Source organism: Deltaproteobacteria bacterium, assembly GCA_016709225.1.
GTDB classification, from domain to species: Bacteria; Myxococcota_A; Polyangia; order Nannocystales; family Nannocystaceae; genus Xiheibacterium; species Xiheibacterium phototrophicum.
Genome location: JADJEE010000002.1, coordinates 1900437 through 2131122, shown reverse-complemented (window position 1 = coordinate 2131122; position 230686 = coordinate 1900437). Strand labels below are relative to the sequence as shown.

Sequence of the window (230686 nt, the reverse complement as noted above, 5' to 3'; positions counted from 1 at the left end):
GAGGCCAACGCCGCCGCGCTCGGGGCCTTCGACGCCGGTGCGAGCGCTGTGCTCGTCAACGACAGCCACGGCGACATGCGAAACCTGGTGTTCGATCTGCTCGATCCGCGCGTCGAGCTGCTCACGGGCTCGCTCAAGCCCTACAGCATGGCCCAGGGCCTCCACGACGAGCGCTTCGATCTCGCGATGTTCGTCGGCTACCACGGCGGCGCCGGTACGCAGGACGCGATCCTCGATCACACCTACCGCGGCAACGTCGTGCACGGCATCCGCGTGGGCGGGCGCGTGCTCAACGAGGCCGGGCTCAACGCGCTGGTGGCCGGCGAGCGCGGCACGCCGGTCGGCCTGGTCACCGGTGACGCCAGCACCTGCGCGCAGTGTCGCGAGCTGCTCGGCGACATCGTCACCGTCGAGGTGAAGCGCGCGGTCGGCCGAGCAAGCGCTCGCTCGCTGCATCCGGTGCGGGCCCGCGAGCTCATCCGCGCGGGCGCGCGCCAGGCGGTCGACGAACGCGCGCGCATGCAGCCATTCGTGCTCGACTCGCGAGCGCTCGAGGTCGACGTGCTCACCACCGCGATCGCCGACGCCGTCGCGATCGTACCCGGGGTCGTGCGCACCGGCCCACGCACGGTCGCCTATGCGGCCCGCGATCTCGACGACCTCTTCCGCGCGTTGATGACGATCGTCCGCCTCGGCGGCACCGTGATCTGAGCTTCAGGCCGTCGCGCTGGCGCCCGGCTTGGCCCGCTCACTCTTGGCGGCCTCGTACGCGGCGTCGATCTGCTTGACGAAGTGCTTCTCGATCACGCCGCGGCGCAGCTTCTGGTTGGCCGTGAGCAGGCCGTTCTCGATGCTGAAGGCCTCGTCGACGAAGATCGCCCGGCGGATGCGGCGGTAGGCCGGCAGATCCGCGTTGATCTGTTCGATCGCCCGCTCGACCGCCGCGGCGTCGGGCTTGCCCGGCAGCAAGATCGCCACGAACGGCCGTGCGTGACCCACCACCATGCACTGCGTCACGGCAGGGCACGCGGCCATGAACTTCTCCTCGAGTGGCTCGGGTGCAATGTTGTGGCCCGACTCCGGCACGATGAGGTTCTTGATGCGGCCGATGATCCGCAGGTTCTCGCGCTCGACGTCGACCTGGTCGCCGGTGTGGAACCACCCGTCGCGGATGGCCTGCGCGGTCTCCTCGGGCAGCTCCCAGTAGCCCTGGAAGATGTTGGGCCCGCGCACGATGAGCTCACCCTCGTCGGTGATCTTGGTCTCGACGCCCGGCAGCGGGATGCCCACGCGACCCGCGACCACGCGATCGGGCTCGTCGAGCGAGACGATGCCGGTGGTCTCGGTGAGGCCGTACGCCTGGTACACGGGGATGCCGAGCATCTGGAACCACCGCTGGGTCTCGACGGCGAGCGGCGCCGAGCCGCAGATCAGGAAGTCGAGGTTGGGGCCGATCTTCTGCTTCACGGTGCGCAGCACCAGGCGCTCCGCGAGGCCGAACGCGGCGCGGTCGAAGAATCCCGCGCGCCCCGCGAGGATCGCGTCGTAGGCCGCGAGCCCGCGCTCGTAGAGCGAGGTGGCGATGCCGCCCTTCTCGCGGATCTGTGCGCCCACGCCGTTGCGCACCCGCTCGAGCACCGCGGGCACGTTGAGATAGTAGTTCGGCTTTGCGGTCGCCATCTCCTGCACGAGGTTGGCGAGATCGGTGGACAGCATCACGGGGTTGGGCCGCGACAGCTGCGTCCACAGCATCATGCGCGAGGCCGCGAAGCAAAGCGGCAGGAAGTGGAACACGCGATCGGCCTGCTCGCGCTTGATCGCGACCTTGGCCAGGCGCTCCATCGTGCGCGGGATCATGAAGTCGACGTTGGCGCGTGAGAGCATCACGCCCTTGGCGACGCCGCTGGTGCCCGAGGTGTAGATGAGCGCGACGGTGTCGTCGGGGCCGATGGGGTGCAGGCCCGCGTTGCCCGGCGTGGTCTCGAAGACGTCGTCGAACAACCCGATGGGGCAGTGCTCGGTCCACGCAGCGCGCAGGTTCGCTGCGAGTGTTTCGCTGCCGGCCAGGAGCAGCGACGGCTTGGCGCTGCGGAGCATCGCAGCCAGCTCCTTGGGCTCCTGCTTGTCGTAGAGCGGCACGACGATCGCGCCGCACGCGAGCGCGGCCAGGTCGGCGCAGACCCAGCGCGCGGAGTTGGGCGCCAGGATGGCGACGCGATCCCCCGGCTTCACGCCGCGCTTCGCGATGAAGGCCCGTGCGCGCGCGATCAGGTCGAGCAGCGCGCTGCCGTCGTGGCGACGCAGCTCGCTGCCGTGCACCTCGTCGATGGCGGTGCGTTCGGGCTGTTGTTCGAGGTTCTCGAAGATGCGCGCGAGGAAGTGCATGACGACGATGGGCGAGGGCGAGGGCCGAAGCGGCAGGAGCGTAACCCCAGGCCGGCCGCGCCGGCCACCCGGCCGTCGTGCCGGGACCCCGGAGGGTCCCCGAGCACCCCTCTCGATCGCGGCGCTAGACGGCAGTGCGACCGCAATTTCGACGATGTTGCGAGGACGTGCAAAGCCCTCGGGCCGCGGTCCGACAAGGTCTGTGCTCGGCCCCGACAGCTCGCTCGCCAGCCGCCCAACACCTGGGCGGCGCGATGCGACCGGGGCCCGGGCCTGGAGTTGAAAGACCATGTTGGCTCGCACCCTCGTCCTCGCTGCGCTCTCGCTCTCGACCGTCACCCTCGCCGTCGCCTGCGACGTCACCGATCGCGATCACGATGTCACCGATCGCAACGGATCCGCCGACGTCGAGCTGACCCCCTGTGGCAACGGCATCGTCGAAGAGGGTGAGCTCTGCGACGACGGCGTGCTCAACGGCCCCCATCGCGAGTGCACGCAGTACTGCACCTTCAACGACTGCAACCTCGACTACTACGGCAACTGCGAGGCGCCGCATCCGGGCGTCGCCGATGTGCCGTACCACCCGTGCGGCAACGGTGTCCTCGACGAGGGTGAAGCCTGTGACGATGGTCTGCTCAACGGTGCGTCGCGCCGCTGCACGACGGCGTGCGAGTTCAACGACTGCGAGGTCGCCGACGACGGCTGGTGCGAGTCGCCGATCGGCCCCAACGATCTCTCCGCCGAAATCGAGGGCGGCGGAGAGTAAACCCGAGGAAGTAGCCCGGCGGGATGTCGGGTGAAGGCAAGCGCGAAGGCGCCCTGGGGGGAGTGACCCGGGGCGCCTTCATTTTTTCTGGCTCGTTGGCAGCCCGCCATCGCGCCGCGGTGACACGTGGGTGGCGTCAGCGACGACGGCGGCGCAGGCCAACGAGCGCGAGCAGGGCGAGCCCCGCCGCGGCCGGTGAGTGGTCGTCGGTCGCGTTGCAGGCACAGCCTGCGGTCTCGCCGGTCTCGCCCGCGGTGTCGCCGGTGCTGCTTTCGTCGTTGCCGGCCGTCGCGGACGCAGAGGCCGATGCACTGTCACTGTCGCTGTCGGTGGCCGACGCCGTCGCCGAGGCGGTCGCGCTCGCATCGCCGCCCTCCGAGCCACCGGTGCTGCCGCCCTCGGAGCCGCCCTCGGAGCCGCCCTCCGAGCCCGACGCGGTGTCGCCCGTGGAGCCCTCGCCGCCGGTCGGATCGGTCGTACTGCCGTCGGACGAGCTCGACTCGCTCGACACCGTGGTCGACACGCCGCCGCACTCGACCTCGATCTGATCGAGGCACGCGTTGTAGAAGCCGCGATCGTCGAGGTCGTTCCAGCTGGCTTCGCCAGAGCCACCACCGCTGACGCCGTCGGCACACTCACAAAAGTAGACGGGGTTGTCGCCCGCTTCGAGATCGCAGGCCCCGGCGTCGGTCTCGCAATCCCACAGCGGCGGCACGGGTGGACCGCAGACGACGTCGACGTTGGCCTCGCACTCGCTCAGCAGCTCGTCGTCGCTCAGGCCCGCCCACTCGTTGCCGCCGCCGAGCGCACCACCCGAGCCATCGTTGCACTCGCAGATCAGCGAGTCGCTGGGCTCGTTGTCGATCCAACAGGTGCCGTTCATGCCGTCGCACTGGATCCCCGTGGGCGGCATCGGCGGGCCGCAGAACGACGCCAGCTCCTCGAGACACACCGCTTGCAGCTCGTCCTCGGTCAGTCCGGCCCACGCATTTCCGCCAACGCCGCCGCCGCCCGACCCGTCGCTGCACTCGCAGCTGATGCTGTCGGAGCCGTCGTTCGAGACGTCGCACGCACCGTCCACGGTCATGCAGCTGGCGGAGGCCGCCTCCGCCACGCGCGGGACGACCGCGATCCCCAACACCGACGCCATACCCATGCCCAACGCAATCCAATGCTTCAAGACCTGCATCATCATCCTCCGGGCGGTTCGGTCCGCCCACACGCTATGTGTCGTCAATGGCCGGCCACGATCATCCTTCGTGGTTGATCGCGAAAAAAAAATCGCCCCTACCCCGGCGTGGGGTCGCCGCGCAAGACCTGGAAATCGAAGCGGAGTTCGTGGATGGGGGTGGCCTGGGGGCTCGCGACCCGCGCGCAACCCGGACTGGAGCCGCCCCGTCGTCTCCCGGCATGCGCACCCTGTTCCCGTCGTTCGCGCCCTTGCTGGTCAGCGGCTGCTTCCTCTTCAACGGCACGCCATCCACCACGGCCCCCACCGCGGCCGAGACCGGCAACGGCACCGAGCCGACCACGTCGGCGGCCGGCGAGCCGGCGGTCGCGGCTGGGTCTCCCTCGGCCGCGGAGCCGGTCGCCGCCGCACCCCAGGGCCCCGTCAGCGTCACGCTGCGCAACAGCTGCAAGCAGACCGTGAAGGTGTTCTTTGGTGACAAGCCCAAGTTCGGCAGCGGCACGTACTCGTCGCTGTCGTCCAACTCTGTCACGAGCCACACCTTCGCAGTGGGCGACATGATGTGGATCGTCGACGACGCGGAGAACGGACTGTCGAGCACGTCGGTGTCCGCCAACACCCGCGAGATCGAGGTGCTCGACGGTTGCTCCGGTCTGCGCGTACGCTAGGTCTCCTCGAGCGGGAGCACCTTTGATGGACGACACGCCGGACGCCGCGAACCCGTCGAAGCCGAGCTACGAAGTCTTCAGCTCACCGAGCGGATACCCGATCAAGTCGTGGACCGTCGGTGTCGAGTTCGAGGAGGGCGCGAAGGCGCAGCTGCGGCGCATGGCTGCGTTGCCGTTCATCCACAAGTGGCTCGCGGTCATGCCCGATGTCCACGGTGGCGCGGGCGCGACCGTGGGGAGCGTGATCCCGACACGCGGCGCGGTGATCCCGGCCGCGGTCGGCGTCGACATCGGATGCGGCATGATGGCGGTGCGCACCGACCTGCCGTCGCACCGATTGCCCGACGATCTCCGCGCGCTCCGAGCGGCGATCGAGGCGGCGGTCCCCCATGGCCGCACGCACGACGGCCGCGCGGGTGATCGCGGCGCCTGGGGCACGCCGCCACCGGGCCACGTGCGGGCGTGGACCAGCCTGGCCGCCGGCTACGACGCGATCGTCGCCAAGCATCCGAAGATCGGCCGTGGTCCGCGCGCCGAACACCTCGGCACGCTGGGGAGCGGCAACCACTTCATCGAGATCTGCATCGACGAGGCCGAGCAGGTGTGGTTCATGCTGCACAGCGGCTCGCGCGGCGTGGGCAACCGCATCGGTCGATACTTCATCGAGGGGGCGAAGGAGGCGATGCGGCAGTGGTTCATCGAGCTGCCCGACGCCGACCTCGCCTACTTCCCGGAGGGTACCCAGGGCTTCGACGACTACGTCGAGGCGGTGTCGTGGGCGCAGGAGTTCGCGCGGATGAACCGCGAGGTGATGATGCGCGCGGTGATCGACGCGGTCGCGGCGACCGCGTTGGTGCCTGCGTTCGACGCGACGCTGGCGGTCATCAACTGCCACCACAACTACGTCGCGCGCGAGCATCACTTCGGCAAGGACGTGTTCGTCACGCGCAAGGGGGCCGTGCGCGCGCGCGAGGGCGATCTCGGCATCATCCCTGGCAGCATGGGGGCGCGCTCGTTCATCGTGCGGGGGCGAGGGCAGCCCGACAGCTTCTGCAGCTGCAGCCACGGCGCTGGGCGCCGGATGTCGCGTACCGAGGCCAAGCGTCGCTTCACGCTCGACGATCACGTCGAGGCCACCCGGGGGGTGGAGTGCCGCAAGGACATCGACGTGATCGACGAGACCCCCGCGGCCTACAAGTCGATCGACGAGGTCATGCACGCGCAGCGCGACCTCGTCGAGGTCTTGCACACGTTGCGGCAGGTGGTGTGCGTCAAGGGCTGACGCAGGTGGCCGTGTGGCCGCGGCGGCCGCGGTGACGCCACGCGTCGTGCGCGATTCGACGACGAAGGGCGGTTCTGCCTGATCGCGGCGCGGGCTCACCCGCGGAGGTCGATGTCGCACCGTGCTGCTGCGCCCGTGGGGTTTGTGGGTTCGCCGGGGTCAACGCTCTCGAAGGTGCGCTCGGCCACCAAGATTCCAGTGCGTGGACGTGGATCCCGATCGCGTGCCCGCGGACAATCGTCGTCCGGGGGCATGGGGACATGCGTGTACATGGGATTGGTTTTCGCGCAGGGCTATGGGTCGTATCGACGGGCGCATGCGCGGCGCCGTGTGTCGACGACGGCGTGAACCAGAAGTTCTGTCCGTCGCAGGACACCGACACCGCCACCGACAGCGCGAGCGGCAGCGGCAGCGCCACGGCGGTCTCGGCCTCGGCCGATGCGACGGCGACCGAGCCGACGGCCGGTAGCGCGTCGATGACGGCCAGCGCGACCGCGGCGAGCGCGTCGATGACGGCAGCCGACAGTGGCGACGCATCGGCCAGTGCGACCACGACGGTCGGTGACGAGTGCCCGCTGCTCGACGACGCGTGGCAGTCGGAGCCGCCGACTTTCCTGCTGCTCATCGATCAGTCGGGCAGCATGGACCAGCCGTTCGACACCAGCACGCGCTGGCAGGTGCTCGGCGAGACGCTGTTCGATCCGACCGTGGGAGCGATCGCGCAGTTCGAGGATCAGATTCGCTTCGGCATGTCGCTGTACACCAACACCGACGCCGACCCCGGCTGTCCCGAGCTGACCGAGACCGCGCCGATGCTCGGAGCCTTCGACGCGATCTCGATGGCGTACGAGGATGCGATGCCGCAGCAGGACACGCCGACCGGCGATGCGATCACGGCCGTGACCGCCGAGTTGGTGGACGATCCCGCGCCGGGCGAGCGCGTGATCGTGCTGGTGACCGATGGCGAGCCCGACACATGCGTGATGCCGAATCCCCAGATGGGGCAGGCCGAGGCGGTCGCAGCCGCGACCGCGGCCCACGACGCCGGTATCCGCACGGTGGTGGTGAGCGTCGGAAGCGATGTCAGTGCGGATCATCTGCAGGACATGGCCAACGCCGGCGCCGGCGTGAGCCCTGGTGATCCCGACGAGCCGTACTACGTCGCGACCAATCAGGCCGAGCTCTCGGCGGCATTCGAGGCGATCATCTTTGCGACGCGGCCGTGCAGCTTCACGCTGCAGCAGCCGCTGATCGAGAACCAGGCCGGGAACTGCGTGGTGCAGGTGAACGGCACGGCGGTCGATCTCGACGACCCCGATGGCTGGCACACCGACGGTGCCACCAAGATCGAGCTGGTGGGCGGCGCCTGCGAGGCGATCCAGACCGGCGCGGGCATGGTCGAGATGACTTGCGACTGCAGCGCGGTGGAGGGCGCGTAGGATTCCATGACTGCACTCTCTTACATCTTCACGTGTCTCCTCGTCGCGGCGCCCGAGGCCGGTGCCGACCTGTCCGTGGACGCCACCGCGCAGGGCGAGGGCGCCGACGCGAGCGCCGGTGGCAAGGGCAAGCGCGAGCGCGGCGAGAGCCGGCGCAGCGACGGCGATCGCAAGCAGAAGTGGATCCACCGCCATCCGCCCACGCGGATGATGGGTGAAGTGGGTGTCTTCGGCGGCATCATGCTGCCCACGCCGCGACTCGAGCTGTTCGAGTTCGACAACGCGCTGCCCGACAACGGCTTCCGGCGCGTGCGCGGCGTCGCGCCGGAGATCGGCGTGCGCGGTGGCTTCTATCCGCTGAGGTTCTTCGGGCTCGAGCTCGAGGGCGCGGTGATGCCCGCGAAGCTCCGCGATGTCGATGCCCGCGCCAATCTGTGGGCGTTTCGCGGGCATGTCGTCGGGCAGCTGGGGCTGTGGAGTGTCACGCCCTTCATCCTGTTGGGCACCGGCGCGTTCGGGGTCGCGAGCTCGCGTGCGGCGCTCGGCAACGACGTCGACATCTCGATCCACTTCGGCGGCGGTATCAAGATCTTCGCGACCGACTCGATCATGGTCCGGCTCGACCTGCGCGACACCGTGAGCGCGCGTCGTGGCGTCGACAACGGCCTCGGCCACAGCGGCGAGCTGCTGCTGGGCCTGTCGTGGACGCCCCGCGGCCGCAAGAAGCCCACGCCGGAGAGCGGCCCGCGCGACCGCGACGGCGATGGCTTCCTCGACGACGAGGACAAGTGCATCGACGAGCCCGGCATCGCGCCCGACGGCTGCCCACGCACCGATCGCGACGGCGACGGGTTCTACGACGACGAGGACAAGTGCATCGACGAGCCCGGCGTCGAGCCGGATGGCTGCCCGCGGCCCGATCGCGACGGCGACAAGATCGCCGATGTCGACGATTCCTGCATCGACGAGCCGGAGACCAAGAACGGCTATGAGGACACCGACGGCTGCCCCGACGAGCTGCCCAAGGACGTCGCCGAGTTCAACGGGGTGTTCCCCGGCATCGAGTTCGACACCGACAAGGACACCATCAAGCCGGCGTCGAAGAAGATCCTCGAGCGGGCGATCAAGGTCCTGACGGACTACCCCAAGCTGAAGGTCGAGATCGGCGGCCACACCGATTCGACCGGCTCGCGCGAGCACAACCTCGATCTGTCGCGGCGTCGAGCGGCGTCGGTGAAGCGCTACCTCGTGGAACACGGGATCGCGGAGGACCGCATGAGCACGCGCGGCTACGGCCCCGACAAGCCCATCGCGGAGAACGAGACCAAGGACGGGCGCCAGCGCAACCGTCGCATCGAGTTCACCGTGCTCGACTGAACTCGGATGGCAGCGGCGCGGAGCCCCGGCTCACGCGCCGCTGCTGCCTCCGGTCCCACTCGAGGAGGTCGAGGAGGTCGAGGAGGAGGACGTGTCGGTCACGTCCGTGGTTCCGCCGTCGCTCGCCGACCCGGTCGTGGTCGTCGACGTGCCGAGCGTGGCGCCGCAGCCGGCGCTCGTGCAGATGCAGTCGCACGCCGCGAGCATCGCCTCGCCGCTCGAGGCGGTGATGCCGGTGCGGGTGACGTCGCAGAACTCGCAGACGCAGGCGTACGGCGTCTCGTCCGCTGACGGCTCGAGCGTGACGCCGCATGCCGCGACGGGATCGCCGACGCCGGTGTCGACGTCAGCTTCCGTGGTGTCCGGCGAGGTCGTGGCCGTGGCCGCGACGCTGGTCGCCCCCTCGGTGTCGGCCCCGGTGGCGGTCGCACCGTCGCCCTCCGACGCGAGGTGGCCGACCTCGCGGGCATCGGAGCACCCGGTCAGCAGCGCGAACACCAGCGCGTGACACTGCGTCGGCGGCCGCGGAGGTGGGCGGTCGAGCATCGCCGCGACCCTCGCTGGCCAAGGCGGGTGCGAGTCCGGGTCCGACGGGTGTTGGCTGCGCTGGCGCACGGCTTGCGTCACGGTTTGCGTGCGGCCGCGCTGCACACGTCGCGCACCGCTGCGGCGGTGGGGGAGGCGGGATGCTCGGCCACGAGGCGCTTCGCCAGCGCGCGGGCGTCGTCGATTGCGCCCGACGCACACAGCATGCGAGCCCACGCCGCTCGTCGATCGATCGCGAGGGCGCCTTCGGGATACTCGTGGGCGTGCGCCTCGAGCAGACGACGCGCGAGCGCGGGATCGTGATCGCGCAACGCCACACTCGCGCCGCGCAACAGCTTGGCCTCGGCCGCGAGCGTGCTGGTGGTGGTCGTGGCCGCAGAGGGTGGGCCGCCGTCGTCGCGCTCGATGTTCGGCGCCGCGGCGCGCGGGGGTCCGCCGCGGCGCAGGCGTGGCGCGCCGGCGGGCACGCGTCGGCGAGGCTCGTCCGGGGCGAGGCGCGGCGTGTCGAAGGTGTCGGCGCGCGTGGCTGCGACCAGGCGCGGAGCTGCATCGACGACGGTCGGAGGTTCGGCGGAGCGCGGGGCCGGTGCCGGCGCGCCCGCGGGGTCGACGACCGCAGCGACGTGGATCGGCTGGGCGCCGTCCTCGTGTGCACGGTAGCGTGCATGCGCCGCGGCGTCGCCCCGTCCCGCGAGCGCGGCGGTGCCGACGACGGTCGCGAGCGCGGCGGTGGCTGCGACCGCCAGCTTGCCGGTCCATGTGCTCGCGATCGTCGTGGCCGTGCCGTGGCGGTCGAACAGATCGAGCCCGAGCGCGAGCCACAATCGTTGCGTGGCTGCGCGCGGCGGTGGTGCGCAGCGCATCGTCGCGGCCGCCGCGTCGAGGTCGAGCTCACCAATGGCCTCGGTGAGTCGCGCACGCGCGAGTCGCAGACGCGAGTAGACGGTGTTGAGCGGCAGGCCCAGCGCCTCGCTGCACTCGGGGCCGCTCAGCTCCTCGACCTGCATGAGCAGGAAGACCTCGCGCTGCCCGGCGTCCATCCGTGCGAGTGCTGCGTCGACGGTGGCGAACGCGTCGGGCTCGCTCGGTCGCGTCGCGATCGACTCGAGGTGCACCGAAAGCGCGGCGCGCCGGCGGGCGTGGCGGGTCTGCGAGCGATGGTGACGCGAGGCGACGTGCCGCGCGATCGCGGCCAGCCACGCCCGCGAGGACGCGTCGGGTCGAAGCGCATCGATGCGTCGATGCACCGTCAGCCAAACCTCCTGCGCGACGTCTTCGCGCGCCGCCGCGGGCACGCCGAAGTGGGCGGTCAGCGACCACACCAGGCCGAAGTGGCCCTGGTAGAGGGCACGAAACCGTGGGTCGGCGCGGCGGGGGAGGGCGGGCTCGTGACGGACCTGTGCCATCGTCGTTGGGCCTTCATCCCCGGCTCGGGCTGCTTCCGTCATCCTCGGGGCCGGAACGTGGCGGTTGCCGCAGGCTTTCAGCGCGAGCCGCCGCCATTTGGGCCTGGCGTGCGGAATTGCAGCCCCACGAGGACGCGGGCCGACGCCGCGGGCGTCGACCACAGCGGTGAGTCGGCACCGCCGACCGTGATGACCGGCCGTCGGATCGGGATCGCCGCTTCGATCGCGGCGAGGAAGCCGACCCCCGCGGCGATGCGAACGCGCAATCCGACGCGCACGAATGGCGCTGCCCACGGGTAGAACTCGGTCGAGATGCCCAGCAGGTCACGGCCCTTCGCCCGTGCCGCACCGCCCTCGAGCCCGAGGCACAGCGGCACCTCGACCCTGCGCGTCGGCGGTCGCAGGCAACCCGCGAGCCCGACCGTGCCGAGTAGCATGCTCGCACCGAAGTTGCGGTCGACCGAGGGGATGTCGCGCGGCGTCCACAGCCGGCCATCGAGCTCGGCGATCCACAGCCGTCGACCGAGCGACAGTGCGACCGACACCACGCCGCCGCCGACAGGGGCCAGGCCCGAGCCGAAGCCGCCCATGAAGCGCAGGCCGAGCTCGAAGTGCTGACCCAGGCGCGCGCGTGAGGTCGGCGGGGGCGATGGCACTGCGCGGGTGGTGCCGGGTGACGAGGTCTCGACCGCGGGGGGCGGCATCTCGTCGACGGGCGCTGCGACGTCGCGCTGCGTGGCGACCTCCGGCGTTGCAGCCGTCGCCGGATCGAGCGTGAGTGCCACGACCACGGCCACCGCGTCGGCGAGGTCGTCGCAATCGGCGGCCTCGAGGTGCTTGAGCTGCGCGGCACCATCGATCGCAGTGACGAGATCGACGGTGTAGTGATCACCTGCGCGCTGCACGGTCGCGGTCGCGATCGAACCTGCATCGGCATGATCCACGGCGTCGGCGACCCGTCGTTCCAGCTCGGCGTCGTCGGGGCACTCCGGTGGGGCCGACCACGCGATGCGATCGGCCGGGGGTTGCGCGGGCGGATCGGCGTCTGCGACGGGTTCCACGCGCCCGCTCGCGGCCACCAACAACGACCACAGCCACACGCCCGAAGTGTGGCGGATCCCCGTGGCGCTCGCCAAGCGCAAGGTGGCCTTGCGTGCGTCGCTGGACGCCCGCCACCGACGACAGCTGGTACCCTTCGGCCCGAGCACCCTTGGGTTCCGACGCGCCGACCACCACCCCCACCGGGGCCGCGATCTCGCTGTCGCGCTGGGCCGGGCGGCACGCGACATGGGTGTTGCTGGCGTGGTTGGTGGCGCTCGCAGTCGCGGGCTGGTCGCTCGCCCATCGAGCGACGATCGACGGCGGCGCGCTGTCGTTGCTGCCCGAGGCCGAGCGCCCGCTCGCCGACGAGCGCCTGCTGATGCTGACCCTCCGCGAGGGTGGCAACACGGAGGTCGAGCCCGTGCTCGACGACGACGACGACGACGCGTTGGTCGCCGCGGCCGCCGCGGTCGCCGATCGCATGGTCGACGAGCGCGTGCCGTTGGTGCCGCCGGCCGGGGAGGCGGCGGCATGGTTCGATGCCCACGCGATGTGGCTGGTCAGCGACGCCGCGCTGGTCACCATCGGGGCGCGTCTCAGCGATGCCGCGATGTCCGACGCGATCGAGGGCCTGCGCGCGCGCATGTCGTCGCCACTGTTCGGCGTCGCGGGTGACGAGCCTCGGCGCGATCCCCTGGGCCTGTTCGCCCTGCTCGGCGCCGAGGGGGCCGCGTTCGCCAGCCACGAGGGCACCGGGCGGGCGAGCCCGACCGCCAGCGGCGATCTGCTCGCGGCCGACGGTGGTGCGTTGCTGCTGCTGCTGCGCTCGTCGCGGGCGCCCGCGGCGTTGATCGCCGACGTGCGCGCGGCGTTGGGTGATGCGCCGGTCGACGCGACGTGGGTCGGTCCGACCCACGTGGAGGAGGCGGCCGCGGACCTCACCGAGCGACACCGCGTGCGGATGCTGGCCCTCGCATTGGCCGGCATCGCCGCGGTGCTGGCCGGCATCCTGCGGCGCATCCGTGCCACGCTCGCGATCCTCGCGTGCCTGGCCGCGCTCGCGGCCGGTGCGTTGGCGTGGCTGCCGACGGCGGACCTGTGGTCGGCCGCGATGGTCGTGCTGCTGCTGGGGTTCGTGTGCGAGGGCGCGTTGCATCTGCAACGCATCAGCGCGCGCGGCTGGCCGGCGGCGGTGGTGCTCGCGGGTGCACTGTTGCCGCTGTTGCTGTCGCCCTACCCGGCGTGGCGCGCGTGGGCGTGGTACTGGGCGATCGCCGTCGCGATCGCGATGGTGCTGCTGCGCGTGGTGCTGCCCGCGATCCACGAACGTGTCGGCGGTGCGGTGTCGTGGGCCACCCGCGGGTTCCAGTGGCGCGCGATGCCGGCGCTGGCGCTCACGCTCGCGCTGGCCGCGTTGGCCGCGGGCGCGTGGTCGGTGTCGTCGCTGCGCTACCGCGGCGCCGATCGGCTCGCGCTCGGCGAGGCCGCCACCTCGGTCGCGCAGCGTCGACTGCTCGACGAGTTCTTCGATCCGGCGACGTTGGTGATGGTGCAGAGCGAGGGCGCCAGCCTCGACGAGGCGCTCGAGCGCGCCGCCAGCGACGAGCGTGCGCTCGCCGAGCGCGTGCCCACCGAGGTGATTCGGGTCGACGGCCCCGGCGCCTGGATCGCACGCACCCCCGATCTCGATCGGCGGCGCACGGCACTCGCCGAGCTGAAGCTGCCGCTGCGCCTCGATCGTCTGCGCGCGACCCTCGAGGCCCAAGGCTTCCGGCCCGACGCGTTCGGTGAGTTCCTCCGCAGCGCGGCGGGCGACGGCGGCCTGCCCACCGCGGCCGCGATGCTGCAATCGGCCCTGGGTCCGTGGCTGCGACGCTACGCGAGCGAGCGCGATGGTCGCTGGCGCGTGCGCACGTTCGTGCAGCTGGGGCCCGACGCCGACGCCCCGCTGCCGCGGGTGCGGGGCGCCGATGAGGTTCCGCTGGTGCTGCAGGGACCCGCGGTCGCGGCCCGCCGCGATCGCGAGGGCTTCGCGGATTGGCTCGGTATCTGGGTGCTGTGTCAGCTGTGGTTCGGCGCGCTGACGGTGTGGCTCGGCACGCGCAGCCTCGCGACCGCGATGGCGGCCGCGGTCGCGACCCTGGCCACGCAGTGCGCGGTGCTGTGGGCGCTGGCGGTGCTGCACGTCCCGGTCGGGCCTGCGATGGTGCCGGCGCTGCTGCTGGTCGGCGCGGCCGCGACCATCTCGTCGGGGCGAGCGTGCCGTGCGATCGATCTGCAGCGCCCGTTGTTCGCGACCGGCGTGGTCGTGACCAGCCTGTGCCAGATCGCCTCGGGCGCCGCGCTGGTCGCCAGTGGCGTCCCGGTGTGGCAGGGCCTCGGCATCGTGGTGGTGCTCGGCGCAGCGACGGCCTCGGGGTTCGGGCTGTTCCTCGCGCCCGGCGTCGTGCGACTGCTGCGGGGCGCGTTCGGGCGCGACCGCCACCGCGACGAGCCACCCTCGGAGGAATCGCCGCCATGATCACCTCGCGTCGCTCGCTCCTGGTCGGCTTGGGTGCCGCGCTGTGTGCCCGCTCGGCGCACGCCGACGAGCTCACCGACAAGCGCCTGCAGAACCGCCTCGAGCTGTGGGCCAACTACGCCAAGCGCACCCGGAATCTCATCGCGCGCGTCACCACGACCCGCGAGACCTCGCTGCTTCGCGAGCCACTCGTCGTGACGGGGCAGATCATCTTCCGCGCGCCGTCGACCTTCGTCGTGCGCGACGACGGCCTCGCCGGTTCGACCACCATCGTCGACGGCGACGAGCTCTCGATCGTGCCCAACCAGCGCGTCGAAGGCACGCCGCTACGGCCGCCGATCGCCCGCAGCGAGAACCTCGCGGCGGCGTGGCTGGCCGACCGCCTGCGCGCCGCGTTCGCGCCGGGTGACGGCGCCGAGCTGATCGCGGACGCGCGCACCGACGTGCCCAAGCGGGGCTACCGGCTCGACATCCTGCCGCCGCGCGGCTCGGTCATCCGTCGCGCGATCCGTAGCGTGACGCTGCACCTCGATCCGGTCGCGGGCGCCGTCACGCAGATCCTCATCGCCGAGGCCCAAGGCGATCGCGTGCACATGCAGATCGCCGATCATCGGCAGAACCTGCCCGACGAGGATCTCGACGCGCTCATGGCCGAGATCGCCAAGCTGCGTGCCTAGAGCACCGTGCTGGCCGCACGCAGCTAGTACCTCGACACAGGGATAGTGATCGATTGAGGCGCGGTTAACGCAGCTCTGGGAGCTGCGCAGGCGGCACGAGGATCTCGATGGTTCGAGCGCGGCCGGGTTCACGTCGAATCAGGCCGCGCTTCTCGAGGGTGACGACCATCGAGTGCACGACCGGGGCGTGACCTCGAAGTACTCCTGCATGTCGGCCTCTGCGGGGGGCCGGCGATGGAGCTTGGTGTAGAGGTAGATGAAGGCGAGGTACTGGCCTTGCTTGTCGGTGAATGCGGCGTCGGCGGGGATCGACATGGGATCTCGGATGTGATCTGAGACGTGTGGCTCCGCGGAGCCGGAGGTCCGATGAACGTCCGCTACATCGTAGAGCTGACCGAAGACGAGCGCGAAGGTCTTCGAGAACGGCTCGGTCGAGGCACTGAGCGAACGCGCAAGCACGCGTGCGCAGATCCTGCTCGCGTGTGATCGAGGTCTCTCGGATGAGGAGACCGCGCAAGTGCTCGGTTGCGGCACGGCGACGATCTACCGAGTGAAGAAGCGGTTCGTCGAGGAAGGACTCGATGCAGCGCTCAGCGATCGTGCTCGGCCCAGGCCGGAGCGGAAACTCTCAGGACGCGAGGAAGCCGTCCTCATCGCGCTGGCATGCTCGAAGCCGCCAACCGGTCGCAAGTGCTGGACCCTCGAGCTTCTCGCGGGCGAGGTCGTGCAACTCGTCGACCACGACAGCATCTCTCGCGAAACTGTCCGGCGGAGGCTCTCCGAGAACGATCTCAAGCCCTGGCAGAAGAAGATGTGGTGCATCCCGTGTGTCGATGCCGAGTTCGTCGAGCGTATGGAGGACGTGCTCGACCTCTACGCTGAGACGCCCGATCCGGAAGCGGCCGGTCGTCTCCTTCGACGAGAAGCCGTACCAGTTGATTGGCGAGACACGTGCGTCCGTCCGAGCGAAGCCGGGCCAACCCGCGCGCATCGACTACGAGTACACACGCAACGGAACCGTCAACATCTTCGTCATGGTCGACGCGCATCGACCATGGCGACACGCCAAGGTTACCGACCAGCGCACGAGCATCGACTTCGCCGAGTGCATGCGCGACCTCGTTGACGTTCACTACCCGAACGCCGACGTCATCCGCGTCGTACTCGACAATCTGAGCACGCACCGCGCGAAGAACCTGTACGACGCCTTCCCCGCCCCGGAAGCCCGCCGCATCCTTCGACGGCTCGAGTTCCATCACACACCCAAGCATGCGAGCTGGCTCAACATGGTCGAGATCGAGATCGGCGTGCTCAGCGGGCAGTGCCTCGACCGGCGCATTCCCGACCGCGCGATGCTCGAAGTCCACGTCGACGCGTGGTCCGCCGCACGCAACCGCGACGGCCATCGCATCAACTGGATGTTCCGAGTCGACGACGCACGGCGGAAGCTTGGCCACGCCTACCCGAAGCCGCTCTTCGACACGCCGTTGCCGGCCGCCGCGTGAACCCATCACTATCGCTGTGTCGAGGTACTAGTATCGAGGTACTAGCCGCGCCAACCCAGCGGCGCCAGCCACCACGCCAGCACGACGCCGGTGATCAACGCCGCGAGCGTTCGCGGTGGCCACGGTACCGGGTCGTGGGTCGCCGGCACGCGGGCGCGCCGCAGCAGCCGCGGCCACGGCAACGCCAGCAGGCCCAGCAGCAACATCGGCTCGAGGTACGGCATCGTGCACAACGCCAGGATCGCGGTGTGGAGCCCGATGATTGCGAGCGCCCATGCGGTGCGAAGGCGGGGGCCGAGCAGCAGCAGCACGCCGCCGCCCTCGATCACCAGCGTGGTGATCGCGGCTGCGCTGCCGAGCGCGGGTGACTCCACCACCGCGGCGCGCAGCTGCAGCAGCCAGCCCCAGTCGGCCACCGCCTGCTGCCGCACCACCAACGCGCGCACCTGCGTGCCGCTCGCCCAGCCGCCCGCGGTGGCGATGAGCTTGCTCGCGCATGATCCCACGTACGCAGCGGCGAGGCACGCCAGCGCGCCCCACTCGGCGAAGCGCTCTCGTACCGCGCGGGGCTGCGTGCCGCGCTCGCCGGCCCAGGCCTGGCCGAGCGTCCAGCCCAGGAGCACCGCGCCGGGGAAGAACGCATTGCGCGAGGGCGAGCCGAACACCTGCGTCTGCCAGGCGCTGGCGAGCGCGAGCACGGCCAGGGTCGACGCGCCCCACTGCACCGGCCGACGGTCGCGGGCGATCGCCACGAGTCCCACGCACGCCAGCGCCAGCAGCAGCCAGGCCGCGCCGGGAATCCGCACCATCGTCTGCGCCAGCATGCCGCCGCTGCGGTAGTGGGCGAGGTCGCGCGACTGTGCGGCCAGCTGGGTGGTCTCGAGCAACCACTGGAGCGCGACGATGACGCAGATGCCGATCCGCAGCGGCGTGCGGTCGTAGCCGTCCCACCACGAGCTCGCGCCGTTCATGGCGGGCTCCGCCTTTTCGCGGTGCAGCGCGCGATCACGCAGTCCTGCGTGACCAACGGCTGCTCGGCGAGAAAGAACGCCCGCGACACGATGGCGACCTCTTCGCCGTCCGCGTGCGGCGTCGCCGTGATGCGCCGCTCGAGCAGCTGTTGCTGATCGCGCGTGACGTAGTCGAGCGGCTGATGTGCCGCCGGGCAGTAGCGCTTGACCTCGGTGATCATCGGCAGGCGCGGGAAGCAGCTGTAGTCCTCGAACTCCTCGAGCTCGAGCACCGCGCCACCGACGTCGCGCACCATCACGCGTGCGGCGGTCTCGTCCCCGCGGCCCTGGTACATGTCGAACACCGAGACCGGGTAGCAGTTGCCGATGCCGCGGGCGGCCAGCAGGTAGGCCGCGAACACGAGGCCCGCGGCGAACCGTGGCGTCGTGCCGCGGGGTGGTTTCGCTGGCGTACGCAAGGGGGAGCGCGGGGCGTCGTCGAGTGTATCAGGGCCGTTGCTGCGCTCGGCCGCGCTGCGCCAGGCTGGCCGCCGCATTGACGACGACCGCGAGCACGATCGCGGCCACCACCACCGCGGCGAGCGTGATCGAGTCGGCCACACCCGAGTCCGGTCCGCGTGGACCCTGCGTGGTCACGACCCGCGCCGCCGCGCCGATGCCGAGCGCGGCCGGTAGCCACGCGCCGACCGTCGCTCGCGCGGCGCCGCGGCGGATCGACATCACCTCGAGCGCGGCGGCGACCACTGTGATGCTGGCGAGCGCGAGCAGTGGCAGCCACATGCGACCTTCGGCCGCGCGCATCGAGGCCGCAGTGACCACCGCCGCACCGAAGAACACCAGGGCCATCGTGATCGCACGGCCACGGTCGCGGTAGGACATCGGCATGCGACCACGGTAGCAGAATCCGGCTGGCGTCAGCTCGGCGCCGCCGTGGTGGTAGACCTCGGAGCATGCGTCGGTCGAGGATCGTCCTGGTCGCTCTCGCGTGCGCGCTGCTCGGTGCGGCGTCGTTCGTGATCCTCGATCGCGATCCGTTGCCGACCACGCCGCTGGGGGTTGCGCGTTCCCAGGTCGACGCGAACGAGTCGCTGCCACCTGTGGTGGTCCCGCCGCTGCCGACTCCGCTGCCGTCCGGGGCGGACGCCGTATCGGCACTGCGACCCGGGTCCGAGCCCGAGCTCCGCCGCGCTCGCGATCGTGCCCGCCGCGACGAGCTGCGCCGTCGCATCGTCGAGCGTCAGGCGGCGCGCGCCGGCGGCGAAGCCCGGGGGCACACGCGGGCGGACGACGACGACGACGGGCCGCCGCTCGCCGATCGCATCGGTGGTCGCGATGACCTCGCGCGTCTGCTGCACGAGGACTTCATCCCGCTGGCCGACGAGTGCTTCGCCACGGCGCAGGAGCGGCAACCGGGCCTCGCCGGCATGTTCGAGATCGAGTTCGACGTGCTCGCCGACCCCGACCTCGGCGCTGTGGTCGACACCATCGAGGTGCCACCGACATCGACCCAGCCCGGCGGCCAGCCGTGGGATCCGGAGCTGGTCGAGTGCATGCGCGAGAGCGCCTACTCGCTGAGCTTCCCGCCGCCGCCAGAGGGCGGCCGCGACCAGTTCATGGTCTCGCTGCGCCTGGGCGAGGAGGCGGATGCGCCTTCGGGCTCCCGGCCCGACGCGCCGAAGTGACCGGGCACGCGGCTCGCGACGCCGAGCAACGGCGGCGAGCCGCACGCGCGACGGGTCACTTGCCGAGCGAACGCGAGTACTTCGAGACCGCAGCGATCTCGTCCGCGCTCAGCTTGTCCTTGAACGGCTTCATCTTCGTGCCCGACTTCCCGTTGGTCACGATGTCGATCACCTTGGCCTCGGTCCACTTGGCCTTCCAGCCCGCCGCGGTCCAATCCTCGATGTCGTTCTCCTCGCCGATCTTCGTCTTGCCGTCGCCGGTGACGCCGTGGCAGTTCTTGCACTTCGTGCCGTAGAGCGCCTTGCCGTCGACGCCCGGACCGGGGTCGGCCTTGGCGTCATCGGGCTTGGGCGGATCCTTCGGGGGCGTCTTCTTGTCGTCGGTCTTCTTGGGGTCGGCCTTCTTCTCGTCGACCTTCGGGTCCTCGGCCTTCTTCTCGTCGACCTTTGCGTCGTCGACCTTTGCGTCGTCGGCCTTTGCGTCGTCGGCCTTTGCGTCGTCGGCCTTTGCGTCGTCGACCTTGGCATCGTCGACCTTTGCGTCGTCGGCCTTCTTCTCGTCGACCTTTGCGTCCTCGACCTTTGCGTCGGTCTTCTTGTCGTCGGTCTTCTTGTCGTCGGTCTTCTTGTCGTCGGCCTTGGCCTTGGCGTCCGTCTTGGTGTCGTCACAGGCCGGCGCAACGACGCCGAGGCACAGCAGCAAGCAAGCGGTCGAGAACGTTCGCAGATGCACGGTCGCGATCTCCTTCGAAGGGGTGCGGGACGCTACCTTAATCTGAGAACGCGGCAAGCGCCGGACGGTTCTTCCGCGCGGCCGTGCTCGACGGAGCCGCAAACTCCGCGGCGCAAGGGCGGCGCGGTCGCACTGGTCAGGTCGTCAGGGGTTTGCCACCATGCGCCGAGGAAGCCATGACGGATCGCGTTCGACCGCCCGCATCGAGTCTGCCGGCCCTGGCGACGGTGGCCCCGACCACGGCGCTCGCGACCGTGCCCGAAGAGCTGGAGCTGCGACCGGTCGAGGGCATGGCGCGGTGGTTGGGGCGCCTGCTGCAGCCGTTCGCGTTCCGCATGATCAGCATGATCGAACAGCGGACCCAGACCATGTCGGGGCCGCTGACGCCGGTCGAGGGCTACTTTCGCAGGGACCGGCACCGCCATCCGCGAGTCGACGCGCAGAGCTGGCGCCTGCGGGTGACCGGGGTCGCGCGTCCCCGCGAGTTCACGCTCGACGAGGTGCGCGCGTTGCCCTTCGAGGAGCGGCTGTGCGTGATGGAGTGCGCCGGCAACGGCAACCACGTCATGGGCTCGGCGGGGCTGCTCGGGCAGGCGCGTTGGGCGGGACCTTCGTTGCGCACGCTGCTCGACGCGTGCGGCGGCGTGGGTGAATCGACCCACTTCGCGTTCCACGGCCTCGACCCGATTCCGCTGGTGCGCAAGGGCTATCACTACGGCCTGTCGGTCGACGAGCTGCGCACGGCGGATGCGTTGCTCGCGGTGACGATGAACGGCGAGCCGCTGCCGCGGCCGCGTGGCTTCCCGCTGCGGCTGGTGGTGCCCGGCATCTACTCGATGTCGCACGTGAAGTGGCTAGGGCACATCGAGGGCAAGACCGCGCCGCACATGGGCATCCACAACCGCTGGGTGTTCACCAACCATGAGCTGCGCGATGGTCGGTGGGTCCGCGTGCAGGCGCGTTGGATCGGTCTCAAGTCGATGGTCACCCGCTGCCAGCGTGACGGCGACGGCTGGCGCCTGACCGGCTGGGCGTGGGGCGGCGGGCGTCCGATCGAGCACGTGGACGTCAGCGTCGACGGTGGCAAGAGCTGGCACCGCGCGCAGATCGAGTCGCCCGAGGGCTACTTCCCCGACGCGCCGCTGCCGGCGGATGCCCGCACGCACGCGTGGACGGTGTGGTCGTGGCGCTGGGCCGCGCCGGCCAGCGGTGAGTACCTGGTGGCCTCGCGCGCGCGGGATGTCGACGGCCGCGAGCAGGATCTCGAGCACGATCCCAACGTGCGCGGTCACTTCAACCAGACCCGCGTGAAGTGGCGCCGCGTCGCGGTGCCGTGACCCGCGGATGCGCGAAGACCGAGGCGCCTCCGGCCGGCGACGCCTCGATCCCGCGCGTATCAAGCCACCAGGTCGAAGTGCGAGCTCGTGCTCGCCGGCGGGTGGTAGGCCTGCTCGAGCTCGTGCCGACGAACGTCGGCGTCTCGATCCCCGGCGGTGTCGGCCGAGGTGGCGTCGCGCGTCGGCGGTGATGCGGCCCGGGCCTCCGGCTTGCTCGCGTCACCGCGATCGAGCGGCGTCGAGGTGGACGCTCGCGCGGCGGTCGGTGACGCATCGTCGGTGCGGCGCGTCGTCGTCGTCGGCGCGTCGTCCTCGCGCTCGGTGTCGTCCTGCTGCGGTTCGCGGGCGGTCTGCGGCACCTCGGCCGCATAGGGCCGACCGTCGGGGCCGAGATCGTAGATGTACGCCGGGATCTCCGGCATCGAGCCGTCGGGTTCATCCCGTGCCGACTCGGCCCGCACCGCCATGTCGCGGCGCCAGAGCTCGCGCAGGCGCGCCGTGTCGTCGTCGCGGGAACTCGCGCGCGCACCACCGCCATGTCCGTGGCGGGACTCCCCTTCGCGCGGGTCGGGCTGCGACGACGAAGGCGCCGGCGCGACCGCGGACGGACCCGCCCGCGCCGGGTGTCCCGCAACCGACGTGATCTCGGGGGGCCTGCGGTCGGCGGTGTCGCGCGCGGCGGCCTCCAGCTCGGTTGCCGTGGGTCGTGCCTGCGCGTGCAGGATTCTCATCGATGCTCGGATGGCGTCCACCAGGTACGACATCGATCCGACAACGAGCCACCTTGAGGGCAATCGAGATCGCGATGGGCCGCTGCGGCCGCAGCCCGGCCCTTCGAGGTGCTGTGCTGGCCGGGCTGGTGAGGACGTGGACGACGAGCTACGCCGGTGTCGCGACCAGTGCGGCGAGGCGCGTCTCGAAGGTCGCCTGGTCGATCTCACCGACCGAGAGCTGGTGCTCGAGCGCCGCGATCTCGTCCTTGTGCGTGGTCTCGGCGCGCGCGATGGCGTCCTTGTCGGAGGCGTAGGCCTGCTTGGCGTCCTGCTTGGCGGCCTTGTAGCGCGCGGCGAGCTCGCGCGCGTCGAGGCCACGGCCCTCCTCGAAGTAGGTGTTCATCACGCGGCCGACGGCGTACGAGGACGCGTAGGCCGATGCGGCGCCGAAGGCCGAGCCCCAGCCGGGAAACACCTTGAGCAGGTTCGACAGCGCGATGCGAGCGCCCGTGCCCACACCGAAGCCCGCGAGCACGCCCTTGGCCTGCGCGGTGTCCATGGCCTGGCCCCACAGCGCGCCGATGTCCCGCGCGAGCGCGACCTGCAGCGCGGCGATCATCAGGTCGGTCGCGATCGAAACGCCCGGTAGCGGGAAAGCCCCGAGGAGCGCCGACACGATCGCGCACTTGCGGGTCGCGGCCTCGACCTCGTCCTTGCGCGCCATCCCGTCGAGCATCGGCGTCGTCGACGGGCCCGGCTGCTGATGCGAGGGCAAGAACAGCCGCGACAGGTGAGCGTCCTGGGTCGCGTCGATCTCCAGCGTGTCGCGGACGTGCATCAGCAGCTCGCGCTCGGTCGCCGCGCAGTCGCCGTCGCTGCACGCGAGCGCGTACACGGCCGCGTAGGCGTGCTCACGGGCCTCGTAGGAGTCGATCTGTGCCAGCACGGTGTCGAGATCGACGGGCTCGTCGAGCAGCCACTCGAGGGTGACGCCGGTGGGCAGGGCTGCGTCCTCGAACGCGTCGGCCAGCAACGCGCGCTCGCGATCGTGGAGCACGCCGTCGGCCTTCGCCATGCACACCAGGAGTCGCAGTGATGCGATGGATTCTTCGCGCGAGATGCCCATGCGCAGCGAGGATATCAAGCGCGTGCGGTGGGAACACTCATGGATGATGCAAACGAGCGAACGCAAGCGAGCGAACCCAAGCGAGCGAAACACAAACGAGCGAACGTCGGCGCGCGCGGGCGGGGCTCGCCCGCCCGCGAGCGTGCCCTCGCCGTTGGACGCGGCCGCGATCCGTTGACAAGGCTGGCGCCGGCGTCTAGCGTCGGCTACCACGGGTACGGACGCTCGCGGAGCGCCGTGTTCGAACGGAGCAGGACATCGTGAACTTCGACTTCGAGCTCGATCTCGTCATCACCCTCGCCGCGGTGTTCGTGGCCGGTCTCGCCGCCGTGCTCGGCATCTGGATGGAGCGAGATCGTCGCAAGCCACCGCGCTACGCGTGGGCCCTGTCGGCGCTGATCGTGCTCGCGACGCTGGTGAGCCTGGCGCAGTCGTACCTCGATCAGCGCGAGCAGGATCAGCTGCGCGACGACATGGCGCGCCTGCTCACGACCATGGACCGCATCGCGAGCGAGTCCGACAACCCCGCACTGCAGGAGTTGGTGACCAGCGAGCTCAACGCCCAGAGCCGTTCCGATCCGTCGGTGGTCGAGAAGGTCGCGCAGCGCGTCAGCGACGAAGGTCGTGATCCCGGTGAGGTGCTCGGCAAGCATCTCGACGCCGCCGAGCTCGAGAAGGTGTCGCGCAAGTCGTCGTCCATCAAGCCCAAGCAGACCGAGCACGTCGCCAGCGCCGATGCGCCCGCGCGTCCGCGCCCGCAGCCGATCACGCCCGAGGGCGCGGAGGCGCCGAAGAAGGAGGCCGTTGCGGCGCCGCTGCCCAAGGAGGCGCAGGCCGCCGCGGCGCAGGCCGCCGCTGCACAGGCCGCTGCCGCCGCTGCAGCACGGGCCGCCGGCCGTCCGGTGCAGCCGGGTGCGGTGCCGCCGGGTGCGGTGCCGCCCGGCACGACCCCGACCGCCGTGGTGCCTGCGCCGACACCGACGCCCGGCACCGAGGCGGTCGCGGCTCCGAAGCCGCCGACCGCAGCGGTGCGTCGGGCTCCGATCGCGCCCAAGGGTCGCAAGCCCGGTGCGCGCAAGCCGGCACCGAAGAAGTAATCAGACCGCGTAGAGCAGGTTCTTGGTGCCCGCGACGGTGCACACCGCTTCGACCAGCGGTCGTGCGCCGGCGGTCACGACGAACTTGCGGTCTTTGTAGACCTTGAAGGCGTGGCGGTCGCGCAGCACGCGATAGCGGGCCTTCTCCTGTTCGGCGAGCGAGTTCGCGAGCAGGGGCGACAGCGGATCGTTCGACAGCTCCTCGCGCACGTCGTTGGCCGCAGTGTCACTCGCGAACGACATCACCAGCTGCGGCGGCAGTGTGGCGGCCTCGGGCAGCCACTGCGACCACGTGCGCGCCAGGGCGTCATCGCCGGGCTCGGCGCTGCGATGCAGCATCGTCGCGTCGGGGATGGTCCACAGCGCCGGGCCGATGATGCCCCGCTGCACGCGCTCGACCGACACCCCCTCGAGTTCGTGCAGCCGCACGAACAGGGTCTCGGCGTCGAACGCCGCGAAGCGATAGACCATGCCGCGCAGCGCCTCGGTGCCCTCGGCCACCTCGCCGCTGTCGTCGAGCTGGACCAGCTTGTGCGACCACAGGCTGGCGCGCTGCCACAGCTCGATCACGACGCGCGCGTAGCAGCCGTCGGCGAGCAGCTTGGTCAGCTCGACGCGGAAGCTCGCCCGCGACTGCTCGGGCTCGTGGCGCCGCAGCAGCACGCGGTGGAGATCGACCGGGGCGAGCTCCAACGCGCGCAGTCGCTCGAAGTAGCGGCGCTTGCGGCCCATGCGGTCGAACACCTCGGCCTCGTCACGGCGGGCCGCGAGTGTCTCCGCGCTGTCCATCTTTCCGACCGCGTCGAGCCCGACCATGCGGTCGGACAACACGCGCGTGAAGCTGGCGAGGTTGGGGAGGCCCGATCGCGCGTCGACGAAGACGCTGTCGTAGAGCCCTTCGTGGGCGGCGCCCCGCAGCGCCTGCAGGGTCGCCTCGAGCGGTCGACGCTCGGGGAACGAGCGGTTGATCCGCGAGGCCGCCAGCGCGGCCGCCAGCAGGTCGAGGTAGCTCGACGCGGTCGGCTCGCCCAGGGCCTGGGTGTGCAGCGCGACCAGCTCGCTCATGGGTGGACTCCCGCGATCGGCGGCCCGACCGTCAGGTCGGACCCGGCGTGCCAGCGTCGGCCTGGGCGCGCTTGTGGGCCTGGGCCTTGGCGATCGCGGCGGCGATGCGCTCGTCTTCGATCTTGCGGCTCTCTTCGATGTTCTTGTCGAGCAGCTTGGTGGTGGTCTCGTCGAAGGTCTCGAGCTCCTTGACCAACGAGTCGAGGTTGCGCCGGAAGAACACCTGGGTGTCGCTGACGAACTGCGTGGTCGCGTTCATCGACTCGGTCATCACGTCGAGGCTCTTCTTGAGCTCGAGCATCACGACCGAGGCGTCGGCGGCGGTGCCGATGGCCTGGATCTGCGCGGACGCCATGTCGAGCTTGATCGAGGCCGCCGTGGTGTACTGCGAGATGTCCTGCCCGAGGTTGAGGATGGTCTCGACCAGCTTGCGGGTGTTGACCTTGAGGCTCGCGTAGCGATCCTCGGCGGCGCTGTAGAGCTGCAGGTTGGCCGAGTGCTGCGCCAGCAGCGTGTGGGCCTTGTCCTGCTTGGCCTCGATGTCGCGGAAGGCGACGCTGCCGGCCTCGCACGCGGCCTTCTCGGCCTCGAGCGCGTCGACCAGCTGCTTGAGCTCGAGCACGTAGTCCACCGCGACGGCCTCGTTCTTGGCCATCTCGATGATCTTGCCGTTGATGCGCTCGATCTCCTTGTAGAGATCCTGCTCGCTCTTCTTGAGCGTATCGACGTACTCGGCGGCCTCCTTCACGCGGCGCGAGCTGATCTGGTACTGCTGCTTGAGCAGCTCCTCGATCGATCGCTTGCTGATCGCGATGTTGCGGAAGCCGGGGATGTGGCTGATGACTTCCTTGAAGCCGGCCCAGAACCCGCCGGTGGTGGCGGTGCCGTCGATGTAGTCGCTGAACTTGCGCAGCTTGCCGACCTCGTCGGCGAGCGCCTTCTGGATCTCGACGTTGCGCTCGCGCAGGACCTTGAGCTCTTCGACCTTGCCGTTCTGGGTGTCGCGCTCGGTGGCGATGCTGTCTTCGAGCGAGCGAACCGAGATGCCCTCGCCCGAGTAGCTGACCTGCCGCTCGAGCGCGCCGAGATTGACTTTGCTGCCGTCGGTCATGCGGGCCGCGAGCGTGCCACGGAAGCCCCATGGGCGGGCAGGGGCGGGCCGGCGTCCGCGAGATCGGCGGCTAGCCGGGGCCTAGCGCCGGAATCACGGTGCGATCACCAGCTCGCGCCGGCGCGGGCCCGCTCCGGCACCGCCCACACCACCGTGGCGGCGTCGTCGAAGCTCGGCGCATGGCCGGGTCGGCGGCGCGGCTGGGGCAGGCGCGCCGAGATCGCGCGCCGTGCCCCGGCTCGGGCGGGCTCTTCGAGCAGGATGACGTCGTCGTCGTCCAGCGCGATCTCGTCGTTGTGCACGAACTCGATGTCGGCCAGGTCGAGTCGGATGTGCCCCATGAAAGGGAGGTTGCCGGGCGGCCAGCCGAGGTTCCGGATCTGCATCCGGCGGCCCCAGGCGGGCGAGATCAGCGGGAGAACGGTCGCGCGTGCAGCCACTTGGACTGCTCGAACCACAGCTCGACGGTGTGCCGCTTGCCGCGGGCGTCGGTGCGGTCCTCGAAACGCAGCTGCGCCGGGGCCCACACGTAGCCGCAGTCGAGGCTGTAGTTGCTGCACGTGAGGGTCCCGCCCTCGGGCGCGACCAAGGTCCGGCCCGCGAGGGTGCCGTCGAGCTGCACGGTGCCCTCGAACCACACCGCGCTGGCCTCGCCCTGGGCGAAGGTCGCGATGACCTTGGTGGGCGAGATGTCGATCATCAGGCGCGCTGCACCGGGGCCCGAGACCGCGTCGTCATCGTAGGTGCCGGCGTGGGCCTTGGCCGCCGCCTTCGCCACCACGGCGACGAGTGCCGCGGCAGCGCGATCGAGCGCCGTGCGGCGGGCCTCGATGGCCTTGCGAGCGCGCTCGACGTCGGCCTTGGCGCGAAACACCACCGCGTTGTCGAGCTCGAGCGCGAGGTGGACGACGTCGACGATCGCGAGCTCGAGCGCCTTCGCGTAGGCCTTGCCGAGCCGGGCGGTGGCTGGGTCGTGCGCGAGCCTGGCGATCTCGCGCAGCCGCGGGGCGTGGAGGTCGAGCACCTCCTGCTCGAAGGCGACCAGGCGCGCGCGGGTCTCGATCAACGCGGCGGTGACGGCATCGGGTGGCGGCGTGCCGGCGACGGCGGTGGGCGCACTCTGCTCGCAGGTGTCGCAGATCGGCACCGTCGGATCGCTCCACCGGTCGTCGAAGGCGAGCTCGAACAATCGTGCGTACTGCCGCGCGTGGCCGAGCAATCGCTCCCGCTTGGTGACCAACGCCTCGCGGCTGTCGGCCGTGGTCACGCCCCAGACCTTGCCGTCCTTACTCCACTCGATCTTCCACCGCGTGCACGTGGCCTCCGCGAGCGGTCGCGAGCGGGTGCCGTCGCAGCGCTCGCTCAAGGTCTCGGGCGCGGTCGACCCACCGCCGCGGGCGGTGGGATCGGGCCACGTGATCTCTCGGGGCTCCGGGGCCGCGCTGCCGAGCGCCAAGGTCAAGAACAGGATCGACACGATGCAACCATGGTGGGGAGATCCTGGGCATGCGTGCAAGGCAACGGATCACACAGCCGCTCCCAGGGGGTGCCACGGGCCCCTAGCGCGTCGGTTTCTTGGTGGCGCGTGGCGCCCGTGCGAGCGTGCTCGCGACATGCTCACCGCGCCGTCCGCCCCCCTCGTGTCGCAGCTGGAGCAGCTCGTACTGAGCCTCGGCGGGTTCGCCGGCCCGCGCACGCTGTGGCGCGATCCCTACGGCCGATTGTGGCACACCGCGCCCGGCGAGGCGCCCGCGCACGCGAGCTGGCGCGCGCTCGGTAGCTTCGTGCAGCCGACGCTGTCCCACTTGCTCACGGTGCTCGCGGAGCCCGCGGCCGAGCCCGCCCGTCGCGCGGCATGAGAGCTTCGAACACGCGGCGCGATCGTTGACGCCCCCCTCGTCCCCGGTGCGTCCCTGTGACGTGCCACCCGGGGACACGCGGCAGACGATCGAAGCCCGCGCGCGAGATCCGGTGGATTTGGTTGGTTCGCCGGTTGCAGTCCGCCGGCGCCGGAGCGAGTGGCTCCGAAGGGATGAACGGACGATGCAGGTGATGGCGTTGATGGTGGTGGTTCAGGCCGGGCTGCCGACGGTGGACGTGGCGGATGCAGGTGCGCAGCTGGTGGGGCAGGGCGGCGATCGCTTTGGATACCAGAGCGCGAGCGGCGATCTCGATGGCGATGGTGATCTCGACCTGGTCGTGACGGCGCCGCATCCGGATGCGAACGGCAACGCGGTGTACGTCTTCTTCGGCGGCGTTGCCCTCGACGGCAACACCACGCTCGACGTCACGATGGCCGACGTCGCGATCGTCGGTGATCCCGGCGACGAGACCGGGTGGTCGGTGACGGTGGGCGACGTGATCGGCGACGCGTCGCTCGATCTCGTCATCGGCTCGCCCAGCGCGAACAGTGGCAAGGGTTCGGTGGGCGTGTTCGAGGGCCCGCTGACGAGCGGTAGCTACGCGACGGGCGACGCGAGCACGGCGGTGACCGGCGATGTCGCGGGGGCCTACGCAGGCTGGTCGGTTGCGACCGGCGACTTCGACGGTGACGGACAGGGCGAGCTCGTGATTGGTGCGTGCGGGGTGGACTCGAGTGCGGGTGCGGCCTATCTGCTCGACCTCGACCAAGCGCCGAGCTCGACCACGGATGCGAGCGCAGTGTTCCAGGGGATCGGCCTCACCGGCTGCTCGATGGCCAACGTCGGCGACTTCAACGACGACGGCTACGAGGACCTCGCGCTCGGTTCCTACGGCACCGCGCAGGTGCTGCCGCGATCGTACGCAGGCGCGGTCACGCTGATCTACGGACGCGCGAGCTTCGACCCGATCTACGACCTCCTGAACGGCGACCCCGCCACGATGGACATCGCGTACCTCCACGGCGCGTCGACCGGTGAGAACTTCGGCTTCGATCTCGCGCCGGCCGGCGACGTGAACCTCGACGGCTTCGACGACTTCCTGATCGGCGCACCCGCACGCGATTGCGACGCGCAGCCGTCGTGCGCGACCCGTGTCCGTCGCGGCCGCGTGTACCTGGTGCTCGGCACGCCCGACACGGCGCCGGGTGGTGGCACGGGCCGCGGACTCCACGGCACCAGCCCGGGCGAGGACATCGCGGACATGACCTGGGTCGGCGCCGCCGACGATGACCTCACCGGCATCTCGGTCGCGGGTGCAGGCTGGAGCGGCAAGCTCTACGGGCGCACGACCTCGCCGCTGGTGATCCCGAACTCGCTGCACTACGGCAAGGTCATGCTGCTCGGCACCGGGGCCGATCTCGCCTATGCGATGCCGTACGACGTGCGTCCGCGTCTGAAGGCGTTCCCGAAGTACATCTGCGAGATCGATCCCGAGACTGGGCTGCACTGCTGGCTGGCCGGCGTGCCCGACCCCGATGCACCGACGCCGCGGAAGATCGTGCGCGAACTCGACAAGATGAACTTCGGTGGCCACGTGTTCGTGGGCGCGCCGGGCTCGGCGTTCGGCCTCGAGGTGCTGGGCACCGGCGACGTCGACGGCGACGGCGACGGCGACTTCTTCTTCGGTGCACCCAACCAGGTCATCTTCGAAGATCCGGCGGGCGACGGCGAGGGGTTCGTCTTCCCCGGCCGGTGAGGCCGGTGTGCGCGTGCGACCGCGTCGCGGTCGCGCGCGCGGTCAGCCGTCGGCCGGGGGGTCGTCGTCGGGCTCGGAGAAATCGATGCGGTCGAACAGCGCATGCAGCTTTGCGGCGCGTGCGGGGCTGTGTGCGAACCACTCGATGCGGCCGCGCAGGTGCGCGCGAAAGGCCGCCAGGTCGCGATCGGCCTGGCTGCGCGCGCCGTGGCGGACGCAGTTGAAGAGGATCGCGCGGAGTCGATCGTACGCGCTGCGGCGCGCGGCAGGGTGCTCGTTCACGACGACGCCCGTCACGAGCTGGCGCTGCGAGCGATGGTGGAATCGGGTCTTGCGCGCGTGGACCTCGAAGCCCTCCTCGACGACGATGCGGCACACACTCGAGAAGAACGCGAGAGTGCCGCGCCGGAGCGCATCGCCGGAGAACGTGAGATCGTCGGCGTAGCGGGTGTACGAGCCGTCGACCGCGTGCGCGAGGCCGGCGAGGCGGCGATCGAGACGATGGGCGGCGAGGTTCGCCAGTGCGGGCGAGCTCGGGGCGCCGGCCGGCAGGTGCGGTGCCGCGTAGCGCTGGATGCGGTGCCATCGCTCGCGCAGCGCCGCGGTCGAGATCGCGTGCGACGGGGTGCCCCACACCGTCGCTGGCGTGGCGTTGGTGCACAGGCCGGTGAGCAAGCTGCAGACCGATCGCGGATAGCCGATCGTCTCGAACAGCGCGAACACTCGCGCGCCGCGGACCGACGCGAAGAAGTCGCGCAGATCGACGCGAATCACCATCTCGCGACCGGTGTGCCGGCCCGCGCCCGTCCACACCGAGCGGCCGGGCACGAAGCCGTGCGCGGCGTCGTGGGGCGGGACGCGATCGAGGATGCCATGCAGGATGTGACGTTGGACCGCCTTCAGCCGGGGCTTGGGCGCTTCGATCAGTCGCTCGCCACCGCCCGGCTTCGCGACGCGGCGGTAGTGGTAGTGCTGCGCTCGCGCGGCCCGTCGACGCTCGCGCCCCTCGCAGTCCGCGAGCACGACGAGCTCGTCGGCGTCGATCCCGAGCCACGACGCCAGCGCTTCGGCGTGGGGCAGCGGCGGCAGATCGAGCGCGTCGAGCATTCGAGAAGGTGGACATCGCCCGACGAATCTCCGTGCTGGGAGACGTGAAGCGCCGACAGGCGCGCGCCGGGAGCGATCCCGGCGGTCCGTCTCCCCCCGAGTGACGAGGCAAGTACGATGCCGTGGGGTTGCCCCACGGAGGTCGCGTGGACCAGCTCGGGCGATGTCCGGTCCGAATGGTAGCAGCAAGCGTGTCGCTCGGCGTGAGCGTGATAGCGCTGACGCGAGCGGCAGCGATCGACGGTCGCGTCGTGCAAGACGCTGCACAATCGCGGCGGGTTCGGGGGCTGGCGCCACCACGACCGCGGGGACGCGACTCGCTACGCTCGCGATCGCGATGATGCGCATGGCCTCCCCCATGGTGGTGCTCTCGACCCTCGCGTTCGCCTCGATCGCCCACGCCGCCGAAGGCGAGCTGGTGGCGCGGCCGACCGGTTCGACCGCTGCGAACTACGGCCACCTCGAGTACGTGCCGCCGGGCTACGCGGCCGACGGCGCCAAGCACCCGGTGCTGGTGTTCCTGCACGGCTCGGGCGAGAGCGGTGACGGCATCACCGACCTCGAGGCGAAGATGAAGGCCCACGGCCCCGCGAAGCTCATCGCGCAGGGCAGCACCTACTTTGCCGACGCGGGCATGTTGGTGTTCGTGCCGCAGTCCCCCGAGTGGTGGAACGCCGACGGCATCCACGCGTTCCTCGACTACCTCGCGACGAACTTCCGCATCGATCCGCGGCGCGTGTATCTCACGGGCTTGAGCATGGGTGGTGGCGGGACGTGGTCGTACGCGAGCTCGCATCCCCATCGCGCGACCGCGATCCTGCCGATCTGCGGCGCAGCCGGGCCCGGCGACGGCATGCCGCTGGTCGACGTGCCGACCTGGGCCTTCCACGCCTGGGGCGATGGCACCGTGCCGAGCTCGAACTCGATCGGCTGGGCCGATCACATCGCCGACGCGACCGCGGGCGTCGACGTGCCGCCGGTGCTCACCGACTACCCGCACGTCGGTGGCGACGTGAACCAGGCCGCCGCCGGCGACATGACGGCGACCTTCGACGGCACCGCGTTCGCCTGGGCCGAGGGCACCGCCGCGGTCGGCGAGTCGAACCTGCGGCTCACGCTCTATCCCGACGGCTCGCACGACTCGTGGACGCGCACCTACGATCAGCCGGCGATCTGGGATTGGTTCATCGCGCAGCGCAAGCCCGCCGCGCTCGACGACGAACGCTACATCGTCGACAACCTCGACGCCGGCGCGAGCTTCACCGGCGAGTGGGCGCGCTCGCAGGCCGGCGACGGCTACTACTGGTGGGACGAGCACGAGATCGCCGCGGGCCCCGACATCAGCGCCAGCTTCACCGCCGCGTTGCCGCCGGCGCGCTACGAGGTCTACGTCAGCTGGGCCGCGGGTCCCGATCGCGGCAGCGTCGATGCGAGCATCGATGGCGCGACGACGCCCGTCGACGTGGTCACCCTCGATCAGACCCAGGGCGGCGGCTTCACCTCGATCGGCAGCTTCGACTTCGCCGATGGCACCGCCACCGTCACGCTGCGGCCCACGGATGGCACCGCCGGCGTGGTGGTCGCGGATGCGGTCGGCTTCGTGTACCGCGACGAGCTGCCCGCCGAAGGCACCTCGAGCGGCGGTGCAGCCGACGACAGCGGTGGTGGTGACGGCGGCGGCGAGGTCGGTGGCGATCCGCAGGGCACGGAAGGCGGCGGCACCACGGCGGCCGGCGGCAGCGACTCGAGCGGCAGCGCGGGGGCGAGCGAAGGCGAGGGCGGCTGCGCGTGTGGGGTGCAGGGCCGCGATCGCGGCGGCCTCGCGGCGTGGCTGATGGTCGCGATCGCGGGGCTGCGTCGCCGACGGTGATCGCCAACGAGGGTGGGGTCGGAAGACCGCGCTCGCACGGCACGACCGATGCGCGCAGCGTGACGTCTGCTACCAACTCTCCTTTCGCGTGCGAGACCCCGCCTCCGCTACGCTGGTCGCCATGAAGCTTCGCACCGCGCTCGTGTCGGCCTCGCTCTTCCTGCCTTCGATCGCGTCGGCCCACGTGGCGATGACCGACCCCGTGCCGCGCAGCGGCGACAACGGGCTGACCATGGGCCCGTGCGGTGGCATCCCTGCGGGCACGCCGACGCCGTTCAACGCTGGCGAGACCATCACGGTGTCGTGGGCGGTCGGGCAGCCGCACGGCGGCTCGCTCACAATCGATTTCGCGGCAGCCGACGACACGGGCTTTCGTCAGTACGTCCTCGCCAGCGACGTCTCTGACGCCGAGGGCATGCCGACGTCGATCGACGTGCAGCTGCCCGACATCGACTGCGAGGCCTGCACGCTGCGGCTCACGCAGATCAATCCCAACGACGACGAGTACTACTCCTGTGCCGACATCGCGCTCTCGGGTGCGAGCGCCGGTTCGACCAGCGGTGGCGGTGCCACCACCGGTGCCGACGACTCGACCGGAGGTGGGGGCGACAGCACGGGCGGCGCGAGCACCGGTGATCCGAACCCCGGCAGCAGCTCCGATGACTCGGCCTCGGCGAGCGCGAGCGCCTCGGCCACTGGCGCCAGCGCGACCGTTGGCGGCGGCTCGGCCGGAAGCACCGGCGACGGCGACTCGAGCAGCGGTGCCGCCACCGACGACGACGGCGGCGGCTGCAGCTGCACCAGCGATCGCGACGCGAATGGCGTCGGAGCGCTCGCGGTGGTCGTGCTCGGCCTACTCGCGCGCCGTCGCCGACGCAGCGGTCACTCGACCCGGTGAACCACCAGCTCGGCCTCGAACGGCACGAGCACGGGCGCCTGGATCGCGACCCGATACACGCCTGCGGTCAGCTTGAGCACGTGCACGCCTTCGTGGGGAAACTCGGTGCCGAAGCCCTGATCGGCCTCGTTGAAAAGGTCACCGTTCGACGGCAGCGTCGTCGGAGCGTCGAGCGGGTCGGTGTGGCAGCCGACCAGGAAGAAGCTTCCCGCCGGTGAAAGCTCGAAAGCGTAGGTGCCGGCGCTGAGATCGATGCGTCGGAAGGTCGCCGGCAGGGGACTCGAGGAGCCCTCGACCCACTCCATCTGCGTTGTATCGGGCGCCGTGCAATCGACCGTCACCTGGGCTTGCCAGGTGGCGTCGTCGATCTCTGGGATCTCGGGATAGGGGCATGGATCGAGCGGCGGATAGGCATACGGCGCGTCGTCTTCGTACGCGGTGAGAACGGTCTGCGCCGAGCCACCGAGCGCGTCTTCGAACGTGTCTCCGCGCACGATTCGGCCGTACGCGTTCCACCCGTGCCGCTCGACGAGATAGCGCGAGAAATGGGACGCGCTCAGGTAGGTGTCGAGGTGGTTGGCGACGAGGTCGTCGGGCGTCAGCACGCGGCCCATCTCGCGTCGTGTCGAGCGGCCGGACAGCACCTCTGCGGCACCCTCGCTCCAGAACAGCGACGCAAACTGCAGCTCGCGTGCGGCGGCGTGCACGACCTCGTGGTGGACGGCGGACCACGTCGTGAAGATCTCATCGCGGTCGCGCTCGCGGCGATAGCAGCCGAGCAGATCGCCGCTGCAAGGGATCTCGTCGAACTCCATGAGATAGATGTCGATCGGCGGCCCGCGCCGGACCGCCAGTCGCTCCTCGACCAAGGCGACCCGTCGATCGAGTGCGTCGAGATCGCCGCGACACAGCGGCGTGTAGTCGCTCAGCTCGGTGCCGACACGGACTCGCTCGCCCTCGTAGTCGAGGGCGGGACGATCGGCCTGCTCGGCGTTGCACGCGGCGACAACGGTGGCGGCCATCACTCGTCGACCCACGAGTGCCAGGGGTCTGGATCGAACGGTCAGCGCCGCGATCACACCTCGAGCTCGGCCAGCGGTGCGTTGGTGTAGCCCGCTTCGTAGCCGAACTCCGCCAGCGGCAGGCCGGCGCCTCGCAGGGCGGTGAGCAGCGCGCGGGTGGTGTTGTCGCCGGCGCCGCGGAAGTGGACGTTGCCGCGCAGGCGACCGCCACCCTTGCCGCAGATGAGCATGGGCATGTCGTCCTGCGAGTGGGTCCAGCCCTCGGCGTGCTCGGTGCAGACGAGGATCGAGCTGTGCTCGAGCAGGTTGCCGGCGCCCTCCTCGGTGTCGCGCAGGCGCTGCAGGAAGTAGGCGAGCTGCTCGAGGTTGAACTTCGCCACCGCGGCGCCGGTGGTGTAGGGCGAGGGCTCGGTGTGGTTGAGGTAGTGGTGGCCATCGGTCGCGCCGACCATCCAGAACACGGCGCCCGAGCCACAGGTCGAGTACTGCACCGAGAACGCCCGCGTCAGGCCGCACGCGAGCGCGAGCGCCATCAGGTCGCTCATCACCTGGTTCTTCTCGACGATGGCCTCGTTGGAGTCGACGTCGGGGAACTCGCCGGGATCGGCGGGCTGCTGGCAATCGGCGAGCGGCGCCGACAGCCGCGTCTCGAGCTCGCTGATGCTGGTCAGGTGCTGATCGAGGCGCTGCTTGTCCTTGGCGCCGAGCTTGCCCTCGAGGGTGTGGATCTGCTCGCCCACGGCATCGAGCACGCTCGCCCGGGCCTTGCGCACCAGCGGCTCCGCGGTGCCTTGATTGAACAGGCGATCCCAGAACGCGTGCGGGCTCTCCTCCGAGGGGTTCACGTTGGTCTCGCCGGCGACGCTGCCGTTGTGCGAGAGGTACTGGAACGAGGTGCCCTCGTCGGTGCCGCGAAAACGCGTGACCGCGATCTCGAGCGAGCGGTACGGCGACGGCGTGCCATCGCCCATGAAGTAATTCGCAGCGATCTGATCGACCGACGGGTACTTCATGGTCGACACGATGGTGTCGCGGACGTCGGCGACCTTGAGGTGCGGCCCGCCCGAGCACACCGCCGACATGCCCGAGTGATGGGGATGGCGCGGCGTGAGCACCGACATGCCCGTCACCACGCTCACGTACTCCTTGAGCGGCACCAGCGAGGTCAACGAGCCGTCGACCGGCGGCTGCCAGTCGGGCCCGACCGAGGGCGTGAACTGGCCCATGTGCATGCCGTTGCCGGTGAACCACAGCCCGAAGCGGGTCGGGATCGACTCGCCGGCCGCGAACGCGTCACCGTGGTCGTTGAGCATGATGCCGAGGATCGGCAGGCCGACCACGGCACCACCGACGCCGCGCAGGAACATGCGCCGCGGCATCGGCCCTGCGCTCGCGAGTCGACCACGCAGGTCGAGGTAGGTGCTGCGATCGCCCTGCTCGGCGCGACGGCTGCGTTCGCGTCGGTCGTCGTTGCGGCTCATGTGCCCTCCTCCACGCTCGCATAGCGGAAGCCGTCGTTGGTCACGAGCGCGACCACCAGCGCCTTGAAGTCGTACTCGCTGGTCACGAAGGCCTCGATCACCGCCTGCACGGCGTCTTCTTCGTCGTCGCCGGCCAGGTGCGCGCCGCCGTGCTCGTAGAAGCGCCTGGCGATGCAGGCGCCCGCCGCCGGCAGCTCGGCGACGAACGCTGCCATCTCGAGCGGGCCATCGACCGGCGTGCCGTCGACTTCGGTGGCCGCGTCGATCGGCAGGTTCAGCTCGTCGGTCACGCGGTGGGCTCCGATGGCGTCGTAGTTCTCGAGTGCGAACCCGATCGGATCCATCAGCTCGTGACAACCCTTGCATGCGGCCTGGGTGCGATGGACCTCGAGCCGCTGTCGCAGGGTCTGCGGTGGTTGGGTGGGGTCGGGCTCGGGCAGCGTGGTGTCGACGCCCGCCGGTGGTGGCGGCACGTCCTGGCACAGCAGCTGGATCCGCACGAAGCGGCCGCGGTGGGTCGGCGAGGTCTGGGTCTTGTTGGCGTTGACGGCGAGGAAGCCGGCGGTGGTCAGGATGCCCGCGCGCGGCGTGCCCTCGGGGTGCGAGTACGCCTGCAGCTCGGGCCCGACGATGCCCTCGATGCCGTAGACCTTCGCGAGGTCCTCGTTGACGAAGGTCGATGGCGTGGTGAACAGCTCGCGGAAGTCGCCCGAGCCGTCGAACACCGTGGTCTCGAACATGCGCTCGAGCTCGACCCGCATCGACGGACCCATGGTCGCGCTCATCTGCGGGAACAGCTCGACGCTGCGGTCGAGCTGGTCGAGCTTGCGGATGTTCATGAAGTCGCGGAAGAACCCGACCAGGGCCGGTCGCGCGCGATCGTCCTCGAGCAGGCGCATCGCTTGCTGCTCGACGGTGTCGAGGTCGAGCAGCGCTCCGGATGCGGCCAGCTCGAGCAGCTCGTCGTCGGGCGGGCCCTCGTGCAGCAGGTACGACAGCCGACTGGCCATCTCCCAGCTGGTGTAGCGCAGCAGCTCGGGGCGACCCGGCACGGGCTCGCCGATCTCGATGCGGAACAGGAAGTGGGGCGATTGCAGCACCGCCGCGGCGGCGAACTCGATGCCGGCGGCGACGTCGGCGAGGTCGGCCGCGATCGAGGCGGCCAGGCCCGCCAGCGCGTCGCGCTCGGCCGTGGTCACCGGTCGCCGCCAGGCCCGAGTTGCGAAGGTCTCGAGGAAGCTCGCGATGCACGGGTCGTCGGCGCTCGTGGGCTCGCAGCCGATCAGCGCGGCGCGTCGCACGGGATCGGCCCACACCTGATCGAGCACCGCATACGCAGCGGCTTCGTACTTCTCGGCGTCGAGCGACGAGATGGTCGCGCCGGCGGCGGAGATCGACGTGAAGCCGTAGAGCAGATCGTCGGTCGGCAGCTCGGCGGGCAGCGCGAGCGGCTCGCCGAGCAGCGCGAGGTAGCTGTTGTGGAGCTGGGGCTGGGTGAGGCGATGGATCGTCGGCGGAGCCGGCAGCACCGCGCCGGTCGGCGGCTCGTCGCCGCCGGTGCTACCGCCCTCACCCCCGGCGGTCACGCCGGAGGTATCCGATGCGAGCCCGTCGTTGGCCCCGCGGTCGCCGTCGATGCCGCGGTAGCACGCCGCGGAGGTCGAAGCGACCCACGCGGCCGCGATCACGAGCTCGCGTCGCAGGATCGAACCACGGAAGATCGTCGCCACGCCCACGATTCCACGGTACCCGAGTCGGCGAGCCGCGCCAAACCCCTCGTGCGCCCCGGTACGCAAACCGCGAGGGCCCTCGGACGGCACGCGTTGCTCCCCGACGCATCCCGAGATCGTCGCCGCCGATGCCGGCCGTTCGCGACGCGATCACGTGTTCTGCATGTGTTGCAGCATGCAAACCCGCCGCGTGCAGGCCTCCACGCGACGACGAAATGCGATCGCGACGTACGATTGCGACCGTGCGCAGCGGCTTGCGCGGGTATCATGATTCATGGCGAAGGCAAGACGATCGGTTGCGAAGAGTGAGTTCGTGGAGAAGCACCTCGCGACGGCACTGGAGCGGCTGGAGCTGGCGGCAGCCGCCGGACAGAAGGCGGTCGCGGTGCGCCTGCGTGACGGCAAGAAGCTCGCGGTGGCCGTGAAGCGCCTGGCCAAGCGCAAGGGCGCGCTGGTGAAGCGCAAGAAGGTGGCCTCGCGGCGCGCCCGGAAGTCGCCCAGCGGGGAGACCCGTCGCGCGCTCAAGTCGGCGATCCGCGAGCTGACGACGACGACCGCGGCGCTCGCCAAGGCCAAGGCCGCCAAGGCATCGCACGCGACCGAGTACGCGGCGCTGCGCACGGCCCACCGCCGCGCGGCCGGGTATGCGCGGGCGATCGCCCAGGTCGATCGCGCGCTGCGACGCAAGTAGTCGCGAGCCCCGACGAACTCGCGCCAGCGCAGTCACGGCGGGCGCGGGGACTTCAGGCCCGAGTGCTGCGCAGGGCCTCGTCGCGCGCGGCGTCGAGCCGCTCGCGATCGTGGGCGGCCGGCACCGTGCGGGTCGAGCACTCGGCCACGCGGTGCACCTGCAGCGTGAGCGCGTCGCGGCGCTCCGGTTCGCGCGTGCGCCCCAGCAGCAGCGTGAGCACCTCGAGTTGCCGGCGCAGCACGGCCACGTTGCCGCCGGCACTCTGGCGGATCTGATCGAACGCCTCGGCCACCCACAACTCGAAGGTCGCGCCGCGCGGCAGCAGCCGCAGCTCGCCACCGTGCCACCGCGCCGGCTCGGCGATGCGGCGATCGATCGCGTGGGCGAGGATGGCCCCGAGGAAGTCGACGCACGAGACGGCGGTGGTGGTGTCGTTGACGCCGGGGGACAACGCCTTCAACGCGACGTCGACCAGCTGGCGGATGCCGAAGCCGGGGTCCTGCGAGAGCGTACGGCGCTTGGCGATCGCAAAGGCGTCGCATACCCCGTCGCGCAGCGCGTCGTCGGGGGCGACCGGGCCCAGCTCGACCAGCGGCTCACCGCGCGTCGCGAACTCGCCGACCCCGCGCAGCATCCGGATGACCCGGCCGTGTCGGCGCGCCAGCTCGAGCAGCGCGTCGAGGTCCACGCGCTGCACGTAGCCGTCGGCGGTGGCGGCCACGGGGTGCCACGCCGTCACGTCGGGCGCAACCGGCTGCGAACGGTCGCTGGGGTCGCCCAGGCGCACCGTGAAGCTCTCGTCGATCACCGTGATGGTGTCGCGGGCCGTGGCGGCGATGATGCTCGCAGCCTGGATCGAGTCGGCGATGTGGTGGATGAAGAAGATGAGGAACCCGATCGCCACGAACGCGAGCGCCAAGCCCACGAACACTGCGAGCGCGGGCACGAAGCTGCCCTCGTCGCCGCTGCGGATCGATCGCAGCACCACCAGGCAATAGCCGAACACGCCCACGAACACGCCGAGCACCCACTGGTTGGGCCGGTCGCGCATGAAGTTGCCGAGCACGCGCGAGGTGTACTGGCTCGAGGCCAGGGTCAGCGCGACGACCGTGATCGAGAAGCTGACGCCGGCGACGGTGATCATCGAGCCGGCGATGGTCGACAGCAGCGCGCGGGCGCCCTCGGCCCCGGCACCGAACAGTCGCGGCCAGCCGTCCGCCAGGGCGTGACGGCCGTCCTCGAGCTCGATCATGCCGGCCGCAAGCCCCACGCACGCGATCACCACCAGTGCCGGGATGAACCACAGGCTCGAGCGCAGATCGTCGAAGCGGTCGCGGAGCTGCCGGAACACCGCGGCGACTCTACGGCACCAGCGCCCCGCTGCAAGCCGCGTTCGTCAGCGGCTCGCACGCGAGCGCGAGCGCACGGTCGTCAGTTGAACGAGAACGTCTCCCAAGCCAGCTTCTCCGACAGTGTCTCGTTGCCCATGAGGGCGCGACGTGGCGCGAAGATGGCACCGACCGGCCGATCGAGGCCCAGCTTGCTCAGCTCGCGGTACAGCGAGGTGACCAGGCCGCGGTTGAGGCCCGACTCGCACGCGACCAGCACCACGTCGCCGCCGCGATAGCCGGCGCGCCACATGGCGATCGCGACCGCGCGGATCTCGAGTACCCGCGACATGTTCGCGGTGGCCCAGAAGACTCGCGAACTCTCGGTGGCGTGGGCGGCCACGAAGAACGCGTCGTCCCAGTTGTTCGCGATGACGAAGGCGTTGTCCTCGGTGAGGTTGAGCGCCCGACCGGGCATGTTCGCGACCGGTCCGATGAAGATGTTGTCGCCCATCGGGCCCACCACACCGCGGGCGCGGGCCGCGACCGAGGCCGCGTCGCCGCCCGCGGGTGCCAAGCGACGGCTGATCATCGCCTCCATCTCGGCGCGGCTGCTCTGCGTGAGCGGGCGTCGCATCAGGATCGCCGCGGTCGCGCTGACCCCCAGCGTCAGCACCACCTCGGCGAACATGCGCGCGGCCTGCTCCCGCTGCGCCTCGGTGTTGGCGACCTTCGCGAGGTTGTAGAACTCGATCAGCTGCAGAAATGCCGTGACGGCCGCGGTGCCGATCGCCGCCACCGCGATGCCAGCGAGCACGAGGTCGACGATGAAGCCGACCCCGAAGAAGTGAGCGGCCGCGTAGATCGCAAGCGTCGCGCAGAACAACCCGATCGCGGTCGGCGTGATGAGCTCGCGCAGGCGATCGGCGATCGCCGCCGGCATGTACTTGTACGAGCGCTGGATCGCGTCGAAGACCTTGCCCTCGATGTCGTCACGCGGCGTGGTCATCTCGGCCACGCGCACCTGCTCGGTGTAGATGAGGTGGGCGAACTGCCCGCGCACGTACGCGTCGCTGGTGAGCTCGGGCGAGTTGTTGCCGTGGGCCCGCAGCACCCGGCGCATCGCCTCGGTGTTGGCCGGGTCCTGGCTGAAGCCGGTCATGAAGATCTGATAGTTCGTGCCGGGGCCGGGCGACGACTGTGATGGCACCGCCGATCCGAAGCCCATCACCGGCACGCCGATGCGGCGACCCAGCTCGTCGCGGACGCCGGGGCGCTCGAGCGAGAAGAGGTCGTCCGCGATCACCCACTTGGAGCCGTTGCGATGGGTCAGGATCTCGGGTTGCGTCACGGTCGCGGCTGCCTCTCGCCTCGTGGGGGGCAGCTGCGTCTACGTCCGCGCGGCGCTCGAAAATCAACCGAAGTTGCCCGCGGCCGCCTGCGGTTGCTGGGGAAAATCGCCGGACTGCTACCCGCATGCGCGGGCGAAGGCTGCGATCGCGCCGTCGACGGTCGGGTCGTCGACCGCCATCGACAGCCGCAGGTAGCCGGGCGTGCCGAAGGCGGTGCCCGGGACCACCAGCGTGCGCTCGGCGACCAGACGCTCGGTCAATGCGATGTCACCGCCGTGGGCGTCGCGCAGGCGCTCGGGCAGGCGCGGGAACAGGAAGAAGCCCGCCCGGGGCTCGGGCAACGTGAAGCCGATCTCCACGAGCGCGCTGGCCATGCGCCGAGCGTTGCGCGCGTAGATCGAGACATCGACGCGTCCGGCCGGATGCGACAGCACCCGCGGCAGCGTGCGCTGCATGAGCGCCGGCGCGTTGACGAAGCCGAGGATGCGCGTGCAGTAGGCCGCGGCGCGTTGCAGCGATGCGCGACCGAACATGTGCGGCGAGATGAGCAGGTAGCCGATGCGCTCGCCGGCCAAGCCGAGGTCCTTCGAGTGGCTGGTGGCGAACACCACGTGGGGGTAGCGCGTGAGCATCGACGGCACCGCACCACCGTCGTACACGAGATCGCGATAGGGCGCGTCCTCGACCACGACGATGGGGCGGGTCCGATCGCGGTTGGCCCGGTTCAGTACCGCCGCGAGCGCGTCGAGCTCGTCGTCGCCGTAGATCGCCCCGGTGGGGTTGTTGGGTGAGTCGAGCAGCACCCACCGCGTGCGCGGGCCGATGGCGTTGGCGATGGCGCCCGCGTCGAGCGAGAAGTCGCGCCCGGTGGCGGCCGGCACCAGCCGTGCGCCGACGGTGGCGCAGTACTGCTCGTACTCCGAGAAGTACGGCGCCGGCGCCACGACCTCGTCGCCGGGATCGAGCATCGCCTGCGCGAGCACGTTGAGCGCCCCCGCGGCACCGACGGTCATCGTGACGTGCTCGACGGTGAACTCGAGCCCGTAGCGCGCGCCCTCGCGGGCCGCCACGAACGCGCGCACCTCGGGGAACCCCGCGTTGGTCATGTAGCGGTGGCGCCCCTCCGGCTCGTTCTCCAGCTCCGCGAGCACCGCCTCGCGCCAGACCTTCGGCGGCTCGAGGCTCGGGTTGCCGAGCGAGAGGTCGAACACCGGCAGCGGCTGCGACGCGCGCAGCTGCGTGCCCAGCTCGAACATGCGGCGGGTCCAGGACTCGCGCGACGCCAGCACCGTGGCGGCAACCCGCGCCGAGAGCTGTCCGCGCCGCTCGGCGTCGTCGGCTGCAAGCGGCGGCGTCGCGTTGCCGGAGTCTGCAGCGCTCACGATCGGACCCTACCAGGCGAAGGATGGCCCACCAACCGCTACGTGCGTGCGTGGGCGTGCGCATGCGCTCGTGGTCGGCGACCCCGTGCTGCTTTGGGACGCGCGGGTGGGCTATCCTTGGCGCCCGCGCGAGCGACGAACCGCGAACGCCGCGCATCGCCGCCATTCCGAAGGCGAGCTCGCGCGGCCCGAGCAAGACGATGGACATCGAGCGTTCCCTGTCGAGCCACAACCTTCCGTTCCTCGAGTCGCTGTACGAGGACTTCGAGCGCGATCCTGCGTCGGTCGATCCGGAGTGGCGAGCACTCATCGAACGCGTGGGCCGCGAGCGCAGCAACGGGCATGCGCGCGCGACCTCGCACATCGGCAGCGGGAGCGAAGCCGACCGCGCCGAGCAGATCGCCGTGCAGTCCGCCGTCGACCGACTCATCGAGCACTACCGCTTGATCGGGCACATGCGCGCGCAGATCGATCCGCTGGGTCGCCCGCGCCGCGAGATCACCGACGCGCTCGACCTGGCGTACTTCGGGCTCGGTCCGCAGCACCTGCAGCGCAAGCTCGATCCCGGCACGCTGTTCCCCGGGCGTCACCAGGCCACGCTCGCCGAGATCCTCGCGCGTCTGCAGAACACGTACACCCGCGGGATCGGGGTCGAGTACTGGCAGATCAACGACATCGAGCAGCGCAACTGGCTGTGCGATCGCATGGAGGTCTGCGAGAACCAGGTCATCCCGTCGCAGAAGGATCAGCTGCACCTGCTGCGCGCGCTGACCCGGGCCGACGCCGCCGATCGCTTCCTGCACACCAAGTTCATCGGCGCCAAGCGCTTCTCGATCGATGGCGCCGAGAGTGTCATCTCGCTGCTCGACACGCTGGTCGAGGACGCCGGCCTGCTCGGCGTGGAGGAGGTCATCTTCGGCATGGCCCACCGCGGCCGCCTGTCGGTGTTGATGACCCTGCTCGGGGCCTCACCGGCGCAGGTGTTCTCGCGCTTCGCCGGCGGCGAGGACCCGCTCGAGACGCTCGGCTCGGGCGACGTGAAGTACCACCTGGGTTCGTGGCGCGACTACATCACCCGCGCCGGCAAGGCGATGTACCTGGCGTTGGCGTTCAACCCCAGCCACCTCGAGGCCATCACACCGGTCATCGCGGGTCGTGTGCGCGCCAGCCAGGACCGCCGCACCCCTGATCGGAAGAACGCGGTGCTCGGCGTGACGCTGCACGGCGACGCCGCGTTCATGGGCCAGGGCGTGGTCGGCGAGACGCTCAACCTCGGGCGCCTGCCGGGCTACGGCAACGCCGGCACCATCCGCATCGTCATCAACAACCAGATCGGCTTCACGACCAACCCCGAAGAGGGGCGCTCGACGATGTATCCGACCGCGGTCGCCGACATGCTCAACGTGCCGGTGTTCCACGTCAACGGCGACGACCCCGAGGCCGCCGCCTACGTCGCCAAGCTCGCGATCGAGTTCCGTCAGCGGTTTGCCCGCGACGTCATCATCAACCTTGTGTGCTACCGCCGCTATGGCCACAACGAGGGTGACGAGCCCACGTTCACGCAGCCGCGCATGTACGACCTCATCTCGCAGCGCAAGCCGGTGCTCGAGCTGTACCAGCAGCGCCTCATCGATCGCGGCACCGTCACCAAGCGCGACTGCGACGAGCTCGCCGACGGCTTCCGCGAGGAGTTCGAGCACGCGTTGGCCGAGATCAAGCGCGTGGGGCCGCAGCCGCTGCGCTCGCCCATGCACGGCGTGTGGCAGAACTACGCCGGCGGCCCGGAGTCGCCCACGCACGAGGTGCCGACCGCGATCGATCGCGAGACCATCGAGCGCATCGGCCACGCGATCACGACCGTGCCCCGCGACTTCACCTTGCATCCCAAGCTGACCCGCTTCGTCGCCGAGCTCGGCGAGATGGCCAAGGGTGAGGCGCCGATCAGCTGGGCGATGGCCGAGCACCTCGCCTACGGCGGCCTGCTGATGCAGGGCTACCACGTGCGGCTGTCGGGCCAGGACTGCATGCGCGGCACCTTCACGCATCGCCACATCGGCTACGTCGACAACGAGACCGAGGAGCGCTACTTCCCGCTGCGCCACATCTCGCCGTACCAGGGCCGACTCGAGGTGTGCAACTCGCCGCTGTCGGAGTTCGCGGTGATGGGCTTCGAGTTCGGCTACAGCCTCGCGGCACCCGACACGCTGGTGATCTGGGAGGCGCAGTTCGGCGACTTCTGCAACGGTGCGCAGGTCATCATCGATCAGTTCCTGTCGAGCTCGGAGGACAAGTGGAACCGGCTCTCGGGCCTGGTGCTGCTGCTGCCGCACGGCTTCGAAGGGCAGGGGCCCGAGCACTCGAGCGCACGGCTCGAGCGCTTCCTGCAGCTGGCCGCCGAGGACAACATGCAGGTCTGCAACCTCACCACGCCGGCGCAGATGTTCCACGTGCTGCGACGGCAGACGCTCCGACGTTGGCGCAAGCCGCTGGTCATCATGTCGCCCAAGAGTCTGCTGCGCACGCGGCAGTCGTTCTCGCCGCTGGCGGACATCGAGCGCGGCGAGTTCCAGCGCGTGATCGACGACACCTCTGCCGATCCGGCCAAGGTGCGGCGCGTGATCTTCTGCAGCGGCAAGGTCTACTACGACCTCGTGGCCGCTCGCGCAGAGCGCGGCCGTGACGACGTCGCGATCGTGCGCATCGAGCAGCTGTACCCGTTCCCGGCCGCCGCCGCGACGGCGGTGCTCGAGCGCCATCACGCCGCCCGCGACTTCGTGTGGGCGCAAGAAGAGCCGCACAACATGGGCGCGTGGCCGTTCATGCGCAACTGGCTCGGCCATCTCGTGGGGGCGCGCCATCCCGGCGTGACGCTCCACTACGCCGGACGTGCCGAGAGCGCCAGCCCGGCGACCGGCTCGCTCGAGAGCCACGAGCTCGAGATCAAGATGTTCCTCGACGAGGCCTACGCCTCCCCCGCTCCAGGACGTTCGAACGATGACGATTGAGATCCGTATCCCCCAGATGGGCGAGTCGGTCACCGAAGGTGTGATCGCGCGTTGGCTGAAGACCGAGGGCGAGTTCGTGCGCGCCGACGAGCCGGTGGTCGAGGTCGAGACCGACAAGATCACGGTGGAGGTGCCAGCGCCCAGCGCGGGCGTGCTCTCGCGGCAGAACGTCGCCGTCGGTGCCACCGTCGGCGTGGGTCAGACCGTCGGCGAGATCGACGACGCGGCCAAGCCCAGCGCCGGCAGCAATGGCAGCAGCAAGCCGACTTCCGCCGCCGCGGCGCCGCCAGCCCCCGCGACGGCCCCGGCGGTCCCAGCAGCACGCGCCTCGAGCGACACGCCGGCCGGTCCGTCGGCGCGGCTCGAGGCCGCCGATCGCGGCATCGACCTGAGCGCGGTGCCTGGCACCGGACGCGGCGGTCGTATCACCAAGGACGATGTCGTGCGCGCCGGCGCGGCCCCGGCCCCAGCGGCCGCCCCCGCGCCTGCGCCCGCCGCCGCCAAGTCGACACCGATGCCGACCCCGCCGCGCGCGCGCGCGCAGGGCGAACGCGAGGAACGCAAGCCGATGTCACCGCTGCGGCGGCGCGTCGCCGAGCGCCTGGTCGAGTCGCAGAACAACTACGCGATCCTGACGACCTTCAACGAGGTCGACATGTCCGCGGTGATGGAGCTGCGCGCGCGGTACAAGGAGTCGTTCGAGAAGAAGCACGGCGTGCGGCTCGGCTTCATGTCGTTCTTCGTCAAGGCCGCGATCGAGGCGCTGCGCGAGTTCCCCATGGTGAACTCCGAGATCGACGGCGACGACGTGGTCTACAAGTACTACTACGACATCGGCGTCGCCGTCGGTGGCGGCAAGGGGCTGGTGGTGCCGGTCATCCGCGAGGCCGACAAGCTCAGCTTCGCGGCGGTCGAGCAGACCATCACCGCCTACGGTGAGCGCGCGCGGGCCAACAAGCTCACGCTCGACGAGCTCACCGGGGGAACTTTCACCATCAGCAACGGCGGGGTCTACGGCTCGATGCTGTCGACGCCGATCCTCAATCCGCCGCAGACCGGCATCCTCGGCCTGCACAACATCGTCGAGCGCCCGGTCGCGATCGACGGCAAGGTCGAGATCCGGCCCATCATGTACCTCGCGCTCAGCTACGATCATCGCCTGCTCGATGGTCGCGAAGCGGTGCAGTTCCTGGTGCGGATCAAGCAGTGCATCGAGCGGCCCGAGCGCTTGCTGCTCGAGGTCTGACACGATGGCCGTCGCGCCGGCCGTTCGTGTCGGGGCCGGCGATCTCCGCGTCACTCACCTTCGACGATGCGTGCGCGGGCGGTCTCGAGGATTGCCCGCGCGAGCACGGCCGGACGTATCGGCTTCGCCACGTGTCGCGCGAAGCCAGCGGCCAGCGAGCGGGCCTCGTCCTCGCGGCCTCCGTGGGCCGAGAATGCGATCACGGGCGTCGAGGCCCGGCGTGGATCGGGCAGCGCCCGAATCGCGACTAGGCTGTGTCCGGTTTCCCATCAAGCCCCGAAGATGCGTAGATAGCGGTGGATGAAGGCAAGCCGGACCATCCCGCCGAAGTTGATGGCGGTCTTCTCGAAGCGGGTCACCACGCGTCGCGACTCCTTGAGCCAGCCGATGAGGCACTCGACGATGCTGCGGCGCCTGTAGAGGCGCTTGTTGAAGGCGACCGGGCGCAGCGCTCGAGTCTCGTTGTGCTTCGTGGGGATCACCGGTGTGATCCCCAGGGCGAGGAGATACCTATCGATCCACTCCGCGCGGTAGCCCTTGTCGCCTGCGAGTGCCAACGGCCACTCCATGACGACACCTCGATCATCATGCAGTGCTTCGTCAGCACCTTGAAGGACCGGCGCGAGCATCGGTCCGTCGTGGGCTTGTCCGGCGCTGAGCTCGAAGTGGAGTGGGTGGCCCTCAACGTCACACAGGATGTGGATCTTCGTGCCCCAGCCCCGCGGAGCGCCCCCAGAGCGTGATCCGCTGGCTCCTGCGGATCGGATCTTTTTCCCCCCGCCGCTGCTGCAGCGCGCAGCTCGAATCGATGTCCCGTCGATGCACCACAACTCGGAGGGGTCCGCGTCGTGCGGGACGGCGATGCTCCGCAATCGCCGAAGTACGCGGTCGAACGTCTCGTCCTTCGTCCACTTGTCGAAGAAGTCCCAGGCGGTCGACCATGGGCCGAAGCACTCCGGTAGGTCTCGCCACGGAGCCCCAGTTCGCAACACCCAGAAGATCGCGTCGAGCATGAGACGACGATCCCGCGGCCGCCGACCGGTCTTGAAGTTGTTCGTCGGGAACAGGTCCCCGATCAGCTCCCACTGCGCGTCGGTAAGGCGGTGGCGAGGCATGCCCGTCGTGGTCATGCCCCCTTGGATCACGGATCCCCGATCCGCCCAAGAATTTGACGGTTTCGGGGAAACCGGACACAGCCTAGTAGCGCGAAGCCATCGATCTCCGGCATCGCGAGATCAGACACGATGACGTCGGGGCTCTCGCGTTGGAGTGCGCGCAGGGCCTCCGCGGCCGATGCAGCGACCGTCACGGTGGCGCCGCAGCTGAGCAGCACCGCCGCGATGACCTCGCGTGCGCTGCCCTCGTCGTCCACGGCGAGCACGCGCAGGCCCGCGAGCGATGGCGCCGCCGCCGGCGGCTCCGACACGCTCGGCTGCACCACCGGCTCGGGCGACAGCGGCAGCGTGACGGCGAAGCGAGCACCGGTGCCGGGCCCGTCGCTGTGTGCGGTGATCGTGCCGCCGTGCAGCTGCACGAGGTGATGCGCGATCGCGAGCCCCAGGCCGAGCCCGCCGCGCTTGCGGGTGTTGCTGCGATCGGCCTGCCAGAAGCGCTCGAACAGGTGCTCGGCCAGCTCGGGCGTGAGCCCGACGCCGTGGTCGCGGATCTCCAGCGCCACCTGCTCGCCGTCGCAGCCGAGCGTGACCTCGATGGTGCCGTTGTCGTGGCTGAACTTGATGGCGTTGCCGAGCAGGTTGCCGACGATCTGCTGCAGGCGCGAAGCGTCGCCGGCGACCGGTGGCACCTGCGTGAGCCCGAGGAGCTGTAGGGTGAGGCCGCGGCGCTCGGCCTCGAGGCGATGGTCACCCAGCGCCGCGCGGACCGCCGCTGCGAAGTCGACTGGTACCCGCTCGATCGAGAGCTTGCCGGCGATGATGCGTGAGACCTCGAGCAGGTCCTCGATGAGCCGCGCCTGCTGCAGCGCGTTGCGCTCGATGCGGGCGATGGCGTCGCGCCATCGTGGCACGTCGGCGGTGGGGTCGCTGCTCATCAGCTGCGCCCAGCCGAGGATCGCGTTCAGCGGCGTGCGCAGCTCGTGCGACACCACCGCGAGGAACTCGTCCTTGGCGCGGTTGCTGGCCTCTGCGACCTGGCGCGCGCGGTGCTCCGCCGCCAGCAGGCGGGTGTGCTCCGCGAGCGCGAGCTTCTGGTCGTGCACGTCGGTGTTGGTGCCGAACCACCGCACGAGCCGGCCCTGCTCGTCGCGAACCGGCATCATCCGCGAGAGGTGCCAGCGCAGCGCACCGTCGGAGGCGCGTCGCAGCTGGACCTCGTCCTCCCACGGCTGGCCCGTGGTCAGGGACTCGCGGAACAGTCGCAGCACGCGCGGCAGATCGTCGGGATCGTGCACGACCACCCAGCCCCAGCCCTGCTGCGACTCGAAGGTGGTGCCGGTGTAGTCGAACCAACGCCGGTTGTAGAAGTCGATCCAGCCGTCGGGCCGCGCCGTCCATGCGAGCGCGGGGATCGAGTCGACGAAGGTGCGGAACTCGCCCTCGCTGAGCTGTCGCTGCGGCTGCTGGCTGCGGTGCTCCAACGCGTGCGCGCTGACGCTGCCGAACACCTGGCGCGGGCCGTGGTCGTCGCGCAGCAGCAGCGCGAAGTCGTGCAAGGCCACCACCCTGCCGTCGTGTCCACACATGCGGTAGTGGCCTGCCCACTGCGCGAGCGAGCCGTCGGCCAGCTTGGCCCAGGCCTGTTCGACCGCGCTGCGATCCTCGGGGTGGATCCGCGCCAGGTACTCGGCGCGCTCCCACGCGCTGGAGGTGGGATCGCCGAGCAGCTCGACGATCGCCGGTGAGTTGTGCCACTGGTCGCTGCGAAGGTCCCAGTGCCACCAGGCCGGTCCGCGTTCCGGCGTCATCGAGGTCGGGGTCCGCCCACGTCGGCGTCGACGGTAACCGACGGGCGGCCGTGCTGCCAGGGCGCACCGCGTGGCCGTGCGATTCGCTACGATGTCGGGATGGACGGCACGATGATGGGGTTGCCGCTGACGCTCGATCAGCTCGTCGAGCGCGCGGCCGAGCAGTATGCAGCGATCGAGGTGGTGTCGCGCCGCCCGGATCGCAGTGTGTCGCGAACGACCTACCGGGCGGTGGTGGACCGTGCGCGTCGGCTCGCTGCGGCGCTCGTCGCCGCGGGCGTGCGCAAGGGCGAGTGCGTCGCGACGCTCATGTGGAACCACGCCGAGCACCTCGAGGCCTACCTCGGCATCCCGCTGGCGGGCGCGGTGGTGCACACGCTCAACCTCCGGCTGCATCCCGACGAGATCGCCTTCATCGCCGCCGACGGCGGCGCGCGCACGCTGATCGTCGATGCCGTGCTGTTGCCGCTGTTCGCGAAGTTCGCCGACAAGGTCGCGTTCGAGCGCGTGATCGTCGTGGGTGAGGGCGAGCTGCCACCGGGCGCGGTCGCCTACGAGGCGTGGCTGGCGGCTGCCGATCCGTCGTGCAAGCTGCCGCAGCTGGCCGAGCACGACGCCAGCGGCTGCTGCTACACCAGCGGCACCACCGGCAAGCCCAAGGGCGTGGTCTACACCCACCGCTCGACGATGCTGCACTCGCTGGTCAGCGCGCTGCCGGATTGCTTCGGGCTCTCGCGGGCCGACGTGCTGCTGCCGGTGGTGCCGATGTTCCACGTCAACGCGTGGGGCCTGCCGTACACCGCGACCATGGTGGGCGCCAAGCTGGTGTTCCCGGGACCGCACCTCGACGCCGCCAGCGTGCTCGACCTGATGCGCGACGAGGGCGTGACGATCGCAGCGGGTGTGCCGACGATCTGGCTCGGCATCCGCGACGCGCTCGAGGCCGAGCCCGGGCGCTGGCCGTTGCGCGAGGGCGTGCGCATGGTCGTCGGCGGCTCGGCGGCGCCGCAGCAGCTCATCCGCGACTTCGATCGCCATGGCCTGCGACTCATCCACGCCTGGGGCATGACCGAGACCTCACCGCTGGGGCTGGTCTCGCGCGTGCCGCCACACCTCGCCGATGCCCCCGAGGCGCTGCAGCTGGAGCTGCGCGCCAAGCAGGGCACGCCGCCGCCGCTCGTGCGCGTGCGGGTGTGCAACGACGCGGGCGTCGTGCCGCAGGACGGTCGCACCAGCGGCGAGGTGCAGGTGCGCGGGCCGTGGGTCACCGCGCGCTACGCCGGCATCGACGTGCCCGATCGCTGGACCGCCGACGGCTGGTTTCGCACCGGCGATGTCGCACACGTCGACGCGCACGGCTTCGTCCAGCTCACCGATCGCATGGCCGATCTCATCAAGTCCGGTGGCGAGTGGATCGCATCGGCCGAGCTCGAGAACGCGTTGATGTGCCACCCGGAGATCCGCGAAGCCGCGGTGGTCGGCGTGCCCCACCCGCGGTGGAGCGAGCGCCCGGTCGCAGTGATCGTGCCGCGGGCCGGCAAGTCCCCCACCGACGACGCGCTGCGCGAGTTCCTCGCACCGCGGTTCCCCAAGTACTGGCTGCCCGATGCGTTCGTCGTGGTCGAGGAGATCCCTCGTACGTCGGCGGGCAAGTTCAAGAAGACCGAGCTGCGCGAGCGTCTGCGCAACTTCGAGTGGCCGTAGGCGGCGGCATCGATCGCGAGCGCGTCCGGCGAGCGAGGCCTCCGAAGAACCGCTCGACGAGCGGCAGCCAAGGCGACCGCCGGAGGTCACTGCATCGGATCCACCGAAGCCCCTGAGGGCGTGGCCGTCGCGCTCGCGGTGCCGGAGAAGCCGGCCCGCAGTGCGGCCGCGGGCATGCCCGACGATCGCATCGTGGCGCGCCTGGGATTCCTCGCGCTCGCGCGTCGCGGCTTGCTGGCCTCTCGCAGAACTGGTCGTGCGTCGATGCCGGCGATGACGCCACCGCGAACACCGACTACGGCGCCGACGGTCTCTCGCGTTCGTGGCGAAGCGCTGCGATCGCTGATCAGACGTCTTCTTCGGCGCCTGCGAACGTCGGCGGCGGGAACCGAGCGAACCGCCGCCGGCACCGTTGCCCGTGCGGTCGTCGACAGCGCGTAATCGTCGCTCGCGAGCACGATTGTTAGGTCGTCCTCATCACGCGCCCGACGCTCCGCTTCCTGCTTCGAAGCCCTCGAGCGCGCGCGCTTCAGGCGAGGCTCGCTCGGGCGTACTCGTCGAGGACCTCGATCATGGCGTCGATCTGCAGCTTCACGGCGGGATCCTGTACGAAGGGCTCCACGCGTCGCAGAGCATCGTGCCAGCCGCCGATCTGCATGCCGAGGGTCCAGGGGTGGCCCGGGAGCGTGGCCCAGGGTCCGCGTGGACACGGGCGACCGACACCGGTGACCCGCTCTACCCGGTCACTGTGGTGGTTGATGAGCTCCATCGAGGGCTCATCGACCTGGGCGGCCAGCACTGGGAGCTCATGGATCAGCGCAGCCGTCACGCCGACCGGGTCATCCGTGGCCAGCAGGATGTCGCGGCTCACCATCAGCCCCTGCGCTCGGCCGTGGAGCTGGTCCCCGAGGGCGGGCTCCGGCAGATCGACGCCCAGGACTTCGAGCACCGCCACATGAGCAGCGAGCCCTTGCTGAAGGTAGCGCCAGTCGCTCTGGACGAGCGGGTCGAGGCGCTCGGGGGCAATGCCCGTCACCACCGAGTGTAGGGCGAAGGGGAGCTGCATCGCGCTGCGGGTGTAGGGATCGTTCACCGACAGGATGCGCAGCGACTCGGCGGCCTGCATCTGCTCCTCCGGGCTCAGCTTCTGCACGTCCGCCGAGATCATCGCGATGGACGAGGCCGTCCCGCGGACGTCCATGCGGCTGAGCTCGTCGGCGGTGAGGCCGTCGGGCGTCGGACTCGGCAGCGAGGCGATGGACGCGGCGGGGGCTCCATCGACGGGTTCATCGAGGCTGCATCCGGTGAGGAGCACGAGGGCTGCGATCGATCGAGTCATGACGGAGATCCTGGCGGAGCGTCGGGTCGCGCTTCCGCCGGGGGATATGTCTCGTCGCGTGCTCGTGATTGCACGAGCGTACGAGCGGGCCGAACCAGGCCTAGCACGCCGAGCTACAAGATGGGTTCGAGATGAAGCCGCTCCGCTGCGGCGCGCGCGCCATGCACGACCAGCGCGCCGCTCGTGCTGTTCGGCTGCACCCCGGCGCTCAAGGGGTTCGAAGCGGGAAGCGGAGCGTGGGGAACGACCGGGTCGGGGCGGTTGGGGGCCGGTCGTGCGAGGCGATGTGGCGCGACCTGCGGCTTCACGTGGCAGGGCGCGCCGGACGACGGTGCCGCGCTTGCCCCCGGCACCTACGCGTTCGAGCGGCCGCGGCGGCCCGAGGCCAACGTGGCGCGGCGTCCCGTCGTCGCCGATGACGGCCCATGGTGTTTTCGACTCGATGAAGATGTGATCGCCGACGCGCAGGCCAGGATCGTCGTCGAGGATCCCGACGGGGATGTTGTAGACGGTCCCGTCGCAGCCGAGGTCCGGAGCTGGACCACCGCACACGCGGCAGAACGCGTTGCCGTCGAGCCGGCGCGTCGAACCGCAAAGCGGCGCTGGCTCCCGCGCGATCGCAGCGCGCAGCGGCGGGCCGTGCCGCTGCGTGGCACAGTCGCCACGTCATGCCGTCGTCCTCGGTCCCCCCGTCCCTCGACGTCGCCGCGAGACCCGGGCTCTCGGTACTCGTCGTCGACGACGAGAAGAACATTCGCGCGACGCTGGCACTGTGCCTCGAGCAGGCCGGCGGTCGCGTCACCGCGGTGGGCACCGGTGCGGCCGCCCTCGCTGCGCTCGAGCGGGACCACTACGACGCAGCGTTCCTCGACCTCCGCCTGGGCGACGAGAACGGCCTCGACGTGCTCCCGACGCTGCTCGCCGCGCAGGCGAGCCTGAGGGTGGTGGTCATCACCGCGTACGCGACCTTCGACACCGCGGTCGAGGCGATCAAGCGCGGCGCGGTCGACTACCTGCCCAAGCCGTTCACGCCGGCGCAGATCCGTCATGTCGTCGAGCAGATTGCGGCGCGACGCGCAGTCGATCGCAAGCTTGCCGACCTCGAGCGGGTGATCGCCGCGGAGGTGCCCGAGGCCGACCTCGACACCGACGCGCCGGCCATGCGCGCGGTGCTCGACACCGTGCGCCGGGCGGCGGCCTCGGACGCGACCATCCTGCTGCGCGGCGAGAGCGGCACCGGCAAGGGTGTGCTGGCGCGGGCGGTCCACGCCCAGAGCTTGCGGCAGGCCCAGCCGTTCGTGACCGTGAACTGCCCGACGCTGTCGGACGACCTGCTCGCCAGCGAGCTGTTCGGCCATGCCCGCGGCGCGTTCACCGGTGCGGTGCGTGATCAGGCTGGCCGCGTCGAGTCGGCGGAGGGCGGCACGATCTTCCTCGACGAGATCGGCGAGATCTCGATCGGCCTGCAGGCCAAGCTGCTGCGGTTCCTGCAGGACAAGCAGTTCGAGCGCGTCGGCGAGAATCGTACCCGTCGCGCCGACGTCCGCGTGCTCGCGGCGACCAACCGCGATCTCGCCAAAGATGTGGCCGAGGGCCGCTTCCGCGAGGACCTGCTGTTCCGCCTCAACGTGATCGAGGTGGTGGTCCCGCCGCTGCGCGAGCGCCCCGAGGACATCGCCCGGCTCGCGCGTCGGTTCCTGGCGTTCTTCGCCCGCGCGGCAGGCCGCCCCGCGCCCGAGCTGTCGGAGGCGGCGCTCGCCGCCGTGCTCGGCCACCGCTGGCCGGGCAACCTCCGCGAGCTCCGCAACGCGATGGAGCGCGCGGTGATCCTGTGGCCCAATCCGCGGCTCGGCATCGAGGCGCTGCCGGATGCGATCGCGGCCCACGTCACACACGCGGTGCGGCTGGGGGGCGATCACACCCTCGATGTGATCGAGCGCGAGCACATCGAGCGCGTGCTGGCCCGGGTCGCGACGCAGGACGAGGCGGCGCGGATCCTGGGCATCGACGCGTCGACGCTGTGGCGGAAGAAGAAGCGCTACGAGGGCGGGTGACCGGCACGGCCGTGACCCGGCGAGGCGCGGGCGCTCGTCAGGCGCCGCCCGGCCCCTCGCGCCGCAGGATCGCGTGGATGTCCGCCGCATCCTTCGCACCCATCAAGGCCTCGCGGGTCGGTGCGTGGGCGAGCATCCCGCTGACCCGGGCGAGCGCCTTCAGGTGGGCATGGCTCCAATCGGGCGGGCGGATCAGCGCGACGAACAGGTGCACGCGCGCGCCGTCGGGCGCACCCATCGACACCCCGGCCCGCGAACGGCCGAGTGCTCCGACGATTCGCGCCAGCTGCGGGTGCACGCCGTGGGGGATCGCGAGGCCGTGCCCGATCGCCGTCGACGCCAGCGCCTCGCGCTCGCGCAGCGCGGCGACCAGCTCGTGCGCAGCGATGCCGGTGGTCCGAGCCATCGGCGCGCAGAGCTCGGCGAACACCGTGGGGATGTCGTCGCCCACGAGCTCGACGATGGCCGCATCTTGCGGGAGCAGTTCGACCAGGTTCATGTCGCGCGGGTGTCGGGCACGAGGTGCCCGATGGTGAAACAGAAGCTCGCACCGCGTCCAGGCGGGTCGGCCACGACCGCGATGCGTCCGCCGTGGGCCTCGACGACCTCGCGGGCGATCGACAGGCCCAAGCCCGCGCCGGACGCGGTGTCGCCGGGCACGCGAAAGAAGCGATCGAACACGCGCGACGCGTAGGCCGCTGGCACGCCGGGTCCCTCGTCGGTCACCGAGAAGCGGACCGCCTCACCCTCCGGCTCCGCAGCGATGGTGATCGCGCTGCCCGCGGGCGCGTAGCGCAACGCGTTGCCGACCAAGTTGTCGAGCACGAGCCCGATGCGCGTGCGATCGACGGCGACCGGCTCGAGTGACGGGGTGATGCGGGCCTCGAGCCGCACCCCGCGACGCTCGGCATCGACGCGATGCGACTCGATGGCCTGCTCGACGAGCGCAGCGGGTGCCAGCGGCTCGCGCTCGAGCTCGACCTTGCCGGCCTGCAGTCGCGTGAGGTCGAGCAGATCGTCGACGATGCCCTGGAGCCGCTCGCAGTCGTCGCGGGCCGCACCGAGCAGATCGAGCTGCTTCTCGCCGAGCTCACCGGCCGCCCCCTCGACGCACAGATGGATCGCCATCCGCAGCGAGGTCAGCGGCGTGCGCAGCTCGTGGGCGACCGTGGCCATGAGGTCGTTGCGCAGCTCGTCGAAGCGACGCAGCCGCGTGACGTCCTGCACGATGACCGTGGCACCGGTGACGCCGGCATCGGTTCCGTACAGCGGCGACGCCCGGGGCAGGAACCATCGCTCGCCCTCGGACGAGCTGACCGCGACCGCGTCCTCGAATCCCTGCGGGAGGTAGGGCCCCTTGCCCGCGAGCACGTGATCGCGGGCGGCCTGCAGGCGTGCACGCAGGCCCGGCTCGGCCAACCCGAGGGCGTCGCCCAGCGACACCGCGGCGTCGAGCTCGAGCAGGCTGTCGGCGCCGGCGTTCGAGGCGAGCACGCGACCCTCGGTGCCGAACACGACGACCGGATCGGGGAGGCTGTCGATCGCGGCTTGGGCGGAGAGTTGAGCCTGCAGGAGCTCGCCCAGCGAACTCTTGCGGAACGCCTCGAGCCGCGTCGCCATCTGGTTGAACTCGGCGGCGACGGCCGCGATCTCGTCGCGCCCCATGAGGTTCGCGCGCACCGACAGATCGCCCTCGCCGAGCCGACGGGCCACCAGGCTGAGGTTGTCGAGCGGCCGCAGCAGTCGCGTGGTGATCGTGCTCGACGCGAGCAGTCCCAGCACCAACGCGCCGATCGACGACCACGCGACCACTGCCTCGGACTCGTCGGCCGTCTCTCGGGCCGCCTCGCTCTTGCGGACCATCGCGTCCTGGTTGAGGGCGAGGATCTCGTCCGCAGCGTCCTTGAGCACCGCGAAGCGGGGCTCGAGCGCCTCGAAGTAGATCTCGGCGCGCGGCTGCGCCCCGAACGCATCGTAGGCGGCCTGATAGTCGACCCACGCGCGTCGCAGGCGCGCGGTCGCCCCGTCCTCGCCCGGCTCGGTCACGTTCTGCTCCTGCGCCACGAGCTCGGCCTCGAGCGTCGGACGATGGGTCGCGATCAGGGCATCCGCGCGTTCGGGCGAGCCCGAGACCCGGAACAGCGCCGCGCTATCCATGCGCTCGGCGGACTCCTTCATGCGCTGCGCCGCCAACACGCTGCGGTAGTTGTCGCGGAGGATCCGCGCAGAGGTCTCGGCCAGTGCGTCCACGCTCGAGGCCGAGATCAACCCGACCACCACCAGCGCGAGCGCCAGCGGGAGCTGGGCCAGCAAGAGCTTGATGCGCAGCGTCATCGGGTCTCGCGCTCCTGCAGGGGAACCAGGTGCAGATCGATGTCGACGGTGGCCTCGATCAAGCGATGGGCGGTGTCGAGGCCGAGCCAGCGTCGCCACGGCGACTGTCGCGATCGACCGACGACGAGGTGGCCGACCCCGTGCGATCGCGCGAAGTCGAGGAGGCTGGTCACGGGATCGCGGCCCTTGAGGCGTACGACCTCGGCCCCGAGCTCGCGCGCGAGCTCGATGTTCTGGTGTAGATGACGCTGGCGTGTGGCGTCGATCCGCGCGGGGGCCTCGTCCGGGGTCTCGACGTAGACGACGTACCAGTCGCTCGACAGTCGACCCGCCATCCGCGAGCCGCGGCGCAGCAGCGCCGGGGCGGCGCGCGAGTAGGACGACATGCAGACCATGACCTTGCCGGCGCTCGGCCGGGTTGCACCGACGCCGGTGCGCTGCCCGGGCGCCGCGGTGCGCTCGACGCTCTCGGCGACCTCGCGCAGCACCAGCTCGCGCAGCGTCGTCAGGTTCTCCTCGCGGAAGAAGTGCTGCCGCGCCCACTCGACGCGGTCGGGGCCGTAGATCTTGCCCAGGCTCAGCCGCTCGAGCAGGTCCTCGACCGCCAGATCGAGCGTCACCACCTGGTCGGCCTCACGCACGAACGTGTCGGGCACGGTCTCGCGGATGATCACGCCGGTCGTGCGTTCGACCATGTCCTTGAGCGACTCGAGGTGCTGGACGTTGAACGCACAGATGACGTTGATCCCGGCGTCGCACAGCTCGAGCACGTCCTGATAACGCTTGCGGTGGCGACTGCCGGGCACGTTGCTGTGCGCGACCTCGTCGACGACGGCCACGTGCGGGCGTCGGGCCACGACTGCGTCGAGGTCCATCTCTTCGATCGCGACACCGCGGTACTCGACCCGCCGCCGCGGCACCGCCTCGAGCCCCTGGGCCAGCGCCGCCGTCTCGGCGCGACCGTGGGTCTCGATGTAGCCGAGCACGACGTCCACCCCGCGTGCCGCGAGGGTGTGGGCCTCCTCGAGCATGCGGTAGGTCTTGCCCACGCCCGCCGCGAAGCCCAGGTAGAGCTTGAGTCGCCCGCGCTTGGCTCGCTCGACCAGCTCGAGGAAATCCTCGGGGCGCTTGCGATCGACGGCCATCGGATCCCGCGCGGGCGGGCGCAGCGTAGCACGGCCGACGTGCTCGCCCTGGGTTCGGTCGGTCACCGTGGTTCCGCGGCGGGGCGACTGGGGGCAAGGCGACTGGGACGAGCGGGGGCGCCGAACTGGCGATCGAGCGCGAGGTTGATCGACAGCACGTTGACCCTCGGCTCACCGAGCACACCGAGCACGCGGCCCTCGATGCCGGCCTCGACGATCGCGCGCACGCGTGCGACGTCGATCCCGCGCGCTGTGGCGATCCTCGGTGCCTGCCACAGCGCGGCGTCGGGCGAGAGGTGGGGATCGAGACCGCTCGCCGACGCGAGCACCAGCTCGGCGGGCACCGGACCTGGCGCGTCGGGATTCGCGGCGACGAGCTGCGCGGCGGTCTCGGCGACCCGCTCGCGCAGCGCCTGCGACGTCGGCCCCAGGTTCGAGCCGCCCGACGCGGTCGCGTCGTAGCCGGCGCCCGCGGCCGATGGTCGTCCGTGCAGATAGCCGGGATGGGTGAACGTCTGGCCGATGAGCGTCGAGCCGACCACCGCGGCGCGCTCGTCGACGACGAAGCTGCCCACGGCAGCGTCGTGGAACGCCGTCTGGGCGATGGCCGTCACGCCGAGGGGATAGACGAGTCCGGTGAGCACCGCGGTCACCAGCCCCATGCGCAGCGCGATGATGACTTCACTCGACATGATCGGGTTCCTCTCTCGGGTTCCTCGCGGGATCACGCGAAGCCCAGGGTGGCGAGGGCTTCGTCGATGATCTTGATGCCGACGAACGGGACCACGACGCCGCCGACGCCGTAGATCAGCAGCGCGCGCCGCAGCAACGCGGCGGCTCCCATGGGGCGATAGCGGACCCCACGCAGGGCCAGCGGGATCAGGCCGATGATCACCAGCGCGTTGAAGATCACCGCGGCGAGGATCGCAGTGTAGGTCGAGTGCAGGTCCATCACGTCGAGCGGCTCGATCTCGAGGTAGGCGGTGGCGAAGATCGCCGGCAGGATCGCGAAGTACTTGGCGACGTCGTTGGCGATCGAGAACGTCGTGAGCGAGCCCCGCGTCATCAGCAGCTGCTTGCCGACCTCGACCACCTCGAGCAGCTTGGTCGGGTTGGAGTCGAGGTCGACCATGTTGCCGGCCTCCTTCGCCGCCTGGGTGCCCGTGTTCATGGCCACGCCGACGTCGGCCTGCGCGAGCGCGGGGGCGTCGTTGGTGCCGTCGCCCGTCATCGCGACCAGCTTGCCGCCGGCCTGCTCGCGGCGGATGAAGTCGAGCTTCTTCTCGGGCGTGGCCTCTGCGACGAAGTCGTCGACGCCGGCCTGCTCGGCGATCGCGGCCGCGGTGCGCGGGTTGTCGCCGGTGATCATCACGGTGCGGATGCCCATCGCGCGGAAGCGGGCGAAGCGCTCGGCGATCCCCTCCTTGACCATGTCCTCGAGGTGGACCAGCCCGAGCAGGCGCGCGCCGTCGCTGACGGCCAGCGGCGTGCCACCACCGTCGCCGATCCTCCCCGCCGCGGCGAGCAGCTCGGTCGGCACGGCGCCGCCGCGATCGCGGACGTGGGCGACCACCGCGTCCACGGCCCCTTTGCGGACCAGCCGCGGTCCGAGATCCACGCCGCTCATGCGGGTCTCGGCGGAGAAGGGCACGAACACCGCGTCGGGATCGGGCTCGCCACCGCGCGAGCCGACGCCGTCGCGCACGAACGCGACGATCGAGCGGCCCTCGGGGGTCTCGTCGGCGAGGCTCGCCAGGTGCGCGGCCTCGGCGAGCTCGCTGGTCGCGACGCCGGGCGCCGGCAGCAGCGCGGTGGCCATCCGATTGCCCAGGGTGATCGTGCCGGTCTTGTCGAGCAGCAGCGTGTCGACGTCGCCCGCCGCCTCGACGGCGCGACCGCTCATGGCCAGGACGTTCTTCTGCAGCAGGCGGTCCATGCCCGCGATGCCGATCGCCGACAGCAGCCCGCCGATGGTCGTGGGGATGAGGCAGACCAGCAGGGCGATCACCACCGTGATCGACAGCTGCATGCCCGAGTAGAGCGCGAACGGGACCAGCGTGACGCAGGCGATGAGGAACACCAGGGTCAGGCCGACCAGGAGGATGTGCAACGCCAGCTCGTTGGGCGTCTTGCTGCGGGCGGCGCCCTCGACCAGGGCGATCATGCGATCGAGGAAGCTCGCGCCGGGCTCGGCGGTGATGCGCACGATGATGCGGTCCGAGAGCACGGTGGTCCCGCCGGTGACCGCCGAGCGGTCGCCGCCGCGCTCGCGGATCACCGGCGCCGACTCGCCGGTGATCGCCGACTCGTCGACCGAGGCGATGCCCTCGACGATCTCGCCGTCGCCGGGGATGACACCGCCGGCCTCGACGATCACGTGGTCGCCCTTGCGCAGCGAAGCGGCCGGCACCGAGGTCTCGACGCCGTCCGCCCACCGCCGCGCGGTGGTGTCCTGTCGCACGCGCCGCAGTGCCGCGGCCTGGGCTTTGCCGCGGCCCTCGGCGACGGCCTCGGCGAAGTTGGCGAAGAGCACGGTGAACCACAGCCACAGCGTCACGCCGCCGGTGAACCAAAGCGGCGCCATCGCGGCCGGACGCAGCAGTGCGTCGCGGACCAGCACCAGCGTCGTCACGACTGAGCCGACCTCGACCACGAACATCACCGGGTTGCGGGCGAGGTACACCGGCGACAGCTTGCGCAGGCTGTCGAGCAGCGCCGCGCGGATGATCGGCCCGTCGAAGAGGGAGCGCTCCTCGGTGCGTGGATGGGCCATGCTCAGAACCCCCGCCCGCTCGCCGCGAGGAAGTGCTCGACCACCGGGCCCAGACACAGCGCCGGGAAGAACGTCAGCGCTCCGATCACGAGCACGATCGACACCAACAGGCCGACGAACAGCGCGCCGTGGGTCGGGAACGTGCCGGGGCCAGGCGGCAGCGTGCTCTTGCCACGCATGCTCCCGGCGATCGCGAGCACCGGGATCATCATCCAGAAGCGGCCGATCAGCATCGCGAGCGCGAGCGTGCAGTTGTAGAACCGCGTGTTGGCGGAGAGCCCCGCGAACGCCGAGCCGTTGTTCCCGCTCGCGCTCGAGTACGCATAGAGGATCTCGGAGAGGCCGTGGGGACCCGCGTTCGCGAGCCCGGCGGTGCCGGCGTCGCTGACGGCGGCCCACGCCGCCAGCCCGAGTAGCGCCAGCGGGAACACCAGCACGTAGAGCATCGCGAGCTTCATCTCGCGCGGCTCGATCTTCTTGCCCAGGTACTCGGGGGTGCGCCCGACCATCAGCCCGGCGATGAACACCGAGAGGATCGCGAACACGATCATGCCCGCGAGCCCGACGCCGATGCCACCGAACACCACCTCGCCGAGCTGGATGTTCACCATCGGCACCAGGCCGCCCACCGGCGTGAAGCTGTCGTGCATCGCGTTGACGGCACCGCACGAGGCGTCGGTGGTGATCGTCGCGAACAGGCTCGAGCCTGCGATGCCGAAGCGCACCTCCTTGCCCTCCATGTTGCCGGCCGCCGCGACCAGCGGCTCGGCGAGCGCCTGGGGGTTGCCGGCGGCCTCGGCCGGGTAGACCACCGCGACGCCAGCGACGAACAGCACCGACATCGCAGCGAACAGCGCCCAGCCCTGGCGGGTGTCGCCGGCCATGCGCCCGTACGTGTACGTGAGCCCCGCCGGGATCAGGAACACCACGAACATCTCGACGAAGTTGCTGAGCGGCGTGGGGTTCTCGAACGGGTGGCTGCTGTTGGCGTTGAAGAAGCCGCCGCCGTTGATGCCCAGCATCTTGATCGCCTCCTGTGAGGCGACCGGACCCAGCGCGATCGACTGCGTGCCCCCGTCGAGCGTGGCGATCGTGGCGTTGGGCGCGAAGTTCTGGATCACGCCCTGGGAGACGAGCACCACCGCGACGACGACGGACAGCGGCAGCAGGATGTAGACCAGCGATCGCACGAGGTCGACCCAGAAGTTGCCGAGCGTCCGCCGCGGATCGGGCCCGCCCTTGCGCGTGAGGCCGCGGGCGAGCGCGAGCAGCAGGCCGAATCCCGCGGCCGCGGACACGAAGTTGTGCCAGCCCAGCGCGAGCATCTGCGTCAGATGGCTCATCGTCGACTCGCCGGAGTAGGCCTGCCAGTTGGTGTTCGTCGTGAAGCTGACGGCCGTGTTGAACGCGAGGTCGGGCGCGACGGCCGGTAGCGCCTCGGGGTCGAGGGGCAGGAGATGCTGCGTGCGCATCACCGCGTAGGCGCCGAGCAGGCCGACCGCGCTGAACAGCAGCAGCGCGAGGCCGTACTCGACGGCGGTGTGTTCGCGCCGTGGATCGACGCCCGCGATCCGGTACAGCAGCCGCTCGAGTCGGCCGAGGATCCGCGGCAGCGGCTGCGCGTTGCCCTCGAACACCCGGGCCATGTACGCGCCCATCGGCCGCGTCGCCGCGAGGATCGCGAGGTAGAAGAGCGCGATCTGAAGCCATCCGTGGGTGGTCACGTCCGCGTCTCTCCTTCAGTACTTCTCCGCGCGTACCAGCGCGTGCACGAGGTAGATGCAGAGCAGGGCGGCGAGGATGGCGGCCATCGGATAGTCGAACGTCATGATGCTCCGTCGGTGGCTCACAGCCGGGTGCACGCGCGCAGGTACATGGCCGAGGCGGCGAAGAACGCGAAGGTCGCGAGGACGAGGACGAGGTCGGTCATGGCGCGTGCTCGGGTGCCGCCACGAAGCACGAGCCGTGCCGAGCCCCGGCCGCCACGAGGGCCGGCGCATGTCGTGCGGCGACGACGGGTTGCCGGCACCGGCCGTCTTGCACGATGCAACCCCACGGCGGGCGAGGCCTGCGGACTGCACGATCCGGCGACGCTCATCCGGTACGCAACGCGCGTCCCGTCGCAGGTACGCCCGCTGCAATCGCCGTGGTCGTGTCTCCGTACCGCCGACCCGCAAGCATGCCGATGCCCGCAGCCGAGCCCGCGACGCGCGGCCTGTGGCCGCTGTTCCTCGCCACCGCGGTCGGCTCGGTCGCGTTCACCATCTGCACCGCCCACGTCGAGCGCAGCGAACTCGAGGCCCTGTCGCCGGCGGACCGCGCCCGCGTGCTCGAGCAGACCCGTCACAACCTCGAGATCTGCGCGCACGGCCACGCCAGCGAGCTGCACGAGTTCTGTGCGGCCGAGACCGCCCGCGCGAGGCGAGCCGGGCTGCCGGTCGATCACGGGCGCGCCACCGTCTGGCGCTCGGCGAGCCGCTGACGCGACGGCTCGGTCGTCGTCAGTTGTCGCCGCGGCGCCGGCGGGCGAACTCAGCGTGCTCGTGAGCCGCGCGAGCACGATGGCCGCACGCTCGCGGATGTCGGCCGGCCGCTCATCGTCCCCGCCGCGCGCGATGCGGCCTCGCGCCGCGGCGACGCTGCATCGACTCGGCGAGCAGGAATGCACCTGTCGTCGCGACGAAGATCGCCGCGCCGACGAGCAGCACGCCGGCCGGTCGGAAGCTGCGAAGGTCGCCGCTTCGCCCCTCGATCCTGCGGTCGGGGAGCGCCGCCATGCCGATCCCGCTCCCGAGCCCCACGATGCCGAGGCCGAGCAGCACCGCGCCGCCGATCGTCATCGGGCGACAGACGTCGCGCCCGTGCGGCCGACATCGATCGGGCGCCGGATCACTCGGCAACCGCGGGGCCGGCGGGCTCGTCAGGCGCGGCGGTGGTGGATCCGCGGCCGCTTCCACCGATGAGTCGCGCTCCGGCGTCTCGGTTGGCGTCTCGATTGGCGTCTCGATTGGCGCCTCGGTCGTCGTTGCGGTCGTCGGGGACGCGTTCGGGCTCGCGGCCGGCGGCGCGCCGTCCGGTGGCGCTGTCGAGATCGGCGGCGCGAGGATCAGGCTGCACGACAGCGTCCGACTCATCACGGTTCGCGAGGGTGTCGAGGTCATGGGACGATCTCTAGTAGCGAAGCAGCATCGCCAGCGTGAAGCGGTTCTCGGTCTTGGTGAGATCGGGCTGCCACCCCGGCACCACGGAACCCGGGGCTCCGGTGTTGCCGCCCGGCGGCGTCACACCGCCGCGTCCGCTGAAGTAGGGCACGGACGCGTCGCGGTGGTTGAACTCGGCCCGGAACGTGACGAAGCGATTCGGCATGTAGTCGAGCGTCGTCTGGGTGTCCCACGCCCAGAACTTGTCGCCGGGCGCCGCCGTGAAGTACGGCGTGCCGGAGAACGCGGTGGTGCCGTTGATCGGCGGCAGCAGCACGAGATAGCGCCCGGGGTTGGTGATCGCGCCGCCGCCGAACGTGAAGCCGATCTTGTCCTTCCAGAACCACAGCCGGTTGTAGGCCATGAAGCCGAGGAAGAACTGATCGCGACACGTCACGCCGCCGCCGAACTCGCAGCCCGCGTCGACCGTCAGCGAGAACGCGCCCTTGCTGACGGCGCCGTCCTTGCGATCGAGGTAGCGGACCATGATGCTGTCGTCGGTGTGCACGCGCCTGCGATCGCGCATGCCCACCGTGTCGGTGCCGTAGTACTGGTTGCCGAGCACCGAGAGTCGATCGCTGGGGCGCCACAGCAGCTGCAGCCCGAGTCCCGGCCCGTCGTTGAACTTCGAGTAGGCCTGCCATCCATTGACCACCCACGGCTCGATCTTGAGCGTCTTGGTGGGGAAGAACTGCACCCGCACGCCGTTGAAGAACCATGGCGTGTTGGACGACACATACGACGGCTGGTAGGTCCAGTTGTCGAAGTTGTAGTAGCTCCAAAGGCCGACGTACGACATGAAGATGCCGGCCTGGATGTTGATGCCGTGCAGCACCGGGATGTGGTAGCCGGCGTAGGCCTCCGAGATGTACCGGTACGCGTTGTCCATCCGCCAGTTGCCGCGCTCGTAGCTGGCGTCGTTGCGCGGCGTGGTCTGCGAGTACATGCCGAACTGCGTCATCAGCCGGGCGTGCACGTTCTTGTAGAAGAAGTTGCCGCCGAAGCCGATCTGCGTGACCTGCAGCTCGTTGTGGCGGAAGACCTCGCTCGACCCGGAGATCGTGTTGTCCTTGGGGTTGTTCAGCGAGTAGTGGTACGCGGCATCGATGCGGAACTCGCCCGTGAACGGGCCCCACTTCAGCGGGGCCTCGTCGGGGCTGTAGTTGCCGGGGATCCAGGCGAAGTCGCCGGTGCTGAAGGCCTGCTTGGGCGGCTCGAAGCGGAGGTCGGGACCGGGAGGCTCCACCGCGGGTGCGGGCGTTGCGGTGCCGCGACCGATGAGCCCGCGCTCGCGGAGCCGCGCGTCGATCAGGCGATCGAGCTCGTCGGCGTCGATGGTGATCGCACCGCGGTCATCGGGCGCGGCCGCAGATGTCTCCGCGTTCGCCGCGGTCGGGCCTTCATACGAGCGCGGGCCCTGCATGCAGAGCACGGCGAGGAGCAGATTCACGGCATCACTCTCTTCCTGCGTCTTGGCGGCGCGACGCAGAGCAGCGATCGTGCCAACCCGGCAGCACCCGCCGACGGGCACGTCGGCAGCGACGGCAGCGGGTCCCCTTGCAGTCCGCAAGACCGGCCGACCGCCGAGGTTGCACCTCGCAGTGGGCCGAGGCGCGCATGCCCACGGCCGCCCGAGCTCAGCCGGCGCGGGCCTGGGAGATGCGTCGCACCAGCGCCGGGTCGCCCTCGGTGGTCGCGGTGATCGCCGCGGCGCGATCCAAACGGGCGCTCGCGGCCGCGGCATCGCCCTGCTTTCGCAACCACAGCGCGTGCGAGAGCAGGGCGTCGGCGACCCGCCGGCTACCGGTGCCGTAGAGCTCCTCGAGCAGCGTGACGGCCTGTTCGAACATCGGCCCGGCCTCGAAGTCGCGGCCGAGCGCCGCGAGGCACCGTGCGCGCTCGAGGTCGAGGTCGGCGGCGGTCGTGCGATCGCGGCCGCTGCCGAGCTGCTGCCAGATCGACTCGACCCGTTCGATCGCCGCGAGAGCCTCGTCGCAGCGATCGGTCGCGCGCAGCGACCACACCAGTGGCACCACTTGCGTCACGATCTCGCTCGCGTCTTCGTCGTGGATTTCTTCGGCGAGGGCGAGGTCGCCCTGCGCCATCGCCAGCGCCTCCTCGCCGCGACCCAGCGCGACCAGGGCCTGCACCTGTTGGTACGCGGTGGTGAGCTGCCACGCGGTGCGCGGGCCCTCGAGCGCGAGCTTGCTCGCGCGGACCTCGGCCAACCGCTGCAACGCATCGTCGTGGCGGCCCAGCGAGATCTCGAGGCCGGCGAGGTTGTTCTCGAGGCTGACGACGTCGGGGTGGGCGCGACCGCGCGCGGCCACCAGCAGCGCGACCGCGCGCTCGAAGTACTGCCGTGCATGGTCGAGCTCGCCGAGCTCCTCGGAGCTGAGCGCCATCTCGTTGAGCGCCGCGATCGCGTTGGGATCGTCGGCCGACATGTGCTGCACCGCGAGGTCGTGAGCACGCTGCGCTTGCACGCGGGCTTGCTCCCAGTGCCCGGCCTGTCGCAGGCGCTGCGACAGTACCAGCGCGAGGTCGGCCTCGAGCGCGAGGTCGCGGCGGTCCTCGGGCATCGCGTCGAGCCGCGCACGGATCAGCCGCTCGAGCAGCTCGGCCTCGCGCTCCTGCTCCAAGCGGGCGCGACCGAGCAGCTGCAGCATCGCCGAGATCGACACGGTCTCGGCGCCCGCGCGCTCGCCTGCGACCCACGCGTCGGTGCAGACCGATTGCGTGCCGCGGGCCTTGTCGCTGCGAGACTCCGACCGGCAGGCCACCATCAGCGCCCGCGCCCGACGGACCAGGTCGCCGGCACGCTCGGCGTCGGCGGCAACGGACTGCGCGGCCGTGAACGCCGCCTCGCCGTGGCCGAGATCGGCCTGCAGCCGCGCGCGCATCAGCGCGGCCTCGAGCTCTCCGCCGAGGCCCTCAGGCGCCTCGGCAATGGTGGTCGCATCGAGGCAGCGCTCGGGCTTCGCGGCGCGCTCGACCATGCGAGCGGCCTGTCGCAGCGCGTCGCGATCGGCGAGCGCCAACAGCTCGACGCGCGCGCCGAGGTCCTCGACCTGGCGATCGAGGCACCCAAGCGCGCTGGCGGCCAGCTCGACCCCGGCCGCACCATCGACCAGCGCCGCCTCGCAGGCCTGCACACGGGTCGTACGCCAGGCCTGGCTGCGGGCGTCGAGCTGCTCGACCACGCGGGCCAGCGCATCGCCGGCGTAGGGCAGCGCGAGCGAGTCGAAGCGCACGCGCAGGCGCTCGCGAGCATCGTCGTTCCACACCCGCGCGAGTGCCTGCTCGCCGCTGTCGATGCACGGCCCCGCGTCCGCGGTGTTGCGGGCGCCCCACGCCAGCGTCGCGGCCAACGTGGCCGTGGCGCCCGCACCGATGAGGAGGTTGCGCCGACGGTGGCGACGGCGCTCGATGCCGTCGAGCAGCGTGGTCATGGTCGCGGGGCGTCGCGCGGGGTCGGCCGCCAGCCCGCTCGCGATCGCATCGTGCAACCATCGCGGCAGACGGCGCGTGGGCGCGGGGCCGTGGCCGGCGAGCTTGGCCCGCTGGAGTGCGGCGAGCGTGTCGCCGCGGAACGGCTGCACGCCGTGCAGCGCCTCCCAGCAGGTCACGCAGTAGGCGAACAGGTCGGTGCGCACGTCGGTGCTCTCGCCGGCGTGCTGCTCGGGGGCCATGTACGCCGGCGTGCCGGCGATCTCGACCGCGGTGTCGCTGCTGGGCGACGCAGGGCCACCGCTCGAGATCGGTCCGTCGGCGAGCGCAAGGCCGAAGTCGACCACGTAGACCCGTCGGGCCACGTCGTCCCCGTGATCGGCGATGAGGACGTTGTCGGGCTTGATGTCGCGATGCACGAGACCCGCGCGGTGCGCGGCCTCGAGCCCGCGTCCCGCGGCCAGCAACACGTCGAGGATCTGCGTGGTCGTGCGGCTGCTCGCGCTCAGCCAACGGCGCATCGTGACGCCCTCGACCAGCTCCATCACCATGTACACGCCGCGGGGCCTGCCGTCGGCGCCGGCGGGTAGCTCGCCGACGTCGTACATCGTGACCACGTTGGGATGGGAGAGCCGCGCCAGGGCCTGCGCCTCGCCGAGCAGGTGCTCGCGCGCACGGGCGCTGCGACTGCGCGGGAGCACGACCTTGATCGCGACGTCGCGTGCGAGCTCCGGGTCGTGCGCGCGGAAGACCTCGCCGGCCGAGCCGCGACCGAGGCGCGACGTCACCAGGTAGCGGCCGAGGGCGAACGGCGGCTCGAGCCACGGCGGCGCCGCGTGGCCGTGGGACAGCATCGTGTCCTGCGACGAGAACGCGTCCTCGACGGGGACCCCGTCGCTTGGCTCGTCATCGCGAGGTGCGGCCATCGCATGGCCATTGTACGCCGCGTTCCCCGGGGACTAGCATGCGCAAGGATGTTGCGAAGATGGTTCGCGCTGGTGCTCGCGTGTTGCGGCGGGTGTAACGACAGCGGGCGCGCGACCGCGCCCACCGCTGCGACCGCGCCCCGCGTGGCCGAGGCGACCGAGCCCGTCGCCGCCGCAGGTGCGACGTCGCCGAGCGTCGAGAGCATTCGCGCGGACACGCGCGAGCTCGCCAGCGATGCCATGGACGGTCGTCGTCCCGGGACCGCAGGGGGCGCACGCGCGGTGGCGTACATCATCGAGCGCATGACCGCGCTCGGACTCGCACCAGGGGCCGGCGACGGTGGCTGGACGCAGCGCGTGCCGATGCGGGTGGTGTCGGTCGACGCGAGCCGCAGTCGGCTCGGGTTCGGGCACGGCGACGACGTCCGCCCGCTCGTCTTCGGCGACGATGTCGTCGGCACCAGCCTGCGCCCGGCCGGCACGCTGCGCTTCGACGCGCCGCTGGTGTTCGTCGGCCATGGCATCACCGCGCCCGAGTACGACTGGGACGACTACGCCGGTGTCGAGGTCGACGGCGCCGTGGTGGTGGTGCTGGTCGGTGATCCGCCGCTCGCCGACGGTCGCTTCGCCGGCGACGCGCTGACCTACTACGGGCGCTGGTCCTACAAGTTCGAGCGTGCCCTCGCCGCTGGGGCGCGCGGCGTGCTGATCGTGCACGACGCCGAGGCGGCGTCCTACGGCTGGAGTGTCGTCCGCAACAGCTGGTCGCGGGAGCGCTTCGCGGTCCACGACGACACCCGCGATCGACCGCCCGCGCTGGCGTTCGAGGGTTGGATCACGCACGAGACCGCCGATGGCCTCGCGACCCGCGACGGCAGCTCGCTGGCGGCGTGGAAGGCCGAGGCGAGGGGGCCCGGGTTCCGCGGCCATCGATTGCGCGACGCGTTCGTCGGCGAGATCGTCACCAGCGATCGCACGCTCGCCGACGTGAATGTCGTCGGCGCGCTGCCGGGGACGCGCGCCGACGAGGCCGTGGTGATCACCGCGCACTGGGATCACCTCGGCCACGACGCCACCGCGGCCGCCGACGCCGACGCGATCTTCAACGGCGCGATCGACAACGCCAGCGGCGTCGCCGGCATGCTCGCGGTCGCCGGCACGCTGCGGGCTCGCGTCGTGTCCGGACGGCCGCTGGGCCGCACGGTGCTGTTCGTGGCGACCACCGGTGAAGAGGAGGGCCTGCTCGGCAGCACCTACTTCGCGGCCCACCCCCCGGTGCCGCCGACCAGCCTGGTCGCTGCGGTCAACCTCGACAGCATGAACGTCGATGGCCGTACCCGTAGCGTGCAGGTCATCGGCCCCGGACAGTCGACCCTCGAGGATCTCTTGGCCGAGGTCACCGCCGCCGAGGGCCGTACGGTCGTGCCCGACGAGCACCCCGAGAGCGGCGGCTACTTCCGCTCGGATCACTTCGCGCTCGCCCGCGTGGGTGTGCCTGCGATTTACCTGCGCGGCGGCAGTGACATGGAGGCCGGCGGTCGTGCGCAGGGCCAGGCGCTCGGCGAGGTGCGAGCGCAGCACTACCACTCGGTCGACGACGAGTTCGACCCCGCGTGGAGCTTCGCGGGCACGCTGCAGGACGCACTCACGGTCGCGTCGCTGGTCGCACGGGTGGCCGACGACGCCGCGCGGCCGCAGTGGAAGCCGGGTGCGAGCGTGCCCGGTGTGATCGCGCCGCGTTGAAGTCGGTGGTTGCTGCGCGCGAAAGTGCGTTATCGTGGGCACGGCCATGGCTAGGCGTGCGGTCATCAGCTCGGGGCGGCGAACGGTGGCGGCGGGGGCCGGCGATGGCGTCGTGGCGCTCGACGATCGACCGCTGTCGCTGCTCGGCTCGGCCGACGGCAAGCGGGTGATCGTCGCGCTGCCCTACGAGGTCGTGGTCGTCCATGCCGAGACGCTCGAGCTGGAGAAGTCGATCGAGCTGCCGCTGGCGGAGCCCTCGGTGGCCCTCGCCGACGACGAGGGTGGGCTGTGGTTCGGGGGTCAGCACCTCTATCGCGGCAGCGTGTGGTCGACCAAGGCCGAGAAGTTCGGCTCGAAGCTCGGCGGCTTCGTCGATCGCGTGGTGTTGGTCGGGCCACGCACGCTGTGCGGTGTCGGCACGCAGGGCGAGATCCTCGTCGACGTCGAGAAGGAGACGGTGCTCCACCGGCGCAAGGTCGCCGAGCGCGACGTGCTCGGGTTGATGGCGTCGGTCGATGGTCGCGCGGTCTCACTGTGGCTCGAGCCCGACCCCCACGGGCACGGCGCCGGTCCCTCGAACTTCGCGTGGGTCATCGATCCCGAGCACCTCTCGGGCTACATGCGGCTGAAGCTGCGCAACACCAGCGCGCTCGCGGTGCCATCCGAGGCGGTGGTCGCGATCGGCCGCGCACCGGGTGGGCACTGCGTGCTGGCGGCCCGCGATGGCGCGGTCGGTTGGACCAACCGCGCGCTGCGGCCGATGCTCGAGCGCGTGCCGGACGTCGAGCTGCGCGGCTCGACGCCGCTGGCGATCGCGGCCGATGAGCGCTGGATCTACGTGTTGCGACCGGGGGCGACGCTGCACCGCTTCTCGATCGAGCCGCCGCCGCCGGAGTCCAAGGACGGCGCGAAGGACAAGGACAAGGACAAGGAAGAACCGCTGCCCGCGGCGCAGACCTGCAAGCTTCCGCGCCACGCGACCTGCATCGTGACGGTGCCGGGTGGTGGGCTCGTGCTCGCTGGCCCGCACTCCGACGATCAGCTGGGGCGACTGTGGCGGTGCGCGGCCGAGGAGCTGCCGTGGACGCCGCTTCGTCTGCGTCAGCGCGCGCTCGTCGAGGCGCCGGCCGCCGAAGCATCGGGCGAGGGCGGCAGCGGGGGCGAGGTCTCGCCTGCGAACAAGGTGCCGAATTTCGTGCCGACCCGCAGCAAGCTCGCCGGTGCGCCGCTATCGGCGCTGCGCGTCGACGACGTCATCGGTGGCGCACATCCGTTCTGGATCACGCGCGCGGTGGGTTCGCTCGGCGAGCGTCCGGTCGAGCCGCGCGCGGCCGCCGAGGTCATGGCCGCCGACGCCGCGCTGTTGCCGGCGATGATCCGCCTGCGCGACGGCACCGCACGCCCGGCCCTGCTGCTGTGGCCCGGCGTCGCCGACGAGCTGCGCGAGCCTGCACCCTTCGAGTGGATCACGTGGGGCGACCGGCCGCGGGAGTGGATCCCGCTGCGCACGCTGGAGATCCGCGCGCAGGGCTGGACCCGTCGCGAGGTTTTCCCGCTGCAGGTAGCGTTGCCGGCCCCACCACCGCAAATCGCGGGCCGTCGCGTGCCGATCCCCCCGCGCTGGGTGGATCCCGAGTCGTTTGCGGCACTCGTGAAGGAATGCAAGCACCTGCTCAAGGTGCTCTGGTAGCGCGATCGTCCGGCCACGCGAGGTCGCGGCGAACCGCAGTGCCCCTTGGGGCACTACATCGAGGTGGGGCACGTGAAGTCGGGCGCGCGATCGTCGGTGGCATCCGACGACACGTGGCCGTGGGCCGGTCCGACGAACGTCGGCGCCGGCACGCGCGAGCTGGCCGGCGCGGTGCACCGTGCGGTTGCGATGGGTCGCTTCCGTCCGGTCCGCCGGGTCCGCAGCTGTGCGCTGTCGGAGGTCTTCATCGCGCTGTTCGATCGCGACGACGACGGCGTGGCCGAGGTCGCGATGGTCAAGCGCATCCGCCCCGAGCTGCACCACGTGCCCGAGGCGCGGCGGTTGTTCGCCCACGAGGCGATGCTGCTGGGCGCGTTCGATCACCGCGGCATCGTGCGGGCACTCGACAGCGGGCACGCCTCCACCCATGGCTACTTCGCGACCGAGATGCTGCACGGTCGCTCGCTGCCGGAGCTCGTGCGCCGCGCCGAGGAGTACGGCCTGCGCATGCCGCTGCGGCACGCGATCTCACTGGTGGCCTCGATGGCGGAGGCGCTCGACCACGCCCACGGCCGCATCACCGCCGATCGAACGCCGCTGCAGGTCGTGCACGCCGACGTCGCGCCCGGCAACGTCACCGTGACCTACGATGGCAGCGTGAAGCTGGTCGACTTCGGCTGCGCGCAGAGCCGGCTGTGTCCGGTCGAGCGCCGCGGCATGCCGCGGGCCGGCGCGCTCGCGTACATGTCACCCGAGCAGTGTCGCGGCGAGGGCCTCGATCGCCGCAGCGATGTGTATGCGCTCGGCGTGGTGCTGTGGGAGCTCGCCACCTGGTCGCGGCTCTACCGGCGACTGGCGCCCGAGCAGGTCATCGCGCGCATCGCCATCGGTGCGGTGCCGCTGCCGTCGCAGGTCCGCGCCGACATCCCCTCGGAGCTCGAGGACGTGCTGATGGTCGCGTTGCAGCCGGCGCCGCAGCGGCGCTTCAGCAGCGCGGGGGAGTTCGCGGCGGCGCTGCGTCGCCTCGGCGGCGCTGAGGATCCGCGGGGCCTGGATAGCTGGGTGCGGCGGGTCTTCCACTGACCAGCGGATGCTATCGGCACACCGCGCCCGGACCGTCCGCGATGGTCGTGCACTTGGTGCCGCTCGGGCACGCCTGCTTGCGATCGCAGCGCCACTCGCAGCTCTCGAACTTCGGGCCGCGCGGGCCAGCGATGCCGTAGTAGCCGACGCACTCCTGGCCGGGCTTGCATTGCTTGTCGCCGCACGTCAGCAGCTGCTCCTTGGGGCCCTGGCCGGAGTTGGGCTGCGGCACGTCGTGGCCGCCGGGTAGCGGCAGGGTCTGACCGGTCGGGCTCCACCACGCACAGTCGCCCTCGATGCAGCCGCACGCGGCGTCACGCGGCAGCTGCACCTCGAGCACCTCGCAGGTGGTCGCGGCGCCTCGCTCGGCGCTGCATAGCTCGCCGCCGCAGCCGGCGGCGAAGCACTCCCCGTCGGCCTTGCACGCATTGGGAAGGCCCGCGCCCTCGAAGCGACCGAACAACGGATGATCGCCCGGCACCGCCCGCGCCCGCGCGCCGCCGGCCGGCGTCGGGGTCTCACCTCCGCCGTCGTCGACGGGGGTGCCGTCGGCGCCCGAGGCCGCAGTCGGATCGCCACCACCACCACCACCACCACCAGTCGGATCGGGCAACGGCTGTGGCTGCGGCTTGTCGCAGGCGAAGGGGAGTGCGAGCGCGACGAGGGCGAGGACACGCAGGTGCATGACGGCCGCAAGCGTAGCAGTCCGTGCGCGGGTCGGCCCGCGCGCAGGCGCCTCACTCGTCCATGAGCGCGGGCGTGTCGAGGCCGAGCCCCGACATGCCGCCATCACGAACCATGCGCCGCAGATCGACCTGCACGATCGCGCCACGGCGTGCGAGTGCGTCACGGTCGAGCCGGGCGAGGTCGCCCGCCACGAGCACGATCGGCACCGTGGTGTCGAGCCGCGCATAGTAGGCCTGCACGTCGTCCCACGACAGGCTCGGCAGCGCGAGCCACTGCTCGACCCGCGGATCGGTGCCGCCGGCTGGCCACGGATACACCAATCCGGGCACCTTCGCCGGCGCGGTGCGATGGGCCCGGAACGCGACCTCGAGCCGACGCCGTGCGGCCTCGAAACCGCCGGCGTTCGGGCGCGCGCGCAGGACCTCGAGGGCGCGGTCGACGGTCGACGCCACCGCGTCGGCGTCGGACTCGAAGCCGACGCCGATCGCCAGTGGGGGTCCGGGTGCGTACTGCGTGTTGTAGCCCGAGTGCATCGCGGCGATCGGCAGCGCAGCCTCGAACGAGGCCTCGTGGACGGCGTCGCGGTGGAGCATCGCGGCGAGGTGCTCGCGCGGTGCGTCGGCGAACCACGGCACCGCGACGCGCACGGTGAAGCGATCGGCATCGGGCAGATCGACCAGCAGGATCTCCTGGCGCTCGGGCGAGCGGTACGCCCGCACGAACGGCGCGCCCGAGGTGCGTCCGCGCGGCGCAGGCAGCAGCGCCAGCAGTCGTTCGGGCGCGGGGCCCACGTACAGCACGTCGGGGTCGTAGGTGACGATCTCGGCCTCGGCCGATCGCAGCGCGGTGCCGCCGTGTCGCCGCATGTCCTCGTCGCTGGGCATGCTCGGATCGAGGGCGTGCTCCCCCAAGAGCGCCCACATCTCGGTGGCGCCGATGGCCAGGTCCGGGATCGCCCGGTCCTCGGCCCGCATGCGCACGGTGTGGTCGGCGAACTCGCGGGCGTCGTCCGCGTCGAGCTGCGGTCGGGTCAGCCACGTCACCAACGGCGGCATGATTTCGTCGAACCGCGCCGCTTCGCCGATGATCTCGTAGCGCGTGTCGGTGGTGGAGCAGAACACCATCAGCTCGACGCCCGCGATCGGCACCTCGCGGAGTCGCGGACGCAGGGCGTCACACGCCCACGGGTTCTCGGCGGTGCCGACCGGGTAGATCCAGCTCATGCGGAACAGCGGGCCCGGTGCGGTGGTGGTGATCACCCGACCGGCCCCGTGCGCGTGCACGTGGTAGTGGCTGCCTTCGACGATGAAGCGCGGCTCCATCGGGGTCGAGGGCGCGTCGAGGATCGCGTGCACCCATGCGCTGCGCCGCCCCGGGCTGAGCTCGGGTCGTGCACTCGGCAGCGAGGGCACCTGGGGATGGGCGGGCCTGCCGAGCTCGCTGTAGGTCACGACCGGCGTGCGCGTGAGCAGCTCCTTGGCGGTGGCGATCGCCTCGGCGCGCGTCGGCGGCGGGCGCAGCACTGCAGCAGGGCCGTGCGTCCACGGTCGGAAGGTCGCGAACGACTCGACGATCGCCAGCGCCAACGAGCCCGGGCCGCGTGCCCACGACAGGCGCTCGAACGCGGCCTCGGTGAGCGCGGTGCTCCACGTGGCGTCGTCGACCTGGTCGTCGGCGATGCGCCGCAGCGCTGCGAGGCCGATCCCCTCGAGCTCGGCGTTGGCCTGGCCGGGGTTGGGCATGAGGAACACGCTGAAGTCGCGGTGGTGCCCGGTGTACGCGCCCCAGCCGGCCGCCTTGCCCTTCAGCTGCGCGCCGAGCAAGCCGCTGCGACCCGACAACACCTTGGGCAGGGTGTCGAAGCGCGCGAACGCCTCGCTGCCGACCGGTGGCATCGGCCACGTCACCTCGACGCCGCGCGAGATGTCCGGCGCATCGAGCTGCACGCGCTCGGGCAGCGGCTCGTCGATCGCCTCGATCGCGGGGATCGCCGCGGGCTCCCAGTCGCCGAACACGTGCTCGGCCATCGCGTCGGCCTCGTCGGCGGTGATGTCGCCGACCAACACGAGCGCCGTGTTGTTGGGGCGGTAGTAGCGATCGTGGAACTCCCGCGCGTCGGCCAGCGGCACCGTGGTCAGCGTCGCGATCTGCGTGTCGATGCTGTCGAGGGTACCGGTCGCCTTCGCGAGCTCGCGTCGCAGCGCGTCGTCGGAGCGGGCCGGGAACCATCCCAGCAGCTGCAGGCGCTCGACGGTCGCGCTGAGGAACTGACGGAACACGGGGCGGCGCACGCTCTCGGCGGTGATCTGCATCCACGCCTCGAGCCGATGTCGCGGCACCTCGGTCGCGAAGGTGGTGCCGAAGCCGCCCATGCTCAGGGGGTCGCGCGCGCCGAGGGCGAGTACCGCGGCGTAGACCTCCTCTTGCAGCTGCAGCGGCGCCGTGGCTTGCTCGGCGGCTGCGATGTGCTGCAGCAGCACCCCGCGGGCAGCGTCGTCGTCGATGCGCGGCAGCGCCTCGATCATGCGGTGCTGGAAGACCAGCAGCGGGGTCTCGGCGGCGTGGTCGAGCACGCCGATCCGCGCGGTGCCGCGTCGGATCGCGGTCGCGACCAGGCCCGAGATGCCGGAGCGCGACTCCTGCATCGGGCCCGCGCGCACGACCAGCGCGGCGGCGACCGCCGGCTCCTGGGGTCGATGCGCGACGTAGATCGTCAGGCCGTTGCGCAGGCGGTGCACGCTGACGCCCGAGGGATCATCGTCATCGGGCTCGCCCACGACGGCCGGCAGCGGCGTCGCGGCGACGATCTCGGCCCACGCGTCGGACGGCGCGTCGGCGCGCGGAGCCGCGGCGGTGGGCTCGCGACTCGCGGCCGCGACCGCGTCGCCGTCGGTGCGGCCGAGCCACCATGCGCCGCCGCCCAGGCCGAGCGCGCATGCGGCCACGAGCGCGGCCCATGTGCGGGTGCGCGGACGCTGGGCCTCGTGCAACGCGTCGATGAGCGCGCGCATGCTCGCGTGCCGGTCGACGGGCTCGCGCGCGAGCCCCCGCATGACGGCGGCATGGATGGCGCGCGGCACCGAGGACCGATCGTCGACCTGCACCGGTCGACCGTCGGTCAGGCTCTGCTCGAGCTCGCTGTAGGTCGAGCCGCCGAACGGGCGCTTGCCGTACAGCGCCTCGAACAGCGAGGCGCAGAACGAGAACTGATCGCTCTTCGCACTCGGCTCGGCGCGCGCGAGCTGCTCGGGAGCCATGTACGCCGGCGTGCCGATGACGGTGCCGGTCCGGGTGATGTCGAAGTCGCGCAGTCGCGAGCCCGAGGCCGACACCGCCGGGTGTTCGGCGGTCACGGTGATCGCGTCCGAGGCGGCGCGCGCGAGACCGAAGTCGACGATCTGCGGGCGACCGTCACGGCTGACGAGCACGTTGTCGGGCTTGAAGTCGCGGTGCACGATGCCCTGCTCGTGGGCCGCGATGAGGCCCTCGGCAGCGCGCATGTACATCTGCACGATCTCGCGCCAGCCGAGCGCGCCCTGCTTGCGCCACTGCCGGAGCGTGACGCCGCGGACCAGCTCCATCGCCATGAAGACCTGCTCGCCCGATTGCCCGACCTCGTAGACGTGCACGACGTTGGGATGCGAGAGCTTGGCCGTGGCCTGGGCCTCGCGCAGCAATCGCTGGCGACCCGACGAGCCCGGTGCGAGCTCGCGGCGGAGGATCTTGATCGCCACCGGCCGATCGAGCTCGTCGTCGTGGGCCTCGTAGACCATGCCCATGCCACCGGCCCCCAGCGGCGCCAGGATGCGGTAGCGACCGATCTGCACCGGCGTGCGATCCCAGCCGAGCAGGCGGTTCTGCGCCCGCGCCAACAACACCCGCGACTCGATGCCGTCGCCGGCGAGCGTCTCGACGGCGGGGTCGTCGTCGCCGTCGCCCTCGGCCGCGAGCTCGTCGCCGTCGCCGTCGTCGTCGTCGCCGGGATCCACCAGGCCTTCGAGCCAGCTCGCGGGCGGTTCATCGGCGCCCTCGGGCGGCAGCGAGTCGACCAACGCGGACAGCCGACGCTCGGGCGCCGTCGGAACCTCGTTGGGATCGTCGCTGTTCATGGCGTCTGCTCGACCATGGTGACCCCACCATGGTGCCCTGGTCCGCACGGCCCCGGCCAGCCCGCGAGGACTCCGGCGCGGGTGCTGCAAAGGTGGGGTTTCGCCGGCCCGAGGTTCCGGGAGCGTCCCGGGGGCCGACGCGCGTGTTCAGAGCGGCTCGCAGAACCGCGCCAAGATCGTCTTCATGCCGATGCGGGCGAACCGCAGGTTGAACTTCATGTTCGTACCCACACCGCTCCAGCCGACCAGCTCGCCGACCCCGAAGTCCTTGTGTCGGACGTGCATGCCGACCCACAGCGCGACACCCTCGCCGACCTCGCCGGTGAGCTCTTCGGTCTCGAGGGTCGGCTCGCCGTCGTAGACGACGTCGTCGTTCCACGACGGCTGCGGGGCCGGGCGCGGCGCGAGCTCGGGACGCGCCCGGCCGCGCTTGCTCGCGGTCGCGAGCGCCTCGCGGGGCAGCTCCAGCACGAAGCGTGACGGTGAGCCCTGCTGCAGCTGGCCGTAGAGTCGGCGCTGCGACACCGTGGTGAGCGTGAGCCGCTTGCGCGCGCGGGTGATCGCGACGTACGCGAGCCGGCGCTCCTCCTCCATCGCGACCGGGTCGTCGATCACGCGGGCGTGGGGGAACACGCGCTCTTCCATGCCGGTGAGGTAGACGCTGTCGAATTCGAGGCCCTTGGCCGAGTGGACGGTCATCAGCGTGACCGATCGCCCGCGATCGCCCTCGCCACGCTCGCCGCCGACCAAGCTGGTCTGCTCGAGGTAGTCCGAGAGCGTTGCGCCGTCGTGCTCGGCCATGAACTCGGCGACGTTGCCGAGCAACTCCTGGAGGTTCTCGAGCCGCGCGAGCGCCTCTTCGTCGCCATCGAGCACCAGCGATTCGCGGTAGCCGGTGCGCTCGACGACCTCGGCGACCAGCTCGTCGAGCGGCCGCTCGTCGACCAGCGCGCGCAGCCCCGTGATGAGCTCGACGAAGACCTGCAGCTTCTTGGCCGCGCCCGCCGAGACCCCGGCCTCGCGTGCGTGGGGCAGCGCCTGCCACAGCGAGCAGCCCCGCGTGATCGCGAGGTTCTGCAGCTTGTCGATGGTGGTGTGGCCGATGCCGCGCGCGGGCCGGTTCACGATGCGGCCGAGGTGCGCGTCGGAGTCGGGGTTCTGCAGCGCGACCAGGTAGGCCAGGATGTCCTTGACCTCGGCGCGCTCGTAGAACGCGAGCCCACCGACGATGCGGCAGCCGATGCCCGCGGTACGCAGCGCGTCCTCGATGGCCCGCGACTGCGCGTGGGTGCGATAGAAGATCGCGAACTCCTCGGGCGATGCGCCGTCGTCGATGGCCGCGCGGATCTCGTGCGCGACCAGCCGTGCCTCTTCGCGTTCGCCCGGCAGCTCGAGCACCCGCACCGGCTCGCCGTCGCCCGCGTCGGTCCACAGGGTCTTGCCGAGGCGACCGGCGTTGCGGCGGATCACCGCGTCGGCGCAGCGCAGGATGAAGCCGGTGCTGCGGTAGTTGTGCTCGAGCCGCACCACCTCGCAGTCGCGGTGGCGCGCGTCGAAGCGCAGGATCTGTTCGACATCGGCGCCGCGCCAGCCATAGATGGCCTGGTCGTCGTCACCGACCACGCACAGCTCGGCATGGCCCGACAGTCGATCGACCAGCTCGGCCTGCACCGGGTTGGTGTCCTGGAACTCGTCGACCACCACGTGCGCGAAGCGGTGCAGCAGCGCGCGCACCGGATCGGTGTCGCCGAGCTGGCCCTGGGCGGGCTTCTCCGCGCCGCGCAGCAGCGTGACGGTGTGCACGATGAGATCGCCGAAGTCGACGCCGTTCTGGGCGAGCAGCCGCTGCTGGTACAGCTTGAAGGCCCTGGCGACCACGCTGCGCACCGGCTCGAGGCAGCCGATGCGATCGAGCTCGTCGGGGCCGACGCCGCGGTTCTTCGCGCGATCGATCCAGCCCAGCACGCCGCGGGGCGTGAACAGCTTGTCGGAGACGTCGAGCTGCTCGAGCACCCGCGTCATCACCTGCACACCGTCGGCGGTGTCGAAGATCGTGAAGTGGGGCGACAGCCCGAGCGGCTGCCCGAAGCGCCGCAGGATGCGGGCGCAGATGCTGTGGAAGGTGCCGACCCAGATCTCGCGGGTTTGGTGGCGACCCTCGCACAGCCGGTCGATGCGCTCGCGCATCTCGGCCGCGGCCTTGTTGGTGAAGGTCACGGCGAGGATCCGCCACGGCGGCACGCCCTCGTCGAGCAGCGCGGCGACGCGGTGCGTGATGACGCGGGTCTTGCCCGTGCCGGCGCCGGCGAGCACCAACAGCGGCGAGCCGCGATGCACGACGGCGCTGGCCTGCTCGCGGTTGAGCCCGTGGGTGGGCGACGGGAGATCTCCGGCGTCGGCGCTCACGTGTGCGGAGGGTAAGCCAAGGGTGGGGCGGTTGTCGTGCGCGGTGATCGGCGAAACCGCCGCGCGAGCTCCGTGCTGGCGCGCGTGGCGATGACGCGCCACAATCGGACGTCGGTCGTCGTTCGTGGGTGTGAAGTTCGCGTGCGCATCGCTCGGGTTGGCCGCGGCCGTTGGTCGCGGCGAGCCGGTCGTGCACACGGTGCCGGTCGCGCTCGAGTGGGACGCCGACGGGGTCTGCGACGTGCGGGTGCAGCATGGGCGCCGCGGCGACCTGGGTCTGGTCGACGATCCCAGCGGCACGCGTCGGGCCACGATCACGATGACGCGTGCGGGACTCGAGGCGGTGCACGTCCACATCGAGCTCGCGGTGGAGGAGCTGGTGATCGAGCGCGACCTCGATGCCGCGGACTGCACGCTCGCCGCCGATGCGGCGATGCTGGTGGTCGGTGCGCAGCTGCGAGGACTCGCGGGCCCCGACGCCGTCGATCCACCGCAGGTGACGAGCGCGCCCGAGCCGGTCGCACCGCCGCCCGCGATCGATGTGCCCGCGGACGAGCCCGAGGCTGCGCGACCAGCTGCGGTCGCCGCACTGCCGCCGCGCGGTCCGGTCGCCGCACCGACGGTTCGCTCGCGATCGCGGCCGCGGCTGCGTGGCCTTGGATGGCTGGGTGCGATCGGCGGCGCCGCCTTCGGTCCGGTGCCCAAGCCGAGCGGCGCGCTCGGGCTGGTGTTCGCGTGGCAGTGGACGCTCGCGCGATTGCAGCTCGACGCGACGCACGTGTTCAGGCGCACCGTCACGGCCGCGCCGGATGTCGACGCGCGGCTGTCGGCGTGGTCGTTCGCGGTGCGGGCAGGGGTCGCGCCGCGATGGCGCACGCTACGGGTGCCGGTGCTGCTCGGCCTCGAGCTCATCGACGTGGTCGGCTCGCCACGGGGCGACCTGCTCGCGCCGCGGGTCGGCCAGCGGGCCGCGATCCAGCTCGCGCTCGATGCGGGGTTGTGGTGGTCGCCGTGGCCTCGCCTGGCGCTCGGCGTGCACGGGGCCGTCAGCGTCGCGTTGCTCCGCGCCGGCTTCGAGTTCGGCCGCAGCGACGGCGGTGCGATCGCGGTGCCGCCGGGCGGGCGCGTGGGCGGGCGCGTGGGCGCCTCGCTGGCGGTGCGGCTGCGCTGAGCCACATCTCGCCGCGATCGATGCAGTCCGCTCGAGCGCGCCGAGCTACGTGCTCGCGCTCGAAGCCTCGATCCGTCACTTCGCCAGCCAGTCGGACATCGGCCGCAGCTCGATGCCCTCCTGCTTCACCAGCGCCATGCGCCCGGCGTCGTGCTCGAAGGCGACGAGCCCGAGCTCGGGGAACCACCCGCGATCGCCGGCGCGGCGATCACCCCCCTGCAGATACACGAGGTCGGCCTCCGACGTGTTGCGCACCAGGTGCGCCGGGCCGCCCGGCGGGAAGCCGACGAAATCGCCGGGTCCGATCGCGAGCTCGGCATCGTCGATGCGCACGTGGCCAGTGCCCGACACCACGTAGATCCATTCCTCTTGGATGCTGTGCACGTGCAGCGCGAAGCTCTCCTTGCCCGGCGGCAGCCGTGCAAGCGAGACGCCCAGGTGCACGAGGCCCGTGCGATCCCCAAGACGCGCCATGAACAGCTCCGAGCGCGGGTTCAGCGGGTGACGCACGTGCATGGCAGCGTTGGCGTCGAGCTCGGAGGTGCGGACGAGGTGGTCGGTGGGCGCGCGCTCGGTCATCGCGGCGAGTATCGCCCAGCGCCGCCCGGCGTCGCGTCAGCTTGCACCCTCCCACGACGCGAAGCTCGAGCGGTGATTCGCTGGCTTGGCGAGCCGGCCGGCCTCGCGAGCAGCTTGCTCATCCGAAGCGCGAGGGATCGATGGGGCGGCCCTCGGCATCGCCGTGCTCCGCACCGGGACGCGTCGCAAACCACTCGGTGAGCAGCGCCTCGAGTGCGACCGGGCTGGCGCCCGGATGCTGCCGACGGAGATTCTCGCGCATGACCGCCTCTGCCAACGCGGAGAGCTCCAGCGCCACGCGCATGCGTTCCGCCGCCGTCGACACCCGAGCAACCTACCGCGGGCGTGCTGCCGCTGCGGTGCGCCGCCGCGGGCACCGGCGAGATGCGGCCAGACCCTGGCGCTCGCGCGCTACCGCACCGCGGCCCCCTGGGCCGGCCCGCACGGGCGCGGGCGCGCAGAAAAACCATCGGCCGTGATGGATCGGCGCTGCCCGTGGCATACGGGCAAGGGGAGCGGCAGTCGCATCAGTTGGACCCCGCGTCGTTCGAGCACATCTACCGCGAGCACCACCCGTCCGTGTGGCGGCTGCTGCGTTGTCTGGGCGTGCCGGCCGGCATGGTCGACGACGCGGCCCAGGAGTGCTTCTTGGTGGTCCATCGACGCCTCGTGGAGGTCGACACCAGCCGCAGTCTGCGGCCGTGGGTGTTCGCGATCGCCCGCCGCATCGCGTGGCGGGTCGCTCGCACCAACCAGTACCGCGCCCGGCTGCAGCAGGAGATCCTCGTGGACGAGCACCGCGTCATCCCGCCCGACGAGACCGCCGAACACCGCGAGCTGCTCGAGCGGGTCGGCAAGCTGCTGGACGAGATGCCGCTCGAGCAGCGCGAGGTCTTCGTGCTCACCGAGTTCGAAGACATGACGGCGCCGCAGATCGCGGCGCTCGTGGAGGTGCCGCTGGCGACGGTCTACTCGCGGCTGCGACTGGCGCGGGCCCGCTTCCAACGGCTCGAGCTGCACACTCGGGAGGCGAGCTGATGTCGCGCGAAGGTCTCGATCCGTGGGCGCGCTTCGCCGACGCCATGACGCCGCGTCCTTCGATCACCGACGACGGTTGGCGTCGGCTGCAGGCGCAGCTGCAGGCACCGACCACGGCAGCGATCCCGCTGCTTGCACGCCCGCGTCGGGGGCCATGGGTGGTGGCGGTGGCGCTGGCGGCCGCGACGATCGCCGCGCTGTCGCTGTCGTCGCTGGACGACGCGTCGCAGCTGGCCGTGCGCGAGACCGCCGAGCAGGCCGTCGATGATCGCGTGGTGGTGCCGCCGGGGGGCGATGCCGTCGCGCGCGTGGCCGGTGCCCCCGCCGAGCTCCCGGTGCAGGTGTCCGGCGCGCAGCCGGCTGCACCCGCGCCGGTGGTGCCCGCGGCGCGCCCGGGTCCGCGCGCGGGTGCGTCGGTCGCTGCGATGCGCACTGCGAGCGACCCGCTCGCCGCCGAGGTCGCGTTGATCGATCGCATCGAGCGCGCGCTCGCGGCGAGGCGGGTCGACGCAGCGCGTGGGCTGCTGGCGCAGTATCACCGCGAGATCCCCAACGGCACGATGGCGCGCGAGGCCGCGATGCTGGCGATCGCGATCGCTTGTCAGGACGGCTCGGCTGCCGGCATCGACGCTGCGGTCGATGACTACGCGGCGTCATTCCCCGACGACGCGGCGGTCACCCGACTGCGCACGCAGCCATGTGCGAGCGCATCGCGATCGCAGTGATGAAATGACAGCTTCCGCGGCAGTAGCTCGTGAGGACATGATGCACGCACGCCACGACATCCTACGTACCATCGCCATCGGCACCACGCTGCTCACCGCCTGCGATCCTGCGCGCCTCGGCACGCTGCCTTCGGAGCAGGAGTCCGGTGAGAGCGGTTCGGGTACCGACGCGAGCGCCGGCGATGCCGGTGGCTCGGGCTCCACGGCGGCGGACGACGCCGGCGGCGGCGAGGCCGAGGCCACCACCGCGGCAGATCCGAGCGCCGGCGGCGAGGCCGAGGCCACCACCGCGGCAGATCCGAGCGCAGGCGGCAGCACGGGTGACGGGCCGCAGTGCGACGAGGGCTCGATCTGCGATCCGCAGCCGGACTACTTCTCGCAGGCACGCGTCACGGTCGACGACGCGGTGCTGTTCGGTCTCGATGCCACCAGCTACACACGGCTCGACACCCCGTGCACGGTCGACGCCGCGGACGTGGACGGAACCGAGAACGCGACCGTCACGCTGCTCTGCGAAGGCCTCGGCGACACCACGGCGCTGCGGCTGGATGGGGTGCCGGCGGAGGTGTTCGCGGCGTTCACGATCGGCCGCGAGCTGCTGCTCGACATCGCGTTCGAGCAGACCGATCAGTTCGACGATCAGTCCCGCTTCGTGCGCGTGCGCGACTTCGTCGACGGGACCATCGTGCTCGCCTACGGTTTGGGGCAACGCCAGGCGCTCGAGCTGCGCCTGTTCCCGATGATCGGCGACGCGCGCGACGAGGGTTGGTACGGCCTCGCGGCGACCGAGGACGACAGCGTGTGCGCGCCCGAGCCGCTCGAGTGCGAGAACATCACGCTCGACACCTGCGCCGACCCGGCGTCGGTGCAGCGACTCGGCGTGCGCTTCGACGATGCGGTGACCGTGGTCGACGCCGGCGAGACGCAGTACGGTGACCTGCAGCTCGAGGTCGCGAGCGCGCTGCGGACCACGACCTCGCCGGAGTGCCCGCGCTCGGTGGTCGAACTGTTGGTCGCGCAGCGTTAGTGCGAGGCTCGGGTGGGCGGCGGTCGGCGCGGCGATGATGCCGAACGCCGGCCGCGGACGCCTGTGGGTGGTGGCAGGACGGAGGTCGACGATGGTGGATGGGAACGCGCGCGCGCACCGGAGGTGCCGCTGGTCGTGGACATGCATGGCGACGGCGCTCATCGCCGCGATCGCTGCGTGCGATCCGGAGGGGGTCGTCGACGAGGCCGAACGCGTGCGACGGCAGCCACCGCCCGCCGACGATCGAAGCCGCGACGACGGGCCCTGCGAGGGCGATCGCGCGGAGTACTACGGCTGCCCCGGCATGCCATGCGCCCACGGCTGGTGCGCCGTGGGGGCCTGCGTGGGTGAGCTGCACGGGCGCGATGGCACGATCGTCGATCCCGGCGTGTGCTGTGTGGACCACGACTGCCTCGCGGGCGGCGGCGGCGACGGGCGCTGACGGGTCATCGCCACAGGAGTGGAAAGCTGGCGAGGATGCTGCACGCGTTCGGCGGTTCGCAGCGGCCCGTGGTGTAGCTGCACTGGAGCTCGTAGCCGCAGGCCAAGTAGTCGTAGGCGTCGCAGGGATCACCCTCGGCGAGCTGCGGCGCGCAGAGTCCCTCGCCCGTGCTGTGGGCACCCGCGCAGTAGAGGCCTGGCTTGCAGCCGAAGTCCGAACATGGCTCGCCCTCGGGCTGCTCGGGTCGACAGACGCCGTCGAGGGTGCAGTAGTCCTCCAGGTTGCACGCCCAGTCGAGCGTGGGATCGCAGCTGTCCTCGGTCTGCTTGCCGAGCAAGGGCGTCGTCAAACTCGCGCAGACGTGGCCGACGTTGGTGCAGTGCAAGCCCTCGGCGCAGGGTGGATACGGCAGCCCCGGCACTGCAGCTTCTGCACACGGCTCGCCGAGTTCGCGATCGCTGACGATTGGGAGGCATATCGGCGGCGGTGGCTCGCCCGTCTGCAACGGAGCGAGCGCACAGGGATGATCGGCGATGGCCTCGAGCGCGCGGTCGAAGCACTCGCGATCGACGGCGACGCCGTCCTGATCGAGCACCGCCTCCATGCGCGTGAGCACGTCGTGCTCGCACGCAGCGGCGTCGTCCCACCGCGGCGCGCAGTCGCATTGCAGGATCGCGGCGCAGTACGACTCCGCGTAGCGCTGCGCATCACGGCGAGGTGCCTCGGGGCCGCAGGCACTCACTGCGCCGAGCAGCACGCCGAGCAGCACGCCGAGCCCGAGGGCCGCGCACGACGGTCGCGCGGGTGAGGGGATGCGCGAAGCAGCGCATGGTTCTCCGATGACGCGAGCGATCATCCTTCACGGCCTCCTGCCGAGCCCGACCTAGGCGACGACCTGCGAATCGTAGCGCATCAACGACGAGCGGAGGCAGCGCGAAGTTTCGAACGAAGCGCTCGATGGGCTCGAGCACGACGACCTCGCGACCGCCGCCGGCGGCGGCGGCGACCACGGGCGCTGACGGGTCACCGCCACAGGAGTGGCGACTCGAGGGTGCTGCACGCGTTCCGCGGTTCGCAGCGGCCAGTGGTGTAGCTGCACTGCAACTCGTAGCCGCAGGCCAAGTAGTCGTAGGCGTCGCAGGGATCACCCTCGGCGAGCTGCGGCACGCAGAGTCCCTCGCCTGTGCTGTGGGCGCCCGCGCAGTACAGGCCTGGCTTGCAGCCGAAGTCCGAGCACGGCTCGCCGTCGGGCTGCTTGGGGCGACAGACGCCGTCGAGGGGGCAGAACTCCTGCAGGTTGCACGCTTCGTCGAGTGTGGGATCGCAGCTGTCGCCGGCGGGCTTGCCGATCCCCGGCGTCGTCGGACCCACGCAGACGTGGCCGACGTTGGTGCACTGCAAGCCCGCGGCGCAGGGTGGATACGGCAGCCCCGGCACTGCAGCTTCTGCACACGGCTCGCCGAGTTCGCGATCGCTGACGATCGAGAGGCAGAACGGCATGGGGGGCTGGTCTGGAAACCACGCAGAGCACGGATCGTCGGCCACGCGCTCGAGCAATCGATCGAAGCACTCGCGATCGAGCTTCACGTCGCTCTGATCGAGCACCGCCTCCATGCGCGCGAGCACATCGTGCTCGCACGCAGCGGCGTCGTCCCACCGCGGCGCGCAGTCGCATTGCAGAATCGCGGCGCAGTACGACTCCGCGTAGCGCTGCGCATCACGGCGAGGCGCCTCGGGGCCGCAGGCACTCACTACGCCGAGCAGCACGCCGAGCCCGAGGGCCGCGCACGACGGTCGCGCGGGTGAGGGGATGCGCGAAGCAGCGCATGGTTCTCCGATGACGCGAGCGATCATCCTTCACGGCCTCCTGCCGAGCCCGACCTGGGCGACGACGGCCTCGACCGTACCGCACGCGATCCGCATTCGCGACCGGTCCTCGAGGACGCGAGGCCCGCGGGTGCGAGCGATCGTGCACGCCTCGCGCATCTGCGAAGCCGCATGCGTCCGCTCGAACATCACGAAGCTACCGCCCCTCGAGGAGGACCCGCAGAGGATTGCCTCCTCGGTCACAGGGGAAACGCTCGGGCGAGACCCCATCGCTGGCTGACAGCGGCCGCCGGCTCACGCGCTCGTGCGATCGCCTGGGGCCTGTGACGACCAGCTCACATCCGCGAGTGCGTGCGCGCCCGCGGCTGCAAAGGACTCACGGTCGCGCGGCGTTGCTGCTACCGTGGACGCTTCGCTGTGAAGGGTTGGGCATGACGATGAACACACATACGAAGACGAGTCGAAGGTGGACAGCGGCCGTGGCGATCGCCACGACGGCGTCGGTGCTGGCGTGTGGCGTCGATCCCGAGCCCAGCGCATCTGGTTCGCTGTCGGACTCGGCCGACGGCACCCTGTCGGCGACGCTGACCGCCGGTGATGGTAGCGGTGACAGCGGTGGCACCGGCAACACCTCGATGAGCTCCGCGAGCGCCGAGACCACGACCAACGCGAGCAGCGCGACGGGACCCTTGTTCGACGTCGGTCAGGGCGAGGACGACTCGGGCAGCGGCACCACGGGCCCCACCGGACCCGGCTCGTGCCGGCTTTCGGAGATCTACGGCGCGGCCGGTGGCTACCCCGCGTACAGCGATCCCGCCTACGACGACTTCGACTCGTCGGTGCTGATCATGACCAGCCACAACCGGCTCGGTCCCAACGATCCGGTGCTGCGCGTGATCGACATCTCCGGTCCGCCGCCGCCGCCCAACCTCAACTACGCGGCGCCGATGTACATCCACCCGACCTGGCTCGCGGCAAACTTCGGCGGAGGCATCTTCGGCCTCACGCTGGACTCGTACGGCAACATCTACATCTCTGCGTCGTCGCTCTGGCAGGGTTCGACGACCCCGGGCACGATCTACAAGATCGACAAGGACACGGCTGCGATCTCGGTGTTCGCCACGATCCCCAACAACGGGCCCGCGTTCGGCAACATCAACTACGACTGCGTCAGCCAGACCATCCGCGTGGTCAGCCACGAGGATTGCCGCATCTGGCAGCTCGACATGAACGGCGACGTCGTGAGCACGTATCATCACGGCACCGGTGACGTTTCCATCGGCGCGCCGAACGATGCCGGCGAACCGAATGGCCAGTTCTGTCCGCTCGGCGAGCGCATGTGGGCGGTGCAGTCGCACTACGGTCGCGTCTACTACAGCGTGTGGTGGGAGGACGGCGGCCGCCCCAACGGCGCCCAGCAGAACGAGATCTGGTCGGTGGCCTACGTCGACGAGGGCGGCGTACCCGACCCCGACACCAAGCAGCTCGAGGCGACGATCCCGGGCTTGAACGGCGCCAACTACTCGAACCCCGTCTCCGATCTCAGCTTCGCGGCCACGGGTTGGATGCTCGCCGCCGAGCGCACGATGTACTCGGACACGGGCACCAGCGCGCACCAATCGACCACCTACGAGCTGCAGCAGATGATGGGCACCTGGCAGGTCGTCGGCACCACCTACGTGGTCGGCGAGCTGCCCAACAGCAGTGCCGGCGGCGTCGATCACGACTTCGCCGATGGCGGGTACGTGTGGATGACGGGCGATGCGCTCGACTTCGGCACGCCCAACGTCGTCTACGGCGTGCAGGGCACGCCCTACGGCGGCGGCGACATCACCAACAGCACGCTCATCGACCACGATGGCGACATCAACCAGCAGTACAAGACCGACCTCGGCGATCTCGAGATCCCGATCCCCGGCGACGCGACCCCGCCACCTCCGCCGCCCGAGGGCTGAGGCGGGCACGCGACCGCGATGAACCCAGCAGGGGCGGGACCGCAACGGCCCGCCCCTTCTAGCGTCGCGGCGGACGGGCGCACTGCAACGTGCGCCGCGACGCGGCCGATGTCCCGCCCGCCCCGGACGTTCCAGCTCGCGACACCGCCAACTCCGGCGGGGCGTAGCGATCGTTCGCCGGGCGGAGGCATCGATGAAGACGATCGCAGTGGGTATGAGCCTGGTGGGTCTATTGGCCTCGGCGTGCGCGGTGCCGCAGGAGCTTCCGCCGGGGGACGGCTCGGGGAGTACGGCGGCCGACGATGGCTCGGGTGGGTCGGACGGCAGTACCAGCGACGGTGGCGGTGTCACGATGACGACGACCAGCGCCGGCGCGAGCACGTCGAGCGCGAGCGGGATGCCCGGCACGGACGAATCCGGCGATCCCGAGGTGCCCTGTGAGGGGACGTGCACGTCGTCCGACTTTGCCGGCTGGGAGGGTCCGGTGATCGTCCGATACCCCGGCGCCGACCAGACCCTGCCCGCCTGCGAGGGTGACTTCGGCACCGTCACACGCGATGGCTTCACCTCGGTCGCTGCGATGCCCGCGACCTGTGCGTGCAGCTGCGGTGACGCTGCCGGCTCGAGCTGTGGCGATGGCGTCACCGTCGGACGCTACACCGCGAACTGTGCCGCATCGCAGGGCTCGTACGTCGTCGGCGACACCTGCACGAACATCCCCGACACGTTCTCCAACCAGTACTGGCGCATCGAGACGCCCGCGCCGGCCGGCGGTGCGTGTCCGCCATCGCTCGAGATGGACCGCGAGGAGCCTGTGTTCGGCGACGCAATCCGTCTGTGCCAGCCCAGCGTGCCGACCGAGGGCAGCTGCGCCGACGGCCTTTGCGTGCCACAACCGAGCGCCGCCGACGGCCCGATGTGCTTCTGGCGCGAGGGCGACGAGGCGTGCCCGGCCGGCGAGCGCACGCTGATCTACGACGGCAGCTACGAGGATCAGCGCGAGTGCAGCGCGTGCGAGTGCAGTACGCCTTCGGGGGCGTGCGTCTACGATGCACCGCTCGGCGCCACCTACACCACGAACTCGTGCGATCAGGTCGATACGCTGCTGCAGCCCGATGTCTGCACGCTGGTGCCCGATGCCGTGTCGGCGCTCATCGTCTCGGGCACTCACCCCGAGGTGACCTGCTCGCCGAGCGGTGGTGCGCCGGTCGGTGAGGTGGTGCCGACCCACGTCGTCACGATGTGCTGCGTCGAGTGACCACCGCTGCGCACGCCCGCATGCGTGCGCCCGGCAGCGCCGTGCACCGGCGTCGGTTGCCAGCGGCGCGATGCGGCCCTATGTTGCCGGCCATGCCCATCGACGTCGGTGATGCTGGATTCGAGACCGAGGTCATCGCGCGCTCGCACGAGGTGCCGGTGCTGGTCGATTTCTGGGCGCCGTGGTGTGGCCCCTGTCGCGCGCTCGGGCCGGTGCTCGAGCAGGCCGAGGCCGAGGGCGCGGGTCGCTTCGTGCTGGTGAAGGTCAACAGCGACGAGGCCCAGGCCACCGCCGCGCGCTACGCCATCCGCAGCATCCCGGCGGTCAAGCTGTTCGTCGCCGGGCAGCCGGTCGCGGAGTTCGTCGGCGCGCAGCCGCTCGGCATGGTGCGGCGCTTCCTCGATCAGCACATCCCGTCGCCCGCCGACGAGCACGCAGCGCTCGGCCGCCGCGCGCTCGAGGCCGGCGACCTCGAGGCCGCCCACGCCGCGTTCGAGGCCGCGCTGGTGCTCGCGCCGCAGCATCCGCGAGCGCACCTCGGGCTCGCCCGCGTCGCGCTCGCGCAGGGCGACGCCGACGCGGTCGGGCGACACGTCGACGCCATCGATCCCCGCAGCGACGAGTCCGAGCAGGGCGAGAAGCTGCGCCGCGCGCTGGTGTTCGCCCAGGGCTGTGCCGAGGGCGGGGGCCAGGCCGCCGCACAGGCCCGCGTCGACGCCGACCCGAAGGACGTCGACGCCTGGTACACGCTCGGCTGCTGCCACGCTGCCGCCGGGCGCTGGGAGCCCGCGATGCAGGCCCTGCTCGAGAGCATCATGCGCAAGCCCAAGCATCGCGATGCCGCGGCGCACAAGGCCATGATCGTCGCGTTCGGCGTGCTCGGGCACGACGATCCGCTGACCGACACCTATCAGCGGCAGCTGCAGATCTATACCTGAGCGACGCGGCTGCGGTCGCGGTCGTTTGATACCATCGCGCTCGTCCGTGCGCCGGAGCTTCGCGATCGCCAGTGCCTGCGCGGTGGGCTTCGTGCTCGCCCACCCACCGATGTGGTGGGCCGATGCCGAGGGCGTGCGTCGCTACCCCAGCTGGGATCTGATGCGCGTGTTCTGGGGCGACCTCGTGCACATGCGCCGCGCACTGGCCGAGGGCAGCCTGCCGTGGTGGTGCGCGTGGGATCGCGTGGGCTACCCGTTCGTGGCCGAACCGCAGACCGGCATGTTCGACGTCACGACCTGGTGCGTGGTCGCGGTGGGACTGCTGCTCGGCGCGATGCCGGCGTGGCTGGCCGTGCTCAAGGTCGTGCTGCACTACGCGATCGCGGGCTCGGGCATGGCCGCGTTGCTGCGCGAGCGCAGGCTACCTGGCTGGGCAATCGCGTTCGGCACCACCGCGTTCGTGCTCGCACCGCGGCTCGACAAGCTCAAGGACCAATCTGCGCTGTGGCCGACCGCATGGGCGGGGTGGTTGCTGCTCGCGATCGATCGGGTGGTCGCGGCGCCGTCGCGTCGCGGCGGCCTGTGGTTGGGCGCCGCGGGGGCCGTGGTCATCTGCGCTGGCTATCCCCCGGCGGTGTTCCGGCTGGTGCTGGTGGCGGTACCGTGGCTGGTGGTCGGCGTGGTCACGCGGCTGCGGGATCCGACCATCGATCGGCGCGCGTACCTGCGGGGGCTCGGGCTGGCGCTCGCAATCGCTGCGGCGGTGACGATGGTGCTCTCGGCGGGCCAGATCGCCGCCACGCTCTCGGTGCTGCCCGACACCACGCGCGCCGGTCTCGGTGCGGAGGACGTGGTCGCATCGCGGACGATCCCCGCGCATGCCTGGGGTCTGTTCGCGCCGCTCGACTCGGCGACTGCACTGCTGACCTACGCGGGTGTCGCGACCGCGGCCGGGGTGGTCACCGCGGTGGTGCTGATCCGCGACGCGCAGGCGCTCGTGCTGGCCGCGGTGGGCGCGCTGGGGTTCGTGCTCGCGTGCGGTGAGCACCTGCCGCTGCTACCCGCGCTCGCGCAGGTGCCGGGCTTCGCGTCGTTTCGCATCGCGGGCCACTATCTGTTGCTGCCCAGCCTCGCGGTGAGCGTGCTGGCGCCGCGTGGACTGGCCGCGCTGACGACGGGCGGACGTCGCGGTGCGGTGGCGGGCGTGGTGGTCGCGGTGGTCGGTGCGGCGGTGTTCCTGTGGCGGGCTTCGTCGCCCTCGATCGCCATGGTGCTGCTCGCGATGCTGTCGCTCGCGGCGGTCGCTGCACTCGGCTTGGTACCGCCGCGGCTGCGATCGCCCCTCGGGTGGCTCGTCGCCATGTCGCTGGCGCTCGATCTCTTCGTGGCCGGCCGACCGGTCGCCGACATCCTCGCGCCGATGCCCGATCCCGAGCGCCCGGCACCGATGCTCGCGGCGCTCGACGAGCGCGGCGGCACCGCGATCTATCGCTTCGCTGACTTCGGCTTCGGTCGCAACCGCGTGGGCCCGCGCTTCGCCGCGCGCGACCTCGTGGGCCATCGACCTGCGCTCACCGATCCACGCTACCTGCTGGTGTATCGCGCAGCGCTCGACGCCAATCAGCTGCTGGCGCCGTTCAACGTCGCAGTGGTCGGCCGTGAGACCCAGCCCACGCGCAACGATGCCCTGCGTCGTGACCTGCGACCGACGGGCGGGGTACCGCTGCTCTACGAGGTGCGCGAGCCGTGGCCGCGGGCGTTCCTCACCACCGAGCTGCACACCGCCGCGGGCGTCCGCGAGGCGCTGACGTGGCTGCGCGCGCGAGCATCACCGGCGGCGGTGATCGAAGACGACGATGCGCCCGAGCTGGCGCTGCCGGCGAGCTCCGCGGCGCCGCTGGTCGCCCACGTCCGCTTGGAGCACGAGCGCACCAACGCGCTGCGCTTCGTGGTCGAGACCGAGCGCGAGGCGGTGATGGTGATCGCCGAGGCGTGGGCGCCCCACTGGCGCGCGAGCATCGACGGCGTGCCGACGCCGGTGTTCCGCGCCAACTTGCTGCAGCGGGCGTTGGTCGTGCCCGCGGGCGAGCACGTCGTCGAGCTGACCTATGCGCCCCACGCCATCATCGCGCTGTGGTGGCTGTGGGCACTCGGGATGTGCGGCCTCACGGCCCTGGCGATCTCGTCGCGGCGGCGCCGAAGGCCCGCCGCCGCCGGAATCGCCGCGCGCCGGTGAACCAACCGCGGCCGTGGGCATCCAAGGCCTGGAGCCGCCGCCGATGCCCGACCTCGCCAAGATCCTCACCACCGCCGTCGAGCTGGCGGCGAAAGCCTGGACCGCGAACGCGGAGCTGCGATGGCTCTACGGCCGACCGGCCAGCGGTGCTGTGCCGCTCATCGGCAACGGTGACGTCGCGACGCTGCTGCGGACCATGAACCGCCGCAAGCAGATCCTGTGCTTCACGCCGCCGCCCGGGGACCGCATGCTCGCCCACGCGGTGCTGTCGTCGCCGGACTACTACGACACGCCGGGTCGCACCTTCGCGCCGCGCGAGACCGTGCTGGTGTCACCGCTCTTCTTCAGCGAGCGCATCAAGGGCGCGGCGTGCTTCTCGCAGGCGAGCGCGGCGGAGATCGGGCGCGTCGACGCCGATCAGATGCGCGCGCTGATCCTGCTCCACGAGGCGCGGCACCTCTACTCGCTGCACGGGCATGGCGCCGATCCAGCCACCCACGATCCGACCTGGAACGACTACATCCTCTGGACCGGATTCCTCGGCTACAAGGTGCGACGCCAGGTGGGCTGATCCGAGCGTGGTCGGGGCGCGGGCGTCCATGCGCCGCACCGTGGTATCCTCGCTCGCGCCGCGGTCGCCAACTTGCTCGATCGCGGCGGGGCTTACCATGCACTTCGCCGTCTCCGTTTCGTCCGTCTCGTTGGTTGCACTCGCGCTCGGGGGTTGCTTCGATCCCGAGCAGTCCGCCGGCGAGACCGGTGGCGCCGACTCGGCCGCTTCGACCGGCACCGAGGGCGACACCTCGGTCACGACCACGGCCACCGCCACCGCGTCGGCGAGTGGACCCTCGACCAGCGATCCCAGCGCCAGCACCACGATGTCGTCGGCGACCACGACCGCCGGTCCCGCCAGCGACACCGATCCGAGCGCCAGCGCCAGCGACTCCACCGGTAACGACACCGCGACCCCGGCGGCGTGTGGCGATGGCTCGGTCGACGCCGGCGAGTTCTGCTTCGGCGACGAGCCGACCCTCGTCACCGCCGGCAATGGTGCCTACGACCTCGCGATCGCCGATTTCGACGGTGTGGTGGGGCTCGATCTCCTCACGCTCAATCGCAGCGCGTCGACGGTCTCGCTGATCCTCAACGACGGCGTCGGTGGCTTCGGCAACCCCGCGAGCGTCACGATCGGCGACGGTAGCTGCCGAGTGCGCGCGACCGATGGCGACGGCGACGGTGACATCGACGCGGTCGTCTCCGGCGATCCCATCGTCACGCTCGACAACGACGGCAGCGGTGATCTCTCGCGCGTCGATGCGCCGTTCGGTGCGGGCACGTTCGGCGGTTGTGGCGACTACAACGACCTCGACACGCTCAACAACGGCGGCGGCGCGATGGACATCGTCTACAGCGGCGAGTACAACAACTCGTTCGTCGCCGGCATCACCAACGGCTCGGGCTGGACCTTCGCCAACAACGCCACCGGCATCGGTGGCCCGGGCGAGGGCTCGGCGGGCGTCACGGTGACCGAGGTCGCCTACGACGCCGACGCGGTGCCCGACGTGGTGGTCGTGAACCGCTACTACACCACGGGTCAGATCTTCCGCGGCAACGGCAGCGGCGGCTTCGTCGAGGACGGCGAGTTCGAGGTGTGCGGGGCGGTCGATCCGAAGGTCTATCTCGGCGCCCGCTATGCCGCGGCCGGCGATCTCGACGGCAACGGCCAGATCGACATCGTCGCGACCTGCATCGCCGGCAGTGACCCCGCCGGCGGCTTCACGTACGCGCTCGGCAACGACGACGGCACGTTCGCCACCGCGGTGCCGATCCTGCTGCCGGGCGTACAGCGGGTGCTGCTGGCCGACGTCGACGCCGACGGTGACGTCGACATCGTCGCGCCCTCGACCGCCGAGCTCGCGGTGCAGGTGCTGCTCAACGACGGTGCGGCCGTGTTCGACGATCCCGTCAACCTCCCCGTCGGCGAGCTCGTCTACAACGTGGAGGTCGCCGACCTCGACGGCGACGGCGCGGTCGACATCGCCGCGCCCTACGCGGGCGTGCAGGGCGGACGCGTGGCGGTGTTCTTCGCAGATCCGTAGGCTGTGATCACCGCCCCGCATCGCGGAGCAGATCTGCTGCTATCGTTGCGTCCGGAGATGCGTCGCGCCGTCCTCGTGCTGTCGTTGCTGCCGCTCGTGGCACCCGCCGGTGCGCAGGCGCGGCGCCGCGACCCCAAGGTCGTGACGCCGCCCAAGTCGGCGCTGCGCCACCAGGAGCCCGACGACCTCTCGCGTGGCGGCACACGCAAGGGTGGGCTCGAGCTCGCGCTGGGCTCGATCACCGCGGTCGTGACCGGCGTCCTCATCGGCCGCGGCATCTGGGAGCTGGTCCGCGCCCAGCGACTCGCCGATCGATGTCAGACGCAGCTCGCCGAGGCCAGCCAGGGCGCCGCGCTCGACACCGACTTCGATCAGCGCTGCTTCGACGAGCGGCGGCCGGGACTCGGCGGACGCATCTCGGGTGCGCTGTCGCTCACGTTCGCGGTACCGCTGGGGGTCGGCGCGGGCTTCCTGCTCGCCCACGGCGTGAAGGTCCATCGCGACTACCGTCGCTTCGTGCAGCAGCGCAGCGCGTCGCTGTTGCCGTGGGCGGGGCCCACGGGCGCGGGCCTCGGGTTGCGCATGCGCTTCTGAGCATTCTCGCGCTCCAGTTTTTTCGGACAGTCGACGGCCGGGCGGTCATGCACACGTTCGTGACCGTTCGTGCGCGGAGCTTCGGTGCGACCCTGATGTGTGGCCTCGGCCTGCTGCTGCCCCCGGGCTGCGGCGACGACGGCCCGAGCGGCGCCTCGGGCGAGTCGTCGGGGGCCGCGACGACGGCCGGCACGGGCCCGGGCAGCGGCACCGCCGATGCGACGGGCACCGACGCGACGGCCAGCGCGGGCAGCGAGGGCGGTGTGGACTCCACCGGCGACGACACCAGCGGTGACACCACGGGTGGGCCCGTCGATGTGGATTGCGACGGCGTGACCATCGAGTCGCCGCTGGGGAGCTTGCCCGAGCTGGCCGCGGTCACCGGCATCGTCCGTGGGCGCGGCGTCGAGCTGCGCTTCGAGCCGGTCGACGACGCGCTGGACTATCGCGTGTACGTGCTGCCCAGCGCCGACGCGGTGGACGATGCAAATGGGCTCCACGTGCAGGACGCGATCTATCGCTGTGCCGGTGACCGACCTGCGATCGATCTCCCCTACTCTCAGAACGGCTACCTCACGGTCGATGTGCAGAGCACGGGCGAGCTCGCCGGCTACACCCGCGTCGACGACGACGCGATCCTCGGGCACGTGTACACGCTCGACGGGCCCGATCGCGTGCCGGTGTACCGGCTGGGCAGCCCGGCGGCCGACCACGACGGTCAGTGTTTCGGCGGGCGCACGGCCAACACCCGTTCGCTGCGCTACACCGCCGACGCCGACGAACGCGAGGCGCTGCTCGACCAGGGCTGGCGCGACGACGGCGTCGCGTTCTGGACCGCGAGCGACGCCGCACGTCAGGTCCACGCCGCCACCGACGGGGAGCCTTGGATGTACTGGTCGTCCGAGGCCGAGCTCGCCGCACGCGGCGCGGGCGAGCCCGTGTTTGCCGTGCTCGACGCACCCGCCGAGGGCACGGTGCCGCTGCATCGCTTCTGGATGGTGCCCTGCGGTGGCATCGCGCACGACGTGCTCTCGGCCGGCGCGTCGCGACTGCGACGCGATTCCCTCGAGGGGCAGCAGCCGCTTTGGCGACTCGACTGGCCTGATCTGCAGCCCGATCAGGTGCTCGTGGTCGAGGCCCTCGACGCCGGTTGCCCGTTCCAGGGCCACCTCGCCGCCGATGCGGTCGCGCCCACCGGCAACGCGCAGGCCTTCGTCACCATCGACGACGTGCGCGCGGCCTCGCCGACCGGCGAGGTGTTCGTGAACGGTCAGCACGATCCTGCCAGCTCGCCGCAGCCGATCGCACGCTCGTATGTGTGCCCGCAGATCGGCGCGACCGAGTCGTTCGACGTGCTCGAGACGTTCGACGATCCGCTCGGTCTGGCCCAGGTCGATCTCGAGAGCCACGGCGGCTGGGACCTCTACCTCGAGAACGAACGGCTGACCGCGACCTTCTACTCGCTCGAGCCCGAGGCGTGGTCGGTCGACAGCGTGATGGGTGAGCTGTGGGTGAGCTACGCCGACTGGGCCTCGGATACCAACGGCAAGTTCCGGCTCACGCCGAAGACGACCGGCCAGGTCGGCACGGACAGCTTCGTGCACGCCACCGTCGAGGTCGATCTGTTCTCGACCGGCCGTCGCTATCCGCAGCTGTGGGTCTCCAGCGCGCCCGCGCCGGTGCAGGACAACATGGCCGACGCCGTGACCATCAACCTGCAGACCTTCGGGGCCTGGGCCACCGGGCTCGAGATCCAGCGCTGCGATCACCGGTACTGGGACGTGAACGATCAGTGTCCGCTGTTCCCGACGCAGCACGAGGATTTCTCCGATGCGCCGTGGCCGGCGCAGCCGTTCGTCTCGGACCTCACCGGCTCCGGCGTGCGCACGCGGCTGGACCTGTGGGTCAGCAGCGATCGTGCGTATGCCTTCATCGATGGGCAACCGCACGGCTGCGTCGAGTACGACGGGCTGCTGCCCGCCGGGGAGGTGACGGTGACGTACGGCGATACGCTCTACCACTCGGGGGTCGACGAGCCGGTGGTGGGCACCGACTACCTCGACTTCCTGCGCGAGTACCAACTCACGCAGACGCGTCGTCATGTCGACAACTTCGGCTTCTCGAGCGGACTGTCGGCGCCGGCCTGGGATCACACGAGGTTGCCCTGTGCGACGAGCCTTCCCTGAGCTCTGCTTCGCGCTGCTGGTCGGCTGCGGGGACGGCCCGGCGGTCGCGACGACGATGTCGGCGTCGTCGTCGTCGTCCGGTTCGTCGGATGCTTCGAGCTCGACCGCGGCCACGAGCGCGGCGGTCGACGGCACCGCCAGCGAAGCTTCGGGCAGCAGCTCCGGCAGCGGTGGCGACGAGGTGCCGGTGCCCAGCGAAGAGCAGTGGGCGCGCCTGCTCGCGCTGCGGTACACCGACGCTCCACCGCCGCCCGACGTCAGCAACGCGTGGGCCGACGACGACGCGGCCGCGGCGTTGGGGCAGGCGCTGTTCTTCGATCCGCGGTTCTCGGGTCCGCTGCTCGACGGCGACAACGACGGATCGTCCGGCACCCTCGGCCTCGACGGCGAGGTCCACCGGGTCGCGTGCGCGAGCTGTCACGTGCCGACCGACGGCTTCGTCGACACCCGTAGCCCGCACCAGCAGATCTCGCTGGCCGCCGGGTGGGTGCTGCGTCGCACGCCTGGGCTGCTCGAGGTCGGCTTCGCCTCGCTGCTGGGGTGGGGTGGGCGTCGTGACGCGCTCTACAACGTCGCGTTCGGAGCGATCGAGAATGCGCGCGAGTTCAACTCGTCGCGCTTGTACGTCGCCAAGCAGCTCGGGCTCCATCACCGCGCGGCGTACGAGGCGCTCTTCGGGCCGATGCCCGACTTTGCCGACCCGCTGCGGTTCGGCACGCTCGACGCACAGGACAACGGCTGTGCGTCGCTCGATGCCACGGCGTGTCCGGGTCGCCCCGGTGACGGTGGCGTCTACGACGGTCTCGCACCCGAGGATCGCGAGGCCGTCACGCGGGCGGTGGTGAACGCCGGCAAGGCGCTCGGCGCCTACCTGCGGCGGCTGCGATGCGGCGCATCGCGGTTCGACGCCTGGCTCGACGGTGACGCCGCCGCGCTCTCGCCCGCCGAGGTCCGCGGTGCGATCGCGTTCGTGTCGCAGGGCGACTGCGACCGCTGCCACGGCGGTCCGATGCTCACCGACTTCGGGTTCCACAACGTCGGGCTGGTGCCGCAGACGGTGGCGACCGTGTTCGTGGATCTCGACGACTTCGGCGCCAGCGTCGACCTCGCGGCCGCGCAGGAGGACCCGCTCGGCGTGCACGGCAGCTACGCCGACGGCGACGACGGCCGGCTGCCGGCGGTGATCGACCCCGCGATGCTCGGCGCGTTCAAGACCCCGAGCCTGCGCTGCATCGCCGAGCATCCGTCGTTCATGCACACCGGGCACATGTCGAGCCTCGACGAAGTCGTGCACTTCCACGTCCGCGGTGGTGATCCCGGCGGCTTCCCCGGCACCAACGAGCTCGCACCGCTACCGCTGGACGCCGACGACGAGGCCGATCTGGTGGCGTTCCTCGCCGCGCTACAGGGGCCGGGGCCCGACGCGTCGCTGCTGTCGCCGCCGTGATCACTCGAGGTGGTCGAGTCGAGGCTCGCCACCCTCGATGCGAGCTCGATCGCGCTCGGGCGCGAGCGGCCCCAACGGCGCCAGATCGACGCAGCGGATGCTGCGGATCGTCACCGCATCGTCGGCGGCGATCGGATCGTGCGAGCCGACCACGAGCGAGAGCTGGGCCCGTGCCACGTTGCCCTCGACTTGCGCGATCGGGGTCCACGTGCGGCCGTCGGACGAGACCTCGAAGGCGATCGCGTCGGGGAGCGCGGTTTGATCGCGGATCTGGATGCGGAAGTAGCGGTCGCGGGTGCGGTCGATCTCGAGCGCGAGTCCGTGGGTGTTGGGGGCCATCGGGAACACCCACTGCCCACCCCACACGAGGATCGAGAAGGCCTCGTCCTCGCCGTTGCGGACGCCGAGGAAGACCTCGTGGCTGGTCGATGCGCGCGGCAGCTGCTCGAGCTCGAACACCAGCGCCCGGTCGCGCAGCGAGATCGCGGGCCCGTCGAGCCGTGCGCTGACGAAGCGCGGCGGGCCGGCGGGCAGCTCGAGCACGAGCCGGCCTGACGCGTGGTGGCCGGTCTCCATCGACCACGTGTGGTCGCCGGTCAGGTAGTCGTGCCCCGGCGTGCACGGGTCCTTCGGCGCCGCGATCTGGCCGTGGGGCTCGCTGCGCCAGAGCGCGCCCGCGCCCACGCTCGCGACCACCGCGCCCACCACGGCGGCGCCACCCACCCACGCGCGCCGTGGTCGGTTCGCGCTTGCGAGGCGCTCGGCGAGCGCACCGAGCGAGGGCCATCGCATCGACGGCATCGGGTCCAACGCGCGCTCGACGAGCGGCCACAGTCGCCGCGGGATCCGCTGCGGCCGTCGCGGTCGCGGCAGGCAGGTCCGCGTGTCGAACGGCGCAGCACCGACCAGCGCTTCGAACAACGCGACCGCGAACGCGAATTGATCGGAGCTCGGACTCGGCGCGGCGCCGCTCCACAGCTCGGGCGCCATGTAGCGCGGGGTCCCTGCCAGCGCAGCGTCGGTGTCGGCCGCGGGGTCGTCGCTCGACGCCGGTGTCTCGAGACCATGGGGATGATCGGCGCTGGCGATCCCGAAGTCGATGATCCGCGGTTCGCCATCGCCGTCGATGACGACGTTGTCGGGCTTGAAGTCGCGGTGCACGAGGCCGGCGTCGTGGGCGGCCTGCAGCCCCCGTGCGCAGCGGATCATCAGCGCCACGATCGCGGTCCGCTCGGGGCGCTCGCGCTCGATCCACTGCCGCAGGGTCGGGCCCGTGAGGTGCTCCATCACCACGAAGACCTCGCCGTCGTCGGTGCGGCCGACCTCGTACACGCCGACCACGTTGCGGTGGCGCAGACGCGCGAGCGACTCGGCTTCGCGACGCAGTCGCGACTGCCCGAGCTCGGTCCGACCGCCGCGGTGGACCTTGATGGCGACCTCGCGCTTGAGCTCGGGATCGCGTGCGAGCCACACCACGGCCATGCCGCCGCGCCCGAGCTGGCGCAGGATCTCGAAGCGACCAAGGGTGACCGGCGGCGCGCTCTCGAACAGCGCGTGCTCCAAGACGCCCAGGGTGACCGGCGTGCCGAGGTCGCCCATCCCCACCAGCATAGACGCTCGCGTGTTAGCCTGCAGCGTGTCCCAGGGGGACGACGATGCCACCCTGCGTCAGCGCTGGAACGCTGGCGACGAGCGGGCCGGTCGTGCGCTGTTCCGCCGTCACGCGCCCGGAGTGCTCCGCTTCTTTCGCAGCAAGCTGCCGGGGAGCGCGGAGGACCTCACGCAGGAGGTGTTTGCCCGCTTCCTCCGCGATCGTCGCGACGACGTGATGGTTCGACCCTTTCTGTTCGGGATCGCTCGCAACGTCCTGCGCGAGGAGCTGCGCCGACGCCGAGGACCGGGCGATGCGCCGATGACCTCGATTGCCGATCTCGGCGCGGTGGGCAGCACGCGGCTGCACCAGCGGCAGCGCCTCCTGCGAGCGCTGCAGGTCCTCCCCGTCGATCAGCAGATCGCGATCGAGCTGCACTACTGGGAGGGCTTCACGTCGGACGAGCTCGGCGCGACGCTGGGCATCTCGGCCAGCGCCGCGCGCTCTCGCCTCGAGCTCGCGCGCGAGCGCCTACGCGCGTCGCTGTGCAAGGCGTTTCCCAAGCGGCCCGCCCACGCGTTCGACGATCTCGAGGCGTGGTCGCGCGAGATCGCCGAGGCCATCGCGGGCCGCGTCGACGTCGACCCGTAAAACGGCGGACGCTCGGTCCTTCGCGCGGTGGGGCCGAGGCGCCCCTAGCGAGGCGCTCGCGCCCCTCGGACCGCGAGCACGCCCTCGATTCGCACGGCGAGCGCGCGCGCACGCGTGCGGGTGCACGTTCGCGCGGACGTCGGTATCGCAGCCCACGTCGATCGGATGTCGCCGCACGCCGCAGTCACGTGGCATGGGCGTTGCTCATGCCGATGACATGCCCCTGCGCCACATCCCCCTCACCGTTTCCTGCGTTGCTGCGATCGCCGTGCTCGGCTTCGCGGGCGAGGCCAGTGCCAAGCACCTCGAGGCCTGCGGCGGCATCTGGCTCGACGCCGATGCTGCCGGCCGCTGCGAGGTCGTGCCCAAGGAGTCGTGCGAGACCCGCTGCGAGCCGGCGTCGGTCGAGCGCACCTGCGCGACCCGTCTCTACGAGACTTGCTCGGAGAGCTGCAATCTCACCACCGAGGTGGACTGTCAGGCGTCGTGCGAAGAGAGCTGCACCACGCAGTGCACCGACACGGTGACCATCGACTGCTCGGCGTCGTGCATGGCCGACTGCGGCGGCTCGGTGAGCGGCGCGTGCGGTTCGACCGACGGCCAGTGTGGCGAGTCCGGCTCGGCGTGCTGTGCCGCGAGCTGTGACGCCGAGTGCGAGGCGTCGACCTCGACCGACTGTGAGCCGGTCTGCACCACGGCGTGCACCGGCTCGTGCGAGGCCAAGGCGAACCTCGACTGCCAGATCGACTGCCAGACCCAGCAGTTCGAGAGCTGCACCGACACGGTGGTGCAGGAGTGCAACGAGGAGTGCGAGACCACCGGCGCTGCGATCTTCTGCGACGGCCACTTCCTCGCCACCTCGGGCGACCTCGAGGCCTGCGCAGCCGAACTGAAGGCCGCCTTCGAGATCGAGCTCGACGTGAGCGTCGACGTCGACGTGGGGGTCAGCGGTGGCGACGATGACGACGAGGGCGCCGACCTCGACGGCGACGGCGATGCCGACCTCTCGTGCTCGATCGTCGACCCCAGCGACGGCCTGCCGTTCGGCATGCTGGTGCTCGTGGGCATCGGTGCCTGGCGCCTGCGTCGCAACCGTCGCGCAGCGTGAGTCCGGCGGCCGCGACTCCGGCCGATGAACGACGAGGGCCCGTCGCAAGGGTGCGTGGCGGGCCCTCGCGTGCCTCTCATGTGGCGGGTCAGCGCGGCGGCGTGCGTCCGTGCAGCGGATCGTCGCCGTCGAGCTCGCCCATCAACGCGTCGACCAGCGCCATGCCCATGCGCACGTAGCCGCGGCGCGACAGATGGATGTAGTCGGGCTGGGCCATCGCAGGCGCGGCGCGGACCCACTGCACCATCGAGAGCTCCCCGCCCATGAAGGCCTGCATGTCCCAGAAGCCGCAGCCGAGCTCGGTCGAGACCCGCGACTGCACCTCGATGATCTGCGACAGTCGCGGCCGCGGGATCAGCGTGCCGCCGCTGGCCTGCGGGAAGTCGCCGGGCCCGACCAGCACGCAGCTGGCCTGTGGCGCGGCCGCGCGATAGCGCTGCACGACCTCGCGCAGGTTGGCCTCGTAGGTGGCGATGTCTTGCGTGACATCGGTGGCCTCGTTGGTGCCGAACGCGAGCACGAACAGGTCCGGTGCGCGATGGCGGACGTTGTCGCTCCACAGCGCGCGATCCCATGCGAGGGCGTTGGCGGCCCGCGTGCCGCGGATTCCAAGCGTGTCGACCACCACGCCAGGATCGTCGCGCTCGATCACCAGCCCGGTCAGGCGGACCTCGCCGTCACCGCGCACGCGCACCTCGATGGTGTGCTCCGACTCGGGCAGCTCGAACGCGTGGTAGCCGGGGCCGACGTGCCGGGCGGCGGTCCGCACGGTCGCGATCGTGCGCCCATCGGCGATCACATCGACACTGCCGCCGCGCGGCTGAGCGACGAACCACAGCTCGTAGCGCGAGCCGAGCACGCCCGCGTGTTGGATCACGCGACCGTAGGCGCGATCGCTGCGGCTCGAGATGCTGGCGCCGAGCAGACCATAGCGACCGTCGTCGCGGGCGTCGCGACGTTGCGCGTGTTCGGTGCGCCAGTGCTGCAGCCCATCGACGCTGACGTCGACGTGACCGTAGCCGCGCCACGGCGCCGCCGGCAGCACGAAACCGTGGCCGCCGTCGCCGAAGCGCTCCTGAAGGTAGCTGCGGATGTACTGGGGATAGATGTCCGCCTCGGTGTGCGAGGCCCCGACCAGCATGACGCGGACCTTGCGATCGTCGCCGTGCTCGAGCGCGCGCAGGGCCTGGTGGAAGTGGCGCAGCGGCGCGGTCTCGCCGGCCTCGATCGGCTCGAACAGCCCGAGGATGTTGCCATTGGGTCGCGGGCCCTCGTCGGCCGCGGTACCACCGAGGCCCGACGAACCCTGCAGCGAGTCGAGCAGGTCGCCATCGAAGGCGGGCTCGTCCGCGATCGCGACCTGCGGTGCGATCCACGGCACCGGCTGCCCGCGCTCGTCCTCGAACAGCGGCATGCCCTCGCCGAGCGCACTGCGTTGCGCGTGCGCGCGGGCCTCCAGCACGGCCTTGCCCATGAGCGGCACCAACGGGACCTCGGCGGGCTCGTCTGCGGCCGCAGGCGCCGGCGCTGCGCCGCCCTCGGCCGCGACCGCCTGCGCGGCCGCGACCGAGCCGGCCGGCACCGCCTCGGCCGAGCGGCAGCCGCCGCTTGCGGCGACGAACGCGAGCCATCCGCCCATCACGGGGACGGCGACCCGAGCGACTCGCAGGCGCATCTGCTCGAATGCTCGCGCGAGCCGCTCGTGGCCGTCAACTTCGCTGCGTGCGTGCGCGGTGAGCGGCCCGTCGTCGGGCCGTCGTCGACCCAAGCCGATGGCCGAAGCCGACGGCCCAAGCCGACGACCCGGCGAAGGCGACGGTCTCAAGGCGGTGCTGCATGCGGCCGATGGGGCGCGCAGATGAGCGACGCCAAGGATCACATCACGAAGGCGGTCGGTGCCCATGGCCTGTGGAAGGCTCGCCTGCGCGAGGCCATCGGGAAGGGCACCTTCGATACCAAGCCCGAGATCGTCGAGCGCTGCGACGCATGCGAATTCGGCAAGTGGCTCGAGGGACTTGCCGGTGACGCTGCGAGCAAGAACGAGCACTACGCGAAGGTCCACGCGCTACATGCCGACTTCCACAAGTCGGCGGCCGCGGTGGTGCGGCTGGTTCTGCGTGGTGACAAGGCCGGCGCGGTGACCTCGTTGGATGGCGCCTACGCGGACATCTCGGGCGCGCTCACCGGCGCGATGATGCGGTGGCGCGCCGCAGTGTGACGCCGGTGTGTGCGTCATCGTCGCCGCAACCTAGGCGCCGTCGAAGTTTCGCAGCAGCTCGTCCCAGATCGCGATGCGACGGCGATGTTCGTCCGGCGCAGGGTCCGGCGGCGTCGGCAGCGACGTGCTGCGCCGAGGCAGTGCCTCGCACCAGCGGGTGAGCTCGGGCAACGTGAGGGATCGGCAGCCAGCGATCGCAGCGCCGCCGGCGTCGACGTGCCAGACCGGCCTGTTCATCTGCGTCACGTAGTGCTCGACCTCTGCATGGAAGCGGCGAAGCGACGACGAGCTGGCCACCGCGTCGCCGTTGGCGTTGCGGACGAAACAACCCGCCGCCTCGACGACCCGTGACGTCGCGGTGCCCTCGGCGTGGGTGCGGCCGCCGAGGTGGGCGAAGTCGGCTCCGACCAGCACCACCGGCGCTGCGCCGAGCAGCTCGGCGATCTGCAGCGCGAACAGCAGCACGGTGCCGGCGACGTGGAAGCTCGGCAGCCCGAGTGCCACGGCTGCGCGATCGCACAGCGCGTCGCCACGCGGCAGGCCCAGCACGCGGGGGCGGATCGCGTCGACCACGGCGGGGGCGCAAAACGGCTGGAAGGCCAGCGTCCCGACGCCGTCACAACCGCGCTGCAGATGAACCGCGCTCTCGGGATGGGGATCCACGCTCACCAGCACGTCGATCGGCACCTCGAACTCGCGGCACAGCGGCAGCGCGGTGTCGACTGCCACCACGGGACCACGGCGGCTGGCGGCATGCAGCATCGGCATCGCTGCCCGCGCGCTCGGCCCTGCAGCGAGGACGAACACCGGCTGACCCACCGCAGCGCCGTGCCAGAAGTCCACACCACCAGCGCCGGTGATGGCATCGAGGTTGTCGCGGAGGTTCCGGCGCATGCGACTCGCGAAGCGTTGGAGATCGAGCTGCTCGAGGTGCAGTCGTTCGACCGTGCGTGCGAGCGCACGCGCCGGTTCGGGTACGGCGGACAACGCTGCGAGGTCGACGTGCACGTCCACGCGATCGCCGGACAGCGTCTGTAGTCGTGCGCCGAGCTCGGCCGGCGAACCCACGATCACGCGTAGCCGCCCGTGCACCAGCGCGTCGCGCAAGCGTGGGCACGCGCTGACGATCGCCGTCGCGAGCTCGGGGCGCTCGGGGTCGACGTCGAGCGCGAGCACCTCGACGTGCAGTCCTTGCCGCAGCAGCTCGCGCACACGGCGGCCGCTGCCGAGTCCCCACACGAGCGCGAGCGCGGGCGTGGTGCCCAGGGCAATCGAACCCGGCGTGCTGGCGGCCGCGCAGGACACGTGGGCCGGGCATCGGCCAGCAAAGCGACGCGCTTGAAGCCCACGGACGCGAGGGCGGCGGAGCGGACCGTCCGCGGCGCGGGTGGTCCCGTCGCGGGCCGCTCGATCGGCCCATGCCGGTCCGACTTCCGGTACAACCATGCAGGTCAAGATGGCGCGCGCCAAGCCTGCAACCGCCCGCCCGCAGTGGCGCGTCGATCGACTCCGCCACGGCGCAGTGCCGTTGCTGCTCGCGCTCGACCAGGACGATCGCCTGGTCTACGTCGCGCTGGCGGCGACCGCGGCCGGCCTCGCCGAGTACGCCCGGCGCCACCACGCGGTGCTGCGCATCGAGACCCGTGCGCGCACCAAGGCTCGCACCGAGCTGCGCGAGTACCTCGCCGGTCGTCGGCGCGAGTTCACCATCGACGTGCGCCCACTCGGCACCGATTTCGAGCAGCGGGTGTGGGCCGCGCTCGCCGAGATCCCCTACGGCACCACGAGCAGCTACGCGCAGCTCGCCGAGAAGGTCGGCGATCGTGGCGGCGCGCGGGCGGTCGGCCGCGCCAACGGGCGCAACCCGATCCCACTGGTGCTGCCGTGCCACCGGGTGATCGGAGCCGGCGGCGAGCTGGTCGGTTTCGGCGGTGGTTTGCCGACCAAGCGCTGGCTGCTGCAGCTCGAGCGTGAGCGTCGGCCGCCGCCGTGGTCACCGCGCGACGATGCGGCCCGCTCACCGCAGCAGCTGGGGTTGTTCGGATGAATGCCCTCGTCGCGCGCCTGTTGCAGCCGTTCGCGACCGTCGGTGCGATCGCGGCGTTCTTCGGCGACGTCGTGCGCACGGCTGCGACCTCACCGCGTTACGTCGGCGAGACCCTGCGCATCATGTGGATCCTGGTGCTGCGGTGCCTGATACCCGTCGGGCTCGCGGTCGCGCCGGTCGGCGCGGTCATCTCGCTGCAGGGGCTGCAGATCTTCCGCATGTTCGGGCTCGACCGCATGCTGAGCTCGCTGCTCGGCACCGCGATCTTCCGCGAGTACAGCCCCGCGCTCGCGAGTGTGATGGTGGCGGCGCAGGCCGGTTCGTCGATCGCCGCGCGCATCGGCACCATGCGCGTGCGCGGGCAGATCGACGCGCTGGCGGTGATGTCGGTCGACCCGATGCGCTTCGTGGTGGTGCCGGGCGTGATCGCCTGTGCGGTCGTGACCCCGCTGCTCAACGTGCTCACCAACGTGCTCGGGGTCGCCAGCGGGTGGTTGTTCGCGGTGCCGCTCGGCGGCGTCGACCACGGCGCGTTCATGGAGCACCTCACGGCCCAGGTCACGCCCGCGGATCTGTGGGTCGGGCTCGGCAAGTGCGTGCTGTTCGGCACCTCGGTCGGGCTGCTGGCGGGCTACCTCGGCATGAAGGTCAAGGGCGGCGCGGAGGCGGTCGGTCAGGCCGCCAACGACACCGTCACCCAGACCATCGTGCTCATTCTGCTGGTCGACTACGTGGTCAGCATGGCCTTGCTGGGGGCCGGCCTGTGAAGGTGCTGTTCGAGTTCCTCGCGTTCGCCGAGCGGGCCCTGGTCGCGCAGTTGACCAACCTGCCGCCGCGCAACGAGCTCATCAAGCAGACCTACCAGGCCGGGGTCGGCAGCGTCGCGCTGCTGACGATGCTCACCGTGTTCGCGGGCCTGAACCTCTCGGTGCAGTCGTACGCGACCTTCGAGCGCTTCGGTGGGCAGGACTTCCTTGGCATGTTCGCGGGCATTGGTGGCGTGCGCGAGCTCTACCCGGTGATGGCGGCGGTGGTCTGCGGCGCGCGCATCGGGGCCAACCTCGCCGCGGCGCTCGCCAACATGAAGATCAGCGAGCAGGTCGAGGCGCTCGAGGTGATGTCCATCGATCCGCTGCGCCACCTGGTGGCGCCGCGGTTGTGGGCGGTCTCGATCGCGCTGCCGCTGCTGTGCGGCTACGCCGACGTCATCGGCATCGGCGCCAGCTACGTCGGCGCGGTGATGCAGCTGGGCCTCGATGGCGGCACCTTCATGAGCCAGCTGAGCCAGTTCGTGCACCTCGAGGACCTCTTGGTCGGGGTCTTCAAGGGCCTGGTGTTCGGCTGGATCGTCGCGCTCATCGCCTGCTTCCACGGCTACCGCGCGGCCAAGCGCGACGGCGCCGAGGGTGTGGGCATCGCGACCAACCGCGCGATCGTGCACGGCGCGGTGGTGTGCATCGTGCTGAATCTCGTGATGAGCTGGCTGCTCTATGGCTAGCGCGGCGCGAAGAAGAACCCCATCATCGCGCCCCACAGCGTGGAGATCCACGGGTTGGCGGTGATGAGACAGGCGCCACTGCGGCAGCCGACCAGGCGGTGGTAGCCGTAGCCGAGCGCGGCGCCGAGGACGACGAAGAGGATCGTGCGGGCGAGCATCCAACCGCATGGGAGCCACGCGGCCGCGAAAGGGTTCGCGGCCCGCGTCGCGGGCTTTGGCGTAACATCACGTCGTCCGTGACGGCCGAGGTCGACGAGTGGACCTGTGTACTGGCGGCGTTGTCGCTGGCGACCGACCTCGCCAACGGGCACCACGACGACAAGACCCTGCGCGCGTGCGTGCTGGCGGTCGGCCTGGCGCAGGCGCTGGATTTCGACCGTGCCCGGCAGCGCGACGTCTTCCACGCGACCCTGCTGCGCTACATCGGCTGCTCGTCGTTCGCGCACGAGGAGGTCGCGTTGTTCGGCGACGACCTGCGCGCGCGACAGGCCTTCGCGGTGGTCGACTACGGCGACGTCGCCGATCGCTTCCGCGCCGGCGCTGCCGCGATCGCGCCCGAGGCGGGGCCGCTGCGGCGATGGCTCGTCGGTAGCGCGGCGGCGATCGGTCCCGAGGCGCCACGGCAGTCGCTGTACGCGTCGCAGTGCGAGGTCGGGCGTCGCTTCGGCGATCGTCTCGGCCTCGGCGAGGGCGCGATCGCTGCGCTGGCGCAGATCCACGAGCGCTGGGATGGCCGCGGCGGCCCGGCCCGGCTCCGCGAGACCCAGCTCGAGCCGGTGGTCACGGTGCTGCAGGTCGCCCACTTCGCGGAGTCGATGGTGCACCGCGGTGGTGTCGAGGCCGCGAGCGTCGCGGTCGCGCAGCGCCGCGGCGAGGCGCTCGCGCCTGCCGTGTGCGACGTCTTCATCGCGCACGCGCGTGAGCTACTCGCGCCGCTCGAGCGCGAAGGCGCGTGGGCGGCATTCGTCGCGATCGGCTCGCGCTTCCCGGTGGTGCAGAGCTCGCACCGCGTCGACGACGTGATTGCGGCGTTCGCCGACTTCACCGATCTCTACTCGGTCTACACGCTCGGTCACTCGTCGCAGGTCGCCGAGGTCGCGACCCGGGCCGCAGCTGCGCTGGGGATCGCCGCAGCGGACATCGAGATCCTGCGGCGCGCGGCCCTGCTGCACGATCTCGGGCGCGTCGCGCTGCCGTGCGCCTTGTGGGAGAAGTCGACGCCGCTGTCGGCCGCGGAGCGCGAACGCATCCACCTGCATGCGTACTGGGGGCAGCGCCTGCTCGCGCGCGCGCCGTCGTTGGCGAGCGAGGCCGCGCTCGCCGAGGTCACGCACGAGCGCTGCGACGGTGCCGGCTATCCAAGGCGGCTCGAGGGTGCTGCGCTCGGGGTCGCGGCGCGGGTGCTGGCGGCCGCCGACGTGTGGTGCGCGTTGCGGTCGGCGCGGCCCCAGCGGCCCGCCTTCGACGACACGGCCGCGATCGCGATGCTGCGCGGCGAGGTCCGCAGCGGCCAGCTCGACGCCCGCGTCGTCGATGCGATCCTCGGTGTTGGCCCGTCATCTGCGCGCGCGCGCCCGGCGGGTCTGACCGAGCGCGAGATCGAAGTGCTACAGCTGGTCGCGCGCGGCGACACCAACAAGGAGGTCGCGCAGCGCCTGGGCATCTCGGCGCGCACGGTCGGCCACCACCTCGCGCATGCGTACGAGAAGATCGGTGTCTCGACCCGGGCGGCGGCGGCGTTGTTCGCCATCGAGCACGGGCTGGTGACGATCGCGGCTCACGTGCCCTGACGCTCGAGCCACGCCAGCGTCAGGTCGGCGACCTCGCGCCAGCGGTCGCTGCCGATGAGCCAGTGATCGACACCCTCGAGCTCGCGGTACTCGGTGAGCGCGTCGGCCTTGCGATAGCGTCGGAAGGTCTTGCGACCGATGACCGGTGGCACCGCGTGATCGTGCTCGCCGCCGAACAGCAGCAGGGGTCCTCGACGTGCGCCGAAGTCGACGCGGCCGGCCGCCTTGGTGGCGTCGCGGCCGAGTCGGCGCGACTCGGGGCGCGCGTGCTGCTCCCACGCCGCGCGCTGCACCGCGGGCGACTGCTGGTTGGTGAACACGTAGGCGAAGCGCTCGAGATCCATGTCGAGCGGCTCGTCGAGTGAGCCTCGCAGGATGCGGCCGTTGCTCTTGAGGAACGGGCCGGCGAGCGTGAACACGCCCTTGGGCGGCGCGGCATCGATCGCCACCGCTGCGCTCGCGAGGCCCTCCGACAAGAGGATCTGCACCACCAAGCCGCCCATCGAGTGGCCGATCAAGATCGGCTTCTCGTCGAGCGTCGCCAGGATGCCGCGGTAGTGCGCGAGCACGTCGGGCAGCCCCAGCGCCGCGAGCTTCGGGTCGGGATGGGCTGCGCGAGCCTGCGCTGCGGTGCCGTCGTGGGCGGGCCACGCCGGCGCCAGCACGCGGTAGCCCTTCGACTCGAGCAGCGGCACCCACTGCGCCCAGCACGACGGGCCCATGAACATGCCGTGCACCAGCACGATGGTCTTGCTCGGCGTCGCCTTGGGTGCGGTCGCGGGGGCGTGGATCGCCGCGGTCGCGCAGCCGCTGGCGAACCACGTCCACAGCAACAGGGCCAGGGTGCCGCGACTGCGCGGCAGGGAGGGGGCGAGGGTGTTGGCGGTCGGCATCGGGTCGCGGGGACAAGCTAGACCTCGACCCGCACTGCGGCCATCGGTCGAATGGCCCATGCCGGTGGACGCCGCGTGGTGATGCTGACGAAGTGGCGCGTCGGCACGCGCTGCGCGTGCCGGGCTGACGCTCGCCCGAGGTCTCGCCCGCATGCACGCTGCGAGGAGCGCCCGGCACGGCGCCTGCACTGGGCGAGCACCATGCGTCCCTCCGTCTTCCGCATCGTCGTCGCCAGCACGTTGGTGCTGCAAGTCCTCTTCGCGGTCGCGATGCTGGTCGCGCCGCTGGTGATGTACTGTCACCCGCTCGCGTTCGAACCCGATCGCGGTCGTCCCGTGTTGGCGCACGCGATCGACAGCTCGACCACCGGACTATTCATCGCGTGGTGCCTCCGCACGGCACTGCGATGGCTTCCGACGCAGACGAGCCACGCGCTCGCGCTCACGCTCGGCGTCGGCACGATGCTCGTCGCGCGCGGGATGCTCGGCCTACTGCTGACGCCATACGCCGCCTTCGATGTGACCACGGGCGTCGCGTTGGTGGTCGTGAGCGGCGCCCTGTGGCGCGCTCGGGTGCGAGTGACGGCGTGACCAGGACCCCGCGGACCCCCGCGTGGCCATGCGGCCAGTGGTCCCTGCGCCTCCGGTTGCGATCGTCGGCGCGCGCTGATCGAATCGCGGATCCGCCGGTCCTACTCCGGCGAGCACCGGCCCGATCACCCCGTGATCGGAGGACCCGCGGGTCGACGGCATGGGGCCGACGACCGTGGGACGCGATCGCCGGGGCGCGCTCGGGGGCGGACGATGAAGGCGAAGTTCGAGCTGACCAACACCGGTGATGCAGCGGCGATCGACGTGGTGCTACAGGCCTCGTGGTCGGTGGGCCGCGACGGAGCCACGCAGATCCGATCGCAGGAGCTGCCACTGTCGCCCAAGCGCGGCCAGGCGGCCAGCGCCGAGCTCGACCTCGGCGACGACGCGACCGTGGGCGGCGAGCTGCTGGTGCTGGTCAAGCGAGCCGCGGGCGGCGGGGTGCTGACCCAGCGCAGCGTCACGCTCGAGCGCGCCGACCTCTCGCTCTCGCTCGCGTTCGCGGCCAACGAGGCGCTCGATCCCGACACCACCCCCGCGCCACCGTCGGCCCCATCGCGACCGGCCTTCGCCTACGGGCGCCTGCTCGATCGCCGCGGTGCCCACGGCATGGACGGCGTGCAGATCATCCTCAGCGGTCGCCGCGAGGGCGCCGCCGATCTCGACGTGCTGGCCGCGGTCACCACCGAGGCCGGCGGCTACTTCTCGATCGACTACCCCACCGGCGCGTTCGTCGAGGCCTCGGCCTACGTTGGGCTGGAGCTGGCCAACAACCCCATCCCGATCCGACTCGATGCCGATCCCGAGCCCATCGACGACGGCGAGCGGCGGGTGTTCCCGCGCAGCGTGATCCTGGTGGCCGAGTTCCCCGCGTCGGCCCCCACCGCCGAGGCCACGGGTGGCGCCGACTGCCACTGCGATGCCAACCGCTTCGGCGACAAGCGCGTGCTCGAGGAGTTCTCGTTCTTCAGCCTCGTGCGCACCTCCGAGCCCGCGATCCAGGGCTTCGTGCTCGCCGACGAGGACGAGATCACCCTCGCGGACGTGCTGCGCAAGCTGCCGTTCTCGGTCTTCGAGCTGCTCGAGCCCATCAAGTCGCTGCCGTTCGTCGCCCGACCGTCGCCGCTGGGGCTCTCGCGGCCCGGCGTGCTGACACGGGCCGCCACCGCGAACGCGGACGCCGACGTGGCGTTCAACGAAGCGATCGCCGGCGTGAAGCTGCGCAAGAGCGTGGTCACGGACTTCCTGCGCACCGAGAAGACCCTCACCAAGGACAACGTCGCCCGACTGTTCGCCGCCAACGAGGCCGCGGAGCTGACGCGGTCGCTGTCGATCAAGACCGCACCCGGCCCCCGCCCGCTCGGGCGCGTCGTGCTCGGCGCGAGCGCGGCCGTCGACTGGGACGAGCAACCCACGCTGTACCAGGCGATCGAGGTCGCCCACGGCCACCTGCTGCACTTCAAGTCCGAGTGGCTGGCCGATGGCTACTCGCTCGGCGATCTGCTGTACAGCCTGCCGCTGGCGCCGGGTCAGAAGAAGCAGATCGTGGTGTTCGACTGGGAGCGCCGCGAGTCGGCGGTCAACGAGCAGAGCGTCGACTTCAACGAGAGCCTGCAGAGCTCGCTCGGTCGCGATCGCGACATCCTCGAGATCGCCAAGGGCACCGTCAACGAGGGCCTGCGCGGCAGCTCGCGCTCGACCACCGGCGGCGCGTCGGCGGGCATCGGCGGGGTCCTCGGCGGCATCCTGTTCGGCGCCTCGGGTGGCTTCGGCACCTCGAGCAGCCGCGCATCTCAGGACAGCTTCCGCCAGGTGTCGTCGACCGACAGCCAGAAGCTGCGCGACCGCATCGTGCAGTCGGCCAACGCGGTGCGGAGCCTGCGTTCGACCGTGATCCAGACGGTGTCGCAGGGCGAGCGCTTCGAGGTCTCCTCCGAGAGCGTCGCGAACTACAACCACTGCCACGCACTGACGATCCAGTACTACGAGGTCCTGCGCCACTTCAAGGTGCGCCAGCGCTTCGCGGACGCCCGCGAGGTCGTGTTCGTGCCGCTGCTGATGACGTCGTTCGACGCGCGCAAGGCCGTCCGCTGGCGCGAACCGCTGGAGCGCGCGCTGTTGGATCGCTCGCTCGCCGCCGGCTTCGAGGCCACGCTCCGTGTGCTGCACCAGTGGCAGGACGCCGGCTTCCCCGCCGGCACGTTCGCGTCGGAGAGCATCGTGAGCGCCGCCGGCGTGCTCGACATCCGCTTCGTGCTGCAGCGACCGCTCGACGAGATCGTCGAGGTCGACGACACCGATCGGCCGCCGGTGTTCGGCGGCTCGGCCACGATGCCGCCGGTGTGGCACAAGAAGAAGGTCTCGCGGATCATCGTCGCCAATTGGAAGCGACTCGAGCCCTTCCTCGAGGGCATCTCGCCGCAGGAGTTCCACCGCGACTACCTCGAGAACGCCACCGACAAGGACGGCGTCTTCCATCGCATGCTCGGCGAGAAGATCGCGCGGGCGTTCGTGAAGTCGCTGGCGTTCGTGGTCGAGGACAGCACCGGCAACGCGATCGGGAGCGTGCCGATCGACGCGTCGCTGACCTCTCGCTACGCACGTAACGGCCGTCTGCGCGTGACCCTGCGGCTGAACCAGCCCACGGCGTTCGCACGCGACAAGTTCTTCTACCTTCGGATCAAGACCCGCATCTTGTCGCTGCCCGTGGTCGGGGTCGATCTGAACCTCGGCGACGTCCTGCCCGAGGGCTCGTACATGACGGTCGAGTCGGCCTCGATGCGCTACAAGACCGCGCACTACGACGGCTTCCTGTTCGACTTCCGCAGCCTGGGCGACGACCTCACCGCCACCGACGGCGTGACGATCTACGCCGGCCCGACACGCGATGAACTCAAGGATCCGCGCCGCGAGGACCTCGCGCTGGTCAACCGGCTGATCGCTCACCTGAACGATCATCTCGAGCACTACCACAAGGCGCTGTGGCTCGACATGACGGCCGAGCGGCGCTTCATGCTGCTCGACGGCATCATCCTCGAGGGCAAGGGCGAGGGGCGCAGCCTCGCGTCTCTGGTGGAGAACGAGCTGCTCGCGGTGGTCGGCAACAGCCTGGTGTTCCCGGTCGCGCCGGGGCTGAACTTGAACCCCGACTTCGGACTCAAGCAGTCGCTGACCGACTTCTACATGACCTCCTCCCCCGATCCGATCAGCGTGGCGGTGCCGACCAAGGGCGTGTTCGCCGAGGCCGCGATGGGCAGCTGCAACGCCTGCGAGAAGATCGACGACAGCCGCTTCTGGCGCTGGGAGGAGTCGCCGATCCCGGACAGCCCCACGGCGATCCTGCCCGTCAACACCGACAGCCGTCGCGCCGACCCCGGCAACCTGCAGCCGCAGGCGCTGCCGGCCCCGATCGTCAGCTTCCAGAACGCGCCCGCGGCCCCCGATCCCACCGGGCTCGCGGCCACGCTGGGCCTGCTCGGGCAGGGCGGACTCTTCAAGGACATCACCGGCCTCGAGGGCAACCAACGCAACGCCGCCGCGGCGCTGCAGGGCACACTCGACGCCGCCAAGTCGTTCGGGCAGGAGGCCGCCAAGCTCGAGGTGCAGAAGACGATGGAGCGCCGGCTCGACAAGGCGCTGTCGGCCATCGATGGCGACACCTCGCTGTCGCCGGAGAAGAAGGCCGAGCTCAAGGAGAAGGCGCTGTCGGCCTACATGGGCGCGGGCCCGACCAAGGAGGCACCCACCAAGGACCCCGACCACGCGAAGTTCGAGGAGGGCGTGCGGATGATCGACGCGCTGCGCAAGAGCGGTGCGCTGACGCCCGACGAGGCCACGGCGCTCAAGAAGAAACTCGAGAACTCACTGCTCGATACCAGCAGCACCGGCAAGCCCAAGTCGGTTGCCGACGAGCAGACCTTGATCGACGCCGTCAGCCGCAGTGGCGTCAGCTACGTCAGCGAGAAGCCCAACGGTGAGCGCACCGAGATCCGCGGCCAGACCGACGCGCTGCGCATCTCGCTGGCGGGCACCACCTTGGCGCGCACGTTCCACCCCGAGAACTTCGACATCTCGGGGGAGACCGAGGTCACCGTCGCGCTGTCGAACGCACCCGCCGACGCGGTGTTCGAGTGGAATGCGCTCGACGCGACGCGGGTGACGATCATGAGCCCTGCGTCGGCGACCACCAAGCTGGTGGCCGGCCGTCCCGGCACCACCACGCTCGGCTTCAAGGTCTACGACGCCAGCAAGACCAGCGTCCTGCAGCTGGTGAGCATGAAGCTCGGCGTGCCGCAGTTCTTCGTCATCCGCGAGTCGACGCTGGCGTATGCGAGCAATGACGGCGGCCGCGGCATCGTCGGCGGCGCGTCGTTCGACACCGTGCTCGCGCAGCTGCAGCTCACCGCCGAGAAGGACGCCATCCTCACCGAGGTGCGCGAGTTGGTGAACTTCGGGCTGTGCCGCAACCTGCATGGCGCGCTCGCTGGCCACAACCTGCGCGCGATCTGGCAGCTCGGGCCCTTCCACGAGACGGTCCCGGCCGCGCTGGTGAACCCCGAGAAGAAGGCCAACCCCGGTGACTTCGACGTGCTCTACACGACGGTGCTGCTGGCCGGGTATCCCAACGCGGCGCGCAGCGCCATGTTCGGCGAGACCATCCCGCCCGAGAGCGCGAGCAACGGTCCTGATACGCCCAATGAGCTGATCATGCTGTACCCCGGCCTGATCGAGATGCACAGCCTGCCGCTGCAGCACACGGCCGACCAGTGCCCCGAGGAGATCAAGCTCAGCGACGATCTGCAGGTGGTCGTCAAGGCCTACCTCGCCGACCCCACCAACGACGAACTCAAGGACATCATGCAGATGGTGTTGACCCGCATGATCGCGAACACGCTGCTGCACGAGGTCTACCACTCGGTGATGGAGGTCAACCGCGACGCCAACGGCGATGTCGACGAGCCCGATCTCGACAAGGGCGGCCACACGGTCGCGAGCGCGACGGTGAAGCGCGACATCATGGCGACCTGCCGCGATCTCACCGACCGCACCGGCTTCGCGTTGCTTCGCCCGGCGGACTTTCCCGCCGCGGGTAGCTACGAGCTGCGCGACTTCGACACCGTGCTCCGACTGAACCTGCGCAACGACGCGCGGGTGGCCAAGAACTTCGCGCTGCCGCCGACGCCGCCGTTCGATGGCTGATGGCGACGCCCGCGGATCACTTGGCTGCGCGTGGCCGCGGGCGTTGGCCCGCGAGCGCGCGCGCCAGCGCGAGGTGGGCGATCGCGCTGCCGACGTCGTGGGCGATCCGCGGCGGTCGCAGGGTCTCGAGCTCGGCGCGCAGCACCGCGCTGACGGGCGCGCGCCGCCAAGGCGCGTGCGCGCGTGCGCTGGCGGGGTCGCCATGGCGCGGCAGCTCGAGATCGACCGCCTCGATCGCCGCGTACATGCTCGCGCAGCGCGCGAGCTGACGCTCGCCGAGCCACACGGTGGCGGCGGTGCGGCCGGCCGGGCGCAGCTCGAAGCACCGCAGCGCGCCGTCGTGGCCGATGAAGTGCAGCATCATGCCCATCGCGCCCAGCGACAGCCATGCGTTGGCCGAGATCGCGGCCGATTCCTCGCGCTGCGTGAGCGTCAACGGATCGAAGCTCGCCAGCCGCGCCTCGATCTCGCCAAGCGTCGCAGGCACCTCGTCGATCTGCTCGACCGGGGGCTGCCATGGTGCGCCGCCGGCCTCGTCCTGCGCGGATGCGTCGTGCTCGGGTGGCGCGCGCGAGGGGCCGGCGTCGAGCGTCGGCGTGGTCACGAGCGTGAGCCCCGAGAGGTCGACGAAGTCGAGCACCAGGCAGTCGCTCGCGTCCGGGTGCAGCCGCATGCCACGGCCGACGCACTGCAGGTAGACCGCCTCCGAGCGGGTCGGTCGCACCATCGCGATCGCCGACACGCCGGGATCGTCGAAGCCCTCGGTCAACACGCCGACGTTGGTGACGACGCGCAGCCGGCCCTCACGGAAGCGGGCCAGGGTCCGCACCCGCGCGGGTCTCGGCATCTCGCCGCAGACCATGCCCGCGGGCACGCCCAGCCGCACCAATGCCTCGCACAGGTGCTCGGCGTGACGCACCGTCACGCAGAACGCGATGGTCCGGCGATCGCGGGCGAGCTCCTGGATGCTGCGTGCGACCAGAAGGTTGCGCTGCTCGATGTCGATGGCCTCGGCGAGCGCCTCGTCGTCGAGGTCGTCGCCGCGGACGCCGACACCGTCGAGCGCGACCCCGGTGTCGATGCGAACCCCCCGCAGCGGCCGCAGGTAGCCCGCGTCGATGAGGTCACGCAGCGACTGGTGGTACACGATGCGCTCGAAGACCTCGTCGAGGCCGCGGCCATCGGCGCGACGCGTGGTCGCGGTGAAGCCCACCAGCGTGCCCGGCCAGTCGGGCGCGAACGCGCCGATCTGCTCGAGCACGCGGCGGTTGTCGTCGGCGACCGCGTGGTGACACTCGTCGTAGATGACCAGCCGGAGATCGCGACCGGCGAGCGCCCGCCCGATGCGACGGTCGTGGAGCGAGCGGATCGAGGCCACGATCACCGCCGCGTCGCGGCCCGCACTGGCGGCGCCTTGCTCGATCGCGACCGTGCGGCGGTTGTCGCCGCCTTCGCGCAGCGCCCGGGCGATCTTTTCGCGGGCCTGCTGCACCAGCTCGTCGCGGTGCGCGAGCACGAGCACGTCGTGACGGGCGCGACGGATGAGCTCGGCGAAGATCACCGTCTTGCCGGCGCCGGTCGGCAACGCCAGAACCATGCGCCGCACGCCGCCGTGTCGCGCAGCGATCACCGCGGCCACGGCCGCGTCCTGGTACGGGCGTAGATGCACCGGCCCGCCGAATGTGACACGCCCCGCCGCCGCGCGGACGCACATTAAACACCCACGGTCGAGCGGTCGATGGCCTTGGCGTCGGCGCGTCGGCGTGTCTACCCTTGCCAGGACGATGAAGCCGTTGTCCATGGTTCCCGCCAGCCCCGACGTGCGTGCACCTGCAGGCGGGACGTTCGTGTCCGCGAGCGTCGATCATGTCGACGCCGATGGCGTCCTGTACATCGCGCTGGCTCCCGGGGTCGTGGTGCCGGCCCGGGTCGCGATCGCAACCGCACCGATCGCGGCCCTGTCGCCGGGGGTCGCGGTGCTGGTGCTGGTCGAGCCCGACCGCGAGCTGCCGCCGGTGGTGGTGTCGACCATCGCCGAGCGGGTGGTTTCGTCGGCGAGCCCCGAGCCGATCGCGCCCGTCGTCGACATCGCCGCCGGCACCTCGCTGACGCTGCGCTGCGGCGATGCGTCGATCGAGCTACACGCCGACGGTACCATCGTGCTGCACGGCGAGCGGATCGACAGCACCGCCGAGGGCATCCATCGCATCAAGGGCGCGCAGGTCCGCATCAACTGACCGCGAGTCGTACGAGCGCGTCGATGCCGAGCCGTCCACGACCACCCTTGCGATGGGACCTGGTGACCGAGAGCTTCTCGGAGGCCACGTTCCTGTGGGCGCGTTGGCAGGACGCGCTCGAGTCCCCAAGGCACACGCTGACGAGCGTGCTGCACTGGGTCGAGGAGCGACTGCAGGGCGCGCTCGATGGCGTGCGGCTCGGTGAGCAGCGGGCGACCGACGAGATCCTCCTGCCGGCGCTGCTCGGCAAGCGCGATCGTCCCGCGGCCGTTGCGGCACACCTGCTGGTCGGCGGTGCCCGGCAGGGCATCGAGCAGGTCGCGGCGGCGCTGCTCGGGGCCGCGCCGCGGCGGCTCGCCGCGCTCGCGCAGGCAATCGCGTGCAGCACCGGCGCACAGTGGCCGAAGGTGCTGGTCGAGTACGTCCCGCGCATGCCGGCGCAGGTGCAGGCCGCGGTGCTCGACGCGTTCGCGTTCCGTCGCTGGCCGCTGCCACCCGGCATCGACGCTCAGATCGAGCGCAACGCCAAGCCCGTGCAGCTGGCCTCGCTGCGGCTGGCCGCGTGCGTGGGTGACCGCTGGACCGTGCCGTACATCGAGTGGGGCCTGCGACGCTCGGATCCCGAGCTGCGCGTCGCGGCGGCTCGGGCGGCGCTGCTGCGTGGCCTCGAGGGTGCCGTCGCCAAGGCCGCCGACGCCGTGCGCGACGACATCCCCGGTAGCGATGCGCTGCTGCCGTTGCTGGTCGCGATGCGGGGCGAGCGACTGCTGCCGGTGTTGCCCGTGCGACTGCAGCGTCCTGGCGTCGACGCGCGCGCGGTGTTCGACGCGCTGTGGTGCATGGGCACCGTCGGTGCCGCCGATCTCTGCGCCGCGCGGCTGGACGATCCCACGCACGCACGACTGGCCGCCGACGCGCTGCGAGGCATCACCGGCATCGATCCCACACCGCCGCCCGGGCGCGAGGCGCCGCTCGACGTCCCACGCGACGAGCTCATGCTACCCGAGCCCGATCCCGCCGCGTTGCGCGAGCGCTGGCTCGAGCGGCGCCCGCGGATGCTCGAGCACCAGCGACACCTCGAGGGTGAGCCGTTCGATCCCGGCGACGTGCTGCCGCGACTGGCCCGCACGCCGCTGCGTCGTCGCCACCGGCTCGCCGACGAGCTGGCCGCGCGCAGCGGCGGTGCGCAGCAGCTCGAGACCCGCGCGTGGTCGCGGGTGCAGTGGGCACAGCTCGCTGCGCTGTCGCACGCGGCGCAGCCGGGCTACCCGAATCGAGCCGCCGGCGCAGGTGGGGCGTAGGCCATGCTGCAGCTCGACAACGACACGCCGCTGGCGGCAGCGCTGGCCGCCTTGCCCGACGAGGACGGTGTCGACGCGCTGTTCGTGTGCGTGAAGGCGACCTTCACCATGCGGCCGACCGTTGCGCTGGCGGCCCAGCAGCTCGCCATCGCGCGGGTCGATCTACACCTCGGAGAGCCGAATGCCTCGAGCCTGATCGAGGCTGGCGAGCATCACCTCGGCAAGGCCGGGACCGATGTGGTGCTGCACGGCTGTGCCCACGCCGAGGGCGGCCGCGCGGTCACGCAGGCGGCCGTGTCGGTCGCGGTCGCGGAGCGCAGCAAGAGCATCGCGGTGTTCGGTGATCGCGAGTTCCGCAGCCTCGATCGCGTGTCGTCGCCGGCGCCGTTCGTCGAGCTGCCGCTGGTGTACGAGCGTGCGCTCGGAGGTCGCGTCGACGGTGGCGACGCGTGGGTCCGCGAGCTCTCGGCCCACAACCCGGTCGGGGTCGGCATCGATCGTCGCGCCGGCGCACCGGTGCCAAACCTCGAGGATCCGAGGGCGCCCATCGAAGGTGGCGGCGAGCGCCCGCGTGCGGTCGGGTTCGGTCCGATCGCGCCGGGCTGGCGACCGCGCGCGCAGTTTGCCGGCACCTACGACGCGCAGTGGGTACGCAAGCGATCGCCGCTGCTGCCGGCGGACTTCGATCGTCGCTTCTTCAACGTCGCACCCGCCGAGCTGGTGTTCCCCCGCTTCTTGGCCGGCGGCGAGCCGGTGGTGGTGCTCGGCGCTTCGCGACAGGGGCCGCTGCGCTTCACGCTGCCGACCATCGAGCTCGCGATCGAGGCCGACGTCGGCGGTGGCTGGCGCAGCATGTCGGCCTGCCTCGAGACCGTCGCCCTGTGGCCCGACGACGATAGCTTCAGCATGAGCTGGCGCGCCAAGCTGTCGTGCGACCGCAAGCTGCTGGCGGTCGAGCGCGTGAGCATCGGCATCGCTCGCAGCTCGGTGGAGGTCGCGTGAGCGCGATTCGCATCGTCGCTTCGGGTGCACTCACGTCGATCGGCGTGGGCGCGGTACAGACCGACGCGTCGCTGCGTGCGGGCCTGTCACGCTTCCACGACGGACCTTGGCCGCAGGGCGGCGAGCCCGTCACGATGGCACTGGTCGCCGCGCAAGACCTCGCGTTGGCCCACGACGCCGCGCGGGCGGCCACCGGTACGTCGCTGTCGCCGTGGGCGCAGCGCATCGCGGCGATGGCCGGGCTCGCGCTCGCCGACGCGCTGGGCGACGCGCTGCCGCCGTCGCCGGTGGCGTTGTTGCTCGGCATCGCCGACCCCCGCGAGGATGTCGCCGTGCCTTCGGCGGCGGCGCTGTGGCCGGCAATCGCTGCGGTCGCGGGCGTGGCCATCGACCCCGCGCGCTCGCAGCTGTTCCCGCGCGGGCGCGCGGCGATCTTCGAGGCGCTCGCGACCGCGGCAGCACGGCTCGATCCCCGCGACGACGGCGTCGTGGTCTGCGGTGGCGTCGACAGCTACGCCGATCCAGCCCGCGTGGCCGCCGAGCACGGCCGCCGCCGCACGCTGGGTGCACCGTTCGCCAGCGATGGGCGCGTGCTCGGCGAGGGCGCGGGCATGCTGGTGCTGTCGGCGTCGCCGCATCGCCGCGGCGGCCTGGTGCTGCGCGCGATCGGGTGCCACGAAGATCCCGGCTGTCGCTTCGGCACCGCGCCAGCCCGCGGCGAGGGGCTCGCCGAGGCCATCGAGCGCGCGCGCGAGGGTCCATGGGGCGATCGCACGGCGCCGCTCGGCAGCGTGTGGGCGGGGCTCGTCGGCGAGAGCTTCGAGGCCAAGTCGTGGGGCGTGGCGTGCCTACGCCACCGCGACGTGCTCGTGCCCGACACCGTCATCGAGCACATCGCCGATCGCATCGGTGATGCGGGTGCGGCCCTCGCCGCGCTCTCGTTCGTCGATGCGCACCGACGCCTGCTCGCGGGGCACAGGTCGGGCCCGGCGATGGTGTGGACGATGTCCGATCACGGGCCGGTCGGCGTTGGTGTGGTCGAGCTCGACTAGAACGAGGAGTGATGCGATGGGTCAGAACGTCTTCGCCAACGGCCGCGGCACCGTCCACCAGGGCAGCGGTGGCATGAGCACGGTGTTCCCCGACGTGTGCAACACGCCGAGCTCCGCCGGGCCGATCCCGATCCCGTACCCCAACATCGGTCAGGCCAGCGACACCGTCGGCGGCCCGACCACCGTCACCACCGACGGCAGCATGCCGATGACCAAGGGTGCCCAGTACGCCAAGAGCAGCGGCGACGAGGCCGGCAGCGCCGGCGGCCTGATGTCCGGCCGCAACATGGGCCCGTGCGAGTTCCTCATGTACTCGTTCGACGTCATGCTCGAGGGGCAGAACGTCTGCCGACTCGGCGACATGCTGCTGCACAACGGCCGCAACGCGGTCGGTTGAGCGCGGCCTACTCTGCGACGATCGGCTCGGCCTCGTGCAGTCGGTCGTCGTCGTCGGGGGCCTCGATCGGCTCGGCGATCTCCGGTCGCGGTAGCGAGGGGTCGGGGGCGCGGTCGAGCACCGAAAGGCCGCGCTCCACGGTCTTGGTGCGAAAGCGCAGCAGGTCGGGCAGGCGCCGCACCTCGCTGTAGCGCAGCCACGCCGCGAACGCGGGCGCGCCCTGGACGTTGTAGTGGTACTGCTCGCCGGGCGCGTAGCCGAACACCTTCCAGCCGAGCGTGCGCACCACCACCGCGTCGTCGAGCACATCGAGCGCGAGCATGTTGCGGCGGAAGGTCGGGGTGTACTCGAGGTACTGCTCGACGTTCGAGAGGTAGACCACGCCGAGCCGCAGGTCGGCGCCACGCAGCGCCTGCGCGAGCGCGGGCATGGTCGCGTCGCCCGCGAAGTCGCCGCGGACGACCACGAAGCGATCGCTGCACACCAGCTGGCGGATGTGATCGTACTGCTCGGCGTCGTCGACGAAGGACGCCATCTGGTAGCGCTTCTGCAGGCGACGCAGCTCGAGCAGTCGCTCCCACACCAGCGGCTGCGCCATGCGGAACGCACGGCCGATGCGGGCGCCCTCGGGCCGCTCGTGCTCGTCGGCCAGCAGCCCACTGGTGCGCTCGCGGGCCTCGTCGGACCAGCACGCCACGAACTCGGCCGCGGTCGCGGCGTGTCGGAACAGCGAGTGGTAGCAGCGGTGCAGGTCGACCACGCCCTGGTCGAAGTCGACCACCGTCGCGAACTCGGAGCGGGCCCAGCCCGCCAGCAGGTAGTTCTGGTCGCTGCCGACCCCGAGGTACGCGCCGCGGCGTCGTGCCACCGCCTGGTGGCAGAGGTACAGCGAGCGCTCGTTGCCGGCCCAGTAGTGGGAGCGCCGAATCAGGGTGGCCGGCGCCGGATCCGAGGGGATCTCGTCGAAGGCACGGGCTGCGGCGGCGGATAGCGGCGTGAGTTTCGAACGGCCCTCGCGGGACAGCCCCACACGCGGGCCGTCGACATCGACAGGCTATCACGAAAGGTCACATCGACGCGAACGCGACTCTACCAGCCTCGCCGGGGGTCACGCATGCCGCCCGTGTAGAGTCACTCGCCTCGTCGCCCAGAGCCGTTGCCCGTGTCATCGCCGTCCGATGCCCATCCGCTGCCCACGACCCCCCACGGCGGTGTGCAAGCCCGTTTCGAGTGCGCCGACGCTGCGCTGAGCTGGCACGTGCGACGGGCGGTGGTGCGCGAGGGGCTCTCACGCGCCTACGCGATCACGCTGTCGCTGCTGACGCCGGAACTCGACGCCGACGTCGACACGATGGTCGGTGCGAGCGCCGAGTTCGGCTTCGATCGCGGCAGCGTGTGGCGCACGTTCCATGGCGTGGTGTCGAGCGTCCGACACCGCGGCATCGAGGTGCTGCGCGGTGACCTCCGCATGTTGGCGATCGACCTCGAGCTCGGCCCCGCGCTGGCCACGAGCGCGCAGCGGATCGACTGCCGCATCTTCCAGGACATGACGGTGCCGCAGATCGTCCGTGATCTGCTGATGGGCCTGCACGCCCCGACGGGGGCGCCGGCCGAGGGCCTCGCGGCCCACCAGCGCACGCTCGACGACAGCGGGCTCGTCCACGACGGACAACCGCCGCGCGACTACTGCGTGCAGTACCGCGAGTCGGACCTCGACTTCGTGCGACGGCTGCTGCACGAAGAAGGCATCGCCTTCGTGTTCGATCAGGACGGCCCCCACGAGGTCATGCGCCTGGTCGACAGCGAGGGCGGGCTGCCGCAGCACGCCGGCACCGAAGGCGTGCGGCTACCGGTCGTGGTCGGCGGCGAGGATGCGCGCGAGGCCGTGCGCGCGTTGGTGGTCGAGCGCAGTGGCGTCGCGACCAAGGCCACGGTCGCGCACCACGACTGGCTGCTGCCGGCGGCGCCGCTTCGCGGCAGCCATGCCGAGTCGCCGCGCGGACTGGTCGCCGAGAACCATCGCGAGGTCTACCTGCCGAGCGAGCGACGCAGTCGCGAGGTCTCGTCGGGCGGAAAGGTCGTGCTGCTCCACGACGACGACACCGCGCAGGCACAGCTGGTGCTCGAGCGCGCGCAGGCCGACGACTTCGTCGTGCGCGGCCGCAGCACCTCCAGCGCCCTGGGGGCCGGCGTCGTGTTCGAGATCGAGGGGCTCGGCACCCACGAGCGCCTGGTCGCGCTCGAGGTCGTGCACGAGATCCTCGCCGACGGTGACACGGTCGATGTCGCAGCAACCTACGACAACGCGTTCGTCGCGGTGCCCAGCCCGCGCTATCGCATCTTCTCGCCCGAGCCGGTGCGACCGCGGGTGTACGGGCCGCAGACCGCGACCGTCACCGGCCCCGAGGGCGAAGACATCCACACCGACGCGTTCGGTCGCATCAAGATCCTCATGCACTGGGATCGCGAGGGGGAGGGGCGCGGCCGCAGTCGTCGCGCCGACGCGAGCTCGTCGGCGTGGGTGCCGGTGGTGCAGAGCTGGGCGGGTGCGGGCTGGGGCGCGCTGTTCCTGCCACGCGTGGGCATGGAGGTCATCGTCGAGTTCCTCGATGGCAACCCCGACCGCCCGGTGGTCAGCGGCTGCCTGTACAACGGCCGCAATCCCCCGCCGTATCCGCTGCCCGACGAGCGCACACGGAGCACCATCCGCTCGCAGAGCACGCCGTACAACGGCGGTTACAACGAGCTGCGCTTCGAGGACTCCGCCGGCCGCGAGGAGCTGTTCCTGCGCGCGCAGCTCGACATGAACGAGCTGGTGCTGCGCCACCACGGCACCGAGGTGAAGGTCGATCAGACCCACCGGGTCGGCAACGATCGCACGCGCAAGGTCGGCGGCGACGAGCGCATCTCCGTGCACGGCAGCCGCACGGTGGTGATCGACGGCGCCAGCAAGAGCGGCTTTGCGGGCGAGACCATCAAGGTCAGCGATCACTGGGTGCTCGACGTCGCCAAGACCATCCTCGTGCGCGCGCCCGAGGAGATCCGGCTCGAGTGCAAGGGCTCGAGCATCGTGATGACGCCCGAGCGCATCACCCTGCAGGCCGGCGGCGGCGCCAAGATCGTGCTCGACGCCAACGCTCTGGTCGAATCGAAGGACGGCAGCCGTGGCTTCCTCGATCAGAATCTCGAGATCCGTGCGGCCGCCGGCGCCATCGTGATGCTCGACGACAAGGCCCGCGCGACCGCCAAGGAGAAGGCCGAGCTGCTGCTCGACGCCAACGCCCGGCTGTCGTCGGGCGACAAGGCCCACGCGCTGTTCGAGGCCGAGAAGATCACGGTCGACAGCGGCGAGGCCAGCATCGTCATCGACGGCAAGCGCATCCAGGCCGACGCCGACGAGCTCGACGCCAAGGCCGAGACCAAGCTGGCGCTCGAGGGTGGTGGCGGGCGCGTGAGCCTGGCCGGCGGCAAGGCCCAGGTCAACTAGCGGGTGCACCATGGTGGAGACCGGCGAGGGATCAGTCGGACGCGGGTCGCACCGCCCGCCGCGTCGGCCCGCACCGCCGGCGCCGCGCTTCGGCACGGTCGAGATCACGGTCAACCTCGAGGCGTTGTGCTGGGACACCTTCGCCGACGACGGCTCGGACGCCGATCGTCCGCTGCAAGAAGCGTCGGTGTCGCTGATGCCTGCGGCGGGCGGAATCAGCTTCGCCACCACCGACGCAAGCGGCATCGCGCGCTTCGAGAACGTGCCGGTCGGCCACGTGCGCGTCAACGCCAGCAAGACCGATCACGTCCATGACGACACCCATCCCAGCGCGAACCTCGAGTTCGATCTGGCCGCGGGCGCCACGGTGCAGCAGACCACGACGCTGCGCAGCGCCGACCTGGTCTGTCGGCGCAAGCACGTGGCCAAGCCCGCGGGCGCGCCGGGGCCGGTCACGCTCGGTCCGATGTTCTGGGCCGACGAGCCGTGGATCCTGCTGATCCGCGACATCGTGTGGCTGGTGATGCTGCTGGCCTCGATCGCCCTGACCATCGTCGGTCTGGCGGTGCCCGGCGCCAGCGCATGTCTGCCCGCGGGCGTGCTGTGCCTGGGTGTGTTCGCCTACGCCAACCACGTCACGTTCGGGCTGGTGCCCGGCGTGATCGTGATGGCGCTGGCGTTCGCGGCGTTCCTCGCCCTGGTGGTGTTCACGATCCTCTCGATGCTTCCGACGCCACCGCTGCCCGTGATGGATGGCGCGACCGGGACCTTCGGCATGCCGCGGGCGGACATCTTCTTCTTCCCCAGCCTGTGCGGCATGTGGCTCGCGTTCGCGATCGGCATCGGTGCCGGGCGGCAAGCCGAGTTCAGCAACAAGAACTGGACCATCACGATCATCGCGATGATCGCCTCGGTGGTGCTGACGATCGTGGTGTTCGTCATCATCTACTACTTCACGCAGACCGCGACCTTCGTCGCGAATCCCGGCTACGTCGTGGGGGGCTGCGTCGCGCAGCTGTTCGCCGGTGCGATCACGGGGCTCATCGGTGGCCTGCTCGGCCACGTGTTCGTGAACGACGGGCAACTCGATCCCGCGCAGGCCTACGGCGTGACCGACCTCGCGCTGCCCTTCGCCGGCGAGCGGTACTGCGTGCAGGGCCACCACGGCTTCATCAGCCACTTCTTCCGCCGCTGGCAGGAGCCCAACCGCGCCGGTGTGATGATGACCTGGACCACCGACGAGGAGTTCTCCTACGACTGGTCGCTGCCGCTGGGGCAGCCGTTCCTGTGCGCGAAGGAGGGCCACATCGTGGCCTTCCGCGAGGACAAGGACGGCAACACCATGTCGAGCCCCTCGAACGACGTCGCCAACTACGTCTACGTGAAGCACCGCGACGGCACGGTTGCGCACTACCTGCACCTGCAGCAGGGCGGCTTCACGGCGGTGAATCCCGCGATCGCTGCGCTCAAGGGTACGCTGAGCGGAGACGAGTACGTATTCGACGGCAACCCGGTGCACTGCTGGGAGGGCCAGCAGCTGGCTGCGACCGGCAACGTCGGCATCAGCATGTTCTCGCACTTGCACTTCCAGGTCCACCTCGCCGCGCGAGAGAACGGGCGCGCGACCAAGCCGGTGAAGTTCTCCGACGTGAGCGTGGCGATCCACGAGGGCCGCTGCTTCAGCATGCGGAAGTACCGCTCCGACAACGTCGATCGCGGGCCCGTGCAAGTGCGGTAGCCTGGCCGCGGCGGTGACGGGCCTGGGGAGCGGGGGCGATCCAACCGAGGGTGACGGTGACGTCACGTCGTCGGGGTGGCGCGAGGACATGAGCGGGGCGCGGATCGGCCGCTACCTGCTGCTCGACCGCATCGGTGCCGGAGGCATGGGCGTGGTGTGGCGCGCCTACGATCCGATGCTCGATCGCCGCGTCGCGCTCAAGCTGGTGGCGAGCCGCGGCGGCGACCCGGCGGCGTTGGTGTCCGAGGCGCAGGCGTTGGCGCGACTGCAGCACCCCAACATCGTCGCGATCCACGACGTCGGCCCGCTGAGCGAGGGTCTGTTCCTCGCGATGGAGTACGTCGACGGTGTCACGCTCACGCGCCACCTCCAGCTGCCGCGGTCGTGGCGCGAGGTGGTCGACGTGTTCCTCGCCGTCGCCCACGGCGTGCGAGCGGCCCACGCCGCCGGGGTCGTGCACGGCGATCTGAAGCCGGACAACGTCCTGGTCGCCGCGCCGCAGCCGGGGATGCCGGCGATCGTGAAGGTCGTCGACTTCGGGCTGGCGTCGATGGCGAAGGGGTCGTCGGCGTCGCGCCGCCCGCCCGTGTCGGAGGGGTCGACCGGTGCGTCGCGGACGGACCTGGCGATCCGCGGCACGCCGGCCTACCTCGCGCCCGAGCAGGTCGCCGGCGCGCCGGCCTCGGAGCGCACCGATCAATACGCCTTCTGCGTGGCGATGTTCGAGGCCCTGACCGGTGCCCGCCCCCGCGCGATCGATTCGCTGCACACCGCCGCGCTGGTCTTCCGCGACGCTCGCACCGTGCGTTGGCCCGCTGGCCACGCGGTGCCGCCGTGGCTGCGGCGCATCGTGCTGACCGGGCTCGCCATCGACCCTGCGGCGCGGCACGGCGACTTCGACGAGATCGTGCACGCCCTGCAGCGCGGGCGCACACGCTTGCGCCGCCGCGCGGGGTTGTTGGTGGCCTCGACGGCGGTGATCGCCGGCGCGGTCGCGTTGGTCCAGGGGGCGGTGCGATGCGCCGACGCCGACGCGCCGGTGACGGCGGTGTGGAGCGACGGCGTCGCTGCCGAGATGCAGAGCGCGCTGCAGGGGCCGCTCTCGGCGGGCGAGCTCGACCTCTGGCGTCGACGTCACGAGAGGTTGGACGCGACCGCAGCGGACCTGGCCGCCGCCAGCCGCCGCGCCTGCGAGGGGCGCGGTAGCGCCGAGAGTCGCCGTCGACAGCGATGCGTCGACCACGGCCTCGCCACCTTGGAGCTCGCCGTGGCGCAGGCGCGCGGCGGCGACGTGCACTCGCAGCGGTTCGTGCTCGCAGGCGTGGGGCTCGACGCGCTCGAGCCGTGTGACGACGAGGCGAACCTGCAGCAGTTCCCGCCGATCGCGGAGGATCTCGAGCTGCGGGCGGCGGTGCAAGCACTCGAGCGCGACATCGCGGTCGTCAACCTCGCGGAGATCACCTCGCCCGAGCTCGGCGACGCCACGCTCGCGGAGCTCGGACGGCGCGCGCAGGCGTTGGGCGAGGAGGGGCTCTACACCGATGTGTTGCTGCTGCGCGCCCGCGCAGCGACTGCCCGCGAGGAGGATCGCCTGAAGCTGGAGCTCCTGCGTGACGCGCTCGCATCGGCGGAGGCGAGCCGCGACGATCGCCGCGTCGCGCTCGCATGGCATCGGATCGCGGCCGCTCAAATCGGCTCGCTCGGCGACGAGAGTGCGGTACGCATCGCGTTGGAGCGCATGGACGCCGCGAGTGCGCGACTCGGACGTCCCGCCGACCTCGAGGCCCAACGGCACCGGGTGCTCGCGCAGGTGGCAAACGCCCGCGGCGAGCGGAGCGAAGCCGTGCAAGCGCTGGCGGCGATGCTCCAGGCTGCGAACGATGCACAGCGGCCCGATCTCGCCTTCGACGCGCTCCTGCTCTCGGTCAGCGTCAACCTCAACGCCAGCCGCGTCCCCGAAGCACTGGCATCGGCGGACGCCGCGGTCGCGCTGGCGCGCAGCGCCTTCGGCGAGGACCACCCCGACTTCGCGATCGCGCTCGGTGCCCGTGCCGGCGCGATGCTGGCGTCGGCGCGCGGGGGCACCGATGCGGATTTCGATCGTGCGAACGCGGCGTTCGACGACGCGATCGAGCGGCTGGCGTCGTGGGAGCAGCTGCACGCAGGGGTGCCGCGTGCACTCGAGTGCAACCGCTGCGTCGGCCTCACGGACGCCTGCCGGTCGCAGGCGACATCGGCGTGCGTGCGCTGTGGCGAGCTGTCCTTGGACGCGATGCTGACGTCTGCGTCGCAGCGGACGCTCTCGGTCTCGCTGGGTTCGTTGGCGCTGTCGGACCCCGCGGCCGCGGTGCCCCTGGCCCGCGCCGCGTTCGCGCGTTGGCGCGAGGACGCCCGTCCATGGCGCCTGAGCTCGGCGCCGGCGTGGGCGGCACTCGTGTTGGCGTGGGCGGGCGACCGCGAGCCCGGGCTGGAGTTGTTCCGCGACGTCGGAAACCATGGGCGCGACAGCACGGCGGCGTACATGCTCGATGCGTTGCTCGCCACACAAGACGACGACCGCGAGCGGCGCGGGGCTGTCCGGGTCGCGCTCGAGACGAACGTCGCAGCGGAGGATCTCCGCGATGCCGAGCGACTCGTGCGTGCGTGGTTCATCGCGCAGCTGAGCGGCGCGGCGGCCGATCGCGAGGCGGTGGCGCACCTGCGAGGGCGCACGGCGATCGTGTGCTCACCCGGCTGGAGGCCGCGGATCGACGCCTGGCTCGCCAACGAGGCCGACGCACCCTCTGCGCTGGCGGGCGCGAGCGCGACGGTGGAGGCTGTCCACGATGTCAGGCGTCGTTGATGGGATCGCACGCACGATGCTCGCCATCGAGCTCGACGAGGGCGGCGAGTGGATCGCCTGGCTCGACTGTGGCCATCGTCGACACCTGCGCCATCGTCCACCGCTGACGTCGATGCCATGGCTGCTCGACGCGGAGGCCCGCGCCGCGCGGGTCGGTCAGCGCATCGAGTGCGGTCGTTGTGCGCAGTGCGAGCCACCGGACTCGTTGCGCGCCGGTCGGCTCGTCGCATTCGACGAAGACACGCTGCCGCAGGGGCTGCGCGCGGAGCATCGGCTACGCGAGGGTGCGTGGGCGCGGCTCGAGATCGATGCCGGCGAGCTCCGCTTCGTGATGCCGATGCTGGCGATCGACCGGTTGCTCGGGCCCGGCGACGCGCAGTGGATCCCGCCGGCCTTGGAGCACCACGTCGCGCCGGGGCCCTCCGTCCACGTGCGACTGTCGTTCTTCCGGGTCGCCGACCGAGATCCGCGACCCGAGGTGGCGAATAGCCAACAAAGCTGACATCCTCATCCGGTGATTCCTTGCAAAGCTGGGCTTGGCCTGATGGTTCTGGTCGCGGTCGGGTGCGGGCCGCAGGTGCAAGTGGGCGACGGCACCGGCGGCAACACCGACTCCGACGGCACCGAGGGCAACACCCTCGGCAGCACCGTGGGCAGCACCGTCGGTGGCGATCCGAGCACGACCGTCGGCAGCTCGACGGTGGCCACGGCCACCAGCGTGCCGCCGAACCCGAGCTCGCCGGACACCGGCAACGACAGCCTCGACACCGTCGACGACACCATCGACACCATCGACACCTGCGCGTTCCTGTGCGAGCCCGACGGTGGCGATACCTTGATCGAGTGCGACGTCTGGGCGCAGGACTGTCCGTTCGGTGAGAAGTGCGTGCCGTGGGCGGCCGACGGCGGCGACGACTGGAACGGTGCTCGCTGCTCGCCCCTGGATCCCTCGCCGGATCAACCCGGTGATGTCTGCCAGGTCGAGGGCAGCGGCTTCTCCGGCATCGACACCTGCGCGCTCGGCTCGTTCTGCGTGGGCGTCGATCCCGACACCAATCTCGGCAGCTGCGCGCCGCAGTGCCAGGGCTCGGTCGTCGCACCGGTGTGTCCCGAGGGCTCGGCTTGCTTCGAGAACATCTACGGGGTCTTCACGGTGTGCCTGCAGGCCTGCGATCCGCTGCAGCAAGACTGTCCGGCGGCGTTCGATTGCGTGCCGGCCGAGGCCTCGCAGTCGTTCGTGTGCCATCCGACGCGGCCGCGGACAGGTGGCTACGGGCAGGGCTGCAGCGAGACCACCGACTGCGCCGAGGGCTCGTTCTGCGTCGACGGCAGCGAGGTGCCGGACTGCGTCGATGCGGCGTGCTGCACCACCTTCTGCGATGCCGACGCGCCGATGGGCGACCAGCAGTGCGCGGGCTTCGATCTCGGCCAGGTGTGCAAGCCGTGGCTCGAGATCGCAGGCTGGGATGCGGCCGTCGGCGGCTGCGGCGTGCCCTGACGCTCGCCGGCTACTCCGGTGCTCGTCTCGAGGGTGGTGACGCAACCAGGGTCAGCACGTCGACGGTCGGGACCACCGCGATGCGGACCGGCAGGATGCTGGTGCCGATGCCGGTCGCGACGAACAGGTGCCGGCCGTGCTCGAGCACGTGTCCGGCCGCGTAGCGCTGGCCGAACTTCGATGGCACCACCGGCGGCCCCACCACCGGCACGTCGATCTGACCGCCGTGGGTGTGCCCCGCGAGCGTGAGCGACACGCGCGTCGGGACCGACGGGAACACGTCGGGGTTGTGGGTGATCGCGATCACCGGCGCGTCGTCGTCGACCGCCGCCAGCGCGCGCTCGACATCGGCCGCGCGGGTCCACAGGTCGGAGATGCCTGCGATCCACAGACCGCGCTCGAGCCTCACCGCGCGGTCGTCGAGCACAGTGATGCCGGCGTGCTCGAGCGCAGCGGTGATGCGGGGGCCATCGAAGCCCCAGTCATGGTTGCCGAGCACGGCGAACACGGAGCCAGCGGGTCGCAGGCGCGCGAGCTCGGCAGCGATCGGCTCGGGGGCCACGAAGTGCCCACCCACGACCCCATCGATCACGAGGTCGCCGAGCACCACCACGAGGTCGGGCGCCGCGTCGTTGGTGGCATCGACGACCGCGCGCAGAGCCGCGAGGTCGATGTGCGGGGCACCGACGTGGAGGTCGGTGAGCACCGCGACCCGCAGACCCCCGAGCGTCGCGGGCCAGCGCGCCGGCGCCAGCTCGCGCTCGCTGACGCGCAGGCGCGCGGGCTCGATCGCGGTGCCGTAGACCAGCAGCGCGCCTGCGCTGACGAGCAGGGCCAGCACCGCGCGCAGGAGCCACCTCGACCATCGACGACGCTGGGAAGCAGGCATCTGCGGGCAACCATGGGCACGTCGGCGTGCGGCCGCAGCCGACTGCACGAAATTGCCGCGAACTCGCCCACGGCTGCGCACGCCGATGGAGCCGGCCAACGGCGGCTCGGATGGTGCGAGTGCTCCGGGCAGTGGGGGTGCGCACGCAATCGAGCGCGACGAGCAGCGCGCCCGCGCGGTATCGTGGCCGCGGTGGACGTCCCCGGGCCCGATGATGCGGTGGTGCTGCAGCACGTCTGCAAGGCGTTCGGCACCCACAAGGTGCTCGACGACGTCAGCCTGACGGTGCGCAAGGGCTCGATCACGGTGCTCCTGGGCCCCTCGGGCACCGGCAAGTCGGTGCTCCTACGGATCCTCGTGGGCCTGATGAAGCCCGATCAGGGGGCGGTGTTCGTGGGGCCCCACGACATCGCGCAGCTCGACGAGCGACGGGCTCGCGACCGGCGGCTGCTGTTCGACGTGCGTCGCAAGTTCGGCATGCTCTTCCAAGACGGCGCGCTGTTCGACGACATCAATGTCGGCGACAACGTCGCGTTCCCGATGCGCATGCACACCAAGATGGCGGAGGCGGAGATCCGCGCGAAGGTGCAGGACAAGCTCGCGCGGGTCGGCCTGCCCAACGCCGCCCACAAGTTCCCCTCCGAGCTCTCCGGTGGCATGCGCAAGCGCGTCGCGTTCGCGCGGGCCATCGCGCTCGAGCCCGAGATCGTGCTGTGCGACGAGCCCAGCTCCGGTCTCGATCCGGTGATGTCGGCCACGCTCGACGAGCTGATCATGGAGATGCATCGCACGCTGGGCATCTCGTTCATCGTCATCACCCACGACACCGCCGAGGCGCTGACCATCGCCGACACCATCGGCATGCTGGCGGGCGGCAAGCTCGTGCACTACGGGCCCAAGCGCGAGCTCGAGGCCCACTGCCACCCGGCGCTGCGACAGTTCTTCGATCGCTCGACCTCGGGACCCATCCAGGTCGTGTGACCTCCGCCTCGGACCATCCATGAATCGCACCCACATCGGCCTCGGCATCTTCGTCATCGCCACCGTCGGCCTGCTCATCTGGTTGGCGCAGTCGATCGGCGCCATCGGTGGCGGCGGCGGCAAACACTACGAGCTGCGGCTCGCCCACGCCGCGGGGCTGGTCGAGAACAACGCCGTGAAGATCGCGGGCGTATCGGTCGGACGGATCGAGAAGGTCGGTGTCGATCACGACATCGCGGTGCTCACGCTGCGCCTCGACGGCGAGATCGTGCTGCACGAGGATGCGCGCGCCATCGTGCGTGCCAAGAGCCTGCTGGGCGAGAAGTACCTGCAGCTCGAGCCCGGCGACCGGGATGCGCCGGCAATTCCCGACGGCGGCGCCATCACCAATGTCGACGTGCCGTTCGAGATCGACGAGGTGCTGAACGCGCTCGAGCCGATCCTCGGCGGCGACGATTCCATTGCCGCCGCCCTGGCCCCGCTGGCGGGCCAGCTCAACGATCTGCTGGCCGATGCCTCGGGCAAGGACGGCAAGCCGCCCATCATCACGCGCGCGCAGATCGATCAGATCGTCGAGGACGTCACCGCGACCTCGGCCTCGGTGCGGCGCATGACCGAGCAGAACGAGGCCGGCGTGGCCGAGTTGGTGAAGGACGGCAACCTGCTGGTCGACAACGCCAACGCGCTGCTCACCGGTCCGAAGGTCACCCGCATCGTGGGCAACGTCGAGAGCATCACCACCGAGCTCGACCAGAAGCTGCCGGGCCTGCTGGAGCGCGCCGACAAGGCCCTGGCCGAGGTCGAGAAGCTCGCCGCGCTGGTCGACGAGGACAAGCGTCGCAAGATCGCCACCATCATCGACGACGCATCGGTCGCGACCGCCAACTTGCGCGATCTCACCGACGAGCTGAAGGGCGTGTCCAAGTTCGTGGGGCCCCTGGTCAAGAACCTCTCGACCATCACCGAGCGGGCCAGCAAGGTCGACGAGACCATGATCCGGCAGTTCTTCCAGCGCGAGGGCATGAAGATCTACTTCGGGAGCAAGAAGAGGGCCGAGCAGAGCCTCGAGGACTTCCCCGACGGCGCGCAGTGATCGGTCGGCCGGCCCCGCGGTCGGCGATCGGCCGCGGTCACGCCAGAATTTCGCGCTTGCCGGGCCGGGCTTGCTAGCCTGCGTCCGAGGATGGCGAACGGAGGCGGGAGCTCGCCGATGCTGGCCGGGGTCAGCGGTTTGTTGCGGGCGCTGCCGGGCCTGCTGCCGACCCTGCTGGTGATCGCGCTGCTGGCGTGCGTGCTGGTGCCGCTGCCGACGGCGCTGGTCGACCTGCTCTTGTCGCTGTCGCTGGCGGCGGCGGTGCTGCTGCTGGTGGCGGCGCTGTTGGTCCGTCGCACCACCGACTTCCTCGCCTTCCCCACGCTGCTGCTGCTGCTCACGCTGTACCGCCTGGCGCTCAACGTCTCGACCACGCGACTCATCCTCAGCCAGGCCGACGCCGGTCGCGTGATCGATGCGTTCGCCGAGGTGGTGGTCCGCGGCGACCTGCTGGTCGGCGGGGTGATGTTCGCAATCATCACGGCGATGCAGTACCTCGTGATCGCGCGCGGCGCGGAGCGGGTCGCCGAGGTCGGTGCTCGCTTCGCGCTCGACGGGTTGCCTGGTCACCAGGCGGCGATCGATGCCGATCTCCGCGCGCGGGTGATCTCTGCGCGCGAGGCCTCGGCCCGCCGGGCTCGGCTCGGTGAGCGCTCGAATTTCTACGGCGCGATGGACGGCGCGATGCGCTTCGTGAAGGGCGACGCGATCGTCGGGCTCGTCATCACGGCGATCAACCTGCTTGGTGGCATCGCGGTCGCGCGCTGGCGGCACGATCTCGGCATGGTCGACGGGCTGTCGCTCTACGGCCGGCTGACGATCGGCGACGGCTTGCTGAGCCAGATCCCTGCGCTCTTGGTCAGCCTCGCCGCCGGTGTGCTGGTGTCGCGCGTCGATCGGCAAGACGGGGCTCGGGTCGCGTTCGCGTGGTTGGAGCCCCGCATGCTGCTGGTGCCCGCCGCGTTCCTGGCGTTGATGGCGATGGTGCCGGGCATGCCCACGCTGGCGTTCGTGGCGACGGCGATCGGCCTCGTCACGCTGGCCCTGTTGCTGAGCGCTCGCGAGCTACGACAGCGGCCGACGGAGGCCGAGCGCGGGGTCGGCCGTCTGCGGCTGCTGCTCGGCGATGCCGCTGCGCAGGAGCTCCGCACGCTCGAGCGTGCGATCGAAGAGGTGTGTCGGCGCTGCGCGAGCACGCTGCGACTCGAGCTGCCGGAGCTCGACGTGCAGCCCGAGCCGACGCTGGGTGAGCACACCCTCGAGCTTTGGTTCGAGGACCGACGACTGCTGCGCTGCACGCTGCCCGGCGGCGTCGCGCGGGACGAGACCGCGGTGCTGTCGGTGTTCCGCGCGCTCATGGATCACGCCGAGCTCTTCGTCGCGCTGCCCGCCGTCGAGCACGCGCTCGACGATCTGCGCGGCGAGCAGCCCGGCCTGGTCGACCGTGCGCTGCAGGGGCGCGACGGGCTGGAGGTCGCCGCGCTGCTGCGTGGCTTCGTGCGCGAGCGCGTGCCGTGCCCACGCCTCTCCGACGTGCTCGCGGCGCTCGCCGATTGTCCGCCCGAGCTCGCGGGCCGTCGCGATGCCGAGCTCGCGTTCGTGCGCGAGCGCTTGGCGCCGACGTGGCTGCCACCCATGCTCGACGCGCTCGCGCGGCTCGAGGAGCCGCGCTGGCTGCGGTTCGAGCCCGATGCCGAGCAGGAGCTCGTGTTGCACCGCGTCGGCGGAGCGCTGGGTGGTCGACTGCAACTCGACGAGGCCACGCGTGTGCGTTGGGTCGCACCGCTCACCGATGCGCCAGTGGACCTGCAGCGACGGCCAGTGGTCTTGTTGGCCACGCCGGCCGCGCGTGCGGTGGTGGCCGAGCTGACCCGCGGTGTGGTCCCCCACGTCACGGTGCTCTCGCTGGCGGAGCTGGACGCGGCTCGCTTTGCGCGGCCGATCGAGCCGCGCTGGCTTGCCATGCCCTGACCGGCGATGGCAGGGTCGGCTCTGCCCATGGCACGACCGCCGACCACGTACTGGGACTACATCAAGGTGGAGTCACTGCTCGCGCTGCAGAGCGGTGTGGATGACAGCGAGACTGCGCTCGCGAACGACGAGGTGCTGTTCATCACCATCCATCAGATCGACGAGCTGTGGTTCAAGCTGGTGCTGCGCGAGCTCGTGGTGGTGCGTGACTGCATGGCCCAGGAGCCGGTGCCCGAGCAGTCGCTCGCGCAGGTCGTCCATGGACTGCGTCGCGCCGTGCTGCTCATGCAGAACGTTGCGCAGCACTTCGCGCTGATGGAGAGCATGACCACGCGGGACTACCTGGCGTTCCGCGACAAGCTCTCGCCGGCGAGCGGGTTCCAGTCGGCACAGCTGCGCGAGATCGAATTCCTGCTGGGCTTGGCCGACGAGGTCCGGGTCTCGCTCGGCGGCGAGGGCAGCTACCTCGACGCGCTGCGGGCTCCGGGCGGGGGCGAGTCGCCGGCGCTGCGCCGCGTGTTGAAGCGCCGCGAAGATCTCCCCACCATCCTCACCGCGATGCAGCATTGGTTGTACCGCACGCCGATCTGCGGCTCGCACCCCGGCGAGCCCGACGATGGTGCCCGCGTGCAGGCGTTCCTCGAGGACTACCTGCAGGCGCACGCGAAGGAGGTCGACGGCAACCTCGCCCAGGCCGTCGCGCTCGCCACCAACGACAACGACCGCGAGCGGCTCGCGACCCGCTACCGCAAGGAGAAGGACGGCGCGCGCATGTTCCTCTTCGCGGAGGATCGCCCGCTCGAGGAGCGCGAGCGGACCAGTCGCATCCGCGCGGCCATCGTCTTCATCGAGAGCTATCGCGAGCTGCCGCTGCTCGCGTGGCCACGCGAGGTCGTCGACGGCATCGTCGCGCTCGAGCAAGCCTTCTTGGTGTTCCGTCAGCGACACGCACGCATGGTCGAGCGCGTGATCGGTCGACGCACGGGCACGGGTGGTTCGGCCGGGGTCGACTACCTCGACCAGACCGCGCTGCGGTACCGGGTGTTCAGCGATCTATGGGCGGTCCGAACGCTACTCGTTCGCCGCGACGCACTACCCAAGCTGGAAGATACGAGCTTCTACGACTTCGCCGGGGGCCACTGACAGCCGGCCTGGCCCCCCGTCCCGTCCTCGTCGACGCACGTTCTCGTCGACGGGGTGGGGCGGGTTGCAGGTCGGGCAGGCAGTGCGCGGTGTGCGTGCCCCCACAGCCGGCCCAGGGATCAGCCCCAGGTGGTCGGATGCGTGGGATCACTCACCGACTGCGAGATGGCCGGCCGGACGATCGGCGCACGCACCTTGCGGGACATGCGACGGATCATGCGGCGAAGCGACTTCGCAATCGCGTGACCGGTGGGCAGGACGACGGCGACGGTCTCGTCGCCTTCTCCCTGCAGGACCACCGTGTGCTGACCGATCACGAGACGGATCGTGCTCTCGTCGGTCTTCTTGAGGAGCCCCATGGCGGCTCCGAGAATGGGGCTCCACGTCTCTTCGCCGCGGAACTCGAGGTTGCCGGCCGGATCGGCCACGGTGACGGCCACGATGCCCGGGGCCGCCGCGAGATGATCGATGTTTGCTCGAAGACTCATGACACCTGCCTCTTGTATGGCCGCTCGGGCCAGTTCCTGCGCACCCAAAAGTCTGTTCGATCCTCGCCGGGATTCCAGTCGCCAAATTCAATACGTGCGCGGTCTCGGTGCTGGATCGACCGTACGATGGCGTAGGTCACCGTCGAGGCACGCGATTGCAGCGTGAACACGGATCCGTCAGCGGTCCGCCATGCCGCCCGATTCCGCCACCGCGGCCGATGCGGGCACACGGGATCCGGGTCATTCCCCACACGATCGCGGGGGTTTATCCCGCGACCGCACACCGTCTCCACCGCGCGCACGATGGTTTGTATTGCGCAGCGGCGTCCATCGTTACACTACGACAGCGCTGTCACGTGTCACACGTGTCGCGGCGATCGTGGTGTGCTCACGCAACACAGTTGCGCGTGGCACAGCGAGCGAGCTGGATCACGCATCACACTGGGTCTGCTCGACGCAGATGCGCCACAGCTCGAGCAGCGCCGCCCGATCCCGCGCAAACGGGCATGGCCGCGGGGCACGATCGATCCAGAAGCGTCCGCTCTCGGCCGCGACCGTGGGGTCCGCCGCCACGAAGGTCGGTGTGAGCGCGCCCGCGTTCGGTGACTTGAGTGCCCACCCCTGACCCATGCGGATGAGTCGTCCCAACCATCCGCTCTGCTCACGGAACAGCCCGCTGCCGACCGCACCGGGGTGGCAGGCGTGCACGCTCACGTCGTCGTTGACCGTCAGCTCGGCGAGGCGCCACGCGAGCATGCGATCGGCCTGCTTGCTGGCGGCGTAGGCAGCCATCCCAGAGTACTTGCGTCGCTCGAACTGCACGTCGTCGAGCTGCAGGCCCCGGGCGAACGTCGACGCCACGTTCACCACCCGCGCCGGCCCCGAGCGTCGCAGGGTCGGGAGCAGGAGGTTGGTCAGCGCGAAGTAGCCGAGCACGTTGGTCGCCCACGTCTGCTCGATGCCGTCGGGACTCACGCGGCGATCGGCACACAGCACGGCGGCGTTGTTGACGAGCACGTGCACCGGGCCGCCGGCGGTCACGTTCTTGACGAACGCGCGGATCGACTGCCGATGGCCGAGGTCGACCTGCATCATGGTCACGTTCTCGTTGCCGCTGTCCGTGACGATCTCGTGGAGTGTGGCGCTGCCACGATCGCGGTCGCGACACGCGAGCACCACGGAGGCGCCGAAGTAGGCCAGGTTGCGCGCGATCTCCTTGCCGATGCCCGAGCTCGCGCCCGTGACGATGCAGCGGCGGTCGACCATGTCGTACTTCACGGTGCTCGCGAGGATACGCGGGGCGCTCGCGCGAGGGGAGCTTTGTTACACTCCGACCTCGTCGGCAAACCCTCCGAAGGAGCAGCACATGGCGTCATCGATGGTCGAGTTCCCCGCGGACGGTCGCACTGCGACCGGCTACCTCTCGCTCCCCGCCAGTGGCCATGGGCCGGGCGTGTTGGTCATCCAGGAGTACTGGGGTCTGGTCGATCACATCAAGCAGGTCGCCGATCGCTTCGCTGCGGCGGGCTTCGCCGCGCTCGCGCCCGATCTCTACCGCGGTGAGTCGGCGAGCGGACCCGACGATGCCGGGCGCCGCCTGATGGAGCTCGACATCCCCGACGCCAGCCGGCAGCTCGGTGGCGCCGCGGCGTACCTGCTGGCCCACGCTTCGGTCACGCCGAAGAAGGTCGCGGCGGTCGGGTTCTGCATGGGCGGCAAGCTGGCCCTGCACGCCGCCGGCGAGTATCCCGAGTCGATCTGCGCGGTGGTCGACTTCTACGGCGTGCATCCCAAGGCCGAGCCCCGGCTCGATCGGCTCTCGGGCCCGGTGCAGACCCACTTCGCCGAGCACGACGACTACATCCCGGTCGCGCAGGCGCACGATCTGGTCGCGCGCCTGCGGGCGGCGGGCGTCGAAGTCGAGGATCACCTCTACGACGCACAGCACGCGTTCTTCAACGATCACCGGCCCGAGGTCTACGACGCCGCCGCAGCCAAGATCGCGTGGGATCGCACGCTGGCGTTCCTGCGCAAGGCGCTGGCGTAGCACACGTGGACTCGCCCCGGGCATGGCGCAGGGCGCTGGCGCGCGTCGGCCTCGTGTACTTCGCGGCCTCGACCGTGTTGCTCGTCGCGCCGGCCTACGCGTTGCTCGGCAATCACGTCGAGCCGCGGGTGCTGGGCCTGCCGTGGTCGTTGGTCTACGTGCTGATCGTGGTCGCGCTCAACTGCGGCGCACTCGCGCTGCTCTACGTGCTGCGCTGCGTCGATGATCGCGAGCACGACGACGAGGGCGGCGGCTGATGACGACGATGCCGGCGCTGGTGGTGTTCGGCTACCTCGCGATCACGCTCGCGATCGGCATCGCGGCCGGACGCGTGGGCCGAGGTGACGTCGCCGACTACGTCGCGGGCGAGCGCGCGTTCGGACCGCTCGTGATGTACTTCGTGATGGGCGCGACGGTGTTCAGCGCCTACGCTTTGCTCGGGACCCCGCAGCGGGTGGTCGCGAAGGGCTCGGACGCGTTCTACATCCTCGCCTACGGCGCGGTTGGCTTCGTGCCGGTCTTCTACTTCGGCGCCAAGGTGCGGCGGCTCGGCGCGCGCCTGGGCCTGGTGACGCAGGCCGAGCTGATCGGCGCCCGCTTCGACAGCCGCGCGGTGACCGGTTGGATGGGCGTCGCGACGGTGCTGGCGTTCTTGCCGTACCTCGTCATCCAGCTCAAGGGCGCCGGCGTCGTGATGCAGGCCGTCACTGGCTGGTCGCCGGGGCTCGGCGCATTCGTGGTCTATGCCGTGGTGGTCGCCTACGTGGTGATCGGAGGCGTGCGCGGGGTCGCGTGGACCAACGTGCTGCAGGGCGCGGCGATGCTGGTCATCGTGTGGTGGTTGGGCTTGTGGGTGCCCCACGAGCTGTTCGGCGGCGTGGCGCCCATGTTCGATCGCGTTGCACTCGAGCGGCCCGACGCGCTGGTGCTGCCGGGCCCCGGCCCGACCGGCTTCGGGCAGTACACCAGCGAGATCCTGGTGTCCGCGCTGGGCTTCTCGATGTGGCCGCAGGTCTTCATGAAGTGCTTCACCGCCCGCAGTGCGCGACTCGTGCAGCTGTCGGCGGTGCTCTATCCGAGCTTTCTGTTCTTCCTGGTGCCGCTGTTGTTGCTGGGCTACGCGGCCTTGCTCGCCGGGGGGCCCGCCGACGACTCGGTGCTGCTGTGGATCGTGTCGCGGCCCGAGCTCGGCGACACCCAGCTGGTGGTCGCGATCGTCACGTTCGCGGTGCTGGCGGCTTCGATGTCGACTGGCGACGCGCTGCTGCACGCCGGCGCCTCGATCCTCGTGCGCGACGTCGGCGTGGTCGGACTCGGCATGGCGCTCGACGATCGTGCGCAGACCCGGGGCATGCGGGTATCGGTGGTCGTGCTGGCGATCGTCGCGTTCGCGCTGCTGGCGATCGGTGGCCGCGCCTCGGTGGTGGATCTGTTGCTGCTCGCGTACGCGGTGCCGATCCAGTTCCTGCCGCTGACGCTCGCGGCGCTGTACTGGCGCCGCGCCAACCGGGCCGGCGCGACGTGGGGGCTGGGCGCGGGGCTGGGCACCTGCTTCCTGGCCTTCGCGTTGCAGCAGCTGACGCCCGCGTGGTACGCCGAACTCAATCCGTGGTCGCTGCAGATCGGCGTGCTCGGCGTGGCTGCGACCGTCGCGGGGCTGGTGGCGGGCAGCCTGCTGCGGCCGCCGCTGCCGGACCAGCACCTCGCGCGCTTCGAGCTGTGAGGCCGGCCGGGCCGCCAACCGCGTTGGCGCCGGCAGCACCGGCGATGCCGCTGCGGCGCGTGCATCGGATCGGCCAAGGTGCTCGGACGAAGCGGTACACTCCCCCGGCCCTGGAAGTCGCGATGCGTCGTCAAATCCTCCCGCTCGTGTTCACCTTGCTCGCGCCTGCGTGCGATCGGAGCTCGCATCGCTTCGACGTCGTCGACACCCCCGACCCGATACCGCTCGCGACCGCCGAGCCGCCTCCGAAGCCGCCCGAGCCCGTCATCGATCCGCGGGGCAACGAGCTGCCCTCGGAGTGCACGCGAGGCACCGGTCGCAATGCGCAGGGGCAGTGCGTGGCCCTGGCAACCCGCGTGGTGCCGCAGGGCCAGCAAGTGCAGATCCCCAAGGGCGAGTTCATCGTCGGCGATCTGCCCTCGACCTACGACTTCCGCAAGACCGCCGGCGATCCGCGGCTGCAGTGGGCGGGTCAGCCACCGCGCGTGGTGCAGGCGTCGAGCTTCTGGATCGACGTCAACGAGGTCACGCGAAGCGCCTACCAGGCCTGCATCGACGCCGGCAAGTGCACCGCGGCGTGCTCGGCCGACGCGCTGCTCGAGCGCACGCCCGAGGGCGGGCGCCCCAACGTGCCGCAGACCTGCGTGACCCACGAGCAAGCCGCCGCGTACTGCAGCTCGGTCGGGCAGCGTCTGCCGACCGAGCTCGAGTGGGAGTACGCCGCGCGCGGCGTCGATGCCCGCATGTATCCGTGGGGCAACGAGCTGCGCGACGAGTACCTCGCTGGGTTGCTGCCGATCGACACACCGGTCGTCGACCTCAGCTACTTCGGCGTTCGCGGCATGGGCACCAACGCCAACGAGTGGGTCGCCGACGAGTTCGATCCCGCGGCACCGCTCGCGGCCTACGGTGCGGTCGACTTCCGTCGCAAGGACGGCCCGCTCGCCAAGGCGATCGCCACCGATCCCCAGCAGGCAGCCAAGCGCTGGGTGTGGAAGTCGGCCCGCGTCGGCGATCGCAGCGGTGCGGCTGCGGCCGATCCCATGCGAGGCTTCCGATGCGCCGCCGATCTCGACGCCGCGACCGCGTCGCTGGAGGTGCCCGCGGTCGGGCCCCCGCTGCCGATCGTGCGCAACGTCGGCGCGGTCGAGCTGTTCGGCGGCATCGCCGAGGCGGTCGCGCAGGACGAGGCGCGGGCGTTCTGCGAGGCGCTCGACTTCGAGGCCGACGGCCGCCGTTGGAGTGAGTGGCGGCTGCCGACCATCGCCGAGGTCGAGGCGATCGCCGCGCTGTTCCGCGGGCCGGGGCCGTTCTGGACCGCCGATGGCGCCGTCGAACAACGGCCCGCGGCCGGCGAGCCCGCCATCGACACACCGTGGGTGGCGGTCGAGCTCGAGCCCGACGCCGCCGTCGGGGCCCGCTGCGTCCACGGCAAGTGACGCTGCGGGCGGCCGCCGGCCGTCACGCCGAGGGCGGCAGGGGGCGCGCCGCCCTGCTAGTGTTCGGCCCGATGATGTCGATGCGTCGGTCGCGAGGCGGAGCAGTGTGGTTGGCCCTGGTCGTGGCGATGGCCTGCGGGGGCAAGGGCGGCGGTGCTGCCGACGCGGGCAAGGCCGGCAGCCATGCCGAGGCCAAGCCCGACGCTGGCAAGGCCGTCGCGGTCGACGACAAGGCCGACGCGAACAAGCCACCGCTCGCGCGCCCCGTGCAGGAGCCGACGCCGGCGCCGGTGGACGACGCCAAGGCGGCCGCCGCTGCCGATCCATTGGGGCAGCGCTTCCGCGATCCCGATTGGTTCCGCAAGGACATGCTCGAGGGCGCGAAGGCCCAGGACGTGAGTCGATCCGAGCGCACCGACGAGGGCTTCTTCTCGTCGCAGATCCTCTTCGAGCTGCCCGCTGGCACCACCGCCGAGTCGTGCGCCGAGCAGCTCGAGAAGCGGGTCGGCGGCGAGGTCACCAACCTGCAACGCGGGCCCGACGAGAAGTTGCCAGGCCGCCTCAAGATCACCGGCTCGACCGATCGCTACCGCGTGACGATGATGTGCGGGGAGGCCAAAGGTGCGATGCGGGCGTACGTGAGCTATGAGTGGACGAAGTGAAGCCGCGATCGTGATCGCGTGCACCACCTTGGGAAGTGCATGCGAACGCAGCGTCGGTGGACGCTGCCCTGGGCGCACGCTACGTTGATGACGTGGATCTGCGCGAGGCCAGTGGCTTCGATCCGTTCGGATGGTCGGTGCCGTGCACCGGGCTCAAGCCCGCCCAGGTGCGTGACGAGGTGCGTGGCCTGGTCGAGTGGGCCGCGCAGACCTGGGCCATGTATTTCCCGCGCGAGCGCGGCTACACCGTCGAGATCGACTCGCCGGCGGGCCCCAGCAACGGCGCACGCCTGACGGTGCGCCGGGGCGACTTCCGGGCCCAGATCGCGATCGAGAACATCCTCGATCCCCAGCGCCGGGCCCCCGGTGCGCTGGCGGTGCGAACCTCGGGCCGCGCTAGCTCGGGCGCGCTGATCGAGGCCGAGGCTGCAAGCGCGCTGGCGATGCAGCGCGGGCGTGCGCTCGGGGTCGGCGGTGGCGTGGGGGTCTTCGCGCTGGTGTGCTGGATGTGCCTGGGCGCCGCCAACCCGGGCTTCTTGCTGGCGGCGCTCGGCCTCGTGGTGGTCGCGTTGTTCTCGACCACGACCCTGGGTGGGCTGGGTGCGTACTTCGGCGAGCGCATCGGTGAGAGCGCGCGGGCGCGGGCCCGCTGTGTGATCGGCTCGGACCCGCTGCTCAAGGACGATCTCCGCCGCTGGCGGGCGCTGGTGCGTGAACTCGCCACCCGCCGGGCCGCGATCGCGGGCCGAGCGATCGGCGATGGTCGCACGCCGTTCCGCGCGCTGCCCTCGCTGCAGGCGCCGGCGCGCGCCCGCACCGGCGAGAATCCAGCGTTGCCGCGGGGCCCCCGGTTGTCGTGGTCCGCGTGAGCGAGTCGCTCACTTCTTGCGCGCGGACTTCTTCTTGTCCTTCTGGAATTTCTTGGCGTGCGCGACGTTCCGGTTGGCCGGGCGTGCGACGGAGCCGTCCTGCTGCATCCGCACCGGCGCCTCGCCGACCTCGGTCAGCTGCTGGCCCTCGGTGATCTGGGCGATCTGTGGGATCGAGGCGTAGAGGAAGGGCGACAGCTCGAGGGCGATGCGCTTGTCGAGCTGTGACAGCGTGACCTGAGCGCGCACCGGCAGGCGCAGGTTCTTCGAGCGCACGCCCTTGGGGAACTCGGCGTGGCTCGGCCGCGAGTGCTCGGGCGAAGTGACGTGGTGCTGCATGCGGCACGCGATCGGGCGCTCCGCCCAAACGCGGCAGCGCTGGGTCGCGGGGTCGAGCAGCGGGCACGCGTGCTCCTTCTTGGCGAACACCAAGCGGCCGTTCTGCACCGCCTTGCCGCCGAAGCGGACCTTCTCGGCGTCCTTGCCCTTGGCGCCGGCTTGCACGTCCTTGTACTGCTCCTGCGCGTACTCGACGAGCTTGCGCACGACCTCCGCGAAGTCCTTCCACGGTCGAGCGGCGCGATAGATGTTGAGCGCCTCGATGCTCGAGACGCCGACCGGCGCGGTGTAGCAGGCGTTGCAGCCGCCCGGCTCGCCGGGGCGCTTGACGTCGGTCAGGCCCATCGATTCGCGCAGCGCGTCGTGGTAGGCGTCGACGTGGTGGAGGAGTTCCTTCACCAGCGGCGTGAAGCCCCGCGGTACCCGCTTGGTGTCCTTCATGTCCGCGATGTTGGGCAGCGCCGAGATCTTGTCGAGCGTGGCCTGGATCGCGGTGGCGTGCGGTGCAGCGGCCTTCTTGGCGGCTCCGGGCAGGCGCGTGACCTGATCAGCCGGCAGCTTGAGCCGTGGACCGAACAACGCAGCGAGAAACTCGAGCGCCATGGGCGACGGGGATTACCACGGGCGGGGCCGGTCGGCCATGGTCCCTCCGGTGGCCGCGGTGGCGCGGGGTTTTGGTAGCGTACGCGGGCCATGTCGAAGCTCGTCCGGTTCGGTCTCGTCGCTGCGCTCGCGTGCGCAGCCGCTGGTAGTTCGTGCAACAAGCAGGGGGGCACCGACAGCCCCGGTGGGCGCGGCGGTGCCGCAGGTGCGCCCACCACCGGTGATGGTGTGCAGCTGCGCTACGGCCTGACCGCGACCAAGCTCAAGCAGAAGGGCAAGATCGATCTCAACACCAGCGGTGGCGGCAAGTTCGGTCAGGCGGCGATCGAGTACTCCGCGTTGCTCGACGTGGTCCCCAACGGCGACAAGCTGAAGGTCTCGTGGAGCTTCGCCGACATCGGCAAGCTCGACGTGGAGGGCCTCTACAAGGACGCGTCGGGCGACGCCAAGAGCATGTTGCTCGCCGAGGGTCGCGGCGCGTTCATCGTCGACGTGCTCGGCACCGTCGACGAGAAGGGCACCGACGCGTTGCAGGAGACCGCCGCACGGCGCGAGCGCTTCAAGGCGCTGGCCAAGGAGGGTGGTGCCGGCGAGGGCAAGGAGCCCAGCAACGGCGGCGCACTGCAGCTGCTGGCGATGACCGACGCGATGGTCTCGCTGCCCGATCTCCCCAAGGAGTCGCTCGCGGTGGGCAAGCCGATCACGGTCGAGCGCGAAGAGGAGACCCAGCTCGGTGACTCCGGTGTGATGCTGCCGACCGACATCGAGAGCAAGTTCACGCTCGTGAAGATCGACGAGTCCGGTGGCCAGCGCATCGCCGAGCTGCAGGTCGAGGTCGAGAGCAGCGGCGCGACCGAGATGCAGGGCAACATGATCGCGGTCGAGAGTACGACCGAGGGCAGCATGCTGTTCGACCTCGGGACCGGGCTGCCGGTGAGCTACAAGTTCACGCGCAACACGAGCTTCACCTTCGGGCAGAACTCGCTGGAGAACACGATGATCGCCGAGGCGGCGTTCGAGAAGGGCTGATGGGCGCGGGCACGGTCACGTAGCAGGCTGTCCAGAAGAACGCTTCGCGTACTTCCGCACCCTGCTACGACGGCCCGCACACCGCGTCGAGGTACGAACCACACTCGCAGGCCTCGGCGGGGAACCAGTTGCCGGTGTCGTGGTTGCACCAATGGCACTGGCCACCGTCGGTGGTGCCACACGTCGAGCAGTCGACGCAGTGGTAGGTGCCGAAGTCGAACACGCCGTCGCCCTGGCCGGCGCCGCAGTAGGCGGTCCAGCAGCCGCCGTCCGGATTGATGCCGTTCAGATCGCACACGTGCGGCACGCCCACGGGGACCTCGCAGCCGTTGCTCGGATCGCCATCGCAGTCGTCGTAGGGGGCTTGGCACGTGCGCACGCAGGTGCCGCTGTCGTCGCAGGCGGCGTCCATGTTCGGCCCCGGCAGGCAGGTCTGCGCGCAGCTGTCGGCGCCGCAGATGCACGTGCCGGTCGCGTCGCAGTGCCCGCCGCTGGCGCAGTCGGTGAGGCACGGCGTGCCGGCGATCGCGAAGGGATACGTGCACGCGTCGCCCTCGCAGGTGCCCGGCGCGAGCTGGCAATCCGACGGTGGGGTCTCGCACTCGAGATCGCAGCTGCCCGCGGTCGTGCTGCTCTGCGAGGACGCACCGCCCATCGTCGCGACTTCGCCTGCGTCCTCGCTGTCACCGCCGTCGGAGCTGCCGGTGGTGTCCGGGTTCCAGGCCTGGGTGGTCTTGCCGTCGGCCGCGGGTCCGCAGGCGACCAGGGCGATAGCGAGCGTCACGAGACGGCGAGCGGTCACAGCGAATCATGGTACCCACGAAACTCCGCCGGCGACTACGTCCGCGACGTGCCCCGACGCGTCGGACTACGCAGCGGTGCGTAGGCGCGGGCGGAGATCGGGTGGCGTCTGCGCCACCAGACCGCGTCACCCTGCACCGGATTCGCTAACCTCCAATCATGGCTGTCCACGTACGCGCGCGCGCCCTCGGCTGGGGCTGCACGGCTTGGTTCATCGGTCTGTGCGGGTGCTCGAGCGTCGAGCCCGGGGGCGAGCGCGGCGGTGCACTCGCACTCGAGCGCAGCGCAGAGATTCCGGCGGCGACAACCGGCAACAAGCCGCAGCGTGGACGCGTGCTCGGTGGCGAGAGGGCGGCCCGCGTGATCGCGTGGCCGGCCGCGGAGCGCATCGACCACGTCGCCCGCGCGCGCTACGACGCCGGTCTGCAGGCGCGCATCGACGACGCACCGATCCCCGTGCTCGCACCGCCCGAGGCCGGCGCTCGCGCGGTGCTCACCAGCGGCCCCAGCTGGTACGCGCTGACGGTCCACGGCGACGGCTACCTGCTGCACACCCATGGCAGTGGCGAGGCCCGCGTGCATCCCCACGTGCGGACCTTCGAGCCGACCCATCCGATGCGCGACGGTGCGGGCTTCGTGACCCGCAACGAAGAGATCTGGTCGGCGTCGTGGATCGAGCACGGCGTCGCGTACTCCTTCGAGATCGAGTGTGATCGCCGAGCGGTGACGTGGTGCGACGACGAACGGGCCTTCATGACGCGGCTCGAGTCGCTGGTCTATGTCGGTGGTCGTGGAGGTGCGCGATGATCCGCCGTCACCTCGCGTGGTCGTTGCCGCTGCTCGTCGTACTCGCGCCCGCGGGCGCGCAGGCGGAGCCGTTCTACTTGCCCGCCGGCGATCTCGTGCCCGGCTCCGGCCAAGGCGCCGCGGACGAGACGGTCTACGCCCCGGGCATGCGCTATCCCATCCAGGACGCGCCGTCGTACCCCAACTCGCAGGTGTGGGGCGTGGGCGGCTCGGAGGGCCCGGGCGGTTCGCAGTGCGACGCGGCCAACTTCGCGTACCCCTGGCGCGACAACTACTGCGAGACCCGCAGCTGGGACATGCCGCTGTGCCCGTCGGGCACCGGCCACCAGGGCCAGGACATCCGCCCCGCCAGCTGCGACAACCTCACGTATCCGTACGTCTCGGTGATGGCCGGCACGGTGACCTCGATCGGCAGCTACTCGGTCTACGTCACCGCCGCCGACGGCACCCGCTTCGACTATCTGCACGGCGGCAACATCATGGTCTCGAGCGGTGAGTCGCTCGCGCAGGGCGACGTCATCGGCCTGGTGTCCAACGAGTTCGGCGGCACCTCCACGACGGTGCACCTGCACTTCAACATCAAGCAGGATGTCGCGGGCGTCGGCTTCGTGTTCGTGAGCCCGTACATGTCGCTGGTGACGGCCTACGAGGACCTCACCGGGCTCGGCAACGAGCCGCCCGCGGGGCCGGTCGACGCGGTCGACTGCGAGTCGATCCGGGGCTGGGCGCAGGACCCGGACACCCCGGATGCACCGGTCGAGATCCGCGCGTACTTCGGTGGTCCCGCCGAGGAACCCACCGCGACCGGCATCACCTTGGTCGCCGATCTGCAGCGCGACGATCTCTGCGATGCGCTGGGCTCGTGCGCGCACGGCTTCGAGATCGAGATCCCGCGAAGCCTACGCGACAGCGCCAGCCACGAGGTCTATGTCTACGCGGTCGACACCGAGGGCACCGAGTCGCCGCTGCTCGAGTCGAGTCCGGGACAGTTCTCGTGCATGCCTCCGGCAGTGCCCGCGGGTGTGCGTCGTCTGGTCGGAGGCCCCGAGGTGCAGGCCGCGTGGGCGCTGTCGACGTTCTGGGATCTCGCGGTGATCGATGCTGCGACCGTCGACGCGATCGAACCGGGCGAGCCGCTCGGCGAGACGCCGCTGGTCGTGCGCGGTGAGGACGATCCGGCCGAAGCGCTGTGGTTGATCGACGCTGGTCGCAAGCGATCGCTGGCCAGCGCGGCCGCGCGGGAGGCGTGGCGCATCGACGTCGGTGCCGCCGAGGTGTGGCCGCAGGCCAGCGTCGACGGCGTCCCCGAGGGCACGCCGGTGCGCGACGAGGTGTTCCTGGTCGACGACGCCAGCGGTGCGCTGTACGTGATCGACGACGCGCAGTGTCCGGTGGGCGAGACCTGTGGCGGTGGCACCGGCGGCGGATCGGGCGACGGCACCGGCGATGGCGGTGCGGCGGATGGCACCGGTGGCGGCGGCGGCACTGCGGGCAGCGACGATGGTGCGCTACCGCCGGGTGCCGACGGCGAGGACGCGGGTGGCTGCGGCTGCACGCAGGGCACCGGCGCTGCGCCGTGGTGGGCGCTGGCGGTGTTCGCCGCCGTGCGGCGTCGTCAGCGGACGCGTCGTTCGAGCAGCAACCGCGTCAGCGCCGCGCGGCTGTGCACGCCCAAGCGGCGGTAGATGTTCGCCACGTGGGTCGTCACGGTGCGCTCGCTGATCTGCAGGCGCGTGGCGATCTCGGCGTTGGTCAGGCCCTCGCTGACCAGCCTGGCGATCTCGAGCTCGCGATCCGAGAGCGGCAGCGGTGCGCTGGCCTCTGCGCCTGCGTTCGCACCGTCGGCGAGCGCTCGCTGCAGCGCGTCGATGCTCCAATAGCTGAGCCGCAGGAGTGCGTTGGGTCCGAACTGCAAGCGGTCGCCCTCGCGTACGCGTGCTCGCCCGACGCGGGTGCCGTTGACGTAGGTGCCGTTGGTCGAAGCGAGATCTTCGATCCACAGCGGGTCGCCCATGTGGATGCGCGCGTGGTTGCGTGACAACCCGTCGTCGTCGAGCACCACATCGGAGCTGGGGTCGCGCCCGATCGCGGTGACCGGCGTCTTCAGGGCAAACACGCGGCCTGAACTGCGACCACCGATGACCTCGAGGCACGGCGTCTCGCCGGGGCCCGGCGCCGAAATCGGCCGGACCTCGCGCACTCGCGTATCGGGTGGCGCCTTCGCCATGCTGCCTTGCATGTTACCCGAGCCACGCACCAACGAACAAACCCGGTTCGTCGCTGTCGCTGGCGTTTGCCGTCAGCGGCGGGACGAACCGGGTTCGGGGAAGTTGGTGCGCACGCCCAGAGCGTGGGAGTGGTCGACGTCGGAGGTTGTCGCGGGAGCGGGAGTTCGAGCCGGGGAAGAACGTGCGCGCGTGGAACCTTCCCACCTCGAAGGGCGTGCGGTCAAGATCCGAGCAGATTTTTGCCGACGCGCGTCGTCGCGTCGGCACTCGATCGGCGCAGGCTCGATCGGCTCAGGGTCGATCCGGTCTCACGACGACGGTGTGAGTGCCTCGCCGTCGTCGGCATGCGCCTCGTCGGTCGGCGATGCGTCGAGGGGCGCATCGCCCTCGTCCGGTTCGTCCTCGGGGCCGGTCTCGGGGCTGGTCTCGGGGTTGGTCGCGGGGTTGGGCTCGACGTGCGTGCTGGCATCGTCGGGCTCGTCCGGCTCCAGCGTTCGCGCGTCGTCGTTCGACGACACACGGGGCGTGGGGCGGGGCGCCGCGCCGCGCTCGGCCCTGCAGCGGTCACACATGCGATCGACGGGATGGTCACCGTCGTTCGCCGGTGCGATCGACATGCCGACAACGTAGTGCCAGATACCGTCACACAGCGGCACGACGCAGGGCATCGTCTCGGCCCCTTCGATCGTCGTCGGTGCCTGGGCGTGTCCGCCCGCGATGCACTGCGCGCACAGCCGTAGCGGGTCCTCGAAGCGACCCGCGAGGAAGGCCTGCAGCTGTGCGCCGGTCTTGTACGTCCACGTGCGGTCGCAGCCGGGACGGCCACATGCGACCTCGCGGTCGGTGTGAAGCCGGCAAAACTCGCGGCAGACCTCACACATGCGCTTGGGCATCGGCACGTCGGCATCGATGTCCGTGGTGCCGGTCGCGGCCCATGCTCGAAGCTGGGACTCGCGGTCGATCGTGACGGTGCGGGTGCAGCCGTGCACCTTGCAGGGGGCTTCCCGATCCACCAGCTTGGCCTGCCGCTGTCGGCACGGCTCGCACATCCGCGGCGGCGGCCCGTCGCTGTTGCGGCCCCGACGACGACGACGACCGCGGCGATCACCCGCGGGCGGTGGCTCGGGGGCCTCGGCGGCGGTGTGTCGCAGCCACGCGCGGTGCTTCAGCTGGGCGTCGCGGGTCCACGTCCACGTGCGCCGGCAACCGTCGACCCGGCACGCGATCTCGGTATCCCCGAGGTTGCGATCGGTGTGGGCACACTCGTCGCACGTGCGGGTCGGCGGCTCGAGCGTGCCACCGCGCTGCAGCACCGCGAGCTGGGCCGCCTTCGTCCACGTCCAGGTGCGCTCGCAGCCGGGGTTGCTGCAGCGCACCTCGGTGTCGGCGACCGATTCGAACGCCGCGTGGTGCTCGGGGCACAACCGCCGCGGCGGTGGCTGACCAAAGGCCTGGATCTGTTCGGCGGCGGTCCACGTCCAGGTGCGTCCGCACCCATCGAGGCGACACGGCACCTCGCGATCGTCGAGGTGACTGAAGAGACCCGCGGCGACCTGCGCGAAGGCGGCGACCTGTTGCGGTGATGCGGTCGGCGTGGACTCGCGCGCGGGCTGGCTCGCACGCCCAGCGCGATCGTGGTGTGCTCGGGGCCCGCGATCGTGATGGGCTCGACCGCCGCGATCGCGATCGTGGGCCGGCTTCGGTCCGCGCTCGCCCTGCGCTCGCGGGCCGCGGGGATCCTGCGCCGTCACGGGCTTGGCCTCCGCGGGCTTGCCCGCAGTCGCGTCCGCGCTGGTGCCGGTGCTCGGCGCGGCGCCATCGGCTGCTTCACCGCCGCGACCTCGCCCGCGTCGACGTCGACGTCGACGCTTCTTGCCCGCCGGTCGCTCACCGTCGGCGGTCACGCCGTCGCCGCTCTCGCCACCGCTGCTCTCGTCGCCGCCGGCGTCCTCGCCACCATCATCATCGGCGAGGTCGTCGTGACCGCCGTCGTCGCTGGTCGTCATCTCGGCGCGTTCGTCTTGTTCGGGCCCGCTCAAGGCCGCCGAGTATGGCGGAGGGTGGTGGCCATCGTCCACCGCCGGCGTCCCGCGTGATCGCGGGGGAATCTCGTGCTGGCGCCCCGCCGATGGGGTGGGTCGAGCACGCGCGCGGAGCGAGACCGGGCGCGAAATGAAATCTGGCCTATACTGGTCGCTCGGAGCCGGAGAGAACCCCATGGTCATCGCGTTCTTGGTCGGCGGTGCCGTTGCCGCGGGCACATATCTATTCGCCAAGAAGAAGAAGGCCTCGAACGGCCAGTCGGTGGCCGCGGCGGCGCTGACGGGCGTGGGTTCGGCCGCGGCGACGGCGGTCGTCGCCGCCTTCTTCTGGCCACTGGTGATCCTCGGCGGTGCCGGGGCGGCCGGCTTCTACTACGCCAAGCGCAGGAACATGAAGGCGCTGCCCGCGGGTCGCGAGGGCTGACGATGGCCGCGGGGCGGCTGCCGCTTCACAGGCCCATCCACGTCACGAAGTAGTAGACCACGGGCGACACGAACAGCATCGCGTCGATGCGGTCGAGCATCCCGCCGTGACCGGGCAGGATGTTGCCGGAGTCCTTCACTCCCCAGGTGCGCTTCACCATCGACTCGACGAGATCGCCCGCCTGCCCGCACACGCTCGCGATCACGCCGAGCACCGCGGCGGCTGCGATGCCCAGCTGCGGCAGCGTCCACAGCGAGCCCACGCCGATCGTCGCGAGCATCGAGCCGAGCACGCCACCCAGCGCGCCTTCCCAGGTCTTCTTGGGGCTGACCTCGGGGTAGAGCTTGTGTCGGCCCCAGGCGCGCCCGAACAAGTACGCCACGGTGTCGGCGAAGAAGGCCGTGCACAGCGCGACCACCAGCCAGTGCGGCTTGCCGCCCTGCTTCAGCAGCGGCAGGTGGGCGATGAGCATCGGCACGTAGACCAGCCCCGAGAGCATGATCGCGAGGTGGCGGCCGGCCTGCTCGAGCGCCTGCTTGCGCGCGAGCACGGCGATCGACAGCGCGATGGCCGAGAACGCCATCGCGGGGGCGAACACCGCGGTGCCACCGGTCAGGGTCGGCGCGCCGACCACCGCCACGGTGCACGCCGCTGCGGTCACACGCAGCGGCCACGCCGGCGCATCGGGCGTGACGGGCAGCGCCATGCGCACGTACTCGTCGAAGCCCAGGATGCCGACGATGGTCGCGATCGCGAGCACCGAGTACGGCGTCGGATCGAGGAGGATCGCCAGCAGCAGCAGCGGCACGAGCACCGCCGCGGTGCCGAGGCGCGTGATGAAGTCACCCATCGTGCACGCCGGTCCGCACTAGTCGAGCTCTGGCGTGCCACCCTCGCCGGGCTTGGCGGGGCGCACCTGCTCCGAGGTCTGGCCGAAGCGTCGCTCGCGGCTGGCGAAGTCGTGCAGCGCGGCCATGAGGTCCTCGCGATCGAACTCCGGCCACATCTTCTCGGTGAAGTGCAGCTCCGCGTACGCGGTCTCCCACAGGAAGAAGTTCGAGATGCGGTGCTCGCCGGAGGTGCGGACCAGCAGGTCGAGCGGCGGCAGCAGCCGCGCCGAGTCGAGGTACGACTCGACGGTCTCGACGGTGATCTCGGCCGGGTCGAGGCGGCCCACGATCGCGGCCTTGCACATCTCGCGCACGGCCTTGGTCAGCATCTCGCGACCGCCGTAGGAGAGCGCGAGGCACAGCATCATGTCGCGGTTGTCGGCCGAGGCCGCCATGAGGTCGACCAGCGGTGCGCGCACGTGGGGCGGCAGGCGCTCGGAGTCGCCGACCGTCACCAGGCGGATGCCGTTGCCGAGGATCTCGTCGCGCTCCTGCAGCAGGTAGCGCCGCAGCAGCTCCATCAGATGGAAGACCTCCTCCGGGGGGCGGTCCCAGTTCTGGCTCGAGAACGCGAACAACGTCAGCGCCTCGATGCCCGCCTTGCGGGCGGCACGTACGACGGTGCGCACGGAGTCGGCGCCACGTTCGTGGCCCTCCTCGCGGGGCAGACCACGGGCGCGGGCCCAGCGGCCGTTACCGTCCATGATGATGCCGACGTGGCGTGGCAGCCGGTCGCGTGGCGGCGGTTCCATCATCCGAGTTCGAACAGAGGCGGGATACCACGCCGGGCCGCCGGCAGGCTAGGGCGACGGCCGCAAATGGGCGCCTGCGGCCGCCGATCGGGCGCTGCGCGGTGGGGAGCGGTCGGCCACGCCCGCCGGTGGGCACGCTCGGGCCCGACGCGCGCCCGCGCCGGAAATGATCCCGCGCAGGGTCCAGTTGGCCCCCCTGACGCAACGGAGCATGGCCCCGCGTGCGGCATCGAGGCGGCGCCCTTCCTTGCGTCAGAGCCCGACCGATCCGGGGCCGGGCGCGTTATCCTGCCTGTCCTCGCTCGCCGATCCGCGGCGCACCTGGCAACAACCAGGCCGGGTTCCCGCGTAGCTCGGGGCGGAGGTGCCGACCGCTCGGCCTGGCTTCCAAGTCGCGCTGCCTCCGCGTGGACGGTGGTGCGGTACCGCAGACCCACGAAGATCCACGTCAATCTCCCAACAAGGGCACGTTCGATGGCAAGTCACGACGAAGTCGATTCATACCTGATCAAGATGGGGCTGCCCTACGAGCAGGTCTCCGAGGGCACGTGGGTCGTGCACCCCGAGGGTGAGCACCGCGCCACCATCGGCGTCACCATCGAGGCGCCCATCGTGCTGTTCTCGATCCCGATGTTCGAGCTGGCCGCCACCGACACCCAGCGCGAACCCCTTTTCCGCGCCTTGCTGGAGCTCAACGCCGACCTGCTCCACAGCAGCTACCGGCTCGAGGGCGACCGCGTGGTCCTGACGGGGGCCCAACAGCTCGAGAACCTCGACTTCAACGAGTTCCAAGCGATGGTGGATGACATGTGCATCGCCTTGGACAACCATATCGACAGGATCGCCCCGCTCATCCATCGCGGGGCCCACAACGCCGCGGCCGCCGAGGGGAGCGCATAGCATGGGTTTGTTTTCCAGACTGGGGACGCTGATCCGCTCGAACATCAACGAGCTGATCAACAAGGCGGAGGACCCCGAGAAGATGCTCAACCAGGTGCTGGTCGACATGAAGACCCAGCTGGTGGAGGCGAAGAAGCAGGTCGCGGTCGCGATCGCCGACGAGAAGCGCCTCAAGAAGCAGTACGAGACCGAGGCCGCCAAGGCGCTCGAGTGGGAGAAGAAGGCGATGCTGGCCATCAAGGCCGGCGACGACAACCTCGCGCGCGCAGCTCTGCAACGCAAGGGCGAGCACGAGGAGGTCGCCGAGACCCTGCGTCAGCAGTGGGAGGCGCAGAAGGCCTCGGTCGAGCAGCTCAAGGGCGCGCTGCGGGGCCTCGACGCCAAGATCGAAGAGGCCAAGCGCAAGCGCAACATCCTGGTCTCGCGGCAGAAGCGGGCCGAGGCGCAGCGTACGATCAACGAGACCCTCACCAACATCAACTCGACCTCCGCGTTCGACACCTTCGAGCGCATGTCGGACCGCGTGACGCAGATCGAGGCCGAGGCCGAGGCCACCGCCGAGATCGGTGGCGCACTGCCCGAGGCCTCGCTCGACGCCCAGTTCAAGGCGCTGGCCGCGAGCAGCGTGGACGACGAGCTCTCGGCGCTCAAGAAGCGCATGGCGCTGGCGGCCGCCGAGGACGAGCGCAAGGCCATCGGCGGATCGGTCGACGCGCCACCCAAGGCTGCGGCGAACTCGAGCCCGGTGGTCGACGACGAGGGCGAGCTCGGCGAGGTCTCGGAGGACAAGGCCGCCGAGATCGATGCGCAGCTCGAGGAGCTCAAGAAGAAGCTCTCGGCCACCTGACGCGCCGCTGCGACGGGCGCCGAGCGCACCCGAGGCCCTCGCGATCCCTGCGATCGCGGGGGCTTCGTGCGTTGCGGCCGGGCTACGGCTCGCTCGCCAGCTTCGAGTGGCGACGGCCGTAGCCGAAGTAGATGGTGAAGCCGATCGCCAGCCAGATGAACAGCCGCAGCCAGGTCGCCGAGCCGAGGCCGATCATCAGGTAGCCGCAGGTCGCGATGCCGAGGATCGGCACCATCGGCACCATCGGGGTCTTGAATGCCCGCGGCGCGTCGGGGTCGCGCTTGCGCAGCACCAGCACGCCGGCGCACACGATCACGAACGCGAACAGCGTGCCGATCGAGACCAGCTCACCGAGCAGGCCGATCGGGAACAGCCCAGCGATGACCGCCGCGACGACGCCGGTCACCATCGTGGCGACGTGGGGCGTCTGGTAGCGGGGGTGCACGCGGGAGAACAGCGGCGGCAAGAGCCCGTCACGCGACATCGCGAAGAAGATCCGCGGCTGCCCCATGAGCATCACCAGCACCACCGAGGCCAGGCCCGCGATCGCGCCGATGTCGACCAGCATCGCCAGCCACGACAGCGCGGGTCCGGCCTTGCTGACTGCGACGTCGACCGGGTGCGGTACGTCGAGCTCGGTGTACGGCGCGATGCCGGTCATCACCAGCGACATCAGGATGTACAGCACCGTGCACACCGCGAGCGAGCCGAGGATGCCGATCGGTAGGTCGCGCTGGGGATTCTTGGCCTCCTGCGCCGCCGTCGAGACCGCGTCGAAGCCGATGTACGCGAAGAAGATCACGCCCGCGCCCGCGGCGATGCCGTTCCAACCGAACTGCCCCGGCTTGCCGGTGGGCTCGGGCACGAACGGGGTCCAGTTGGCCGGATCGACGTAGGTCGCGCCGAAGCCGATGACCAGCAGCACGATCGCGAGCTTCACGTAGACGATGTAGTTGTTGACGGTGGCGGACTCGCGGATGCCCACGGTCAGCAGCCCGGTCAGCAGCAGCACCAGCAGCACCGCGGGCACGTTGAGGAACGCACCGGTCGCGGTGAACTCGTGGGTGTCGCTGACCGAGTACGGCGCGCTGGTGAGCGCGGTCGGTAGGTCGATGCCGAGGCGGTGCAGGAACGCGACCACGTAGCCCGACCAGCCCACCGCGACGGTCGAGGCGGCGAACAAGTACTCGAGGATGAGGTCCCAGCCGATGATCCACGCCACCAGCTCGCCCAGGGTCGCGTAGCCGTAGGTGTAGGCGCTGCCCGCGATGGGGATCATCGAGGCGAACTCGGCGTAGCACAGGCCGGCGAACAGGCAGCCGAACCCGGCGAGCACGAACGAGATCACGATCGCAGGGCCGGCGTGCTGCGCCGCCGCGGTGCCCGTGAGCACGAAGATGCCCGCGCCGATGATGGCGCCGATGCCCAGCAGCACCAGGTTGCTGGCGGTCAGCGAGCGCTTGAGGGTGTGCTCACCTTCGGCGGAGCTCTCCTCGATCAACGTGGCGAGACGCTTGCGCGATGTCAGGCCCATGGCGGGCCGACCCTAACACACCTGGAGCGGCGGCCGAGCGCCGCGGTCCTCACGGGGCTTGGGTCATGACGATGTCATCGACGAGCAGCATCGCAGCGGTGCCGTTGGTGAGCGAGCTCCAGGCATCGATCGCGATCCCTCCACCGATGCCTTGCAGTGGCGTGCTCTGATCGTCGCGCTCGACGTTCCACACGTCGGGCTCCGCTTCGCCATCGCGCCAGATCCGGGCCTGCAACCGCGTGGTGGAGGCGTCGAGCTGCGTGACACGGAGCCGTGCACGGTAGCTCACGCCCGAGGTCAGTGGGTACGGCTCCACTGCACCGATGACGGTCTCGACACCACCGAGCTCGTGCCATACGCCGATACCGACGGGGTTGCGGAACGCCTCGATGAAGACCGCGTAGCCCTCGCCCGGCGGGTCGGTCTGCTGCAGGTACTGGCCGTTCTGGCGCACATAGACGCCGATGCCCTGCGAGCCCGCGTCGGAGAACTCGAAACTGAACGTGATGTCCGCGTTGGTGCAGTCGGCAGGCGCATACATGCGGGCCAGCGAGTAGTTGCTGGTGACCGGCGACAGCCGACCGCGGCCGCCCTGCACGTCAGCGGTCGCGACTCCGCCGGCGTTGGTCCAGGTGTCCGGCCATGCGTCGCCGTCGGCGTCGAAGCCCTCGCCGAAGTCACACTCGGTGGCGGGCTCGCCGGTGGAGTCCGCCGAGCCCTGCGTGGTCATGGTGCCGTTGCTGGTGGCTGTGGGGTTGCCGGTGGCGGAGGTCGCGGAGGTCGCGGTCGCCGACGTCGCGGTCGCCGAGGCCGTGTTCCCCGAGGTCATCGCCGACGTCGCGGTGGTCGAGCTGCCGTCGGTGGTGCCGGTGGAATCATCGGCCGCGTCGTCGGCGTTGCGATCATCCTTGCAGGCGGTCGCAGCCAGCGACGCAGCGCACAGCCAGGCGAGCGCGCGTCGGAGCGCCGGGACCGACGCATGGAACGGGTGACAAGACATGCCACCGAGCATACTACGGCGCGTCGGCACCGGGCTCGCCGTCGAGCGACTCCATCGACGGGTGCAGCTCGATTGTGTGGCGCGAGCGCAGGGTCGTGGGCAGATTCGCGAACGCGTCCGCCAGTCGTGCGATGCGGAGCTCGCCGAGGACGTCCTCGCGCACGGTCTCGAGCGGCAACGTCCCGGCGGCGTGGCGCTCGAGCACGCGCACCACCACCCAGCCGTGGCCGTCGTCGATCTCGGCCGCGACGGCGCCGAGCTTCGCGCTGCGCAGGGCCTTCGCCAGCGGCTTGGGCAGCTCTTCGAGCGCCGCGATGCGGCGCGTCTGGCCGCTGCCGCCGATCGCCGCCGCAATCGCCGTGGGGTCCTCGCCGCCGGTGAGGCGCTCGCGCGCGGACTTGGCGAGGGCGCGGGTCTCGTTGCGCCGCGCCTTGCGGGCCGCGCGTTCGCTCGCGCCGGCGTCGCTGGCCCAGTCACAGCCCAGTGGTGTGGTCTCCTGCGTGGCCTCGCCGATTGCGGCCTCGCAGTCGTGTGCGACCGAGTTCGCGCCCTCTTCGGTTTCGGCGAGCGCGCGCCAGCCGGCGGCGCGGCGCGAGAGATCGGCCAACACCAGCTGCCGCGTCGACGCCGGCATCTTCTCGACACAGCGGCGATACTTGGCCACGAAGTCATCGCAGGTCGCGACGCCGACGTCGTCGTCGAAGCGGAGGCTCCACGCGTCGAAGCGTACCCACGCGGTCTCGGCGGTCCAACGCTGGCGCTGGCGCTCGTACTCGGCAGCGACCACGTCGTCGGGCGCGTCGGTGCCCGCGACGTCATCGGCGACGACGATGGCCGCGAGCTGGTCGGCGTCGTCGAGCGGCGGTCGAGACCACCAACTCGGCGTCGCCGCGGAGCCGAACGCGGTCGGGCGTTGCTCGAGCACAGCCAAGAGCGGCGACCCGCGGCCCGCGATGGCAGCCGCCTCGGTGAGCTTCATGCGAGCGAGCTCCTGCTGCACCAAGGCTCGCGTGACGACCGCGATGAGCAGGCGCTGCCGAAGCCCTCGATCGTCGCGACTCGAGGGGCCGGATCCCGCGATCTTCGCGAGCGCCTCGTCGAAGCCGACGCGCGGCACCGGCGTGCCGTCGACGGTCGCGACTGCGTCGTCGGGCACCGCGGGCGCATCGTGGCCATCGTCGCGGGCGGGGGGCGTGGTGGGTTCGGGCTGCTTCTCGCACGCGATGACGAGCGCGGCGAGCAGGCACAGGCGAGCGGAGCGGGGGAGCATGGACGCCAATTAAAGGATTCCGGCCCGCGTTGCCCCTGCCTCGCGTGCTCGCGGGCGCTTTTTTTTTGGCCCGCGCCGGCGACCATCCCCGGCCAGTTGTCCGACGATGTGGGGAAGTCGGGGTCGCCGCGCCGCCGGTGCGTTGATCGAACGCCGTCGTCTGGGGTCCACCGCGGCATGAAGAACAACACCCGGGCCCTGCTCATCTGCTTCGCATCTGCCCTCGCGCTTCCGGCCTGCGACCAACGAGCGCCGACGACCGATGCCATCGAGGCTTCCGCGGCGAAGCTCGCCGAGTTCCACGGCGTGGAGGACTACACCATCGTCGTGGTCGATCCGCCTGCCGACCTCACGATTCCGCCTGCGATGCCGGCGCTCGAGGTCGACGAGCTCGCCTCCGAGCCGCAGGATCCCGAGGAGATGAGGTGCTACCAGATCGATGAGGAGTGCGCGATCTGTCTGTGGCAGCTGTTCCGGTGCGATTGGCTGTACTCGAACTGCCTGGGGAACGGAGTGGACCCCTCGCCGGTGTACCAGCACTGCTGGTAGGCCAGAACGTGCAGCCGATCGCGCGACGCTCGGCCACGAGCGTCTCTGGCAGTCTCCGATGCGCGGGCGATCACCCCGCCTGAACATGCGCGTGCGTGAGCAGGTCTTCGACGCTGGCCTGCGTGATCGGATGGTAGCCCGGCTTGGCCTCGGCGTAGATGCGTGCGGCCTCGCCCGCGCGGTCGGTCTCGAGCAGCGCCTGGTACAGCGGCAGCACGAACTTGCGCCGCCCGACCTCGACGAGGAACGAGCGCAGCGCCGCGTCGGCGGGATGATAGCCGCGGCGCACGGCGAGCTCGAGCCACTGCGCGAGGATCTCGGCGTTGCCGCTGGTGCTCAGCGAGAAGCGGGCGTCGAGCGACGCGAGTGACTCCGGCGCGATGTCCTTGGGCAGCATGCGCAGGAATCGGAGCCACTCGTGTGGACTCCAGCCCTTGGTCGCGAGCGTGTTCGCCGAGGTCTCGCCGCGGGCGAACGCGGCCACGACCGCATCGATGCGGGCGAATGCGGCGGCGGTCGGCACCGGCGCGTCGGCGGGCACCCCCGGTCCGTCGAGCCACGCCTCGAGCGAGACCGCGGCCTTGCCCGGCAGCACTGGGTGGCGGCCCGCCAGCTCCTCGCGCGCGAACGCGACGAAGGTGTCGGTGTCGACCGACCCGAACGCGTGCGACGAGAACCATCGCGTGAGGAACGGGTCGAACGCCTCGCGGCCGTAGGCCTGCTCGAGCGCGAGCAGGAGCAGCGCGCCCTTCTCGTAGGCGACGTCGGAGAGGCCCTCGTCGGGATCGCGCCCGCGCAGGTCCACGCGCAGTCGTTGATCGGCGGGTGCGAGCTCGGCGAAGGCGTCGTCGAGCTCGGCGCGACCGAGCACGGCCTCCATGTCCGCTCGCTCGCGACCGAACAGCGCCTCGATGATGCGGCGCTCGAGGTAGACGGTGAAGCCCTCGTTGAGCCACAGATCGGCCCACGTCGCGTTGGTCACGAGGTTGCCCGACCAGCTGTGCGCGAGCTCGTGGGCGACCAGCGAGACCAGCGAGCGATCGCCGGCGATGATGGTCGGCGTCGCGAAGGTCAGCTTGGGGTTCTCCATGCCGCCGAACGGGAACGCGGGCGGCAGCACCAACAGGTCGTAGCGCCCCCAGCGGTAGGGGCCGAAGCGGTCCTCGACCGCGCCGAGCATGGCCTCCATGTCGCCGAACTCCGCCGCGGCGCCGGGCAGGCGCGAGGGCTCGGCCCACACGCCGGTGCGAGGCCCGAGCGCGCGGAACTCGAGCGCGCCGACGGCCAGCGCGATGAGGTAGCTCGGCACCGTCTGTGGCATGTCGAAGGCGAAGCTGCCGTCGTCGGACTCGACCGCGTCGGCCGACATCAGCGCGCGCGTCGGCGCGGGCGTGTGCACGCGAGCGTCCCAGCGCAGGCGCACGCCGGGCGTGTCTTGATTGGGGAACCACGAGCGGGCGTGGATCGCCTGCGACTGACTGTAGAGGAAGGGCGCCTGGTGGTCGGCGGTCTGCGTGGCGTCGAGCCACTGCAGACCCGAGGCCTCCGGCGCGGTTCGCCAGCGCACGCGCACCAGCTTGGTGTCGGTGGCCAGCGCGATGCCGAGGCCTGCGCCAAGCACCGCATCGGCGTCGGCCAGGTGCCACGGCGCTGCGCTCCACGTCACCGCTGCGTCGGCGAGCAGACCCTTCGTGGGCGCCGCCTCGGCGCTTCGCTCGACCGCGACGATCTGCAGCGCGCGTGTGTCGAGCCACAGCGGCGCGTCGCGATCGCTGCGCCCGAGCTCGTAGATGGCAGTGCCCTCGAGCGCGCGCGCGTCGAAGTCCACGCGCAGCGTGAGACCGATGCGATCGACGCGGACCTGCTCGGGGTGCGACCACGAGTGCACGTCAGCACCCAGCGTTGCGTTCATCACGGCCTCGGGCACGGCGGTCGGCTCCTGGGTGCGCACGCAGGCCAGCGGGATCAGGCACCAGAGCAGCAGCGCGCGCAGCATCGCGGCTGGACTAGCAGCCGCGCGGCTCGGCGTCTCGGGGTCGGCGCGGCGTCGTCCATCGCGAGAGTGAGGAATCGTAGTTTTGGCGAGGCGGCTCGCGGCGGCCGAGGCGATCTCGGCCCGCCCGGGCGTGCTTCGAGCGTGGCCGATTCGCCGCACTGTGGTGCGCTGCGGCCCACGAAGGGCCGAATTCACAGCGACGTGCGCGGCCTCGACCACGCGACCAGCGGTCGCGCCGCCGCATTTTCTATTGCGACGGTTCACGTAATTCAGCTTAATGACGATGCGCCGTCCGAAGAGGAACCCCATGCTCCGCAACGTGTCCACACTGCTCGTCCTCGCAGCGATCCTCGTGCCCGGTTGCGATGTCCTCGATCCGCTCGGCGAGCTCGAGCACGATCGCACGCTGCTGAGCGTTGGGGTCACGCACCACGCGACGCTCGAGGCCGGCAGCTACCCCGATCGCGGTGGCGCCGGTGAGCTGCGCACGTTCGAGACCGACGAGGGATGGACGGTGACGTTGCTGAGCGCGTTCGTGACGAGCGCCGGCGTGACGCTGCACGGCTGCAACGACGCGCGCGTCGACCTCGGCCTGTACTCCGGTCCGCTCGCCGAAGATCTCCGTGGCGCCGATCTCGACACGCTGACGCTGGGTGGTGTCGATCTCGGCGCCAGCGAGTTCTGCGGCGCAACCATCACCTACGGCCCCTATCCGACCAACAGCCCCATGACCGGGCTCGAGCCGGAGGTCGCGGGCGCGACGTTCTGGATCGACGGTGGCGCAACCCTCGGTGGCACGACGGTGCCGTTCCAGCTGCGCTCGGAGGCGTCGATCGTCGTCGACGTGGATCTCTCGACGATCGACGACGGCGGGCCGCTGCGCATCCGGGGGAGCGAGGACTTCCCCGTCGAGCTGGTGCTCTCGAAGACCTACGACCGGCTGTTCGACGCGGTCGACTTCGCCAGCGCGACCACCGACGATCTCACCGCCCAGGTCACCGCCGCGCTTGCGCTCGAGACCCGCGCGACCGTCGATTGACGCGAGCACGGTCGCACACGGGCGCCGCGGCGTTCGAGCGGTGCGACCTGATATGCTGCGCATGTCGTGACGAGCTGTGCGCAGTGCCGGGCCCCCGTCCCCGCGGGCGCCCGCAATTGCCCTCGCTGCGGGATCACGCTCTCGGGCGCGGAGCTCGAGACGCAGCCGGGCACCGGTGTGCACGCCGGTGCGCCGCACTCCGACGTGATGATCGGTCGCTCGGTGATCGACCAGTACGTCGTGCGGGCCAAGCTCGGCGAGGGCGGCATGGGGGCCGTCTATCTCGCGGACCAGCCCACCATCGGTCGGCAGGCGGTCATCAAGGTCATCCATCCTTGGTTGTCGCGCGATGCCTCCGTCGCGTCGCGCTTCGCCACCGAGGCCAAGGCGGCGGCGCGCCTGCAGAACCCGCACATCGTCTCGATCTACAACTACGGTCGCATGCCCGACGGCACGCTGTTCCTCGCGATGGAGCACCTGAACGGTCGCACTCTCGCGCAGGCGCTGCGCGCCGAGGGCCGGCTCGATCCCACGCGCGCGGTCGGCATCGCGACGCAGGTCTGCGAGGCGCTCAGCCACGCGCACGCACGCGGCGTCGTGCACCGCGATCTCAAGCCCTCGAACATCATGCTGGTCGCGCGGGATCGCGGGCCCGAGTTCGTGAAGGTGCTCGACTTCGGCATCGCCAAGCTCGATGGCGGTGAGGGCACGGCGGCCGGCGTGATGCTGGGCACGCCCCAGTACATGTCGCCCGAGCAGCTCACCGGCAAGGCCGTGGATGGTCGCAGCGATCTCTATGCGCTGGGCCTGGTGTTGTACGAGATGCTGACCGGGCACCCGCCGTTTCGCGCCGATTCGGCCATTGCGTATATCCACAAGCACACCAGCGAGGCTCCGCTGCCGCTCGCGCAGGCGCGTCCAGGGCTGCGCGTGCCGCCGGCGCTCGAGGCCTGCTTGCTGCGGGCGCTCGCAAAATCCCCACATCAGCGCCCGCAGACCGCCGACGTGCTCGCCGACGAGTTGTGGTCGGCACTGATGGCCACGGTCGACTCGTCGCACGTACCGATGCCGCGCACGCGCGCGCCGGCGCCACCGAAGGCGTTGGTGGTGCTCGCGGTCGCCGGCGGAATCGGCGTGCTCGGTGGCATCGCGACCGCGGGTTGGTTTGCGCTGCAGTCCCGCGAAGCACCGCGTGGGGCCGCCGCGTCGCCGCCGGACACCGCCGCCGCACCGGCCGTCACCGCGCCGCCCGCGGTGGTCGCGGCCCCGCCGGTCGAGCCCGCCCCGTCCGCGAAGGATCGCCAGCGCGCCGCGCTGCGTGCTCGCCCGATCACCGAGCTCGAGGCCGAGCTGCAGCGCGCGACCGTGCTGTCGGGACTGCCGATCGATCGCATCGAGCAGGCCCTGCGCGAGTACCAGGCCGCCGTCGCCAACCCGCCGCCCGGGGTCGATGCGACCGAGTACCGCAAGGCCCTGCTCGCTGACCTCATCGTGACCTGGCGCGAGCTCGCCGAGCGCGACGCGGGCCTCACGGCGATCCCGCGGGATCGCCCGCTGCTCGAGCTCGAGGCGGTGTTTCTCACGATGGCCAGCTCCTACGGTGTCGAGGACCGCCACCGCATGCTGCTGCAGCTCAAGAACGCCACCGCAGGGGAGCCCAACGCCGACGCGTTGGTGTACACCACCTTGCTGCAGTGGATCGACGCCTACGGCGAAGCAGACGAACCGATCGAGATCATCAACGATGACGACGACGAATGACGACCATCCCGCGATGCAATCGATGGAGCCGCTCGCGGCCCGTCAAGGCACGCCGACGCACCAACCGCAGATCGTCGTCGAGGACGACCGCACCGGCATGCACCCGGTCACGCTCGAGCGAGCGGTGCTCGACCACCTCTACTACACGTGCATGAAGGACCCGCCATCGGCAACCCTGCTGAACGTCTACGAGGCGGTCGCCCACGCCACGCGCGACCGGCTGGTACAGCGGTGGATCCGGACCCAGCGCGCGTACTACGAGCAGAACGTCAAGCGCGTCTACTACCTCTCGGCGGAGTTCCTGATGGGGCGCGCGCTGGGCCACAACCTCATGAGCCTCGGGGCCTACGACGCCGCACGTGATCTACTCGGCGCCTACGGGCTCGAGCTCTCACACATCCTCGAGGAGGAGAACGACCCGGGCCTCGGCAACGGCGGCCTCGGGCGACTCGCGGCCTGCTTCCTCGACTCGATGGCGACACTGGGCTTCCCCGGCTACGGCTATGGCATTCGCTACGAGTTCGGGATCTTCGAGCAGCAGATCCGCGACGGCTGGCAGGTCGAGCGTGGCGACGCATGGCTGCGCTACGGCAACCCGTGGGAGATCGCGCGGCCCGAGTACACCGTCACGGTGAACATGTTCGGTCGCATCGAGGAGAAGCTCGACGAGCACGGCCGCCTGCGGGTGCACTGGGTCGACACCACCAAGCTGCTCGGCGTGCCCTACGACACACCGATCGCCGGCTACGGCAACAACACCGTGAACACCTTGCGCCTGTGGCGGGCCCGCGCGAGCAAGGAGTTCAACTTCGACGTCTTCAACGACGGTGACTACCGTCGCGCCGTCGAGGACAAGGCCGACAGCGAGACCATCTCGAAGGTGCTGTACCCCAACGACGAGTCGCCCGAGGGTCGCGAGCTGCGGCTCAAGCAGCAGTACTTCTTCGTCTGCTGTGCGATCCACGACATCATCCGGCGCTTCAAGAAGACGGAGTCGGACTTCGACCTCTTCCCCGACCGCGCGGCGATCCAGCTCAACGACACCCACCCTGCGATCGCGGTCGCAGAGCTCATGCGAGCGCTGGTCGACGTCGAGGGCGTCGAGTGGGAGCGCGCGTGGGACATCACGCAGCGGACCATCGCATACACCAACCACACGCTGCTGCCCGAGGCGCTCGAGTGCTGGCCGGTGGGCATGTTCGGTCGCATGCTGCCGCGCCACCTCTCGATCATCCTCGAGATCAACCGCCGCTTCCTCCGACAGGTGCAGATCTCGGCACCCACCGACGAGGCCAAGCGCAAGCGCATGGCAATCGTCGACAACGACCAGATCCGCATGGCCCATCTCGCGGTGGTGGGATCACACAGCGTCAACGGCGTTGCGCAGCTGCACACCGATCTGCTGCGCGCCCATGTGTTGTCCGACTTCGCGCAGATGTTCCCCCACAAGTTCAACAACAAGACCAACGGCGTCACGCCGCGGCGATGGTTGTTGCTGGCCAACCGTCGGTTGGCGTCGGCCATCACGGCGCGCATCGGCCCGGCGTGGATCACCGATCTGCCGCAGCTGCAGGCGCTCGAGCAGTTCGTCGACGATGCGACGCTCCATGAGGAGCTGCGCACCATCAAGCGCGAGAACAAGGCCGACCTCGCGAGTCTGATCCGCGAACGCAACCGCGTCGATGTCAACCTCGACTCGATCTTCGACACTCAGATCAAGCGCCTGCATCAGTACAAGCGTCAGCTGCTGAACTGCCTGCACATCATCGCGCTGTACCAGTCGATGAAGGCCGAGCCCACGCGTGACTGGGTGCCCCGCACGTTCATCTTCGGGGGCAAGGCCGCGCCCGGCTACGCGATGGCGAAGCTCCACATCAAGCTCATCAACGACGTCGCGTCGACCATCAACGACGACCCGGCGATGCGGGGGCTGCTCAATGTGGTGTTCCTCGCCAACTACGGCGTCTCGCTCGCCGAGCGTACGATCCCCGCGACCGACGTCTCGGAGCAGATCTCGCTGGCCGGCAAGGAGGCCTCGGGCACCGGCAACATGAAGTTCGCAATGAACGGTGCGCTGACCATCGGCACGCTCGACGGCGCCAACATCGAGATCCGTGAGGCGGTCGGGGCCGAGAACTTCTTCTTGTTCGGGCTCGACGCCCACGAGGCCGAGGCGCTGCGCGAGCGCGGCTACAAATCGTCCGAGTACATCGAGCGCAGCCCGCGGCTGCGGAGCGCGCTCGACCTCATCGCCTCGGGCTTCTTCAGCCCCGACGATCCCAAGCGGTTCGACCCGGTCCTGCACACGATGTGGCACGACGATCCGTTCATGCTGTGCGCGGACTTCGACGCCTACGTCGCCTGCCAGGAGCAGGTCGCGACGGCGTACCGAGACCCGACGCGCTGGGCCAAGATGGTCGTGCACAACCTCGCCCACGTGGGGCGATTCTCCAGCGATCGCACGATCCGCGAGTACGCCGAGGGCATCTGGGGCGTGAAGCCGGTGCAGGTCACGATGCGCTGAAGGAGAGGTGAGGGCGATGGCACGTCCACGATGGCTGGAGGCGCTGCGAGCGATCCCTCGCATCGACCGCGAGACCTGGCAGACGCTGGGCTTCGTGACGCGGTGGTTGGTGGCCACGCGCGCGGCGGTGCTCATCATGACGCTGGTGTCGGTCGGGATCGCCGGCGTGTTGGCCTTTCGTGACGCACGCTTCGATGGATGGTTGTGGCTGCTGACCGCGATCGGTCTGGTGTTCGCACACGCGACCAACAACCTCGTCAACGATCTGACCGATCACCTCAAGGGCGTCGATGCGGGCGACTACTTCCGCGCGCAGTACGGACCGCAGCCGCTCGAGCACGGCATGCTCACGCGCACGCAGATGCTGTGGTGGATCGCAGGCACCGGCGCGGTCGCGCTGACCGCCGGTGTCGCGCTGGTCTACCTGCGCGGCGGCGCAACGCTGCTGCTGATGGGCAGCGGGGTGTTCTTCGTGCTCTTCTACACCTGGCCGCTCAAGTACTACGGCTTCGGCGAGCTGGCGGTCGTGGTCGTGTGGGGGCCGCTGATGGTCGGCGGCGGCTACTACGTCGTCACCGGCACCATCGATGCGACCGTGCTGTGGACGAGCCTGCCGTTCTCGCTGGGTGCGACCACGGTGATCTTCGGCAAGCACATCGACAAGCTGCCGCAAGACCGCGCCAAGAACATCCGCACGCTGCCGGTGTGGCTCGGCGATCCGCTCGCGCGCGCGAGCGTGGTCGCCATGATCGCGCTGCAGTACCTGCTGGTGCTGTGGCTCGTGCTCGGCGGTCGGCTCGGCCCCGCGCTGCTGCTCGTGGTCGGTGCGATGCCGGCCGCGCGTCGCGTGATCACGACCTATCGCGCACCAAGGCCGCAGGGCCCGCCGGTGTGGTTCCCCGCCAAGGTGTGGCCGTTGTGGTTCGTGGCCTTCGCGTTCGACCACAACCGTCGCTTCGGCCTGCTGTTCGTGCTGGGGCTCGTGCTCGACGCGTTGTGGGTCCGCTTCGGCATCGCGACCGCGCTGGCGTAGACGCGACCGCCTCGGACGTCAGCTCGGGAGCTCGGGCTCCTCGCCGTCCGGGAGATCCGGATCGCCGCGCGTCGCCCACGGATCTTCCACGCCCGCGTCGGTGAGGATCACGCCGAGCAGCGCGTTGCGGGTCTTGGCGCGGGTGCGCTGCAGCACCGCGGCCACGTGGTACTTCGCGGTGCGCTCGCTGCACCCGAGCAGCTGTGCAATCCGCTTGTTGGAGTCGCCCCACATCAAGCGCCACGCGACCAGCGTCTCCATGTGCGAGAGCCCGAAGACGTGGGCCATGCGCGTCATCGCCTTTTGCAGATCGAAGCCGACCGGCTGCGGCGCCGCGCTCTCGGCACCCGGTGCGGGTGAGAGCTGCCCGAGCGCGCGTCGCCACTCCAGCGTCGAGCTCACGGTCGACGCCAGCGTCGACAAGAGGTTGGGAAATGTCTCGGGCTTGCGCACGTACGCGTGCGCACCACAGCGCGCGCTCTCGAGTGCAGTCTCCTCGTCGATCGCACCGGTGACGACGGCCGAACGGCACAGCGGGTTGCGATCGAGGAGCTCCTGCACGAGCACGGCTGCGGTGCCGTCCGGCAGGCGGTAGTCGAGCAAGGCACCGTGAACATCGAGCTCGGGATCTGCGAAGGCATCACGGGCGTGCGACACGGTGTCGGCTGCGATGACGTCGTAACCGGCCTCGGTGAAGGTTCGCTCGTACGTCTTGCGCAGGGGCTCGTAGTCTTCGACCAGGAGGATGCGATAGCGGGACTGCGCTTCCATGAGTTCTGCATCAGGCTAGCAGGGCGGCTGCCGCGGCGAACCTGGCCAAACGGCCATCGTCGATCGGTGGCAGCGATCGATGTTCGTGGCGATGGCGGCACGGGGGCCACGCGGGCGGCGAGGGCTGGTTGGGACCGTTTGCGGGTGTGTCGGCGCAGCGGCGTGTCGGCGTCGCGCAGCGCGCGAGATCTGCCTCGGGCGGCGCAATTTCCGTTCGCCGCCGGCGATGTGTGCGGCTGGCCGTACTCTTCGGTTCGCGCAGGACCACCCGCGTGCTCATCGCGTTCCACAAGCCCTACGGCGTCGTGAGTCAGTTCCTGCCCAAGGGCGAGTGGCGCACGCTCGCGGAGTTCGGTCTGCCGCCCGGTGTGTACGTTGCTGGCCGGCTCGACGCCGACAGCGAAGGCTTGTTGCTGCTCACCGACGACGGCCGTCTGCAGCATCGACTGTCGGACCCGCGCTTCGAACACCCGAAGACCTACTGGGCGCAGGTCGAAGGCCTCGCCGACGACAGCGCGCTCGATCGGCTGCGCCCGGGCATCGCGATCCGCGACTACGTCACGCGGCCCTGTGAGGCGCGCGTGCTCGAGCATGAACCGAGCCTGCCCGCCCGCGTGCCACCGATCCGCGAGCGACGCAGCATCCCGACCTCGTGGATCGAGTTGGTGCTGCACGAGGGACGCAACCGGCAGGTGCGGCGCATGACGGCCGCGATCGGTCTGCCGACCCTGCGGTTGGTCCGCGCGGCGATCGGCGCCATCGATCTCGAGGGACTGCCGCCCGGTGGATTCCGCGAGGTGTCACCACCGGCGACGGGCGCTCGCGCCCGCCCGCGCCGCGGCCGGTGACGCGCGCCCGCGCCCGCCCGGCCCTCGACGGCAGTCCAGCTCGGTGCCGACCTGCAACGTCGTGCTTCGCAACGGCGGTGGGAACCACACCTGCGGTCCCTGCGTCGAGACGCCACCGATCGGGGTGGCACGGCCTTCGCACAGCACGCGGCGATGATTGACGTCACGAAGCTGCGCGGCCGCTGCGGCGCTTGGATGGTGGGGGCGGTCCTGTCGGTGGTCGGGCCCGCCTGCGCCGACGAGGCGCCCCAGGTCGATTGCGACGCAGACGCGTGCGGCGCGGACGCGAGCGGGGATGCGAGCATGGGTGGGGCGAGCGAGGCGTCGTCCGATGGCGGGGAGGCGGGAACGACCGGGGGCCGTGGGCTGCCCTGCGACGTGCAGGACGTCGTCGATCGCCACTGCACCGGTTGCCACGACGCGCAGCCGATGTTCGGCGCCCCGATGTCGTTGTTCGACGTCGATGCTTGGCGCGTGCCGGCTGTGACACAGCCCGAGCTCGCGGTCGCTGCGTTGGCGTCGCAGCGCATCGTCGACGAGCAGCGGCCGATGCCCGCCACCGGCACCATGCCCGCCGACGATCTCGCGGTGCTGCAGGCGTGGATCGAGGCCGGCACGCCGTCGTCGTCGGCCGCCTGTGAAGACGGCGGATCGCCGTCCGACCCGGTTGGACCCGAGGCGCTGCCGTGCGAGCCGACGGTGGAGTTCACCGCCCACGACGGTGACGCGGGCTTCCACGTGCCGGCGCAGGGCGCCGACAACCTCTACCAGTGCTTCACCTTCGCGTCGCCGGTCGCCGCGGCCACCCAGGCGATCGCATGGGCGCCGATCACCGACGATGCCCGCGTGCTGCACCACTGGATCCTCTTTCGCACCGAGACGCCGCAGCAGGACGGTGGCTCGGGGCCGTGCAACATGCCGTCCGATGCCCTGTTCGTGGCCGGCTGGGCCCCCGGCGGCGGCAACTACCAGCTGCCGCCCGATGTCGGCCTCGAGCTCGGGGGCGAGAACGTCTCGTTCATCCTGCAGGTCCACTATCACAACGTCGCGCACCTGGAGGACGCCATCGATCGCAGCGGCGTCGCGATGTGTGTCGTCGACGAGCCGCGCGAACACACCGCTGGCATCGTGACGCTCGGCACGCTCGGCATCGACATCCCCGCGGACGCAGCGGCGCACGACGAGTCGGGCATCTGTCCCGGCTGGATCACCAGCTACCTGCCCGAGCCGCTGCACGCCATCGCCAGCTTCCCGCACATGCATCAGCTCGGACGCGGCTTCCGCACCGACATCATGCGCGGCGGCGAGTCGGGTCCGGTCGAGACCCTCGTCGATGTGCCGAGCTTCAACTTCGAGAGTCAGACCTACTATCCCCACGCACCCGAGGTGTTGATCCAGCCCGGCGACGCGCTGCGAACCACGTGCACCTACGACAATGCGGGTGGGAGTCGCGTGACGTTCGGCGAGGCGACGGAGGACGAGATGTGCTTCAACTTCGTGATGGTGTGGCCGATCGAGGTGATCGGCGACAACCGCCAGTGCGGACTGCTGTGATCTGCACCGCGGCCGCGCGCGCGAAGCTGCCCGGGCGCGTCGCGGGTTCCCGTCATGGATGGCGACCCGCGCATCCGAGTGTGTGCATCACACGTGGGCCGGCCGTGCAGCGCGCTCCGTAGCCGTGCGCGGCGACGAGGTTGCAATCCGACCGCGTGCCGACGCAAGCTCTGGGAGCGTGGATGTGGAGGCGCTGTGGCGTGCGATCGTCGTGTTGGTGCACGTGCTCGGCGGCGGCGTGTGGATCGGCGCGGTCGGCTTCAACGTGTTCGTGCTGCACCCGCGCGCCGCGCGTTTCTTCGCGACGCCCACGCGCTTCGAGGACTTCGTCTTCACCGTGGTCGCGGGCATGCGCTGGTGGGTGGTTGCGGGCGTGTCGATGCTCGCGCTCGCGGGGGCCGAGCTGTGGCGCCTGCGGGCGCTCGGGCTCGACGCCGTGCTCGCGCTGAAGGTGGCGCTGCTGTCGACCAACGCAGTGCTGTTCACGTGGCTCTCGTGGCGGATGTGGCCGGCGCGGGTGGTCGCGACCGCCGCCGAACTCGCGCCGCTGCATCGGCGCTTCACCCGTGTCGGGGCGCTCATGGTGACCCTCAACTTGCTCAATGTCTGCCTTGGGGTATGGCACCACGTCGTTCGCGATGGCCGGTGATGGATCGGGCCGAGCGTGGGCAATGCCGGGATCATGGGAACCGAGTACGGCATGAAACGATGGACCAAGCTTGCGCGCGCTGGGGTGTGGCTCATGACGGCGATGGCGGCGTGCTACGACCGCGGCTCGCTGGGCAGCTATGACAGCGGCGGGTCCGATGGTGTGACCGGCTCGGAGAGCAGCACGGCGGGCGAAGGCGGGGAGGCGTCGATCACCGGTGCCAGCGCGAGCACGGGCAGCGGTTCCGCATCGGACACCGGCGATCGTTGCGGCGGCCAGGGGTGCCAGCTGTTCGAGCCGCCCTGCGGGGATCAGTGCGGCGCGCTCGACTCGCCGTTCGATGCCCAAGGGTGCCTGCGCACCCCGTGCAGTGACGGCGGCCAATGTGCGCAGGGCGAGGTGTGCTTCGTCGCGCAGGACTATGGGCTGTGTGCCGGCAGCGGTTGGTCGTGCGAGGACTCGGAGCAGGACGCCGCCTGCGTGTGTGGCAGCGATCCGAACTGCGGCGGTGGCTACTGCGTCCCCGAGGCCCTCGCGCCCGCGGTCGAGGCCGGTCCGGTCGGTGCTGCGGCGGTGGTACGCGGGTGCCCCGATGAGATCGGCGATCGCTTCTCCTTCACGATCTACGACACCGCGATGCTGTCGGGGTGCGAGCCGGCCCAGACCGGGCTCGAGCTGCTGGAGCTCCAGCTCTACGGCGCGGTCGAGCCCGGTAGCTTCGAGCAGAGCGCGACCGAGCCGCTCGGTGTGCTGTACGAGGGCGTCGACGAGCTGGAGGTGTGGACGGTGCAGTTCGGCTTCAACGAGGACACCACCGAAGCGACCGCATCCGGCACGTTCGAGGTGCTGGTGCTCGCGCCCGACGGCACGCCGAAGCGCTACGCCGGCGAGTTCGTCGATGCGCCCGTGTGTGAGCTGCTGGTGGCGTGCGGCTGAGCGTCAGCGGCACGTCCGCGGTAGCTTGGCGAGCGCCGTCGACTCGGGGTAGGTGCGCGCGAAGCTGCGAGCGCGGGTCTGCGCCGCCGCTTCGTCGCCGTGCTGGCACAGCGCCTCGATCATCAGCGCCTCGCGCTCGCGCAGGAGCTGGCCGCTGGGGAACGCAGCGCGGTGCGCCGCGAGGGCGGTGAGCGCCTCTTCGGCGTGATGGTTCGCGAGCGCCGTGCGGATCGCCTCGAGTCCCGCGAGCTCGGCTGCGAGCGCGGAGGCACGTGCGTCACGCTCGCGGATCGGCGGCGGCGCGACCTCGCGGCCAGGCGGCGAGATCGCGTTGGTGCGGGCGTCGGCCACCGGTGCCGCGGTCGTGCCGGCGTGGGGCAGCTCGGCTGGCGCCACGCCGGGGGCGACGGTGGGCTGCTCGCCGTGGGGGCGCTGCAGCTGGTCGCCGGCCTGCTCGCGGCTGTGATCACGGGCGAGCGCCCGTGGTCGCGACAATGACTGCCACACGAGGATCAGTCCGGCTGCGAGCGCGAGCGCGGTCGCAGCGATGACGAGCGTGCGTCCGCGACGTGGCTGCGGCGCAGCCTGCCGCGGCGCTGCGAGCTCGCGTGCGAGTCGCTCGCGCACCGCGAGCTGCAGCTCGGGCGGCGCGCCACGGGCCGTGCGATAGCTGGCCAGCAGCCGATCGAGATGGTCGAGCTCAGCCATGACGGGCCTCCCGTTGTGCAGCCACGAGCCGCGCGAACCGCTGCCGTGCGAGTCGCAGGCGCGAGTAGATGGTGTTCACGTTGACCCCGAGCGCCGCCGCGACCTCGACGGCGCTGCAGCCCTCGATCTCCACCAGGCTGAACACCGCGCACTGGTCGTCGTCGAGCGAGCGCAGGAACGCTTCGATCAAGGCGATCGCCTGCGCGTCGCCGGTGGTGTCCTCGGGATCGCGCGACGGTGGTGGTGGTGGCAGGGCGGCGAGCCGCCGCCGTGCCCGGGCGCCGCCGCGAAGCTCATGGGCCACCACCCGCCGCGTGATGCCGTACAGCCACGAGCGCATGCTGCGGCCGTCGAACTCGTGCAGACGTCGGTGCACCACGATGAACACGTCGTGCACCACGTCCTCGACCGCCGCTGGTGGCGCGCCGAGCTGGCACGCGATGCGGTACACGAAGTCGACGTGCTCGCGGTAGATGCCATCGAGTGCGCCCGGGAGCGGCGCGTCGTCGCGATCGGGCGCGGGCCCAGGGGCGGCGAGGGGCGGCACATCGCGGCATTGCCCGCGGCCCGGCCGATCCGTCACGGCGTCCTCACGGGAAGCGCCCCTCGAGGCGCACCAGCGTCCGCACGAACACGGGACCCACGGTATGAAGGCGCTCGAGGCCGTCGATGTCGATGCGGCTGCGCAGCAACGGCACGCCCAGCTCCGCGCCGATGCCGATGGCCGCGCGCGAGTGGACGCGCCATAGCAACTGCGGGCCGAGCAACGCTGCGACCCACGGCCGCTGTAGCCTCCGCGCGTCGACGAAGCCGAAACCCTGCACGCGCAGCTGCCCGACCTCGATGCCGCCACACAGGGGGAACTCCAGCGCGCGGCGGGTGGGCACGCCGCAGGCCTTCGCGCCCACCGTCCACTGCCAGAATCGACCGCCGGCGGCGGCGTCGGTCCGTGCGCGCTGCTCGGTCTGCAAGCGAAACCCACCCACCAGGCCCGCGCGCCAGTGCTCGCCGCGCGCACCGAGGTCCGCCTCGAACCAGCCCGTCGCCCGCGGCAGCGCACCGATGTCGAGGCCACCGGCCGCGCCGACGTAGGCACCGATCCGACGCGCCCTCGGGCCGCTCGGGGGTGCCGGTGCGGGCGCGATTGCGGCGGTCGCCGATGCTGCGGGGGTCGGCCGCGGCGTGGCGGCCGCGGTCGGCTCGGGCGCCGGCGACGGCTCGGACGCGGGCTCGGGGATCTGCGCGGTCGGGTCGGCTTGCCGCTGCGGATCGACCGCGATCGCGATCGCGAACGCGGCGGCGTCGAGCACCGCGTGGCAATCGTCGGCCACGAAGGCGCGCATCTCACTGGCCTCACCGCGGACAATCTCGAGATCGATCCGCCACAGGCCGTCATCGCCGCGGGCGAGGCTCGCATCGATCGCGACGTCGTCGTCGAGCGTGACGCCGGCGGGCAGGCTGCGCGCGACCCGTGCCGCCAGCGAGTCGCCGCACGCAGGGCCGTCGGTGTGGACCTGCGCAGCAGGCTCGGGCACCGGGTCGGAGCCCAGCCTGAGGATCGCGAGGACGGCGGCGCACCACACGGGGACGAACCCATGACCGCGACGGCGCGGCCCCAACCGCCCAGAGACTAGCACCCTGCTAAGGTCCGGTGCGATGCGACTCGAAGGCTCGTGCCACTGTGGTCTGGTCCGGTTCTCGCTCGACTCGAGCGAGCCGGTGCCCTATCAGCGCTGCTACTGCAGCATCTGCCGCAAGGCCGGAGGTGCAGGGGGCTACGCGATCAACCTCGGCGGCGACGCGGCGACGCTGCAGGTCGAGGGTCGCGAGCACGTGCGGGTCTATCGTGCGATGCGCGAGACCGACGGGGTGACCGCGCCCAGTCGACACGCTCGGCATTTCTGCGGCACCTGCGGCTCGCACCTGTGGGCCGCACACGACGACTGGCCCGCGTTGGTGCACCCGGTCGCCGGCGCCATCGATACCCCGCTGCCGCCGGCGCCGTCGTCGGTGCACCTGATGCTGGGGTCGAAGGCGGGCTGGGTCCGCGTCGAGGGCGATGCCACCGATCCGCACTTCGACGGCTATCCCGCGCTCTCGCTCGCCGAGTGGCACCGCGAGCACGCACGAACCGTCGCGACCTGACGGGCGAGGTCCGCGGGCGCTGCGTTTCGCGCGCGCCCCGATGGTGCCGGATGCGGCCCGCGCGAGGCCGCACCGATGTGCCGCGACCACGCGCTCGTGTACCGTTCGTGCTGCCCCGATGTCCGCGCACGACGACGAGACCCCGGTCACGACGGCGCGCCTGCCCGGCATCGACGTGGCACGTGCGCTCGCGGTGTTCGGCATGGTGCTGGTGAACTTCCGCGGCAAGATGCAGGCGTATCACGACGGCTGGCCCGCGTTGGTGTGGCTCGGTGATCGCATCGAGGGCAAGGCGGGCGCGCTCTTCGTGGTGCTCGCCGGCGTCGCCGTGACGCTGCGCAGCCACGCGGGTCTCGACTTCGAGGCGCTGCGACTCGAGCGACGCGCACTGCTGGAGCGCGCGACGATCCTGCTCGGGCTGGGCCTGCTGCTCATGCACCTGTGGAAGTGGGACATCCTGCACTTCTACGGCGTGTACCTCGTGCTCGCGATCCCGCTGCTGCGGGCGGCGACGTGGGTGTTGTGGTCGCTGGCGGTCGCGATGGTGCTCGGCGCATTGCTGCTCTTCCATCAGCTCGACTTCGCGGCGCACCCCAGCCTGTGGACCCTCGACGGCGCGCTGCGCCACGTGTTCTTCAACGGCGTACACCCGGTGTTCCCGTGGTTCGCGTTCCTGCTGGTCGGCATGGCCATCGGTCGGCTGCCGCTCGGCGACGACGGGCTGCGCCGACGCGTGCTTGCGACCGCCGTGGCCGTGCTGGTGCTCGCCGAAGGCGTCGATGCGCTCGCGCGCTGGGATCAGAGCACCGGGGTGCTCGGGCTCGGCGAACTCGCGCAGTGGCTGCGCACGTGGCCGCGGGCGCCGCGGCCGTTCTTCGTGTTCTCCGGGGCGTCGCTGGCCGTGACGGTGATCTGCGTCTGCATCGAGATCGCGCGTCGACGACCCCACCATCGTTGGGTCATCGAGCTGGTCGCGACCGGGCAGATGGCATTCACCCTGTACGTCGCACACGTGCTCGCCATCCTGGTGCCGATCGATCACGGGCTCCTGCGCGGGCAGCCGATCGAGTTCGCACTCGCCTATGGCTTGGCGTTCTATGCCGGCGCGATCGGGTTCTCGGTGTGGTGGCGTCGACGCTGGGAGTACGGCCCGCTCGAGGGCCTCATCCGGCAGGTCACCGGCCGCACGCAGCCCGGCCCGTGGGGCGGCGGCCGGCTGCGCGAGCGCTCGCGCTAGCCGTCAGCGATTCGGCGCGGCGGTCCGCTTGGCGCGGGAGCGTCGGTGCTCGAGCTCCAGCGTGGCCAGCAGGTTCTCCCGCGCCGACTCGACCAGGGCCGCGACGGCGGCGTGGCGGATGCGGCGTTCGACGGTGATGGCGTAGTAGCGCTCGCGGATGCCCTCGCAGTCGCCGACCTCGGCCACGTCGTGGACGTCCTCGAGCTCCAGCGCGAGCGCGGCGCGGACCGGGAAGATGCCGCGCCCGGCACCACCGAAGGCGCGCAGCAATCCCGCGTCCTCGACCTCGATCACCGGCCGCACCGTGAGACCGCGCTGCAGCAGCCAGTCGTCGAGCCGCCGGCGCAGGGCGGTGGTGGCCGGCGGCAGCACGAAGGGCTGCCCCGCGAGCGAGCGCGGGAAGTCGCGCCGAAGCTTGCGCGCGAGCGCGGCCACGGCGTGCAGGGCGATGCGCGTCTCACCGAGCACGTGCGCGTGGGTCCGCGTGCCCGCGTGGGCGGTCGGGGTCTCGTTGGTGAGCACCACGTGCAGCCGTCCGCTCACGAGCGCCTCGAGCAGCACTGCGCTCGAGCCCTGCACCACCGTCGTGACCCCGGCATGTGGGTGGTCGAGCGAGGGCCCGAGCAGGTGGTGCACCAGCGGCTTGGGCACGCCCGGCACCACCCCGACGCGCAACAGCTCGCGGCCCGAGCTGCCGCGGCCATGCGCGACGTCGTCGAGCTCGCGTCCGAGTCGAAAGATGTCCTCGGCGTAGGCCGCCGCTTCGACTCCGAAGGCGGTGAGATGCAGGCGCTTGCCCCTGCGTTCGAACAGCGCCACGCCGAAGTGCTCCTCGAGCAGCTTGACCTGCGCGCTCAGGGTCGAGTGCGTCACGTGGAGCTTGGTCGCGGCGCGCGACAGCGATCCTTCGCGGGCGATCATCGCGAAGTGGTGCAGGTGCTTGAAGTTGAGCGCCATGACTCTTTGTCGATTGCAGCGACAAGCGTTGTCAATCTTTCGCTATTTACGAAAACACGGTCGTCGCGGATGATGGCCTCGCCTTCCGCGTGGAGCCACGGTTTGTACAGCGATACCCACGACCACGACGCGGCGTCACGCCTGCTTCCTTCCGCCATGGGGTGGCGACGGAGCGAGGACGCGTCTGTCCGCTGCCAACTCGCACGTTGCGCCTGGGCGACGGCGCAGCGCCGTGGTCGTGGGTACTTCCGAGCGCGGCAATGCGGCGCTGACGAGGCCTCTCGCAGGAGGTCGCAATGACGCCGCAGGCGGGGGAGACCGCGCGGCCGATCGTGTTGGCGGTGCCGGACGAGTGCTACGCGAGCGAGACGCTGCAGCGGGCGTTCGCGCTGGCGCGCGCGGTCGATGCACCGCTCCACGTGGTCCGCGTGTTGACCGACATGATGCCGGCGCAGCGATTGCTGCGGAGCGTCGACGTCTCACGCACGGTCGACTGCCTCCGTCGGGCCCGCGCAGCCGGACGCCGGACTTCGCGGTGGTGCGAAGAGGTGTTGCACACCCCATTCCTGCACGACGATGCCGTCCGTGTTCGCGTGCGCGCGGGCGCCATGAACCGCACCACGATCGACTACGCCCGGCGTGTCCGCGCGCGTGCGGTCTTCGTGCCGTCGCTGCCGGGCTTCACGCCCGGCATGCTGCAGCGCCTCGCCCGACGAGCCGGCTGCGCGATCATGCCGGGCGGCGATCAGCTCCGCCACGAGCGGGTGATCGACGAGGGCCCGCCCGAGCGGCGGGCCTCGTAGCGCACCGCAGCGCTCACGGCAGCGTCGAGGGATCGCGCGCCGCCGGCACCGCGGGGATGTCGTTGCACGCGGCCTTGTCGAAGCAGTTCTCGCCCCACGGCGCCTCGTCGTCGGTGCGCAGGAACTTGCCGAAGACGTGGAACATGAACCACCCCACGTCGTACAGCGAGCCGACGATGACATCGGGGGCGCACTGCGACGCGCTGCTGCCGTAGGTCTCCTTGCAGATCTGGATCGCCCAGTCGGTCATCTCGCCAGGCAGCGCAAAGCCGTGCTGCCCCTGTGGCACCGCATACGGGAACGCGGCGCCGGACATCGAGCCGAGGTCGTTTCCCCAGGTGTCGGTGCGTGAGAACGGACGCAGCGGCGGATCGAGCCGTGGGATGTTGTCGCCCCAGATGTCTGCACCGTTCGAGAAGTTGGCGACGTCGACGTGGGCGCCGAAGCTCTCGTCGAGGCCCAGCAGCCCGCGCACGTTCTCGTTGTCGGGCACGTCGAGGTACGGATAGCGACGCAGCTTGTTGACCGCCTCGGCGGTGTGCGTGTCGATGAGCACCTGGTTGGCCGGCACGCCCCACGCAGGGTCGGGGTGCAGGTAGTCGACCACGCCGGCCGCTCGCGCCACCGTGAGGCCAGAGCTGGCCGGCACGTTCATGTCGCCGACCGTCGAAACGATGAGGAACTTGGCACCGGTGCGTTGGTGCAGGTTGGGGTACTCGAATGGCTCCGAGCCGAGGTAGCGCGACAGCACGCCGGGGTCGGTCGGATCGACCACCATCTGCGCGAGGCTCATGAAGCGCCGCAGCGACGGCGTGTTGCGATCGAGGCCGAACCCCTCCGCGAGCGCGACCAACTCGCCGCCGGCGATCGGCTCGCCGACGAACTTCATCGGATTGCCCTCGCCATCGAGGGGTGCCTTCATCTTGTTGACGACGTGGAGCGGCTCGAGGCCGTCCTGCACCACGCACTCGCCCGCGCCAGCCACCAGCGCATCGCCGCGGTAGATCCTCAGCTCGGTCCGGTCGCCGACATCCGATGGCAGCGAGAGCCGGGCACGGGCCGCGACGCCGTCGCCCTCGGTGGTGTCGGGCAGCAGGTAGCCGCAGCCGACCTCGCCGTTGACGAGGTTCTCCGCCACCAACGTGTCGCCGATCTGCAGGTCGGGCAGCGTGGTGATCGGAACGTCGGCCAGCGAGTTGAGCTCGGTGACCTGGGTGTGCAGCTTGGTGGTGCCGTCGTCGGCCATGGTCGCGAGGTACAGCGGCCCCATCACGCGCACGAGCACGGCCTGCGGCACGCCACCCTGTAGCGAGCGATTGCCGATGTCGGTCAGGCGACCGCCGCCCGCGATCGGGATGATGGCCTCGACCTCGGGCTCGACGCCGCCCAGGGTGGTCGCCATGATGCCGCCGAGCGACCCGCCCAGCACGTAGATCGGCGACTGCGCGCCGATGTCGACGATACCGTCGCCGTCGAAGTCGCCCGCGAGATCGAACTTGCCGTCGCCGTTGACGTCGACCTGCTCGGGCTTGCCGTCGCCGTCGATGTCGAAGTGCCACATGGTCTTGCCGTCCCACGTGCGGATGATGCGGATGAGCTGCATGTAGTCGAGCGCCGACTGCCGCACCATGTCGCGCATGTGGAAGAGGTACGCGGTCCAGAAGTCGACGCCGGAGTCGATGGTCCCGTCCTTGTCGAGGTCCTGGTCGTGCCAGCCGTCGCCGTCCTGATCGCCGCCGCGGTTGAACTGGATCGCCTCCGCGGCGGGCCCGAGGCCAGCGGCGTCGAGCAGCCCGCCCAGCAGGTCGAGATCGGAGGGCGCCAGCGGCAGCCCGTGCGAGACGTTGTCGGTCGACAACGACGCCATGCCGAACTGCGCCAGGTAGCCCGCGAAGCCGAGCAGCTCACCGGCACGGTTGCCGCCGTAGCCGTGGCCGAGCAGGACGACGGGCGCCTGCTGACCCTGGCTGCGCACGGAGACCTCCTTGCGCGGCATCACCAGCCAGAACGGAATCTCCTCGGGCCGCGCCTTGGCGGGCGTGCGCTCGAGATCCGCGGGCCACGACTGGGCATCGAGCGGCAGCCGCTGCAGCTCGGCGTCGAAGCGATCGAACAGCTGCGGCGAGACGTACGTGCCCTGCACGTGGAAGTCGACGTAGTCGTGACTCTCGATCACCGACTTGTACTGCTGCGTGTTGGGGTCGCCGCCCTGGAACATCTGCACGATCAGCGCGAGCGGGCCCTTCCAGTCCTCGTGCGGCAGCACGTAGGGATTCGTGCGATCGGGGAACTTGGTGCCGGGGCCGATGTCCTTGAGCGGGAACAGGCGCGCGACCTCGGCCGGGAACTCGTCGGCGATGTGGGCCTGCGGGCCCTCGCCGTAGAGGCCCTCGCGCACGGCGATCCAGTCCTTGGTGATCGACTCGGTGGTGTACGAGAACGCGAACGCGATGTCGGAGGGCTCGAGGCCGTCGGGCAGCACCTCGAGCAGTGGCTCGAGATCGTCGGTCTGCGCGGTGTGGTTGACGTAGGCGAAGGGCGAGCCCACCGGGTCGCCGTCGAGGTCGACGATGCGGCGCGTGACGATGACTGCGTAGCGCGTCTTCTCGCGCAGTGGTCGAAGCGGCGAGACCATGAGTGTGTTGGTCTCGCGCTCGTAGAAGTTCATCAACGCGTCGGCGCGACCGACCAGGTCGTCGCGCGCGGGCGCGCGGCCCGGCAGGTAGTTGGGCCGATCGAGCACGCCGTCGGCGTCGCTGTCCTCGGCGAGATCGAGCACGCCGTTGCCGTTCGCGTCCTCGCCGGGCGAGAGCTTGCCGTCACGGTTGGTGTCCTCGCTGGGGTCGAGCACGCCGTCGCCGTCGAGATCCTCGTCGGTCTCGTCGAACATCAGGCTCAGGTTCCACTCGCGCGGCGAGTTGCTGCCGTACCGGTCCGAGCGCTCGAGGATGATGGGGTAGTTGCCGTTGCCGACGTCGAGGTGCTGGATCTGCCCGAACTCGGGCGAGTCGCGATCGATGTCGACGAGGTAGATGGCGTCATCGGCCGAGGCGTAGTCGGGATCGTCGTGGCGCTCGCGCAGCGCCACCACGTCGATCGGCCCCGTGAACGGAATCGTGATGGGCTGGTAGACACCCCAGCCGTCGAGGCCGTCGAGCAAGGTCCGCGTGCGCCGCTCGTAGCTGGTCGCCGCGAGCACCGAGGCGTTGACCCGCAGGCCGGTCGGCGAGGTCGCGTCGGCCCGAGTCGCGATGTCGTTGGGCAGGGGGATGTCCGGCAGCGGGCGGTGATCGAAGTCGAACTTGACCGTGATGTCGGCCGGCTCGGCCCGCATCAGGCCCTCCGGCTCTGCACAGGCGGGCAGCCCTGCCAGCACCACCACCACCGCGAACCCACCGGCCCGTCGAAACCCGCCCTGGTACGTGCTCATGCTCGAACTCCCGGCGCGGATGATAGCCGACGTTCGCTACCATGGTGGCGTGACGATCCGCATCCTCGCGCTCGGCCCCGATGCTTCGCTCCCCACCGCCGCCACGCTCGACGAGCTGCCGGCGTTGCTTGCAGACCCCAAGCAACTGGTCTGGGTCGACCTGCTCGATCCCGGTGAGGCCGAACGCAAGCTGCTCGAAGAGGTGTTCGCACTGCATCCGACCTCCGTCGAGGACCTCTTGGCCGACGCCGTCACACCCAAGCTCGAGCGTTTCGAGAGCTACCTCTACGTGGTCTGGCACGCGCTCACGCCGGGTTGGGAGCAACAGGTCGACTTCACGCTCTGCGATCTCGATCTGCTGGTCGGCAAGAACTACCTGCTCACCTCGCACAACATCCCGTTGCCATCGGTGGACCAAGCTTTCGAGAACGTACGCAAGAAGCCTGACCTCATGCGCAAGGGTCCGGCCTACTGCGCATACCTCATCGCCGACGTGCTGACCGAGCGCTTCCTGCCGCTGATGAAGCGACTCGAGCAGGACATCGATGGCCTCGAGAGCGCCATCGTGAAGAACCCCGGGCCCCACCTGCTCGAGCAGATCTTCACGATCAAGGACAAGCTGCAGCGACTGCGGCGCGTGGGCATGCACCAGCGCGAGGTGCTGAACCGCCTGTCCCGCGGCGGCGGTGACGTCGAGATCATCCCCGACGAGGTGCGGCCGTTCTTCCGCGACGCCTACGACAACTTCGTCAGCGTGGTGGATCTCAACGACAGCTTCCGCGAGATCGTGCAATCGAGCATGGATGCGTACCTGAGCATGCAGGGGCACAAGCTCAACGAGATCATGAAGGTGCTGACGCTGATCTCCACCATCATGCTGCCGTTGACGTTCATCGCCGGGCTGTACGGCATGAACTTCAAGGTGATGCCCGAGCTCGAGTGGCAGTACGGCTACTTCGCCGCGCTCGTCGTCATGGCGATCACGGCGGTGGTGTTCCTGTGGTACTTCCGCCGCAAGGGTTGGCTGTGAGCTATCGACCCGCGGCCGCGCGTGCTCGCGCGGCGTAGGGGCCCGGCGCGCAACCAACCACCTCGCTGAAGTCGCGCGAGAAGTGGGCCTGGTCGGCGTAGCCCAGCTCGGCGGCGAGCTCCGCCAGCGAAGGCGGCGACGACTCGGTCAACCGCTGCGCGACCTCGTGCAGCCGATAGCGTCGCGCGACCCACTTGGGGCTCACCCCGACGTAGCGACGGAACTGCCGCTGCAGCGTGCGCAGCTCCACGCCCGCGTGCGCGGCCGCGTCCTCGGCCCGGCGCATGCCGTGGTCGTGCTGCATGTGCTCGACCAGGTCGCGCAGGGCGGCCGCCTGCGCCGGCAGCTGCGGTCGGCGGCCCGCGAGCCAGCGCTCGGCCAGCTCGACCCGCGTCGCGAGGCTGTCGGTCCCGTCGATGGCGTGCATGAGCGCGTCGGCCTCGCCACCAAAGAGCTCCCGCAGCGGCACCACCCGATCGGTGAGCTGGTGCAGTGGGTGGGGCCACAGCGCGACGAAGCTCGCCGGTCGGAACTTGAGTCCGAACACCCAGCCGCGCCCCGCGAGCGTGCGACGGAACGCGCGGGTGGGCACGCCGCTCAGCTCCGCGCGCAGTCCGTCGGCCTGCGAGCGGCTGATGGTCACGTGCACGGTCGGGTGCGGCAGGGTCTGCGCGAGGTGGGGCGTGCGGAGCTCCCAGCGAACCCACCAGTGATGCGTGAGCACGGATGCGACGGCGTCGCTGGCACCGACGCGCTCGTGCTCGATCACGCCGTCGGGCGCGTCGGTCTGCAGCAGGCCTCGCACAGGACCTGGATCACGGCGGCTCGGCAGACGCGGCGTCATGGGCGGCGCTTCTCGGCGCAGAGCGTGGGGGTGGCGGCGAGATTTTGCAACGTGACGACGCGCGCCATCGTCGGTGATCGCGGTTGACAACGTGGTGGACCGTGCGTATCTCTTGCAGCTCGAGTCGCGAGGCAATCATGCTGACGGCGAACACCACCACCTGGGCTTCGAAGCAGGACGCGCGTTGCGACGCGCGACCGCTCGCCTTGCGTGCGTCGGGCGCCTTGCGATGGCCTGTCGCGCTACTGCTCTTCCGCTGAGACATCGGCGATAGCGCGACAGGCGGGGTTTCGAGGCGGTCTTGTGGACTTCGGGCGGCCCCTGTTGGGCGCCCGGCCGCGTCCACCCTTTCATCGCAGCCGGCGGTCTTCGAACGCGCGGGCCCGTGAACGCGAACGCGATGCGTCCGCGGCGGGCTCGTCGTGTCGGCTGCACGCACGCATCCACGACACGACATCTTCGAGAGTGAGCAAGTCATGACCACCAAGATCCACATCAACGTCGGCACCATCGGCCACGTCGACCACGGCAAGACCACGCTGACCGCCGCCATCACCCAGGTGATGGCCGCTCGTCACGGCGGCAAGTCGCTGGCGTTCGCCGACATCGACAACGCCAAGGAGGAGCGCGAGCGCGGCATCACCATCAACGCGTCGCACGTCGAGTACGAGTCCGATCACCGCCACTTCGCCCACATCGACTGTCCGGGTCACGCCGACTTCATCAAGAACATGATCATCGGCGCGTCGCAGATGGACGGCGCGATCCTGCTCGTCGACGGCTCGCAGGGGCCGCAGAAGCAGACCATCGAGCACGTGCTCCTCGCCCGTCAGGTCGGGGTGCGCAACCTCGTGGTGTTCATCAACAAGGTGGACATCGCCGATCCCGAGCTGCTCGAGATGGTCGAGATGGAGGTCGCCGAGCAGCTGGCGAAGTTCGACTATCCGGCGGTGTTCGTGCGGGGCTCGGCCCTGCAGGCGCTGCAGGCGGTGCAGGAGGGGCGGCTCGATGATCCGTGGGTGCACGGCATCGTGGCGCTGGTCGAGGCCATGGAGCAGCACATCGCGGTGCCGCCCCGCGACCTCGAGGGCCCGTTCCTGATGCCGATCGAGGCGGTGCACACGATCCCCGGTCGTGGCACCGTCGTCACTGGCCGCGTCGAGCGCGGTCGCGTGAAGGTCGGTGACAAGGTCGAGGTCGCCGGCCGGGTCGACGACGGCAAGGTCGTCGTCGTCACCGGCACGCAGGCGTTCCGCAAGGATATCCCCGAGGCCACCGCCGGCTTCAACGTCGGCATCCTCCTGCGGGGGCTCGATCGCGACGACGTCGCGCGCGGGCAGGTCCTGATCGCGCCCGGAAGCCTGCGGGCCCACGGGCGCGGCGTCGCGGAGATCTTCGTGCTCACCGCGGCCGAGGGCGGGCGACACACGCCGTTCGCCAGCGGCTACGCCCCGCAGTTCTACTTCGGGGCCAGCGACGTGCCGGCGGTGCTCGACACCGACGGCGCGGTCGAGCCGGGTGACCGCGCCACCGTGCGCTTCGATCTGGCGCGCCCGACCGCGTTCGAGCCGGGCATGCGCTTCGTCATCCGCGAGGGTGGCAAGACCATCGGCGCGGGGGTCGTGACCTCCGCGTCATGAACCGAACGACGGGCGCTCCGCGGGTCATCGCACCTGCGGGGCGCTTGGCGTCCGCGACGCCATGGCGCCAAGAACGGGCGCGCGCTCGTGGGGAACGTCCTGCGGGGCGGCGGTACTGCCCCGACGCGGCGAGCGGAGCCGGCCCTGACGGCCGGGTTCCCAGCCTCGCCGGCGCAACGGAGTCGATCCCATGTCCAGGCTTTCCGCACTCACCTTCGCCACCCTCGCTTTCATCGCACCGGCCGTGGCCGTCGCCGCGACGAAGGACGATCGCGCCGCCTCGGGAAAGGGCTCGGTGACAGTGCCCTCTCAGCCGACCAGCTCGCGCTACTTCGGGCTGAACCGCCTGTGGCTCGCGTTCACCAACGGCGATCACAAGCTGAAGTCGATCGGCGCATTGCTCGGCGCGAACACGACGACGGCGACGCTGGCCGACAACGACGGCAACGATCCCTTCAAGTACAGCTCGACCAACTACGTGTTGCCGGCCGGCACCACGATGTACGAGACCGTGAAGACCGACTGTCGCGGGCGCTGCAAGGTCGCGATCGCCAACGGTGGGTCGAACCAGGAGTTCGTGCTGGTCGGCTTCTCGTTGAAGCGGGACAAAGACGACTCGAACGTCAGGGTCGTCGCGATCGAGCCCGCGGTCGGCACCGGCTACGTCTGGGTCGAGTTCGCCGACAACGGCGTGTTCGACTACGACGTGCACCTGCAGTACGCCTATGTCTTCAAGAGCCAGCTCGTCGACGGCAAGGCCTACGAGCTCAGCGGTCGACGCACCCATGGCGAAGAAGAGCTGCGCCTGGGTGGTAGCTGCGGGGGCGGAATCGGCGTCTTGTCGGGCTTTCGGTTCCAGTTCGACAACGGTGATCACCACCTGCGGGAGCTCAGGATTGCGCTCGATCACCTCGGCGCATCGGTGCGCTACAACGACGCGGACTTCGGCGATCCGTACACGGCGAAGATCCGCGGGATGAGCATGAAGCTGTAGAGCCGACGCCGTGCGGTGGCAGCGAGCGCGAGGGCGTGCGTCGGGTGTTACCCTCGACCCCATGGGTGCGTCCGGGCACGAGGACCCCACCGAGCGGGCGACGCCGGCGAAGGCGTCGTCGCAGGACACCACCGTGGGCGCGCGGCTCATGCGGGACGCCCTCGCGCAGCGGCTCTTCGGTCTCGAGACGCCCCGCGGGCCCACCTGCGTGGGCCGCTTCGTGCTCGTGAAGTGCATCGGCGAGGGCGGCATGGGCACGGTCTACCGCGCCTTCGATCCCGAGCTCGAGCGGTGGGTCGCGCTCAAGCTCCTGCGCGGCGGCGCCGACGAGGGCGCACGGGCTCGCATGATGCGCGAGGGGCAGGCGATGGCGCGGGTGAACCACCCGAACGTCGTGCCGGTGTACGAGGTCGGCGCGGTCGAGATCGATGGCGCGCCGCGGGTGTTCGTCGCGATGGAGTTCGTGCGCGGCGTCGATCTCGCGGCGTGGATGCGCCAGCATCCGCCGGGCGACGCGGCGCGTCGGCGTGTGGCACTCGACCTGATCGTGCAGGCCGGCCGCGGGCTCGCAGCTGCCCACGACGCGGGGCTCGTGCATCGCGACTTCAAGCCCGCCAACGTGTTGGTCGGCGACGACGGCCGGGTTCGTGTGGCGGACTTCGGCCTCGCGCGTGCGGAGCACGCCGTCGTCTCGGACCCTGTGTTCCCCACCGGCGTCGAATCAGCTGCACAGGGGCTCACGCAGAGCGGCACGATCATGGGCACGCCGGCCTACATGGCGCCCGAGCAGGTCGCGGGCGGGCGCGTCGACGCGCGGGCCGACCAGTACTCGTTTTGCGTGTCGGCGTGGGAGGTGTTGTTCGGACGGCGTCCCCACCTCGACGAGACTGCGGTGGGCGACGGGCGGGATGTCGAGATCCCCCCGTGGTTGCGGGCCGTGCTCGAGCGCGGCGCGGCCGAGGAGCCGGGCGACCGCTTCTCTTCGATGACGGAGCTCGTCGATGCGCTGCAGCGCGATCCGACTCGTCGGCGTCGCCGCATCGTCGCGGCGACCGCGACCGTCGGCATCGCATGCGCAGCATTCGTCGGCCACCGGATCGAGCGTGGGCATCGCTGCGATGATGCGACAGCGGCGCTCGACGGCGTGTGGGCACAGCCCCAGCGCGATGCACTCCGCCAACGCGGCGAGACGCCCGAGCTCCCGGGCATCCCGGCGGTGGTCGATCTCCTCGGGCAAGCGGTCGATGCCCACGCGCAGGCGTGGTCGACCGCGGCGATGGAGATCTGCACCGCCGCCCGCATCCGTGGCGAGATGGCGGACGACGAGTACGCGCTGGCGGTCGCGTGTCTCGACGACCGGCTCGCGCGTTTCGAGGCGCTCACCGATGTGCTCGTCGACGCCGGGCCAGAGCAGCTCGGCGCCGCGACGAACCTGCTGTCACGGATGCTCGCGCCGACCGATTGCCGCGATCCCAAGCGGTTCTACCGGCAGCCTCCCCTGCCCGACGAGCCGGCGCTGGCCGAGCAGGTGACCGCGGTGCGGCGAGCGATGGTCCGCGCCGCCGCGGTGCGGGGTGCGGGGCACGTTCCAGAGGCGTTGGCGCAGATCGATGCGCTCATCGAACGTGCGCGGTCGCTCGGCTGGGCGCCGCTGCTGCCCGAGCTGATGTACGAGCGCGGCATGTCGGTGAGGATCGCGAGTGCCGACGGCGACCCTTCGACCGAGTTCTCCGAGGCGTACTGGCTCGCGCTCGAGGGCGGTGACGACACGACTGCCGCGAGGGCGGCGACCGAGTTGATGGGGCTGGCACACAGCGAGAACCGCCTCGCCGACGCGGCGATGTGGGGTCGGTACGCGGAGATCTTCGGCGCACGGGCGGGCGAGACGGTCGATGATCATCGTTGGCGCCTCTCGGGTGCGGCCCGCGTCCACGTCGCCCGCGGCGAGCTCGAGGCGGCGGAGCAGGCCGCCCGGGAGGCGGTGGCGGTCATGGAGGCGCACTACGGCGAGGACCATCCAGCCATCGCCGGCGCCTTGAGCGATCTCGGCGTGACGCTGCGGCGGCGTGACCGACTCGACGACGCGGTCGCGGTGCTCGAGCGCGCCATCGCGATCCAGGAGCAGGCTTACGGCGCCACGTGGTACGGCCTCGCGCTACCCCTGACGAACCTCGGGCACGTGCTCGACCAGCTGGGGCGCTACGACGACGCGCGCCGCGTGCTGCAGCGTGCGCTCGAGGTCACCCGAGCGCACTACGGTCCTCGCCACTTGAAGACCCTCAGCGCCGCGGCGGACGTCGCCACCACGTGGATGAACACCGGCGAGCTCGAGCGGGCGGTGGCCGAGATGAATGAGGTCGAGCGGGCGTACGCCGGCACCCCCGACACCAGCCCGGGCGTGTTGGTACTCCAGGCCAACTTGAGCGAAGCATTGCTCCTCGACGGACGTTGCGCCGAGGGTCTCGAGCGCCTGCGCGCCGTCGAGCCGCGCTTCGCGGCGGTCCATGGCGAGCGCGCACCGCAGACACTGCGCGCGCGCACGCGAACATGTGTCTGCGAGGCCGAGCTCGAGCCGCGGGCCGCGGGGCCGGCCGCGTGCGCCGAGGTGCTCGGCCAGTGGTTCGCCGACCGGCCGCAGGACGACGGCCGCTTCGCGGCGCAGATGTCCGTCGCGCGGCAGACCTGGCGGCGGGGTGAGCTCGAGGTCGCGCGCGATTTGCTCGAGTCGCTGGAGCAGGAGTACGAGCGCGACGCGCAGCGGTCGGCCATCGCCCGGCAGCTACGCGCCCGCGTGCTCGTCGACCTCGGCGAGGCCGAGGTCGCGGTGCGGCTGTCGACCGAGGCGTGGGCCAACATCGCCGCCACCGCGCAATTCCAGCCCACGCTGCTGGCGCAGCTCACCCTGCACATCGAGGTGTTGCGGCGCGCGGGTCGTTCCGCCGAGGCCGAGGGTGCGATCGCGCGAGCCCGGGCGCTCGCACGCACCGAGCGTCAGCGCGAGAACGTCGAGCGCGCCGCGGCGACCCCCTGAAGCGGTGGACCCACGCGGCGCGCAGTCGACCGGCGTCACTGATAGACCACGTCGATCTTCTTGAACGCGATCGACACGATGCGGGTGTCGTCCTTGCCGTTGCGGTCGTTGCTGATGTCGTCGCCGCCGGTGTCGCCCACGATGGACATCACCGCGACGGGCCCGTCGGCGGGCACGCGGTTGTGCACGTGGTTGCCCTGGAACTGCATGTCCTTGACGCCGCGGTTGACCTTCTCGACGAACGCGAGGGCCTCGCGTTCCTCTCGCGTGGGGGCGTTTCGGCCCGAGAGGGTGCCCTCGGCCTGGATGACGACCTTGACGATCTGCTCGACGATGTCGACGACCTTCTTGAAGTCCTCGCCCGGCATGAGCAGCTGGAAGCCCCCCGGCTCGCTGCGGAAGTTGACGACCGACTCCGTGTCCCCTCCGCTCCCGAGCACGCGGGCGATCCGCTTGCCCGCAGGAGCGGTGAAGATGGTACGGCGGAAGGTCTCCTCCACGGTGCTGCGGTCGCCACCCGTCTCCACCGCCTTGAAGTAGATCTCGGCTTCGACCTTGGTGCGGTCGGCGTTCGGCATCAGGCGTACGCGACAGGTGATGTCGGGCCCGTTGCCACCGAACTCCCGATCGCCGCGGACGAGGTTCTTGGGCACCAGCTCACTGGTGATGTCGGTCGGGCGGACCTCCACCGAGTTGCCGCTGGCGTGGGCGACCGTGCTGGTGGGGATGGCAACGGCGGCCAAGAGGGCGCAAGAGAGCATCGAACGAAGGACTCGCGTGAACATGTGCATTCTCCGGTTCTGCGGCGTGCGTTGGCCGCATCCGGCAGTACCGGTGGGCCGGCGGATGTTCCGTGTCGGCGATCGTTCGCGGGCGTGCCGCACAGCCCCCCGGCTTGAACGCCGTCGCGGGCTCGGCGATGATCGAGCGGCGGTGACGGACGGCGACGACGAACTGCTGGCCCGCTGGCGAGGCGGTGACGTCGGCGCTGGCAATCAACTCTTCCTGCGCTACTTCACCGCCGTACGCAGGTTCTTCGTCAACAAGGTCCCGGCCGAGGAGGTCGAGGATCTGGTCCAGCGCACGTTCACGGGCTGCATCGAGGCCCGCGAGCGCATCCGTGAGGGGGGCAGCGTCCGCAGCTATCTCTTCGGCGTGGCGTACCGGCAGCTCTACAAGTTCCTCCGCGACCGCGCGGCCGCAGCTCGTCGCGCGGAGGTCGACTTCTCGGTGTCGAGCGTGCGGGATCTGGGGCAGACGCCGACCTCCATGCTCGCCCAGCGTCGCCGACAGGAGATCCTCTTGGAGGCGCTGCAACGGGTCTCGGTCGATCATCAGACCATCCTCGAGCTGTGCTACTGGGAGGAGCTGAGCGGAGCGGAGCTCGCGGAGGCGCTCGACATCCCCGCCGCGACCGTGCGCACGCGACTGTTCCGCGGCCGTCAGGCGCTCGAGGCCGCGGTCCGCGAGATCGCCGGCGCCGCCTCGGGTGACGAGCTCGAGCACGAGCTCCGCGAACTCGGCCGCCCGCGTTGACGCTCGTGCGGTCGGCGGCTCGTCAGCCGACGCGCAGCAGGGCGGCGAGGCTCGCGATGTGCTCGTCGGAGATGCCCGCGGCTGCCAGCGCGTCGGCCAGCTCGAGCACGTACTCGAGGTTGGCGCCGCTCGGGCCGTGTGCGCTGCGGATCTGCGCGGCGAGGGCATCATCTTCGGCGGGCCCGGCCCAGTTGGGGTTGCCGGGATGGGCGATCCACACCCACGCGTCGCCGAACGCACCGCCGCCGGGGTGCTCGAGCGCCGCGCGGCCGCGGACATAGCCACCGCTCTCGCGCACGTCGAGCATCGCGAGTACGTCGTCGGCCTGCGCAGGGTCGAGCTCGTACACGACGCCGCGGCAGTGCGCCGCAGCGTCGCCTTGCACGAGCGTGACCACGCGACCCGGGGCCCCGGGCACGCCACGGTGGTCGGTCGAGGCCTGCCAGAAGCGACGCGACCAGCCGCGCAGCACGGCGGGCGCGTGCGAGCGCGGCGTGAAGCCCGGGCGCCAGATCAGCGAGCCGTAGGCGAACACGCGCAGGTCGCCGGGGGCCAGCGGTGCGGACGGTGGTCGATCGCGCATCGGTGCGCGCCGCGTCAGCGCAGCGAGGCCGGGTCGCGCTGCTCCGGCACCGTCGGGATCTCGTTGCACGGGTTCTTCGACACGCAGCCGAGCGCGTACGGGTGCAGCTCGGGCCGTCGCAGGAAGCGGCCGAAGGTGTGGAACATGAACCACCCGATGTCGAAGGTGTTGCCGACGATCTGATCGGCGGCGCACTCGGGGGCCTGGCTGCCGAGGGTCTCGCGACAGATCTTGATGGCCCAGTCGGTCATCTCGCCGGGCAGCGGGAAGCCGTGCTGGCCCTGCGGGATCGCGTAGGGGAACGCGGCGGCCGACAGCCCACCCAGAGGATTGCCCTGGGTGTCGTGGTCTCGCACCAGCCGCAGCGGTGGATCGAGGCGCGGGATGTTGGAGCCCCAGATGTCGCCGCCCTCCGCGAAGTTCTCGACGTCGTAGTGCACGCCGCGGGTGTCGTCGAGGTGCAGCAGATCGACGATGTTCGAGTTGCTGGGCACGTTGGCGTAGGTGTAGCGCTGCAGGCGGTTGACCGACTCGGCGGTGTACGTGTCGATGAGCACCTGGTTCACCGGCTTGCCGTAGCGCGGGTCGGGTCGGAGGTAGTCGACCAGGCCCGCGGCCCGGCCAACGGTGATGCCGCCGTTGGCGGGCACGCTCATGTCACCGATGGTGGTGACGATGAGGAAGCGCGCGCCGGTCTGGTCGCCGTTGGGGTAGCTGAGCGGCTCGGCTGCGAGGTGACGCGCGAGCACGCCGGGATCGGTCGGGTCGAGCACCAGCTGCGCGAGGCTCATGAGTCGGCGCAGGCTGGGCCGGTTGCGCGGCAGGCCGAAGCCCTCGGCGAAGGCCCGTACCTTGCCGGCCGGGATGACGTCGCCCTCGAAGCGCATGGGGTTGCCGTCGCCATCGAGCGGCGCGTCCATCTCGGTGATCTCGAAGATCGGCTCGACGTCGGGCACCAGCTGGCACTCCTCACCGGGCACCAGCACGTCGCCGCGATAGAACCGCAGTGCGACCGCATCGCCGACGTCGGAGGGCAACGACACGCGCGCGCGCGCGGTCACGCCGGTGCCGCCGCTCGCCTCGGGCAGCAGGTACGAGCAGCCGTGTTCGCCGTTCTCGAGGTTCTCCGCGATCATCGTGTCGCCGGGCCGCAGCCCCGACAGCGTGGTGATCGGGATGTCGGCGAGGTGGTTGAGCTCGGTGACCTGGCTGTGCACGCGGGTGAGCCCGTCGTCGCCGGTGGTCGCGAGGAACAGCGGCCCCATGACGCGCATCAATACGGCCTCGGGCACGCCGCCCTGCTGCGAGCGGTTGCCGACGTCCATCAGGCGGCCGGCGCCCGCGATCGGGATCACCGCGTCGATCTCGGGCTCGAGGCCGCCGAGGGTGGTCGCCATGATGCCGCCGAGCGACCCACCCATCACGTAGATCGGCGACTCGGAGCCGATGTCGACGATGCCGTCGCCGTCGAAGTCGCCCGCGAGGTCGGTCACGCCGTCCCCGTCGACGTCGACCTCCTCGGCCTTGCCGTCGCCGTCGAGGTCGAGCATCCACTTCCGCTTGCCGTCCCAGCTGCGGATGATGCGGATGAGCTGCATGTAGTCGAGCGCCGACTGCCGCACCATGTCGCGCATGTGGAAGAGGTAGGCGGTCCAGAAGTCGGCGCCGGAGTCGATGGTGCCGTCCTTGTCGAGGTCCTGGTCATGGAAGCCGTCGCCGTCCTGGTCGCCGCCGCGGGCGAAGAGCACGGCATCGATCGCGGGCTCGAGCCCGGCGGCGCGCATCAGCGGGCGGAACATGTCCTCCTGCTCGGGGGTGATGGGCACGCCGTGCGAGACGTTGTCGGTCGAGATCGCCGCCACGCCGAACTGCGCGAGGAAGCCAGCGAAGCCCAGCAGCTCGGTGGCGCGATTGCTGGTGTAGCCGTGGCCGAGCAGCACCACCGGCGCCTGCTTGCCCTGACCCCGCACCGAGACCTCCTTGCGCGGCATGATCAGCCAGAACGGGATCTCTTCGGCGCGCGCGGTCGCAGCGGTCTTCTCGAGCTCGGTCGGCCACGACTGCAGGTCGAGCGGCAGGCGCTTCAGATCGTCGTCGAAGCGATCGAACAGCTGCGGCGAGAGGTAGGTGCCCTGGGCGTGGAAGTCGATGTAGTCATGGCCGTCGACGATGGCCTGGAATTGCTGGCTGGTGGTGTCACCGCCCTCGAAGAACGCCATCAACAGCACGCCGAGCACGGCGCGCCAGTCTTCTTGGTGCAGCACGAAGGGGTTCTTGCCCTCGAACTTGCTGCCCGGGCTGGTGTCCTTGAGCGGGAACAGCCGCTGCAGCTGGGCCGGGAACTCGTCGGCGAAGTGGGCTTGCGGGCCCTCGCCGTAGAGGCCCTCGCGCACGGCGATCCAGTCCTTGGTGATCGACTCGGTGGTGTACGAGAACGCGAACGCGATGTCGTCGACCGCGAGTCCGTCCGGTAGCACCTCGAGCAGGGGCTCGAGGTCGTCGGTCTGCGCGGTGTGGTTGACGTAGGCGAAGGGCGAACCGACGGGGTCGCCCTCGGTGTCGTGCAGCCGCTTGGTCACCACCACGGCATAGCGCGTGCGCTCGCGCAGCGGCACCAGCGGTGCGACCACGAGCGTGTTGGTCTCGCGCTCGTAGAAGCTCATCAGGGCGTCGGCGCGGCCGGCCAGGTCGTCCTTCGCGGGCGCGCGACCGGGGAAGTAGTTGGGCCGGTCGAGCACCCCGTCGGCGTCGATGTCCTCCGCGAGATCGAGCACACCGTTGCCGTTCTCGTCCTCGCCGGGGTCGAGCATGCCGTTGCGGTTGGCGTCCTCGGCAGGGTCGAGCACGCCGTTGCGGTTGCGGTCCTCGTCGTTCTCGTCGAAGACGAGGTTGATGTTCCACTCGTGCGGATCGTTGCTGCCGTACTTGTCGAGCCGCTCGAGGATGATGGGGTAGTTGCCCTGGCCGACGTCGATGTGCTGCAGCTGCCCGAACTCGCTGGAGCTGCGATCGATGTTGATCAAGTAGATGGCGTCGTCGGCGGTGTCGTAGTCGTCGTCGTCGTGGCGGTCGCGCAGGCCCATGACGTCGATCGGGCCGGTGAAGGGGATGTTGATGGGCTGGTACACGCCCCAGCCGTCGAGCCCGTCGATGAGCTCGCGGGTCCGTCGCTCGTAGCCGGTCGGCGCGAGCATCGAGGCATTGATGCGCAGCCCGGTCGCCGAGGTGGGATCGGGGCGCGTCGCGATGTCGTTGGGCAGCGGGATGTCGGGCAGCGGTCGGTGATCGAAGTCGAAGCGCACGGTCACCGCCGCCGGGTCCGAGCGCGTCAAACCTTCGGGCTCTGCACAGCCGGCAAGCCCGGCGACGGCCACCGGCAGCGCGCGGGTGGCCGCCCGGAGCGCGTGGGCTCGCAACACGGAGTGCCAGAGGGTTCGGGATGCGTTCGTGCGTGGCATATCGGCCGTTCTCGCCGCGGATCCGGCGTCTCGCACCGCGGTTATACCGAACACGCGAAGACCCCACACGCACGGCCAGCGTTCGCGGCCGTTCGGATGCCCGCGAGCAGGTCAGCCGCGGCGCCTTGTTCGGGAACGCTGTTATTGAACCGTGTCGCGTCGCATGGGGCGAGGGTGGGCGACATGTCGTGCGAAAGCTGGTTACTTTCGCCGCCATGACAGGGCTCGGGGACGTGGACGCCTTCCGCGAGGCAATCATCGGTGCGAGCTTGGAGCTCGGCCAAGCCTTGGGGGAGGACGGCGTCACCATGCGGGCGATCGCCACGAAGCTCGGCACCAGCGCCACGACGCTGTACACGTGCTTCGAGAGCAAGGCCGCGATCATGCGCGAGCTGAGGATGCGTGGCCTGCTGATGCTGGCCCGCGCACTCGAAGACGGCCTCGCCCTGCCGTCGCCGCGGGAGTCGCTGCATGCGGTCGCGCGCTGCTACATCGCCTTCGCCCGCGACAACCCGTGGCTCTACTCGCTGCTCTTCATCGAAGACACCCCGCTGGCCGAGGCCATCCTCCCGCCCCAGCATCCGCAGCTCATCAGCATCGTCGACGACCTGCGCGGGCGGCTGATCGAGCGCTACACCGCGGTGGTCGGGCGTCCGCCCGGGGACGCCAACCGCTTCTTCGCGAAGTGGTGGTCGGCGGCCCACGGCGTCTCGGCGCTCTTGATCACCCGACGCATCCGCAACGAACACCCGGTGCTGCCGATCGACGACATCGACGCGTTCCTCGACGAGTACATCCGCGCGACCACCGACGGGCTATTGGGTTGAGCACGCGAGCGCGCGCCGGTCGAGCCCGGCGCGCGCCGACGGCGAGGTCGTCGTCAGCCGCCGCAGCCCCGCGCGAGCTCCTTGCGAGCCCACGCACGCACCGCACTCTTGGGCCCCAGCTCCTCGGCGAGGAAGCGCAGTGCCGCGTCACGCTGCGCGCGCGAGCGGGTCGGGTCGAGCGCGGCGTCGACGAACTTCATGGTCCGCTCCTGACGCTCGTCGGCCAGCTGCAGCGCGTGCTCGTACTTGTACGCGCGCCGCTGCGTCGCTGCGTCCTGCTCGGCCCGCTGGGCGCCGTGCAACCAGCTCGCGAGCGGCAGGCTCAGCGCGAACAGGCCCATCGCGGCGATGGTACCGAGCCGGCGCAGGCGATGCGGCTCGTGGGTCTCGGGCAGCGGCGCGACGCGAGTCGCACGTGGCCGGGCCCCGCGGAGGTCCTGCAATTGGGTTTCGAGTTCAGCGATGCGCGCTTCGACGTCGACTTGGGGATCCATGCGAATGACGAGCTCCTCGAAGAAACCCCAGCGTACCCGACTTTCGCAGCGCCGGTCACCCGGTGGGACGCGTGCGCGTGAAGCTGTCGCGCGCGTCGAGTGACTCGAAGCAGCGCCAAAGCCGCGGGTGCCGCTCGATCGGGTAGGTCTTGCGGAACTGCATCCACCCCAGCGCGGTGGCGAGCGCGATCTCAGGCAGACCCGGCGCGCCGGCGCAGTCGGCGGACGCGCGCCGCAGCGCGAGGCCGTCGGCGCGGTCGTCGATGCGGTCCTCGAGCCAGGCCATCGCCGCAGCCGCGCGGTCGTGCTGCTTGCGGACGTAGGCGGCCTGCTGGGCGGTGACGCCGTCGCGCGACAGGTACAGCGTGTTGATCAGCGAGTCGAGCGCGCCGTCGACGACGCTCACGACGTTGGCGAGCTCGAGGTCGTCGACGTGGTCGGCCCGCAGTGGGCCGGGCCCGAGGTGTCGCACGAGCGCCTCGGTGATCGTGCGCGAGTCGAACACCAGCGCGCCGTCGCGCAGCGGCCCCGGGCCGTTGCCGACGACCTCGACGATCGGGACCTTCCACAGCGGGGTCCGCTCCCGTAGTGCTCGCTGCCCGTCGTCGTCGTTGGTGTCCACGAGCACGTGGGGCACACCGAGCTCGAGCGCCACGATGCGGACGCGACGGACGAAGGGCGAGGTGATGGTACCGAAGATGCGCAGTTCCATGGCCAGCTGCGGAAGCCTTGCACGGGGTACTTGTTACCGCCACCGCGACGTGGATTGGTCACGCTCGGCGACAGTGCGTTCGAGCGTGCCGCGGTTGGCGGGCCCGGGGGCGCGCACTTACCCTGCGGCCTTCCCCTCGAACGGAGTCAGAACCGTGCCCGATCTCTTCTCGCCCCTCGCACTCGGCCGCATCGAGCTGCGCAACCGCATCGTGATGGCCCCGATGACGCGCTCGCGCGCGCTCGGCAACGTGCCCAACCCGCTCATGGCCGAGTACTACGCCCAGCGGGCGACCGCGGGGCTCATCATCACCGAGGGCGTCGCGCCGCTGCCCGAGGGGCTCGGCTATGCGCGCATCCCCGGGCTGTTCTCGCCGGCGCAGATCGAGGGCTGGCGCGGGGTCACCGATGCCGTGCACGGCGCGGGCGGACGGATCTTCGCGCAGCTCATGCACGTCGGACGCATCGCCCACCAACTCAACCTGCCCGCCGGTGCCAACGTGTTGGCCCCCAGCGCGGTGACGGCCGAAGGTCCGATGTACACCGATCAGCAGGGGCCGCAGCCGATGAGCGCGCCCGCGGCGATGACCGAGGCCGAGCTCGCGGCGGCGCGCGACGGCTACGTGCAGGCGGCACGCAACGCGATCACGGCGGGCTTCGACGGCATCGAGCTCCACGGCGCCAACGGCTACCTGCTCGAGCAGTTCCTCTCGCCGCACACCAACCGCCGCGAGGATGGCTACGGCGGATCGGTCGCGGCGCGCGCCCGCTTCGTGCTCGAGGTCGTCGACGCGAGCGCCAAGGCAATCGGTGCCGACCGCGTGGGCATCCGGCTGTCGCCCTACAACACGTACAATGACATGCGCGTCCACCCCGAGGTCGACGCGCAGTACGTCGCGGTCGCCGAGGGCCTGCGCAAGGTCGGGATCGCCTACGTGCACCTGGTCGGCAATCCCCACGAGGCCGCGCCGGCGACCCACGCCCGGGTGCGCAGCGCGTTCGGCGGGATCACCATCGCCAACGGCGGATTCGATGGCGAGCGCGCGCGCGCAACCGTGGCCGACGGTGGCGCGGACCTGATCTCGTTCGGGCGCCCGTTCATCGCCAACCCCGATCTCGTCGAGCGACTGCGCGGACGCTCGCCGCTCGCGGCGCCGAACCCCGCCACCTTCTATACGCCCGGTGGCGAAGGCTATGTGGATTACCCGCGCGCGTCGGAGCAAGGCGCGTAGCGTGATGCGAAGCACCGCGTGCGGGTGGAAGCCCGCCGCGCGGTTGCGTTGCACGGCACCGGCGACGGACGTCGTCGCCGTCGGTTGCAGGCGCACGAGTGATGTCGCGCGTGACGGCTTGCACTCGGACAATCGCCCGCGACCCCTTGTGGGGTCCCCGGTGGCGTCGGCTAGGCTCCGCGCGCCATGACTGCCTTGCGTCCGCTCGCCCTCACCACGGCCTTCGTCTTCGCCACCGCGTGCGCCGACACCTCGTCGCAGGAGAGTGCGACCGCGGCCGACTCGAGCTCCTCGGGCGACGAGGCGTCGTCGCAGACCAAGGGCGACGACTCGCCGTCGACCACCGCGCAGCCGAGCACGACGACCGACGTCACCACCGATGGCCCGGCCGACAGCAGCGGCAGCAGCGATCCGACGGTCGACCCGAGCACCAGCGACAGCGGCGAAGACAGCGGTGGTCCGATGCCGCTGGGTCCGTCGCCGGGCTGCGGCTCACAGCCGGGGTCGATCCTCTCGGGCAGCATCAACGCCGCCGGCATCGACCGCGAGTACATCATCCAGCTGCCGGATGACTACGATCCCGACTACGCGTACCCGCTCATCTTCGGCTTCCATGGCCTGGGTGAGAACATGGACGGCGCGCGCTGGCGCTTCCAGGCCGGCGAGCAGTGGAACGGGCAGGCCATCGGCATCTACCCGCAGGGGCGCTACTTCGCGAGCCTCGGTGCGACCAACTGGGAGTATGGCGAGGGTGATCCCGACGTCCAGCTGTGGGACGCGCTCGCGACTGCGGCCTCCGACCAGCTGTGCATCGATCGTGATCGCATCTTCGTGCAGGGCTTCTCGTCGGGCGGCTTCTTCACCCACGCGCTCATGTGCTACCGCGGCGACTACATCCGCGCGGCCGCACCCTCGGGCGCGGGCATGGTCGTCACCAACTGCGGCGACGCCGTGCCGATGTGGTCGGCTCACGCCACCAACGACGAGATCGTGCCGTTCCACTACGGCGAGGAGCTGCGCGACTTCTGGCTCGACAAGGCCGGCTGTGGTGGCATGACCACGCCGATCGCCCCGACCGAGCACTGCGCCGAGTACCAGGGCTGCGGCGACGACCCGATCGTGTGGTGCACCTTCGACCAGGGGCACTGGTACATGGAAGATTGGAAGACGCCGGCGACGACCGCGTTCTTCCAGCGCTTCGAGTCACTCACCGAGTAGCGTCTCGACCGTCGCCGACGGCGCGGCGAGTCGTCGCAAGAGCGCTTCGTCGCGCGTGCTCGCGGTGCCTGCGAGCGCGCGAGCGCGGCTGCGAGCATCGTCGCCAGCGACTTGATCGCCGCGTCGCCGCTGCACTCGCTCGACCTCGAGTAGCGCGCGCGCGGCCGCGTTGGGGTCGCCGCTGCGCTGCAGCGCGGCGGCACGTTCGAGCAGCGACACCGCGTCGGCGTCGCGCTGCTGGGCCTCGCGGGCGGCGGCCAGTGCCCGCACCGCCGCGGCGATCGGGCCCGGGTCGGCCGAGCCGGTTCGCTCGCGAAGCTCGACCAGACGCTCGGCCTCGCGGGCTCGACGTTCGACGTTGCCGGTGCCGGTCGCGGCCTCGATCGCAATGTCGAGCGCGATGGATTCCTCCATGCCACCCGTGCCGCGAACGATCGCGAGCGCCTCGTCGGCCCGCGCGAGCGCGTCGTCGAAGTGCTGCAGTCGCAGGTCGATTGCTGCGAGGTTGTTGATCGACGCGGCGACCTTCGGGTGCATGGCCCCGAGCACGCGCTTTCGCAGCTCGAGCGAGCGCGTCACGTACTCGCGTGCGGTCGCGTAGTCGGCCTGCTCGATCTTGACGTTGCCCATGTGATTGAGCGTCATCGCGACCACGGGATCGTCGGGGCCGAGCAGCCGGCGCTGGGCCTCGAGGGCCTCGCGGTACAGCGAGAATGCCTCCTCGAGTCGGCGCTGCCGGTAGCGCAGCCCACCTTGGTTGTGCACGAGGGTGGCGCGCGCGAGTTCGTCGTCGCCGGCACGTCGGACGGCAGCGTCGGCGAAGCGGCTCCACAGCTCACCGGTCTCGACGTCGCTGCGCTCGACGCCGGTGACCCACACCAGGCGCACCCACGCGTCTGCACCGAGCTCGTCGTGGTGCGCTGCGTCGGCCTGCCACACCGCCTCGAGCAGGGCGTGCTCGGCCTGCTCGAACTCGCCGCGCTTCTCCAGCACGCTGCCGAGTCGTAGCTGCACCTCCGCCGACAGCGGCGCGAACTCCAGCACACCGGCGCGCCCCTGGACCTCCTCGGCGATGATCTGAGCGGCTTCGTAGCGGCCAGCGGCCTCCTTCGCGCGCGCGTCGGCCAGTCGTTCGCGCAGCGACTCGACCCGCTCCGCGTCGTTGGGGTTGGTCGGCGTGCTGCGCCAGCCGCTGGCCGTCAGCGCGCCGGGGTCGTCGCACAGCTCGACGCGCCCGAGACCCGATGCGGCCTCGACCGCGTGCTCGACGACGTTGGCGTCGGCCGCCACCAGCTCGTCGACCAGCGCATCGAGCTCGCCCAGTCGGGCCCGTAGACACGCCATGCGGAGATCGAGCAGCTCCTGCGACTGCTCCTTGTGCACGTGGGTGGCCTCGCACGCCTCGCGATGCTGCTGTATCCACCGCTGCGCGTAGCCGTCGAGGGTCTGCGTCACGCTGGTCGCAGCGGTCTCGGCATAGGTCGCACCGCTGCGCTCGAAAGCACCGCGGAGCTCGCCACGGATCTCGTCGTCCCACACGCCGACCATGCGCAGGGCGGCGTGGGTGCAGGCGGTCGCATCGCGCGTGACCAGCACGAAGGCCAGCGAAGCGATCGCGCAGGCGCCGACCACCGCGCTGGCGGTGGCGATGCGTCGCCGCAGCCGACGCGCGCGCACGCGGTGCAGCTCGGCGAGCAGCACGTGTACGTCGGGGAAGCGCGCGCTGGGGTCGACCGAGAGGCCTCGCGTCAGCACGCGACGCAGCCACGACGGCACCCCGGTGCCGCGCGGCGGCTCCTCGAGCATGCCCCGCACCACGCTGACGGCGGTGCTGGTTGCGCTCTCGCCCCGGAACGGGCGCACGCCGTAGACCGCCTCCCACAGCACCACGCAGAACGAGAACTGATCGCTGCGCGCGTCGACGAGGTTGCCGAGGTGCTGCTCCGGGGCCATGTATGCCGGCGTGCCGAGCAGCGCGCCGGTGCGCGTGAGCTCGGCGTCGAGGTCACCGGGCTTGGGGGCCTCCGGCCCGCCGGGCGGACGATCGCGCTCGGGCACCGCGTCGAGCTCGCGTGACGCACGACGCAGCGAGTGGTTGCTGCGCGAGGCGCTGGCATCGTCGTCGTCGCGGCTCTGCGCGCGCCGTGCGAGCCCGAAGTCCAGCACGACCACGCGACCACGACGATCGACCAGGACGTTGTCGGGCTTGAAGTCGCGGTGGATCAGCTCGGCGGCGTGGGCGGCCGCGAGCCCGGCCCCGGCCGCGCACAACACCGCCAGCGCCTCGGGCCACGGGCGCGCGCGCTCGCGCAGCCACTGCCGCAGCGTGACGCCGTCGACGTACTCCATCGCCACGAAGACGCGGCCTTCGTAGGTGCCGACGTCGTGCACGGTCACGACGTTGGGATGCGAGAGCTTCGCGATCGCCTTGGCCTCGCGCATCAGTCGTTGGCGGCCGCGTGTGCTGGTCGAGTCGGCGTGCAGCAGCTTGAGCGCGACCTTGCGATCGAGCTCGGGGTCGTAGGCGGCATAGACCACGCCCATGCCGCCCGAACCCAGCTCGTACAGCACGACGTAGCGTCCGATGGTGCGGCCCCGCTCGAGCGTCGGCGCCGGCGGCTTCGCACGCACGAGATCGCCGAGACTGTCGGCCTCGGTGCCCGAGGTGATCGGGCCGCGCACGTCGCCACCGTCGTCGATCACGGCCGACACCAGCATGCCATGGTCGACGCGCCATCGCGCCACCGATCGTCGTTCGTGTCAGGGATCGTCGTTTGGATCGGTGGACTCGCGCCCGGCCTCGGCGTGCTTGTAGGGCTGCAGCGTGGCCAGCTCCGCGCTGGCCTCGGCGACCGCGCGACGCTCCTCGGCGAGGAAGCGCAGCACGCCGTCACGCAGGCCCGGGTGGCGGATCCAGTGCGCGCTGTGGGTCGGCGACGGCGCGAACCCACGCAGCAGCTTGTGCTCGCCCTGTGCCCCGGCCTCGAACAGCGGCAGGCCGCGTGCGATGCAACGCTCGATGCCCTGGTAGTAGGCGAGCTCGAAGTGGAGGAACTCGATCGCGAGATCGGCGCCCCAGTAGCGGCCGTACAGCGCTGCGTCGGTCTCGAGGTACAGCGCGCCGGCGATCGTTCGGCCATCCCGTCGCGCACGCACCCATGCGATGCGATGCGGCAGCGTCTCGCGCAGGGCCTCGAAGAAGCCCGGTCGCAGGTAGTCCTGTCCGCCGTGATCGTCGGTGGTGTTGCGGTAGAAGCGATCGATCGCGGCGATGTCGTCGTCGTCGAGCTGGTCGCCGGGGATCCACGCGATGTCGTCGACCGCGGCTTGGGCCCGCGCACGCTCCTTGCGGATCTGCTTGCGCTTGCGCGAGGTCAGCCCCGCGAGGAACGCCTCGAAGTCGGGGTAGCCCCCGGTCGCGATGGGGTTGCGCCAGTGGTACTGGAAGCTGGCCCGCGACACGAAGCCGTGGCGCTCGAGCAGCGGGGCCTCGTCCTCGCGGTGGAACAACCAGTGGATCGACGAGCAGTCGGCGTCGTCGGCGAGCCCCCGTGCGGCCTCGATCAGCGCGTCGGCGACCGTCGTCGGCGCGGGCGCCCGTCCGTCGGCGCCGCGCAGCAGCACGCGCGGGCCGGTCGCGGGTGTCACCGGGGCCGCGACCACCAGCTTGGGGTAGTAGCGAATGCCGCTGCGCTGGGCCGCGCGTGCCCACGGGAAGTCGAAGATGTACTCGCCGTAGCTGTGGTGTTTCACGAAGCAGGCCAGCGCACCGACCAGCTCACGCGGCCCATCCGCGGCCGCGTCCGGACCCACCCATTCGGCCAGGAGATAGTGGGGATCCCAGCCCGACCCGGGCCCGATCGATCGCGATCGCTCGAGCGCGCGCAGGAAGCCGTGTTCGAGGAACGGACTGCCGTGGTGCTGCAGCGCGTCCCAGGCCGCGGGATCGACGCTCGACAGCGAGCGAGTCGAGACGACGTGTAGCCCCATCCCAGCCGCCCGTCTTACGCCATGGCTCGCGACCTGACAACCCGAGATGCGCCGCCAGCCCACCCGTGACGGTAGCTCCCGGCGTTCGAACCGGCCCGAACGAGCAGCCTTGGGTGCGGGCCATGGTTTGCTAGACTGCTCGCGAGACTGGTGGAATCAGGCGAGAGCGCATGAGCGAGCGACGCGACGAAGAGCGGCAGACCGGCGTAGCCCTGCGGGAACGCGAGGAGAAGAAGGTCAAGCGACCGCGGATGTATCGCGTGGTCCTGCACAACGACGACTACACGCCGATGGACTTCGTCGTGCGTCTGCTCGAGACGGTGTTCCACCGCAGCGAGTCGGAGGCCACCGCCGTGATGCTGCACGTGCACCACCACGGCCAGGGCGTCGCGGGGGTTTACACCCACGAGATCGCCGAGACCAAGGTCGCGCAGGTCCACTTGCTCGCGCGCAAGAACGACCATCCGCTCATGGCGTCGATGGAACCGGAAGACGAAGACGATGCTGAGTGACGAGCTCAAGGAGACCATCAACCACGCCATCGAGGACACCCAGCGACGGCGTCACGAGTACCTGACGCTCGAGCACCTGTTGCTGGCGTTGGTCGACGATCCGAGCGCGCAGCGGGTGATCCGCGGCTGCGGTGGCAACCCCGACGCGATCCGCGGCGAGATCGAGGAGTTCCTCGATCAGACGATGGAGCGGATTCCCGAGGGCGCGGCGTTCACCTGCCATCAGACCATCGGGGTCGGCCGGGTGCTGCAGCGCGCCGTCTATCACGTGCAGGGCGCGGGCAAGCGCGAGGTCACCGGCGCCAACCTGCTGGTCGCGTTGTTCGCCGAGCCCGAGTCCCACGCCGTCTACATCCTCGGCAACCACGGCATCACGCGGCGCGACGTCACGCTGTTCATCTCCCACGGCATCTCGAAGTCGGCGCCGAACACCCTCGCGCGGCGCGGCGGGCCCGGGGCCGGGCCGGGCGGTGGGCCCACCGGGGGCGAGGACGCCGACGGTGGCGACGTCGCCGACGATCCGCTGACCGCCTACGCGGTCGACCTCGCGGCCAAGGCCGCGGCCGGCAAGATCGAGCCGCTCATCGGACGCGAGTCCGAGGTGCTGCGCGTGATCCAGGTGCTGTGCCGCCGCCGCAAGAACAACCCCGTGCTGGTCGGCGAGCCCGGCGTCGGCAAGACCGCCGTCGTCGAGGGTCTCGCGCTGCGCGTGCACGAGGGCAAGGTCCCCGCGGCGATCAAGGACGCGCACATCTACTCGCTCGACATGGGCGCGGTGCTGGCCGGCACCAAGTTCCGCGGCCAGTTCGAGGAGCGCTTGAAGGCCGTGATCGCGGCCATCGAGTCCGACCCCGACGCGATCCTCTTCATCGACGAGATCCACACCGTGGTCGGCGCCGGCGCCACCTCGGGCGGCTCGATGGACGCCAGCAACCTGCTCAAGCCGTCGCTGTCGTCGGGCGCGCTGCGCTGCATCGGATCGACCACGTTCAAGGACTTCAAGTCGTCGTTCGAGCGCGACGCCGCGCTGGCGCGGCGGTTCCAGAAGGTCGAGATCGTCGAGCCGTCGAAGGAGGAGACCCTGCTGATCCTCCAAGGCCTGCGCGAGGTCTACGAGCGCCACCACAACGTGCAGTACACCCCCGAGGCGCTGCAGGCCGCGGTCGAGCTGGCCCACAAGTACCTGCGTGATCGCCACCTGCCCGACTCCGCCATCGACGTGATGGACGAGACGGGGGCGGCTGCCCGGCTCGGCGCCGCGGTGCCCGAGATCTCGCTCAACGACGCGCTGACCACCGAGCCGCCGATCGGCGAGCGCGCCCACGAGTTCAGCGACGACACCCCGACCGCCGCCGACGCGCCGAAGCCGACCATCATCGACGTGCAGCAGATCGAGGCCGTGATCGCTCGCATGGCCCGCATCCCGCCCAAGTCGGTCTCGACCGACGATCGCCGCGTGCTCGCGCGCCTCGAGGAGGGACTCGGCGAGGTGATCTACGGCCAGCTGGACGCCGTGAAGACGGTCGCCCACGCGATCAAGCGCGCCCGTGCAGGTCTCTCGCGCGCCGACAAGCCGATCGGCTCGTTCTTGTTCGCGGGCCCCACCGGCGTCGGCAAGACCGAGCTCGCCAAGCAGCTGGCGCGACTGCTGGCGCTGCCGTTCCTGCGCTTCGACATGAGCGAGTACATGGAGAAGCACAGCGTGAGCCGCCTCATCGGCGCCCCGCCCGGCTACGTCGGCTTCGATCAGGGCGGCCTGCTCACCGACGCCGTCACCAAGCAGCCCCACGCGGTGCTGGTGCTCGACGAGATCGAGAAGGCGCACCCCGACATCTTCGCGGTGCTGCTGCAGGTCATGGACAACGCGACGTTGACGGACACCACCGGCCGCAAGACCGACTTCCGCAACATCATCCTCATCATGACCAGCAACGCCGGCGCGCACGAGATCAGCGCGCGCAAGGTTGGCTTCTCCGACGAGGGCCCGCAGGCCGCCGACAGCCTCAAGGCGATCGAGCGCACCTTCACGCCCGAGTTCCGCAACCGCCTCGACAAGGTGGTGTCGTTCCGCCCGCTCGACGAGACGGTGATCCAGCGCGTGGCCGACAAGATGCTCGGCGAGCTCGAGCTGCAGCTGGCCGACCGCAACGTCCGCATCACCTTCAGCGAGGGCGCGCGGGCCTGGGTCGCGCGCAAGGGCTTCGACAAGGTCTACGGCGCACGCCCGATGACCCGCACGATCGACGAGCACATCAACGGCAAGCTCGTCGACGAGCTGCTGTTCGGCAAGCTCGAGAAGGGCGGCAGCGTGCACGTCGACGAGAAGGACGGCGAGCTGACCTTCTCGTTCGCCGCCGAGGGCGGCGACGAGCACGGCGACGCCGCCGACGGCAAGCGCTACAACTGAGTCGAGGCGTCGCTCAGCGTGCGCTGTGGCGCCGGCGGTGACGTCGGGGTCCAGCGCAGCGTGGCCACGGCCGCGACCACCAGCAGCAGCGCGACCACCGACAGCGGTGCGCGCGACAGCATGGCGTGCGACCAGCTCTCGCCGAGCTCGGGCGCCGACGTGAACACCAGCAGCAGCAGCACGACGCCGAGCAGCAGCGTCAGCCAGGCGCCGCCGCGGCTGCGGCGGACGGGCTCGGATTCGGTCGGCGGGGTCGGCATGGTCCTGCACAACCACGTGCGGTCGTGCCGGGGTCTGCGCAAGCGGCCCATGCCGGGTCCCCCGCGTTCGCGGTGGCGCCGCTGCGGCCGCAGCCGGTGCGAATCGCGATCCGACCGCCGTCGACACGGATTCGGACGGGCGCGGGAAACTGCCTTCGCATGCCGCGAGTTCCGCGGCGCGCGTGACCCCCGGCCCATGTCCACGCCCATTCCACCCGTGCTCGAAGAGCGCGCCTTCGCGGCGCTCTACCGCGCGCAGGTCGACTTCGTGTGGCGGGTCGCGCGGGCCATGGGGGTCCCCGACGCGTGGATCGACGACGTCGTGCACGACGTGTTCTTCGTGGTGCGCCGTCGACTCGAGACGCTCGAGCCCGGTCGCGCGGTGCGGCCGTGGCTGGCGGGCATCACCTGCAACATCGCGATGCACGCCCACCGGAAGATCGCGCGCGACCGTCGGCGGCTCGAGCACGTCGAACCGCCGATGGCGCCGGCGTTGCCCGAGCAGCAACTCGAGCTCGGCGAGGCCGCGGCGCTCATGGAGGCGTTCCTGGCCGGCTTGCCCGAGGACAAGCGCATCGTGTTCTTGCTGTGCGAGGTCGAGGGCGTGTCGGTGATCGACGCCGCCCGCTCGCTCGAGGTCAACGCCAACACCATGTACGCCCGTCTGCGCTCGGCCCGGATCGAGTTCGACCGCTACGTGCAACGGCTCGGCGCCACCGAGCCAAGGAGCGCCGATGGCCCACGATGACGAGTCCGACGGCCTGACCGATCCGCGTGCGCTGCTGGTGGCCGCGTATCGCCGGGCCCATGCTGCGCCGCCGTCGCGAAGCGATCGCGTGCTCGCACGTCTGCGCCGGGTCGGCGACGAGCTGTCGATCGTCGCGACCGCCGAGCGGCCGCTGCGCTTCGCGGGTGGCTCGGACGCGCGGGCCACGTCGTCGACGCTGCCGGCGTCGACGCGCTCGCTGCTGTGGGTCGCAGTGTTCGCCATCGCCGCGGCGTTGCTGGCCGTGCTTGCCCTCGAGGCGCTCACGGGTCGGCTGGCCCACCGCGTCGGCGAGCGTCGTCACGATGCGGCGGTCGACGGCGCGCAGCCCCGCGATGCCGTGCAGGGCGGCATCGTGGATCGTCGCGTGCCCGCGCAGCGCCGCGGCGCGTCGCAAGGCGGCGGGCCGACGATTCCGCCGGCGCCGGGCGAGGCGGCGGCGGTCGAGCCGCTCCCCGCCGAGCTGCCACCGACGCCCGCGGCCGCGCCCGTCGTGCAGCGACCCATGGTCGGACCGCCGCTCGTGCGGGTGCCGCAGCCCGTGCCGCCCAGACAAACCGCGCGCGCTGCCCCGAGCTCGGTCGCAGCTGCCACCGCCGACGCGGCCGTCGCCCAGGAGCCCGGGGAGGTCCTGCTCGTGCGCGCGCGCAAGGCGATGGACCGCGGCGACTGGGTTGCCGCCGCCGAGGCCCTCGAGCAGCACGCGCGCGAGTTCCCCGACTCGCAGCGCGCGCACGCGCGCGAGGCCTTTCGCATCGTGGTCGACTGCCGTCACTCGCCGGGCCCGGAGGTGCGGGCGCGTGCCCGCGACTTCATCGTGCAGCAGGCCCGCTCGCCGCACGTGCGCAGGATCCTCGCGGCCTGCCGCGCCACCGCCGGCGCGGTCAGCCCGTTCGACGGGCCCAGCGACGCCATCGAGGGCCCGGTGGCGCCGAGCACCGACGCGCCCGCGCCGTGACCCTCAGGTCCGGGCCGCGAGCACACCCTCTTCGAAGAGCTCCTCGAGCTCCTCCATCGCGTCGTCGATGAACGCCCGCACCGCGGGATCGGACGATCGCATCAGCTCTTCGGGGGTGCCGATGACCGCGAAGCGGGCCTCGTGCAGCAGTGCGATGCGATTCGAGACCCCGAACGCCGTGCGCATGTCGTGGGTCACGACCACGCTGGTGCAGGGCAGCTCGTGCTGCAGCTCTTCGATCATCTCGGCGATGCGCGTGATGTTCTGCGGGTCGAGGCCCTGGGTCGGCTCGTCGTAGAGCACGACCTCGGGCTTGATCGCGATCGCGCGGGCCAGTGCGGCGCGCTTGCGCATGCCGCCGGAGAGCGCCGCGGGGTACTTCTCGAGGTCCTCGACCTTGAGGTCGACCCGCGTGATGCACTCGGTCGCGCGCGCACGGATTTCCTCGTCGCTCTGGTTGGTGTGTTCGCGCAGCGCGTAGCCGACGTTGTCGAGCACGGTCATCGAGTCGAACATGGCGTCGCTCTGGAACACGTAGCCGATCTCGCGGTGCATGCGGCTGATCCCAGCGCGATCGAACTCTGCGATGTTCTGGCCCTTGAACCACACGCTGCCGGCGTCGGGCTCCAGCAGGCCGGCGAGCAGCTTGAGGAACACGCTCTTGCCGGAGCCGCTCTCGCCGATGATGGCCAGGGTCTCGCCCGGCCACACCTGCAGGTCGGCGGCATCGAGCAGCGCACGCGGCCCGAAAGCCTTGCTCAGCCCGCGCACGTCGAACACCGGCGTGCCCTGGGGGACGACCGCGTGGCGACCGGAGTTGGCCGCGCGTGGCGAGGCCGGCACGGTGCCGCCGGGACCGGTCACGGCCGTGCCTCGGCGGCCGCGGCGGCGGTGGCCGCCGGGCTCGCGGTGCCGGCCTCGATGGTCGGCTCGACCAGCTTCCACTCGCGCTGGGTGATGAGTCGCGCGCCGCGACGGTAGCGAACATACGACCACACCCACTGCAGGAACACGAGCATGCGGTTGCGGAAGCCGATGAGATAGAAGATGTGCACGAAGCACCACGCCATCCACGCGACGAAGCCGTCGAGCTTGAATGCGTGGCTCTGCGCGACCGCGCGGGCGCGGCCGATGGTCGCCATCGTGCCCTTGTCGAAGTAGGCGAAGGGTTCACGCGCGTGGCCGCGACGGTCGGCGAGGATGGCCTTCGCGGCCGCGCGGCCCTGTTGCGTCGCCGCCGGTGCGAGGCCGGGGATCGGCTCGCCGTTCGACTCGCAGTAGGCTTGATCGCCGATGACGAACACCTCGGGGTGACCGGGGATGCTGAGATCGGGCTCCACGATCACCCGACCCGCGCCATCGCAGGGCACCCGGAGCACTCGCCCGAGCGGCGAAGCGCGCACGCCCGCGGCCCACAGCACCGTCGCGGCGCGCACGGTCTCGTCGCCGGCACGCACGCCGTGGCCGTCGATGTGGGTCACCCGGGTGTCGGTCCAGATGGTGACGCCGAGCTTCTCGAGGCTGCGCGCGGCCGACTGCGACAGCTCGATGTCGAAGCTCGGCAGCACCCGCGGGCCGCCCTCGATCAGGATCACCCGCGTGCTGCCAGGATCGACGCTGCGGAAGTCGCGGCTGAGGGTGTGTCGGCTCAGCTCTCCGAGCGCGCCGGCGAGCTCGACCCCGGTCGGGCCGCCGCCGACCACCACGAACGTCAGCAGCTCCCGGCGCCGCAGCTTGTCGGGCTCGAGTTCGGCGAGCTCGAACGCGGTGAGCACCCGACGACGGATCTCGGTGGCGTGCTCGAGGGTCTTGAGGCCCGGCGCGAACTCCTCCCACTCGTCGCGCCCGAAGTAGCTGTGCGTGGCCCCGCAGGCCATCACCAGGTAGTCGTAGGGCACGTCGCCGGTGTCCGCGTGGACGACGCGTGCGGCCAAGTCGACGTCGGTGACCTCGCCCAGGCGCACGAACACGTTGCGATGCCGCTCGAGCACCGCCCGGATCGGCATCGAGATGTCCGCGGGCGACAGCCCCGCCATCGCGACCTGGTAGAGCAACGGCTGGAACAGGTGATGGTTGCGGCGATCGATGAGCACCACCTCGACGCCGTCGCCGGCCGCTCCGAGGGCCTTGGCGGCCTCGAGCCCCGCGAATCCGCCCCCGACCACGACCACCCGGGTCGTGCGTGCGTTGGCTCGCTGGTCGCTGGTGGGAACCCCCGCGCGCGGCCGTTCGGGGGCGCCCTCGCGCGTCGGCGACCGTGCCGGGGTTGCGGTCGTGGTGGGGTCGGTCGAAGCGGTCACTGGCGGTCCATCGCTGCGTTCGCGGGTGTCCACGCGGGTCGTCGCGCGGAGTCTACCCCCAAACCGCGAGGCCAACCGCAGCACCAGACCCTCTCGCAGCCGGACCATGGGCAGGACCATGAGCCGGACCATGAGCCGGACCATGAGCCGGACCATGAGCCGGACCATGAGCAGGACCAGCCATGTCGCGATGCTCGCGACCCCCCGTGCACCCGCGCTCACCCGGGTCGTTTTTTGTACGGTGCCTGCTGGCGAACCTCCACGAAACGTGGAAAATGCGCTGCAGTCGGATGCGTCCGGCTGTGTGTGGCCCCGCGGTCCTTCGAGGGCGTGGCGCCGACGGATGAGACGATGTCGACCTCGACCCGAGCCGAACCGAAGCGAGCGCTCGATCCGTTCATCGGATCGAAGCTCGCGAGTCGCTTTCGCATCGAGCGGCTGATCGGTCGCGGCGGCATGGGCCTGGTCTACCTCGCCGACGACATCGTGGCGTCGCAGCCGGTGGTGGTGAAGTTGCTCGCGCCGCACCTGCTCGAGGACAGCCTCTCGGTCGCGCGCTTCGAGCAGGAAGGCGAGCGACTGCGCCAGCTGGTGCACCCGAACATCGTGCAGCTGGTCGAGTGCGGTCACGACCGTGCGCAGGGCTACATCGCGATGGAGTACCTCGACGGCGAGCCGCTACGACGCTTCCTGCGTCGGCGCGGTCGGCTGTCGCTGCAGGAGTTCACGCCGATCGCCGCGCAGACCCTGGCCGCGGTCGGCTACGCCCACGATCGCAACCTGATGCTGCGGGACATCAAGCCCGCCAACATCATGCTGTGCGAGCGCGACGGCAAGATGAACTTCGTCAAGCTGCTCGACTTCGGGCTCGCGAAGCTCGTCGACGGCGACGACGAGGAGGCGACCAAGTCCCACGTGATCGGCACCGCGGGTTACCTGGCGCCCGAGCAGATCAAGGGTGAGCCGGTCGACGCGCGGGTCGATGTCTACGCACTCGGCGTGCTGTTCTATCTGATGCTCGCCGGAGAGTCGCCGATCCAAGGCGAGAACGACGGTGCGCTGCTCTACAACCAGGTCCACGGCACGCCCAAGTCGCTGGCCGAGTGTCTGCCGGCCGGCCACAACGTGCCCGAGCGCCTGATCGCGCTGGTGCACCAGTGCCTCGAGAAGGATCCCGCGCGGCGCCCCGCCGACGCCAACGAGATCGCCGAGACGCTGTTCGAGTGCGTGCCGCCGCGGTTGTTCGTGCTGCCGCTGACGAACGACGAGAGCCGTGCGGCGATGAAGGCCTACCGAGAGGATCGCGATCGCGAGGACGGTGGGCCGCCGAGTTCCGAGTGGACCAAGCCGGTGGTGCGGTCCGACGCGGTCGTCGAGCCGGCCGAGCAGCTGCCGCTCGAGCCGAGCGCGAGCCTGTCGGCGGCCCCGCTGCCCCGTCCGCATCGCCCGTCGGGCCCCGACATCTCCGGGGTCCAGCCGCGCGTGCAGCCGACCGGTGCGGTGCCACCGGTGCGGGTGCCCACGCAGCCCGTCACCGAGCGCCGCAATAGCGAGCCGCTCGCCGCCGCGAACGCGCGCCCGGAGAACGACGACGACGACGGCGTCGTCGAGGTGCTCGAGTCCGGCATCGAGGAGCTCGAGCCGGAGATCGAACCCGAGGTGATCGCCGACGCCGGGCAGGGCGGCGTGCGCGAGCTCGGAGCCCCGGTCGCGATCGTCGATGGCGGCACCGGTGCGCTGCGGGCCGAGAGCCGCCCGCTGCCGACGGCGCTGCCGGTGCGACGGCGCTACCTCGTGGTGGTGGGCATCTGCGCGTTGTTGGTCGGTGGCATGTCGGCGTGGATCCTCTTCGCGCCGCCGCGCACCTCACCGACCACGGTCGCTGCGGCCGAGGCCGGGCTCGGGGCCGCCGAGGCCGCGCGGCCCGATGATGCCGGCGGCGCACAGCCCAACGCGGATGCCGATGCGCCGGTCGATCACGCGCCGATTCCCATCACCGGTGCGGCTTTGCGGGGTCGGGTCGCGGTGCGTGGGCCGGTGGGCGCGCGCGTCGTCGTCGACGGCGTGGACGTCGGTGCGACCCCGCTCGACGCGATGATCGTCCCGGGCACCCACACCATCGAGGTGAACGCGCCCGGCCACGCGCCGTGGCGCGAGAGCGTCGACGTGGTCGAGGGCGACAACCCGATCATCGACGCCAAGCTCAAGCCCTACAAGAAGCGGCCCACCGCGGCGCCCAAGGATGCATCGGCGGCGCCGGTCGACGAGGAGGAGCCCGAGCCGGTGAGCGAGCCGCTCCCCGACAAGCCGCCGCCGCTGAAGCGTCAACAGCCGCCGTTGCTCGACGGGCCCACCAAGAAGCCGCCACCGCCGCCCGATCCCAGCGCGCCGTTCTTGCCGACGGCGCCGGACGACGGCGCCGGGGGCTAGTACTGCTCGTCACTTGCGTCGGGCATCGATCGCGTAGCGACCCGGCCCCACGAGGATCATCGCCGCGAAGACGATCCCGGCCTCGATCGCATGGGATGCGCCCTGCAGGCCGTCGCCGCCACGCAGGTGCATGGTCGCGGCCACGACCATGGTGCCGACCAGGGCCGCGCACGCCGGCCGGAACAGCAGCCCGGTCGCGAACAACAGCCCGCCGAAGAACTCCGAGCACGCGGCTGCGAAGCCCCACGCGGTGGGCCAGAAGTCGATGCCCAGCTGGGCCATCGCCTTGCCGAGCCCGGCCCACTTGGTCGCGCCGCCGGCGAGCTTGGGCCAGCCGTGGGTGAGGAACATGCCGCCGAGCCCGAGGCGAAGCAGCAGCAATCCGTGATCGGGCTTTTCGAGCGCGCGCATGGCCAACGCGGGAGCCTCGCGCGTGCGGTCGGCGCGGTCAAATCCCCGACGCAACCGGGCGACGCGGCTTCACCACCCGAGGCTCGTCGCACAGCTCCGCGGTCATCCGCGAGATTAGAGCCTCGAGCTCGCGCGCGCCGAGCATGTCGTGCGCGCCGAGCTCGAGCATCGCGTCGTCGAGCAGGTCGCGCGCCGAGCTCGAGCACGGCGTCGTCCGCATCGAGGATGTCGCGCGTGTAAGCACGCGCGGCCTCGCGCGTAGGCAGCGGGCCATTGGCGCGGCCGCTGCAGCTGGTGCTCGATCCCGGCGAGGGCCCGCTCTATCGCCAGGTGGTCGCGGCGTTGATCGGCGACATCCGACGCGGGCGCCTGCCGGCCGGCGCGCCGCTGCCCGGCTCACGCAGCCTCGCGGATGCCCTCGGCGTCCATCGCAACACCGTGATCGCGGCGTATCGCGAGCTACAGGCCGACGGCTGGATCGATAGCGCGATCGGTCGCGGCAGCCGCGTCGCCGCCAGTCTGCCGGCGTCGTCCGTATCGACGACCCGGCCCCGCGCGCCCAGCTACGCGCTCGGGGCCTGCGACGCGATCACCTCGGTCGCGGACGCCGGCGTCGCCGGGGTGCTGCACCTGGGTCACCTACCCGATCCGCGCGAGGTGCCCCGTGTCGCACTCGCCCGCGCCTATCGACGGGCGCTCGCCAACGAGGGCGAGCGCGTGCTCGACTACGCCGATCGTCGCGACGGCACACTCACGTTCGGGCATCCCCGCCTGCGCGCGGCGCTGGCCGAGATGCTCGCGCGCGAGCGCGGCGTGGTCGCCACCGCCGCCGACGTGCTCGTCACCAATGGCAGCCAGATGGCGATCCACCTCGCCGCGCGGGCGCTGGTGGTGCCGGGCGACGTGATCGCGGTCGAGGCGTGGGGGCATCGGCCGGTGTTCGCGACCCTGCGCGCGACCGGGGCAGAGCTGGTGGGCGTGCCCGTCGATGGCGAAGGTCTCGACGTCGACGCGCTCGCGCGGCTGTGCGCGCGACGTCACGTACGCGCGGTGTATGTCACGCCGCGTCATCAACATCCCACCGCCGTGGTGCTGTCGCCACGCCGGCGCGCCGCGCTGCTGACATTGGCGGCCCGCTGCGGTCTGGCGGTGATCGAAGACGACTTCGACGGCGAGGTCGTGTTCGAGGGGCCGCCGGTGCGGCCGCTGGCCGCCGACGATCGCGACGGCGCGGTGGTCTACATCGGCTCGCTCTCGAAGGACCTCGCGCCCGGGGTCCGCGTCGGCCTCGCGATCGCGCCAGCCGCCATGCTGCAGCGGATGGCGAGATGGCGTAGCGCGATCGATCGGCAGGGCGATCACGCCTTGCACGCCGCGATCGCCGAGCTCATCGAGGACGGCGATCTTCGCCGTCACGCCCGACGCATGCACGGGCTCTACCTGCGTCGCCGCGACGCCCTCGTCGCGGCGCTACGCGAGCGACTCGCGGCGGTGCTGAGCTTCGAGGTGCCGACCCGGGGCACCGCGATCTGGGCCGCGGTGGCACCCGAGGTCGACGTCGAGCTGTGGCATCGACGTGCGCTGCTGGCCGGGGTGTCGTTCGCGACCGGTCGCAGTCTGTCGCTCGACGATGGCCCGGTCGCGCACGCACGCTTCGGCTTCGCCGGCCTCGACCCCACGCGGCTGCGCGAGGCCGTCGGGCGGCTTGCCAAGGCCCTGCCGATCGCGAAGGTGGTACCTGCGAAGATCGGCGAAGTGGATCCGCCCCGCGTCGTGTCCGCCCCGTAGGCTGCAGCCCGAAGTCAGGCGCGTCGCCGATGCCGACGCGAGGGGTGATGGACATGGACTCGAAGCACATGATGGTGGCGTGGGTGATGGTGATCGCGGGCTGTGGCGCTGCGCCGGGGGACGAGAGCACCACCGGCGCCGACTCGGGCGGGACCACGGAGGTCGCCACCAGCGGCGGTTCCAGCGACGGCGTCGGCTCGCAGGGGTCGACGGGTGATGGCGGCAGCACCGGCGGCACCACGCACGCCGAGGGCAGCAGCGGGGCGGTCGGCGAATCGAGCGGCAGCGAGGCCAGCGGGGGGTCGAGCAGCGGTGGCTCGAGCAGCGACTCGGGCGTCGCGCCGTCGCCCGAGTGTACGCAGTACTGCACCGAGTTCCTCGCGCACTGCCAAGAGATCCCGGACGTGGAGGTCTACGCGGACGAAGCCGACTGTCAGGCGGCTTGCGCTGGCTTCGCCCACGGTGAGCCCGGCCTCTTCACCGGCGACACCGTCGAATGCCGTGTCGATCATCTGACCTTCGATCCCAACCCTGGGCCGGGCTACTACGAGCTGCACTGCTTCCACGCGCAGGAGCACCCGACCTCGCAGTGCGTGTGAGCCGGGACGAGGGGCGGTCGTGGGCGCCGCGATGGTGCGGCCCCGACGATTGCGTGTCGGTGTTGTAAGGATCGGCGGGCTCGCGGCCATAGCCCATGCACCGATGACGCCCTGGCCCCTCGTGACCCTGGTGTGGATGAGCCCCTCCGTCGACGGGTTCGTCAGCGACGCCCCGGCGCCGCTGCCGATCGTCGGCGGCGTGGATGCGAGCGCCTGTCAGTTTCCGCAGGTGGTGTCGATGCTGAGCTTCGGTGGCTCGTCGACGATCTGCTCGGGCACGCTCATCCACCCGCAGGTCGTGATGACCGCGGCGCACTGCATCGTGCCCGAGGCCCCCATCGACGCCGTTGGCCTCGGTGAGCACGCGCCCGAGACCGGTGCGCCGGCGGCGATCCTCGACACCGCGTTCTGCGAGGCCCACCCCGACTACGCGCAGACGGGCAGCCACGACGTCGCCTTCTGCCTGCTGCAGGCGCCGGTCGGCCTCGAGATCACGCCGCTGCTCGCGGGCTGCGAGCTCGATACGCTCGCGATCGGCCAGGAGGTCGTCATCGTCGGCTTCGGCAGCAGCTTCGCGACCGTCGACGACCAGGGCGAGGTCGACTACACCGAGGGCGTCGGTCGCAAGCGGTTCACCACCCAGACCATCGACGCGATCGATCCGGGCGAGGGCTCGGTCGCGTTGGTCGGGCCCAACGGCTCGCAGTCGGCCTGCTTCGGCGACTCCGGCGGGCCCGCGTTCGTGCACCTGGCCGACGGCACCTGGCGCGTGTTCGGGACCGGCTCGTACCTCTACGATCCCGGCGGTCTGCCGCCGCCGGTGCAGCCGGGCAACGTGTGCGGCACCGGGGCCGTGTACGGCAACGGCTCGCTCGTGGTCGACTGGCTCGAGTCTTCACTCGGCTTTGATCTGACGCCATGCCACGACGCCGGCGTGTTCGTGGGCGGGCCCGGCTGCGGCAGCTTCCCCACCGAGATCCACCACGACATCGGCTCGTGGGCCAACGGCTGCAGCGGTGGCGTGCTGGCGGGTGGCGTCGAGGTGTGCGAGCCGTTCGCCGAGCCGTTCGATCCCACCGGAGGTGACGACACCGGCGGCGACACCGGTCAAGCCGACACCGGAGGCGACGGCACCGATGGCTCCGCGAGCGCGAGCGCGAGCGGGAGCGCGAGCGCGACGGGGGACGGCGGCGACTCGCTCGATGGCGGCGAGGTCGGTGAGCTCCCCTCGGACTCGTCCGACGCCGTGCCGCCACCACCACCTTCGCTCGACACCGGCGGCGACGGCACCAGCGAGGGCTCGTCATCGAGCAGCGGAGGCGAGCTCGGTCAGACCGACGACCTGCTCGGTCGCGGCTGCGGCTGCGCGAGCTCGCCCGACCGCACGGCGCCGAGCAGCGCAGCCGCGCTGGCGTGGCTGCTCGTGTGCGTGCGAAGGCGTCGCGTCAGAGCCCGTTGAGCGCGGGGGTGCCGGCGTCGCCGAAGCTCGCGAGGTCGGCACCCATGGCCTGCGCGAGCGCGGCCCACAGCGCCCCGTGGCGGAGCCCATCGAGCTGCAGCAGGCGTCCGCCATGGATGCGGCCGCTGGCACCACCGGCGACGACAAACGGCATGTCTTCGTGCAAGTGGGTATTGCCGTCGCAGACCTCGGTGCACAGCACCACGATCGAGTGATCGAGCATCGTGCCGTCGCGCTCGGGTCGAGACGCCAGCGCATCGAGGAGGTCGGCGAACTGCTGCGCGAACCACGTCCGCTGCTCGACATACGCCACGAACTCCGCGTGGGTCGGATCGTGGTGTGCACCGTAGTGCGAGGCCTGATGGCTGCGCATGTCGAAGCTGGGATCGAACATGGGTGTACCCGGGAAGCGGCTCATCACGAGATCACTCGTGTGGTGCGAGGCCTGCACCACGCCCACGCGCGTCAGCCCACATGCCATCGCTTCGACCATGAGATCGAGCTGCGCCCGCAGCACCTCGGGAAAGCGGCCCGGGTCGAAGAGGTCGGCAGGGCCGAGGTCGGGCTCCACACGCGACGCGCTGCAGTCGCCACCGCGCGGTGCGCCGTGCTTGATCCGCTTCTCGACCTCGCGCAACGACTCGAGGTGCAGGTCGAGCTTCTTGGCTTCGACGTCGCCGATGCGCGTGCGCAGGCGATCCATGTCGTCCAGCACGCCGTCGATGACGCTGACGGCGAGCGGGTCGACGCCACCCTGGTCGCCCCCCGGCCGCATCGGCACACCGAACAGCAGCTCGAACGCTGCGTTCGGATCGTCCTGGGGTGTGATGCTGATGCCCGGCGTGGGATAGCTGATGTGCTTGTCGCCGCTGGCCCCGTCGGCGGTCGCGGCCGCGCCGAGGTAGAGGTGCTTCCACGGCGCGTCGGCACCGACGCCGTTGGCAATGACGTGGTCGATCGAGGTGCCTGCGCCGCCATCGGTCGCGGTCAGCAGCTTCTTGGCGCCACCGGGATGACTGCCGCTGTCGGTGGGCCCCATCGAGAGTCCGCGGAAGAAGAGGCAGTGGTCGCGCAACGGCTCGAGCGGTGCGAGCTGCGGACCGAGCACGAAGTCGTGTTCGCTGCCGGCGGCGTGCCAGAGGCTGGGCTCGCCGTCCTGACTCGTGCCGGCGACGCCATCGGGGAAGTACAAGAAGAGGATGCGATCCGCGAAGCTGTCCGCCGCGTGGCTTCGACGCCCGCCCAGCGCTTCGAAGAAGGGCAGGGCCACGGCCGCCGTGGGGCCGAGCCTGCGCAGGAGCTGTCGTCGTGTGAGTGCAGGCATGGTCATCGCCTCGCTGCTGTCGCCCATCGGACGACGGTGTTGACGAACAGGTCGCGGAGGTCGCCGTCACTGGCCGCGAAGGCATCGATCATCGAGTCCTGCACGCACGCATCCTCGGGGGTCTCGAGCCGGCCACCCACGAAGCGCAGCACCTGGGTCGCGAAGCAGGCGTTGGCGTCGCGGCTCTCGGCGAGCAGCGCTGCGAGCTCGGGCGTACTCTGGAAGCTGACCGGCTCGCCGTCGAGCTCGCGCAGTGCTCCGTGTGCGTCGATCGTCGAGCCGTTGTCGTCGTCTCGCCAGCCACCGATCGCGTCGAAGTGCTCGAACGAAAGCCCGATCGGATCGATCAGGTCGTGGCAGCCAGCGCAGGCTGGATCCGCAGTATGTTGCTCGAGCACGTCGCGTGCGGTCTGTCCGCCGCCGGCCTCGGGAATGCTCGGCACGTCGGCAGGCGGCGGCGGCGGTGGGCGGCACAGCAGGCGCTCGAGCACGAACACGCCGCGTCGCACCGGCGACGTGCGATCGGCATACGCGAGGTGGCTCAACACCGCGGCCTGCCCGAGGATGCCGGCGCGACGCTCGCTCGGCAGCTGGACCTCGCCCTGCGCAGCGGCCGGTGGATCGACGCCGTACAGCCGAGCCAGCGCCGGAGACACGATGCTCGTCGGCGCGAGCAGGAGATCGCGGAAGTGGCCGGCACCGTCGACGATCTGCCGTACGACGTGGGTCCGCGATTCTTCGGTCATCGCGGCGCCGAGCGACGCGTCGAACTCGGGGTGGCGCGCGGGATTCTTGACCAGCGAGGAGACGTGCTCGACGTCGAGCCACTGCGTCGCGAAGCTACCGACCAGATCGCGCGCGCGCGGGTCTTCGAGCATCGCCCGGGCGCGCGCGGCGATGTCATCGGTGCGGTCCAGCCCGCCCGCCGCAGCCGCGTCGAGCAGCGCGTCGTCCGGCGCCTGTCCCCACAGCGAGAATGCCAGCACGCCGGCGATCTCGTAGGCATCGAGTCGCAGCACGCCGTGCGCGTCGGGAGCCCCGAGCTCGAAGCGGTAGAGGAAGAACGGCGAGCTCAGCATCACCCGCACGATCACCGCGATGCCGGTACGGGCGTCGGGCTGCGCGTCGGCGATCGCGACGTAGCGTGCGACCTCCTCGTCGTCGAGCTGCCGCCGGAATGCGCGCCGCCCGAACGAGCGCACGAACTGCTCGGTGCAGCCCGCAGCATCATTCTCGAGGTCGCATGGCAGATGCGCGTCGAGCTGCTCCAACAACCGCGACGCGAGGCGTTCGGCGGCGCGGAGGTACTGCTCGACGTGGACCGACGTGACCAACCCCGACTCGACGCCGTCGTCGAACGGGAACCCCGGTGCGCGGGCTTCGACCGGGAACGCGGCCGCGGGGTGCTCGTCCTGGTCGGGCGTTTCGGTGACGCCGACGCACGCGATCGTCAGCAGCGAGTTCTCGCCGCCGAAGCCATCCGGGGCGCTGGCGGCGGCGGTGGGGTCGGTCTGCCAGAGTCCGTCGACGACGAGCTTGTACGCGTGCTCGCCATCGTCGAGCGCGCGCTTGGTCACCCACGCGCCCGCGGACGCGACCCACTGCATCTCCCAGCCGCCGTCGGCGACCGTCGACGCCCAGTCGTTGAAGCTCCCCGCGACATGGACCTGCGCGAACGCGTGTGCAGGATCCGAAAACGAGAAGGTGTGCAGCGGGCACGGATCCTCCTGACAGCCACCCGCGACGCACGACTCGTGGGCCAGCGCGCAGTCGTCGTCGTGGTCGCAGGCCGCCGGCATCGAGCTCGTGGGAATCAGCGCCAGCACCGTCGCCTCGTACTCGCGGCGCGTGAGCAGACGCAGCGATCGATCGAGCGCGACATCGCAGCCATCGGCGTCAGCACCGTCGTCGCCCTCGCCACTGTCGCTGCCGTCGCCCGAGCCGTCGGCGCCCCCGTCGGCCGCGACGGATCCGGTCGCACCGCGGCACGCCGCGAGCGACAGCGCGAGGGCCATCCAACCAGACCGTACGTGACTCATTGCAGAGTTACGCTAGGAGGTCGGCGAGGGCTTGGGAAGGGGCGCGGACGCGTGCCCGTGGGGACCCGTGAAACGAGGTTCTGCGGCGCGTCGTGCCGGCCGGCGTCGAGCTCACCCCGCGGTGGGCCGCACCACGACGTTGCCGGCGTAGCGACCTTCCCACTTCGCGCGCAGGGCCGCGTTCAGCTCGCCGAGCTCGAAGTGCGCGCCGACGTGCGGCCGCATGCGGCCGGCGCGGGCCCACGCCAAGATGTCGGTGAGTCGACGGGCTCGCACGCTGGGATCGCGGTGCACGGCGATCGCAGCGGGTGAGCCCAGCACATCGAGGCTCTTCATGAGGATGAGGTTGGTCGGCAGCGTGTTCGGATCACGGCCGCCGCGAGCGACCAGCGGTGTGCTGGCCCAGCCGACCACCAGCACGCGGGCGCCGTAGGCCGCCGCGCGCAGACCCTCGCTCGACGCGTCGCCACCGACAGGGTCGTAGACCACGTCGGCGCCGTGGCCATCGGTGATCCGCTTGACCTCGGCGGACAGCCGCGGCGCATCGTCGCCGAGCACGATCACGTGATCCGCACCCTGCGCGCGCACGACCGCCAGCTTCTCGGGTGAACGACCCGCTGCGATCACGATCGCCCCTTGGAGCTTGGCCAGCGCGACCGCGGCGAGGCCGGTCGAGCCGGTCGCACCGAGCACGAGCACGGTCTCGCCGGCCCGCAGACGCGCGCGGTGGACCAGCGCGTGGTAGGCGGTCTCGGCTCCGCCGAGCAGGCACGCGCCTTCGTCGAAGGAGAACGATGACGGCAACGGCAACACCGCGTCGGCCGGCGCCACTGCCCAGCGGGCGAAGCCTCCCCAGCGGCGGTGGGCGCCCTTCGAGCGCGGGCCGGTCGAGAGCCCATCGGCGATCACGCCCGCGCCGATCTCGACGCCGGTGACGTCGCGGCCCCGCCACACGATCTCGCCGGCGTACTCGAGGCCGGGCGTGTAGGGCAGCTCGGGCACGTGCTGGTACTGCCCGCTCGACATCAACAGGTCGACCCAGCCGACGTTGGCGCTGCGCACCTCGACGATGACGTCGTCGCTGCGCAGCTCGTCGTCGTCGGGCCACGACTGCGGCGTCAGCTCGACGCCGCGCTCGAGCGCGGCGACAGGCGAGCTCGCCAGGGCACGGACGACCGCGTGGAGGCCTCGTGGGGGCTCTTGCATCGCGGTCGGCACGCTAGCAGGCGCTGCTTTGCCCCCGCAAACGCGGGCGTCGTGGCGTCAGGAGCCGGCGTTGAAGATGCCCGTCGTGACCGTGATCGGGCGGTGCTTGGGCAGCTTGAAGTGGCGCGGGGGCTCGGGCTCGGCGGGTGGCATGTGCTGCGCCCGCGTGGCCGGCTCGGCGGGGCGTCCGGTGGCGAGCGCACGCAGGGCCCGCAGCGCGTCCGTCGTCGTGAACACACCGACGACGTCGTCGCCCTCGATTACCAACGCGCAGCCCCAGCGGTTGGCCTCCATCGCGAGCGCGACCTCGCTCAGCCGCGTCGTCGGTGCGCACGCATAGGGGCGCTCGCTCATCGCGTCGCCGACCAGCAGCTTCTTCGCGTCGGTGCCGGGCGTCGACAACGCCACCGCGATGTCGCGGTTCGACAACACGCCGACCACGTGTCCCTCGCGCATCACGACGAGGTGGCGGATGTTGTCCATCGTCATGCGCTCCTCGGCGTCCGCGAGGCGCAGGCCCACGTCGGCGGTCGCGGGCAGGGCGGTCATGTACTCGGCGACGGTGGGATCGTTGGCACTCATGTCCCCAGTATGGGCCCTCGCTCGCTCCTCGCCGCCCGCGACGTCGCGAATTGCCGCAGTGCAAGCGCACGTCGGAGCGGACTTGCGATCGCGTCCGCGTGTGACGTCGCTGCGTCGCTGCGGGGATCCCGAGTCTGCGCGATCAGAACGACTGGTAGCACGCGCTCTGGCCGGTCACGTACATCACGCCCTGGTTGCCCAGGTTGACGTCGGCGAAGCGGCGCTCGAACTGCATGAGGAACTCGGGCGACGACGGCAGCCCCAGCTTCATGCCGGGGTTGGTGTCGACCTGCCGCCACGGACCGGTCGGGGTCCGCGTGGTCTGGTCGTTGCGCACCCAGATCGGGCGGCCACCGAGGCGCGCAGGTGCCTGCCACACCGCGTCGTGCAGCGCGGCGATGCGAGGGTCCTCCTGCGCCTCGGGGTCGAACACGTCGCCGGGCACGTCGATCGCCGCGAGCGCGAAGCGACGGCTCCATCGTCGTAGCGAGCGATCGGGGATCGGCCCTTGGAACAGGCCCCGCGCGACCTCGTCGGCGCCGAGGAACAGCACCGCGGTGTCGGGATTGTCCCAGTGGAACGCGCGGTGATAGCTCGCGTTGCTGAGGAACAACATCATTGCGCGCGCGCCCGGCGGAACGCCGTAGAGGTGCACGCCATCGAGATCGATGGTGAACACGTGCTCCATTCGGAGATCCCGCGGGTCCCAGCGATCGAGCGCATCGGCCTCGGACAGCAGCTCGCGCAGACGCGGATAGACCGGCCACTCGCGCTGCGTGAGTCCGACTGGGGGTCCGAACACGCGATTGAACGACTGCGTCGCCGGCGGCGCGTCGAAGTCCGGGAAGTACAACGTCAGGTTGCGCTCGTTGGCTCGGAACTGCCGAGCGAGCGCGCGGATGTCCTCGATGTATTGCGTTGCCACGTCCAAGCGCTCCCAACCCCTGCCAAGGGGGCGCATCTCGATGCACGCGGTGAGCCCCCGAAGGGACCTGCCGCCATCGCAACGAAAGACGCGCGGACGCGAGCCGGGTTGCACCGAAGCGTCCCTCGATTTCGCGTGGGAGCGCTCACGGATGTGCCCAGAACCATGGGCAAAGCGGCGACGTTCGTGCGGGCTCGATCACATCGCGTGCATCGAGGTGCACGCGGCGTCTCGACCGCCGGCGACGACGTGCCGCTCCGGACGCCGGGGGCTGCGCCTCAGCGCGGACGATAGGTGATGCGACCGCGGGTCGGATCGTAGGGCGACACCGCCACGGTGACGCGATCGCCGAGCACCACGCGGATGCGATAGCGCCGCATCTTGCCGGCCAGCTTGGCGATCACGTCGTGTCCTTCGCCAACGTTGACCTTGAAGGTGCCGCCGCTGAGGACCTCGACGACCTTTCCTTCGAACTCGATTGCGTCGTCGCTGCTCATGCGCAAAGCGCCAAGGGGTGGCGCGGGCAGGTTGTTAGCACATCCCGGCGCGGTCGTGCCGAGTTCCTTGGGGGGGCGCGTCGGAATTCGCGCCGCCCGGTTCGGGGCTGCGGGCGATCTCCCCTGCAGCGAGCTTGGTCCGTCGCGTGGGGCCGGCTCGGCGCCGTCGCGCGCAGGGCGCCCGCACGCGGCAGGCGTGCCGCCCAGTGCCGTGGCTAGACGCGGTCGGCGGCCGGCAGCCGCCAGCTGGGATCGGCCCGCCGCCAGCCCCCGAAGGCCTGCTCGAGGGCCCCGGCCACCGCGAGGGTGAGGTGATCGTTGCCGCGTCGCGCGATGACCTGCACGGCCAACGGCAGGCCCTCGGCAAAGCCGGTCGGCACCACCGTCGCGGGGAACTCGAGCACGTTGAAGAGGCCGGTGCACACGAAGTCGAACGGCGTCAGCATCGGTGCGAAGTGGCGCGGTGCGGGCCGTGAGTACGGCGGATGCAGCATCACGCCGCGCGGCCCGAGGGTGTGCTCGAGCTCGGCCTGCAGCGCGCGGCCGTCGGCGATGGCCTTGTCGATTGCACCGGGCAAGCGCGCCGCGATGCGCTCGAGTCCGACGACGGCGACCGCCGGCAGCGTGTGTCGCGATCGACCGGTGAGCAGGCGCAGGAACTCGCGACCGGCCGAGATCGGCGTGCCGTTGCCGAGCACCTCGGCGTAGCTGGGGCCCTCGGCGGCCGTCATCATCGCGCTCCAGATCAGGAACGCCTTTTTCATCCGCGGCGCATCGAGCTCGGCGATCGTCGCACCGCGCTCCTGCAGCGCCCGCGCTGCGTCGCGGATCGCCCTTCGCGTGACGTCGGCGATCCGCGTGGTGCCGTTGCCCTCGGTCGGGTACACCACCACGTCGCGCAGGTCGACCGCGTCGGGATCGCCCAGCGTCCACGGGCGCACCACTTCATCGACGCCGTCGGGCCCCGCCAGCACGCGCAGGATCGGCATCACGTCCTCGACGCGCCGCGTGATCGGTCCGCAGCCGAGGTACGCCGACAGCTCGCCGTGGGCCTGCGGCCAGAAGCCGGTGTTGGGCACCATGCGGCCGCTCGGCTTGTGCCCGACCGCGCCGCAGAACGCGGCGGGGATGCGGATCGATCCGCCGATGTCCGAGGCCAGCCCGAACGCGACGCCGCCGGCGGTCACGATCGCAGCCTCGCCACCGCTGCTGCCGCCCGCGGCATGCCGTGGATCCCACGGGTTCACGGTGCGGCCGTGCACCGGGTTGTAGGTCTCCATCCACAGACCACCCTCGGGCACGTTGGTGATGCCCACGAGGATCGCACCCGCGGCGGTCAGGCGACGCACGGTCTCGGCGTCGCGATCGGCGACGACGTGGCGCCGCGACCAGATGCCGGCCGAGAGCGGCATGCCCTCGGCCATGATGTACTCCTTGGTCGTGAACGGCAGCCCGAGCAGCGGCGGCAGCTGCTCGGGATCGTCGGTCGACATCACCCGGGCCTGCGCGAGCTCGGCCTCGCGGCGGGCGGCGTCGAAGCGCTGGGCGATGACGGCATTGAGCGCGGGGTTCACCGCGCCGATGCGATCGATGTGGGCATCGACGAGCTCGCGCGGCGAGACCTTCCGCTGGCGAACCCAGCGGGCCAAGGTCATCGCCGAAGCGTCGAGCAGGTCCGACACCGCTGGGCTCGGCTACGCCGGGGCGCCGCAGGTCGGCGGCGTGACCTCGCCGGTGGCGGTGTCGATGTCGGCCGGCAGGCAAACGTCGGGCGCGGTGCAGTCGGCATCGACGCCGCAGTCACCGCAGACACCGAGCTGCAGCAACGTCATGATGTCGACGGTCGCGCACAGCCCCGACTCGCAGGCCATCGCGCCCGAGCCCATGAAGTCGCAGCCCTGGCCGTTGGGCACCGAGCCCGGCGCCACGCAGACCTTCTCGCCCGAGATGTTGAGCACGTCGTACATCGGCGAGCACAACATGCCCATGTCGCAGTCGGCGTCGGTCAGACACTCGCTGCAGGTCGAGGCGTCGAGGATGTTGGGTACGTTGATGATCGACGCGCACACCAGACCGTCGGTGCAGACCTCGTCGCTCATGCAGCCGTCGCCGGCCGCGCCCATGTTGCAGTGCGCGCCCGTCGGCGGCTCCGCGAGCGGGTTGGGCAGGCTGCAGCCGCCCGCGGGACAATCGGCGTCGGCGTTGCACTCGCCACAGATGCCGCCGATGAGGCTGATGTAGAAGCAGAACCCCGACTCGCACTCGGTGTTCTCCTCGCAGGTCGAGCCGTTGGGCTGCGGCTCGACCGGGCCACCACTCGAGCTGCCGGACTCCTCGCTGCCCGCGGTCATGCTCGCGGCCGTCATCTGGCCGGTCATGCCCTCGGTCGCGGTTGCGCTCGCGCTCGCGCTCGCGGAGCCGCTGCTCTCGGCGCTGCCGATCGAGGCGGATACGTTGCCGGTGTCGCCGTCGTCGCCAGCCGGGCAACCCATCAACACCGTTGCCACCACCATCGCCGTCGCCAGCGAAACCCGAGTCGAACCGTGCGCGCGCGTCGTCATCATCGGAATCATCGAAGTCGTCCCCTGCAGAGAAAGCGCGGCCATCGTAGTGGGAAGCGCGCCGGCGGTGCAACCGCGCACGTGCGTTGCGGCGCCGCAGGGGTGTGTCTGTGACGCCCTCGGGCCCCAAAGGTGGTGCCGCGGGCAGCTCTCGGTCTACGATGCGGGCATGCGACGGCGCTTCGCTGCGGGGACGGCCCCCATCGCGTGTGCGATCGCGTGTGTGCTCGCGACACCAGCACACGCGGCCCGCGCCAACCCCAGCGACGGCCCGCGACCTTGGGGCCGCGACACCGTGATGCCGAGCTTTGGCTTCGGCATGGGCTTCTCGCGCGAGGCTACCTCGCTGGGCTTCGGGTTGGGCTTCCGCTACTTCGCGATCGCGGGCCTCGGGCTGGGCGTGTCGCTGTCGGACTCGATCCTCATCTTCTCGGAGTCGATCAAGTCGAGCTACCCGGGCATCCACAAGCAGGTGCCGACCAACACGGTCTTCATCACGCCGTCGGCGCAGTACGTGTTCTTCCGCTCGCGGTGGTTCTCGCCGTTCGTGCATGCCGGCGTCGGGCCGGCGATCTTCAACAACCACCGCGGTGTGGTGGGTCACTGGGTCGCGGGGCCCGGGGCGTTCATCGGCATCGGTGGGCCCGTCTACCTCAACGTCGGCGTCGACTTCTCCGGCATGTTCCCGTCGGGGAAGTGCAACGACGCGTACCGCTACCACGGCACCGCGGCCGACGTGCAGTTCTCCGGCTTCTGCTCGTTCTCGTG

General features: G+C 70.9%; 192 protein-coding genes and 2 pseudogenes (2 of these 194 only partly in view). 103 read left to right on the top strand and 91 right to left on the bottom strand.

Annotated features, from left to right (window positions below):
• On the top strand, nucleotides 1-711 hold the 3' portion of the coding sequence (locus IPH07_22990; protein MBK6920284.1) for a M55 family metallopeptidase. 111 nt of this gene lie to the left of the window's left edge; the window shows 711 of its 822 coding nt (coding positions 112-822); the start codon falls outside the window, past its left edge; it ends in the stop codon at nucleotides 709-711.
• Between the two features lie 3 nt (nucleotides 712-714).
• Here the strand turns inward: IPH07_22990 and IPH07_22985 are convergent, their stop codons facing one another.
• Nucleotides 715-2385 (bottom strand): AMP-binding protein, encoded by a 1671-nt coding sequence (locus tag IPH07_22985; protein MBK6920283.1) that lies wholly within the window; start codon nucleotides 2383-2385, stop codon nucleotides 715-717.
• A gap of 289 nt (nucleotides 2386-2674) precedes the next feature.
• On the opposite strand from IPH07_22985, the gene IPH07_22980 reads away from it, so the two are divergent.
• Nucleotides 2675-3151 carry a hypothetical protein gene (locus tag IPH07_22980; GenBank protein MBK6920282.1) on the top strand — a complete coding sequence of 159 codons (477 nt, stop codon included), beginning with the start codon at nucleotides 2675-2677 and terminating at the stop codon, nucleotides 3149-3151.
• 136 nt (nucleotides 3152-3287) lie between these two features.
• Here the strand turns inward: IPH07_22980 and IPH07_22975 are convergent, their stop codons facing one another.
• Nucleotides 3288-4331: an MYXO-CTERM sorting domain-containing protein gene (locus IPH07_22975; protein MBK6920281.1), complete on the bottom strand. Its 1044-nt coding sequence runs from the start codon at nucleotides 4329-4331 to the stop codon at nucleotides 3288-3290.
• 230 nt (nucleotides 4332-4561) lie between these two features.
• Here IPH07_22975 and IPH07_22970 point away from each other — a divergent pair, with 230 nt between their 5' ends.
• The 4 genes from IPH07_22970 to IPH07_22955 all read left to right on the top strand — a co-directional run bounded on the left by IPH07_22970 (nucleotide 4562) and on the right by IPH07_22955 (nucleotide 9106).
• The gene (locus tag IPH07_22970) at nucleotides 4562-5008 is read left to right on the top strand and encodes a hypothetical protein (GenBank protein ID MBK6920280.1); all 447 of its coding nucleotides are present in this window, start codon (nucleotides 4562-4564) and stop codon (nucleotides 5006-5008) included.
• 25 nt (nucleotides 5009-5033) lie between these two features.
• A complete protein-coding gene (locus IPH07_22965; GenBank protein MBK6920279.1) occupies nucleotides 5034-6290 on the top strand; it encodes an RtcB family protein in 1257 nt (418 codons plus the stop codon).
• Nucleotides 6291-6634: 344 nt separating this feature from the next.
• Complete coding sequence (locus tag IPH07_22960) at nucleotides 6635-7729, top strand: VWA domain-containing protein (protein ID MBK6920278.1); 1095 nt, start codon at nucleotides 6635-6637, stop codon at nucleotides 7727-7729.
• A 6-nt stretch (nucleotides 7730-7735) separates the two neighbouring features.
• Nucleotides 7736-9106, top strand: coding sequence for an OmpA family protein (locus tag IPH07_22955; GenBank protein MBK6920277.1), 1371 nt, complete (start codon nucleotides 7736-7738; stop codon nucleotides 9104-9106).
• A 30-nt stretch (nucleotides 9107-9136) separates the two neighbouring features.
• On the opposite strand, the gene IPH07_22950 is transcribed toward IPH07_22955, so the two are convergent.
• The 3 genes from IPH07_22950 to IPH07_22940 form a co-directional block, all read right to left on the bottom strand.
• Nucleotides 9137-9652, bottom strand: a complete 516-nt coding sequence (locus IPH07_22950; protein MBK6920276.1) for a hypothetical protein — start codon at nucleotides 9650-9652, stop codon at nucleotides 9137-9139.
• Nucleotides 9653-9729: 77 nt separating this feature from the next.
• Nucleotides 9730-11058 (bottom strand): sigma-70 family RNA polymerase sigma factor, encoded by a 1329-nt coding sequence (locus tag IPH07_22945; protein MBK6920275.1) that lies wholly within the window; start codon nucleotides 11056-11058, stop codon nucleotides 9730-9732.
• Nucleotides 11059-11135: 77 nt separating this feature from the next.
• The gene (locus IPH07_22940; protein ID MBK6920274.1) at nucleotides 11136-12194 is read right to left on the bottom strand and encodes a hypothetical protein; all 1059 of its coding nucleotides are present in this window, start codon (nucleotides 12192-12194) and stop codon (nucleotides 11136-11138) included.
• A gap of 17 nt (nucleotides 12195-12211) precedes the next feature.
• Between IPH07_22940 and IPH07_22935 the strand changes: the two genes are divergently transcribed.
• Nucleotides 12212-14620, top strand: coding sequence for a hypothetical protein (locus IPH07_22935; protein ID MBK6920273.1), 2409 nt, complete (start codon nucleotides 12212-12214; stop codon nucleotides 14618-14620).
• Nucleotides 14617-15297, top strand: coding sequence for an outer membrane lipoprotein carrier protein LolA (locus IPH07_22930; protein MBK6920272.1), 681 nt, complete (start codon nucleotides 14617-14619; stop codon nucleotides 15295-15297). The genes IPH07_22935 and IPH07_22930 overlap by 4 nt, the downstream gene beginning before the upstream one ends.
• A 64-nt stretch (nucleotides 15298-15361) precedes the next feature.
• On the opposite strand, the pseudogene IPH07_22925 reads toward IPH07_22930, so the two are convergent.
• A pseudogene (locus IPH07_22925) lies at nucleotides 15362-15612 on the bottom strand (MarR family transcriptional regulator).
• 51 nt (nucleotides 15613-15663) lie between these two features.
• On the opposite strand from IPH07_22925, the pseudogene IPH07_22920 reads away from it, so the two are divergent.
• A pseudogene (locus IPH07_22920) lies at nucleotides 15664-16802 on the top strand (IS630 family transposase).
• Between the two features lie 41 nt (nucleotides 16803-16843).
• On the opposite strand, the gene IPH07_22915 reads toward IPH07_22920, so the two are convergent.
• From IPH07_22915 to IPH07_22905, 3 genes are read right to left on the bottom strand one after another with little or no spacing between them, the layout of a single operon-like run.
• Complete coding sequence (locus IPH07_22915) at nucleotides 16844-17773, bottom strand: hypothetical protein (protein ID MBK6920271.1); 930 nt, start codon at nucleotides 17771-17773, stop codon at nucleotides 16844-16846.
• Nucleotides 17770-18231, bottom strand: a complete 462-nt coding sequence (locus IPH07_22910) for a hypothetical protein (protein ID MBK6920270.1) — start codon at nucleotides 18229-18231, stop codon at nucleotides 17770-17772. The genes IPH07_22915 and IPH07_22910 overlap by 4 nt, the downstream gene beginning before the upstream one ends.
• A 28-nt stretch (nucleotides 18232-18259) precedes the next feature.
• Complete coding sequence (locus IPH07_22905) at nucleotides 18260-18658, bottom strand: hypothetical protein (GenBank protein ID MBK6920269.1); 399 nt, start codon at nucleotides 18656-18658, stop codon at nucleotides 18260-18262.
• A 65-nt stretch (nucleotides 18659-18723) separates the two neighbouring features.
• Between IPH07_22905 and IPH07_22900 the strand changes: the two genes are divergently transcribed.
• Nucleotides 18724-19455: a hypothetical protein gene (locus tag IPH07_22900; protein ID MBK6920268.1), complete on the top strand. Its 732-nt coding sequence runs from the start codon at nucleotides 18724-18726 to the stop codon at nucleotides 19453-19455.
• A gap of 55 nt (nucleotides 19456-19510) precedes the next feature.
• Here the strand turns inward: IPH07_22900 and IPH07_22895 are convergent, their stop codons facing one another.
• Nucleotides 19511-20188 carry a cytochrome c gene (locus tag IPH07_22895; protein ID MBK6920267.1) on the bottom strand — a complete coding sequence of 226 codons (678 nt, stop codon included), beginning with the start codon at nucleotides 20186-20188 and terminating at the stop codon, nucleotides 19511-19513.
• 176 nt (nucleotides 20189-20364) lie between these two features.
• On the opposite strand from IPH07_22895, the gene IPH07_22890 reads away from it, so the two are divergent.
• Nucleotides 20365-21525, top strand: coding sequence for a molybdopterin-dependent oxidoreductase (locus tag IPH07_22890; protein MBK6920266.1), 1161 nt, complete (start codon nucleotides 20365-20367; stop codon nucleotides 21523-21525).
• A gap of 59 nt (nucleotides 21526-21584) precedes the next feature.
• Here the strand turns inward: IPH07_22890 and IPH07_22885 are convergent, their stop codons facing one another.
• Both IPH07_22885 and IPH07_22880 read right to left on the bottom strand, forming a co-directional pair.
• Nucleotides 21585-22256 (bottom strand): hypothetical protein, encoded by a 672-nt coding sequence (locus IPH07_22885; protein ID MBK6920265.1) that lies wholly within the window; start codon nucleotides 22254-22256, stop codon nucleotides 21585-21587.
• A 148-nt stretch (nucleotides 22257-22404) separates the two neighbouring features.
• Nucleotides 22405-23364, bottom strand: coding sequence for a DUF533 domain-containing protein (locus IPH07_22880; GenBank protein ID MBK6920264.1), 960 nt, complete (start codon nucleotides 23362-23364; stop codon nucleotides 22405-22407).
• Nucleotides 23365-23624: 260 nt separating this feature from the next.
• On the opposite strand from IPH07_22880, the gene IPH07_22875 reads away from it, so the two are divergent.
• Complete coding sequence (locus tag IPH07_22875) at nucleotides 23625-24461, top strand: hypothetical protein (GenBank protein MBK6920263.1); 837 nt, start codon at nucleotides 23625-23627, stop codon at nucleotides 24459-24461.
• Here IPH07_22875 and IPH07_22870 read toward each other — a convergent pair whose 3' ends face one another.
• The 4 genes from IPH07_22870 to IPH07_22855 form a co-directional block, all read right to left on the bottom strand.
• The gene (locus tag IPH07_22870; protein ID MBK6920262.1) at nucleotides 24462-25526 is read right to left on the bottom strand and encodes a hypothetical protein; all 1065 of its coding nucleotides are present in this window, start codon (nucleotides 25524-25526) and stop codon (nucleotides 24462-24464) included.
• A gap of 31 nt (nucleotides 25527-25557) precedes the next feature.
• Nucleotides 25558-26637 (bottom strand): hypothetical protein, encoded by a 1080-nt coding sequence (locus IPH07_22865; GenBank protein MBK6920261.1) that lies wholly within the window; start codon nucleotides 26635-26637, stop codon nucleotides 25558-25560.
• A gap of 104 nt (nucleotides 26638-26741) precedes the next feature.
• A complete protein-coding gene (locus IPH07_22860; protein MBK6920260.1) occupies nucleotides 26742-27023 on the bottom strand; it encodes a hypothetical protein in 282 nt (93 codons plus the stop codon).
• A 23-nt stretch (nucleotides 27024-27046) separates the two neighbouring features.
• The gene (locus IPH07_22855) at nucleotides 27047-28114 is read right to left on the bottom strand and encodes a hypothetical protein (protein ID MBK6920259.1); all 1068 of its coding nucleotides are present in this window, start codon (nucleotides 28112-28114) and stop codon (nucleotides 27047-27049) included.
• Between the two features lie 136 nt (nucleotides 28115-28250).
• On the opposite strand from IPH07_22855, the gene IPH07_22850 reads away from it, so the two are divergent.
• Nucleotides 28251-28496: a hypothetical protein gene (locus IPH07_22850; protein ID MBK6920258.1), complete on the top strand. Its 246-nt coding sequence runs from the start codon at nucleotides 28251-28253 to the stop codon at nucleotides 28494-28496.
• Between the two features lie 184 nt (nucleotides 28497-28680).
• Nucleotides 28681-30255, top strand: a complete 1575-nt coding sequence (locus tag IPH07_22845; GenBank protein MBK6920257.1) for an FG-GAP repeat protein — start codon at nucleotides 28681-28683, stop codon at nucleotides 30253-30255.
• Between the two features lie 42 nt (nucleotides 30256-30297).
• On the opposite strand, the gene IPH07_22840 is transcribed toward IPH07_22845, so the two are convergent.
• Complete coding sequence (locus IPH07_22840) at nucleotides 30298-31362, bottom strand: RNA-directed DNA polymerase (protein MBK6920256.1); 1065 nt, start codon at nucleotides 31360-31362, stop codon at nucleotides 30298-30300.
• 346 nt (nucleotides 31363-31708) lie between these two features.
• On the opposite strand from IPH07_22840, the gene IPH07_22835 reads away from it, so the two are divergent.
• Nucleotides 31709-33232: a hypothetical protein gene (locus IPH07_22835; GenBank protein ID MBK6920255.1), complete on the top strand. Its 1524-nt coding sequence runs from the start codon at nucleotides 31709-31711 to the stop codon at nucleotides 33230-33232.
• A 121-nt stretch (nucleotides 33233-33353) separates the two neighbouring features.
• On the top strand, nucleotides 33354-34130 hold the full coding sequence (locus tag IPH07_22830) for an MYXO-CTERM sorting domain-containing protein (GenBank protein MBK6920254.1): 777 nt from the start codon (nucleotides 33354-33356) through the stop codon (nucleotides 34128-34130).
• Here the strand turns inward: IPH07_22830 and IPH07_22825 are convergent.
• The 3 genes from IPH07_22825 to IPH07_22815 are packed head-to-tail and all read right to left on the bottom strand — an operon-like array spanning nucleotide 34115 to nucleotide 38363.
• Nucleotides 34115-35152 carry a hypothetical protein gene (locus tag IPH07_22825; protein ID MBK6920253.1) on the bottom strand — a complete coding sequence of 346 codons (1038 nt, stop codon included), beginning with the start codon at nucleotides 35150-35152 and terminating at the stop codon, nucleotides 34115-34117. The two genes, IPH07_22830 and IPH07_22825, sit on opposite strands and share 16 nt — an antisense overlap.
• Before the next feature lie 53 nt (nucleotides 35153-35205).
• On the bottom strand, nucleotides 35206-36633 hold the full coding sequence (locus IPH07_22820) for a DUF1552 domain-containing protein (protein MBK6920252.1): 1428 nt from the start codon (nucleotides 36631-36633) through the stop codon (nucleotides 35206-35208).
• Nucleotides 36630-38363 (bottom strand): DUF1592 domain-containing protein, encoded by a 1734-nt coding sequence (locus tag IPH07_22815; protein MBK6920251.1) that lies wholly within the window; start codon nucleotides 38361-38363, stop codon nucleotides 36630-36632. The genes IPH07_22820 and IPH07_22815 overlap by 4 nt, the downstream gene beginning before the upstream one ends.
• A gap of 313 nt (nucleotides 38364-38676) precedes the next feature.
• On the opposite strand from IPH07_22815, the gene IPH07_22810 reads away from it, so the two are divergent.
• Nucleotides 38677-39054: a hypothetical protein gene (locus IPH07_22810; protein ID MBK6920250.1), complete on the top strand. Its 378-nt coding sequence runs from the start codon at nucleotides 38677-38679 to the stop codon at nucleotides 39052-39054.
• 52 nt (nucleotides 39055-39106) lie between these two features.
• Here the strand turns inward: IPH07_22810 and IPH07_22805 are convergent, their stop codons facing one another.
• The 3 genes from IPH07_22805 to IPH07_22795 all read right to left on the bottom strand — a co-directional run bounded on the left by IPH07_22805 (nucleotide 39107) and on the right by IPH07_22795 (nucleotide 43116).
• On the bottom strand, nucleotides 39107-40405 hold the full coding sequence (locus IPH07_22805) for a DUF2254 domain-containing protein (GenBank protein MBK6920249.1): 1299 nt from the start codon (nucleotides 40403-40405) through the stop codon (nucleotides 39107-39109).
• An 80-nt stretch (nucleotides 40406-40485) separates the two neighbouring features.
• Nucleotides 40486-41733: a hypothetical protein gene (locus IPH07_22800; protein ID MBK6920248.1), complete on the bottom strand. Its 1248-nt coding sequence runs from the start codon at nucleotides 41731-41733 to the stop codon at nucleotides 40486-40488.
• Nucleotides 41734-41850: 117 nt separating this feature from the next.
• Nucleotides 41851-43116, bottom strand: coding sequence for a pyridoxal phosphate-dependent aminotransferase (locus tag IPH07_22795; GenBank protein MBK6920247.1), 1266 nt, complete (start codon nucleotides 43114-43116; stop codon nucleotides 41851-41853).
• Nucleotides 43117-43316: 200 nt separating this feature from the next.
• On the opposite strand from IPH07_22795, the gene IPH07_22790 reads away from it, so the two are divergent.
• A complete protein-coding gene (locus tag IPH07_22790; protein MBK6920246.1) occupies nucleotides 43317-46121 on the top strand; it encodes a 2-oxoglutarate dehydrogenase E1 component in 2805 nt (934 codons plus the stop codon).
• The gene (gene odhB / locus IPH07_22785; protein ID MBK6920245.1) at nucleotides 46111-47367 is read left to right on the top strand and encodes a 2-oxoglutarate dehydrogenase complex dihydrolipoyllysine-residue succinyltransferase; all 1257 of its coding nucleotides are present in this window, start codon (nucleotides 46111-46113) and stop codon (nucleotides 47365-47367) included. The genes IPH07_22790 and odhB overlap by 11 nt, the downstream gene beginning before the upstream one ends.
• Nucleotides 47368-47417: 50 nt before the next feature.
• Here the strand turns inward: odhB and IPH07_22780 are convergent, their stop codons facing one another.
• From IPH07_22780 to IPH07_22770, 3 genes are all read right to left on the bottom strand, one after another.
• Entirely contained in the window at nucleotides 47418-47570 is a 153-nt protein-coding gene (locus IPH07_22780) for a hypothetical protein (GenBank protein MBK6920244.1), read from the bottom strand.
• 66 nt (nucleotides 47571-47636) lie between these two features.
• Nucleotides 47637-48497 carry an IS5 family transposase gene (locus IPH07_22775; protein ID MBK6920243.1) on the bottom strand — a complete coding sequence of 287 codons (861 nt, stop codon included), beginning with the start codon at nucleotides 48495-48497 and terminating at the stop codon, nucleotides 47637-47639.
• Between the two features lie 11 nt (nucleotides 48498-48508).
• Nucleotides 48509-50290 carry a PAS domain-containing protein gene (locus IPH07_22770; protein ID MBK6920242.1) on the bottom strand — a complete coding sequence of 594 codons (1782 nt, stop codon included), beginning with the start codon at nucleotides 50288-50290 and terminating at the stop codon, nucleotides 48509-48511.
• Between the two features lie 99 nt (nucleotides 50291-50389).
• Here IPH07_22770 and IPH07_22765 point away from each other — a divergent pair, with 99 nt between their 5' ends.
• Nucleotides 50390-51994, top strand: coding sequence for a long-chain fatty acid--CoA ligase (locus IPH07_22765; protein MBK6920241.1), 1605 nt, complete (start codon nucleotides 50390-50392; stop codon nucleotides 51992-51994).
• Nucleotides 51995-52523: 529 nt separating this feature from the next.
• Here the strand turns inward: IPH07_22765 and IPH07_22760 are convergent.
• Nucleotides 52524-53333 (bottom strand): hypothetical protein, encoded by an 810-nt coding sequence (locus tag IPH07_22760; GenBank protein ID MBK6920240.1) that lies wholly within the window; start codon nucleotides 53331-53333, stop codon nucleotides 52524-52526.
• Between the two features lie 668 nt (nucleotides 53334-54001).
• On the opposite strand from IPH07_22760, the gene IPH07_22755 reads away from it, so the two are divergent.
• Nucleotides 54002-55387, top strand: coding sequence for a sigma-54-dependent Fis family transcriptional regulator (locus IPH07_22755; GenBank protein ID MBK6920239.1), 1386 nt, complete (start codon nucleotides 54002-54004; stop codon nucleotides 55385-55387).
• A gap of 37 nt (nucleotides 55388-55424) precedes the next feature.
• Here IPH07_22755 and IPH07_22750 read toward each other — a convergent pair whose 3' ends face one another.
• The 7 genes from IPH07_22750 to IPH07_22720 form a co-directional block, all read right to left on the bottom strand.
• Entirely contained in the window at nucleotides 55425-55886 is a 462-nt protein-coding gene (locus tag IPH07_22750) for a PTS sugar transporter subunit IIA (protein MBK6920238.1), read from the bottom strand.
• Nucleotides 55883-57721, bottom strand: coding sequence for a HAMP domain-containing protein (locus IPH07_22745; GenBank protein MBK6920237.1), 1839 nt, complete (start codon nucleotides 57719-57721; stop codon nucleotides 55883-55885). Before IPH07_22745 ends, IPH07_22750 begins: the two co-directional genes overlap by 4 nt.
• Nucleotides 57718-58866 (bottom strand): universal stress protein, encoded by a 1149-nt coding sequence (locus tag IPH07_22740; GenBank protein ID MBK6920236.1) that lies wholly within the window; start codon nucleotides 58864-58866, stop codon nucleotides 57718-57720. The genes IPH07_22745 and IPH07_22740 overlap by 4 nt, the downstream gene beginning before the upstream one ends.
• A 62-nt stretch (nucleotides 58867-58928) precedes the next feature.
• Complete coding sequence (kdpC, locus tag IPH07_22735; GenBank protein ID MBK6920235.1) at nucleotides 58929-59558, bottom strand: potassium-transporting ATPase subunit KdpC; 630 nt, start codon at nucleotides 59556-59558, stop codon at nucleotides 58929-58931.
• A gap of 32 nt (nucleotides 59559-59590) precedes the next feature.
• The gene (kdpB, locus tag IPH07_22730; GenBank protein MBK6920234.1) at nucleotides 59591-61639 is read right to left on the bottom strand and encodes a potassium-transporting ATPase subunit KdpB; all 2049 of its coding nucleotides are present in this window, start codon (nucleotides 61637-61639) and stop codon (nucleotides 59591-59593) included.
• 2 nt (nucleotides 61640-61641) lie between these two features.
• The gene (gene kdpA / locus IPH07_22725; GenBank protein MBK6920233.1) at nucleotides 61642-63363 is read right to left on the bottom strand and encodes a potassium-transporting ATPase subunit KdpA; all 1722 of its coding nucleotides are present in this window, start codon (nucleotides 63361-63363) and stop codon (nucleotides 61642-61644) included.
• Nucleotides 63364-63378: 15 nt separating this feature from the next.
• A complete protein-coding gene (locus IPH07_22720; protein ID MBK6920232.1) occupies nucleotides 63379-63468 on the bottom strand; it encodes a potassium-transporting ATPase subunit F in 90 nt (29 codons plus the stop codon).
• Nucleotides 63469-63818: 350 nt separating this feature from the next.
• Here IPH07_22720 and IPH07_22715 point away from each other — a divergent pair, with 350 nt between their 5' ends.
• Entirely contained in the window at nucleotides 63819-64121 is a 303-nt protein-coding gene (locus IPH07_22715) for a hypothetical protein (GenBank protein ID MBK6920231.1), read from the top strand.
• Between the two features lie 112 nt (nucleotides 64122-64233).
• Here IPH07_22715 and IPH07_22710 read toward each other — a convergent pair whose 3' ends face one another.
• The 3 genes from IPH07_22710 to IPH07_22700 all read right to left on the bottom strand — a co-directional run bounded on the left by IPH07_22710 (nucleotide 64234) and on the right by IPH07_22700 (nucleotide 69215).
• Nucleotides 64234-64461, bottom strand: a complete 228-nt coding sequence (locus IPH07_22710) for a hypothetical protein (protein MBK6920230.1) — start codon at nucleotides 64459-64461, stop codon at nucleotides 64234-64236.
• Nucleotides 64462-64810: 349 nt separating this feature from the next.
• Nucleotides 64811-66262 carry an outer membrane beta-barrel protein gene (locus IPH07_22705; protein ID MBK6920229.1) on the bottom strand — a complete coding sequence of 484 codons (1452 nt, stop codon included), beginning with the start codon at nucleotides 66260-66262 and terminating at the stop codon, nucleotides 64811-64813.
• A 214-nt stretch (nucleotides 66263-66476) separates the two neighbouring features.
• Nucleotides 66477-69215 (bottom strand): protein kinase, encoded by a 2739-nt coding sequence (locus IPH07_22700; GenBank protein ID MBK6920228.1) that lies wholly within the window; start codon nucleotides 69213-69215, stop codon nucleotides 66477-66479.
• Nucleotides 69216-69263: 48 nt separating this feature from the next.
• Here IPH07_22700 and IPH07_22695 point away from each other — a divergent pair, with 48 nt between their 5' ends.
• The 3 genes from IPH07_22695 to IPH07_22685 all read left to right on the top strand — a co-directional run bounded on the left by IPH07_22695 (nucleotide 69264) and on the right by IPH07_22685 (nucleotide 73731).
• Nucleotides 69264-70958 carry a M28 family peptidase gene (locus IPH07_22695; GenBank protein MBK6920227.1) on the top strand — a complete coding sequence of 565 codons (1695 nt, stop codon included), beginning with the start codon at nucleotides 69264-69266 and terminating at the stop codon, nucleotides 70956-70958.
• Between the two features lie 46 nt (nucleotides 70959-71004).
• Entirely contained in the window at nucleotides 71005-72648 is a 1644-nt protein-coding gene (locus IPH07_22690) for a hypothetical protein (protein MBK6920226.1), read from the top strand.
• Between the two features lie 72 nt (nucleotides 72649-72720).
• Nucleotides 72721-73731, top strand: a complete 1011-nt coding sequence (locus tag IPH07_22685) for a serine/threonine protein kinase (GenBank protein MBK6920225.1) — start codon at nucleotides 72721-72723, stop codon at nucleotides 73729-73731.
• Nucleotides 73732-73741: 10 nt separating this feature from the next.
• Here IPH07_22685 and IPH07_22680 read toward each other — a convergent pair whose 3' ends face one another.
• From IPH07_22680 to IPH07_22670, 3 genes are all read right to left on the bottom strand, one after another.
• The gene (locus IPH07_22680) at nucleotides 73742-74416 is read right to left on the bottom strand and encodes a hypothetical protein (GenBank protein MBK6920224.1); all 675 of its coding nucleotides are present in this window, start codon (nucleotides 74414-74416) and stop codon (nucleotides 73742-73744) included.
• A gap of 52 nt (nucleotides 74417-74468) precedes the next feature.
• Complete coding sequence (locus IPH07_22675) at nucleotides 74469-78527, bottom strand: protein kinase (GenBank protein ID MBK6920223.1); 4059 nt, start codon at nucleotides 78525-78527, stop codon at nucleotides 74469-74471.
• A 147-nt stretch (nucleotides 78528-78674) separates the two neighbouring features.
• Entirely contained in the window at nucleotides 78675-80933 is a 2259-nt protein-coding gene (locus IPH07_22670; protein MBK6920222.1) for a UvrD-helicase domain-containing protein, read from the bottom strand.
• Between the two features lie 124 nt (nucleotides 80934-81057).
• On the opposite strand from IPH07_22670, the gene IPH07_22665 reads away from it, so the two are divergent.
• On the top strand, nucleotides 81058-82104 hold the full coding sequence (locus IPH07_22665) for a hypothetical protein (protein ID MBK6920221.1): 1047 nt from the start codon (nucleotides 81058-81060) through the stop codon (nucleotides 82102-82104).
• Between the two features lie 75 nt (nucleotides 82105-82179).
• On the opposite strand, the gene IPH07_22660 is transcribed toward IPH07_22665, so the two are convergent.
• Nucleotides 82180-82683: a cupin domain-containing protein gene (locus IPH07_22660; GenBank protein MBK6920220.1), complete on the bottom strand. Its 504-nt coding sequence runs from the start codon at nucleotides 82681-82683 to the stop codon at nucleotides 82180-82182.
• A 118-nt stretch (nucleotides 82684-82801) separates the two neighbouring features.
• Complete coding sequence (locus IPH07_22655) at nucleotides 82802-83008, bottom strand: hypothetical protein (protein MBK6920219.1); 207 nt, start codon at nucleotides 83006-83008, stop codon at nucleotides 82802-82804.
• 206 nt (nucleotides 83009-83214) lie between these two features.
• Between IPH07_22655 and IPH07_22650 the strand changes: the two genes are divergently transcribed.
• From IPH07_22650 to IPH07_22635, 4 genes are all read left to right on the top strand, one after another.
• Nucleotides 83215-83721, top strand: coding sequence for a sigma-70 family RNA polymerase sigma factor (locus IPH07_22650; protein ID MBK6920218.1), 507 nt, complete (start codon nucleotides 83215-83217; stop codon nucleotides 83719-83721).
• Entirely contained in the window at nucleotides 83721-84446 is a 726-nt protein-coding gene (locus IPH07_22645) for a hypothetical protein (GenBank protein MBK6920217.1), read from the top strand. Before IPH07_22650 ends, IPH07_22645 begins: the two co-directional genes overlap by 1 nt.
• Before the next feature lie 37 nt (nucleotides 84447-84483).
• Nucleotides 84484-85473, top strand: coding sequence for a hypothetical protein (locus IPH07_22640; GenBank protein MBK6920216.1), 990 nt, complete (start codon nucleotides 84484-84486; stop codon nucleotides 85471-85473).
• 145 nt (nucleotides 85474-85618) lie between these two features.
• Nucleotides 85619-85915: a hypothetical protein gene (locus tag IPH07_22635; GenBank protein ID MBK6920215.1), complete on the top strand. Its 297-nt coding sequence runs from the start codon at nucleotides 85619-85621 to the stop codon at nucleotides 85913-85915.
• A gap of 4 nt (nucleotides 85916-85919) precedes the next feature.
• On the opposite strand, the gene IPH07_22630 is transcribed toward IPH07_22635, so the two are convergent.
• Both IPH07_22630 and IPH07_22625 read right to left on the bottom strand, forming a co-directional pair.
• Nucleotides 85920-86771 (bottom strand): hypothetical protein, encoded by an 852-nt coding sequence (locus IPH07_22630; GenBank protein MBK6920214.1) that lies wholly within the window; start codon nucleotides 86769-86771, stop codon nucleotides 85920-85922.
• A gap of 167 nt (nucleotides 86772-86938) precedes the next feature.
• Nucleotides 86939-87769: a hypothetical protein gene (locus IPH07_22625; protein MBK6920213.1), complete on the bottom strand. Its 831-nt coding sequence runs from the start codon at nucleotides 87767-87769 to the stop codon at nucleotides 86939-86941.
• 452 nt (nucleotides 87770-88221) lie between these two features.
• On the opposite strand from IPH07_22625, the gene IPH07_22620 reads away from it, so the two are divergent.
• From IPH07_22620 to IPH07_22580, 9 genes are all read left to right on the top strand, one after another.
• Nucleotides 88222-89697 (top strand): hypothetical protein, encoded by a 1476-nt coding sequence (locus tag IPH07_22620; GenBank protein MBK6920212.1) that lies wholly within the window; start codon nucleotides 88222-88224, stop codon nucleotides 89695-89697.
• Nucleotides 89698-89890: 193 nt separating this feature from the next.
• Nucleotides 89891-90955 (top strand): hypothetical protein, encoded by a 1065-nt coding sequence (locus tag IPH07_22615; protein MBK6920211.1) that lies wholly within the window; start codon nucleotides 89891-89893, stop codon nucleotides 90953-90955.
• Between the two features lie 92 nt (nucleotides 90956-91047).
• A complete protein-coding gene (locus IPH07_22610) occupies nucleotides 91048-91893 on the top strand; it encodes a tetratricopeptide repeat protein (GenBank protein ID MBK6920210.1) in 846 nt (281 codons plus the stop codon).
• A 46-nt stretch (nucleotides 91894-91939) separates the two neighbouring features.
• On the top strand, nucleotides 91940-94129 hold the full coding sequence (locus tag IPH07_22605) for a hypothetical protein (GenBank protein ID MBK6920209.1): 2190 nt from the start codon (nucleotides 91940-91942) through the stop codon (nucleotides 94127-94129).
• Nucleotides 94130-94172: 43 nt separating this feature from the next.
• Nucleotides 94173-94700, top strand: a complete 528-nt coding sequence (locus IPH07_22600; GenBank protein MBK6920208.1) for a hypothetical protein — start codon at nucleotides 94173-94175, stop codon at nucleotides 94698-94700.
• Nucleotides 94701-94797: 97 nt separating this feature from the next.
• Nucleotides 94798-96228 carry a VCBS repeat-containing protein gene (locus tag IPH07_22595; protein MBK6920207.1) on the top strand — a complete coding sequence of 477 codons (1431 nt, stop codon included), beginning with the start codon at nucleotides 94798-94800 and terminating at the stop codon, nucleotides 96226-96228.
• Nucleotides 96229-96285: 57 nt separating this feature from the next.
• Nucleotides 96286-96822, top strand: a complete 537-nt coding sequence (locus tag IPH07_22590; GenBank protein ID MBK6920206.1) for a hypothetical protein — start codon at nucleotides 96286-96288, stop codon at nucleotides 96820-96822.
• Between the two features lie 59 nt (nucleotides 96823-96881).
• The gene (locus IPH07_22585) at nucleotides 96882-99008 is read left to right on the top strand and encodes a hypothetical protein (protein ID MBK6920205.1); all 2127 of its coding nucleotides are present in this window, start codon (nucleotides 96882-96884) and stop codon (nucleotides 99006-99008) included.
• Entirely contained in the window at nucleotides 98989-100455 is a 1467-nt protein-coding gene (locus IPH07_22580) for a hypothetical protein (protein ID MBK6920204.1), read from the top strand. The genes IPH07_22585 and IPH07_22580 overlap by 20 nt, the downstream gene beginning before the upstream one ends.
• Here the strand turns inward: IPH07_22580 and IPH07_22575 are convergent, their stop codons facing one another.
• The gene (locus IPH07_22575; GenBank protein ID MBK6920203.1) at nucleotides 100456-102054 is read right to left on the bottom strand and encodes a serine/threonine protein kinase; all 1599 of its coding nucleotides are present in this window, start codon (nucleotides 102052-102054) and stop codon (nucleotides 100456-100458) included.
• 37 nt (nucleotides 102055-102091) lie between these two features.
• Between IPH07_22575 and IPH07_22570 the strand changes: the two genes are divergently transcribed.
• Together IPH07_22570 and IPH07_22565 are read left to right on the top strand one after the other, a co-directional pair.
• Complete coding sequence (locus IPH07_22570; protein MBK6920202.1) at nucleotides 102092-102697, top strand: RNA polymerase sigma factor; 606 nt, start codon at nucleotides 102092-102094, stop codon at nucleotides 102695-102697.
• Between the two features lie 217 nt (nucleotides 102698-102914).
• Entirely contained in the window at nucleotides 102915-103805 is an 891-nt protein-coding gene (locus IPH07_22565; protein ID MBK6920201.1) for a hypothetical protein, read from the top strand.
• Nucleotides 103806-103893: 88 nt separating this feature from the next.
• Here the strand turns inward: IPH07_22565 and IPH07_22560 are convergent, their stop codons facing one another.
• A complete protein-coding gene (locus tag IPH07_22560) occupies nucleotides 103894-105480 on the bottom strand; it encodes a hypothetical protein (GenBank protein MBK6920200.1) in 1587 nt (528 codons plus the stop codon).
• 183 nt (nucleotides 105481-105663) lie between these two features.
• Between IPH07_22560 and IPH07_22555 the strand changes: the two genes are divergently transcribed.
• Nucleotides 105664-106023 carry a CZB domain-containing protein gene (locus IPH07_22555; GenBank protein MBK6920199.1) on the top strand — a complete coding sequence of 120 codons (360 nt, stop codon included), beginning with the start codon at nucleotides 105664-105666 and terminating at the stop codon, nucleotides 106021-106023.
• 30 nt (nucleotides 106024-106053) lie between these two features.
• Here the strand turns inward: IPH07_22555 and IPH07_22550 are convergent, their stop codons facing one another.
• The gene (locus IPH07_22550; protein ID MBK6920198.1) at nucleotides 106054-107328 is read right to left on the bottom strand and encodes a DUF115 domain-containing protein; all 1275 of its coding nucleotides are present in this window, start codon (nucleotides 107326-107328) and stop codon (nucleotides 106054-106056) included.
• A 151-nt stretch (nucleotides 107329-107479) separates the two neighbouring features.
• Here IPH07_22550 and IPH07_22545 point away from each other — a divergent pair, with 151 nt between their 5' ends.
• From IPH07_22545 to IPH07_22535, 3 genes are read left to right on the top strand one after another with little or no spacing between them, the layout of a single operon-like run.
• Entirely contained in the window at nucleotides 107480-108070 is a 591-nt protein-coding gene (locus IPH07_22545) for a methylated-DNA--[protein]-cysteine S-methyltransferase (protein ID MBK6920197.1), read from the top strand.
• Nucleotides 108067-108837, top strand: coding sequence for an ABC transporter permease (locus IPH07_22540; protein MBK6920196.1), 771 nt, complete (start codon nucleotides 108067-108069; stop codon nucleotides 108835-108837). Before IPH07_22545 ends, IPH07_22540 begins: the two co-directional genes overlap by 4 nt.
• The gene (locus IPH07_22535; protein ID MBK6920195.1) at nucleotides 108834-109568 is read left to right on the top strand and encodes an ABC transporter permease; all 735 of its coding nucleotides are present in this window, start codon (nucleotides 108834-108836) and stop codon (nucleotides 109566-109568) included. Before IPH07_22540 ends, IPH07_22535 begins: the two co-directional genes overlap by 4 nt.
• Here IPH07_22535 and IPH07_22530 read toward each other — a convergent pair.
• Nucleotides 109565-109726: a YtxH domain-containing protein gene (locus IPH07_22530; protein MBK6920194.1), complete on the bottom strand. Its 162-nt coding sequence runs from the start codon at nucleotides 109724-109726 to the stop codon at nucleotides 109565-109567. The two genes, IPH07_22535 and IPH07_22530, sit on opposite strands and share 4 nt — an antisense overlap.
• A 78-nt stretch (nucleotides 109727-109804) precedes the next feature.
• Here IPH07_22530 and IPH07_22525 point away from each other — a divergent pair, with 78 nt between their 5' ends.
• Complete coding sequence (locus IPH07_22525; protein ID MBK6920193.1) at nucleotides 109805-111358, top strand: HD domain-containing protein; 1554 nt, start codon at nucleotides 109805-109807, stop codon at nucleotides 111356-111358.
• On the opposite strand, the gene IPH07_22520 is transcribed toward IPH07_22525, so the two are convergent.
• Entirely contained in the window at nucleotides 111346-112251 is a 906-nt protein-coding gene (locus IPH07_22520; protein MBK6920192.1) for an alpha/beta fold hydrolase, read from the bottom strand. The two genes, IPH07_22525 and IPH07_22520, sit on opposite strands and share 13 nt — an antisense overlap.
• 201 nt (nucleotides 112252-112452) lie before the next feature.
• On the opposite strand from IPH07_22520, the gene IPH07_22515 reads away from it, so the two are divergent.
• Together IPH07_22515 and IPH07_22510 are read left to right on the top strand one after the other, a co-directional pair.
• Nucleotides 112453-112842 carry a hypothetical protein gene (locus IPH07_22515; GenBank protein ID MBK6920191.1) on the top strand — a complete coding sequence of 130 codons (390 nt, stop codon included), beginning with the start codon at nucleotides 112453-112455 and terminating at the stop codon, nucleotides 112840-112842.
• 213 nt (nucleotides 112843-113055) lie between these two features.
• Complete coding sequence (locus tag IPH07_22510; protein MBK6920190.1) at nucleotides 113056-118041, top strand: hypothetical protein; 4986 nt, start codon at nucleotides 113056-113058, stop codon at nucleotides 118039-118041.
• Between the two features lie 16 nt (nucleotides 118042-118057).
• Here the strand turns inward: IPH07_22510 and IPH07_22505 are convergent, their stop codons facing one another.
• Nucleotides 118058-119842: a DEAD/DEAH box helicase gene (locus IPH07_22505; protein ID MBK6920189.1), complete on the bottom strand. Its 1785-nt coding sequence runs from the start codon at nucleotides 119840-119842 to the stop codon at nucleotides 118058-118060.
• On the opposite strand from IPH07_22505, the gene IPH07_22500 reads away from it, so the two are divergent.
• The 5 genes from IPH07_22500 to IPH07_22480 all read left to right on the top strand — a co-directional run bounded on the left by IPH07_22500 (nucleotide 119826) and on the right by IPH07_22480 (nucleotide 124030).
• Nucleotides 119826-120278, top strand: coding sequence for a hypothetical protein (locus IPH07_22500; GenBank protein ID MBK6920188.1), 453 nt, complete (start codon nucleotides 119826-119828; stop codon nucleotides 120276-120278). The two genes, IPH07_22505 and IPH07_22500, sit on opposite strands and share 17 nt — an antisense overlap.
• Nucleotides 120279-120340: 62 nt before the next feature.
• The gene (locus IPH07_22495) at nucleotides 120341-121579 is read left to right on the top strand and encodes a hypothetical protein (GenBank protein MBK6920187.1); all 1239 of its coding nucleotides are present in this window, start codon (nucleotides 120341-120343) and stop codon (nucleotides 121577-121579) included.
• Between the two features lie 3 nt (nucleotides 121580-121582).
• Nucleotides 121583-122581, top strand: coding sequence for a DUF2169 domain-containing protein (locus tag IPH07_22490; GenBank protein ID MBK6920186.1), 999 nt, complete (start codon nucleotides 121583-121585; stop codon nucleotides 122579-122581).
• Nucleotides 122578-123633 carry a hypothetical protein gene (locus tag IPH07_22485; protein ID MBK6920185.1) on the top strand — a complete coding sequence of 352 codons (1056 nt, stop codon included), beginning with the start codon at nucleotides 122578-122580 and terminating at the stop codon, nucleotides 123631-123633. The genes IPH07_22490 and IPH07_22485 overlap by 4 nt, the downstream gene beginning before the upstream one ends.
• Before the next feature lie 16 nt (nucleotides 123634-123649).
• Nucleotides 123650-124030 carry a DUF4150 domain-containing protein gene (locus IPH07_22480; protein ID MBK6920184.1) on the top strand — a complete coding sequence of 127 codons (381 nt, stop codon included), beginning with the start codon at nucleotides 123650-123652 and terminating at the stop codon, nucleotides 124028-124030.
• A 7-nt stretch (nucleotides 124031-124037) separates the two neighbouring features.
• Here IPH07_22480 and IPH07_22475 read toward each other — a convergent pair whose 3' ends face one another.
• The gene (locus IPH07_22475) at nucleotides 124038-125060 is read right to left on the bottom strand and encodes a hypothetical protein (protein ID MBK6920183.1); all 1023 of its coding nucleotides are present in this window, start codon (nucleotides 125058-125060) and stop codon (nucleotides 124038-124040) included.
• Between the two features lie 132 nt (nucleotides 125061-125192).
• On the opposite strand from IPH07_22475, the gene tssI reads away from it, so the two are divergent.
• Genes tssI through IPH07_22450 form a run of 5 tightly spaced genes read left to right on the top strand, consistent with a single transcriptional unit; the run spans nucleotide 125193 to nucleotide 133595 of the window.
• Nucleotides 125193-127517, top strand: a complete 2325-nt coding sequence (gene tssI, locus IPH07_22470) for a type VI secretion system tip protein VgrG (GenBank protein MBK6920182.1) — start codon at nucleotides 125193-125195, stop codon at nucleotides 127515-127517.
• A gap of 10 nt (nucleotides 127518-127527) precedes the next feature.
• Entirely contained in the window at nucleotides 127528-129255 is a 1728-nt protein-coding gene (locus tag IPH07_22465) for a hypothetical protein (GenBank protein MBK6920181.1), read from the top strand.
• Between the two features lie 13 nt (nucleotides 129256-129268).
• A complete protein-coding gene (locus tag IPH07_22460) occupies nucleotides 129269-132097 on the top strand; it encodes a serine/threonine protein kinase (GenBank protein ID MBK6920180.1) in 2829 nt (942 codons plus the stop codon).
• On the top strand, nucleotides 132081-132599 hold the full coding sequence (locus tag IPH07_22455) for a DUF3565 domain-containing protein (GenBank protein MBK6920179.1): 519 nt from the start codon (nucleotides 132081-132083) through the stop codon (nucleotides 132597-132599). The genes IPH07_22460 and IPH07_22455 overlap by 17 nt, the downstream gene beginning before the upstream one ends.
• Nucleotides 132600-132641: 42 nt before the next feature.
• A complete protein-coding gene (locus IPH07_22450; GenBank protein MBK6920178.1) occupies nucleotides 132642-133595 on the top strand; it encodes a hypothetical protein in 954 nt (317 codons plus the stop codon).
• A 10-nt stretch (nucleotides 133596-133605) separates the two neighbouring features.
• Here the strand turns inward: IPH07_22450 and IPH07_22445 are convergent, their stop codons facing one another.
• Entirely contained in the window at nucleotides 133606-134484 is an 879-nt protein-coding gene (locus IPH07_22445) for a metallophosphoesterase (protein ID MBK6920177.1), read from the bottom strand.
• A 12-nt stretch (nucleotides 134485-134496) separates the two neighbouring features.
• On the opposite strand from IPH07_22445, the gene IPH07_22440 reads away from it, so the two are divergent.
• The 4 genes from IPH07_22440 to IPH07_22425 all read left to right on the top strand — a co-directional run bounded on the left by IPH07_22440 (nucleotide 134497) and on the right by IPH07_22425 (nucleotide 139672).
• Entirely contained in the window at nucleotides 134497-135465 is a 969-nt protein-coding gene (locus IPH07_22440) for an ABC transporter ATP-binding protein (protein ID MBK6920176.1), read from the top strand.
• 19 nt (nucleotides 135466-135484) lie between these two features.
• Complete coding sequence (locus IPH07_22435) at nucleotides 135485-136558, top strand: MCE family protein (protein ID MBK6920175.1); 1074 nt, start codon at nucleotides 135485-135487, stop codon at nucleotides 136556-136558.
• 90 nt (nucleotides 136559-136648) lie between these two features.
• A complete protein-coding gene (locus tag IPH07_22430; GenBank protein ID MBK6920174.1) occupies nucleotides 136649-138529 on the top strand; it encodes an FHIPEP family type III secretion protein in 1881 nt (626 codons plus the stop codon).
• Between the two features lie 27 nt (nucleotides 138530-138556).
• Nucleotides 138557-139672 (top strand): tryptophan 2,3-dioxygenase, encoded by a 1116-nt coding sequence (locus IPH07_22425; protein ID MBK6920173.1) that lies wholly within the window; start codon nucleotides 138557-138559, stop codon nucleotides 139670-139672.
• 119 nt (nucleotides 139673-139791) lie between these two features.
• Here IPH07_22425 and IPH07_22420 read toward each other — a convergent pair whose 3' ends face one another.
• Entirely contained in the window at nucleotides 139792-140160 is a 369-nt protein-coding gene (locus IPH07_22420; GenBank protein ID MBK6920172.1) for a hypothetical protein, read from the bottom strand.
• 429 nt (nucleotides 140161-140589) lie between these two features.
• On the bottom strand, nucleotides 140590-141438 hold the full coding sequence (locus tag IPH07_22415; GenBank protein MBK6920171.1) for an SDR family NAD(P)-dependent oxidoreductase: 849 nt from the start codon (nucleotides 141436-141438) through the stop codon (nucleotides 140590-140592).
• An 88-nt stretch (nucleotides 141439-141526) separates the two neighbouring features.
• On the opposite strand from IPH07_22415, the gene IPH07_22410 reads away from it, so the two are divergent.
• From IPH07_22410 to IPH07_22385, 6 genes are all read left to right on the top strand, one after another.
• The gene (locus tag IPH07_22410) at nucleotides 141527-142207 is read left to right on the top strand and encodes a dienelactone hydrolase family protein (protein ID MBK6920170.1); all 681 of its coding nucleotides are present in this window, start codon (nucleotides 141527-141529) and stop codon (nucleotides 142205-142207) included.
• Between the two features lie 5 nt (nucleotides 142208-142212).
• Nucleotides 142213-142464 carry a hypothetical protein gene (locus tag IPH07_22405; GenBank protein ID MBK6920169.1) on the top strand — a complete coding sequence of 84 codons (252 nt, stop codon included), beginning with the start codon at nucleotides 142213-142215 and terminating at the stop codon, nucleotides 142462-142464.
• Complete coding sequence (locus tag IPH07_22400; protein ID MBK6920168.1) at nucleotides 142464-143930, top strand: sodium:solute symporter family protein; 1467 nt, start codon at nucleotides 142464-142466, stop codon at nucleotides 143928-143930. Before IPH07_22405 ends, IPH07_22400 begins: the two co-directional genes overlap by 1 nt.
• Nucleotides 143931-144052: 122 nt before the next feature.
• Nucleotides 144053-145369 carry an SUMF1/EgtB/PvdO family nonheme iron enzyme gene (locus IPH07_22395; GenBank protein MBK6920167.1) on the top strand — a complete coding sequence of 439 codons (1317 nt, stop codon included), beginning with the start codon at nucleotides 144053-144055 and terminating at the stop codon, nucleotides 145367-145369.
• Between the two features lie 80 nt (nucleotides 145370-145449).
• Nucleotides 145450-146031 (top strand): hypothetical protein, encoded by a 582-nt coding sequence (locus IPH07_22390; protein MBK6920166.1) that lies wholly within the window; start codon nucleotides 145450-145452, stop codon nucleotides 146029-146031.
• Nucleotides 146032-146123: 92 nt separating this feature from the next.
• Nucleotides 146124-146900 (top strand): hypothetical protein, encoded by a 777-nt coding sequence (locus IPH07_22385; protein ID MBK6920165.1) that lies wholly within the window; start codon nucleotides 146124-146126, stop codon nucleotides 146898-146900.
• 9 nt (nucleotides 146901-146909) lie between these two features.
• Here IPH07_22385 and IPH07_22380 read toward each other — a convergent pair whose 3' ends face one another.
• Nucleotides 146910-147842 carry a YkgJ family cysteine cluster protein gene (locus tag IPH07_22380; GenBank protein ID MBK6920164.1) on the bottom strand — a complete coding sequence of 311 codons (933 nt, stop codon included), beginning with the start codon at nucleotides 147840-147842 and terminating at the stop codon, nucleotides 146910-146912.
• Nucleotides 147843-147932: 90 nt separating this feature from the next.
• On the opposite strand from IPH07_22380, the gene IPH07_22375 reads away from it, so the two are divergent.
• Complete coding sequence (locus IPH07_22375; protein MBK6920163.1) at nucleotides 147933-148871, top strand: hypothetical protein; 939 nt, start codon at nucleotides 147933-147935, stop codon at nucleotides 148869-148871.
• A gap of 64 nt (nucleotides 148872-148935) precedes the next feature.
• Here the strand turns inward: IPH07_22375 and IPH07_22370 are convergent, their stop codons facing one another.
• Nucleotides 148936-149655, bottom strand: coding sequence for a hypothetical protein (locus IPH07_22370; GenBank protein MBK6920162.1), 720 nt, complete (start codon nucleotides 149653-149655; stop codon nucleotides 148936-148938).
• A gap of 176 nt (nucleotides 149656-149831) precedes the next feature.
• On the opposite strand from IPH07_22370, the gene IPH07_22365 reads away from it, so the two are divergent.
• Both IPH07_22365 and IPH07_22360 read left to right on the top strand, forming a co-directional pair.
• A complete protein-coding gene (locus IPH07_22365) occupies nucleotides 149832-150479 on the top strand; it encodes a hypothetical protein (GenBank protein ID MBK6920161.1) in 648 nt (215 codons plus the stop codon).
• On the top strand, nucleotides 150476-152164 hold the full coding sequence (locus IPH07_22360; GenBank protein ID MBK6920160.1) for a M23 family metallopeptidase: 1689 nt from the start codon (nucleotides 150476-150478) through the stop codon (nucleotides 152162-152164). Before IPH07_22365 ends, IPH07_22360 begins: the two co-directional genes overlap by 4 nt.
• Here the strand turns inward: IPH07_22360 and IPH07_22355 are convergent.
• Both IPH07_22355 and IPH07_22350 read right to left on the bottom strand, forming a co-directional pair.
• Nucleotides 152095-152493: an FHA domain-containing protein gene (locus IPH07_22355; protein ID MBK6920159.1), complete on the bottom strand. Its 399-nt coding sequence runs from the start codon at nucleotides 152491-152493 to the stop codon at nucleotides 152095-152097. The genes IPH07_22360 and IPH07_22355 overlap by 70 nt on opposite strands.
• 522 nt (nucleotides 152494-153015) lie before the next feature.
• Nucleotides 153016-154746: a hypothetical protein gene (locus tag IPH07_22350; GenBank protein ID MBK6920158.1), complete on the bottom strand. Its 1731-nt coding sequence runs from the start codon at nucleotides 154744-154746 to the stop codon at nucleotides 153016-153018.
• Between the two features lie 178 nt (nucleotides 154747-154924).
• On the opposite strand from IPH07_22350, the gene IPH07_22345 reads away from it, so the two are divergent.
• Nucleotides 154925-155173: a hypothetical protein gene (locus IPH07_22345; GenBank protein ID MBK6920157.1), complete on the top strand. Its 249-nt coding sequence runs from the start codon at nucleotides 154925-154927 to the stop codon at nucleotides 155171-155173.
• A 25-nt stretch (nucleotides 155174-155198) separates the two neighbouring features.
• Here the strand turns inward: IPH07_22345 and IPH07_22340 are convergent, their stop codons facing one another.
• The gene (locus tag IPH07_22340) at nucleotides 155199-156023 is read right to left on the bottom strand and encodes a phosphatidate cytidylyltransferase (protein ID MBK6920156.1); all 825 of its coding nucleotides are present in this window, start codon (nucleotides 156021-156023) and stop codon (nucleotides 155199-155201) included.
• Nucleotides 156024-156041: 18 nt separating this feature from the next.
• Nucleotides 156042-156818: a di-trans,poly-cis-decaprenylcistransferase gene (gene uppS / locus IPH07_22335; GenBank protein MBK6920155.1), complete on the bottom strand. Its 777-nt coding sequence runs from the start codon at nucleotides 156816-156818 to the stop codon at nucleotides 156042-156044.
• 471 nt (nucleotides 156819-157289) lie between these two features.
• Between uppS and IPH07_22330 the strand changes: the two genes are divergently transcribed.
• Entirely contained in the window at nucleotides 157290-157715 is a 426-nt protein-coding gene (locus tag IPH07_22330; GenBank protein MBK6920154.1) for a YbjN domain-containing protein, read from the top strand.
• A gap of 1 nt (nucleotide 157716) precedes the next feature.
• The gene (locus IPH07_22325) at nucleotides 157717-158562 is read left to right on the top strand and encodes a PspA/IM30 family protein (GenBank protein ID MBK6920153.1); all 846 of its coding nucleotides are present in this window, start codon (nucleotides 157717-157719) and stop codon (nucleotides 158560-158562) included.
• Between the two features lie 82 nt (nucleotides 158563-158644).
• On the opposite strand, the gene IPH07_22320 is transcribed toward IPH07_22325, so the two are convergent.
• The 3 genes from IPH07_22320 to IPH07_22310 are packed head-to-tail and all read right to left on the bottom strand — an operon-like array spanning nucleotide 158645 to nucleotide 162366.
• Complete coding sequence (locus IPH07_22320) at nucleotides 158645-160096, bottom strand: amino acid permease (GenBank protein MBK6920152.1); 1452 nt, start codon at nucleotides 160094-160096, stop codon at nucleotides 158645-158647.
• Nucleotides 160097-160145: 49 nt separating this feature from the next.
• Nucleotides 160146-161096, bottom strand: a complete 951-nt coding sequence (locus tag IPH07_22315) for a hypothetical protein (GenBank protein ID MBK6920151.1) — start codon at nucleotides 161094-161096, stop codon at nucleotides 160146-160148.
• Nucleotides 161097-161109: 13 nt separating this feature from the next.
• Nucleotides 161110-162366: a peptidyl-prolyl cis-trans isomerase gene (locus tag IPH07_22310; GenBank protein MBK6920150.1), complete on the bottom strand. Its 1257-nt coding sequence runs from the start codon at nucleotides 162364-162366 to the stop codon at nucleotides 161110-161112.
• Between the two features lie 177 nt (nucleotides 162367-162543).
• Between IPH07_22310 and IPH07_22305 the strand changes: the two genes are divergently transcribed.
• Nucleotides 162544-162915: a hypothetical protein gene (locus IPH07_22305; protein MBK6920149.1), complete on the top strand. Its 372-nt coding sequence runs from the start codon at nucleotides 162544-162546 to the stop codon at nucleotides 162913-162915.
• A gap of 70 nt (nucleotides 162916-162985) precedes the next feature.
• Here IPH07_22305 and IPH07_22300 read toward each other — a convergent pair whose 3' ends face one another.
• Nucleotides 162986-164827 carry a M1 family metallopeptidase gene (locus tag IPH07_22300; GenBank protein ID MBK6920148.1) on the bottom strand — a complete coding sequence of 614 codons (1842 nt, stop codon included), beginning with the start codon at nucleotides 164825-164827 and terminating at the stop codon, nucleotides 162986-162988.
• 391 nt (nucleotides 164828-165218) lie between these two features.
• Here IPH07_22300 and IPH07_22295 point away from each other — a divergent pair, with 391 nt between their 5' ends.
• The 4 genes from IPH07_22295 (at nucleotide 165219) to IPH07_22280 (ending at nucleotide 171268) form a co-directional block, all read left to right on the top strand.
• A complete protein-coding gene (locus tag IPH07_22295; protein ID MBK6920147.1) occupies nucleotides 165219-165950 on the top strand; it encodes a hypothetical protein in 732 nt (243 codons plus the stop codon).
• Nucleotides 165951-166016: 66 nt separating this feature from the next.
• Nucleotides 166017-167711: a protein kinase gene (locus IPH07_22290; protein ID MBK6920146.1), complete on the top strand. Its 1695-nt coding sequence runs from the start codon at nucleotides 166017-166019 to the stop codon at nucleotides 167709-167711.
• Nucleotides 167695-170235: a glycogen/starch/alpha-glucan phosphorylase gene (locus IPH07_22285; protein ID MBK6920145.1), complete on the top strand. Its 2541-nt coding sequence runs from the start codon at nucleotides 167695-167697 to the stop codon at nucleotides 170233-170235. The genes IPH07_22290 and IPH07_22285 overlap by 17 nt, the downstream gene beginning before the upstream one ends.
• A gap of 16 nt (nucleotides 170236-170251) precedes the next feature.
• A complete protein-coding gene (locus IPH07_22280) occupies nucleotides 170252-171268 on the top strand; it encodes a prenyltransferase (GenBank protein MBK6920144.1) in 1017 nt (338 codons plus the stop codon).
• Nucleotides 171269-171286: 18 nt separating this feature from the next.
• Here the strand turns inward: IPH07_22280 and IPH07_22275 are convergent, their stop codons facing one another.
• Complete coding sequence (locus IPH07_22275) at nucleotides 171287-172039, bottom strand: response regulator (protein ID MBK6920143.1); 753 nt, start codon at nucleotides 172037-172039, stop codon at nucleotides 171287-171289.
• A gap of 272 nt (nucleotides 172040-172311) precedes the next feature.
• Between IPH07_22275 and IPH07_22270 the strand changes: the two genes are divergently transcribed.
• The 4 genes from IPH07_22270 (at nucleotide 172312) to IPH07_22255 (ending at nucleotide 176026) form a co-directional block, all read left to right on the top strand.
• Nucleotides 172312-172887, top strand: a complete 576-nt coding sequence (locus IPH07_22270) for a pseudouridine synthase (protein MBK6920142.1) — start codon at nucleotides 172312-172314, stop codon at nucleotides 172885-172887.
• A 153-nt stretch (nucleotides 172888-173040) separates the two neighbouring features.
• Nucleotides 173041-174441: a hypothetical protein gene (locus tag IPH07_22265; GenBank protein MBK6920141.1), complete on the top strand. Its 1401-nt coding sequence runs from the start codon at nucleotides 173041-173043 to the stop codon at nucleotides 174439-174441.
• A gap of 178 nt (nucleotides 174442-174619) precedes the next feature.
• Nucleotides 174620-175090 (top strand): hypothetical protein, encoded by a 471-nt coding sequence (locus IPH07_22260; protein ID MBK6920140.1) that lies wholly within the window; start codon nucleotides 174620-174622, stop codon nucleotides 175088-175090.
• A gap of 33 nt (nucleotides 175091-175123) precedes the next feature.
• Nucleotides 175124-176026: a hypothetical protein gene (locus IPH07_22255; protein MBK6920139.1), complete on the top strand. Its 903-nt coding sequence runs from the start codon at nucleotides 175124-175126 to the stop codon at nucleotides 176024-176026.
• A 3-nt stretch (nucleotides 176027-176029) separates the two neighbouring features.
• On the opposite strand, the gene IPH07_22250 is transcribed toward IPH07_22255, so the two are convergent.
• From IPH07_22250 to IPH07_22240, 3 genes are read right to left on the bottom strand one after another with little or no spacing between them, the layout of a single operon-like run.
• Nucleotides 176030-176734, bottom strand: a complete 705-nt coding sequence (locus IPH07_22250; protein ID MBK6920138.1) for a hypothetical protein — start codon at nucleotides 176732-176734, stop codon at nucleotides 176030-176032.
• Nucleotides 176727-177317 (bottom strand): sigma-70 family RNA polymerase sigma factor, encoded by a 591-nt coding sequence (locus tag IPH07_22245; protein ID MBK6920137.1) that lies wholly within the window; start codon nucleotides 177315-177317, stop codon nucleotides 176727-176729. Before IPH07_22245 ends, IPH07_22250 begins: the two co-directional genes overlap by 8 nt.
• Before the next feature lie 7 nt (nucleotides 177318-177324).
• On the bottom strand, nucleotides 177325-178317 hold the full coding sequence (locus IPH07_22240; GenBank protein MBK6920136.1) for a hypothetical protein: 993 nt from the start codon (nucleotides 178315-178317) through the stop codon (nucleotides 177325-177327).
• 73 nt (nucleotides 178318-178390) lie between these two features.
• On the opposite strand from IPH07_22240, the gene IPH07_22235 reads away from it, so the two are divergent.
• Both IPH07_22235 and IPH07_22230 read left to right on the top strand, forming a co-directional pair.
• Nucleotides 178391-178879 (top strand): GFA family protein, encoded by a 489-nt coding sequence (locus IPH07_22235; protein MBK6920135.1) that lies wholly within the window; start codon nucleotides 178391-178393, stop codon nucleotides 178877-178879.
• 118 nt (nucleotides 178880-178997) lie between these two features.
• Nucleotides 178998-180116: a DUF1624 domain-containing protein gene (locus IPH07_22230; protein MBK6920134.1), complete on the top strand. Its 1119-nt coding sequence runs from the start codon at nucleotides 178998-179000 to the stop codon at nucleotides 180114-180116.
• 3 nt (nucleotides 180117-180119) lie between these two features.
• On the opposite strand, the gene IPH07_22225 is transcribed toward IPH07_22230, so the two are convergent.
• Nucleotides 180120-181073 (bottom strand): LysR family transcriptional regulator, encoded by a 954-nt coding sequence (locus IPH07_22225; GenBank protein ID MBK6920133.1) that lies wholly within the window; start codon nucleotides 181071-181073, stop codon nucleotides 180120-180122.
• A 296-nt stretch (nucleotides 181074-181369) separates the two neighbouring features.
• On the opposite strand from IPH07_22225, the gene IPH07_22220 reads away from it, so the two are divergent.
• Complete coding sequence (locus IPH07_22220) at nucleotides 181370-181876, top strand: hypothetical protein (protein MBK6920132.1); 507 nt, start codon at nucleotides 181370-181372, stop codon at nucleotides 181874-181876.
• Nucleotides 181877-181889: 13 nt separating this feature from the next.
• On the opposite strand, the gene IPH07_22215 is transcribed toward IPH07_22220, so the two are convergent.
• The gene (locus IPH07_22215; protein MBK6920131.1) at nucleotides 181890-185306 is read right to left on the bottom strand and encodes a hypothetical protein; all 3417 of its coding nucleotides are present in this window, start codon (nucleotides 185304-185306) and stop codon (nucleotides 181890-181892) included.
• A 49-nt stretch (nucleotides 185307-185355) separates the two neighbouring features.
• Between IPH07_22215 and corA the strand changes: the two genes are divergently transcribed.
• Nucleotides 185356-186336: a magnesium/cobalt transporter CorA gene (corA, locus tag IPH07_22210; protein ID MBK6920130.1), complete on the top strand. Its 981-nt coding sequence runs from the start codon at nucleotides 185356-185358 to the stop codon at nucleotides 186334-186336.
• 1 nt (nucleotide 186337) lies between these two features.
• Here the strand turns inward: corA and IPH07_22205 are convergent, their stop codons facing one another.
• Nucleotides 186338-187180 carry an AraC family transcriptional regulator gene (locus IPH07_22205; GenBank protein MBK6920129.1) on the bottom strand — a complete coding sequence of 281 codons (843 nt, stop codon included), beginning with the start codon at nucleotides 187178-187180 and terminating at the stop codon, nucleotides 186338-186340.
• 476 nt (nucleotides 187181-187656) lie between these two features.
• Between IPH07_22205 and IPH07_22200 the strand changes: the two genes are divergently transcribed.
• The 3 genes from IPH07_22200 (at nucleotide 187657) to IPH07_22190 (ending at nucleotide 192845) form a co-directional block, all read left to right on the top strand.
• Entirely contained in the window at nucleotides 187657-188820 is a 1164-nt protein-coding gene (locus IPH07_22200) for an elongation factor Tu (protein ID MBK6920128.1), read from the top strand.
• A 190-nt stretch (nucleotides 188821-189010) separates the two neighbouring features.
• Nucleotides 189011-189814, top strand: coding sequence for a hypothetical protein (locus IPH07_22195; protein MBK6920127.1), 804 nt, complete (start codon nucleotides 189011-189013; stop codon nucleotides 189812-189814).
• Nucleotides 189815-189875: 61 nt separating this feature from the next.
• Complete coding sequence (locus tag IPH07_22190) at nucleotides 189876-192845, top strand: serine/threonine protein kinase (protein MBK6920126.1); 2970 nt, start codon at nucleotides 189876-189878, stop codon at nucleotides 192843-192845.
• 35 nt (nucleotides 192846-192880) lie between these two features.
• Here the strand turns inward: IPH07_22190 and IPH07_22185 are convergent, their stop codons facing one another.
• On the bottom strand, nucleotides 192881-193588 hold the full coding sequence (locus tag IPH07_22185) for a hypothetical protein (protein ID MBK6920125.1): 708 nt from the start codon (nucleotides 193586-193588) through the stop codon (nucleotides 192881-192883).
• Between the two features lie 190 nt (nucleotides 193589-193778).
• On the opposite strand from IPH07_22185, the gene IPH07_22180 reads away from it, so the two are divergent.
• Complete coding sequence (locus IPH07_22180; protein ID MBK6920124.1) at nucleotides 193779-194381, top strand: sigma-70 family RNA polymerase sigma factor; 603 nt, start codon at nucleotides 193779-193781, stop codon at nucleotides 194379-194381.
• 22 nt (nucleotides 194382-194403) lie between these two features.
• On the opposite strand, the gene IPH07_22175 is transcribed toward IPH07_22180, so the two are convergent.
• Both IPH07_22175 and IPH07_22170 read right to left on the bottom strand, forming a co-directional pair.
• A complete protein-coding gene (locus IPH07_22175; protein MBK6920123.1) occupies nucleotides 194404-194964 on the bottom strand; it encodes a gamma-glutamylcyclotransferase in 561 nt (186 codons plus the stop codon).
• 14 nt (nucleotides 194965-194978) lie between these two features.
• Nucleotides 194979-198383 carry a hypothetical protein gene (locus IPH07_22170; GenBank protein ID MBK6920122.1) on the bottom strand — a complete coding sequence of 1135 codons (3405 nt, stop codon included), beginning with the start codon at nucleotides 198381-198383 and terminating at the stop codon, nucleotides 194979-194981.
• Between the two features lie 254 nt (nucleotides 198384-198637).
• On the opposite strand from IPH07_22170, the gene IPH07_22165 reads away from it, so the two are divergent.
• On the top strand, nucleotides 198638-199249 hold the full coding sequence (locus IPH07_22165; protein MBK6920121.1) for a TetR/AcrR family transcriptional regulator: 612 nt from the start codon (nucleotides 198638-198640) through the stop codon (nucleotides 199247-199249).
• Between the two features lie 53 nt (nucleotides 199250-199302).
• On the opposite strand, the gene IPH07_22160 is transcribed toward IPH07_22165, so the two are convergent.
• Nucleotides 199303-199743 carry a hypothetical protein gene (locus tag IPH07_22160; GenBank protein ID MBK6920120.1) on the bottom strand — a complete coding sequence of 147 codons (441 nt, stop codon included), beginning with the start codon at nucleotides 199741-199743 and terminating at the stop codon, nucleotides 199303-199305.
• Nucleotides 199744-199798: 55 nt separating this feature from the next.
• On the bottom strand, nucleotides 199799-200455 hold the full coding sequence (locus tag IPH07_22155) for a glutathione S-transferase N-terminal domain-containing protein (protein ID MBK6920119.1): 657 nt from the start codon (nucleotides 200453-200455) through the stop codon (nucleotides 199799-199801).
• Between IPH07_22155 and IPH07_22150 the strand changes: the two genes are divergently transcribed.
• Nucleotides 200454-201686 (top strand): alkene reductase, encoded by a 1233-nt coding sequence (locus IPH07_22150; protein MBK6920118.1) that lies wholly within the window; start codon nucleotides 200454-200456, stop codon nucleotides 201684-201686. The two genes, IPH07_22155 and IPH07_22150, sit on opposite strands and share 2 nt — an antisense overlap.
• A 186-nt stretch (nucleotides 201687-201872) precedes the next feature.
• A complete protein-coding gene (locus IPH07_22145; protein ID MBK6920117.1) occupies nucleotides 201873-202904 on the top strand; it encodes a hypothetical protein in 1032 nt (343 codons plus the stop codon).
• On the opposite strand, the gene IPH07_22140 is transcribed toward IPH07_22145, so the two are convergent.
• On the bottom strand, nucleotides 202890-205622 hold the full coding sequence (locus tag IPH07_22140; GenBank protein MBK6920116.1) for a serine/threonine protein kinase: 2733 nt from the start codon (nucleotides 205620-205622) through the stop codon (nucleotides 202890-202892). The two genes, IPH07_22145 and IPH07_22140, sit on opposite strands and share 15 nt — an antisense overlap.
• A 42-nt stretch (nucleotides 205623-205664) precedes the next feature.
• Nucleotides 205665-206894, bottom strand: coding sequence for a GNAT family N-acetyltransferase (locus IPH07_22135; protein ID MBK6920115.1), 1230 nt, complete (start codon nucleotides 206892-206894; stop codon nucleotides 205665-205667).
• Nucleotides 206895-207064: 170 nt separating this feature from the next.
• Between IPH07_22135 and clpS the strand changes: the two genes are divergently transcribed.
• Together clpS and clpA are read left to right on the top strand one after the other, a co-directional pair.
• Nucleotides 207065-207406: an ATP-dependent Clp protease adapter ClpS gene (gene clpS / locus IPH07_22130; protein ID MBK6920114.1), complete on the top strand. Its 342-nt coding sequence runs from the start codon at nucleotides 207065-207067 to the stop codon at nucleotides 207404-207406.
• On the top strand, nucleotides 207396-209813 hold the full coding sequence (clpA, locus tag IPH07_22125; GenBank protein ID MBK6920113.1) for an ATP-dependent Clp protease ATP-binding subunit ClpA: 2418 nt from the start codon (nucleotides 207396-207398) through the stop codon (nucleotides 209811-209813). The genes clpS and clpA overlap by 11 nt, the downstream gene beginning before the upstream one ends.
• Here the strand turns inward: clpA and IPH07_22120 are convergent.
• Nucleotides 209804-210073, bottom strand: a complete 270-nt coding sequence (locus IPH07_22120) for a hypothetical protein (protein MBK6920112.1) — start codon at nucleotides 210071-210073, stop codon at nucleotides 209804-209806. The two genes, clpA and IPH07_22120, sit on opposite strands and share 10 nt — an antisense overlap.
• A gap of 196 nt (nucleotides 210074-210269) precedes the next feature.
• Here IPH07_22120 and IPH07_22115 point away from each other — a divergent pair, with 196 nt between their 5' ends.
• Nucleotides 210270-210821, top strand: coding sequence for a sigma-70 family RNA polymerase sigma factor (locus tag IPH07_22115; GenBank protein ID MBK6920111.1), 552 nt, complete (start codon nucleotides 210270-210272; stop codon nucleotides 210819-210821).
• Nucleotides 210808-211797, top strand: a complete 990-nt coding sequence (locus IPH07_22110) for a hypothetical protein (GenBank protein MBK6920110.1) — start codon at nucleotides 210808-210810, stop codon at nucleotides 211795-211797. The genes IPH07_22115 and IPH07_22110 overlap by 14 nt, the downstream gene beginning before the upstream one ends.
• A gap of 3 nt (nucleotides 211798-211800) precedes the next feature.
• Here the strand turns inward: IPH07_22110 and IPH07_22105 are convergent, their stop codons facing one another.
• Together IPH07_22105 and IPH07_22100 are read right to left on the bottom strand one after the other, a co-directional pair.
• Nucleotides 211801-212661, bottom strand: a complete 861-nt coding sequence (locus IPH07_22105; protein MBK6920109.1) for an ATP-binding cassette domain-containing protein — start codon at nucleotides 212659-212661, stop codon at nucleotides 211801-211803.
• On the bottom strand, nucleotides 212658-214205 hold the full coding sequence (locus tag IPH07_22100; protein ID MBK6920108.1) for an NAD(P)/FAD-dependent oxidoreductase: 1548 nt from the start codon (nucleotides 214203-214205) through the stop codon (nucleotides 212658-212660). Before IPH07_22100 ends, IPH07_22105 begins: the two co-directional genes overlap by 4 nt.
• A gap of 243 nt (nucleotides 214206-214448) precedes the next feature.
• Between IPH07_22100 and IPH07_22095 the strand changes: the two genes are divergently transcribed.
• Nucleotides 214449-216527, top strand: a complete 2079-nt coding sequence (locus IPH07_22095; protein MBK6920107.1) for a serine/threonine protein kinase — start codon at nucleotides 214449-214451, stop codon at nucleotides 216525-216527.
• A 9-nt stretch (nucleotides 216528-216536) separates the two neighbouring features.
• On the opposite strand, the gene IPH07_22090 is transcribed toward IPH07_22095, so the two are convergent.
• Nucleotides 216537-216938, bottom strand: a complete 402-nt coding sequence (locus tag IPH07_22090; GenBank protein ID MBK6920106.1) for a DoxX family protein — start codon at nucleotides 216936-216938, stop codon at nucleotides 216537-216539.
• A gap of 37 nt (nucleotides 216939-216975) precedes the next feature.
• A complete protein-coding gene (locus IPH07_22085) occupies nucleotides 216976-217158 on the bottom strand; it encodes a hypothetical protein (protein MBK6920105.1) in 183 nt (60 codons plus the stop codon).
• Nucleotides 217159-217211: 53 nt separating this feature from the next.
• Here IPH07_22085 and IPH07_22080 point away from each other — a divergent pair, with 53 nt between their 5' ends.
• From IPH07_22080 to IPH07_22070, 3 genes are all read left to right on the top strand, one after another.
• A complete protein-coding gene (locus IPH07_22080) occupies nucleotides 217212-218726 on the top strand; it encodes a PLP-dependent aminotransferase family protein (GenBank protein MBK6920104.1) in 1515 nt (504 codons plus the stop codon).
• A gap of 53 nt (nucleotides 218727-218779) precedes the next feature.
• Nucleotides 218780-219325: a hypothetical protein gene (locus IPH07_22075; GenBank protein ID MBK6920103.1), complete on the top strand. Its 546-nt coding sequence runs from the start codon at nucleotides 218780-218782 to the stop codon at nucleotides 219323-219325.
• 103 nt (nucleotides 219326-219428) lie between these two features.
• The gene (locus tag IPH07_22070; GenBank protein ID MBK6920102.1) at nucleotides 219429-220784 is read left to right on the top strand and encodes a trypsin-like serine protease; all 1356 of its coding nucleotides are present in this window, start codon (nucleotides 219429-219431) and stop codon (nucleotides 220782-220784) included.
• Here the strand turns inward: IPH07_22070 and IPH07_22065 are convergent.
• The 8 genes from IPH07_22065 to IPH07_22030 form a co-directional block, all read right to left on the bottom strand.
• Nucleotides 220771-222108: a DUF1552 domain-containing protein gene (locus IPH07_22065; GenBank protein ID MBK6920101.1), complete on the bottom strand. Its 1338-nt coding sequence runs from the start codon at nucleotides 222106-222108 to the stop codon at nucleotides 220771-220773. The genes IPH07_22070 and IPH07_22065 overlap by 14 nt on opposite strands.
• Nucleotides 222109-222110: 2 nt before the next feature.
• Nucleotides 222111-224123 carry a DUF1592 domain-containing protein gene (locus IPH07_22060; protein ID MBK6920100.1) on the bottom strand — a complete coding sequence of 671 codons (2013 nt, stop codon included), beginning with the start codon at nucleotides 224121-224123 and terminating at the stop codon, nucleotides 222111-222113.
• Between the two features lie 135 nt (nucleotides 224124-224258).
• On the bottom strand, nucleotides 224259-225353 hold the full coding sequence (locus IPH07_22055) for an NADPH:quinone oxidoreductase family protein (protein ID MBK6920099.1): 1095 nt from the start codon (nucleotides 225351-225353) through the stop codon (nucleotides 224259-224261).
• Between the two features lie 57 nt (nucleotides 225354-225410).
• On the bottom strand, nucleotides 225411-225935 hold the full coding sequence (locus IPH07_22050; GenBank protein ID MBK6920098.1) for a CBS domain-containing protein: 525 nt from the start codon (nucleotides 225933-225935) through the stop codon (nucleotides 225411-225413).
• Nucleotides 225936-226077: 142 nt separating this feature from the next.
• Nucleotides 226078-226860 (bottom strand): hypothetical protein, encoded by a 783-nt coding sequence (locus IPH07_22045; protein MBK6920097.1) that lies wholly within the window; start codon nucleotides 226858-226860, stop codon nucleotides 226078-226080.
• Between the two features lie 278 nt (nucleotides 226861-227138).
• Nucleotides 227139-227357 (bottom strand): translation initiation factor IF-1, encoded by a 219-nt coding sequence (gene infA / locus IPH07_22040; GenBank protein ID MBK6920096.1) that lies wholly within the window; start codon nucleotides 227355-227357, stop codon nucleotides 227139-227141.
• A 215-nt stretch (nucleotides 227358-227572) separates the two neighbouring features.
• Nucleotides 227573-229030: an amidase gene (locus IPH07_22035; protein ID MBK6920095.1), complete on the bottom strand. Its 1458-nt coding sequence runs from the start codon at nucleotides 229028-229030 to the stop codon at nucleotides 227573-227575.
• Nucleotides 229031-229051: 21 nt separating this feature from the next.
• Nucleotides 229052-229870, bottom strand: a complete 819-nt coding sequence (locus tag IPH07_22030) for a hypothetical protein (protein ID MBK6920094.1) — start codon at nucleotides 229868-229870, stop codon at nucleotides 229052-229054.
• A 217-nt stretch (nucleotides 229871-230087) separates the two neighbouring features.
• Between IPH07_22030 and IPH07_22025 the strand changes: the two genes are divergently transcribed.
• On the top strand, nucleotides 230088-230686 hold the 5' portion of the coding sequence (locus IPH07_22025; protein MBK6920093.1) for a hypothetical protein. 334 nt of this gene lie beyond the right edge of the window; 599 of the gene's 933 nt are visible here — the first part of the coding sequence; its start codon is at nucleotides 230088-230090; its stop codon lies off the right edge, out of view.

What these genes read in the sequence shown, in the direction of transcription:
- IPH07_22945 (MBK6920275.1), bottom strand. Translation starts at nt 11,058, where the DNA reads ATGGCACAGGTCCGTCACGAGCCCGCCCTCCCCCGCCGCGCCGACCCA.
- IPH07_22075 (MBK6920103.1), top strand. Translation starts at nt 218,780, where the DNA reads ATGGACTCGAAGCACATGATGGTGGCGTGGGTGATGGTGATCGCGGGC.
- IPH07_22505 (MBK6920189.1), bottom strand. Translation starts at nt 119,842, where the DNA reads ATGGACAACGGCTTCATCGTCCTGGCAAGGGTAGACACGCCGACGCGC.
- infA (MBK6920096.1), bottom strand. Translation starts at nt 227,357, where the DNA reads ATGAGCAGCGACGACGCAATCGAGTTCGAAGGAAAGGTCGTCGAGGTC.
- IPH07_22930 (MBK6920272.1), top strand. Translation starts at nt 14,617, where the DNA reads ATGATCACCTCGCGTCGCTCGCTCCTGGTCGGCTTGGGTGCCGCGCTG.
- IPH07_22675 (MBK6920223.1), bottom strand. Translation starts at nt 78,527, where the DNA reads ATGAACAGCGACGATCCCAACGAGGTTCCGACGGCGCCCGAGCGTCGG.
- IPH07_22050 (MBK6920098.1), bottom strand. Translation starts at nt 225,935, where the DNA reads ATGAGTGCCAACGATCCCACCGTCGCCGAGTACATGACCGCCCTGCCC.
- IPH07_22465 (MBK6920181.1), top strand. Translation starts at nt 127,528, where the DNA reads ATGGTGGAGACCGGCGAGGGATCAGTCGGACGCGGGTCGCACCGCCCG.
- IPH07_22950 (MBK6920276.1), bottom strand. Translation starts at nt 9,652, where the DNA reads ATGCTCGACCGCCCACCTCCGCGGCCGCCGACGCAGTGTCACGCGCTG.
- IPH07_22770 (MBK6920242.1), bottom strand. Translation starts at nt 50,290, where the DNA reads ATGACGCCGGAACGCGGACCGGCCTGGTGGCACTGGGACCTTCGCAGC.
- IPH07_22640 (MBK6920216.1), top strand. Translation starts at nt 84,484, where the DNA reads ATGATGCACGCACGCCACGACATCCTACGTACCATCGCCATCGGCACC.
- IPH07_22135 (MBK6920115.1), bottom strand. Translation starts at nt 206,894, where the DNA reads ATGGGGCTACACGTCGTCTCGACTCGCTCGCTGTCGAGCGTCGATCCC.
- IPH07_22790 (MBK6920246.1), top strand. Translation starts at nt 43,317, where the DNA reads ATGGACATCGAGCGTTCCCTGTCGAGCCACAACCTTCCGTTCCTCGAG.
- IPH07_22720 (MBK6920232.1), bottom strand. Translation starts at nt 63,468, where the DNA reads ATGACGTTCGACTATCCGATGGCCGCCATCCTCGCCGCCCTGCTCTGC.
- clpS (MBK6920114.1), top strand. Translation starts at nt 207,065, where the DNA reads ATGAGCGAGCGACGCGACGAAGAGCGGCAGACCGGCGTAGCCCTGCGG.
- IPH07_22425 (MBK6920173.1), top strand. Translation starts at nt 138,557, where the DNA reads ATGGCACGACCGCCGACCACGTACTGGGACTACATCAAGGTGGAGTCA.
- IPH07_22355 (MBK6920159.1), bottom strand. Translation starts at nt 152,493, where the DNA reads ATGGGCGACCCGCTGTGGATCGAAGATCTCGCTTCGACCAACGGCACC.
- IPH07_22760 (MBK6920240.1), bottom strand. Translation starts at nt 53,333, where the DNA reads ATGACTCGATCGATCGCAGCCCTCGTGCTCCTCACCGGATGCAGCCTC.
- IPH07_22600 (MBK6920208.1), top strand. Translation starts at nt 94,173, where the DNA reads ATGCCCGACCTCGCCAAGATCCTCACCACCGCCGTCGAGCTGGCGGCG.
- IPH07_22555 (MBK6920199.1), top strand. Translation starts at nt 105,664, where the DNA reads ATGAGCGACGCCAAGGATCACATCACGAAGGCGGTCGGTGCCCATGGC.
- IPH07_22380 (MBK6920164.1), bottom strand. Translation starts at nt 147,842, where the DNA reads ATGGCGCTCGAGTTTCTCGCTGCGTTGTTCGGTCCACGGCTCAAGCTG.
- IPH07_22645 (MBK6920217.1), top strand. Translation starts at nt 83,721, where the DNA reads ATGTCGCGCGAAGGTCTCGATCCGTGGGCGCGCTTCGCCGACGCCATG.
- IPH07_22325 (MBK6920153.1), top strand. Translation starts at nt 157,717, where the DNA reads ATGGGTTTGTTTTCCAGACTGGGGACGCTGATCCGCTCGAACATCAAC.
- IPH07_22310 (MBK6920150.1), bottom strand. Translation starts at nt 162,366, where the DNA reads ATGCTCCCCCGCTCCGCTCGCCTGTGCCTGCTCGCCGCGCTCGTCATC.
- IPH07_22965 (MBK6920279.1), top strand. Translation starts at nt 5,034, where the DNA reads ATGGACGACACGCCGGACGCCGCGAACCCGTCGAAGCCGAGCTACGAA.
- IPH07_22595 (MBK6920207.1), top strand. Translation starts at nt 94,798, where the DNA reads ATGCACTTCGCCGTCTCCGTTTCGTCCGTCTCGTTGGTTGCACTCGCG.
- IPH07_22690 (MBK6920226.1), top strand. Translation starts at nt 71,005, where the DNA reads ATGGCTAGGCGTGCGGTCATCAGCTCGGGGCGGCGAACGGTGGCGGCG.
- IPH07_22980 (MBK6920282.1), top strand. Translation starts at nt 2,675, where the DNA reads ATGTTGGCTCGCACCCTCGTCCTCGCTGCGCTCTCGCTCTCGACCGTC.
- IPH07_22755 (MBK6920239.1), top strand. Translation starts at nt 54,002, where the DNA reads ATGCCGTCGTCCTCGGTCCCCCCGTCCCTCGACGTCGCCGCGAGACCC.
- IPH07_22455 (MBK6920179.1), top strand. Translation starts at nt 132,081, where the DNA reads ATGTCAGGCGTCGTTGATGGGATCGCACGCACGATGCTCGCCATCGAG.
- IPH07_22150 (MBK6920118.1), top strand. Translation starts at nt 200,454, where the DNA reads ATGGCCAGCTGCGGAAGCCTTGCACGGGGTACTTGTTACCGCCACCGC.
- IPH07_22220 (MBK6920132.1), top strand. Translation starts at nt 181,370, where the DNA reads ATGACGCCGCAGGCGGGGGAGACCGCGCGGCCGATCGTGTTGGCGGTG.
- IPH07_22285 (MBK6920145.1), top strand. Translation starts at nt 167,695, where the DNA reads ATGACGACGACGAATGACGACCATCCCGCGATGCAATCGATGGAGCCG.
- IPH07_22315 (MBK6920151.1), bottom strand. Translation starts at nt 161,096, where the DNA reads ATGTCTTGTCACCCGTTCCATGCGTCGGTCCCGGCGCTCCGACGCGCG.
- IPH07_22395 (MBK6920167.1), top strand. Translation starts at nt 144,053, where the DNA reads ATGCGTCGTCAAATCCTCCCGCTCGTGTTCACCTTGCTCGCGCCTGCG.
- IPH07_22865 (MBK6920261.1), bottom strand. Translation starts at nt 26,637, where the DNA reads ATGACCGACGGCAGCAAAGTCAATCTCGGCGCGCTCGAGCGGCAGGTC.
- IPH07_22140 (MBK6920116.1), bottom strand. Translation starts at nt 205,622, where the DNA reads ATGCTGGTGTCGGCCGTGATCGACGACGGTGGCGACGTGCGCGGCCCG.
- IPH07_22215 (MBK6920131.1), bottom strand. Translation starts at nt 185,306, where the DNA reads ATGAGCACGTACCAGGGCGGGTTTCGACGGGCCGGTGGGTTCGCGGTG.
- IPH07_22705 (MBK6920229.1), bottom strand. Translation starts at nt 66,262, where the DNA reads ATGCAGGGCCCGCGCTCGTATGAAGGCCCGACCGCGGCGAACGCGGAG.
- IPH07_22420 (MBK6920172.1), bottom strand. Translation starts at nt 140,160, where the DNA reads ATGAGTCTTCGAGCAAACATCGATCATCTCGCGGCGGCCCCGGGCATC.
- IPH07_22070 (MBK6920102.1), top strand. Translation starts at nt 219,429, where the DNA reads ATGACGCCCTGGCCCCTCGTGACCCTGGTGTGGATGAGCCCCTCCGTC.
- IPH07_22450 (MBK6920178.1), top strand. Translation starts at nt 132,642, where the DNA reads ATGGTTCTGGTCGCGGTCGGGTGCGGGCCGCAGGTGCAAGTGGGCGAC.
- IPH07_22835 (MBK6920255.1), top strand. Translation starts at nt 31,709, where the DNA reads ATGGCCTCCCCCATGGTGGTGCTCTCGACCCTCGCGTTCGCCTCGATC.
- IPH07_22250 (MBK6920138.1), bottom strand. Translation starts at nt 176,734, where the DNA reads ATGGCTGAGCTCGACCATCTCGATCGGCTGCTGGCCAGCTATCGCACG.
- IPH07_22340 (MBK6920156.1), bottom strand. Translation starts at nt 156,023, where the DNA reads ATGGGTGACTTCATCACGCGCCTCGGCACCGCGGCGGTGCTCGTGCCG.
- IPH07_22745 (MBK6920237.1), bottom strand. Translation starts at nt 57,721, where the DNA reads ATGACGCTGCGCATCAAGCTCTTGCTGGCCCAGCTCCCGCTGGCGCTC.
- IPH07_22680 (MBK6920224.1), bottom strand. Translation starts at nt 74,416, where the DNA reads ATGCACCTGCGTGTCCTCGCCCTCGTCGCGCTCGCACTCCCCTTCGCC.
- IPH07_22970 (MBK6920280.1), top strand. Translation starts at nt 4,562, where the DNA reads ATGCGCACCCTGTTCCCGTCGTTCGCGCCCTTGCTGGTCAGCGGCTGC.
- IPH07_22225 (MBK6920133.1), bottom strand. Translation starts at nt 181,073, where the DNA reads ATGGCGCTCAACTTCAAGCACCTGCACCACTTCGCGATGATCGCCCGC.
- IPH07_22560 (MBK6920200.1), bottom strand. Translation starts at nt 105,480, where the DNA reads ATGCGCCTGCGAGTCGCTCGGGTCGCCGTCCCCGTGATGGGCGGATGG.
- IPH07_22345 (MBK6920157.1), top strand. Translation starts at nt 154,925, where the DNA reads ATGGTCATCGCGTTCTTGGTCGGCGGTGCCGTTGCCGCGGGCACATAT.
- kdpB (MBK6920234.1), bottom strand. Translation starts at nt 61,639, where the DNA reads ATGGCCCATCCACGCACCGAGGAGCGCTCCCTCTTCGACGGGCCGATC.
- IPH07_22175 (MBK6920123.1), bottom strand. Translation starts at nt 194,964, where the DNA reads ATGCGCGATCGACCACCGTCCGCACCGCTGGCCCCCGGCGACCTGCGC.
- IPH07_22905 (MBK6920269.1), bottom strand. Translation starts at nt 18,658, where the DNA reads ATGCCGATGTCCTACCGCGACCGTGGCCGTGCGATCACGATGGCCCTG.
- IPH07_22775 (MBK6920243.1), bottom strand. Translation starts at nt 48,497, where the DNA reads ATGACCACGACGGGCATGCCTCGCCACCGCCTTACCGACGCGCAGTGG.
- clpA (MBK6920113.1), top strand. Translation starts at nt 207,396, where the DNA reads ATGCTGAGTGACGAGCTCAAGGAGACCATCAACCACGCCATCGAGGAC.
- IPH07_22765 (MBK6920241.1), top strand. Translation starts at nt 50,390, where the DNA reads ATGGACGGCACGATGATGGGGTTGCCGCTGACGCTCGATCAGCTCGTC.
- IPH07_22750 (MBK6920238.1), bottom strand. Translation starts at nt 55,886, where the DNA reads ATGAACCTGGTCGAACTGCTCCCGCAAGATGCGGCCATCGTCGAGCTC.
- IPH07_22985 (MBK6920283.1), bottom strand. Translation starts at nt 2,385, where the DNA reads ATGCACTTCCTCGCGCGCATCTTCGAGAACCTCGAACAACAGCCCGAA.
- IPH07_22295 (MBK6920147.1), top strand. Translation starts at nt 165,219, where the DNA reads ATGCTCCGCAACGTGTCCACACTGCTCGTCCTCGCAGCGATCCTCGTG.
- IPH07_22095 (MBK6920107.1), top strand. Translation starts at nt 214,449, where the DNA reads ATGTCGACCTCGACCCGAGCCGAACCGAAGCGAGCGCTCGATCCGTTC.
- IPH07_22715 (MBK6920231.1), top strand. Translation starts at nt 63,819, where the DNA reads ATGCCGATGCCCGCAGCCGAGCCCGCGACGCGCGGCCTGTGGCCGCTG.
- IPH07_22305 (MBK6920149.1), top strand. Translation starts at nt 162,544, where the DNA reads ATGAAGAACAACACCCGGGCCCTGCTCATCTGCTTCGCATCTGCCCTC.
- IPH07_22110 (MBK6920110.1), top strand. Translation starts at nt 210,808, where the DNA reads ATGGCCCACGATGACGAGTCCGACGGCCTGACCGATCCGCGTGCGCTG.
- IPH07_22230 (MBK6920134.1), top strand. Translation starts at nt 178,998, where the DNA reads ATGTCCGCGCACGACGACGAGACCCCGGTCACGACGGCGCGCCTGCCC.
- IPH07_22275 (MBK6920143.1), bottom strand. Translation starts at nt 172,039, where the DNA reads ATGGAAGCGCAGTCCCGCTATCGCATCCTCCTGGTCGAAGACTACGAG.
- IPH07_22590 (MBK6920206.1), top strand. Translation starts at nt 96,286, where the DNA reads ATGCGTCGCGCCGTCCTCGTGCTGTCGTTGCTGCCGCTCGTGGCACCC.
- odhB (MBK6920245.1), top strand. Translation starts at nt 46,111, where the DNA reads ATGACGATTGAGATCCGTATCCCCCAGATGGGCGAGTCGGTCACCGAA.
- IPH07_22120 (MBK6920112.1), bottom strand. Translation starts at nt 210,073, where the DNA reads ATGCCGACCCCGCCGACCGAATCCGAGCCCGTCCGCCGCAGCCGCGGC.
- IPH07_22880 (MBK6920264.1), bottom strand. Translation starts at nt 23,364, where the DNA reads ATGGGCATCTCGCGCGAAGAATCCATCGCATCACTGCGACTCCTGGTG.
- IPH07_22480 (MBK6920184.1), top strand. Translation starts at nt 123,650, where the DNA reads ATGGGTCAGAACGTCTTCGCCAACGGCCGCGGCACCGTCCACCAGGGC.
- IPH07_22575 (MBK6920203.1), bottom strand. Translation starts at nt 102,054, where the DNA reads ATGGGCGACCTCGGCACGCCGGTCACCCTGGGCGTCTTGGAGCACGCG.
- IPH07_22890 (MBK6920266.1), top strand. Translation starts at nt 20,365, where the DNA reads ATGACGGATCGCGTTCGACCGCCCGCATCGAGTCTGCCGGCCCTGGCG.
- IPH07_22265 (MBK6920141.1), top strand. Translation starts at nt 173,041, where the DNA reads ATGATTGACGTCACGAAGCTGCGCGGCCGCTGCGGCGCTTGGATGGTG.
- IPH07_22820 (MBK6920252.1), bottom strand. Translation starts at nt 36,633, where the DNA reads ATGAGCCGCAACGACGACCGACGCGAACGCAGCCGTCGCGCCGAGCAG.
- IPH07_22055 (MBK6920099.1), bottom strand. Translation starts at nt 225,353, where the DNA reads ATGCAAGAGCCCCCACGAGGCCTCCACGCGGTCGTCCGTGCCCTGGCG.
- IPH07_22190 (MBK6920126.1), top strand. Translation starts at nt 189,876, where the DNA reads ATGGGTGCGTCCGGGCACGAGGACCCCACCGAGCGGGCGACGCCGGCG.
- IPH07_22520 (MBK6920192.1), bottom strand. Translation starts at nt 112,251, where the DNA reads ATGCCGACCGCCAACACCCTCGCCCCCTCCCTGCCGCGCAGTCGCGGC.
- IPH07_22400 (MBK6920168.1), top strand. Translation starts at nt 142,464, where the DNA reads ATGACGACGATGCCGGCGCTGGTGGTGTTCGGCTACCTCGCGATCACG.
- IPH07_22065 (MBK6920101.1), bottom strand. Translation starts at nt 222,108, where the DNA reads ATGCCTGCACTCACACGACGACAGCTCCTGCGCAGGCTCGGCCCCACG.
- IPH07_22500 (MBK6920188.1), top strand. Translation starts at nt 119,826, where the DNA reads ATGAAGCCGTTGTCCATGGTTCCCGCCAGCCCCGACGTGCGTGCACCT.
- IPH07_22830 (MBK6920254.1), top strand. Translation starts at nt 33,354, where the DNA reads ATGAAGCTTCGCACCGCGCTCGTGTCGGCCTCGCTCTTCCTGCCTTCG.
- IPH07_22200 (MBK6920128.1), top strand. Translation starts at nt 187,657, where the DNA reads ATGACCACCAAGATCCACATCAACGTCGGCACCATCGGCCACGTCGAC.
- IPH07_22390 (MBK6920166.1), top strand. Translation starts at nt 145,450, where the DNA reads ATGCGTCGGTCGCGAGGCGGAGCAGTGTGGTTGGCCCTGGTCGTGGCG.
- IPH07_22365 (MBK6920161.1), top strand. Translation starts at nt 149,832, where the DNA reads ATGGCTGTCCACGTACGCGCGCGCGCCCTCGGCTGGGGCTGCACGGCT.
- IPH07_22145 (MBK6920117.1), top strand. Translation starts at nt 201,873, where the DNA reads ATGACTGCCTTGCGTCCGCTCGCCCTCACCACGGCCTTCGTCTTCGCC.
- IPH07_22955 (MBK6920277.1), top strand. Translation starts at nt 7,736, where the DNA reads ATGACTGCACTCTCTTACATCTTCACGTGTCTCCTCGTCGCGGCGCCC.
- IPH07_22740 (MBK6920236.1), bottom strand. Translation starts at nt 58,866, where the DNA reads ATGGCCGTCGATCGCAAGCGCCCCGAGGATTTCCTCGAGCTGGTCGAG.
- IPH07_22060 (MBK6920100.1), bottom strand. Translation starts at nt 224,123, where the DNA reads ATGGCCCTCGCGCTGTCGCTCGCGGCGTGCCGCGGTGCGACCGGATCC.
- IPH07_22165 (MBK6920121.1), top strand. Translation starts at nt 198,638, where the DNA reads ATGACAGGGCTCGGGGACGTGGACGCCTTCCGCGAGGCAATCATCGGT.
- IPH07_22445 (MBK6920177.1), bottom strand. Translation starts at nt 134,484, where the DNA reads ATGCCTGCTTCCCAGCGTCGTCGATGGTCGAGGTGGCTCCTGCGCGCG.
- IPH07_22615 (MBK6920211.1), top strand. Translation starts at nt 89,891, where the DNA reads ATGAAGACGATCGCAGTGGGTATGAGCCTGGTGGGTCTATTGGCCTCG.
- IPH07_22850 (MBK6920258.1), top strand. Translation starts at nt 28,251, where the DNA reads ATGCTCACCGCGCCGTCCGCCCCCCTCGTGTCGCAGCTGGAGCAGCTC.
- IPH07_22870 (MBK6920262.1), bottom strand. Translation starts at nt 25,526, where the DNA reads ATGAGCGAGCTGGTCGCGCTGCACACCCAGGCCCTGGGCGAGCCGACC.
- IPH07_22085 (MBK6920105.1), bottom strand. Translation starts at nt 217,158, where the DNA reads ATGCGGACGACGCCGTGCTCGAGCTCGGCGCGCGACCTGCTCGACGAC.
- IPH07_22565 (MBK6920201.1), top strand. Translation starts at nt 102,915, where the DNA reads ATGCCCCTGCGCCACATCCCCCTCACCGTTTCCTGCGTTGCTGCGATC.
- IPH07_22320 (MBK6920152.1), bottom strand. Translation starts at nt 160,096, where the DNA reads ATGGGCCTGACATCGCGCAAGCGTCTCGCCACGTTGATCGAGGAGAGC.
- IPH07_22625 (MBK6920213.1), bottom strand. Translation starts at nt 87,769, where the DNA reads ATGATCGCTCGCGTCATCGGAGAACCATGCGCTGCTTCGCGCATCCCC.
- IPH07_22375 (MBK6920163.1), top strand. Translation starts at nt 147,933, where the DNA reads ATGTCGAAGCTCGTCCGGTTCGGTCTCGTCGCTGCGCTCGCGTGCGCA.
- uppS (MBK6920155.1), bottom strand. Translation starts at nt 156,818, where the DNA reads ATGATGGAACCGCCGCCACGCGACCGGCTGCCACGCCACGTCGGCATC.
- IPH07_22205 (MBK6920129.1), bottom strand. Translation starts at nt 187,180, where the DNA reads ATGACGCCGCGTCTGCCGAGCCGCCGTGATCCAGGTCCTGTGCGAGGC.
- IPH07_22860 (MBK6920260.1), bottom strand. Translation starts at nt 27,023, where the DNA reads ATGCAGATCCGGAACCTCGGCTGGCCGCCCGGCAACCTCCCTTTCATG.
- IPH07_22280 (MBK6920144.1), top strand. Translation starts at nt 170,252, where the DNA reads ATGGCACGTCCACGATGGCTGGAGGCGCTGCGAGCGATCCCTCGCATC.
- kdpC (MBK6920235.1), bottom strand. Translation starts at nt 59,558, where the DNA reads ATGTCGAGTGAAGTCATCATCGCGCTGCGCATGGGGCTGGTGACCGCG.
- IPH07_22700 (MBK6920228.1), bottom strand. Translation starts at nt 69,215, where the DNA reads ATGGCCGCACCTCGCGATGACGAGCCAAGCGACGGGGTCCCCGTCGAG.
- IPH07_22545 (MBK6920197.1), top strand. Translation starts at nt 107,480, where the DNA reads ATGGCGCGCGCCAAGCCTGCAACCGCCCGCCCGCAGTGGCGCGTCGAT.
- IPH07_22915 (MBK6920271.1), bottom strand. Translation starts at nt 17,773, where the DNA reads ATGAACGGCGCGAGCTCGTGGTGGGACGGCTACGACCGCACGCCGCTG.
- IPH07_22825 (MBK6920253.1), bottom strand. Translation starts at nt 35,152, where the DNA reads ATGGCCGCCACCGTTGTCGCCGCGTGCAACGCCGAGCAGGCCGATCGT.
- IPH07_22360 (MBK6920160.1), top strand. Translation starts at nt 150,476, where the DNA reads ATGATCCGCCGTCACCTCGCGTGGTCGTTGCCGCTGCTCGTCGTACTC.
- IPH07_22660 (MBK6920220.1), bottom strand. Translation starts at nt 82,683, where the DNA reads ATGACCGAGCGCGCGCCCACCGACCACCTCGTCCGCACCTCCGAGCTC.
- IPH07_22435 (MBK6920175.1), top strand. Translation starts at nt 135,485, where the DNA reads ATGAATCGCACCCACATCGGCCTCGGCATCTTCGTCATCGCCACCGTC.
- IPH07_22430 (MBK6920174.1), top strand. Translation starts at nt 136,649, where the DNA reads ATGGCGAACGGAGGCGGGAGCTCGCCGATGCTGGCCGGGGTCAGCGGT.
- IPH07_22695 (MBK6920227.1), top strand. Translation starts at nt 69,264, where the DNA reads ATGTTGCGAAGATGGTTCGCGCTGGTGCTCGCGTGTTGCGGCGGGTGT.
- IPH07_22330 (MBK6920154.1), top strand. Translation starts at nt 157,290, where the DNA reads ATGGCAAGTCACGACGAAGTCGATTCATACCTGATCAAGATGGGGCTG.
- IPH07_22410 (MBK6920170.1), top strand. Translation starts at nt 141,527, where the DNA reads ATGGCGTCATCGATGGTCGAGTTCCCCGCGGACGGTCGCACTGCGACC.
- IPH07_22540 (MBK6920196.1), top strand. Translation starts at nt 108,067, where the DNA reads ATGAATGCCCTCGTCGCGCGCCTGTTGCAGCCGTTCGCGACCGTCGGT.
- IPH07_22115 (MBK6920111.1), top strand. Translation starts at nt 210,270, where the DNA reads ATGTCCACGCCCATTCCACCCGTGCTCGAAGAGCGCGCCTTCGCGGCG.
- IPH07_22630 (MBK6920214.1), bottom strand. Translation starts at nt 86,771, where the DNA reads ATGATCGCTCGCGTCATCGGAGAACCATGCGCTGCTTCGCGCATCCCC.
- IPH07_22610 (MBK6920210.1), top strand. Translation starts at nt 91,048, where the DNA reads ATGCCCATCGACGTCGGTGATGCTGGATTCGAGACCGAGGTCATCGCG.
- IPH07_22030 (MBK6920094.1), bottom strand. Translation starts at nt 229,870, where the DNA reads ATGGTGGTGGCAACGGTGTTGATGGGTTGCCCGGCTGGCGACGACGGC.
- IPH07_22530 (MBK6920194.1), bottom strand. Translation starts at nt 109,726, where the DNA reads ATGCTCGCCCGCACGATCCTCTTCGTCGTCCTCGGCGCCGCGCTCGGC.
- IPH07_22635 (MBK6920215.1), top strand. Translation starts at nt 85,619, where the DNA reads ATGGCGACGGCGCTCATCGCCGCGATCGCTGCGTGCGATCCGGAGGGG.
- IPH07_22235 (MBK6920135.1), top strand. Translation starts at nt 178,391, where the DNA reads ATGCGACTCGAAGGCTCGTGCCACTGTGGTCTGGTCCGGTTCTCGCTC.
- IPH07_22885 (MBK6920265.1), bottom strand. Translation starts at nt 22,256, where the DNA reads ATGAGAATCCTGCACGCGCAGGCACGACCCACGGCAACCGAGCTGGAG.
- IPH07_22155 (MBK6920119.1), bottom strand. Translation starts at nt 200,455, where the DNA reads ATGGAACTGCGCATCTTCGGTACCATCACCTCGCCCTTCGTCCGTCGC.
- IPH07_22195 (MBK6920127.1), top strand. Translation starts at nt 189,011, where the DNA reads ATGTCCAGGCTTTCCGCACTCACCTTCGCCACCCTCGCTTTCATCGCA.
- IPH07_22515 (MBK6920191.1), top strand. Translation starts at nt 112,453, where the DNA reads ATGCGTCCCTCCGTCTTCCGCATCGTCGTCGCCAGCACGTTGGTGCTG.
- IPH07_22100 (MBK6920108.1), bottom strand. Translation starts at nt 214,205, where the DNA reads ATGGTCCGGCTGCGAGAGGGTCTGGTGCTGCGGTTGGCCTCGCGGTTT.
- IPH07_22510 (MBK6920190.1), top strand. Translation starts at nt 113,056, where the DNA reads ATGAAGGCGAAGTTCGAGCTGACCAACACCGGTGATGCAGCGGCGATC.
- IPH07_22090 (MBK6920106.1), bottom strand. Translation starts at nt 216,938, where the DNA reads ATGCGCGCGCTCGAAAAGCCCGATCACGGATTGCTGCTGCTTCGCCTC.
- IPH07_22840 (MBK6920256.1), bottom strand. Translation starts at nt 31,362, where the DNA reads ATGCTCGACGCGCTCGATCTGCCGCCGCTGCCCCACGCCGAAGCGCTG.
- IPH07_22300 (MBK6920148.1), bottom strand. Translation starts at nt 164,827, where the DNA reads ATGAACGCAACGCTGGGTGCTGACGTGCACTCGTGGTCGCACCCCGAG.
- IPH07_22160 (MBK6920120.1), bottom strand. Translation starts at nt 199,743, where the DNA reads ATGGATCCCCAAGTCGACGTCGAAGCGCGCATCGCTGAACTCGAAACC.
- IPH07_22255 (MBK6920139.1), top strand. Translation starts at nt 175,124, where the DNA reads ATGGGAACCGAGTACGGCATGAAACGATGGACCAAGCTTGCGCGCGCT.
- IPH07_22490 (MBK6920186.1), top strand. Translation starts at nt 121,583, where the DNA reads ATGCTGCAGCTCGACAACGACACGCCGCTGGCGGCAGCGCTGGCCGCC.
- IPH07_22440 (MBK6920176.1), top strand. Translation starts at nt 134,497, where the DNA reads ATGGGCACGTCGGCGTGCGGCCGCAGCCGACTGCACGAAATTGCCGCG.
- IPH07_22900 (MBK6920268.1), top strand. Translation starts at nt 18,724, where the DNA reads ATGCGTCGGTCGAGGATCGTCCTGGTCGCTCTCGCGTGCGCGCTGCTC.
- IPH07_22845 (MBK6920257.1), top strand. Translation starts at nt 28,681, where the DNA reads ATGCAGGTGATGGCGTTGATGGTGGTGGTTCAGGCCGGGCTGCCGACG.